Origin of the sequence: Micromonospora sp. WMMD1120 (assembly GCF_029626235.1) — a bacterium.
In the GTDB taxonomy this organism is placed as follows: domain Bacteria; phylum Actinomycetota; class Actinomycetes; order Mycobacteriales; family Micromonosporaceae; genus Micromonospora.
The window spans coordinates 820815-1051500 of record NZ_JARUBO010000005.1; the positions used below are offsets into that span (position 1 = coordinate 820815).

The following is a 230686-nucleotide window of genomic DNA, read 5'->3' on the forward strand; positions in this document are numbered from 1 at the left end:
GCGGTCAGCCGGATGCCCTGATAGACGACCTCGAAGCCGGCGTCTCGGGCGCGTACCGCGATCTGCTCCGCGCCGTTGGAGTGCCCGTCCAGGCCGGGTTTGCCCACCAGCAGTCGCAACCGTCCGCTGCCCAGCTCGCGGGCGGTGGCGGCGACCCGCGCGCGCACGGCGGCGAGGCCGGGCTCGCCGCCGCCGGTGGCGCCGGCCAGGCCGGTCGGCGCCCGGTACTCGCCGAAGACCTGCCGTAGCGCGCCGGCCCACTCGCCGGTGGTAACCCCGGCCCGTACGCACTCCACAGTGGCCGGCATCAGGTTGACGCTGGTCGCGGCGTCCGCGCGGAGCCGGGTGAGGGCCGCGTCGACGACGGCCGCGTTCCGGTCGTCCCGCCACCGCCGTACGCCCGCGACGGCCGCCGCCTCGACCGCCGGATCGACCTGCTCGACGGCGTCGGCGCCGGTCGCCGTCAGTGGTGAGGGCTCGGTCTCGGTGTGGCGGTTCACCCCGACCACCACGTCGGCGCCGGACTCCATCCGACGGCGGCGTTCGGCCAGCGACGCGACGAGCGCGCTCTTGAGATGGCCGCTCTCCACGGCGGCGACCACGCCACCCAGCTCCAGCACCTCATTGAGCTGCGCGCGGGCCCCGCTGACGATCTCGTCGACCAGCGCGGCCATCACGTGCGAGCCGGCGAAGAGGTCGGGATATTCGAGCAGGTCCGACTCGAACGCCAGGACCTGCTGCATGCGCAGCGACCACTGCTGGTCCCAGGGGCGGGGCAGACCCAGCGCCTCGTTCCAGGCGGGCAGTTGCACAGCGCGGGCCCGGGCGTCCCGGGACATCGTCACGCCGAGCATCTCCAGCACGATGCGCTGGACGTTGTTCTCCGGCTGCGCCTCGGTGAGGCCGAGGGAGTTGACCTGCACGCCGTAGCGGAAGCGGCGCTGCTCGGCCTGACCGACGCCGTACCGGTCCCTGGTGATCTCGTCCCAGAGCACCCCGAACGCGCGCATCTTGGCGATCTCCTCGACGAAGCGCACCCCGGCGTTGACGAAGAACGAGATGCGCTGCACCACGTCGCCCATCCGTTCCGGCGGCACCTGGCCGGCGTCGCGGACCGCGTCGAGCACGGCGACAGCGGTGGCCAGCGCGAAGCCGACCTCCTGCACGGGCGTGGCGCCGGCCTCCTGGAGGTGGTACGAGCAGATGTTGACCGGGTTCCACCGGGGCATCTCCCGCAGCGTGTACGCGACCATGTCGGCGGTCAGCCGCAGCGACGCCGCCGGCGGGAAGATGTACGTGCCCCGGGACAGGTACTCCTTGACGATGTCGTTCTGGGTGGTTCCGGCGCAGCGGGCCAGGTCGCCGCCCTGCTCCAGCGCGACGGTGCCGTACAGGGCGAGCAGCCACATCGCCGGGGCGTTGATGGTCATCGAGGTGTTCATCTCGGCGAGCGGCAGACCGTCGAAGAGCGCCCGCATGTCACCGAGGTGGGCCACCGGCACGCCGACCCGCCCCACCTCACCGGCGGCGAGTTCGTGGTCCGGGTCGTACCCGGTCTGGGTCGGCAGGTCGAAGGCGACCGAGAGGCCGGTCTGCCCCTTCGCCAGGTTGCGGCGGAAGAGGGCATTGGTCGCGGCGGCCGACGAGTGGCCGGCGTAGGTGCGCATCACCCACGGGCGGTCCCGTTCGGGCAAACGCCCAGGGTATGCCGTCTCATCCATGACCGGAGTCTAAGTTACCGTTCAGTAGAAGTGGCTGTGCAAAACCACACAGCTCCATGTCGGGGACGTCCGGGTGGCAAGCGCCCACCCTGTCGTGCACCGCCACACCCCGGCCACCCACCCGTCACCGCCAGGACGCACACTTGACGGCATGGATGACGAGCTGGCCATCTCCGTCCGAGGGCTGCGCAAGGCGTACGGCGACAACGTGGCGGTGGCGGGCGTGGATCTCGACGTCCACCGCGGTGAGGTGTTCGCGCTGCTCGGCCCGAACGGGGCCGGCAAGACCACAACGGTCGAGATCCTGGAGGGCTACCGCCACCGCGACGCCGGCGAGGTGCGGGTGCTCGGCACCGACCCGGCGCAGCCGGATGCCGGCTGGCGCTCCCGGGTCGGCATCGTGCTCCAGGGCACCGGTGAGTTCGACGAGCTGACCGTCGCCGAGGTGATCAGGCACTTCTCCGGCTTCTACCCGGATGCCGACGACCCGGACAAGGTGATCGAGCGGGTCGGCCTGGCCGGCAAGGCCAGAGCCCGGACGCACACCCTCTCCGGCGGGCAGAAGCGCCGCCTCGACGTGGCGCTGGGCATCATCGGCCGCCCCGAGCTGCTCTTCCTCGACGAACCGACCACCGGCTTCGACCCGGAGGCTCGCCGCGAGTTCTGGGAGCTGATCCGCGACCTGGCGGCGGCCGGCACCACAATCGTGCTGACCACCCACTACCTGGACGAGGCGGAGGCGCTCGCCGACCGGGTCGGCGTGATCGCCGGCGGCAGACTGGTCGAGGTGGCCGCCCCGAGCCGGCTGGGCAACCGGCAGGAGGCGCTGGCGACGGTCTCCTGGCGTACCCCGGACGGGACGGTGGAGAGCACGCAGAGCGCGACGCCGACGGCGGTGGTGGCCGACCTGGCCGCGCGCTTCGGCGGCGAGATCCCGGGGATCACCGTGACCCGGCCGACCCTGGAGGACGTCTACCTCACGATGATCGGACACGCGCGATGACGACCACGACGAAGCCGGCGACGCCGGTGGCCACCGCCCCGGGTCGTCGGCTGGGCGCCGGCACGCTCGCGGTACGCCAGGGCCGGCTGGAGATCACCCAGTTCCTGCGCAGCCGGGAGTCGGTGGTCTTCACCATGGGCTTCCCCATCATCATGATCCTGATCTTCGCGTCGATCTTCGACGGCACGATCGGCGGCGGGGTCAGGTTCACCCAGTACTTCATCACCGGGATGATCGCGACCGGCCTGATGACGGTGAGCTTCCAGAACCTCGGCATCTGGATCCCGATCGAGCGGGACCGCGGCGTGCTCAAGCGCTACCGGGGCACGCCGATGCCGAAGTGGGTCTGGTTCGCCGGCAAGGTGATCATGGTGGTGGCGATCGGCATCGCCGAGACCGCGCTGCTGCTGGCCTTCGCGGTGGCGCTGTTCGACCTCGACCTGCCCGGCACCGCCGGGAAGTGGCTCACCTTCGGCTGGGTCGCCGTGCTCGGGGTGACAGCGTGCACCCTGTGCGGCATCGCCATCTCATCGCTGGCCCGTACCGCCCGCAGCGGCTCGGCGGTGGTCACCCCGGTCTCCCTGATCCTCCAGTTCATCTCCGGGGTGTTCTTCGTCTTCACCGACCTGCCCACCTGGATGCAGCAGGTGGCGGCGCTGTTCCCGCTCAAGTGGATGTGCCAGGGACTGCGGTCGGTCTTCCTGCCGGAGAGCTTCGGCGCGCAGGAGCCGGGCGGCTCGTTCGAGCTGGGCCGGGTGGCGCTGGTGCTCGCCCTGTGGTGCGTGATCGGCCTGGTGCTCTGCCTGACCACCTTCCGCTGGACCACCAAGCGCGACGGCTGAGCACGGACGACCGGGGCGGAGTGACCCCCGCCCCGGTCGAGGCGACTCAGTACGTGTAGAAGCCCTTGCCGGTCTTGCGGCCCAGGTCGCCGGCGGTGGCCATCCGCTGGAGCAGCTCCGGCGGGAAGAACTTCTCGTCGCCGGTGTCGGTGTAGATGTTCCGCGTCGCGTTCAGCAACACGTCCACCCCGGTCAGGTCGATGGTGGCCAGCGGACCCATGGCGTGCCCGAAGCCGAGCCGGCAGGCGGTGTCCAGGTCCTCCGCGGACACCACGCCCGACTCGACGAGCTTGACCGCCTCCATCACCAGGGCCGAGATCAGCCGGGTCGTGACGAAACCGGCGATGTCCCGGTTGACCACCACCACCGTCTTGCCGATCTCCTCGGCGAAGGCCCGCGCGGTGTCCAGCGTGGCGTCGCTGGTCTTGTAGCCGCGCACCAGCTCGCAGAGCTGCATCATCGGCACCGGGGAGAAGAAGTGGGTGCCGACGACCGCCTCGGGCCGCTCGGTCACCGCGGCGATCTGGGTGACCGGAATGGCCGAGGTGTTGGTGGCGAGGACCGCGTCCGCCCTGCAGATCTTGTCCAGGGCGCGGAACACCTCGTGCTTGATCTCCAGCCGCTCGAAGACAGCCTCGACCACGATGTCCGCGTCCGCCGCCGCCTCCAGGTCGGTGGTCGGGGTGATCCGGGCCAGCGTCGCCTCGACCTCGGACGCCTCGATCCTGCCCTTCTCGGCGAACTTCGTCAGTGACTTCCGGATGCCGTCCAGACCCCGTGTGGTGGCCGCGTCGTCCAGGTCGCGCAGCGTCACCTGCCAGCCCGCCTGCGCCGCCACCTGGGCGATGCCGGAGCCCATCAGCCCGGCCCCGACGACCGCGAGTCGACCCGCCATCTACTTCTCCCTCGCTGCGATTGAGTGCCTGCCTGCACCCTAGTCCGCGAGCTGAACGATGGCTAAGTGGCGGCGGCTGTGCCGCCGGAGTCACTGCGGCCGTGCCGCCGGAGTCGCGGCGGCTGTGCCGCCGGAGTCGCTGCGGGCCTCGCTGCCGGCCCGGGGGTCAGATCTCCAGCGACGGCTCCTCCGGCGCGGTGCCCCGCTCCACGGCCACGCCGAGCGCGCGCAGGTCGGCCACGAAGTCCGGGTAGCCCCGGTCGACGTGGTGCACGTGGGAGACCTCGGTGACCCCGTCCGCGCAGAGCCCGGCGATGATCAGGCCGGCGCCGGCCCGGATGTCGGTGGCCCGCACCGGGGCGCCGGAGAGCCGCTCCCGGCCGCGAACCACAGCGTGGTGCCCGTCGGTCTTGATGTCCGCGCCGAGCCGCATCATCTCGTTGGCGAACATGAACCGCCCGTCGAAGATGTTCTCGGTGATCAGCGATGCGCCGTCGCTGACCGCGGCCAGCCCGATCGCCATCGGCAGCAGGTCGGTGGCGAACCCGGGGTACGGCAGGGTGACCACGTCCACGGCCCGGGGCCGCTCGTCCATCCGGACGCGGAAGCCGTCCCCCCGGGTCTCCACGAGCGCGCCGGCGGCCACCACCTTGTCCAGCGCGATCTCCAGGAAGGCCGGGTCCAGCCCGGTCACCGTCACGTCGCCCCTGGTCATCGCCGCGCCGAACGCCCAGGTGCCGGCGACGATCCGGTCCCCCACCGTCGCGTGCCGCACCGGGCGCAGCCCGGGAACCCCGGTGATCCGCAGTGTGGAGGTGCCGGCGCCGGCGATCCGCGCGCCCATCTGGTTGAGCATCGTGCAGATGTCGACGATCTCCGGCTCCCGCGCCGCGTTGTCGATCACCGTGGTGCCCTGGGCCAGCACCGCCGCCATCACCAGGTTCTCGGTCGCGCCGACGCTGGGGAAGTCCAACACGATGTCCGCGCCCCGCAGCCCGTGCGGCGCGCTGGCGATCACGAACCCGTGTTCACCGGAAATCTCCGCACCCATCCGGGTCAGCCCGGAGATGTGCATGTCCAGCCCGCGCGACCCGATCGCGTCGCCGCCGGGATGCGCCACCCGCACGTACCCCCGGCGGGCCAGCAGCGGGCCGAGCACGCAGATCGACGCGCGCAGCCGCCGGACCAGGTCGTAGTCGGCGTCCGCGCCCGGCTGCTCCGGGACGTCGATGGTCACCGAACGGGAACGGGCCACGCCACCGCCGGCGACCATCGGGTCGACCGGGTCGTCCGCGTCGAACTGGACGTCACACCCCAGCCTGCGCAGCACCTCCCCCATGATCGCGATGTCCGTGATCCGTGGCACGTTGGTGATCACGCTGCGGCCCGGCGCCAGCAGCGCGGCCGCCATCAACTTCAGCGCCGAGTTCTTGGCGCCCACCACGTGTACGGTGCCGGCCAGCCGCGCGTCACCGCGCACCCGGATGACGTCGACGTCGCTGACCGCCGGATCACCGGCGTCGCCGGGGCCCACCACCACCGGCCAACCGGCGGCGCTGTCCGGCCGCACCGGGGTCGTCAGATCGGGAATCCGTAGGCTGTGCGTCATGGCCGTCCACCTCACGCGCATCTACACCAGGGCCGGCGACGCCGGCATGACCAGGCTGAGCAACAACGAGCAGGTACCGAAGACCGATCCACGGATCGCCGCGTACGCGGACGTCGACGAGTGCAACGCGGCGATCGGTGTCGCGATCGCGCTGGGCCAGCTCGACGAGGAGCTGCGCGGCGTGCTGGCGTCGGTGCAGAACGACCTGTTCGACGTCGGCGCCGACCTGGCCACCCCGGTCGAGCCGGAGCCGAAGTATCCGCCGCTGCGGGTGACCGAGGAGTACGTCGAGCGCCTGGAGGGCTGGTGCGACGAGTACAACGCGCGCCTGAGCAAGCTCGACTCCTTCATCCTCCCCGGCGGCACCCCGGGCGCGGCGCTGCTGCACGTGGCGCGGACCATTGCCCGGCGTGCGGAGCGGGCAGCGTGGTCGCTGGTCAGCCACGATCCGGATCGGACCAGCACGCTCCCGGCAAAGTATCTCAACCGGCTCTCCGATCTGCTCTTTATCCTGTCAAGAACGGCAAATCCGGCAGGAGATGTGCTATGGGTGCCGGGCGGCAAGCGCTGACAGTGGGCGCGACACCCCACGTCGACACGGGGATTCCCCATCTGACCGCTGCCACGCGTCGCCGGGGCCGCGTCCTCCTCCGGCCCGGCTCTCGGCGACCGACTCGGCTTCCTGGAAGTCGGCGCATTCAGGCCCTCGGTAAGCCCGATATCGCCAGACCGCAGGCGATCGACTCGGCTTCCTCGAATCCGGGGCATCCAGGCCCCCACATAGGCCCAACCTCAGCGCAGGCCCCGGATGACCAACTCGGGTTTCATGAAATCGGGGCATCCGCCGGTCTGGGTAGGCCCCGTTTCACGGAAGACGAGTCGATCACCCCTGCGCGGGCTCGGCCGGCCCCGATCGCGCCGCCCCGGGTCGGCCAGCCACGTCGCGCTCCAGGGGGATCACCCTGCCGGATCGACGCAACGGTGACGCCGACGGGTTTCCGGGGCAGCCCGCCCGGCGGAGGGATCAAGCCTGACCGCCCGGAGCCGGGCGGGCTGCCCCGGAAACCCCAACAGTGACCCGCGCAAACCATGCGACCCAGGCACGCCAGATGCGACCCGGGCACGCCAGAGCCGACCCGGGCAAGCCAGCGGCGACTCAACCACCCGCGGGCGGGCGACAGCTCAGGCGGCCGGCCAGTCCTGGGAGGCCATACGCGGCGAGACCGCCCCCGGAGGGGCGGCCTCGAGCCAGGAGAGGAAACCGGTGACGGTGGACCGCGCCATGGCGATCTCCACCGGTGCGTGGTGACTGGTACAGCGGAGGATCACCCAGTCGGCCGGCATGGAGAGCCGTTCCTGACCTTCGGGCAACCGTCGGCGCTCCACCGCCAGCCCTTTGCGCGAGAGCACCCGCTTGGGCCGGATCGCGAAGCTGAACATCCGGTACCACCGCAGCTCGTCGCCGGCGAAGCGACCGAAGCCGGGCGACCAGCCGCGGCCGTCGAGAACAGTGGTGACCCGGACGCTGAGCCGGATGATGCCACCGCTGCGGGTGACCAGAGCTCGCCGGACGAAGAGGACCAGAAGCGCGGCGAGGATGACGACTACGCCGATCCCGATTCCCTCGACGATCTCCATCCCCGGTTTGACTCAGCGACTCTGCGCGGAGACCGGGGTCGCGCTCTCGGCCAGCACCGTGACGCCGTCCGCGCTCACCGAGAGGAAGCCGCCGGCCACGTCGTACGCGACCTGCTCGCCACCGGCCAGCTTGATGCGCACCTGGCCAGGCTCGGCGAGCTGACCGAGCAGCGGTGCGTGCCCCGGCAGGACACCGAGCTCGCCCTCGGTCGTCCGGGCGACGAGCATCTCGGCGTCACCGGACCAGACCTTCTCCTCGACGGCGACGAGCTCGACATGAAGCTGCTGTGCCACGCTGTCTCCTTGCTGCGGCTACGGATTGCCGAAATTCTAGCCTGACGCCGGGGCGCGCCCGACACGGGTGCGGCCCCTACTTGGACTTGTTCACGAACTCCGGGTGCTCCAGCAGGAACGGGTCGAGTTGTTCGTTGTGCAGCGCGGTGAAGAAGTCCGCGACGCCGGGCTGGAACTGCTCACCCAGGTACTTCTTGCCGTCGAACACCCCACCACCCGGTAGCTTGATCATCTCGATCGTGTTCGGGCGGATGTCCTTGAGCGCGAGACCGAAGTCGACAACGCTGTTGCCCCGGCCGTTGAAGATCAGCGACTGACCGGCGGCGCGGAGCACCTTGTCCAGCTTGATCGGGTTGGCCACCACGTCGGCGCTGAACGCCTGGCCGACCATTGCCTTGACGAACTGCTGCTGGTGGCGCTGCCGGCCGTAGTCGGAATCCGGAACACCGTTCTTCGGGTAGCGCTGCCGGACGTAGTCCAGGGCCTGCCAGCCCTTGAGGTGCTGGTTGCCCTTCTTGTAAACCGCCTGCGGGCCGACGTAGCCCTCGCCGCGCGTGTTGCCCGGGCGCGCCGTGCCGTCCGGCTGCTTGTGCTCGGACCTGACCTCCCGCTCGATGTACATCGTCACGCCACCCATGGCGTCGACGATCTTCTGGAAGCCGGTGAAGTTGATGATCGCGCCAGCGTCGAAGCGCTTGATGCCTGTCACCTTCTGCACAGTGGTCGCCAGCAGCTCGAAGCCGCGCGCCGCGTCCGGGTTCTTACCCGGCACCTTGCTGCCGAACGACATGGCAGCGTTGATCTTCGTGGTCTCGCCCGGGAAATCGGCCTTCTTGAAGGGCGGAATCTGCACGTAGAGGTCCCGTGGCAGGGAGAACAGGTAGGCCCGGTCCATCGAGGCCGGCACGTGCAGCACCATGATCGAGTCGGCCAGCGGCGCCGCGGTCGGCGTACGCGGGTCGATGCCGACCAGCAGGATGTTCAGCGGGCCCTTGATCTCGCTCTTCTTGGCCTGCGCCCCGGCCGCCTGGTCACCGAAGAGGTCGGCCTTGCCGACGGCCCCCTCGTAACGGGCCATCAGGACCTCGGTGCCGACCAACACCGCCCCGCTGAGCACGGTCAGCACGGTCCCGAACACCGTGCAGATCCTGGCCCAGCGCGGCACACCCCGCCAGATGGACGACCTGCGGCCACTCTTGCCGGCCTTAGCCACGAGCATCTCCGTTCGTCACGCCCACGTGGAGAATGACGGGCGCACGTCGTCGAAAGGTTGCAAACATCAACGCTCGTTCGGGTGAACGCGCGGAACGAACCGTATCTCGACTGCCGGGCAACGGCGACCACGAGTAACGGACCGCGACGATAGTAGGACGCGAACATGAACAAAAGACTGCCCCGGCGTTGCCGGGGCAGTCTTTTTGTTGCGGATTCGACGGGGCTGGGTCAGCCCTTCATCAGCTCCTCAGCCTTCTTCTCCAGGTCCTCGAGACCGCCGCACATGAAGAACGCCTGCTCGGGGAAGTGATCGTACTCACCCTCGCTGATCTTGCGGAACGCCTCGATGGTCTCCTTGATCGGAACCGTCGAGCCCGGCACGCCGGTGAACTGCTCCGCCGCGTAGGTGTTCTGCGACAGGAAGCGCTCGATCCGCCGGGCCCGGGCCACGGTGATCTTGTCTTCCTCGGAGAGCTCCTCGATGCCGAGGATGGCGATGATGTCCTGCAGGTCCTTGTAGCGCTGCAGGATCCGCTTCACCTCGGTGGCGACCTGGAAGTGCTCCTGGCCGACGAACTCCGGGGCGAGGATCCGGGACGAGGACGCCAGCGGGTCCACCGCCGGGTAGATGCCCTTGTCGGAGATCGACCGCTCCAGGTTGGTGGTCGCGTCCAGGTGGGCGAACGTGGTGGCCGGGGCGGGGTCGGTGTAGTCGTCCGCCGGCACGTAGATCGCCTGCATCGAGGTGATGGCCTGGCCCCGGACGGAGGTGATCCGCTCCTGGAGCTCGCCCATCTCGTCGGCCAGGGTCGGCTGGTAACCCACGGCGCTCGGCATCCGGCCGAGCAGGGTGGAGACCTCGGAACCGGCCTGGGTGAAGCGGAAGATGTTGTCGATGAAGAGCAGCACCTCCTGCTTCTTCACGTCGCGGAAGTACTCCGCCATGGTGAGCGCGGAGAGCGCGACCCGCAGCCGGGTGCCCGGCGGCTCGTCCATCTGGCCGTAGACCAGCGCGGTCTTGTCGATGACGCCGGACTCGGTCATCTCGGCGATGAGGTCGTTGCCCTCACGGGTGCGCTCACCCACGCCGGCGAAGACCGAGGTACCACCGAAGTTGCGGGCAACCCGGGTGATCATCTCCTGGATGAGCACCGTCTTGCCCACGCCCGCGCCGCCGAACAGGCCGATCTTGCCGCCCTTGACGTACGGGGCGAGCAGGTCGATCACCTTGATGCCGGTCTCCAGCATCTCGGTCTTCGGCTCCAGGTCGGCGAAGGCCGGCGCCTTGCGGTGGATGCCCCACCGGTCGTCGGCGTCGATGGTCTCACCCTCGGTGAGGTTGAGGCACTCGCCGATCGCGTTGAACACGTGGCCCTTGACCGCGTCGCCCACCGGAACGGAGATCGGCCCGCCGGAGTCACGAACCTCCGCGCCGCGGACCAGGCCGTCGGTTGGCTGCATCGAGATGGCGCGGACCAGGTTGTCACCCAGGTGCTGGGCGACCTCCAGGGTCAGCGTCTTGTCACCGCCGGACAGGCTCACGGTGACGTTCAGGGCGTTGAACAGGGCCGGCATGGCGTCGCGCGGGAACTCGGCGTCGACGACCGGGCCGATGACCCGGACCACGCGACCCGTGGCCGTCTTGGTCTCTACTGGGGCAGTCATCACACTTCACTTCCCGACGCGGCCAGCGCGTTCGCGCCGCCGACGATCTCGCTGATCTCCTGGGTGATCCCGGCCTGGCGGGCCGAGTTCATCTCACGCGTGTACTTTTCGATCATCTCTTCGGCGTTGTCGGTGGCACTCTTCATCGCCCGCCGCCGCGCCGCCGACTCACTCGCCGCCGACTCGATCAACGCCGCGTAGATCCGCGTGTTGATGTACCTCGGCAGGAGCGCGTCGAGCAGCGCCTCCGCCTCCGGCTCGAACTCGTACGCCGGCAGTAGCCCTTCGGAGCGCGGCCGGTCCTCCACCTGCATCGGCCCGACGATCTTGGTGACCGGCGTCTGCGTCATCAGCGAGTGGAACTCGGTGTAGACGATGTGCAGCTCGTCGACGCCGAGCACCCCGTCCCCGCCGGGACCACCGTCGACGTCGTCCGCGCCGGCGGTGAACGCCTTGATCAGCGTCTCACCCACCGCGCGGGCGTCCTCGAACGACGGCTGCTCGCTGAAGCCCGTCCAGTTCGCCTCGATCGGCCGGTTCCGGAACCGGTAGAACCCGACGCCCTTACGCCCGATGACGTAGAGCACCGGCTCCTTGCCGTCCGCCTTGAGCCGCGCGATCAGCGACTCCGCCATCCTGATCGCGTTGGAGCTGTAGCCGCCGGCCAGGCCACGGTCGCTGGTGACCAACAGGACGCCCGCCCGCCGCACCCGCTCGCGCGGGGTGAGCAGCGGGTGGTCGATCCGCGCGTTGGACGCCAGCGCCGTGAGCACGCCGGTGATGGCCTGGGCGTACGGCAGGGACGCCTCCACCCGGGCCTGGGCCTTGGCGATCCGGCTCGTCGCCACGAGCTCCATCGCCTTGGTGATCTTCTTCATCGACTTCGCCGAGCGGATCCGTTGACGAAGAACGCGAACCTGGGCCGCCATCAGATCAGCTCTCGGCCGGGCGGTCGGTCGCGCCGTCGCGGAAGCGGGTCACCGTCTCGCGGTTCTCGTCGCCCTCCAGCGGAGCGGCGGGCGCGTCGTTCACCGTGCGCTCGTCCTCCTTGCCGAGGAAGACCTGCTTGAACTCGGTCACCGCCGAGTCGAGCGCGTTGGTGATGTCGTCGTTCCACTGGTTGTCGGCGATCGACGCGAGGACAGCCTCGTGCTTGTGCCGCAGGTACTGGAGGAACTCCGCCTCGAAGCGCCGGACCTCACCCACCGGGACGTCGTCCAGCTTGCCCTCGGTGCCGGCCCAGACCGAGACGACCTCCTCCTGCACCGGGTACGGCGAGTAGTTCGGCTGCTTGAGCAACTCGACGAGCCGGACACCACGGTTGAGCTGGTTCTGCGAGGCCTTGTCCAGGTCGGAGGCGAAGGCGGCGAACGCCTCCAGCTCCCGGTACTGGGCCAGGTTGAGCCGCAGCGAACCGGAGACCTTCTTCATCGGCTTCACCTGCGCGGCGCCACCCACCCGGGAGACCGAGGTGCCGACGTTGATCGCCGGACGGACGCCCTGGTTGAACAGGTCGGTCTCCAGGAAGATCTGGCCGTCGGTGATCGAGATGACGTTGGTCGGGATGAAGGCCGAGATGTCGTTGGCCTTCGTCTCGATGATCGGCAGACCGGTCATCGAGCCGCCACCCAGCTCGTCGGAGAGCTTCGCGCAGCGCTCCAGCAGGCGGGAGTGCAGGTAGAAGACGTCACCCGGGTACGCCTCACGGCCTGGCGGGCGACGCAGCAGCAGCGACACGGCCCGGTACGCCTCGGCCTGCTTGCTCAGGTCGTCGAAGACGATCAGGACGTGCTTGCCGCCGTACATCCAGTGCTGCCCGATGGACGAGCCGGTGTACGGGGCCAGGTACTTGAAGCCAGCCGGGTCGGACGCCGGGGACGCGACGATGGTCGTGTACTCCATCGCGCCCGCCTCCTCCAGCTGCCCCTTGATCGAGGCGATGGTGGAGGCCTTCTGGCCGATGGCGACGTAGATGCAGCGGACCTGCTTCTTCGGGTCGCCGGTGCGCCAGTTGTCCCGCTGGTTGAGGATCGCGTCCAGGGCGACGGTGGTCTTGCCGGTCTTGCGGTCACCGATGATCAGCTGCCGCTGGCCCCGACCGATCGGGGTCATCGCGTCGATGGCCTTGATGCCGGTCTGCAGCGGCTCGAACACCGACTGCCGGGCCATCACGTTCGGAGCCTGCAGCTCCAGCTCGCGGTAACCCTCCTCGGCGATGTCGCCGAGGCCGTCGATCGGCTGGCCGAGCGCGTTGACCACGCGGCCGAGGAAGGCGTCGCCGACCGGAACGGAGAGCACCCGGTCGGTGCGCTTGACGCGCTGCCCCTCCTCCAGGTTGGCGGAGTCACCGAGGACGACGACGCCGATCTCCCGGACGTCGAGGTTCAGCGCCACGCCGAGCGTGCCGTCCTCGAACTCCAGGAGCTCGTTGGTCTTGGTCGAGGGCAGGCCCTCGACGTGGGCGATACCGTCACCGGTGTCGGCGACGGTGCCGACCTCCTCGCGGGAGACGTCGGACGAGTAGGAGGAGACGTAGCGCTCCAGGGCGCCGCGGATCTCCTCCGTCGAGATGGTCAGCTCGGCCATCCTCTGCTTCCTTAAAATTCAGGGGCCCGGGATACCTAGTACCGACCGGTCCGAATGGCGTCTGTCTTCCGGGCGCTGCGCGGTCCAGCCACCCCGATGCTGGGCGGCGGGACCGCTCAGCCGCGGGGCGGCGAAGCCACCGCGTTGCTGGGCGGCGGAGCCGCTCAGCGCTTCGCGAGCGCGTTGCGGGTCTCGTTGAGGCGGCGCAGGATGGTGCCGTCGTACAGGTCGGAGCCGACCCGCACGCTCACCCCACCCAGGACGTTGGGGTCCACCGTCTGCTTGACGGAGACCTCTCGACCGTATATCGCGCCGAGGCTCGCACCCAGTCGGCGCTCGTCCTCGTCACTCAACGGGGCCGCGACGGTCACGTACGCCACCTGCTGGTCACGTCGCTCGGCGGCGAGCTCCACCAGCCGGGTGAGCGCGCCGGTGAAGGAGCGCCCCCCGAACCCGGCGAGCGCGACCTCGACGAGACGGACGGTGGCCGGGCGGGCCTTGTCGGCGAGCAACTCGCGGGCCAGGGCGGCCCGCTGCTCGACCGGGGCGACCGGGTCGGCGAGCGCGTTGCTCAGCGCCGCCTGACCGGCCACGACCTGACCGAAGCGGAACAGTTCGTCCTCGACCTCACCCAACTCGCCGGCCTTGTCGGCGCTGGCCAGCAGCGCCTCCACGCCCAGCCGCTCGGCGCCGTCGAGCAGTTCCGACGGTGCCGACCAGCGGCCGGCGACGAGCGAGACGAGCAGGTCGAGCGCGTCGGCGCCGATCCGCCCACCCAGCATGTCGCCGAGCAGCGCGGCCCGGTCGTCACCGGAACGGGCCGGCTCCGACAGGGCCCGACGCAGCCGCGGCTCACGCCGCAGCAGGGCCGCCACGGAGAGGATGGCGTCGGCGGTGGCGAGCACCGCCGACGGCTCCGCGCCGCGGACGTACGCGTCGAGGCGCTCGGCCGCGACCTTGTACGACTCCCGGCTGGCGGCCTGCATCAGCGGGCCCCCGTGCTCTCGAGACCGCTCAGGAACCGGTCGACGGTGCCCTTACGCCGTGCCTCGTCGGCGAGCGACTCGCCAACGATCTTGCTGGCCAGGTCGACAGCGATCGCGCCCACCTCGGCGCGCAGCTCGCGCACGATGGTGGCCCGCTCGGCCGCGAGCTGGTCCTTGCCCGCCTGGATGACCCGGTCGGACTCCTCCCGCGCCTTGGCGAGGATGTCCTGCCGGATGCCCTCGGCGTCGGCCCGCGCGTCGTCACGGATCTTGGCGGCGTCGGTCCGGGCCTCGGCGAGCTGGGCACGGTACTGCTCGAGCAGCTGGTTCGCCTCGGCCTGGGCGGCCTCGGCGCGCTTGATGCCGCCCTCGATCGCGTCGACCCGAGCCTGGAACGTCTGCTCCATGCGCGGGAAGACGAACTTCATCAGCACGAAGCAGAGCACGGCGAAGGCGACCGTACCGACCACGATCTCCTGCCAGAGCGGGATGATCGGGTTGTGGGTCGTCTCACCACCCTCGGCGGCGAGGAAGTACATGGAAGACCTCCCGGTCAAAGGGGCTGGATCAGGCGGCGTTGCCGGCCCAGATGAAGCCGAAGGCGATGCCGAGCAGCGCCAGCGCCTCGATGACGGCGAAGCCGATCCAGACGTACGGCAGGGTCATCCGGGACGACTCCGGCTGGCGGGCGGTCGACTGGATGTAGGCGGCGAAGACCAGGCCGACGCCGATACCGGGGCCGATGGCGGCGAGGCCGTAGCCGATGGCAGCGGTGCTACCGGTGACCTCGGCGAGAACGCTAGCGTCCATTGGTGTGGTTCCTCCTGGTTATCACGCGTGACTCTCACGCGGGACGACAACGGTTGGTGCGGTGGATCAGTGCTCGTCGGCGAGCGCGCCCTGTACGTAGCTGGCGGTGAGGACGGTGAAGACGTATGCCTGCAGGCAGATCACCAGGAACTCGAGGAAGGTGAGCGCGATGGTCATCACCCAGGAGAGCACCGAGACCGGGGCCAGCCAGGCGTTGGCGCTCAGCATCGCGAAACCGCCGAGCGTGAAGACCAGCAGGAGCATGTGACCGGCGAACATGTTCGCGAAGAGACGAACCGCGAGCGAGAACGGCCGGACGATGAAGGTCGAGAAGAGCTCGATCGGGATCAGCAGCGGCAGGATGTACCACGGTGCCGGCGGAACCAGGGAGTTCTTGAAGTACTTGACGAAGCCGTGCTTCTTGATGCCGATGTAGTTGAACAGCACGTAGCTGATGATCGCGAGGATCGCCGGGAAGGCGATGTGCGAGTTCGGCGAGATCTGGAAGAGCGGGATGATCGCGAACGCGTTCGTCAGCAGCACGAAGCAGAACAGCGTCGTGAAGTAGGGGGCGAAGCGCACACCCGCGTGGCCGATCATGTCGACGGCGATGTTGTTGCGCACGAAGCCGTAGATCGACTCGGCGAACCACTGCTTCTTCGTCGGCACCAGCTGCGGGTTTCGGTAGGTCGCCAGGAAGAAGATGATCAGGACGCCGACCGCGATCCAGACCATCGCCGTGATCTTGGTGAACCAGTAGGAGTCGTGCGCACCCCAGGGCAGGATGCTGGGCAGGTAGAAGTCTTCCACGCTGGGTGGGAATCCCGCCTGGCCCGCCGCCAGAACGTTCGCCTGTCCGAACACCGCGTCCCTTCCTAAGTAGGCGTGCCGAGTCGGCGGACGACCAGGATGATCCCCCCGGCCATACCGAGCACGACGCCGATCCCGGTGGCCACGCCGCCGGTGTCGAGCCACTGGTCAACCAGCCAGCCGATGAAACCCCACACGAGCATGCCTCCGACGAGGTAGCTGAGCGCGGTCCAACCCTGACCGGCACCGGACGGCATGTCGTCCGGTTCGCCGGCGGGACGGGGGGTTTGGTCACCAGCCATGACGGGGCGAACGATATCAGCCGGGAAGACGAGGCTGTGCCTCACCCCCCGCACAACCGTCGTTGTGTGGGCTTCTCGTGGGCGCCGTCGTCTGTGGGCACGCTACTCCCCTTCCGCCCGTCGGAAAATGACCGGTGGCCGACACATTGCCGCGTGTCCAACACGTGGGACGAACGGCCGATCGTCGGGTCAGCTGTCCGACCGCCGCGCGTGCACCGTGGTCAGCCACCAGATGTGCACCGCGGTCCACACTGCCACCCCGGCGACGATGCCGAGGCAGAGCGGGACCAACCCCGACCAGCCGGTCGACGCCACCGCCACCATCACCACCCCCAACAGGGTGAACTTCAGCGCGTAGAGGCCCAGACCCAGGGGCAGCAGCAACTGCGGGTTGATCTGGTCGGCCCAGGCCAGCACGACCGTCGTCAGGGTGTAGCTGACCACCGTGACGCCCACGCCGGCCGCCGCGCCGAACGCCGCGTTCGCGCCGCCGGTCACCCCACCAACCACGGCGGCGACCACCGCCAACGCCACCGACGCGCCCAGCAGCACCGGCAGGTGCCGCAACCGCCACCGCCGGTCGGTGCCGGGCTCGACCACCCCGGGCTCAGCCACGGGGGTACGCCGGAAACGCCGTGACCAGTTCGCCCACCTCGGCGGCGATCCGGTTCAGCTCGTCGCCGCCGCCCGGCGCGCCGGGATCGGTGCGCACCGCGCGGGCGATCAGGGTGGCCACCTGCCGCAGCTCCCCCTCCCGCATCCCCTGGGTGGTGACGCTCGGCGTGCCCACCCGGATGCCGGAGGCCACCATCGGCGGCTGCGGGTCGTACGGGATGGCGTTCTTGTTCAGGGTGATCGCCGCGGCGTCGCAGCGCCGCTCGGCCTCGGTGCCGGTCACCCCCAGCTCGCGCAGGTCGATGAGGGCGAGGTGGGTGTCGGTGCCACCGGAGACCGGGCGCATCCCCTCGTCGGCCAGCCCGGCCGCGAGCGCCTGCGCGTTGCTGACCACCTGCCGGGCGTACGTCTGGAACTCGGGCTGGGCGGCCTCGCGCAACGCGACCGCCTTGGCCGCGACGGCGTGCATCAGCGGGCCGCCCTGGGTGAACGGGAAGACCGCCTTGTCGATCCGCTGGGCCAGCGACTCGCGGCAGAGGATCATGCCGCCGCGTGGGCCGCGCAGCACCTTGTGCGTGGTGGCGCAGACGACGTCGGCGTACGGCACCGGGGACGGTATCGCCCGGCCGGCGACCAGGCCGATGAAGTGCGCGGCGTCCACCATCAGGTACGCACCGACCTCGTCGGCGATCTCCCGGAACCGGGCGAAGTCGATCAGCCGGGGGTACGCGGTCGCGCCGCAGATGATCAGCTTGGGCCGGTGCGCCCGCGCCAGGTCGCGTACCTCGTCGTAGTCGATCTGCTCGGTGTCCGGCCGCACCGGGTAGCCCACCGGGTGGAACCACTTGCCGGAGAAGTTCACCCGGCTGCCGTGGGTGAGGTGCCCGCCGTGCGGCAGGTCCATCGCCAGCACCGTGTCGCCCGGCTGCACCAGCGCGGCGTACGCGGCCAGGTTGGCGCTCGCCCCGGAGTGCGGCTGGAGGTTGGCGTGCTCGGCCCCGAACAGCTCCTTGGCCCGGGCGATACCGATCTCCTCGGCCCGGTCCACCTCGGCGCAGCCGCCGTAGTAGCGCCGGCCCGGGTAACCCTCGGCGTACTTGTTGGTCAGCGTCGAGCCGAGCGCTGCCAGCACCGCCGGCGAGGTCAAATTCTCGCTCGCGATCAGTTGCAGGCCGCCCCGCAACCGGTCCAGCTCACCGAGGACCACCCCGGCGATCTCCGGATCGGTGGCCCTGAGCTGCGCGAAATCCGGCCCCCAGAAGGTGCTCGTCTCGGTCTCCACAGCGAACGAGTCTAGGGCCTGTCGCACGAGGGCGGCCGAGCCGAGGCGGAGTCCGGGCGGCGATCCGGCAAGGCGCGGTCAGGTCCGGATACCGGTGTTGTATCCGGACCTGACCGCAACGCCGCCGGGCGTCGTCCGGGCCCGCCGCAGGGCGGCCAGTTCTCGTGCGACAGGCCCTGGGGGGCGGCACACTGGTAGCCGTGCGATGCCTCGTCACCGGAGCCACCGGCTACATCGGCGGGCGGCTCACGCCCCTGCTGCTCGCCGACGGGCACACGGTGCGCTGCCTGGCCCGCAAGGCCGTACGGCTGCGGGACGTCCCCTGGGCCGCCGCGGCGGAGATCGTCGAGGGGGACCTGAGCCGGCCGGACACGCTGCCCGCCGCGTTCGCCGACGTGGACGTCGCGTACTTCCTGGTGCACTCGCTCGGCCGGCCGGACTTCGAGGCGGCCGACCGGGCGGCGGCGACCAACTTCGCGGCGGCGGCGCGCGCGGCCGGAGTCCGCCGGATCGTCTACCTCGGAGGGCCGGAGCCGACGTCCGACGACGAGGTCCCCTCCCCGCACCTGCGCTCCCGCGCCGAGGTCGGCCGGATCCTGCTGGCCAGCGGGGTGCCCACGGCGGCGCTCCGCGCCGCGGTGATCATCGGCTCCGGCTCGGCGTCGTTCGAGATGTTGCGCTACCTGACCGAGCGGCTGCCCGCGATGATCACACCGCGCTGGGTCCGCAACCGCATCCAACCGATCGCGGTCCGCGACGTGCTGCGCTACCTGGCCGGCTGCGCCGAGCTGCCGACCGAGGTCAACCGGGGCTTCGACATCGCCGGACCGGACGTGCTGACCTTCCAGGACATGATGCAGCGCTACGCCCGGGTGGCCGGGCTGCGCCGGCGGATCATCGTGCCGGTCCGGCCGCTCACCCCGTCGCTCTCCTCGCACTGGGTCGGTCTGATCACGCCGGTGCCGAACGCGATCGCCCGCCCCCTGGTGGAGAGCCTGATCCACGAGGCGGTGGCGCACGAACACGACATCGCCCGGTACGTACCGGACCCGCCGGACGGGCTGACCGGCTTCGACGAGGCGGTGGCGCTGGCGTTGGCCAAGGTGCGCGACGCCCAGGTGGAGACCCGCTGGTCCACCGCCAGCGGCCCGGACGCGCCCGCCGAGCCACTGCCCAGCGACCCGGACTGGTCCGGCGGCACCGTCTACACCGACGTGCGGGAGCGGGCGGTGGCCGCGACTCCCGCCGCGCTGTGGCGGGTCATCGAGGGCGTCGGCGGCGAACACGGCTGGTACTCGTTCCCGCTCGCCTGGTCGGTCCGCGGCTGGCTGGACCGGCTGGTCGGTGGGGTCGGGCTGCGGCGGGGCCGGCGCGACCCGCATCGGCTGCAGGTCGGTGAGGCGCTGGACTTCTGGCGGGTCGAGGAGATCGTCCCGGGTGAGTTGCTGCGCCTGCGGGCCGAGATGCGGCTGCCCGGCCGAGCCTGGCTGGAGATGCGGGTGCTACCGGCCGACGACGGCGGCAGCCGCTACCAGCAACGGGCCGTCTTCCTGCCACGCGGGCTCAGCGGCCACGCCTACTGGGGCTCGGTGGCCCCGTTCCACGCGGTGGTCTTCGGCGGGATGGCCCGCAACATCGCCCGCAACGCCGAACAACCCCGCTAACCCGCACCCCGCACCCCACACCCCACACCCCGCACCCCGCACCCCGCACCCCGCACCCCGCACCCCGCACCCCGCACCCCACACCCCACACCCCGCACCCGCACCCGCACCCCGCACCCGCACCCGCACCCGCACCCCGCACCCGCACCCGCACCCGCACCCGCACCCGCACCCGCGATCTTGCGCTTTGTGCTGTTGTTTAGGCAGCTTATGCACCTTTTGCCGGGACAGAAACTGCAAGATCGCGGGGATAGAGGGCGCGGGGACGAGGGGGGTCAGTTTCCGGTGCGGGGGGGTGTGGTTTGGAAGGCGCTGCGTTCGCTCGGGGGGACGAAGTCGCGTACCGGTTGGTCGCGGAGGGCGACGGCGAGGACCTCGCCGACCGCGCGCACCATCTGGGCCTGCACCGCCTGGCCGACCGCGTCCCGGGGGTCGTCCGGGTTCGCCGCCATGGAGGCCACCACGAGCTGCGGCGTGAACGCCACCACCGTCTCCGTCTCGTACCGCTCCGAGCTGCCGGTCTTACCCGCCACCGGCCGACCGAGACCGGCCCGCAGGCCGGGCGCGGTGGCCCCGTCGCACCGCCCGTACATCGACTGGTCGCCGACCGGGCAGCGGGCCGCGTCGGCGGCGGCCCGCGCCACGTCCGTGTCGAGCACCTGCCGGCAGTCCGGCTTGGCGGCGTCGACCGGCCGGCCGGCCGCGTCGGTGATCGAGACCACCGGCAGCGGCGCGCACCAGGTGCCCTCGGCCGCCACCGTGGCGTACGCGGTGGCCAGGTCCAGCGGCGTCGTCGCGGCCACGCCAAGGGTGAACGGTCCCCAGTCCTTCGCGCCGTAGCGGGCCAGCCTGGCGTCCGCGTCGGCCCGCAGCACGATGCCGAGCCGTTCGGCCATCTCCACGACCCGGTCGGCGCCGACCCGCTCGGTGAGCCAGGCGAAGTACGTGTTCACCGAGCGGCCGAACGCGGTCCACATGGTGCGCGGGCCGTCCATCGACGACGGGCTGGCGTTCGACGGACACCACCTGCCGTCGCAGCTCGCCGTACCGCTGACCGGGAAGCGGGTGAGCAGTTGGGTGGGCGCGACGAAGTCGGTGGACAGCGGCAGGCCGGACTCCAGCGCGGCCAGCATGGTGAAGAGCTTGAACGTGGAGCCGCCCTGGTACCCGTCGATGGCGCCGCCACCGGCGACGAGCTGGTTGACGGTGTTCGGGTGGTTCTTCTGCCCGACCGGGTTGTCCGCCACGCTGTAGACACGGTTGACGGACATCGCCAGCACCCGCCCGGTGCCGGGTTGCACCACGGCGGTCGGCGCCGCGTCCGCCCTCGTCACCGGATAGATCCTCAGCACCTGCTCGGTGGTGGCCCGCTGCACCGCCGGGTCGAGCGAGGACACGATGGAGAACCCGCCCCGGCGCAACGCGCGCTGCCGCTCGTCGGCGGTGGCCCCGAACGCGGACTGGTCGCTCCACCAGCGGGTGAACCAGTCGCAGAAGAAGCCCCAGTCGTTGTGTGTCTCGGGCACCCCGGTGCAGTCGTTCGGGGTCTCGCTGGGCTGCAACCGCAGAGGCTCGGCGCGCGCCGCCGCCGCCGTGTCCGCCGGCACCTGCCCGGTCTCGGCCAGCCGCTCCAACACGTACGCCCGCCGGGTCAGCGCGCTGTCCGCGTCACCGTTGATCGGGTCGTCGCTGTCCGGCGAACGCACCAGGCCGGCCAGCAGCGCCGCCTGGGCCAGCGTCAACTCGGCCGGGGACCGGGAGAAGTAGCGTTTGCTGGCAGCCGCGATCCCGTACGCCCCGGCCCCGAAGTAGGCGATGTTGAGATAGCGGGTCAGGATCTCGTCCTTGTCGAGTTCCCGCTCCAACGCGAGGGCGTACCGCATCTCCTGGAGCTTGCGCACGGTGGTGAGTTCGGTGGCCGCGGCGCGCTGCGTCTCGGTCAGCCGGGGGTCGTTGCTCAGCACGTTGCGGACGTACTGCATGGTCAGCGTCGAGGCGCCCTGCCGGGTCCGGCCGTCGCGCTTGTTGACGGTGAACGCGCGCACCACGCCCCGCAGGTCGACACCGCTGTGCTGGTAGAACCGGGCGTCCTCGGCCGCGATGATCGCCTGGCGCATCACCGGGGCCACCTCGCGCAGCGGCACGTCCACCCGGTCCTCCTGGTAGAAGGAGGTGATCAGGGTGGTGCCGTCGTTGGCGTAGAGGTTGGAGCGCTGGGCGGTGGGCGGCGTCCGGAGCGTGTTCGGCAGCTCCGAGTAGGGCGTCGAGAGGGCGCTGAAGCCGATCCCGAAGACCAGGGCCGCCGGTAGCGCGGCGGCGGCCAACACCAGGCCGGCCAGCACTCCGGCGATCACCACGGTCAGCAGTTTGTCGAGTCGGGCCCGGATCATCAGCTCTCCCCGCAGGAGCCGGTCACGCTAGGACCCGTTCAGAATGACCCGGAACGCCCCTTTGGCCCCTGGTTTTCCCCAAACCCGGAGGAAACTCGCACCACGGTCAGGGCAGCAGGGCCGCGGCCAGCGGGTGGACCGTCTCCTCGATCTCGTCGGCGACCCTGCTGAAGCACTGGTCACCGCGACCCCACGGGTCGTCCAGATCGTCGGTGGGCAGCGCGGACGCGCCCAACCGCGCGTCGTGGGCCGCCTCCACCAGGGCCACGCCCCGGGCGTACACCGCCGCCGGGGTCGCGTCGTCCGCCGGCAACGCGGCGGCGTCCACCGCCGCCAGCAGTCGGCCGAACTCCCCGAGTACGAACGTGCGCGCCGCCGCGTCCGGGCGGAGCGCCACCACGTACTCCTGCTGGTCGGACGTGGCGGTCAGGATCAGGTCGGCGGCGTCGATGTGGTCCGAGCGGAGCTTGCGCGCCGCGAAGCCCTCGACGTCCCCGCCGCGACTGGTGACCTGCCGGGCCGCCGGCGGGTTCATCTCCTCGCCCGCGTGCCAGCCGCCGGTGCCGGCGCTGTGGCTGTGCACCAACTCCTCGGCCCCGGCCGGGTTCTGCGCGCGCCGCGTCAGCCGCTCCCGCACCGCGAGGGCGAGCAGCCGCTCCGCCATCGGTGAGCGGCAGATGTTGCCCATGCAGACGTGCAGGACCGTGAACGGGGGCACTCAGACCGCCCGGTCGTCGATGAGATCCGGAACCACGTCGCGCAGTTTCTCCAGGGGGATGGCCCCGGCCCGGAGCAACTGCGGCACCTCGCCGGTCAGGTCCACGATCGTGCTGGGCACCGGGTCCGGGCAGGGGCCGGCCTCCAGGTACGCCCGGACCGAGTAACTGAGCTGGTCGCGAGCCTCCTCGGCGGTGACCGCGGCGGGCTGGCCGGTCTTGTTGGCCGACGAGACCGCCATCGGGCCGGTCTCCCGCAGCACCTCGAGGGCCACCGGGTGCAGCGGCATGCGCACCGCCACGGTGCCCGTCTTGTCGCCCAGGTCCCACTGGAGGCTCGGCGAGTGCTCGACCACGATCGTCAGCGCACCCGGCCAGAACGCCTCCACCAGGTCGCGGGCGGCGGTGGGGAGCGAGAAGACCAGCCCGTCCAGGGTGTGCCGCGAGCCGATCAGCACCGGCGGGGGCATCTGCCGCCCCCGGCCCTTGGCGTCCAGCAGCGCCTTCACCGCGTACGGCGTGAAGGCGTCCGCGCCGATCCCGTACACCGTGTCGGTCGGCAGGACGACCAGCTCGCCGTTCTTGACCGCCTCGATCGCCGCGGCGATGCCGCGGTCCCGGTCGGCGGGCGAGCGGCAGTCGTAGAGCATCACGAGGAGTCAGTCTGCCACGCCGCCCCGATCGGAGTGTGCTGGCCGTCCGCCCGTCGGGACACCGCGGTCGTCGGCCGGTCGGGTGGCGGTGGCGAAGCGGGGTCGTCCGGCGAGATCGCGATGGTCGGTGACGGCGGTGAACCGGCCGTCGGCGGCGAGCAGACCGGGCACCGCCGCGCCGTGCGTGTCGTCGTGCTCGACCCCGAAGACGCCATCCGGGCGCAGCAGCACGGCCGCCCGTCCGACGACCGGCCGGATCACCGCCAGGCCGTCCGCGCCGCCGAAGACCGCCTCCGCGGGGTCGTGCCCCGCCACCTCCGGCGGGACCACCACGTCGTCCGGCACGTACGGCGGGTTGCAGAGCAGCACGTCCACCCGACCCACCAGGTCCGCCAGCAGGTCCGGCGCTGTCACGTCGGCCTCCACCACCTCGATCGGCCGGTCCCCGGCCGCGACCCGTTCGGCGGCGTTGCGGCGCAGCCACGCCAGCGCCGCCGGAGACCGTTCCACGGCGAGCACCCGCGCGTCCGGCACCTCCTGGGCCACCGCGAGCGCGATCGCGCCCGAGCCGCTGCACAGGTCCACCACCACCGGGGCGGAACGGCTCCGGGCCTGCGCGACTCCCCAGCCGGCCAGCAGCTCCGTCTCGGGCCGGGGCACGAAGACACCCGGACCGACCGACAGCTCCAGGTGCCGGAACCCGGCCCGACCGGTCAGGTGCTGCAACGGCTCCCGCGCGGCGCGCCGCCGGGTCAGCTCGTCCAGCCCCGCCAGCTGCTCGGGGCCGAGGTCGTCGGCGAGCGCCAGCCGCCCCCGGGGCACCCCCAGCACGTACGCCGCCAGCAGCTCGGCCTCCACCCGGGCCGAGCCGACCCCGGCGGAAGCGAGCACGCGGGCCGCACGGGCCACCGCTGCGGACGGCCGGATGGGGCCTGTCCCTTCGGGGGGGTGTTGCGGCAAAGTACTCACGACATAATCATGGTGCGTCACGGGCGACGTGACGAACGGGTGCGCGCCGGCGCGCACGACAGGAGGTTGGCGGGTGGGCTGGCTCGACCGGGTCGATGACCAGGTTGACGCACTCACGCACGCGCGGGCGTTGCAGGAGGCCAGTCGTTCCGCGGAGGCGTACGTCCTGTTGGAACGTGTGATCCGCACCACGACCGACCCCACGGCGCGAGCGGACGCGCTGGTGCAGCGTCTCTCCGCGCTGATCAATCTCGGTCGCACGGCGGAGTTCACCAGGGCCATCGAGGAGGCGTCGGCGGCGGTCCGCGACCTCGCCGAGCCCTACCTGCACGGTCACCTGAACGCCCTGGCCGCGCTCGCCGCGCACCACCAGGGCGCACTGGACCGCTGTGTCATGCATCTCGTCCGGGCCGCTCGGGCGTTGAGCGCGGTGACCGACCCGGATCGGGACACCGCCTGGGGCTGGCACGACCTGGCCATGGCCTACAGCTACCTCAGCTTCCACGGGTACGCCCTCGGCGCCATCGAGCGCGCCCGGCAGCTCGGCATGACCGCCGGCATCCCGGAGGAGACCTTCGCCGCGCCGGGCATCCGGCTGCGCAACGCGGTGGCCCTGGACCACAACGGCGACAGCGACGGGTGCCTGCGGGTGCTCCGCGACGTGGCCGCCGACCTGGCCCGTTTCCTGCACGCCGGGCGGGCCGGGCAGCTACGCCCGAGCAGCCTCGCCGCGTACGGCTACGCGGCCGCCCGGCAGGCGGCGCTCGGCGACCGGGTGGTGGTCGACGGCGCCGAGCCGAGCCGGTTGCTCACCCACGGAGGCGACAGCGCCCGCGTCCGCGACCTGCGCCAACTCGGGCAGGTCTGCCTCGCCGTCGCCGACGGGCGACCGATCGAGGCGGTCACCCGGCTGGACACCGTCCAGGTGTCCAACGAGACGCTCGGGGCTGCCGAGCCGGCCCGGCTGCGCAGCATCGCGCTGACCCGTGCCGGGGACCACGTGGCGGCGCACCGGGCCGACCGGCTGGCGTTCCGGCTCGCGGCCCAGCGCAACGACCGGCTGCGGGACGTCTACATCGACGGGATCGCCGCCCGGATCGACCACGAGGAGATGCGCCGCGAGGCGGCCCGCTTCGAGGGTGAGGCGTTGACCGACCCGCTCACCGGGCTGCCCAACCGCCGCCGGCTGGAGCGGTACATCACCGCCGTGGTCACCCGGGGCGACCGGGTGGTGATCGGTGTCTGCGACCTGGACGGCTTCAAGGCGGTCAACACCCGGCACGGGCACCACTCCGGCGACCTGGTGCTGCAACGCATCGCCGGGGTGATCAACCGGGTGATGCGCCGCGGCGACTTCGTGGCCCGCTACGGCGGTGACGAGTTCGTCGTGGTGCTGCCGGACACCGGCATGGCGGAGGCCGCCGAGGTGGCCCGCCGGATCGAGGCCGCGGTCCGGCTGGAGGACTGGGAGTCCCTGGTGCCGGGGACGCCGGTCGGGGTGAGCATCGGTTTCGCCGAGGTCTCCGGCGGCAGCGGGCTGCGCGACGCGCTCAGCGTCGCCTTCGAGCAGGCCGACAGGGAGATGCTCCGCGCCAAGACCCGACCCCGCGCGAGCTGACCGACCGCGCGGTCAGCGCCGGGCCGGCCGGGTCGCGGTCAGCGCCGGGTCAGTTCGGTGTCGCCGGCCAGCCGGGCGGCGCGGTCGGCCTCGTTGAGGGCGTCCAGCACCCCGTCCAACTCGCCGCCGAGCGCCAGGTCCAGGTTGTACGCGGTGTAGCCGATCCGGTGGTCGGTGATCCGGTTCTGCGGGAAGTTGTAGGTCCGGATCCGCTCCGAGCGGTCCACGGTGCGCACCTGCGCCTTGCGGGCGTCCGAGGCGGCGGCGTCGGCCTGCTCCTGCGCGGCGGCGAGCAGCCGCGCCCGCAGGATCCGCATCGCCTGCTCCCGGTTCTGCAACTGGGACTTCTCGTTCTGGCAGGAGACGACGATGCCGGTCGGCACGTGCGTGATCCGTACCGCCGAGTCGGTGGTGTTCACCGACTGGCCTCCCGGGCCGGACGAGCGGAACACGTCGATGCGGAGGTCGTTCTGGTCGATCGTGACGTCGACGTCCTCGGCCTCCGGCAGCACCAGCACCCCGGCGGCGCTGGTGTGGATGCGGCCCTGGGACTCGGTGACCGGGACGCGCTGGACCCGGTGCACGCCGCCCTCCCACTTGAGCCGCGACCAGACGCCGTTGCCGCCGTCCGGAACGCCCTTGGTCTTGATCGAAAGAGAGACGTCCTTGACCCCGCCGAGGTCGGAGTCCTGCGCGTCGATCACCTCGGTGACCCAGCCGTGCCGCTCGGCGTACCGGGTGTACATCCGCAGCAGGTCGCCGGCGAACAACGCCGACTCCTCACCACCCTCACCGGCCTTGATCTCGACGATCACGTCCTTGGCGTCGTGCGGGTCGCGCGGGATCAGCAGTTCGGCGAGGCGCTCCTCCAGCACCGGCAGGGACTCGGCGATGGACTCCGCCTCGGCGGCGAAGGACGGGTCCTCGGCGGCCAGTTCGCGCGCCGCGGCCAGATCGGCGCGGGCCTGCTCCAGCTCGCCGGCCGCCTTGTGCAACGGGACCAGCTCCGCGTACCGACGGCCGACCCGGCGGGCGGTGGCCTGGTCGGCGTGGATCGCCGGGTCGGCCAGCCGCTTCTCCAGCTCCGCGTACTCGTCGAGAAGGCCGGCCAGACGCTCGCTGCTCATGCTGCGGATGCTCCTTCGACGGTGCGCGACGGCCCGGGGCCGGACCGGGGGCCCGGGGCCGTGCGGAACTGGGATAAACGCGGACGGCGCCCGCCTCCGGCACGAAACCGGACGCGGGCGCCGAACAGGGAGTTACTTGGCCTTCTTGGCCTGAACCTTGGCGTACTTCTGCTGGAACTTCGCGACCCGGCCGGCGGTGTCGAGAACGCGCTGCTTACCGGTGTAGAACGGGTGGCAGGCGCTGCAGGTCTCGACGTGGATCGCCCCGCCCTTGGCGGTGCTGCGGGTCGTGAACGTGTTGCCACAGGAGCAGCTGACCTCGGTGGTCACGTACTCCGGGTGGATGTTTGCCTTCATCTCGCCTCGGTCCTCTCGTTGGTGGTCGCCGGGTCGCCGTCACCGCTCGTCGCGCCGTACGCGACGGGCTCGGGCGTGAACCGGAACCGGTGGCCGATTGACCAGTGTGCCATGGGCCGGAGCCGACCCGGTAAGCGGGCCGCACACCTCGTCCGGGATCGTCAACACGGGTCCACCCGTCCGCATTCCCGCCCACCGGCGGGGCACTCCCCCGGCGGGCGGCCCGCCCGCCAGGTGCCCCGTCCGGGGTACGTCCGTGAAGCCGGAGGTGCGTCGATGACCCGCCTGATCGCCACCCGAGGGCTGCCCGCCTCGGGCAAGACGACGTTCGCCCGGACCCTCCAGCCGTCCGTCGCCCGGGTCAACCGGGACGACCTGCGCCGGATGCTGCACGGGGAACGGCTCTTCACCCAGTGGGCCGAGGCGCAGGTGACCACCGCGCAACGCGCGCAGGTCGAGGCGTTGCTGCGGGCCCGGGCGGACGTCTGCGTGGACGACACCAACCTGCGGGCACGGACGCTGCGGGGCTGGGCCGACCTGGCCGCCCGGCACGGCGCGGACTTCGAGGTGCACGACTTCACCGACGTGCCGCTGGACGAGTGCCTGCGCCGGGACGCCGCCCGGCCGGCCGCCGAGCGGGTCGGCGCGGACGCCATCCGCCGGCTGCACGAGCGGTACCTGGCCGGGCGGACGCTGCCGTTGCCGGTGCCGCAGGCCCGCACCGGCCGGCCGGCCACCGTGCACCCGCCGTCGACGGAACCGCCGGAGATCGTCCTGGTGGACATCGACGGCACGGTCGCGCTGGCCGTGTCCCGCAGCCCGTACGACATGACCCGGGTGGCTGACGACCAGCCGAACCCGGCGGTGATCGCGGCGGTCCGGGCGATGCACGCCGCCGGCTACGGGGTCGTCTTCTGCTCGGGGCGGGACGCCTCGGCCCGCGCCGCCACCGAGGCCTGGTTGGCCCGCCACGTCCGGGTTCCCTACCTGGGCCTGCACCTACGGGCCGTCGGCGACTCCCGGAAGGACTCGGTCGTCAAGCGGGAGATCTACGACCGGGAGATCCGGCACCGCTACCGGGTGGTCGGTGTGTTCGACGACCGCGTCCAGGTGGTGCGGATGTGGCGGGATCTCGGTCTCACCGTGTTCCAGGTGGCCGAGGGGGACTTCTGAGGTACGTCCGGACGGACCCCCGAGCGCGCGGGGGCCCGTCCGGACGGTTCACCGGGTGACGGTGATGCCGACCTCGGCGAGGACGCCGTTGACGGCGACGGTGAGGCGCACCGGGGCGCTGGGCCGCAGTGCGGTCAGGGTGCCGGTGGCCGGGTCGAAGTGGGCCGTGTGCCACTGCCGCAGCCCGGCCGCCGCGCCGACGTGCACCCCGGGCGAGGCGGACCAGTCGGCGCTCACCGGTGCGGCCACCGGGACGGTACGCCCGCCGGGCTGGGTGAGCGTGGCGGTGACCCTCGCCGGGGTGCCGACCGCCACGCTGGCCGGGGCGTTCAGCGCGAGCCGGTCGGTGTGGGCGTGGAACTCCGCGTCCACCCACCGGGGCCCCTCGCCGAGCGGGTCGCGGCGGGCCCGGTCGGCCTCGGCCGGGGTGACCGGGTCCACGCCGAACTCCGTCCAGCCGGTGAAGCCGCCCTGCTCGGCCGGGGTGGACGGGGTCTTGCCCGCGTTGCCGTTGATCACGTATGGCACGCCGTCCACCCGGTCGGCGTGGAACGTGCCGACGTGCCCTCCGACGAACAGCGCGCCCTTGCCGGTGCGGTGCTGGAAGTCGGCCAGCCACTGCTCCAGCAGCGCCGCCTCCTTGCGGTCGGTGAGCTGACTGGCCTGCGCCGGGCTGGGGTCCCGCGCCGGATGGTGGTGCAGGACGACGACCGATCCCACCCGCCGGTCGGTGGCCGCCGCGTCCAGCGCCTCGCGCAGCATCCGCACCTGGTCGAACCCGCCGCCGCGCAGCGTCCCGGTGGACGAGTTCAGCGTGACGAAGCGGGTGCCGTTGTGGTCGAACACCCGGGAGGTGGCACCGAACGCCGCAGCGAAGTTGCTGATCGGGGCACCCATGATCTCGTGGTTGCCGGGCACGTAGTACCAGGGCAACGCGTCGCCCAACTCCTCGTCGAGGATCCGCTTGGCCAGTGCGAAGTCGGCCGGGTAGGCGGTGTCCACGAAGTCCCCGTTGATCACCAGGAAGTCCGGTCGGGCGGCCTTCACCTCGCGCAACGTCCGCCGGGCCTGGGCGACCAGGTCGCTGTCCGGGTCGGCGGCGACGAACTGCGCGTCGGAGAGCACGGCGAACCGCCAGGGTGCGCCGTCCACGGTGCCGTCGCGGACCACCACCCGGTCGGTACGCGGGGCCACCGCCGGCACCTCGACGGTGGACGGCACCCTCGCCACCAGGTCGTCGATGATCACCTCGCTGGTGTACTGGGCGGCGGCGTTCGTCTCGGCCACGTAGAAGCGACGCACCCGCACCGGGTACTGCACCCCGGCGGGCACCGCGAACTCCACGTACCGCCAGCCGGTCCAGGTGATCAGCGGGCCGCGCAGTACGTGCTGGGTGTCCTGGGCGTCGTGCAGGTGCAGGCTGGGCCACTCGCCGGTGCCGTTGCCGTGTATCCACATGCCGAACGCCTGCGGCTGGCCGGGCACCTCGATCCAGGCGGGTGGGTCGGCGTACGCGGCCCGGGTGCCGGTGGACTGGCTGAAGTCGTACGACATCAGCAGGCCGGTGCCGGTGTGCCCGGCGGCCGGCGCGACCGACCCGCTGGCCCGGGCCTGGCTGAACCGCCAGGACGCGGCGTCGTCGAAGCCGGCGACCGGCACGTCGGTCAGTCCGACGGTGACCGGCAGAACGGTGCGCTGCCCTCCGACGTGGACGGTCACCAGTGCCGAGCCGGCGTCCCGGAGCGCGGTGACGGTCAGGTTGCCGTCGTCGGTGGGAGTGATCCGCAGCAGGTCCCGGTCGTAGTCGACTGTCACGTCGCCCGGCTCGATCGGCGCGGTGTCGCCCTCGGCGTCGTACCCGACCACGCCGAGGACCGCGGTGCCGTCGCGGCCGGTGAGGCCGACCCGCGGCACCGTGGTGCCGACCCGGGCCAGCGGGCCGAGCACTGTGAGGTTCAGCGAGCCGGTGGCCCGGCCCCGCGCGGCGGTGACCGTCCCGGCCCCCGGCGCGCCGGCACGGAAGACACCGTCGCGGTCGACCCGGCCGCGTACCGCCGGGGTGACCCGCCAGTCGGGCGCGCCGGCCGCCGGGCCGTACGTCTCGTCGTAGCCGGCGGCGGTGAGGGTGCGGGTCAGTCCGGGGAAGACCCGGTCGGGCCGGCCACCGCGCACCGGCGAGACGCCCGGGGCGGCGGTGGGATCACTCGCCGTCTCGACCCAGTAGCCGGTGAGCCGGCCGCTGCCCTTCGGCGCGTAGATCGCCAGGCCGTTGGGCACTGCCCGTTCGCTGCCGTCGGACGGGCCGTTCTCCACCCGCACGGCGGACCCGCCCGGCTCGCGGGCCAGCAGCGTGGACGAGCCGCCACCGTCCAGGTTGAGCGCGTGGGCGGCGCCCAGCTCGGCCATCATCCGGCCCATCTCGGTCTGGGTGACGCCACGGCTGTCCACCTGACGACCGTCCACCGTCAACATGATCATTTTCCGACCGTCGGCGCTGAAGCCGACCGAGGTGCGCGGGGCCAGCGTGGGATCGGCGATGGTCTGCACGACGCCGTCGCGGACCAGGACGTTCCCGCCGCCGACCGCCGCCCGCAGCTCGCTGCCGTCGGACGGCTTCGGCCGCCAGGCCACCATCACCGGGTCACCGGGACGGAGCCCGGCGAGGGCGTCCGCGCCGGCGTCACGGCCGAGCAGCACGGTGCCACCGGCGACGATCGGGCCACTGCCGGCGGCGTCCGTCACTGCGGCCACCCGCCCGCCGGTCACGGTGACCTCGACCACCCGGGCCGCGCCCTCGACGGCACGCTGCCGGGAGTACGTCCCCCACAGCTCGGTGAACGCGCCTATGCCGTCGGCCTGTACCAGGTTGTTGAACTGGGTCAGCGGGACCGGTCCGGTGGGCAGGGTGGCGGTGCCGTCGAAGTTCACCTCGATCACCCGGCCGAGCCCGTTCGCCGTGATCGCCACCGCGTTGCGGTGGCCGCTGACCGCGGACTGGATCAGCTCGCCGTCGCGAACACCGACGCCCTGGGCAGCGCCCGAGTTGTTGATGTCGAAGAAGTCGCCGTTCACCGCGGCGACCGCGCGCGAGCCGTCCACCGCCGTCCGCAGTGGTTCGGCCCGGCTGACCGCCCCGGAGTTGACGTAGTCGACGGTGGATCCGCCGGCGAGGTCGGTGGTGAGCGCGTCGGCACGCAGCCAGCCCTCGGCGTCGTACCTGTCGAAGGAGGTGAGTTGCACGCCCGGCGCGACCGGCCGGGTGGTCCTCGCGGTCTCCAGGCCGCCGGCCGGTTCCAGACCGCCGGCGGCGGGGCTGGGCGAGCCGACCGTGGCCGGGGCGACGACGGCCCGGGGCGCGGGTGCGGCGGTGGCCGGCGCCGGCGCGGCGGCCAGGGCGAGCAGCGGCGTCAGCAGTAGGGCGACGGTGCGGTGGGCGGATCGTCTGCGGGTACGCATGGACGACAGTCAACCCGGCCGTGAATAGAAGTTTCAAGGCCTGTTGACCGAAGCGAAGGAAAATTCCATGAACGGACGCGACGAAGGGGCACGGCCGACGCGGCCGTGCCCCTTCGTCGTCGGTCACCAGGGGTTGGTTACTCCCCCGGCGTCGACTTCGCGATCTGCATCAGGAACTCGATGTTGGTCCGGGACTGCTTGAGGCGGTCCAGCAGGAGATCCATCGCGGCCTGCGAGTCCAGCGAGTGCAGCACCTTGCGGAGCTTGTGGATGATGGCCAGCTCCTCCGGCGCGAGCAGGACCTCTTCCTTCCGGGTGCCGGACGGGTTGATGTCGATGGCCGGGAACGTCCGCTTGTCGGCGATCTTCCGGTCCAGCTTCAACTCGGCGTTACCGGTGCCCTTGAACTCCTCGAAGATGACCGTGTCGGCCATCGACCCGGTCTCCACCAGCGCGGTGGCGATGATGGTCAGCGACCCGCCGTTCTCGATGTTGCGGGCCGCGCCGAGGAAGCGCTTCGGCGGGTAGAGGGCCGTGGAGTCGATACCACCCGACATGATCCGGCCGCTGGCCGGCGCCGCCAGGTTGTACGACCGACCGAGCCGGGTCACCGAGTCGAGCAGCACGACCACGTCGTGGCCCAGCTCGACCAGCCGCTTGGCGCGCTCGATGGCCAGCTCCGCCACCGTGGTGTGGTCCTGCGGCGGACGGTCGAACGTGGCCGCGATGACCTCGCCCTTGATCGACCGCTGCATGTCGGTGACCTCTTCGGGTCGCTCGTCCACCAGCACCACCATCAGGTGGCACTCCGGGTTGTTACGGGTGATCGCGTTCGCGATCGCCTGCAACACCATCGTCTTACCCGCCTTCGGCGGCGACTGGATGAGTGCCCGCTGACCCTTGCCGATCGGCATGACCAGGTCGATGACCCGGGTGGTCAGGATGTGCGGCTCGGTCTCCAGCCGCAGGCGCTCCTGCGGGTAGAGCGGGGTGAGCTTGTAGAACTCGGGACGACGCCGGGCCTCCTCCGGCTCCATCCCGTTGATCGTGTCCAGCCGCATCAGCGGGTTGTACTTGTCGCGCCGCTGGTCGCCGCTGTTGCCGCCCTCGCGGGCCGCCCGCACCGCGCCGGTGATCGCGTCACCGCGGCGCAGGCCGTACTTCTTGATCTGGGACATCGAGACGTACACGTCGTTCGGGCCGGCCAGGTATCCGGTCGTCCGCACGAAGGCGTAGTTGTCGAGCACGTCGATGATGCCGGCTACCGGAACGAGAACGTCGTCCTCGCCGACCTGCGGCTCACGACCGCCGCTGTCGCCACCGCCCTCGGCACGCTCGCCACGGCCCCGGCGACGGTCCCGGAAGCGGCTGCGCCGTCCGCGCCGGCCGCCGCCCTCGCCGTCCTCGTCGTCGCTGTCCCGCTCGGCACGCTGACCACGGTCGTTACGGTCACCGCGGTCGTTGCGGTCGTTACGCTCGGCACGCTCGCCCCGGTCGGCACGCTCGCTCCGGTCGTTGCGCTCGGCACGCTCGCCCCGATCGGCACGCTCGCCCCGGTCGTTGCGCTCGGCACGCTCGCCCCGATCGGCACGCTCGCCCCGGTCGTTGCGCTCGCCCCGATCGGCACGCTCGCCCCGCTCGTTGCGCTCGGCACGCTCCGGACGCTCGGCACGCTCCGGACGCTCCCGGCGGATCTCGCCCCGGTCGGCGCGCTCGCCGGCCTCCGCCTCGTCGGCACGCGACTCGGTCGGACGGGCCTCCGCTGCACGCGTCTCGGTGGTACGGGCCTCCGCCGCCGCGCTCCGGCTGCGCCGGGTGCGACCACGGGTCTCGGTCTCGGCGGCCGGCTCGGCTGGCGCCTGCTCGGCGCTGCGCCCTTCGGCTGCCGGCCGGTCGGCGGTCTCCCGCACCTCGGCGCGTACCCCCTCACGGGCGGGGGCGGCAGCGGCCGCGACCTCGGCCCGCGGTCGAGGGGTCCCGGCGGCGTTGCCGCCCTGCCGCTCGGAGATCGCGGCGATCAGCTCGCCCTTGCGCATGCGAGCCGTGCCGGAGATGCCGAGCGACGCAGCCAGGCTCTGCAGCTCTGGCAGCAGCATCGCCGACAGACCGGTGCCGCTACGCCGACGACGGGCGGGAGCGGCGGCGGTGGCATCGCCAGCGACGTTGGAAACATCCGACGTCACGTCGGTGGTGTCGCTCAATGGATTCCTTCCCTCGATAGGCCGGGACTGCCCGGAGTCGGAGCTCAGGTGGCCGGGCGGCCTCGGTGCACCCGCCTCGCAAGGACGCGTCGCGGGAGTCTGTGACACAGCAGCCGGTCGGTATCCCGACTCACCAACGTCGGTGAGCAGGTCTCGCCGTCTGCGGCGACCTGTGAAAACTGCGGTGCGGCGTGGGCCTTTGGCAGGGGTGGACGGGCTGACCGCCGAGAGCTTCGGGGGTGCGCCGCCCCGCAGGAGATCGCGTGCTTCGCGGCTGTGCTAGGTCTAGAGCGTAATCAACTCTTCCGACCTGCGGCAACAGGGTCCCGCTCGGCGTGTCCCAGTCTACCCCGGGCGACCCGGGCACCGCTGACGTCTATCGGTAACTTCCAGATCTGCCAGTCTGTTCCCACCGGGAAGCCCTCGGGAGGCTCGCTGAGCGCCAGCACAGTCGGCCCCGCCCCACTGACCACGGCCGCCACACCAGCCGCTCGCAACTCGCTGACCAGGGACGATGTGCCCGGCATGCCGGCCGCGCGGTAATCCTGGTGCAGCCGGTCGACGGTGGCCGGCAGCAGCAGCGTCGGGTCGGCCGTGAGCGCGTGCACCAGCAGCGCCGCCCGCCCGGCGGTCAACGCGGCGTCGCCGTGCGGCACCGTGGCCGGCAACGCGGCCCGCGCGGTCGCCGTCAATCCGCGTTCCGCCGGGACGAAGACAGTGGGTCGCACCCCGTCGGCGACCGGCAGCGACACCGCCCGCGCGCCGGCCAGCTCCGACCAGGCCACCGTGAAGCCGCCGAGCAGACACGGGGCCACGTTGTCGGGGTGCCCCTCGATCTCGGCGGCCAGCCGGAGCGCGTCGGCGTCGGTCAGCCGCTGCTCTCCGTCGGTGACCAGGGCACGGGCCAGCAGCACCCCGGCGACGATCGCGGCGGACGAGGACCCCAGCCCGCGCGCCTGCGGGATCCGGTTGACGCACTCCACCCGCAGCCCGCCGGGGTGACCACCCAGCCTGTCGAACGCGGCGCGCATGGCGTGCACCACCAGGTGGCGGTCGTCGTCGGGCAACTCGCCGGCGCCCTGACCGGTCACCGTCACCTGCACACCGGCGGGCGCCACCTCGGCCGCCACGTCGTCGTAGAGCCCGAGGGCGAGACCCAGCGCGTCGAAACCCGGACCGAGGTTGGCGCTGGTCGCGGGAGTCCGGACCCGGACCGGCCCGGCGGTGAAGTTCGTCGGCACGCGCTCATGCTAGGGCTCGGCGGCGACGCCCAGGTGCCGCGCCCCGCTGGCTGGGACCGTCCGGCTCAGCCGGCCGGGTCGGGCACCGGCTCGCCGACCGGGTCGGTGAGCGAGAGCCGGCGGGTCGCGATCCGCCAGCCGACCGCGTACACCAGGGTGATCAGGCCGCAGCCGGCGAGCACCACCCGTTCGTCCACGACGTCCACCACCAGGGCGACAGCCAGTTGGCTCACCGAGATGGCCAGCGTCGCGAGCATCATGTCGGTGGCGAAGACCCGCCCGCGCAACCGGTCCGGCACCTCGCCCTGGAGGGCGAAGTTCGACATCACCCAGTTGCTGCCACCGGCGAAGTGCGCCACGAAGACCAGCAGCAGCACCAGCGGGAACCAGCGCACCACCGACGTGCCCAGATAGGACAGTCCGTAGAGCGACATGGACAGCGCGAGCCCGGGCAGCAGCCAGGCCCGGTTGGTCAACACCCGACGCATCAGGATCGGGCCCACCAGCGCCCCCGCGCCGCGCACCGCGAAGAGCAGACCTGCGCCGAGCGGACCCACCCCGTACACACCGGCCAGCAGCGGGAACACGGTCAGCACGCCGTTGCCCAGGCCCACCGCCGACTTGACGGTGACCAGGGCGAGCACCCGGGGACGGTGACCGATGTAGCCGAGCGCCTCCCCGACGGCCGCCCAGGTCCGCTGGGCCGGTCGATCGGTGTCCCTCGGCGCCTGGAGGGGCCGGCGGATCCGCGTGGCGAGGCCCGCCGCCAGCGCCAGGCCCGCCGCCGCCACCCAGAAGCAGGCGTACGGGCCGGCGGCGGTGCTGAGGACGCCGCCGAGCGAGGCGCCGACCACTGTCATCGTCCCCCAGGCCGAGCCGGCGACGGCGTTGCCGGCGGCCAACTCGTGCGGCTCCAACACGTTCGGCAGCGCGGCCTGGGCGGCGGGCGAGTAGAAGGCCTTCGCGACCGCCACCACGGCGATGGCGGCCAGCGCCAGCCACGCCGTGCCGGCGTCCCGCACCCCGAGCAGCAGCAACACACCCACCAGCGCGGCGACGTTCGCCGCGATCATCACCTTCCGGCGGTCGAACCGGTCGGCGATGGTGCCGGTGTACGGCAGCAGCAACGCCACCACGCCGGTGTCCACCGCCAGCACCAGGGCGCCCCACACCCCGCTGCCGGTCAACTGGGGCAGCAGCACCAGCAGGGGCACCATGACGAACCAGTCCGCGCCGAAGACCACCAGTTCGGCGAGGAAGAGGTTGCGGAAGCTCCGATTGCCGGTCAGGACCGAGAGGGTGGACGTCACGCAGCGGGACCCTACCCGGTCGGTGTTGCGCCCACACCCGCTCCCAGCAGCATCGAGACCGCGACGACGGGAAGGGGAACACCCCCGGCAGACCGGTGCCGGGGGCGTTCCGTGCGGTGGTTCGACCTATTCGGTCGGCTCCGCCGGGGGCAGCGGGGAGGTACGGCTGCGGGGCAGCCGCAGCACCTCGAACTGGTCGGTGCCCTCCACCAGGGCCGCCGACGGCGCCGACTGCGTACCGTCGGCAGCCGCCGGGGCGGGCGCGCCGCTCGGCACCGCGACCTGGTTGGGGGTCGCCACCTCCTCGGTCTCCGGCGCCGTCGTCTCCGGGTCGCCGGAGCGCCGCCGGGCACGCCGCGCCCGCAACGACTCCTTGGTGTGCTCCACCATCGTGTAGAGCGTCGGCACCAGGATCAACGTGAGCAGCGTCGAGCTGAGCAGACCGCCGATCACCACGACTGCCAGCGGCTGGGAGATGAAGCCACCCTCGCCGGTCAACCCGAGCGCCATCGGCAGCAGCGCGAAGATCGTCGCCACCGCCGTCATCAGGATGGGGCGCAGACGACGCCGGCCACCCTCGACCACCGCCTCCCGGACCCCCATGCCCCGCGCCCGGTACTGGTTGATCAGGTCGAGCAGCACGATCGCGTTCGTCACCACGATGCCGACGAGCATCAGCACACCGATCAACGCCGGCACACCGAGCGGCGTCCCGGTGACCAACAGCAGGCCGATGGCGCCGGTCGCCGCGAACGGGATGGAGATCAGCAGGATCAGCGCCTGGGTGAGGCTACGGAACGTGGCCACCATGATCAGGAAGACGATCGCGATGGCGGCGAGCACCGCCAGGCCCAGATCCGCGAAGGCGTCCGCCTGGTCCGCGCTGACCCCACCGATGGTGAAGGTCGCGCCCGGCACGTCGATGGCGTCCAGACGCTTCTGCAACTCCTGGCTGGTGGCGCCCAGGTTCGACCCGGTCGCCGCGCCGGTCACCGAGACGCTGCGCTCGCCGTCGATCCGGGTGACCTGCTGCGGCCCCTCGCCCTGCGTGATGTCCGCGATGTCGTCCAGCTTCACCGGACCCACCGGCAGGGCCCGCAGCTCCTCCACCGTCATCGGCGGCCGCGTGCCCAACCGCAGCACCACGTTCTGCTGCTGGCCGTCGAGCGCCACCTGCCCCAGCGGGGCTCCCCGGAACGCCTGCGACACGAGCTGCCCGACAGCGGCCTCGGTGAGCCCGACCCGACCGGCGGCGACCCGGTCGACGGTCACGTCGACCCGGGGCACCCGCTCGGCCAGGCTGGTGGAGACGTCCTCGACGTCCGGTACGCCGGCCATCGCCGCCCGCGCCTGCTCGGCGGCCTGGGTGAGCGTCTCCGGGTCACCGGCCTGGACGATTACCTCCAGCTGGCTGGTCGACGCCTCCTGCCCGCCACCGAAGCTGATCTCGCCCACCCCGTCGCCGAGCTGCGCGAACTCCTTGCGCAGCACCTCGCGCATCTGCTTGGCGTCCCGGTCACCGTCGAGCGTCAGCGACCAGCTGGCGACGTTGTTGCCGCCGCCGCCCGCCCACGGGTTGTCCCCACTGCCGGCGGTCACCTGGTACGTACCGACGCCCTCGGTACGGGACAGCACCGACTCGACCTGCTTGGCCGCCGCGTCGGTGGCCGCCAGCCCACTGCCGGCCGGCAGTTCCTGACTCATGTTGAGGGTGTCCTGGCCGGAGTCGTCCAGGAAGTTCGTCTCCAGCTTCTGCGCCAGGCCGAAGGTGCCGAACAGCAGCAGCAGACCCAACCCGACGGTGATCCATCGGTGCGACCGCTTGCCGGTGGCGAACCCGATCACCGGCAGGTACGCCCGCTGGAGAGGGCTGCGCAGCTCCTTCTCCTCCGCGTCCCGCCGTACCGCCTCGTCGTCGGCGGTGCCGCCGCGCGGCTTGAGGAACCAGTACGCGAGCACCGGGATGACGGTCAGCGACACCAGCAGCGACGCGAGCAGGGCCACCGTCACCGTGATCGCGAACGGTGCGAAGAGCTGCCCGACGAACCCGCCGACCAGCGCGATCGGTGCGAACACCGCCACCGTGGTCAGGGTGGACGCGGTCACCGCGCCGGCCACCTCGCGGACGCCGGTGACGATGGCGTGCCGCTTCTCCTCGCCGTACTCCAGGTGTCGTTTGATGTTCTCCAACACCACGATCGAGTCGTCCACCACCCGGCCGACGGCGATGGTCAGCGCGCCGAGGGTGAGCAGGTTGAGCGAGTAGTCACCGATCCACAGGGCGATGAGCGCCACCAGCACGGAGAGCGGGATGGAGACCGCGGTGACCACAGTGGAGCGCACCGACAGCAGGAAGACCAGGATGACGATGACCGCCATCACCAGACCGAGCAGACCCTCGGTGGTCAGCGACTCGATCGACTTCTCGACGAACGGCGCCTGGTCGAAGACCACAGTCAACTCCGCGCCGGACGCGTCCCTGAGGTCGGCGAGCCGGTCGCGGATCTCGTGGGAGATCTCCACGGCGTTGCCGTCCGGCGCGGCGGTGACGGCGATGCCGAGGCTGTCCCTGCCGTTGGTCCGGGTGATCGCCGTGGCCGGCGCGAGCTGCTGCTCGACGGTCGCCACGTCGGCGAGGCGGACCGGCGTCGCCCCCGGGGAGAGCACGATGCCGCGCAGCTCCTCGACGGTGGCGATCGGCGTGCCGACCTGCACCGGCAGGGCCAGCGCGCCGTCCGTCACCGCGCCGGCCGGGACCGCCACGCCGTTGGTCTTCAGCGCCGCGCCGATCGCCGTGGGCTGGATCTTCGCGGCGGCCAGCTTCGCCGGGTCCGGGGTGACCACCACGACGTCGTCGCGGTTGCCGGTCACCTCCACGGTGCGGACGCCCTCGATGCCCTCCAGCTCCGGCACCACCGTCGCGCGCAGCTTCTCGGCGAGCGCCCGCTGGTCGTCGCCGCCGGCAGCGGCCAGCACCACCGCCGGAAGGTCGTCGGTGCTCCCGGCGATGACCTGCGGGTCGACGCTCTCCGGAAGCTGCGCGTCGATCCGGCTCAGCGCGGTCTGCATCTTGTTGACGACGTCGTCGAGGTCGGTGCCGAACTCGTAGGTCACCTGGACGGTGGCCGCACCCTCGCGCGAGGTGGAGGTGATCTGGTCCAGCCCCGCGATGCCCTGGAGGGCGTTCTCGATCGGCTCGGTCACCTGGGACTCGACGATCTCGGGGCCGGCGCCGGGGTAGGGAGCCACGATGAACGCGGCCGGGAACTCGAGCGACGGCAGCAGTTGCTGCTTCAGCGACGGCACGGCGAACGCTCCGAACACCGTGGTCACCACCGCGATGAGGGCGATCAGCCCTCGGTTGGCGAGGCTGAATCTGGCGAGCAGCGACATCGGCCTGGCTCACTCCTGAACGAGAATGCGGGCGGGGACACCCGAAAGTGTGCCGGACTCGCCTCCTGTGACCCCCGCCGCCCCCACGCCGTCCCGCCGAGTGCGGGCGGTGGCGCTCAGGCCAGGTCGAGCGCCCGCGCCGCGGCCAGCGGATCGTTCGCGATGGTCAGCGGCGCCGGGGCCGTGGAGATCGCCCACTCCGGGTCCTTCAACCCGTGGCCGGTCACCGTGCAGACGACAGTCGAACCCGCCGGCACCGCGCCCGCCGCGGCCTGCTGGAGCAGGCCGGCCACGCTGGCCGCGCTGCCCAACTCGACGAAGACACCCACCTCGCGGGCGAGCAGCCGGTACGCCGACAGGATCTCCCGGTCGGTCACCGACGTGATCAGGCCGCCGGAGGCGTCCCGGGCGTCGAGCGCCTTGGTCCAGCTCGCCGGGTTGCCGATCCGGATAGCTGTCGCGATCGTCGACGGCTCCGGCACGACCTGGCCGGTCACGATCGGCGCCGCGCCGGCGGCCTGGAACCCGTACATCCGCGGTTTGCGGGTGGTGGCCCCGGCCGACGCCTCCTCCGCGTAGCCCATCCAGTACGCGGAGATGTTGCCGGCGTTGCCGACCGGCAGGCAGTGGATGTCGGGCGCGTCGCCGAGCGCCTCGACGATCTCGAAAGCGGCGGTCTTCTGACCGTGCAGCCGGTCGGGGTTGACCGAGTTGACCAGCGCGACCGGGTGGTCCTGGGCCAGCTTCGCGGCGAGCGACAGGCAGTCGTCGAAGTTGCCGCTCACCTGGAGCAGCTTCGCGCCGTGCACCAACGCCTGGGCCAGCTTGCCCAACGCGATCTTGCCCTGCGGCACCAGCACCGCGCAGGTCATCCCGGCCCGCGCCGCGTACGCGGCGGCGGACGCGCTGGTGTTGCCGGTGGAGGCGCAGATGATGGCCTTGTTGCCCGCCTCGACCGCCTTGGACACCGCGACGGTCATGCCGCGGTCCTTGAAGGAGCCGGTCGGGTTGGCCCCCTCCACCTTCAGGTAGACGTCACAGCCCAGGCGGGTGGAGAGCACCGGCGCCGGCAACAGCGGGGTGTTCCCCTCGTGCAGCGTGACGACCGGCGTGGCAGCGGTGACCGGCAGCCGATCCCGGTACGCCTCGATCAGACCACGCCACATGTCGCTCTCCTCGCCTCTACCGCCGCCTCGACCCGAGCATCAGGACCACCTTGGACCAGCCTGCCGAAGCGGCCGATGGCGCGCCCCTGCTTACCCACCTGACGGGACGCGCGAGCCGTCCCCGCATGGTGCAACGAGTCAGGCGTCGCCCTCGACCCGCAGCACACTCGTCACCGACCGGACGATCTCCAGACCGCGCAGCTCGGTGACCGTCGCGGCGAGCGCGGCGTCCGGCGCCACGTGCGTGACGATGACCAACTCGGCGCCGTCGCGGCCCGGCGACCCGCCGGCCGAGCCCTGCCGCACCGTCGCGATCGACACGTCGTGCCGGGCGAACACCCCGGCCACCGAGGCCAGCACACCCGGACGGTCCGCCACGTCGAGGCTGACGTGGTAGCGGGTCAACGCCTCGCCCATCGGCCGGACGGACAGGCCGGCGTACGAACTCTCGCTGGCCGCGCGCACCCCGGCGAGCCGGTTACGGGACACCGCCACCACGTCGCCGAGCACGGCGCTGGCGGTCGGCGCGCCCCCGGCCCCGCGACCGTAGAACATCAACTGCCCGGCGGCGTCCGCCTCGACGAAGACCGCGTTGAACGCGTCGCCGACGCTGGCCAGCGGGTGACTGCGCGGGATCATCGCCGGGTGCACCCGGACGCTCACCGTCTCCCGGCCGGTGGAGTCGACGCCCCGGGCCGCGATGCAGAGCAGTTTGATCGTGCAGCCCATCGCCTGGGCGCTGGCCATGTCCGCCGCGGTCACCTCGGTGATGCCCTCGCGGTGCACGTCGGCCGCGCCGACCCGGGTGTGGAACGCCAGCGAGGCGAGGATGGCCGCCTTCGCCGCCGCGTCGAAGCCCTCCACGTCGGCGGTCGGGTCGGCCTCCGCGTACCCCAGCGCGGTGGCCTCCTCCAGGGCCTCGGCGAAGCCGGCGCCGGTGGCGTCCATCGCGGAGAGGATGAAGTTGGTGGTGCCGTTGACGATGCCGGTGACCCGGTTGATCCGGTCCCCGTGCAGCGACTCGCGCAGCGGGCGCAGCAGCGGGATGGCGCCGGCCACCGACGCCTCGTAGTAGAGGTCGCCGCCGCCCTCGGCCGCCGCCTCGTGCAGGGCCACGCCGTCCTCGGCGAGCAGCGCCTTGTTGGCGGTGACCACGCTCTTGCCGGCGCGCAGCGCCTCGACCAGCCAACCCCGGGCCGGCTCGATGCCGCCGACCACCTCGACGACGACGTCGACGTCGTCCCGCTTGATCAGACCGAGCGCGTCGGTGGTGAACAGCTCGTCGCCGACCGGCAGGTCACCGCGATCGCGACCCAGCCGGCGGACGGCGATGCCGGCGATCTCCAGGGGAGCGCCGATCCGCGCGGTCAGGTCGGCCGACTGCTCGTGCAGCAGCCGGACCACCTCCTGGCCGACAGTTCCGCAGCCGAGCAGCGCCAAGCGCACAGGTGACGTCATCCCACATCCAAAGCCAGCAGGTCCTCTTCGGTCTCCCGCCGGACGATCAGGCGTGCCCGGCCGTCCCGCACCGCCACCACCGGTGGCCGCGGCACATGGTTGTAGTTGCTGGCCATGCTGCGGCAGTACGCACCGGTGCCGGGCACCGCGACAAGATCTCCGGGCTGCACGTCGCCGGGCAGGAATTCATCCTTCACCACGATGTCCCCGGACTCACAGTGCTTTCCCACCACGCGGGCGAGCACCGGCTGCGCGGTCGAGGCCCGGGACGCCACCGTCGCCGAGTAGGACGCGTCGTACAGGGCGGTGCGGATGTTGTCGCTCATCCCACCGTCGACGCTGACGTACGTGCGGAGGCCGTCGAGGTCCTTGACCGTGCCGACCTCGTAGAGGGTGAACACCGCCGGGCCGACGATGGCCCGCCCCGGCTCGATGGACAGGCGCGGCACGGCCAGGTTCTCCGCCGCGCACTCCGCGTCGACGATCCGGCGCAGCCGCGTGGCCAGCTCCTGCGGGGTGGCCGGGGTGTCCTGGGTGGTGTACGCGATGCCGAAGCCGCCGCCCAGGTCCAGCTCGGGAAGCTCCACCCCGCGCGCGTCGCGGATCTGCGCCTGCAGGGCGAGCACCCGACGGGCCGACACCTCGAAGCCGCTGGCGTCGAAGATCTGCGAGCCGATGTGCGAGTGCAGGCCGCGCAGCTCCAGCACGCCCTCGTCGAGGATCTTGAACGCGGCGGCGGCAGCGGCCCCGCCGGCCAGCGAGAACCCGAACTTCTGGTCCTCGTGCGCGGTGGCGATGAACTCGTGGGTGTGCGCCTCGACCCCGACGGTGACCCGGACCAGCACCCGGGGGCGCACCCCGCGCTCCCGGGCCAGCGCGGTGAGCCTGTCGATCTCGGTGACCGAGTCGACGATGATCCGCCCCACCCCGGCGTCCAGCGCCCGGGTCAGCTCGGCGACCGACTTGTTGTTGCCGTGGAAGCCGATCCGTTCCGGCGGCATCCCGGCCGACAGCGCGGTGGCCAGCTCACCACCGGTGCAGACGTCCAGGTGCAGGCCCTCCTCGGCGATCATCCGGACCACCGCCCGGCACAGGAACGCCTTACCCGCGTAGTAGACGTCCTCGGTCCCGAAGGCCGCCCGGAAGTCGCGGCAGCGCGACCGCAGGTCGGCCTCGTCGAGGACGTACACCGCTGTGCCGAACTCGGCCGCGATGTCGCGGACACCCAGGCCCGCGACGGCGAGCGCGCCGTCGGCCGCGCGCGTCACGCTGCGCGGCCACAGCGCCGGCACGAGGGCGTTGACGTCGTCCGGGGTACGCAGCCACGCCGGCCCCCGACTGCTGATGTCCGCGTGCAGCGCACCGGCCTCGTGAGCGCGCATTATCTGTCTCCGCTTCGCGACTGCGGGGCTCGCAAGCTCACTCCTCGCGCTCGCACGCGGTCACATCCTCTCGGGCGCGGAGACCCCGAGCAGGTGCAGACCGTTGGCGATCACCGTGCGGGTGGCGTTGTTCAGCCAGAGCCGGGCCCGGTGCAGGTCGGTGACCTTCTCGTCGCCCAGCGGCAGCACCCGGCAGTTGTCGTAGAACCGGTGGTAGGAGGCGGCGACGCTCTCCTCCAGGTAGCGGGCCACCCGGTGCGGTTCCCGCAGCTCGGCGGCGGTCGCCACCACCGCGGGGAACTCGGCGAGCGCCTTGAGCAGCTCGTTCTCCTTCTCGTGGTCGAGCAGCTCCGGCCGGAAGGCGTCGGCGTCACCCGGGACCAGCCCCACCTCGGCGGCGTTGCGGGCCACGCCCGCCGTCCGGGCGGCCACGTACTGCACGTAGTAGACCGGGTTGTCGCGGGTCGCCCGGGTCCACAGCTCGATGTCGATGTCGATCGGGGAGTCGCTGGAGTAGCGGGCCAGCGCGTACCGGGCGGCGTCCACGCCGATCGCCTCGACGAAGTCCTCCAGGCTCACCACGGTGCCGAACCGCTTGCTCATCCGCACCGGGGCGCCGTCGCGCAGCAGGTTGACCAGCTGCCCGATGAGGATCTCCAGGTTGCGGTCCGGGTCGTCGCCGAAGCAGGCGGCCATCGCCCTCATCCGGCCGAGGTAGCCGTGGTGGTCGGCGCCCAGCATGATCACGACACGCTCGAAGCCGCGCTCCCGCTTGTCCAGGTAGTAGGCGCAGTCCGCGGCGAAGTACGTCCACTCACCGTTGGACTTGCGCAGCACCCGGTCCTTGTCGTCGCCGAAGTCGGTGGTGCGCAGCCAGGTGGCGCCCTCGGACTCGTAGAGGTGCCCCTGCTGGCGCAGCCGGTTCAACGCCAGATCCAGCTCGCCCCGGTCGTGCAGGTCCTTCTCGTTGAAGTAGGTGTCGAACTCCACCCCGAAGTCGCGCAGCGAGGTGCGGATCTCGTCGAACATCAGCGCGACGCCCTCGACCCGGAAGGCCTCCTGGGCGGCGGCGTCGTCGAGGGTCAGCACCTCCGGCCGGCGGGCCCGCACCTCGGCGGCGATCTCCGCGATGTACGCCCCGCCGTAGCCGTCCTCCGGCGTCGGCTCGCCCTTGGCGGCGGCGAGCAGCGACCGGGCGAACCTGTCGATCTGCGAACCGGCGTCGTTGAAGTAGTATTCCGTGCCCACGTCGGCGCCGGTGGCCCGCAGCAGCCGGCTCAGCGCGTCGCCGACGGCCGCCCAGCGGACCCCGCCGATGTGCACCGGCCCGGTCGGGTTGGCCGAGACGAACTCCAGGTTGATCTTCTCGCCGGCGAGCCGGTCGCTGCGGCCGTACTCCGGGCCGGCCTCGACGATCACCCGGGCGAGCTGACCGGCGGCGGCCGCGTCGAGCCGGATGTTCAGGAAGCCCGGCCCGGCGATCTCCACCGACTTGACGCCAGCCGCCCGACCCAGCTCCTCGCTCAGGGCAGCGGCCAGCTCCCGGGGCGGCACACCCACCTTCTTGCTCAACTGCAGAGCCAGCGTCGACGCGTAGTCGCCGTGCTCGGGGTTGCGCGGTCGCTCCACCACGGTGCTCGCCGGCAGCGCGGCGCGATCGAGCCCACGCTGCTCGAAGACGGTGTGGGCGGCGGCGAGGACGACCGAGGCTAGTTCTGCAGGAGTCACCCAACCATGTTATCGGGGGTAGACTCGGGCACTCGGCGGCTCCCCTGCGCGTCATCCGGCCCGCCACTCCCCTGACCGACCGACCTGACGAGGCACGATGAGCATCAGCACCCCGGGTGGCCCGGAGCGCCGCCCGACAGTGGTCAGCACCGGCAAGAAGCCGGCAGCGGGCCGGCCGGCGTCCGGCGCCAAGGCCGGTTCCGGCAAGCCGGCCGGTTCCGGCAGGCCGGCGGGCTCCCCCCGGGGCGGGGGCAAGGGCCCGCGCAAGCCGGTCACCCCGGTCAAGGTGACCCAGGGTCGGGCCTGGGGCCCGATCGCGCTCTTCGTCGCCGTGGGTGTGCTCTTCGTGGCGATCGTCGGGTACGGCGCCTGGGCGACCTTCCAGGGCTCCAAGCCGTGGGACAAGCGGGCCAACGCCATCGACGGCATCGTCAACGTCCGCAAGTCCGACCCGGACAGCCTGAAGTACGAGTCGCACAAGTCGGGCCCGCTGACCTGGAAGTACTCGCCGCCGGTGGGTGGGGTGCACAACGCCGCCTGGCAGAACTGCATGGGCGACGTCTACGACGCCCCGATCGCCAACGAGCACGCGGTGCACAGCCTGGAGCACGGCGCGGTCTGGATCACCTACCGCCCGGACCTGCCCGCGGACCAGGTCGAAAAGCTCGCCGGCAAGGTGCGCGGCGTCGAGAAGACCTTCATGAGCCCGTACGAGGGCCTGGACAAGCCGATCTCGCTCCAGGCGTGGGGCTACCAGCTCAAGGTCGACAACGCCGACGACTCGCGGATCGACGAGTTCATCAAGGACCTGCGGGTGAACGCCTCCGTCGAGGGCCCCACGGCGCTCTGCAACACCGGCATCACCGCCACCGGCACCACCCCGCGCGAGCTGCCGCAACAGCAGCAGCCGCCGACCCAGTAAGGACCGCGATGACCGCTCCGGCGACCACCGACAGCGACCACGGCGACACCCCGGCCGTCCCCGACGAGGGCGGCCGGGCCCCGGCGTCGCGCTACGGCGTGCTGGCGCTCGCCATCATGCTGGTGGTGGGGCTGCTCCTCGGGTATGCGGGGGGCCTGCTCACCCCCCGCCTCACCCGACCCGGTGACGCGTCGGTCGAGGCGGGCTTCGCCCGGGACATGACGACCCACCACGCGCAGGCGGTGGAGATGAGCCTGATCGCGTACCGGTCGGCCACCCTCCCCGAGGTGCGGCAGATCGCCGTGGACATCGCCACCGGGCAGCAGGGCGAGATCGGTGCGATGCAGACCTGGCTCCGCGAGTGGGGCCTGAGCCCCACCGGGTCCAACCCGCCGATGGCGTGGATGTCCGACGGGGCCACCGTCAAGGACGGGCTGATGCCGGGCATGGCCACACCCGCGCAGATGACCGCCCTGCGCGACGCGCAGGGCATCGAGGTCGACCGCCAGTTCCTCAAGCTGATGTACGACCACCACCTGGGCGGCATCCACATGATCGACGCAGCCCTCGACGAGACCGACAACGCCGAGGTGGTGCGGGTGGCCCAGACCATGAAGAACACTCAGCAGACTGAGCTGAACAACCTCCGGCAACTCCAGGCCCAGGCCAAGGGCTGACCCGACCGGACCACCGCTGCAGGCCCAGGCCAACGGCTGACCCGACCGGACCGCGCCACCGCCCCACCCGGCAGGACGCGGGCCCGTTCCCTGTCCCGCCAGGCTGCGGGCACAGGCCCCTCCCCTGTCCCCCCGGGCTGCGCTGCGGGCGCGGGCCCGTCCCCCATCCCCGCGCGGGCTTGGGCGTGATCGACTCGGCTTTCAGCAAACCGTGCCATCCGACGCAACAGGAAGCCCCGACTTTCAGAAAGCCGAGTCGATCAACGGCGACAGGACGACGACCCGCGATGCCGAGAAACTCGGCGGCGGCAGGTCGCGTCAGGCACACAGGGCCCACGGGGCGCCCTCACGGGCGCGCCCACCGTCGGGCTCGCACCGGCCCGCGAGTGCCTGATCACCTCGACTTCAAAGAAACCGGGCTTACCGACGCAACAGGAAGCCCCGACGTCCAGAAACCCGAGTCGATCATCGGGTGAGGGTGCCACGATACGCCCGATTCGTATACTTATGCCTCGTGAGGCCGTTATGGGCGGCACAGGCGATTACGTTGCTTAAAGAGTTTTCTACCCACATATCGTGACCAGTTGCGATTCGGGCTCGTTGCCCAAGACGTGGGGGTTGCACTCAGAGACGCGCGGCGTTCGGTCACCAGCTGGTGCCGGCGCCACACCATCGGCGGTGACGGGGCGGTGGCAGCCGTCCGTCGCGGACAGCGGCAGGGCGAGCCGGGGATGCTCAGCCGCGAACAGGAACTCGAACTGATCGACACGCTGCGGGGCGTCCACCCCGAGGAGTTCGGTCTGGACGAGGAGTTGTGGACACGGCAGAGCCTGACCGCGCTCATCCAACGGCGGTTCGACCTGCCGCTGGACACCGGCGCCGTCGGGGCGTACCTGCGGGCCTGGGGGTTGGGTCCGCGGGAGCCTCGGGAGCGGGCCTGCGGGCTCTGCGTCGGCGCCGTCGAACGCTGGGTCCGCAGCGAGTACCCGGCGATCACCAGGGCCGCCCAGGAGCATCTCGCGGAGGTCTACTGGATCGGTCGGGTCCGGCTGCGCGGCACCATGCCGGCGGCGGACGTGATCTCGGCGGTCTCGTCCCGTGGCCGGGTGCGCTTCATGATCACCACGCCGACCGTGGACCCGCCGCTCCCACGCGACTTCGTGTTGCGGCTCAGCGGCGAGGAGGAACGCACCGTACACCTGATCGTGGACGGCTCCTGGCCGCGCAACGAGTGGCCGCGCCGGCTGCCGCGACGGATCGTCCTGCACCCGCTGCCCAGTTGCGGGCGGGCCATCGTCGCCGCCTGAGCGCCGGGGGGGCCGACCGTCGACACGATCGGCTCACCCGATACCGATTCGGCGTACGCGGACGACGTTTGCTAGTCTTCTCCAGTCGCTGAGCCCCCGTAGCTCAGGGGATAGAGCACCGCCCTCCGGAGGCGGGGGCGCAGGTTCGAATCCTGCCGGGGGCACACTTGCCAAGAAAGCCCCAGATCCGCCGTTCGGCGGCCCTGGGGCTTTCGTCGTCTCACACTCCCCACCGTTGATCATGAAGTTATCGCCACCAACCTCGGCGTGTCGGCGCGATAACTTCATGATCAACGGGAGCCGCCCGCAGGGCGAGGACCGCCCGCAGGGCGAGGACCGCCCGCAGGGCGAGGACCGCCCGCAGGGCGAGGACCGCCCGGGGGGTGGATGGTCAGGCGTCGACGTACGCCGCCAGGTGTTCGCCGGTGAGGGTGGAGCGGGCCGCCACCAGGTCCGCGGGAGTGCCCTCGAAGACGATCCGGCCGCCGTCGTGGCCCGCGCCGGGGCCCAGGTCGATGATCCAGTCGGCGTGCGCCATGACCGCCTGGTGGTGCTCGATGACGATCACCGACTTGCCGGCGTCGACGAGGCGGTCGAGAAGGCTGAGCAGTTGCTCGACGTCGGCCAGGTGCAGGCCGGTGGTCGGCTCGTCGAGGACGTAGACGCCGCCCTCCTCGGCCATGTGGGTGGCCAGCTTGAGCCGCTGCCGCTCGCCGCCGGACAGGGTGGTGAGCGGCTGCCCCAGGCTGAGGTAGCCGAGCCCGACGTCGGCGAGCCGGTTGAGGATGGCGTGCGCGGCCGGCGTACGGGCCTCGCCCGCGCCGAAGAACGCCTCCGCCTCGGTCACCGACATCGCGAGCACCTCGCTGATGTCCCGGCCGCCGAAGCGGTATTCCAGAACCGACGCCTGGAACCGCTTGCCCTCGCAGTCCTCGCAGGGGGCGGCGACACCGGCCATCATTCCCAGGTCGGTGTAGATGACCCCGGCCCCGTTGCAGCTCGGGCAGGCGCCCTCGGAGTTGGCGCTGAACAACGCCGGCTTCACTCCGTTGGCCTTCGCGAACGCCTTGCGGATCGGGTCGAGCAGCCCGGTGTACGTGGCCGGGTTGCTCCGCCGCGAACCGCGGATCGCGCCCTGGTCGATCGACACCACCCCGGCCCCGGCGGGGATCGAGCCGTGCACCAGCGAGCTCTTGCCGGAACCCGCGACGCCGGTCACCACCACGAGCACCCCGAGGGGTACGTCGACGTCGACGTCGCGCAGGTTGTTGGCCGTCGCGCCGCGGATCTCCAGCTTGCCGGTGGGGGTGCGGACCGTCTCCTTGAGCGCGGCCCGGTCGTCGAGGTGACGGCCGGTGCTGGTGCCGCTGGCCCGAAGACCCTCCACGGTGCCCTGGTAGCAGACCGCCCCGCCCTCGGTGCCGGCCCCGGGTCCGAGGTCGACGACGTGGTCGGCGATGGCGATGGCCTCCGGCTTGTGCTCGACGACCAGGACCGTGTTGCCCTTGTCCCGGAGCTGGAGCAGCAGCTCGTTCATCCGCTGGATGTCGTGCGGGTGCAGCCCGATCGTCGGCTCGTCGAAGACGTAGGTGACGTCGGTGAGCGACGAGCCGAGATGGCGGATCATCTTGGTGCGCTGCGCCTCGCCACCGGAGAGGGTGCCCGAGGGCCGGTCGAGCGACAGGTAGCCCAGCCCGATCTTCTCGAACGAGTCGAGCAGGTGCTGGAGCCCGGTCAGCAGTGGTGTGACCGACGGTTCCTCCAGCTCGCGGACCCAGGCGGCCAGGTCGCTGATCTGCATCGCGCAGACGTCCGCGATGTTCTTACCTCTGATCTTCGACGAGCGGGCCTCCTCGCTCAGCCGGGTGCCGGCGCACTCGGGGCAGGTCGTGAAGGTGACCGCGCGCTCCACGAAGGCCCGGATGTGCGGCTGCAACGCGTCGATGTCCTTGGCGAGGAAGGACTTCTGGATCGAGGGGATCAGGCCCGCGTACGTCAGGTTGATGCCGTCGATTTTGATCTTGGTGGGTTCCCGGTGGAGCAGGTCGTGCAGCTCCCGCTTGCCGAACTTGCCGATCGGCTTGTCCGGGTCGAAGTATCCGCAGCCCCGGAAGATCCGGCCGTACCAGCCCTCCATGCTGTAGCCGGGGATGGTGATCGCACCCTCGTTGAGCGAGCGGCTGTCGTCGTAGAGCGCGGTGAGGTCGATGTCGGTGACAGCGCCCATGCCCTCGCAACGCGGACACATGCCGCCGAGTCGGGTGAAGGAAGCCTTCTCGGTCTTCGTCTTACCGGCGCCACGGTCGACGGTGATCGCGCCGGTCGCCTTCACCGAGGGGACGTTGAACGAGTACGCGTTCGGCGAGCCGATGTGCGGCTGCCCGAGCCGGCTGAACAGGATGCGCAGCATGGCGTTGGCGTCGGTGGCGGTGCCGACGGTGGAGCGGGAGTTGGCGCCCATCCGCTCCTGGTCCACGATGATCGCCGTGGTCAGGCCGTCCAGCAGGTCGACCTCGGGCCGCGCCAGCGTCGGCATGAACCCCTGCACGAAGGCGCTGTAGGTCTCGTTGATCATCCGCTGCGACTCGGCCGCGATGGTGCCGAAGACCAACGAGCTCTTGCCGGAGCCGGAGACACCGGTGAACACGGTCAGTCGACGCTTCGGGATCTCGACGCTGACGTCCTTGAGGTTGTTCACCCGGGCGCCCTGCACGCGGATCAGGTCGTGACTGTCGGCCACGTGCGGCGCGGACTGCTGGCGGGCCGTGCTCATCGGGTCTCCATCTGTCGGGCGCGGACGGGTCAGCGCACTTGCTGGATGCGGATCATGTTGCCGGCCGGGTCGCGGAAGGCGCAGTCGCGGACGCCGTACGGCTGGTCGGTGGGCTCCTGGACGACCTCGGCGTCGCTGGCCTCCAGCTTCGCGAAGGTCGCGTCGAGGTCGGTGGTGGCCAGGTTGACGCCGAAGTAGCTGCCCTTGGCCATCAGCTCGAGGATGGTCTGCCGCTCGTCGTCGGTGAGGCCCGGGTTGGCGGCCGGTGGGTGCAGGACGATGGCCGTGCTGGGCTGGCCGGGCGGCCCGACGGTGATCCAGCGCATGCCCTCGTAGCCGACGTCGAGGCGGACCTCGAAGCCGAGCACGTCGCGGTAGAAGACCAGCGAGGCGTCCGGGTCGGTGTGCGGGAGGAAGCTCGAGTGAATGGTGACGTCCATGCCGGTCACGCTAGTTGCGGCACGGTGGCCCGTGCTTCTCGATTCCTGACCGGCCTGGTGACCTGCTTGGTCACGCAGGGCGGCAGGTCCACCACCGCCCGCGCCGCCTGTCGCCGGTAGACGCTGGGCGGCATCCCGACCAGCTCGGTGAAGCGGGTGCTGAAGGTGCCGAGCGACGAACAGCCGACGGCGAAACAGACCTCGGTGACGGTGAGGTCGCCACGGCGCAGCAGGGCCATCGCCCGCTCGATGCGGCGGGTCATCAGATAGCTGTAGGGCGACTCGCCGTAGGCGAGCCGGAACTCCCGGCTGAGGTGCCCGGCCGACATGTGCGCGCCCCGGGCGAGCGCCTCGACATCAAGCGGCTGCGCGTATTCCCTGTCGATCCGGTCGCGGACCCGGCGCAGCCGGGCAAGGTCGTCGAGCCGCCGCGTCGCCTCGGGTCTGCTGCTCACCTGGGAAATCGTGCCACAACCCACCGACAGACAGCCCCCGCCGGGCGCGGGCGCACGCCGACGCGCCTGGTCAGCCGGCCGCGCGCCGGGCGCGGGCCCGGCGCTTGCCCTCGTGCATGGCCTGCACCCGGGCCACCGGGATGGTCCGGCCCTCGGCGATCAGGTCGGCCGGGAGCGACTGCGGGGCCGGCAGCAGCGCGGTCCACGGGTCACCGCCGGCGAGCAGCGTCGGCGCGGTCCGGATGGTGAAGTCGGCGGGGGTCACCTCGGTCAGGTCGGCCCAGTCCACCGGGAACGAGACCGGCATCCCCGGACGCAGCCGCGGGCTGTACGCGGACGCCACCGTCGCCCCGCCCGCGCGGGTGGCGTCCACGAAGACCCGGCCACCACGGTCCTCCTTGATGTACGCGGTGGTGGCCAGCGCCGGGTCCAGCCGCTCGGCGCGGACGGCGAGCGCCCGGGTCGCGGCGGCCAGATCCTCGGCCGTGTGCTCGTCGGTAACCGGAACGAAGACGTGCACACCCTTCGCCCCACTGGTCTTGACCGCCCCGGCGAGGCCGGCGTCGGCGAGCGCCTGGCGGACCAGCAGGGCCGCGGCGACCGCCGCGCGGAACCCGTCGCCCTCCGGCGGGTCGAGGTCCAGCACCAGGTGGGTCGGTCGGTGCAGGTCGGCCGTGGTGGCCAGCGTCGGGTGGTACTCGACGGCGCGCTGGTTGGCGAACCAGAGCAGGGTGCGTCGGTCGTCGCAGAGGGCGTACGAGATCTCCCGGTGCGACGCCTCCGCCCAGACCGGGGCCCGGCGGACCCAGTCCGGGGTGTAGCGGGGCAGATTCTTCTGCATGAACGGCGGCTGGCCGGGCCGGACCCTGATCACCGACAGAGGGCGGCCCCGTAGGTGCGGGATGATCCGGTCGTGGACCGCGTCGAGGTAGTCGACCAGGTCCCGCTTCGTCGCGTCGTCACCGTCGGAGAGCGGCTGGTCCAGGTTGGTCAGGGCCACGCCGTCCCGCGTCTCGTCGGCCTCGCTCACCCCGACCACCCTCCCGGCCCCGCCGCAGTTGGTCAACCGGAAGCGCCGCTCCGGTACGAATCGGTCCCGGCACCCACCACCGACGACGCGCCCGGTTCGTCGCCCGGCGGAGGGCCGGCCGGCTCGTCCGCCGGCACGGGGCGTACCGGTTCGCTGCCGGACGACGCGTCAGCCGGCGCAGGGCCGGCCGGGCGTCGGGGCAGCGTCGTGAGCGCGACCAGCAGGGCGGCGAGAACCAGACCGGCGGCCACGGCGAAGGCGGTCCGGTAACCGCCGGCGAGCGCGTCCGTCTCAGCCCAGCCGGCGGCCCGCAGACCGTCGCTGCGGGCGGCGGCCAGGGTGGCCAGCGCGGCCAGACCGACCGCGCCGCCGACCTGCTGGGTGGTGTTGACCAGGCCGGAGGCGAGCCCGGCGTCGGCGTCGGTCGCGCCGGCCATGGCCAGCGTGGTGACCGCCGGCAGGGTGAGGCCGCCGGCCACGCCGAAGACCAGCATCGCGGGGAGGACGTCCGCGACGTAGCCGCCGTCGGCGGGCAGCCGGGCCAGCAGGAGGAAGCCGACGGTCGCCAGGACGAGCCCGGCCAGCAGCACGGTCCGGGCGCTCCACCGGGCGATCAGCCGACCGGCCAGACCGAGCGACACCACGGCGATCACGACCGGAGTGGGCAGGAAGGCCCAGCCGGTCGCCGCCGCGTCCAGCCCGAGCACCAGTTGCAGCTCCACGGCGAGCAGGAACTGGAAACCGAAGTACGCGCAGACCATGAGGAACTGCACAGCGTTCGCGGCCACCAGGCCCGGGACACGCAGCACCCGGGCCGGGACCAGCGGGGCCGCCGCGACCCGCTGACGCGCCGCGAACCCGCCGAGCAGCAGCGCCGCGACTGCCGCCGCGCCGAGGGTCCGTGGGCTGGTCCAGCCGTGCTCACCCGTACCCACGATGGCCAGGACGGCGGCCATCAGGCCGGCGGTGGCGAGCAGCGCGCCGGGCAGGTCCAGGCCGGACCGCGGGCCGACACCGCGCTCGGCGGGGAGCCGGCGGAGGGCGGCGATCAGGATGATCGCCCCGATCGGCAGGTTGACCAGGAAGATCGCCCGCCACCCGGCCACCTCCGTGAGCACCCCGCCGGCGAGGGTGCCGATCGACGCGCCGGCCGCACCGGTGAAGCTGAAGACGGCGATGGCGCGGGCGCGTTCGGCCGGCTCGGGATAGAGCCGGACGATCATGCCGAGGCTGACCGCCATGGCCAGCGCGCCACCGACCCCCTGGGCGAACCGCGCGGCCACCAGCAGGGCCGGCCCGGTGGCGGCCGCGCAGGCCAGCGACGCCAGCGTGAATAGCGCGACGCCGGACAGGAAGACGCCCCGGCGGCCCAGCAGGTCGCCGAGCCGGCCGGCGAGCAGCAGGAGCCCACCGAACGCGACAAGGTAGGCATTGACCACCCAGGCCAGGCCCGCCGCGGTGAAACCCAGGTCCCGCTGTACGGCCGGCAGCGCCACCGCGACGACTGTGCCATCGAGAATGACCATCAGGCTGCCGGCACAGAGCACCAGCAGCGCGGGCCAGCGGGATGGGACGATCTGCTCCACGAAATCCCTCCTAAGTGCATTGTTTGTTACCGAGGTCATCGTCTGTGACCATGAGCCGGAGCGGAAGGAGGCACTGTGATGTCCCAGAGGAACAGCGATGTGTCCGCGCAGGTCAGGGCCGAGGTGACCTGTGCGGCCGAGAACGTGCCGTTCACTCCTGGGCAGGCACGGGCCTGCACCGTCCGCGAGGTGCTGGACCGGGTCGGCGGCAAGTGGAGCATCGGCATCCTGGTGGCCGCCTCGCACGGGCCGGTGCGCTTCACCGAGTTGGAGCGGCACGTGGAGGGGATCAGCCGGCGGATGCTCACCCTGACGCTGCGGCAACTGGAGCGCGACGGCCTGCTGCACCGGACCGTCTACCCGACCGTGCCACCCAAGGTCGAATACACGGCGACCCCGATGGCGCTGGAGCTGTACGAGTCGCTGGTGGCCCTGACCAACTGGGCCGAGCGGCACCGACGGGCCATCGCCGAGGCGCGGACCAGGTACGACGCCGAGCACGGCGGCTAAACGACCCCGGGGTGTGGTGAACGCCACCACCGTTCTCTGACCGATCGGTCAGGGTCTGACCGATCGGTCAGGCATGCTGGTTCGCGGGAGGTGGACCGGTCATGGCCAGAGCGGTGTCGGAGACGCACGGCGAGATCCTCGCCGCGGCGGCGCGGCGGTTCGCGGTGACCGGCTACCGGGGCACCTCGCTCCAGGACATCGCCGGAGAGGTGGGCTGCTCCAAGGCCACCGTGCTCTACCACTTCGCCAACAAGGAAGCCCTGCTCGCCGAGCTGATGGCACCCGCGATCGGCGTGCTGCGCGACCTCGACGACCAGCTCACCGGCCTGACCGGCGCGGCCGCCCAGGCGGCCGCCGCGGAGGGCTTCGTCGACCTCGCCGTCCGGTTCCGGCGGGAGATCGCGGTGCTGCGCGGCGAGTTTCCCGAACTGCTCTGCCAGCCGGCCTTCGCGCACATCCAACAGATCTCCGACCGGCTGCGCGACGCGCTGGCCGGCAACTCCGACCGGCCGGGCGCCCGGGTCGCCGCGCTGGTGCTGCTCGCCGGCATCTCCGAGGCGTGCGCCGAGTTCGCCGACATCACCGACGACGACCTGCGCGCCGCCCTGCTCGCCCTCGTCCGACGGGCCGTCGAGCCCGTCGAAGCACCAGTGCCCCATCCACCCACGACAGAGGACAAGGACTCCTGATGGCCACCCTGCTCTACCGGCTCGGCCGGGGCGCGTTGCGCCGGCGACGGCTCGTTGTCGCGCTCTGGCTCGTCGTACTCGTCGCCGCCGGACTGGCCGCGGCGACCCTGCGCGGCCCGACGGCGAGCAACTTCACCATGCCCGGCACCGAGAGTCAGCGGGCGCTCGACCTGCTGGCCGAGCAGTTCCCCGCGGCCAGCGGCGCCACCGGCACCATCACGGTCAAGGCGCCGGCCGACGGGCAACTGGCCACCCCGCAGGGCCAGGCGGTGGTGCAGGAGCTGGTCCAGCAGGCCTCGACGCTGCCCGGCGTGGTCGGCGCGGTCAACCCGCTCCAGGTCGGCGCGGTCACCCCCAACGGCCGGTACGCGCTGATCCAGGTCCAGTTCGCCAGCGGCGGGGACGACGTGACCGACGCGCAGCGGACCGCGTACGAGCAGGTGGGCGCGGCGGCGAAGGCGCAGGGTTGGCAGGTCGCCCCGGGCGGCGAGGTGCTCGGCGGTGAGCCGGAGATCGGCTCCACCGAGGCGCTCGGCGTCCTGGTCGCCGCCATCGTCCTGATCGTCACGTTCGGGTCCCTGGTCGCCGCCGGGATGACGATGCTCAACGCGCTGATCGGCGTCGGCGTCGGCATGGCCGGGCTGTTCGCGCTCAGCGGCACCATCCAGCTCACCAGCACCGCGCCGATCCTGGCGCTGATGCTCGGCCTCGCGGTCGGCATCGACTACTCGCTGTTCATCACCTCCCGGCACCGGCAGAACCTGCTCGACGGCCTGTCGCCGGAGGAGGCGGTCGGCCGGGCCGTGGGCACCGCCGGCTCGGCGGTGGTCTTCGCCGGCGCGACGGTGGTCATCGCGCTGGCCGGGCTCGCGGTGGTGGACATCCCGTTCCTCACCGTGATGGGTCTCGCCGCCGCCGGCACCGTCACCGTGGCCGTCCTCGTCGCGATCACCCTCCAGCCGGCCCTGCTCGGCTTCGCCGGGCGTCGGGTGCTGCCCCGCCGCCTGCGCGCGCTCGCCGCCGACGCGACGCCGGCCGCCGACCCGACGCCGGGCACGGACGGCACGTCCGCCACCGACGTGGACGGCGTCGACCGGCCCGCCCCGACCGAGGACCGGTCCGCGTTCGGCTTCCGCTGGGCGCGCCTGGTGACCCGTTTCCGCGTACCCGTCATCCTGGTCGGTCTGCTCGGCCTGGGCCTGCTCGCGCTGCCCACGCCGGACATGCGGCTGGCCCTCCCGGGGGCCGCGACGGCGGCGGTCGGCTCCCCCGCCCGGGTGGCGAACGACCTGACCGTCGAGGGCTTCGGTCCGGGCTTCACCGGCCGGCTCGCGGTGGTCGTCGCCGGCGACGACGCGCAGGCGACGGCGGCGGCCGTGCCGCAGGTCACGGCCCTGCTCCAACGGACCGAGAACGTCCTCGCCGTGGCCCCGCCGCAGCTCAGCCCGGACGGCCGCACCGCGCTGCTCGGCGTGGTGCCGAAGACCGGCCCGACCGACGAGGCCACCGAGACCCTGGTGCACGACATCCGGGCAGCGGTGGGCGGGATCCGCGGCGCCGACGTGCTGCTCACCGGCGTCACCGCGATCGGCATCGACGTCTCCGAGAAGCTCTCCGACGCGCTCCCGGTCTACCTGCTGCTGGTGGTCGGGCTCTCGGTGCTGCTGCTGATGCTGGTGTTCCGTTCGCTGCTGGTGCCCCTCAAGGCCGCGCTGGGCTTCCTGCTCACCGTCGCCGCCACGTTCGGCATCACGGTGGCGGTCTTCCAGCAGGGGCACCTCGCCGACCTCGTCGGCCTGGACACGCCGGGGCCGCTGATCAGCTTCCTGCCGATCCTGCTCATCGGGATCCTGTTCGGGCTCGCCATGGACTACGAGGTGTTCCTGGTGTCCCGGATGCGGGAGGACTTCGTTCACGGCGAGACCGCGCGGCAGGCGACCATCAGCGGCATGGGCCACGGCGCGCGGGTGGTCACCGCCGCCGCGCTGATCATGATCTCGGTCTTCGGGGGCTTCGTCTTCCTGGAGGACCCGGTGATCAAGTCGATGGGCTTCGCGCTCGCCATCGGTGTCGCCATCGACGCCTTCGTGGTCCGGATGACCATCGTTCCGGCGGTGATGTCGCTCCTCGGTAACCGCGCCTGGTGGCTGCCGCGCTGGCTCGACCGCGCCCTGCCGAACGTCGACATCGAGGGCGAGGGCCTGCGCGCCCGCCTGGACGAGCGGACCCCGACGCACGTCTGACCACCGCACCACGGAGGTGCGGCGCCCGCTGGGTGCCGCACCTCCGTCGCGTCTCGCGAACGGGTCAGACCCCGGCCGGGTACGTCTCCATCTCGCCGGGGGCGGCCGGCACCGGCAGCGGGTGCAGGGCGGTGGTGTCGTCGCACCAGATGAAGGCGTCGTAGCGCGCGCCGAGGCGGGTCGGCACGTAGTTTCCCCAGGACTCGAAGGACGGGTCGTAGACGACACCGATCGCCCGATGGTCGACGGCGTCGGTGACCCAGCCCGGCTGGTCGGCCCCGCCGAAGATCAACACCGCCCGCTCGGGCAGCAACTCGTGCAACCGCCGCTCGATCGAACCCTCCCGGGCCGGTGGCACCACCATCGCCTCGGGCGGCGAACCCCACCGGGGAGCCGCGATCGCCGTACCCCGGTAGCTGCCGAAACCGATCAGGGCCACCGCGTCGTCGCCGTGCCGCTCCCGGGCCAACTGCCCGATGTTGACCATCCCGTCCGCGGCCATGTCGGTGGCCCGCGCGTCCCCGACGTGCGTGTTGTGCGCCCAGACGATGCCCCGCGACTCCGGCCCGTACCGGTCCAGCAGCCGGTCCAGGGTGTCCTGCATGTGGGTGTCCCGGATGTTCCACGAGTCCGGCCCGCCGGCCACCATCGCCCGGTAGTACCGCTCGGCCCCGGCCACCACCTCCGCGTTCTGCCAGGCCGAGAAGCGGTCCGGCCCGTCGGAGAGGGCGTGCTCACGGGTCCGCGCCAACAGCCGGACGACCTCCTCCTCACAGCGGGCGGAGACGAACCGGCTGGCCGCGCCGTACTCCTCGACCCGCTTGCCGTACGGCTCGAAGCAGCGGTATGCGTCCTGCGCGGCCTCCAGCGACTTCGGGTCCTCCTCCCCCAGGTAGTCGAAGATCGCCTGCATCGACTCCCAGAGGCTGTACACGTCGAGCCCGTGGAAACCGGCCCGCCGCCCCTCCGGCCGCTCGACGTTCCAGGCCCGCAGCCAACCGGCGAACCGGGCCACCTCGGCGTTGGCCCACATCCAGGTCGGCCACCGCTCGAACTGCGCCAGCGCGAGCTGCGGTTCGGCGGCACCGTCCGGGGCGCCGGTCACCGAACGGTGCACCCGGTCGCAGTCCGGCCAGTCGCCCTCCACCGCCACGAAGGAGAAACCGCACTCCGCGATCAACCGGCGGGTCAGTTGCTCCCGCAACCGGTAGTAGTCGTAGGTGCCGTGGGTCGACTCGCCGATCATCACCACCCGGGCGTCCCGGACGCGCTCCAGCAACGGGTCGAAATCGCTCGGCGCGCCGAGCCGCTGAACCAGCATGCGAGCGGCTACCCGGCCGCCGCTGCGGCAAACCGTGGGCGCGTCGCGGCCCGACACGCCGGCCGCCGGGCCGTCGTGCGTTCCGACGAAGCCGGTGTACGACCACCGCGAGCGGGTAGCCGCACGACATGACCGACACCGGGGTGCAGTTGCAGGAGTACCTGGCCGGGCTCGACTACCCGGTCTCCCGGGAGGACCTGATCCGCTGGGCCCAGGAGATTGGGGCCAGCACGTCGATGTTGCAGATGCTGCAAGCCCTACCCGCCGACCAGTTCACGTCCCCCGACGAACTAAAAGCCGCCCTAACCACCCCCACCTAACCCCACCCCACCCAGCCCCACCCCCGCCCACCCCCGCCCACTCCCGCCCCTCCCGCCCCTCCCGCCCCTCCCGCCCACTCCCGCCCCGTTGATCATGAAGTTATTGCCATCCGCCACGGCGTGTCGCGCCGTTAACTTCATGATCGACCGGGCGGGGACAGGGGCCGACGGGGGTGGGGGTCGGGGTGGGGGTCGGGGTGGGGGTCAGGCGGGGAGGGGGACGGTGCGGGACTCGGTGCGGGCGGTCTCGGCGGCGGCGATGACGGCGACGACCTCACGTCCGAAGCGGACGTCGCAGCGGTGGTCACGGGTGCCGGCCCGCACCTGCTCGACGAGCTGGTCGATGGCGACACCGAACGCGGTGGCGGCGTCGTTCTCGCCGAACGGGACGTTCTCGATGCCGTTCTCGCCGTAGAACACGAACTCCCGGGTCATCGACTCGGTCGGCGCGTCCAGGGAGAGCGAGGCGCTGCTGGTGGCGCCACCTTCGTGGGTGAGCAGCAGGTGCACCATCCCGCTCGGTCCGTCCATCGCCGCCACCTGGGTCACCCGGCCCAGCACCGGCAGGAGGATGGAGAGCGCGTGCGGGGCGATGTCCCAGAGCGCCCCGTGCTCCCGCCGCCACAGCGAGCCGCCGTACGGGCTGCCGTCCTGGAAGATCGAGGCGAACGCCGTGGTCCGACCGTGCTGCCAACCACCGGCGGCGGCGGTCGCGGCGAGGAAGGCGGTCACGTTCGGCTGGAAGCGCTGGGTGAAGAAGACCACCGATGCGACGCCGGACTCGTCGGCGGCGGCCACGACCCGGTCGGCGTCGGCCAGGCTGAGCGCCAGCGGCTTGTCCAGCAGCAGGTGCCGACCCGCGCGGGCCGCCCGGACGGCGATGTCGGCCTGGACATCCGGCGGCAGCGCGACGGCGACGGCCTCGCACTGCTCGATCAGCGCGTCGACGTCGCCGAAGGCCGGTACCCCATAGCGCTCGGCCAGCGCCGAGGCGCGCTCCGGGTTACGGCCCCACACCCCGACCAACTCCGCGTCGGGGTGCGCGTGCAGCGCCTTCCCGTGCGTCTCGATCGCCCAGTGACCGGTGCCGAACAACCCGAACCGCAGCACGTGTACCTCCATCTTTTCCCAGGCCGCGGCGACGCCACGGCCGTGATCCACGCTAGTCGCCCGGCCGGTGGGACCGGCGGCGGGTTCGGCCAATCGTGGCAGCGCCAGGTCCGATTGCCGCCAGACACACACGTCGTGGCCCGGCAGTGTCGGGGCCATGCAGAGCACGGATTCGACGACGAGCGGTCTTGCGACCTTCGAACACTGGTACGACTTCGCCGAGGGCGGCCCGGTCCACCGCGCGCTCCTACCCTTCCCGTCGAGCGCGCCCGCCCCGTTCGAGGTCGCTCGCTGGTCGGTCGCTCCGAACACGTCGAACGACCTCGACGTCCATCGGTCCCGTGAGGTGTGGATCATCGTGTCGGGTACCGGAACCCTGACCGTCGCCGACCAGACGGAGGTCCTGCGGGCCGGCGACGTGGCGGCTTTCGACAGCCGGGTTCCGCATCAGGTTCGCAACGAGGGCCCGGAGCAACTGCTTGCCATCTCGGTCTACTGGTTGCCGGAGGACGACTGAGACGACCCGAACGGCCGGCGGTGAGGCCGGGGTCCGTCGAGTACTACGGCGGTTAGTAGGCTGTGCCGGTGACCGAGGCAACGACCAGGTGGCGCCGGTGAACAGCGTGAACGTCGACTCGCCGGTGGAGGGCATCGTCGCGACGGTGTCGATAGTGCTGTCGCTGCTCGTCGCGGTCTGGGCGCTGGTGGCGGCGGTACGGCAACGACCGCCGGACCGGGTGCAGTTCGTCGGCCTGGCAGCCCTCGAGGTGGCGCTGCTCGTCCTGGGCGTTCTGGCTCTCGTCGCGATCGGCGGCGGCGAACGGCCGGGTGAGCCGGGCGCCTTCTTCGGCTACCTGGTCACGCTGGTCTGCCTGCCGCCGTTGGCCTGGGTGCTGGCCCGGATGGAGCCGACCCGCTGGGGCTCCGCCATCGTGTGCGCGGTCTGCCTGGTGGCCCCGGTGGTGGTGGTCCGGTTGCAGCAGACCTGGGAGGTGCTCGGTGGTTGAGACACGACCGGCCGGGCGCGCCACGAACGCGGGCCCGGGGCGGCTGTTGATCGCTGTCTACCTGCTCTTCGCCATCGCGGCGACCAGCCGGGCCGGTCTCCAGATCGTGACCAGGTTCGACGAGGCCCCGGTGGCGTACCTGCTCTCCGCTCTGGCCGCGCTCATCTACATCGTGGCGGCGGTCGGGCTGGCCCGGGCCGGGCACGCCGGTCGTCGGCTCGCGCTGGTTTGCTGCTCGGTGGAGTTGGTCGGGGTGGTGGCGGTCGGCGTCCTGAGCCTGGTCGACAAGGAGCTGTTCCCGGACGAGACGGTCTGGTCGCAGTTCGGCAGCGGGTACGGCTACATCCCGCTGGTGCTGCCGGTGCTCGGCCTGATCTGGCTCTGGCGCACCCGCCGCGCACCCGCCTGACCTACGACAGGAGCGCACCCGTCTGACCGGCGACCAGAGCGCACCCGCCTGACCTACGACAAGAGCGCACCGGCGTGGGCGCGCTCTCGTCGAGGCGACAGCCGGTCAGTCCCGGGGGCCACCGGCCACGTAGATGACCTGCCCGGAGACGAAGCCGGCGCCCTCGCTGGCCAGGAACGAGATGGTGTGCGCGACGTCCTCCGGCCGCCCCGGACGGCGTACCGGGATCTCGGCGGCGGCGTGCTTCTGCAGGTCCTCGAAGTCGACCTTCATGCGGGCGGCGGTGGCCGCTGTCATGTCGGTGACGATGAAGCCGGGCGCCACCGCGTTCACCGTCACCCCGAACGGCCCCAGCTCGATGGCGAGCGTCTTGGTGAAGCCCTGGAGGCCGGCCTTGGCGGCGGAGTAGTTGGCCTGGCCCCGGTTGCCCAGCGCCGAGGTGCTGGAGAGGTTGACGATCCGCCCCCACCTGCTGTCCACCATGTGCTTCTGGGCGGCCTGGCTGAACAGGAACGCGCCGCGCAGGTGCACACCCATGACGGTGTCCCAGTCGGCGGTGGTCATCTTGAACAGCAGGTTGTCGCGCAGCACGCCGGCGTTGTTGACGAGCACGGTGGGCGCGCCCAGGTCGGTGGCGACCCGCTCGACGGCGGCCTCGACCTGGTCCCGGTCGGACACGTCGGCCCCCACGCCGAGCGCACGACCGCCGGCCGCCGCGATGGCGTCCACCGTCTCCTTGGTGGCCGCCTCGTCGATGTCGACCACGGCGACGGCCAGTCCGTCGGCGGCCAGTCGCCGGGCGGTGGCAGCGCCGATTCCGCGTGCGGCTCCGGTGACGATGGCGACGCGGGGCTCCTCCGACATGATTACCTCCCGGTAACTTGGGGTCGATCGAAGGAGCTTAACCCCGCGCCGCGGGCCTGGGCGACGGCCACCGGCGTACCAGAGCATCCGCGTGCGACGCGTCGCGGGACGCCCGGCCGGCGCCGATCCGGCCGGGCGTCCCGGGGTACGGGATGAGCGTCCTCAGAAGGTCGAGCCCCGGCAGAGCCTGATCCAGCGGTAACCGTGGCCGGACACCTTCACCGCGCCGAGCTTGCCCAGTTCGCCGTAGCCACGGTCGGTGAGCACGTCGATCGGCAGGTCGGCCTCCGGTTCGAGGCTGCTCAGGTCCACCTCGACGTCGTCGGTGCCCAGGTTGTGCACGAACACCATCGTTCCGGTCGGCCCGTCCGCCCGGTGCGCGAGCACCCCCGGCGGCATCGCCACGTCGATGTGGGTGGTCGAGCCGGAGCCGATCTCCGGGGCCTCCCGCAGCGTACGGATCATGCGCTCGAACCAGGCGAGCAGCGACTTCGGGTCGCCCCGCTGGGCGGTGACGTTGACCGTCTGGTAGCCGAACTCACCCTTGTCGATCACCGGGCGGACCAGCTTCTCCGGGTCGGCCGTGGAGAAGCCGGCGTTCGGCTGGTACGACCACTGCATCGGGGTGCGGATCGCCTCCCGACCGGGCAGCGACAGGTCCTCGCCCATCCCGATCTCCTCGCCGTAGCGCAGCACCGGCGTGCCGCGCATCGAGAACTGGAGGGCGTACGCCAGCTCGATGCGTCGCCGGTCGTTGCCGAGCATCGGGGCGAACCGGCGACGGATGCCCCGGTCGTAGATGCGCATGTTCTCGTCGGGTCCGAACTGCTCGTACACCTGGTTGCGCTGTTCGGTGGTCAGCCGGGACAGGTCGATCTCGTCGTGGTTGCGCAGGAAGGTCGCCCACTGCCCGCCGACCGGCAGCTTCGGGGTGTCGCGCAGCGCGTCGATCAGCGACTCCGGGTCCTGTCGGGCCAGGGCCAGCATGAGTCGCCCGTTCAGCATGAAGTCGAAGAGCATGTGGATGCGGTTGCCGGAGCCGCTGGCGTCACCGAAGAACGTCGGCAGTTGGTCCGGCTCGACGTTCGCCTCGGCCAGCAGGACGGCGTCGCCCCGCCGCCACTGCACGTGTTGGCGCAACTCGGTGAGGAACTCGAAGTCCTTCGGCGAGTTCGGGTTCCCCGGCTCGGTCAGCTCGATGATGAACGGCACCGCGTCCATCCGGAAGCCGGAGACGCCGAGCTGGAGCCAGAACGACATGATCTTCTTGACCTCGGCCCGTACCTGCGGGTTGGCGAAGTTGAGATCCGGCTGGAATTTGTAGAAGCGGTGGTAGAACCACGCCTTCGCGGTCCGGTCGTAGCTCCACGTCTCGCTCTGCTCGCCGGGGAAGACCATGCCCTGGTGCCGGTCGTCCGGCTCGGTGTCCGACCAGACGTACCAGTCCCGGTACGGCGAGTCCGGCGACGAGCGGGCGGACTGGAACCACGGGTGCTCGTCGGAGGTGTGGTTGACCACCAGATCGATGATCACGCGGATGCCCCGGTTCTGCGCCTGGTGCAGCAGCTCGGCGAAGTCGCCGAGGGTGCCGAAGCGCGGGTCCACGTTGTAGAAGTCGGTGACGTCGTAGCCGTCGTCGCGGTTGGGCGACGGATGGATCGGGTGCAGCCACAGGCAGGTCACACCGAGCCGGGCCAGGTAGTCCAACCTCCCGATCAACCCACGGATGTCGCCGACCCCGTCGCCGTCGGAGTCGGCGTACGTGTCGATGTCGAGGCAGTAGACGACAGCTTCGGAATACCAACGGTCACCCATGCCGGGGGAACATCTCCGAACGATCAGCGCGGCAAACCCTTGGTTATCGTCCCGGTCATGGGAGACAACCTCGTACCGCCGAGCGAACCGTTGGACTGGTCCCGGGGCCGGTGGCTGCACCCACCGGTGCGCGCCGAGCAGGGCCCGGCCGGTGAGCTGGTCGTCGAGCCGGCCGCGGAGAGCGACTTCTGGCGACGGACGAGTTACGGCTTCGTCCACGACAACGGGCCGGCCCTGCTCGCGCCGCTCCCGGTCGGCACCGCCATGGAGGTGAGCTTCCGGCTCGACTTCACCGAACAGTTCGACCAGGCCGGCGCGCTGGTCCGGGTCGACGAGCGGACCTGGACGAAGGCCGGCGTCGAGGTGAGCGACGGCGAGTCGCAGCTCGGCGCGGTGGTCACCCGGGAGTTCTCGGACTGGTCGGTGGCCCCGGTGCCCGGGTGGCCGGGTCGGGAGGTGACGGTCCGGGTCAGCCGGGCGGGCGACGCGCTGACCGTCCGCGCCCGGGTCGACGACGAACCGTGGCGACTGGTCCGACTCGCCCCGCTGGACCCGTCGGCCGAGGCGGTGGCCGGGCCGTTCTGCTGCGCACCGTCCCGCGCCGGGCTGACAGTGGTGTTCACTGGCTGGAGGCAGGGGCCGGCGGACACCGCGCTGCACCCCGAGGTGTAACGACCGCCCCGGCGGGTATCACCGTACGATCTCCGACCACCGACCGGAAGGACGACAATGGCGTACGCCCAGGCTGGCGACCCGTCCGAGTTCACCGGGTTGACCGGATGGGTGGCCTCGGTGATCGAGGTGCTGGGCCCGGTCGGCGTGGCGCTGCTGGTGGCGCTGGAGAGCATCGTCCCGCCGATCCCCAGCGAGGTCGTGCTGGCGATGGCCGGCTTCCTGGCCCACGAGGGGAAGTTCAACGTCGTCGTGGTGGTGCTCGCCGCGACGGCCGGCTCGCTGATCGGCGCGTTGGTGCTCTACTGGCTCGGCGCGGCGCTCGGCGAGGAACGACTCAAGCGCTGGTTGGACCACATTCCGCTGGTGGATCGCGACGACCTGGAGAAGGCCGACAGGTGGTTCGAGCGGCACGGCCGGTGGGCGGTGCTGATCGGCCGGGTGGTGCCGGTGGTCCGCAGCCTGGTCTCCGTGCCGGCCGGGGCGAACCGGATGCCGCTGGGCGAGTTCATCCTCCTCACCACCATCGGCAGCGGGGTGTGGAACGGTCTCATCGTGGGGGCGGGTTACGCGCTCGGCAGCCGGTGGCGGGACGTCGAGCGCTACAGCGACTGGTTCAACTACGCGATCGTCGCGGTCTTCGTCGTCATGGTGGTCAGCTGGGTGCTCCGTAAACTCCGGCGTCGTCGGGGCCGCGACGACCGGCGGTCGGTGACCGCCGGTCGCTGAGCCGCGGTGCCGCTGGCGTCGCCGGGTGCAAGCGGGATGGTCAGGGCAGGGTGTCCAGGTGCGGGGCGACCGTACGGGCGAAGGCGTTGCCGTTGCTCACGTCCCAGTTCACCGACCAGGTCATCGCGCCACGGATGCCGGGGTAGGTGCGCGGCGGGCGGAAGCTGCCGCAGTTGGTGCCCCGGGCCAGGCAGTCCAGGGCGGCTTTGACCACGCTCGGCGCGACGATGCCGCCACCGGCCGCCCCGGCACCGGCGGGCAGGCCGAGGCCGACCTGGTCGGGGCGGAGCCCGGCCTCCAGCGGGAGACACGCCAGCGCGACGATGAAGTTCACCGTCCCCTGGGAGTAGGCGGCGTTCTGGTCGCAGCCGAGCATCGCCCCGGAGTTGTAGTACTGGGTGTTGACGACGGTCAGGATGTCCCTGATGTCGAGCGCCAGCTTGAAGTAGCTGCTGGCCGGGTTCTGCATGTCGATGGTCTGCGGCGCCATCGTGATGATCAGGCTCGACCCGACCCGGGCCCGCAGCGCGCGCAGCGCCTGCGCCATGTACGTCGGGTTGAGCCCGTTCTCCAGGTCGATGTCGACACCGTCGAAGCCGTACCGGGCGATCAGCGCGGCGGCCGTGTCGGCGAACGCGGCGGCGGAGGCGGCGTCGTTCACCGTGACCCGGCCGGTCTCCCCGCCGACGGAGAGGATCACCCGCTTGCCCCGGCTGTGCAGGGTGCGGACGTCGCCGGTGAAGTCCGCGTCGGTGTAGCCGCCGAGCGCGGCGGACAGCCCCGGGTCGATGCCGAAGGTGAGCGCGCCGGGGGTCGAGGTGGCCTCGGCGAAGGCGACCGCGATCAGGTCGTACTCGGCGGGGACGTCGCGCAGCCGCAGCTCGACAGCCGGGTTGTCGAAGTTGTGCCAGTAGCCGGTGAGCAGGTGCTTGGGCAGGTCACCGGTGGGCGGAGTGGTCGGCGGTGGGGTCGTCGGCGGTGGTGTGGTGGTGGGTGGCGGCGTGGTGGGCGGGGCGCCGCCGCCGCAGGGAGCGCCGTTGAGCTGGCAGCCGCTGGGTGAGCCGGAGCCGGTGGCGAGGAAGCCGAAGGAGACCGACCCGCCCGGCGCGATGGTGCCGTTCCAGGACCGGTTGGTGAAGGTGTGCCGCTGGCCGGCGGAGCTGAGCAGCGCGTCCCAGTAGCTGCCGAGGGTGGTGCCGGACGGCAGGTCGAAGGCGAGGCTCCAGCCGTTGATCGTCGTGCTGCCGCCGTTGGTGATGGTGTACTTCCCCTCCCAGCCGGAGCCCCAGTCGGCGGTCTTGACGAAGCTGGCGGTGGGCCCGGCGGCGTACGCGGGCAGCGCCACCCAGGCCGCCCCGAGGGTCGCGGCGAGGGTGGCGACGAGGGACAGGGCAAGGGATCTGGAGCGTTTCATGGGACCCTCCGCGCCCGGACGGGCATTCATGGACATCGACGTTGCCGCCAATTATTAAGACAGTTAACTGTTTCTGTCCAGGGGTCGGCGCGCGCGAACCGGGCCGCCCGTCGCGGGATCGCGCGACGGGCGGCCCGAGCGGGTGCGACCGGCGGCCCGAGCGGGTCGGTTCAGCGGCGGAAGGTGAACCAGTTGACGTTGACGAAGTCGTTCGGCTGGCCGCTGGTGAAGGTCAGGTACACGGAGTGCCGGCCGGTCACCGCGCCCACGTTGCCGGGCACCGAGCGCCAGCTCTGCCAGCCGCCGGTGTTGCCGATCGCGAAGCTGCCGATCGGCGTCGCGGTCGGGCTGTCCAGCCGCACCTCGACGAGGCCGCTCACACCGCCGCCCGCGCCGGAGGCGACCCGGGCCACGAAGTCCCGGGGCGTGCTGGAGCCGAACTCGACATTGTCGTAGCGCGCCCAGTCACCGTTGCGCAGCGCGGCGATGTTCTGCCCGCCCTCCGCGCACGCCTCGACGAGCACGCCGTTCTGCCCGTTGAACGACTCGGCCTGGATCTGCGCGTACGCGTCCCGGGTGCCGGAGGGTGGTGGCGTGGTGGGCGGCGGGGTGGTGCCACCGCCACGCCGGTACACCGCCACGTAGTCGACGAGCATCGGTCGGCCCGGGACGGTGGCCGCCGTCGGCGTGCCGCTGCCGGCGACGCCGTTCGGGAAGGCGCCGCCCATCGCGACGTTGAGCAGCAGGAAGTAGCCCTGGTGCGAGGTCATCTGCGACCAGGCGGTCGCGCCGACCTGGCTGGACGTGACGGTGTGGTAAAGCTGGCCGTCGACGTACCAGCGCAGTTGCTGCGGGCTGATCGAGGCGTCCCACTCGAACCGGTACGTGTGGAACGCGGACTGGCAGGTCGAGCCCGGACAGGCCCGGGACGCGCCGAGGCCGTTGGACTCGTTGCAGGGCCCGCCCGGCGCGACGCCGCAGTGCAGCACGCCCCAGACGGAGTTGATGCCGTTGACGTTCTCCATCACGTCGAACTCGCCGATGCCCGGCCAGTTCTGGTAGTTGCCCCGGTAGGGCGCGCCGAGCGCCCAGAACGCCGGCCAGTAGCCGGCGGCAGCGGCACCGGTGACGTTCGGCATCTGGATCCGACCCTCGATGGCCAGCACACCGCCGGACGGGGCCTTGAAGTCGCTACGGACGGTCTCGATCCGCGCGGAGGTCCAGCCACCGCCACCGTCGCGCAGCGGGGTGATCCGCAGGTTGCCACCACCGTCGTGACTGACGTTGGCGGTGCTGGCGGTGTAGCTCTGGATCTCGCCGGTGCCCCAGTTGGCCGGACCACCGGGATAGCTGTGGCCGGTGTCGATGATCCAGTTGGCGGATGACGGCAGGGTGCCGGCGGCGCCGGTGAAGTCGTCGCTCCAGACGATGCTCCAGCCGCTCGGGGGTGGCGGCACGGCCGCCCGCGCGGTGACGGTGACGCCGGCCAGGACCGTGGTGGTGGCGACGAGCAGGACGGAGGCCAGCCGCAGCCGGCGTCGGACGTGCGGGACGGCGGAGGCCGCCGAGGACTGTGACATGGACGTGCCTCTCTGCGGGGACGGGGGTCGAGAGAGCGCTCTCTCGCAGTTGTACGTTCCGTCCGCACATTTGTCAACGTCGATCTCTTCCGATTCGACAGCCGGCCGGCACGACCTGTCGCCGCCACGTTTCCCGGCATCGCCACGTTGGGTAACCAAGCGGCGGACCGACGCGGACGGACCGCGTACGGCAGAACGGGACGGTGGTGTCGATGACCGGTCAGGTGGCGGAGGCGCCCGGCGAGATGGCCGCGGCGACCGGGTTGCTCACCGTTGGCGTCGAGGAGGAGTTCCTGCTCGTCGATCCGCACACCGGGGCCGCGGTCCCGGCCGTCGACCTGGTCATGGAGCAGGTGCCGGCCGAGTTGCGCGGGCAGGTGGAGCGGGAGTTCCAGACCAGTCAGATCGAGATCGGCAGCCCGCCCGGCCTGGAGCTGTCGTCGATCCGGCACTCCCTCGGCGTGCTGCGCCGGGCGCTCGCCGACGCCGCCGAGCGGGCCGGCGTACGCCTGCTCGCCATCGGCACCGGCCCGGTGGACGGCCCGGTGCCGCCGGTGGTGGACAAGCCCCGCTTCGACCGGATGATCCAACGGTTCCGGCTGCTGGTTCCCGGCCCCGGCAACAACGGCATGCACGTGCACGTCGGCGTACCCGACCCGGACACCGGCGTACAGGTGCTCAACCACGTACGGCCGTGGCTGCCGATGCTGCACGCGGTCACCGTCAACTCGCCGTTCGCCGGTGGCGAGGACACCGGTTACGCGAGTTGGCGCTCGGTCGAGTGGGAACGGTGGCCGTCGGTGGCCCCGACGCCGTGGCTGGAGTCGCACGAGCACTACCAGCGGCTGATCCGCCAGTTGATCTCCAGTGGGGTGATGCTCGACGAGGGGATGCTCTACTGGTACGCCCGGCTGTCCGCCAAGTACCCGACGGTGGAGCTGCGGATCGGCGACGTCTGCCCGACGGTGGACGACGCGGTGCTCGTCGCCGCGCTGGTCCGGGCGCTGGTGGCCACCGCCCTGGCGGACATCGAGGCCGACCGACCGGCGCTGCGGACCGACCACCACCTGCTGGTCGGCGCGCACTGGCGGGCCGCCCACGACGGGCTGGAGGGCGACGGCGTCGACGTCACCACCGGTGAGGTGCGCCCGGCCTGGGAGCTGCTGGAACGGTTCGTGGACCGGCTGCGGCCGGCGCTGGAGCAGCACGGCGACTGGGCCGAGGTGACCGACCTGCTGGGCGGGTTGCGCCGGCACGGCAGCGGCGCAGCACGGCAGCGCGCGGTCTTCGAACGCACCGGCCGACTCACCGACGTGGTGCAGGACGTCGCGCGGCAGACCCGCGGCTGATCACCGCGTGACAGGATGAACCCGTGGCGCAACGGTTGATCGTCATCGGTGGGGATGCCGCCGGCATGTCGGCGGCATCCCAGGCCCGACGTCGGCGCAATGCCGGCGACCTGGAGATCGTGGTCTTCGAGCGGGGCCACTTCACCTCCTACTCCGCGTGCGGCATCCCGTACTGGATCAGCGGTCTGGTGCCCGGCCCGGAGGCGTTGATCGCCCGCGACCCGCAGACGTTCCGCACCGAGTACGTGATGGACGTCCGGATGCGGCACGAGGTCACCGCCATCGACCTGGACCGCCGCGAGGTGGTGGCCCGGGACCTGGACGGCGGTGGCGAGGTCCGCGAGCGCTTCGACGACCTGATGTACGCCACCGGCGCCGTACCGGTGCAGCCGCCGTGGGCGGTCACCGACGCGCAGGGCGTGTTCGGCATGCAGACCCTCGACGACGGCGCCGCCCTGCGCGACTGGCTGGACGCCGAGCCGCGACCGCGCCGGGCCGTGGTCGTCGGCGGCGGGTACATCGGCGTCGAGATCGCCGAGGCCCTGATCCAGCGCGGCCTCTCGGTCACCCTCGTCGAGGCGGGGGCGCAGCCCATGGCGACAGTCGACCCCGACATGGCCGAGTTGGTCACCGACGCCATGCGCGGCCTGGGCGTCACCGTCCGGACCGGCCTGCCGGTGAGCGGCCTGGAGGAGAAGGACGGCAGGGTGTCCGCCGTGGTCACCGCCGAGGGGCCGATTCCGGCCGACGTCGTGGTCCTGGGCCTCGGGGTACGCCCCAACGCCGCGCTCGCCGAGGCCGCCGGGTTGCCGATCGGGCCGACCGGGGCGATCCGGGTGGACCGCCAGATGCGGGTGCCCGGCCACCGCGGCGTCTGGGCGGCCGGTGACTGTGTGGAGACGCTGCACCGCGTCAGCGGCTTGCCGGTGCACGTGCCGCTGGGCACGCACGCCAACAAACAGGGGCGGGTGGCCGGAATCAACATCGGCGGCGGGTACGCCACCTTCGCGGGCGTGATCGGCACGGCGGTGACGAAGGTCTGCGACCTGGAGGTGGGGCGCACCGGCCTGCGCGAGCGGGAGGCCACCGCCGCCGGCTTCGAATTCGTTTCAGTGATAGCCGAGTCGACGAACCGGGCCGGCTACTATCCGGGTGCCCGGCCGATGACCGTCAAGTTGATCGCCGAGCGGCCCAGCGGCCGGTTGCTCGGCGCGCAGATCGTCGGTTGGTCCGAGGCGGCCAAACGGATCGACACGCTGGCCGTGGCCCTGTGGAACGGCATGACGGTGGACGATATGACCGCACTGGACCTGGGCTACGCTCCGCCGTACGCGCCGGTGTGGGATCCGGTGCTCATCGCCGCCCGAAAAGCGGTGGACGCGCTCGCCGCGCTCGCCCGCTGACCCGCGCCCGCCGTGGAGGACCACCCCGTGACCCAGACCCCGACCCGACCGACCGCGCGGCGACGCCCGACGATGGTGGATGTGGCCCGACGCGCCGACGTCAGCCTGAAAACCGTCTCGCGCGTGGTCAACGACGAGCCGGTGGGGCAGGAGCTGGTCAGCCGGGTGCTGGCAGCCATCGCCGAGCTGGGCTTCCGGCGCAACGACATCGCCCGCAACCTGCGCTCCCGGCAGCTCAACGCCACCGTCGGGCTGCTCATCGAGGAGATCGCCAACCCGTTCTACGCGACGATCGCCAGCGTGGCCGCCGAGATCGCCGCCGCGCACGGCACCATGCTGATCACCGCCTCCTCGGAGGAGGACCCGGAACGGGAACGCGCCCTGCTCCAGGACTTCACCCAACGCCGGGTCGACGGCCTGCTGGTGGTGCCGGCCGGTCTCGACCACTCGTTCCTGCGCCGGGAGGTCGAGCTGGGCATGCCGGTGGTGTTCCTGGACCGACCGCCGCAGGGGCTCCAAGCCGACGCCGTGCTGCTGGACAACAGGGGCGGCAGCCGATCCGGGGTCGCCGCGCTGCTCGACGAGGGACACCGGCGGGTGGGCCTGCTGCTCGGCGCGCCGAGCGTGCCCACCATGCGCGAACGACTGGTCGGCGCACGGGACGCGCTGGCCGCCGCCGGCGTCGCGCCGGACGAGACACTGCTGCGCGAACGGCTCATCTCCCCCGAGGACGCCGGCCGGGCGGTCGCCGCGCTGCTCGACCTTCCGGACCCGCCCACCGCCTTCTTCTGCGCCAACAACCGGCTCACCGTCGGCGCGCTCCAGGAGCTGCACCGGCGCGGCAGCGCGGCGGCGCTGGTCGGCTTCGACGACTTCGAGCTGGCCCACCTGATGCCCCGACCGCTGACCGTCGTCGCGTACGACACCCGGGAGCTGGCCCGCGTCGCCACCGAACGCCTGTTCAACCGCATAGCCGGTGACGACACCACCCCCACCACGACGGTCCTACCCACCAAACTCCTCCCCCGCGGCCTCCCCTAAACCACCCCGCCCCCGCGCTCTTCGCTCCCGCCCTCGCGCTCCCCGCGCTCCCCGCCCCCGCGCTCCCGCTCCCGCTCCCCCGCTCCCCGCCCCCGTTCCCCGCGATCTTGCAGTTTCTGTCCCGACAAAAGGCGTGAATCACGCAAGTCGACGACAGCAAGTGCAAGATCGACGAGGGCGGCAGGGACAGGAAGATCAGCGGAGCAAGCGAAGGGCAGCCGGGGCAGCGAGATCAGCGCGGGCAGCGACGACCAGGGGCGCCAGGGCGCGACAGCGTGAGGATCGGGTCACCCCCGCCGCCAACCCCGACGATCTTGCACTTACTGTCCCGACACAAGGCACGAAACGCGCAGATCGTCGACAGCAAGTGCAAGATCGCGGGGACGGGGCGGGAACGGGGCGGGAACGGGGCGGGAACGGGGCGGGGACGGGGCGGGGACGGGGCGCGGGCGGAAACGGGCGCGAGGGGGGTTAGCTGGTTAGTAGGGCTTCTACCTCGGGGCGGCGGGGTGGGTCTGCGCCTCGGCGGCCACAGGTCAGCGCGGCAACAGTGGCCGCTTGCCGGAGTACCGCTGCCCACTGCGGCCCGGTCACCGCGGCGAGCCGTTCGGCTGGCCGGTCGCCGAGCGCGCCGAGGTCAGCCAACGCGGCCAGCAGGCCGCCGGTGAACGAGTCGCCGGCGCCGACGGTGTCGACCACGACGGTGCGGACGGCGGGCTGCTCGTGCAGCGAGCCGTCGGGCGCGAGCAGCCAGGCGCCGTCACCGCCCCGGGTCACCACCGCGCAGGACACCCCGGCCGCCTGCCACTCGGTCATCACCTCGGCCACCGGTCGGTCCGGGTAGAGCCAGGCCAGGTCCTCGTCACTGGCCTTGACCAGGTGCGCGAGGGGCACCTGCCGGCGTACGCGCTCCTGCTCCGCCGCCCGGTCGGTGACGATGCTCGGCCGCAGGTTGAGGTCGACGGAGATGGTGAGCCCACCCCGGTCACGTTCCCGGGCGAGCAGCCCCTCCAGCACCTCGGCGCCGGGAGCCAGCGCGAGCGCCAGCGACCCGCTGTGCAGCGCGACCGCCGGTGAACCGGCCAGTTCGGGAAGCTCCTGCGGGGTCCACTGCCAGTCTGCCGCCCCGGCCAGCCGGAACTCGTAGCTCGCCTGTCCCGCGGCGTTCAGGGTGGCCACCGCCACCGAGGTGGGCTCCTCGGCGCGTACCGCCCAGTCCAGGTCCACCCCGTTGCTGTCCAGGTGCTCGGCGACCTGCCGCCCGTACTCGTCGGCGCCGAGCCGGGCCAGCAGCCGTACCGGCTGGTCGAGCCGCGCCAGGGTGACCGCGACGTTGGCCGGCGAGCCACCGGGCACGGCCCGTTCTCCGTCGGCGGTGACCACCAGGTCGATGAGCGCCTCACCGGCGACGACGATCACGCGGCCACCTCCCCGGGGGCGAGCGGGCCGGGACCACCGAGCCCGTTGGCCGAGCGGGACAGCAGCACCGCCTGGTACGCGTGGTAGACGTCCGGCCGACCGTGCCAGACCGTGTCGGCGGGCCTGTTGCGCGGGTCCAGCTCGTGCCGCCACCCGGTCTGGTCGATGAGCGTGCGCTGGGCGTACGCCCAGAAGACCCGGTACCAGTCGGCGTAGACGGCGTCCCCGGTGCGGCGGCCGAGGGTGACCGCCGCGCCGATGGCCTCGGCGAGCACCCAGTGCATCCGGGAGCGCACCACCGGGGTGTCGTCCCAGTCGATCGTGTAGACGAAACCGTCGGCGCCGTCGACGGCCCAGCCCCGGCGCACGGCGGCGGCGAAGAGGGCGCGGGCGTCGGTGAGCAGCCAGTGCGGCGGCTGGGGCAGGACCGCCTCCAACTCCAGGAGCAGCCGGGCCCACTCCAGCCAGTGTCCGATCGTGGACCCGTACGGCCGGAACGGGTCGGCGGGCTGGTCCTTGTTGTAGTCGGGCAGCGGCGTCCAGTCGGTGGTGAAGTGTTCGGGGAGCCGCCAGTCGTGCCGGGCGGCCTCGCCGTGCACCAGGTGGGTGGCGATCCGCAGCGCCCGGTCGGCCCAGCTCGGGTCGCCGGTGGCGGCGGTGGCGCCGAGGAACGCCTCGACCATGTGCATGCTGCTGTTGGCGCCGCGGTAGTCCTCGGTGACCGTCCAGTCCCGGTTCCACGACTCACGAACGGCCCCGGCGTCGTCGTCCCAGAACCGCTCGCGTACGACGGTCAGCACGTCGGCGAGCAGCCGATCCGCGCCGGGTCGCCCCGCACGCGCGGCGCTGGACGCCGCGAGCAGCACGAACGCGTGGTCGTAGCCGGCCTTGCGATCGTCGACGGGGGTGCCCTGCTGGTCCACGGCGCTGAACCAACCGCCGTACCGGTCGTCGCGCAGCAGCGTGTCGAGCGCGGCGACCCCGTGGTCGACGAGGGCGGCGGCGGTCGGGTCGCCGTTGCGGTGGGCGAGCGCGGCCACGTGGGTCATCCGGCAGGTGATCCAGGTGAAGACAGGCTCCCCGCGGTCCGGGGTGCGGTCGTCGGTCAGCCACCAGAAACCGCCCTCGGGCCGTACCGAGCGGCGGGCCGTGTCGAGCAGTGTCCGGGCCTGGTCGACGAGGAGGTCGTCCAGGTGGGGCAGGTCGGGTGACCCGGTAGGAGCGGGGGTCCCCTCGGTGTGAGGTTGGGGCACGTCGGTCATCTCAGCCCGTCGGTTAGGAAAGGAACATGCAGCCAGGGTTCGGCGACGGAGCGAATCCGCGCCGGGACATTGTCGACGGAAAAGCGCACCAGGGCAGGCCCGTCCAGCACTAAATGTCCGTTGACATCGTTGTCACTCCTCAACCCTGCTCCGGCGGCCGGCCGACTGTCAATTCCGGTCACGTCACACCGGCCCACCCGCTCCTACCGTCGCCTCGGGCCACCGTGCCGTCGACACCACGGACCTGACCAGAGACTCAGGTCCCTCAGCGTCGTCTCATCCCGGGGGTCGACACTGTGGGTATGACATTCGATGGACGGATCAGGTTCGCCGCGGCGGCCTGGCAGATCGGATACGTCGCGGTCCACGTGTGGTGGGCGATCGACGGCGCGCCGGCCTTCCTGAAGGGTCGGGAGTCCTACTTCCCGGGCGGCTGGCTACCGGTGGTCCTGGGCACGCTGGCGGCGGTCGCCTGCCTGGCCGCCGCGATCAGTCACCGCGAACGGGACGACACCGGCCATCGCCTGCTCGCCGGGCTCAACGCGGTCGCCGGCGTCGCGCTGTGCGTGTACTCGTTCCTGTTCCCGGTGGTCCTGGTCTCGTTGCTCTTCGAGGGGCCCAGTGAGGGCATCGTCACCAGCCTGCTGGCGACCGGCAGCGGGGCGCTCGGCGGAATCCTGTGCCTGCTCATCGCCGCCGCTGAGCGGCGGCGGGCCACCCGCTCGTGCGACGCCTGCGGGCGCGTCCACGGCCGGTCACCGGAGAGCCGGGCGGACGCCACCCCCCGCTGGGCCTACGCCGGCGCCTACCTCGCCGTCGCCGGCTACCTGGCCCGGATGAGCGTGTGGCTGGTCGACACCATCGCCGGGCGGTGGCCCTCCGCGGCCAGCCGGGCGAACGGCCTGTCCTGGACGGCGATGATCGTCTTCATGCTGCTGATGAGCCTGGCCGGCACGCTGCTCCCCCTCGCGTTGGCGCACCGCTGGGGCCGCCTCTGGCCGACCTGGGTGACGCCGCTGCGCGGCCGGGCGGTGCCGCGCTGGCTGGTTCTCGGCACGGGCCTGTTCATCGGCGCGAGCCTGACCGCGTACTTCGGCATCGCCGGCATGACCGCCTGGCTCCGCGGCGACGTCCGCGGCCCCTTCCTGCCGTTGCTGCTCGAGATGGGCGGTTACACGCTGTGGGGGGTCGGGCTGCTCCTGGCCGCCGCGTCGTACTTCGCGCTGACCCGACCGCCGTGCCCACTCCCGGCCGAGGACCGCCGCGCCCCCGCGCCGATCCGGCCATGATCGTGCCCGAGGCCCTCCATTGGGTACGCCGGACGCCGGCCGGCCGGGACTGGCTGGCCACGATCCCCGACCGGCTGCGAGAGTGCGCCGAGCAGTGGTCGTTGCGACTCGGGCCGCCCTTCCCCCAGGCGTACGCCTCGCTGGCGCTCCCCGCCCACCTGCCGGACGGCACGGCGGCCGTGCTGAAGGTGCAGTATCCCGACGAGGACAGCCGGCACGAGGCCGCCGCGCTGGCGCACTGGAACGGGGACGGGGCTGTCCGTCTGCTCGCCCACGACGGGCAGCGGCGTGCCCTGCTGGTGGAGCGCTGCCAACCCGGCACCCCGCTGCACGACCTGCCGATGGACAGCGCACTGGACGCCGTGATCGCGCTGCTGCCCCGACTCTGGCAACCGGCCGACACACCGTTCACCCCGCTGGCCGAGGAGGCCGCCGGCTGGATCGACCGGATGCCGCACACGTGGGAACGCGCGGGCCGACCGTACGAGCGACGGCTCCTCGACGCGGCGCTCGCGCTGCTCGGTGACCTGGCGTCGAGCCAGGGTGAACAGGTGCTGGTCAACCAGGATCTGCACGCCGGCAACGTGCTCGCCGCCGACCGCGAGCCGTGGCTGGCCATCGACCCGAAGCCGCTGATCGGGGAGCGGGAGTTCTCGGTCGTGCCGATGGTGCGCGGCCCGGAGCTGGGCCACTCGCCGTCCGCCGTCCGGCGTCGGCTGGCCCGGCTCAGCGCCGAGTTGCGGCTCGACCGGGAACGGGTGCGGGCCTGGACGATCGGCCAGACGCTGGCCTGGAGCATCGCCGACGACCAGGTCACGCCGGAGAAGATCGAGGTGGTCCGCTGGCTCCTCGCCAGCCGCTGACCGAACCCAACGCGCGGCTCGGACATGATCGCGCTCGAACGCAAAGCGCGGCTCGGACATGATCGCACTCGAACCAGGAAGTAGTGGCCTGCCGCGCTCGGGAGGCCACTACAACCTGGATACAGCGCGATCAAGGCGCGGGGACTGCGCGACCGAGCGGGGCGGACAGGGCGGGCGGGCGGCGGTGGGCGGTGGGCGGTCAGCCGACCTGGCAGGTGGGGCACCAGTAGAGGTTGCGGCCGGCCAGCTCGCCGCGCAGGATCTCGGTGCCGCAGACGTGGCAGGGCGCGCCGGGGCGGCGGTAGACGTACACCTCGCCACCGTGCCGGTCCACCCGGGCCGGCCGGCCCATCGCCTCGGGCAGGTGCACGTCCCGGACGGTGTCGATCCGGCCCTGCCGCACCGCGAGCCGCATCAGGTCGACCAGGTCGCGCCAGAGCGCGTCCCAGCCGGCACGGCCGAGCTTCCGACCGGGCATCGTCGGTGGCAGGCCGGCCCGGAACAGCGCCTCGGTCACGAAGATCAGGCCGGTCCCGGCCACCACCGACTGGTCCAGCAGCAGCGCGGCGAGCGGGGTGGGGCTGCGCGAGATCCGGGCGTACGCCCGCTCCGGGTCGGCATCGGCGCGCAGCGGGTCCGGCCCGAGACGGTCGCGGAGCGCGGCCACCTCGGGCGGGGTCAGCAGCTCGCAGGCGGTAGGGCCGCGCAGGTCCAGCCAGTGCCGGTCGCTGGCCAGTCGCAGCCGCACCTGACCGACCGGTTCCGGCGGCGCTCCCGGCCCGTCGGCGAACTTGCCATACAACCCCAGGTGTACGTGCAGAGTCAGCTCACCCGCGTAGTGGTGCAGCAGGTGCTTGCCGTACGCCTCGGTGGTGTCCAGCACGGTCCCGGAGAGCCGGGCGGCGCCCTCGGCGAAGCGGCCCTGCGGGCTGGCGGCGTGCAGCTTGTCCCCGGCGAACAGCTCGGCGTGCCGGATCGCGAGGCGGTGAATCGTGTGTCCCTCTGGCACGGCTGCCAAGGATAGCCAGCCGCGCGGGTCAGCCTCGGTGGAGCTGGGTGGCGCCGCGAACGAACGTGGCCCAGGAGGCGGGGGCGAAGGTCAGCGTGGGCCCGGTCGGGTCCTTGCTGTCGCGCACACCCACGACGCCGGGCAGGTTGTCGGCCACCTCGACGCAGTTGCCGCCGCTCCCGCCGCTGCGGGTGCTCTTGCGCCAGGTCGCACCGGCAAGGTCAGTCATGATGCTCCTCGATGATCGAAGTGATCATTTTCTCTGATTCTGCCTCACCGGACGCGAGCGCTTCCAGGTCCGACCAGACATGTTCGAAGGCCGCCACCTCGGCCGGCTTGTCCAGGTAGAGCGCTCCGGTGATGTTCTCCAGGTAGACGGTGGTCGGCTCGGTCGACGCCCGGCCGAACGCCTGCGGAAAGTCCAACAGCACGAAGGTGCCCGTCTCGCTGGCCAGCGGCGGACCGGCGGCGAGCGGCAGCACCCGCAGACTCACGTTCGGCAGCGCGGCCACGTCGAGCAGGTGGCGCAACTGCTGGGTCATCGCCCGGTGGTCGGGGATCGTGCGCCGCAGCACCGCCTCGCTCAACACGACCCGAAGGGTGGGTGCGGGGGGCAGTCGGCGGACGAGGATGCCCTGCCGTTGCAACCGCACCTCGACCAGCTTTTCCCGCTCGTCGGCGGTCATCGTCGGGTTCTTGCGGCGGAACAGCTCGGCGGCGTACTCCCGGGTTTGCAGAAGCCCGGGAATCAACTCCGCGTCGTATTGACGCAAACTGGCGGCCGACGATTCCAGGCCGACGTACAACGAGAACCACGACGGGACCACATCACCGTACGAGTGCCACCACCCCCTGGCGCGGGTCTCCTTCGCGAGGCCGGCGACGATCTCCCCCATCGCGTCCGGCACCCGATAGAGGACGCACATCGCCCGCGCGTCCACCACCCGCACCGGCACCAGGCCCTTCTCGATCCGCCACACCTTCTGCCGCGAGCAGTCCAGGGCCTCGGCGACGGCGTCCAGCGTCACGGAGGCGTCCTCGCGGAGCTGCGTGAGCAGCCGCCCGAGTTGCCGCCGGGGGACGGTCGATCCGCTTGTTTCATCCGTCATGCAACATCACCGCTCTCCTCGTGCAACACGGAATGTTTCACCACGTACGCATTTCTGGTTCATTCCTCGTGCGTCATTTCGACTTGACAGTAGGGCGGGGCGAAAGATTGCACAAGGTGGCCAGGGTGGAACATGCTGTCACGCGCCACAGCATTCCGGAAAGGCGTCGTAAATGGCGTCGACAATAGCGTGTTTGCGCTATTTATCGGAGGGACGCACGATGCGCGTGTCGTACAACGAATACCTCCTGGTCACCGCGCTGACCCTCGCCCGCCGACACCGGCCGGTCTGGAGCTGGTCCCGCTGGCGCACCGTGTGCCGGTGCGGCGCGGAGCTGCCCTGCCGAGCCCGCCACCGCATCCCGATCAACCGTGGGCACTGGCCGACGTGACCGCTGCGCAGCCCGGCCGGAAGCCCGGCGACCTCAAGCCCGGCGACCTGCTGTTGATCGGCGAGGCGTGCTCGGTGCAGTTCGCCGGCGACCGGGCGCTGCGCCTGCGACTGGTGAGTGTCGACCCGCGCCCGACATACCAGGGTTGGGTCTGGCTGACCGGCTACGCCCTGAACGGCAGGGACGTCGCCGTGGACAAGCGGGAGGTGTTCGTGCTCCACGCCGGGCTGCGGGTGCTGCGCCCAGCGCCGGGTTCAAGCAAGCCGGGCCCGTCCGGGAGCGCGGAAAGACCGGTTTTCCGGACGTCGTGTTGATCGAGGTCAGACCGGGCGTGGCATCTGTACCCGGTATTGGTGTCAGAAAACGCGCAGCGGGGTACTTCATGGCCGTACCCATCAGGAGGTGTGTAGTGGTCAGGATTCCTTCGCTGTCCCGCCGGTCCGAGCCGGCGCGGGACGAGAACCTCGACGGTCGCGTGGACGGCCGCGATAACCAGGTCACCGACCGGGACGCCGAGCAGACGCCGTACACCAGCGGCAACGGCCAGGGCAGTGAGGCCGAGCGGCGGGCCAGCGAGCGCGCGGCGGTGGCCCGCGCCGCCACCGCGCGCCCGGTCGACACCGACACCCGCTCGACCGGCCGGTCCGTCGGCGCCGACACCCGGTCCGCCGCCGCGCGGCCCGTCGACACCGACACCCGCCCGAGCGTCGCGCGCCCGGCGGACACCGACACCCGGGCGGTGACCACCGATGCCCGGCCCGCCGCCGTGGCCGAGACGGACACCGAGGCCCGGCCCGCCGCCGTGGCCGGGACGGACACCGAGGCCCGGCCCGCCGCCGTGGCCGGGACGAACACCGAGGCCCGGCCCGGGACGCGCACCACCGGGCGGGACTCCCACCCGGACGGCACCACCCGGCGACCCGACACCACCGACCGCCCGGTCGACACGACCCCGGACCGGACCGCCCCCGAGCCGCCGGTGACGCGTGGCCCGAAGCCCCGCGCCAGCCTGCTGGCCACCCTCGGCCTGATCGTCGCGGTCGCCGGCGCGCTGTTCGTCCTGACCGGGACGCTTGCCGGGTACGGCATCGGGCTCGGCGCGGTCGGCGCGGTCCTCTCGGTGCTCGGCCTGATGGCCACCCGCCGCCGGCACGTCGCCGGCAAGACCGACGCGCTGTTCGGCATCCTGATCGGGCTGGCCGCAGTGGTGATCGGTGTGCTGGCGATGACCGGTCAGTTCGACTGGCCGACCACCGACGGCGACTGGGTGCCGCGCTTCCGGGAGTGGCTTGACTCACAGTTTGTCGACCGTTTCTAGCGGGCACTGTTCCGCTCGCCGGTGGTGCACCGGCAGCGCCGGCGGTTCGCCGGCAGCCCGAACTTCCCGGTGGTTCACCGGCCGGGCGACACACCTTTCAGGGGCGGCGGTTCGCCGCCCCTGAAGTGCGTCCGGGGCCGGGGCGCCGGGCGCGCGCCGAGCGCCTCCCGGAGGCTGGCCCCGGCGGCGTGTCACCGGGATGCGTCCCGGGGATGCGTCCCCGGGGTGCGCCCCCGGAGTGCGGCCCCGGAGTGCGGCCCCGGGAGTGCGGCCCCGGGATGCGCCCCGGAGTGCGGCCCCGGGATGCGGCCCCGGGATGCGCCCCGACGATCTTGCACTTTCGGTTGCCGTTTTGTCGCTCTGGTCCCCGTATGCGGCGACAGGAAGCGCAAGATCGACGCCGGAGTGGGGCGCGTGGCCTAGAACACGAACCGAGCCCGGTCGGGCTGTCGACGCAACGAATCGCAGTCCGGCACCCCTCACACGCAACGAATCTGCGCTGTGCGCAACTCTCGACGGTAGATCCTGCCGCTGACCCCGCATAACGTTGAGCAACGGCGCCAGCCCGTGGGCCACGGTGGCCGGGCGCGCCCGACCCCTGGGAGCAGGACAATGACGATGGACGCCACCAGCCAGCGCCTGTTGATGTGCCGGCCGACGTACTTCGCCGTCGACTACGCGATCAACCCCTGGATGGACCCGAGCGCGCCGGTGGACGTCGCGCTGGCCGTTCAGCAGTGGGAGCAGCTCCGCCAGACGTACCTCGACCTGGGCCACACCGTCGAGGAGATCACTCCGGTGCCCGGCCTGCCCGACATGGTCTTCGCCGCCAACGGCGGCACGGTGATCGACGGCAAGGCGATGGCAGTGCAGTTCCGCGACCCGCAGCGCGCCGACGAGGCGCCGGCGTACCGGGCCTGGTTCGAGGCCGCCGGCTTCGAGGTGTACGACCCGAAGCACGTCAACGAGGGTGAGGGCGACGTCCTGCTGGCCGGGGACCACCTGCTGGCCGGCACCGGCTTCCGCACCGCGCACGCCTCGCACGCCCAGTTGCAGGAGGTCTTCGGCTACCCGGTGATCACCATGCAGCTCGTCGACCCGCGCTTCTACCACCTGGACACGGCGCTGACGGTGCTCGACGAGCGGACCGTGGCGTACCTGCCGGAGGCGTTCTCCCCCGGCAGCCAGGCGGTGCTGCGCCGGCTCTTCCCGGACGCGGTGCACGCCACCATGGCCGACGCCGAGGTGCTGGGGCTGAACGCGGTCAGCGACGGGCGGCACGTGGTGCTGCCCGCGCAGGCCACCGACCTGGCCGCCAAGCTGCGCGACCGGGGCTACGAAACCATCGGTGTCGACCTGTCCGAGCTGCGTAAGGCCGGCGGCGGACCGAAGTGCTGCACGCTACGACTCCGTCAGGGAAAGGCAAGCAAGTGATCGACAACATCCTGCGGACGCCGGGAGCGGTCCGGGACGCCGAGCGCTGGACGGCGCACAACTACCACCCGCTGCCGGTGGTGATCTCGTCCGCCGAGGGAGCCTGGCTCACCGACGTGGACGGCCGGCGCTACCTCGACTGCCTGGCCGGCTACTCCGCGCTGAACTTCGGCCACCGGCATCCGCAGCTGATCGCCGCCGCGCACGCCCAGCTCGACCGGCTCACGCTGACCAGTCGGGCGTTCATCCACGACCAGTTCGCCGACTTCTGCCGCGAGCTGGCCGAGCTGTGCGGCAAGGACCTGGTGCTGCCGATGAACACCGGCGCCGAGGCGGTGGAGACCGGGATCAAGGTGGCCCGGAAGTGGGGCTACCAGGTCAAGGGCGTGCCCGCCGGTCAGGCCAACATCGTGGTCGCCGAGGGCAACTTCCACGGCCGGACCACCACCATCGTCAGCTTCTCCACCGACGAGGACGCCCGCGCCGACTTCGGGCCGTACACCCCGGGGTTCACCATCGTTCCGTACGGCGACCTGGACGCGCTGACCGCCGCGATCGACGAGAACACCGTCGCCGTACTGCTCGAGCCGATCCAGGGCGAGCAGGGCGTGGTGCTGCCACCGGAGGGCTACCTGCCCGGCGTACGCCAGGTCTGCACCGACCGGAACGTGCTCTTCATCGCCGACGAGATCCAGTCCGGGCTGGGGCGTACCGGGGCGACGTTCGCCTGCGACCACGAGGGCGTCGTACCCGACATGTACCTCCTCGGCAAGGCCCTCGGCGGCGGCATCGTGCCGGTGTCCGCGGTGGCCGCGAACGCCGACGTGCTCGGCGTGCTCAAGCCCGGCCAGCACGGCTCCACCTTCGGCGGCAACCCGCTGGCCTGCGCGGTGGCCGTCGAGGTGGTCCGACTGCTGGCCACCGGCGAGTTCCAGCGCCGCTCCGCCGAGCTGGGCGAGCGACTCCGTACCGGCCTGGAGGCTCTGGTTGACAGAGGCCTGGTCGGGGTACGCGTACGCGGCCTGTGGGCCGGTCTGGACATCGACCCGGCGCTGATGAGCGGCCGGGAGGCGTGTGAGCGGCTGGCGGAGCGCGGCGTGCTGGCCAAGGACACCCACGGCTCCACCATCCGGCTCGCCCCGCCGCTGGTCATCACCGAAGAGGAGATCGACCTGGCGGTCAACGCGCTGACCGAGGTGCTGTCCGCCTAACCCCCACCCACCCCACCCACCCACCCCACCCCCACCGGCGCCCCGCCCACCCCCGCCCGGCGTTGATCATGAAGTTATTGCCGTCCACCCCGGCTTGGGGTCAAGGGGTGAGTGCAATCGTTAGGCGGCGATGAGGTGGTCTAGGCGTTCGGCTGGGGTTGCCCAGTCGAGTGTTTGGCGGGGGCGGGTGTTCAGTTCGTGGGCGATCTCGTCGAGGCCGCTCTGGTTGATGCTGCGGAAGTCGTAGCTGCCTTTGGGGAAGTACTGGCGTAGCAGGCCGTTGGTGTTCTCGTTGCTGCCGCGTTGCCAGGGGCTGTGGGGGTCGCAGAAGTAGACCGGGCAGCCGGTGGCGACGGTGAAGACCGCGTGGGCGGCCATCTCGCTGCCTTGGTCCCAGGTCAGTGAGCGGCGTAGGTGCGTCGGTAGTCGGGCGGTGAGGTCGGTGAGCACGCCGATGACGGCTTCGGTGTCACGCCCGTGCGGCAGCGCGCCGAGCATCACGTAGCGGGTGGCGCGTTCGACCAGTGTCACGATCGCCGAGCGGCCGCCCTTGCCGATGACCAGATCACCTTCCCAGTGACCCGGCACGGCCCGGTCGGTGGCCTCGGCGGGCCGGTTACTGATGTGCAGGTCCCCGATCCAGGGGCGGCGGCCCCGATCCGCTGCCGCCAGCCGCGACTGGGCACGCCGGTCGGCGCGTCCCGAGCGCAGAGCGACCTGCCGAGTCAACTCCTCCCGCAGGCTGCCCCGCGACTGAACGTAGATCGCCTGGTAGATCGTCTCGTGAGACACCTGCAACTCCGGCCGGTCAGCGAACATGGCCCGCAGCCACGCGGCGATCTGCGTCGGAGACCACCTACGCGCCAGTCTGCCCCGCACCACCTGCCGCAGCCGCGTCCCGGCCCCCAACTTCGTCGCCTTCGGCCGACGCCGCGCCGCGTCAGCACGCCGCTGCGCCCACTGCGCCTGATACCCCCACCGATACGGCGCCCGAGCCCGCCCCGACGGCAACGACCGCCCCAACGGGTTCTTCGTCCCATGCCGGGCACTGTGATACCGGCCCACCTCCCGCGAGACCGTGCTCACCGACACCCCGAGCACACCCGCGATCTGCGAAATCGTCCGCCCTGCCCCCCACAGATGCTCCAACACCTGCCGATGCCCAAACGTCACCACACCCGGCCTCGCCACCAGCACCCCCAGCCCAACCAAGATCAGTTGCACTGAAGCCTAGAAACCACCCGGCGTGTCCTGGCAATAACTTCATGATCAACCGGGGCCAACCCAGACCGGGGCCAACCCGGACCGGGGCCAACCCGGACCGGGGCCAACCCGGACCGGGGCCAACCCAGACCGGGGCCAACCCGGACCGGGGCCAACCCGGACCGGGGCCAACCCAGACCGGGGCCAACCCAGACCGGGGCCAACCCAGACCGGGGCCAACCCAGACCGGGACCAGCCCGGACCGGGGCCAACCCAGACCGGGACCAGCCCGGACCGGGACCAGCCCGGACCGGGGCCAGCCCGGACCGGGGCCAGCCCGGACCGGGGCCAGCCCGGGACCGAATGGTTAGGTGTAGGGGTTGCCGGTGCTGTAGAGCATTTCGACCCGCTGGTGCTGAACGGTGAACTCCTCACGGCGGCGGTCGCGCTGCGTCCACAGAACCGCGAGCCATCGCAGAGCGCACGTTCGCTGGTTCGCGGCGAAGCGGCGGCGGGTCGCGTCGGTGATCCCAAGGTCAGGCAGGAGCTGCACCCAAATGCTGTCCGGTACGGCGCGGCCGCTGATGTGCTCGACGAGGTCTGCGGCGTCGAATTCGACGTTGCTGTAGCCGGCGTACTCGAAGTCGACGCATGCGGCGCCGCTGTCGGTCAGCATCCAGTTGAGCAAGTTCGCGTCGCCGCGGGACAGCACCCCTGCCGCCTGAGCGGTGACCATGTCAGCGTCGCCGCTGAGCCGCCAGGTCTCCAGCAAGCGCTGCATGGTGGGAGTCAACGGGTCGTTGGGCTGGCTGGCGAGCAGGTCCGGCCACGTCTGAGTCAGTCGGGCCAGGTAGTGCTCGCCGCAGTCGACTCGTGGCAGTTCGGCGAGCGGACCGGTCAAGGGCACGGCCTGAAGTCGTCTGGTGGTGTCTGCGAGGGCGCGCAGGGCGGCCAGCGGGTCTGCGGCCCCGGTCAGCGGCTGCCCGTGCAGGCGAGTCATGCCGATCGCGGGCTCGACCGGCGCGGCGTCGTGCCACAACGGAGCGGGCACGGTGTGGAGGTGGTGGGGAGCGAGCAGGGTGAGGGCTGCCCATTCCCGCTCGGCGCGTTGCCGGTCGGTCTTGACGTACAGCTTGATGATCACCTCGCCCTCCTGGGGTGACGTCCACAGGTAGATGTCGTTCTGCATGCCGCCGCTGAGGGGGCGCAGACCCAGTGCTGACAGCGCGGCGTCGCGGTCCTCGGCGCTGGCGCGGACGCGGCGGAGCTCGGCAAGCAGGGTCGTGGGGGGAACGTCGATGAGCGGCACGGTCATGGGGTACGGGCTCCAGCTCGTCGGAATGGATCGGACTCCATGGATCGACGGTAGTGCGAGGGCTGTGCACCGAGGGGCAGGACGCGGCTTGCCTAGTCGCCGGCTCGCCGGCGGGCCGGGGGCGGCCGGATCAAGGTCTGCGACGCCAGCGAGCACCGCCTGGTGTGTCTCGTCCACGGACAGTCCGCTGACGTCAACGGCGTGCAGGTCGAGGGGTGTCCTCGGCGAGGGCGCCGCGACCTGGTCACGTTGTCGCAGGACGTCGCAGAGGCGAAGCGCGGCGCGGCGCGGCGCGAGGCGAGGCGAGGCGAGGCGAGACGAGGCGAGACGAGACGGGATCGTCTCCGCCGCAGCAGCGCCGGGGACGGTGATGGTCTGCTCGTCGAGGGCGGTCATGATCTGCGCGACGAGACGTTCACCCATGCGAGGCACGTGCGCCTCAGCGAACGAGACTAGGGTGCGGCGGGCGGTCTAGCGCAGTCCGGCCGGGTGGCGCTGCCCGCGGGGTCGTCATCGCAGCCGACGAGGACTTCCATCTCGGCCGGGGCCAGGCACCGACGTCGACCCGCCGCAGCGTGCGGGGCAGGCCACGGGCGGCGTCAGCGATGACGTGGGCGTCCCGGGCGGCCGTGCCCCTGCCAGCGGGCCCACCGTCGCCACCCGACCCGGCGACAACACCCCCCGCCTCATCCGAACGACAGGGGCAAGAAGTCATACCGGGCCGGGGGCCGGGGGTAGCTGGATCAGGGGCGGGGTAGACGCATGGCCATTGTGGGGGCCTCGGCCATCACCGAGGTGGGTGTGAACGGGGCGCCGGTCGGCAGTTCCTCGGCCCGGCCGATCTGCACCCCCGGGTACAGCTCGACCATGTCGTTCTCGCCGAGGACGCGGGACTGCTGCGGGGCCAGGGGGATGCGGTCCGCCTCCGCCATCGAGCCGGCCGGGCGGATGCCGGAGCCGTTCGTGCTGATGTCGGTCACGATGACCTCGCCGACCCGCAGCTCGAAGCGGACGTGACCCCGGCTGATCCACCGCCGGGCCTCGTCGTTGAGCCACTGCCCGAGCATGATGCCGCCGTCCTGCTCGGGAGCGCGGCCCGCCACCACCGGCTGCTCCTCGCTCAGCACGAACCGCCGCCGGACCAGGCCGCCGACCCGAACGGCGAGCACCTCGGTACGCGGGCGCGGGCCGACGTCACGCAGCCGTACGCCGTGCCGGGGGCAGGTCGGCACACCGTTGCGCAGCGCGGGCGGCGCCTGCGCGGCGGGGCTGCGGTCGGCACCTCCGGCCAGGTCGGCGAACGCGCCGCCACCACCACCGCCGCCGAACAGCGCGCAGCCCGACTCCGGGCAGCGCCAGTGCCGGGCCAGCAGCTTGACGCCGGTCGGTGACCGCGTGCCGGCCACCGGCTCGTGACCGCCACCGACGTGCGCGATGAACACCGGCCCACCCGCTCCGGGCACCGGGGCGACCACCCGACCCGGCTGCTCGACGAGCCACGGGAACCGACCGCGCAGCCCGTCGAAGCGGACCCGGCTGAGCACCGGCAGCCCAAGCAGGTCGGCGACCTCCAGCATGCGGTCGCCCGGGTTGTCGAGCACCTCCACGAGCCCGTCGTCGGCCCAGCGGCGGACGACCATCCGCTCGTTCGAGGTGAGGTCGGCGTCGGAGAGCAACGCCCGGTGCACCACCGCGTAGACCTGGACGCTGTCCTCTTCCAGTTCGCGGGAGAGCGCGTCGATGACCATGCCGAGGCGCAGCAGGCTGGCCGGTCGGCCACCGTCGATGTCCTGGTATCGGATGATCTCGGCCAGGTCGACGACGGCCCGGGCCAGCGACGGGTCCGTGCAGACCCGCCCCTCGATGGCGTCCAACACCTTGCTGATCTCGAATCTCATGCCGCGGCCGCCGCGGTGAGCAGGTCTGCCATGCGCCGACCCTACCGGGGGCGGCGAGCACGATCGACCAGCGGTGGCGGGGTGTCGACCGGGCCGGCACACACCGACAGACCGAGCCGGCACCCACCGACAGACCGAGCCGGCACACGCCGACAGACCGAGCCGGCACACGCCCGTCGCGACGGCACCGGCACACGCCGGTGGGGGCGGCACCGGCCCGGCGCCGCCCCCACCGCCCCCCGGGGTGTGGTTCAGCTTCGCAGCGGCCGTCCCACCTCGTGCAGGTGGCCGAGCGCCTGCCGGTACGACTCGATCAGCCCGGTCTGGGCGTACGGGATGCCCTGCTCGGCGCAGTAGGCCCGGACGATCGGCTGGGCCCGGCGCAGGTTGGCGCGGGGCATGTTCGGGAACAGGTGGTGCTCGATCTGGTAGTTGAGCCCGCCCAACGCGGTGTCCACAAGTCGGCTGCCCCGCACGTTGCGGGAGGTCAACACCTGCTTGCGCAGGAAGTCCAGCTCGTCCCCGGCGGTCGGCATCGGCATGCCCTTGTGGTTCGGCGCGAACGCGCAGCCCATGTAGAGACCCCACAGCGCCTGGTGCACCACGGCGAAGAGCAGCGCCTTGACCGGCGACATGACCGCCAGCAGCAGCGCCAGGTAGCCGACGGTGTGCGCGAGGAGCAGCGCCGCCTCGACAGCCCGGTGCCGCATCGGCACGGCGTACCCTCCGTCCGGCCCCCGGCCGACGACCGCCCGGATGCTCGACACGTGCAGGTTCAGGCCCTCCAGCAGGAGCATCGGGAAGAACAGGTACGCCTGCCGGCGCGCCAGCCACCGGCTGAACCCCCGGGTCTCCAGCGCCTGCTCGTACGTCCAGACCAGGGCCCCGGCGCCGACGTCCGGGTCCTCGTCCTCGTGGTTGGGGTTGGCGTGGTGCCGGTTGTGCTTGTCGACCCACCACCCGTAGCTGAGTCCGACCGCCGCGTTGCCGGCGACCAGACCGACCACCTCGCTGGGGCCGCGCCGCCGGAACATCTGGCGGTGCCCGGCGTCGTGCCCGAGGAACGCGACCTGGGTGGTGGCCACCGCCAGCACTGCCGCGAGCGCCAGTTGCCACCAGGAGTCGCCGAGCAGGAACACCGCCACCCATCCGGCCACGAAGGCGCCGAGGGTGAGCACGATGCGGGTCAGGTAGCCACCGGGACGCCGCTCCAACAGGCCCGCCTGACTGACCCGCCGGGACAACTGTGCGTAATCACTACCTCGCCGTCGTACCGGCGGTTCCGCCACCGCACCGAGCGCCATTGCTGCTCCCGTCCCCGTATGGGCCCGTACCGGAGTGGTTCGGGTCTACTCCAAGCCTCCCGGCTGCGGTAGCTCCGAGTAACCCTGGCAACCCCCGAATCGGGGGTAGGGCGGGCCCTACCCCCGACGTCCCGGCTCAGCCCAGCCGGCCCACCGCCGCGCGCAGCCGGGCCAGGTCACGCCGCCGCCGCTCGTAGGTGGCGGCGAGCCCGACCAACGCCAACCCACCGAGGCCCAGGTAGATCCATCGGGGCAGCAGGTCCCAGCCCCGGGCCACCTCGTACAACGCCAGCAGCACGAGCACGCCCCCGCCGAGCAGCACCGGGGCCTGCCAGCGGCGGTTCGCGCCGGCCAGCACCGCGCCCAGCGCCACGGCGCCGAGCAGCAGCCGCCGCCACGGCTGCGGGTCCGGGCCGGCGAGCACCGACACGAGGCTCGGCAACAGGCCCGCGACAAGCCCCGGGCCGAGGGCCGGCCAACTGGTCAGACCCGGCCGGGTACGCAGCGCCAGCAGCCCCGCGCCGAGGGCGAGCGCGGCGGCCGGCACCGTGTACGCCTCCAGCACCGTCACCCCACCGGCGGCCAGCAGCACCCACGCTCCGAGCAGCTCGCTGCCGGCGGCGATGCCGGCGAACGCCCACCGGCGCGCGACCGGCTCCCCCCGGCGCAGCAGCCGCAACGCGACAGCGACGCCCCAGAGCACGAGGACGGTGGCCAGGTGCCGCGCGACCTCGACGGCGAGGACCGCCGCCACCAGCGCGACGGCCTGCGCGGCGGCGTCCAGCACCCGCCCCGACCGGGCGCGGGCCGTGACCGGCCGCGACTCGACCGGAGCCGGGGCCGGCCGCGACTCGACCGGAGCCGGGGCCGGCGTGGTCACGGCCGCGGCGGCCAGCACCAGCGCCGCCACCGCCAGCAGGGGGTACGCGGCGGCGCGCAGCGGCAGCCCGCCGGCGAGCGGGGCGGTCACCGCCAGCGCGGACGCCGCCCCCACCGCGGTGAGGCAACCAGCGACGCGCACCTGCACCTGACGCCCGCCGACGGCGACGGCGACCGCTGCCACCAGCAGCACCGCCTCGGCGGCGATAGTGCCGGCCCGGGTGGCCAGCAGACCCAGCACGCCGGAGGCCACCAGCACGACCCCCACCGGCACGGCGACCGGAGCGAGCAGCGGACGCGGCCCGCCCAGCGCGGCGCGCAGCAGCGCGGCCGTCCCGACGAGCAGCACACCGGCGGGTAGCACCGGCCAGGGCGCACCGACCGCGACGAGCAGCACCGGCACCGCCGCCGCGCCGAACGGCAACGCCGGCCAGACCGACCGGCCCCGCAGCCGGGCGACAAGGGCGGCGGCGCCCGCGAGCACCACCAGCGCCACCCCGACCGGGAGCGCAGCCGGGTCGGCGACGACTGTGGGCGGCCCCGACCACACCCACTGCCCATTTTCATACGGCGGCACGAGGGCGGTCAGCACCGTCGGCGCCGCCGCCAGGACAGCGACCGCCGCCAGCGTGCCGCCCGCCGCCAGAACCACCCCCGAACGGGCCGACCCCGTGTCGTCGACGCCCGACCGGTCGGCGACGGCGACGAGCGCGACACCCAGCACCGCCAGCGCGGCGTACAGGACGAGCGGTTCGTCACCCGCCGCCACCAGCGGCGCGAGGCCGGACGCCGCCACCGCGACGGTCGCGCCGGTCACCGCGTACCCGATGAGGTCCACCCGGTGGCGACCCACCGCGAGCACCACGACCAGCGCAAGCCCGGCGGCGGCCAGCGCGAGGCGGGCCTGCCACCAGGGCGGCGCTCCCCCGGCGAAGAGCGCCACCGCCGCGCTGCCGGGCAGCGCGAGCTGCGCGGCCAGCAGACCCCCGCCGGCCACCGGACGATACGACCCGCTCCCCCGGCGGACGGCCAACGCCAGCCCGACCAGCGCGATGACGCCGAGGGCCAGCAGGGCGCCGGCCGGCGCGGCGAGGCCGACGAGCAGTCCGTGCCCGAGGAGTACGCCGCCACCCAGCGCCCTGGTGTGCGCGGCGCCCGGCCGGGCCAGCACGGTGAGCAGCAGCGCCACGCCGCCGACCAGGTCGACGGCCAGCACCTGCGGCCAGCCGGCCACCCAGCCGGCGGGCACTGCCAGCAGCACCGCCACCGCGCCGGCCGGGGCGAGCACCACCCAGGTGGCGCGGGGCAGCAGCAGCGCCGCCGCGCCGATCGCCAACGCCACGGCCGGCGCGAGTTGCCAGCCCCAGTTCAGCTCCGGCCCCGCAGCGGCCCCCTGCCACGGTGGCAGCGACCTGCCGACGGCGGCGACCGCCAGCCCGACGGTGATCAACACGGCCACCTGTGCCGTACCCGCCGCGACCGCCAGCGCACCGGCGCGGGGACCGGTCCACCGGCCGACCGCACCGGCCGCCGCCGCGCCGCCCCCGGCCGGCAGCAGCCGCACGGCGGCGGTCAGGCCGAGCGCCACCGTCCCCGCCGCGAGCAGCAGCCACGCCGGCCGCAGCTCGGCCACCGGACGCAGCAGCGCGGCGGCGACCACCGGGACCAGAAGCCCGGCGGTCGCCGACCGCGCCACCCTCCCCCCGACCAGCCACGCCGCCGCGAACCCGGTCGACGCCACCAGCAGCAGCGGCGCCCCGGCCAGCAGCGGCGAGCCCCCCGCCCGCCCGCTGACCAGGGGCACCACCGCGCACCCCGCGCCACCGACCAGCGCGGCGACGTGACCGACCCCGGCCAGCACCCGACCGGCCAGCGCCGCCGCCCCGGCCCGGCCACGCAGCGCCACCAGCACGGCCAGGTTCAGCGCGGCCACCCCGGTCAGGACCAGCGCCCACCCGGCCGCGCCCGGCTCCGCCCCCACGGCCAGCAGCGGCAGCACCGGCTGAGCCGCCACCAGGCCGGCGAACCAGGGACCGGTCAACCCGGTCCACCGGCCGTACCCCACGGCGACCGCCGCGCTGGCCCCCCCGACCAGCGCGGCGTACCGGCTGCCCGGCCAACCGGCCACCCCGGCCAGGTTCACCGACCAGGCCGCGTAACCGTTGAGCACCACCAGCAGCAACCCCACAGCGGCGAACGTCTCCGCCGTGCCCCGCAACCCCCGGCGTGCCGCCACCAGCGGTACGCCCAGCGCGAGCGCGGTGAACGCCGCCAGGATCGAGGCACGCCCGCCGACGCCCACCGACGCCCAGGCCACCGCCGTGAACACCACCGCCGCGTTGCCCAGCAGCAGTCCACCGAGGACGAAGAGCAGACCCTGGACCGTCCGGGTAGAGGTCTCCGCCGCGCCCGCCGGCCCCACCTGCGACATCGCCCCGACCGGGGACACCGGTCGCGGCACCGCCGAGGCGGCCACCCCGGCGCGGACGACCGCCGCCAGCTCGGCCCGCCGACGCGACACCGCCGACAGGCGCGCGGCCAGCTCGGTGTACGTACGGCGGGCCCGCTCGACCTCCGGCTCGAGATCGGCGGCCTCCCGCCCCAACCGGACCACCTCGGCGGCTACCGGGTCCGGCGGACGTCCACAACCGGTGCAACCGGCGGTCAGGTCGGCCGGCGCAGCGCAGGCCGGGCAGGGATAGCGGCTGTCATCCACCCGGCCATCATCGGAAGCCGGGCGGGGTACGGCCCAGAGTGCGCGTACTCAGGGCCGGGTGTGCTCGAACACCCAGGTCGTGTACGCGGGATTACCGCTCTCCACCCTGGACACCAGGATCTCCGGCACCTCGTACGGGTGGCTGACCCGGATCTGGTCCAGCAACGCGAGGAGACGGTCCGGCGCGGTCTTGAACTGCACCGACCACTCGGTGCTGGTCTCCACACCGGAGCGCCACCAGTAGGTGCTGTCCACCTGACCACCGACCTGGGCGCAGGCGGCGAGCCTGCCGGCGACGGCCGCGGCCGCCAGCACGTCGGCGACCGAACGCGCGTCCACCACCGTCGTCACCACGCAGATCTCGTCCACGACCCGAACCCTAGCCGGCATTGCCCCGCCGGGCGGCCTTCGGCTCGCGACAGTGAGGGCTCCGCTACGCTGCGTCGATCGCAACCGGGTTCGCGGGTCCCGATCAGCGGTTGTCGGCGACCCAGGCGTCGATTTGCGCCCACCACTCGAAGAGCCAGTCGATGCGCTGCTGCCGCCCGGTCGGCACCTCCTCCGGCGGCACCGACCAGAACCGCATCACGATCCGCTTGTCCATCGGCAACTCCCGCCACACGTCGGCGACGGTCAGCATCCGGTCCAGACCGGTGTGCGCGACGAAGATGACCCCGGAGTCCGGTGCGGCGTCCAGCGCGGCGAGCATCCCACCGGGCTGCGGGGCGAGCACGTGGCGCATCCGTTCGGCGCGCAGCGCCATCCGTTCCAGACCGAGGGAGCGCAGCCGGGCGATGGCCCGCAGTCGCCGTCTGGGGGTGAAGTTGCCGCCCTCCGGGAAGATCACGAAGGCGTCGTTGTCGTCCAGGCCGGCGGCCAGGTGCCCGACCTGGCGGACCGTCTCCTCGCCGCGCTCCGGCGTCGGCGCGATGAACCGGTTGGGCAACCTGTTGAGCAGCACGTCGATAGCCGGGTCCCACTGGAGGCTGTCCTTGAGCACGATCCGCGGCTCCCGGTGGAACCAGTTGACCAGGCCGTGGATCAGGATGAACGAGTCCCCGGGCCCGGCGTGCCGGCAGAGCACCAGCTCGGGCCGGCCGGGCAGCGCGACGTCCGGGTCGGTGCCCACCACGTCGATCGTCAACCGCAGCGTCCACCGGGCCTGCCAGAACAGCAGCCGCAGGAACCAGCCGGCCAGCACGTAGTGCGCCCGCTGGAAGGCCGGCGACCGGGTGCGCCAGCCGAAGCCGGAGGCTACCCACAGCACGAAGAGCGCGACCAGCGCGGCGGCGTCCCAGACCAGGTAGAAGCAGCCGATCCAGAGCAGCCGCAGAGGGCGTAACCGGCCCGGGACCAGCGGGGACGCGGCGGCGGCGAGCAACGCCCAGACCGGCAACGTGGTGACCACGAGGAAGGCGAGCAGGACGACGGCGGGGGCGATCAGCAACCGACGAAGCCACCGGGGAGGCAGCGGCATCACTGCTCCAGGTGGGTGGCGAGGTAGCGCCGGGAGGCGGTGTAGGCCCGGCTGATCCGCCGGCCCACGGCCGCCATGTCCCGGTACGCCCACGGGGTGTCGTCGCGCGGGTTGAGACCACCGGTCGGCAGGACGTGCACCTCCACCCCCTCGGGCAGCGCCGCCATCTCCCGGAAGAAGCGGTGCCGACGGGAGATCTCGAACGCGACCTGCGCGATCTCCCACGGCCGCCGGGGCGGCGTCAGCTCGCGTTCGATCCGGCCCACCTGGAGGACGTAGATGCGGCGCGCTCCGATGGCCACCGCCTCGCCGATCGGGATCGAGTTGACGATGCCACCGTCCACGTAGTGCGCGCCGTTGATCTCCATGGGCGGAAGCAGACCCGGCACCGAGGCCGACGCCAGCACCGCCGGCACCACCGGCCCGCTGTCGAACCAGTACTCGGCGGCGCGCTCGATGTGGGCGGCGCAGCAGCGGAACGGCACCCGCAGGTCGGCGAAGGTGGTGTCCGCCCCGAGCGTCGTCTCCAGCAGACGACGCAACGGCCGGGGTGAGTGCAGGTGGGTGCGGGCGGCGAAGCGGCGCAGTTGCCGGGCGACCGAGTCGCCGTACACCTCGCTCGCCTCCGGCGACGCCCAGAGCCGGACCAGCCGGTCGGTCACCGCCTCGGACGGGTCGGCGGCGACCAGCGCGCCGTTCACCGCGCCGATGGAGGTGCCGAGCACCATGTCGGGCTGGATGCCGGCGCGGAACAGCGCCCGCAGCATGCCCACCTCGACCGCGCCGAGCACTCCCCCGCCGCCGAGCACGAACGCCACCGGTCCCCCCACCATGCCTCTCATCCTGGCACGGGCCCGCCGCCGACCGGTGGGCCGCTGTCCTCCGACGGTCGGCGCACCGCAGGCACCGCCCGCCGACGGCGGGCGCCGACAGCGTTGACAGGCAGGACCCGGTCACGCAACCTGATACGGCTCCCACCCCTGAGGCAGGTGCGATCCGTGAAGGCAGCGCTGCATCCGGGCCGATTGTTGGCTCGCAGATACCGACTCTTGGACCAGATCGGCGCTGGCGGCATGTCGGTCATCTGGCGTGCCCGGGACGAGGTGCTGGACCGGGTCGTCGCGCTCAAGGTGCTCGCCCCGTCGCTCGCCGCCGACGCGCGGTTCCGGGGGATGGTGCGTGAGGAGGCGCGGGCCGCCGCCCAGTTGGTGCACCCGCACCTGACCTCGGTGCACGACTACGGCGAGACCGTCGACCCGGACGGCTCGATCACCTCGTTCGTGGTGATGGAGCTGCTCAACGGCGAGGAGCTGAAGCTGCGCCTCACCGAGGGGCCGTTGCCGTGGACCGAGGCGGTCGAGGTGGGCGCGCAGGTCGCCGACGCGTTGGCCGCCGCGCACCGGCTCGGCATCGTGCACCGGGACATCACCCCGGGCAACGTGATGATGACCGGTACGGGGGTGAAGGTACTCGACTTCGGCATCGCCACCCGGATCGGCGCTCCGGACGAGGACGAGGACGGCGACACGTTCGGCACCCCGGCGTACGTCGCACCGGAACGCCTCGACGGCGCGCCCGCGCAGCCCTCCACCGACGTCTACTCGCTCGGCGTCCTGCTCTACGAGGCGCTCACCGGCCGGGTGCCGTACCCGGCGGACACCTGGGACCAGCTCAGCGCCGCGCTGGCCAACGACCCGCCACCGACGCTCGCCGAACTGCCGGAACTGCCCGCCCCGATCGCCGAGATCTGCCTGCGCAGCCTCGCCCGGAACCCGGCCGAGCGGCCGACCGCCCGGCAGGTCGCCACCGCGCTCCGCGACCACCTGCTGCCCACCGAACCGCCGACCGCCACCGTCCGGGTGCCCGCCGAACCCCCGCCGCCGGCCGCCGGCACACCGGCTCCGGTGGCGACGACGGACCCGCCGGGCGACCCGGTCACCGCGTCGAGGTGGCCGGCCCGGCGGCTCGCGTTGCTCCTGGCGCTGGCCGTCGGGGTGACGCTGGCCGTGGTGGCTCTCCTACCCGACGGCCCGACACGTCGCACGCCGCCCTCGGCCGGCCCGACCGCGAGCCCGTCGAGCGACCCACCCACGCCGTCGACAACCGCGCCGACGGCGGCCCCGGCCACACCGTCGGGCACCGGTTCGCCGACCACGGACCCGGGCACCCTGACCGAGGCCGCCAACCGCATCCACGGGCTGATCGACGCGGGGCAGAGCGCCGGCGAGATCCGTGACGACGTGGCCCTCGACCTGCGCAACGAGCTGCGCAACCTGACAGCGGCGGTCAGCTCCGGCCGCGAGGAGCTGGCGCCCCCGGTGGCCCGGCTGCGCGAGAAGGTCACCGTCCGGGTCGGTGAGCAGGGCATCAGTCCGGCGTACGCGGCCCGGCTCGACGCCGCCATCGCCCAGCTCGGCGCGGTGCAGGTGTGACCACACCACGCCCCGGTCAGCGGGTCGGCACCCGTGCCGTTTCGCGGTTCTCGCGCCGGTCCAGCGCGAAGCGTCGGTAGACCTCCGCGTAGCCGTACGCCATCCGCTCGACCGAGAAGCCCTGCGCCACGTGTGCCACGCAGTCCTCCGGGTCGAGGCGTTCCGCCGCCCGCAACGCCCCGGGCAACTCCTCCGGCCGCTCCACGACCAGCCCGGTCCGCCCCGGCCGGACCAGCTCCGGCACCGCGCCCCGGTTGAGGGCGACCACCGGCGTACCGGTCGCCATCGCCTCCAGCATCACCATGCCGAAGGGCTCGTCCCACTGGATCGGCATGATCAGACAGCGGGCGTCGACGAGCATCCGTAGCGTCGCCGCGCGATCCGCGTTCAACACGACCGTCACGTCCTGGTCGACGAGCGGCGCGACGACCTGCTCGTAGTAGCGGCGTTCGGCCGGCTCGTTGCACTTGCCGGCCAGTAGCAGCGGCAGCCCGGCGGCCCGGCACGCCCGGATGGCGACGTCCGGGCCCTTGTCCGGGCTGAACCGCGCCAGCCACAGCACCGGCCCCCGACCGGGTGCGGTCTTGCGCGGCAGCCCCCTGGTGTCCAGCGCGTTGTGCACGGTGCCGGCCCAGGGCAGGCCGGGGTTGAGCTGCCGCTGGGCGTGCGAGATCGCCACCAGGGCGATGCCCGCGTCGACGTCGCCGAGCACGTCGCCGTACTCCCCCACCGGGTTGCCGTGCACCGTCGCGACGGTCGGTACGGCACGGCGACCGGCGACCAGCGGGCCGATGGTGGTGTGGTCGTGGATCACGTCGAAGTCGTCGGCGGTGATCAGCCGGTTCACCCGGGCCAGATGGGCCAGCTCGGGCAGCGACTCGCCGAGCCGGTCGTACTGGACCTCGGACACGGTGGAGACGAAGCCGTCGGCAGCCGTGCCGTGGTCGTCGCCCGCGCCGAACAGGGTCACCGAGTGCCCCTGCCCGGTGAGCCCGTCCACCAGGGCGGCCACCACCTGCTCCAGACCGCCGTAACCGGGCGGCGGCACCGACAACCAGGGCGGGACCACCATCGCGACACGCAGGGACCGCTCAGCCGGGCGACCCGCAGTCAGGTGGTTCACGGCCACGCGTCCTCCCCGTTGCTGTCCGGCACGGTGGCGCCTCCGGTCGCGATGGTCGGCGGCGGTTTCCCCGTGTGGTCGCCGGTAAACGGGACGACGCGGACGATCACCCGCCGACCAGGAGCTGGTCGTGCACCACCCGCACCCCGGGCGCGGACCAGGCCACCCGCTCGACCTGGTCGCGTTCCCACCACGAACGGACCACCCCGGCGAGGACCAGCGTGTCGCCGTCCACCTCGACCGTCACCCGCTCGCCGCCGAGCGTGCGGAGCAGCGCCCGCTGGACGTCCCGCCGCAGCCGTTCCGCCTGCGGCGGCGCCGCCGGACGTACCTCGATCAGGTTGGTGTTGCCGCGTACCCCGTCGAGCCGCCGGACCGCGTCCTCGGCGGCACGCCGCTGCCAGCCGAACTCGACCTCACCGCGCAGCATCAGCCAGCCGTTGGCAACCGTCACGTCCAGCCGTTCGGCCGGTACGAAGCTGTCCCACTCCAACGCCCGCGTGGCGGCGGTGGCGATCTCCGCGTCGGTACGCCCCGGTGTGCCCGGCAGCCGTACCTCGATCTCGTCGGCCACCGCGCGGACGCCACGGACCCGTTGCGCGCAGCGGGTCGCGGCCCACCGGCGGGCGGCGCCGGCCACGAAGCCGGTCAGGGTGACCACGCCCCGGTCGACGGTCACGCCGATCTCGTTCGGCTGCGACCGGGCGTCCCAGGCCAGCTCCGCCAGGACGTCCCGTTGGATCAGTCGGTCGTCGCGGACGTGCGCTGTCATCGCATCCACCCCCGGTTTCCGGTCGCACCCGAACCTGCCCGGCACACGGGTGACGGCGGTTCACCCGATCCGGGTGAACCGCCGTCCGGGCGGAAGAAGCGGCGGGTGACGGAGCCGACCCCCTCGGCCCCGCCACCCGCCGCCGGAGGGAGGAAGCAGGTTTCAGATGTCGGTCAGGACGTCTCGGCGAGCGTCACGGACACGGTCTTCTCGACACCGTTGCGCTTGAACTGCACCTCGACCCGGTCGCCGACCTTGCCGGCCTGCACCGCGCCGACCAGGTCGTCGGAGTCGTTCACCGGCTTGTCGCCGAACCTGGTGACCACGTCGCCACGCTGGAGACCGGCCTTCTCGGCCGGGCTGCCCGGGGTGACCGACGCGACGAGCGCGCCGCCGCCCTCGGCCGGGTTGACGCCGACGCCGAGCGACGGGTGGCTCACCTTCTCGCCGCGCTGGAGCTTGCCCGCGACGTCCTTGGCCTTGTTGCTGGGGATGGCGAAGCCGACGCCGATGTTGCCGGTGCTCTGCCCGGAGGTCGCGATGGCGGTGTTCACGCCGATCACCTCGCCCCGGGTGTTGACCAGCGCGCCACCGGAGTTGCCGGGGTTGATCGGGGCGTCGGTCTGGAGCAGGCCGGAGATCGAGCTGACCGGCTGGCCCTGCCGGGTGGGGTCCTGCGGCTGGCCCTCGCCGGCCCGGATGGTGCGGTCCCGGGCGCTGAGGATGCCCGAGGTCACCGACCCCTGGAGGCCGAGCGGGCTGCCCAGGGCGAGGACCTGGTCGCCGACCTGCATGGCGTCGCTGTCGCCGAACGTCGCCGCCTTGAGGTCGCTCACCCCGTTGGCCTTGACCACGGCCAGGTCGGTCTTCGGGTCGGTGCCGATGATCTTCGCGTCGGCGGTCTTTCCGTCGGCGAAGACCACCCGTACGGCGTCCCCGGCGGCGGAGGCGACCACGTGGTTGTTGGTCAGCACGTAACCGTCGGCGCTGAGCACCACCCCGGAGCCCTCACCGCTGTCGGTGGTGATCGAGACGACGCTGTCCTGCACCGATGCGGCGATCTTGGGCAGGTCGGCGCCGTTGATCACGGGTGCCGCCGAGTAGGTGCGGGTGACGCCGCCGCTGTCGCCGTCGAGGGCGAGCGCGAGCGCCCCGCCGGCCACGCCGGAGCCGAGCATGAGCGCGAACACCGCGACGCCGGCGCCGGCGAACTTGGCGATCCGGCCCGGCCGGGGACCGCTGCCGGGCGGCGCGACCTGCGGGCCCCACGGCGGGACCGGCTGGCCCGGGTGCTGCTGGTGCTGCCCGGGGTGGTGCTGGTGGTGTTGCTGGTACGCCACACCCGGCTGGCCCGCGCCGGCCCAGCCGGACTGCTGGCCCTGGTACCACTGGGCGCCGGGGTAGTGGCCGGCGGCCGGCTGCGGGTAGCCGGGCTGGCCGGACGTCGGGTGGCCGGAGACCGGGTACGGCGGCGCGGAGGGGGTGGCGGCCGGCGGCTCGTACCCGGTCGGCTGGGCGGTGGCCGGGGCAACCCCGCCCGGCTGGCCGGCGTACCCCGAGGGGCCGGCGGTGGTGGTCTCCGGGTCGCCGGTGGTCGGGACGACCGGCACCGGAGTGGTCGGTGAGTCGGACTGCGCGCGCTCGTCGCGCGGCAGCTCGGCGGTGGGGTGCGACGGCTCGGCGTCGGTGGGGGCCGGCCGGCGCTGCGGGTCGGACTCGAACTCGGTCATGGCACTACCTTCTCCCCCCGCTCTGCGTTCAAGCTGGAACCGTCCTGGAAGTTGGCTGAAAGTCACTCGGCCGGCCCGTCGCCCTGGTGCAGCAGTGGCAGCCGGACCCGGAAGGTGGCCCCGCCACCGGGCGTCTCGGCCACCTCGACCGAGCCGTGGTGGGCGGCGACGAGCGCGGCGACGATGGCCAGGCCGAGGCCGGTGCCGGTGTTGCCGTCGGCCCGCCGGGTCCGCGCCGCGTCGGCCCGGTAGAACCGTTCGAAGACCCGCTCCGCCTGCTCCGCCGTCAGGCCGGGTCCGGTGTCGGCCACCTCCACGACGGCGAAGCCACCCGGTTCGGCGCGCAGGCGCACCCGGATCTCGGCCTCCGGCGGGGTGTGCGTCAAGGCGTTGGTGACCAGGTTGCCGATGACCTGACGCAGCCGCGCGTCGTCGGCGGAGACGACGAGCGGGCCCGAATCGGACTCGATCTCCAGCTCGATCCGCCGGTCCGGGGCCACCACCCGCGCCGCCTGCACCGCGTCGGAGGCGAGCACCGGCAGCTCCACGGGGGTCAGCGCGAGCGGTCGCTCCCGGTCCAACCGGGCGAGCAGCAGCAGGTCCTCCACCAGGAGTCCCATCCGGGCCGCCTCGTCCTCGATCCGGCGCAGCAGGCCGGCGGTCTGCTCCGGCTCGCGGGCCGCGCCCTGCCGGTACAGCTCAGCGAAGCCCCGGATGGTGGTCAGCGGCGTCCGCAGCTCGTGCGAGGCGTCGGCGACGAACTGGCGCATCCGTTCCTCGGAGCGGATGGCGCGCGCCTCGGACGCCTGGGCGGCGACAGCGGCGTCCCGGGCGGCGCTCTCCGCCCAGCGCGCCGAGGTCTCCGACGCGGCCCGGGCGGTGAACGCCGCCTCGATCTGGGTGAGCATCGCGTTCAGGGCACGGGAGAGCCGGCCCAGCTCGGAGGTCGGATGCTCCTCACCCTCCTCCGGGTCGGGCACCCGGCGGGTCAGGTCACCGCCGGCGATGGCGGCGGCGGTGCGTTCGATCTCGACGAGGGGTTTGAGGCTGGTCCGCACGATCGCCGCGCCGACCGACGCCAGCATGATCAGCACCGCTCCGCCGACCAGCAGGTCGATCCAGGCCAGCCGCTTCACGGCGAGATCGACGTCGGTCAGGTGCTGGCCGATCGCGGCCACCTGACCGTTGGGCAGCTCCGTGTAGAGCATCCGCCAACGCACCGAGCTGTCCCGGGCGCGGACGGTGCGCGGCACGCCGCCCTGGGCCGCCTCCTGCGTCTCGAACCCGCTGGCGTCGTTCGGCCACGGTGGCAGGTCGTCCACCCGGAAGCGGGTCTTGTCGTACACCGGTCTCTGCACCTGGCCGGTCGCCGGGGTGGTCAGCACGACCACGTAGTCGCTGGGCAGCGAGACGGAGTCCGTCGACGGCGTGATGGACTGGATCCCCTTGGCGGAGCTGCGCAGCTCCCAGTCGATCTGGTCGACCAGGTAGTTGTGCAGGAAGTACGCGGTCGACACGCTGATCACCAGCAGCGCGACGGCGACCAGGGCCAGCACCGAGGTGACCAGCTTGATCCGCAGCGGTACGCCCCGGACCCGTCCCTTCGCCTGCTGGACCGGGTTCACGCCGCCGGCTTGCGCAGCACGTATCCGACGCCGCGGAGGGTGTGGATCAGCCGAGGCTGGGTGGTGTCCACCTTGCGGCGCAGGTAGGAGATGTAGGACTCGACGATGTTGTCGTCACCACGGAAGTCGTAGTTCCAGACGTGGTCGAGGATCTGCGCCTTGGACAGCACCCGGTTGGCGTTGAGCATCAGATAGCGCAGCAGCTTGAACTCGGTGGGCGAGAGCTGCACCCGCTGCCCGGCCCGGTGCACCTCGTGGGTCTCCTCGTCCAACTCCAGGTCGGCGAAGGTGAGCCGGGACGGCGCCTGCTCGCCGGTCGTGGTGCGGCGCAGCACGGCGCGGATGCGCGCGGTCAGCTCCTCCAGGCTGAACGGCTTGGTGACGTAGTCGTCGCCGCCCAGGGTGAGCCCACGGATCTTGTCGTCGGTGGCGTCCCGGGCGGTCAGGAACACCACGGGGGTACGCGTCCCGCCCTCGCGGAGCATCCGGATGACCTCGAAGCCGTCCAGGTCGGGGAGCATCACGTCGAGCACCACCAGGTCGGGCCGGTGGTCCTTGGCCGCGTGCAGCGCCGCGCTCCCGCTGGTCGCGGTGGCCACGTCGAAGCCCGCGAACCGTAGGCTCGCGGAGAGCAGTTCGAGGATGTTGGGGTCGTCCTCGACGACGAGCAGACGCGCCTCGGTCTGGGTAGCGGGCATGCGCCCATCATCGGTGACGTCACTGCGTCAGCGCTGGACGCTTCCTGCAAAAACCCTGTGAGTCGCCGGCCACCCCTTGCGGCCCGCGTGGTCGGTGTGCGGCGCGGTGGGGTGGTCAGCGCAGCAGGCGGCGCAGCCCGTCCAGGGCGCCGTCGAGCAGCCGGACGGCGGTGCGTAGCTGGGTGTCGCTGAACTGCCGGCCGCGGACCAGCCGACCGACCTCGGTGGTGAAGGCGGCGAGGCGCTTGTCGAGGTCGTCGAGCAGGTCGGCCTGCGGCCCGGCGGACGGCCCCGGCCGGGGTGGCGGGGCCGGCGGCTCCCACCGGGCCCGCCGGGTCTGCCGGGTGGCCTCGCTCAGCTCCCGCTTGAGGTCGCGTACCGAGCCGCGCACCTCGCTGCGGATCTCGCCGGCCAGGCTGGAGAGGTCGGCCACCGAGGCGGCGATGTCCGCCTCCAGCGCGGTCAGCTCGTCGGCGCGCTGGCGCAGCTCGGCACGGCCCGCATCGGTGATGTCGTACGTCTTGCGGCCCCCGGCCGCGGTGTGGCTGACCAGGCCCTCGGCCTCCAGCCGTTGCAGCCGTGGGTAGATGGTGCCGGCGCTGGGCGCGTACAGCCCGAGGAACCGGTCCTCCAGCAGGCGAATCAGCTCGTAGCCGTGCTTCGGGCCGTCGTCGAGGAGCTTGAGCAGGTAGAGCCGGAGCCGCCCGTGGCTGAACACGGCGGTCACGGCAGCCCCTCCCCGTCGTCGTCGACCGCTCGGGCGAGCAGGGCGATGCTCCCCGAGGTCGCGGAAGCCCAGAGCTTACCCTCGCCGGCGCCGAGCACCCCCTCACTGCTGGGCAGCGGGAACGTCGAGGTGTGCAGTTGCGGGAAGCCGCTGGTGATCCGGCCGGAGGCGGTGTTCAGCCGGACGGCGAGGTCGCTGTCCTCCCGGACCCGGACGGTGATGCCGCCCGAGATGGTGGTCAGCGTGATGTCGCTGCGCCGGGGATTGTCCAGGTCGCAGGTGATGGCGCCGGACACGGTCTGGGCGCGCACCCGCTCGGCGGCGCTGTCGGCGAGGATCACCTCACCGGAGACCGTCTCCAGGCTGAGGTCGCCACGGACGCCGAGCGCCTCCACCGGCCCGGAGGTGATCGTCGCCGCGGTCTCGCCCCGCAGACCCATCAGGGTGATCTGACCGGAGACGACGTTGACCCTGGTCCGCCGGCGCAGGCCGGACGCGACGAGCGACCCCGCCACCAGACCCAGGTCGGCGAGGACGTCGGCGGGCACGGCCACGGACACGTCCACCCGCGGGAAGCGGTGCACGGACCGGAACCAGCCCAGCACGCCCGACCAGCCGCGACCGCGCTCCTGGCGGATGCGGAGCCGGCCGTCGGCGTGGTCGATCAGGATCGGGCGGCGGCCGACCTGGGTGACGTCGATGCGGGCCGGGCCGTCGGTGGCGACCACGTTGAGGCGTCCACTGATGAGCTGGACGTCCAGCCGGAACACCGGACCGTCCATGGTGAGCCGCTGCGGACTCTCGACCGTCCATCCGGCCATGGCTGCTCCCCTCTCGGCGACGCGGCAGAGCGCGCGCTTCCCCGGGGAGACAGTAACGCGATACATCGCGATAGCACAAGACAGTCGCGAGGGTGGCAGTGCCACCGCGCGCCACGATCGCGCTCGATCCTGGTTGTAGTGGCATCCCACGCCGACCAGGGCCACCACTTCCCGGAACGAGCGCGATCTTGGCACGCCGCAGGGCGCACGCCGTGTGGCTCGTGGCAGCGGCTCGCTCAGGCCGCCAGGTCCAACTCACGATCGGCGGCGGTCGGGACCGGCACCACGGGGGGCGCCGTGGGCACCGGCCGCAGCCGGGCTCGTGGCGGGCCAGCCGCCGCCGACACGAGGTGTACGGCGGACTCGGCGGCCCGGGCCAGCAACCGCCGGTCGGCGTCCCGGGCCGGGTGCAGCGCGCTGGCGATCGTCACCGAGACCACAAGTTCTCGCGCCGCCATCACCCGGACCACCGACCGCAGCAGGGTGTCCGCACCGAGGAAGGCCGCCACCGTGGTGGTCGTTCCGGTGGCCCGGCAGCGGTAGGAGATCCGCAGCGGCACCACCGGGCTGCCCGCGTCGATGGCGGCCTGGAACATCGCCGGGCGGAAGCCCCTGCCCGGGCGGCAGTCATCGGCGTCCGTATCGGCGCACCACGTGGTGCCCTCCGGAAAGACAGTCACCGACCGCCCGGCGCGCAGCGCGTCGGCGAGCCGGCGCACCGTGCCCGGCAGCTCCCGCGGCCGGGCACGGTCCACGAACACGGTGCCCGCCGCCGCGGCCAGCAAGCCGACCACCGGCCAGGAGCGGATCTCCCGCTTCGCGACCATCCGGGTCGGCGCGACGGCGAGCACCGCGAGGATGTCCAACCAGGAGACGTGGTTGGCGACCAGCAGCGCCCGCCGCCGGGGCAGCCGACCCCGGAGCACCAGGCGGACGCCGAAGGCCCGGATGGTCGCCCGCGCCCAACCGCGCACCGCCGCCTGCCGTTCCTGGGTCGGCAGCACCGGCAGCAGCACCACCAGGCCGACACCGGCCAGCAGCATGCCGAGGGCGGCGACCGACCGGAGCACCCGGCGGGACACCGACGCCGTGGGCACCGCGCCGGCCGCCGGCAGGCAGTCGTCGTCGCAGCCCGAGGTGGGCCGCCACAGGTCGTACGCCGCGCTGTTCATGCCGCCTCGCCGAGGAAGTGCCGCAGGTAGCGCGGGTTCATCCGGTCGAGCGAGAACAGCACGTAGAAGTCCGCGCAGTCGAAGTCGCTGTCGTACGACGGCTCGCCGCAGATCCACGCGCCGAGCCGGAGGTAACCGCGCAGCAACGGTGGCACCGCGACCCGCCCGCCCGACTCGACGACACCGGACGGGTTGCCGGTTCGCGCGCGGGGAGTGGCCTGCTCGCCGAACCAGGGCCGCAGCGGGCGCACCCGCAGCGGCGGCGGCGACAGGTGCCGACTCTGCGCCTGGGTCCACACCTCGGCGACCGTCCGCCCACCGTCGGCCACCGGCACCGAGGCGCAGCCACCGAGCCAGCGGGAGCCGCGCAGGTGCAGGTAGCGGGTGAGGCCCGCCCACATCAGGTTGATCACCGCGCCGGACCGGTGCGCCGGGTGCACACAGGACCGGCCCGTCTCGACCAGGTCGTCGCGGAGCGGGTCGAGCGCCCGCAGGTCGAACTCGCCTTCGGCGTACCGCCGGTCGGTCCGTCCCGGCGGCAGCAGCCGGTACGTGCCGACCACCTCGCCGGTGCTGTCCTCCCGGACGATCAGGTGGTCGCAGTACGCGTCGAAGGGATCCACGTCCAACCCGCTCTCACCGGGCAGGAGGGTGGCGCCGAGCTCGGTGGCGAACACCTCGTGGCGCAGGCGTTGCGCGGCCGCGACCTGGGTGGGGTCGTCGGCGATCAGCAGGGTGTATCCGCTGGTCGTCAGGGGTGCGCCAGCGGCATGCAGAACGGCCATGGCATCTGTGTAAGGGCCTCGGGTTGCCATCCACGGGCACCACTGGTGTCGGCAGGGTGAACGCCGGCCGGCGGATGCGCCGCGCGCCGGTCGTGCGAGGCTCGCCTGACGAATTGGCATCGGCGCCGGTTCGCCGCACCGGAGGTCGACAATGCGCATCGAGTCCCGCCACAACGGCCCGCCCGGCTCCGGCAACGGCGGCTGGAGCGCCGGCGTCTTCGCCACCGCCGCCGGCGACACCGGGCCGGTCGAGGTGACGCTGCGCCGGCCGCCGCCCCTGGACACCGAGCTGACCTACGCCGACGGCGAGGTCCGTGACCCGGCCGGCGAACTGGTCGCCGAGGTCCGTCCGGCCGGGGCGATCGATGCCGTCGTACCCCCGGTGGATCTGGTGACCGCGGCGGCCGCCGCCACCCGCTACCCCGGCCTGGTCGAACATCCGTTTCCCGGCTGTTACGTCTGCGGGCCGCAGCGGGCCGACGGGCTGCGGATCTTCCCCGGCCGGCTGGCGGACGGGCGGACGGCCGCCCCGTTCCGCGCGCCCGAGGGGGTGAGCACGGCCACGGTCTGGGCGGCGCTGGACTGCCCCGGCGGCTGGACGGTGCTCGCGCCGGGGCGCCCGTACCTGCTGGGGCGGATCGGCGCCGTCGTCTCCGCGCTGCCGGAGCCGGGCGACGAGTGCGTGGTGACCGGCGCGCTGCTCGGCGTCGACGGGCGCAAGGCGTTCGTGCACACCAGCCTGTACGGGCCGGACGGCGCGCTGCTCGGCGCGGCGCGGGCGACCTGGATAGCCCGCTGAGGCCGGCTGGTCGTTCGCAGGGAGGACCCGCCTCCACCCCGCGACGGAGGCGAACATACTGACCGCGCCTGATTGACCTTGCTGCCACGGGCCGTCACGCTGTGCCACGGCGTTCCTCTACGCCACACGGGAGGAGAATGATGACTGACGGGCAGCGAAGCCCCACCAGCGACGGTCAGATCGTGGTGTCCGGTCTGACGAAGCAGTACAAAAACGTGCGGGCGGTGAACGATCTGTCCTTCACCGTGGCACCGGGGCGGGTCACCGGCTTCCTCGGCCCGAACGGCGCCGGTAAGACCACCACGCTGCGCATGCTGCTGAACCTGGTCACGCCGACCGCCGGCACGGCCACCATCAGCGGCCACCGGTACGCCGACCTCACCGACCCGCTGCGGCACGTCGGCGCGGTGCTGGAGGCATCCAGCGCGCACAAGGGCCGCACCGGCATCAACCACCTCCGGGTCATCTGCGCGGCGGCGGGGCTGCCGAAGCAGCGGGCCGACGAGGCGCTGGCGATGGTCGGGCTGACCCCGGCGGCCAAGCGCAAGTTCAAGGGCTACTCGTTGGGCATGAAGCAGCGGCTCGGGATCGCCGCGGCGATGCTCGGCGACCCGCGCGTGCTGATCCTCGACGAGCCGGCCAACGGGCTCGACCCGGAGGGCATCCGGTGGATGCGGGGCTTCCTCAAGGGTCTCGCCCAGCAGGGCCGCACCGTGCTGGTCTCCAGTCACCTGCTGTCGGAGATGCAGCTGCTCGCGGACGACGTGGTGATCATCGCGGCCGGGCAGCTGGTCCGGCAGGGGCCGGTCGACCAGGTCCTCGGCTCGATGGCGCAGAGCGCCCGGGTCCGGGTCCGCACCCCGCAGGCCGAGGCGCTGACCGCCGCCCTGAAGGCGCAGTCGGCGACCGTCGAGACCGACGAGCACGGCACCCTGCTGGTCGCCGGGGTGGACGCCCCGACGATCGGCCGGTCCGCCCTGGCCGCCGGCGTCGAGCTGCACGAACTGACCACCGAACGGCCCGACCTGGAACGGGTCTTCCTGGAGCTGACGGCCGGAAAGGCGGGCATCCGATGAACCTGGTCCGAGCCGAACTCCTCAAGATCCGCACCACCAGCACGTGGTGGTGGCTGGCCCTCGGCGCGTTGCTGTCGATCGCCCTGGCCTTCGCGTTCAACGCCTGGTACGCCGTCACCGTCCTCGGCGGCGACGGCGGGGACCTGGGCGCCAGCCCGGAGCAGTCCACGCCGGCCGCGCAGGCGGCGAACCTCTACACCTCAGGTCAGTACCTCGGGCTGATGTTCGTGATGCTCATCGGCATCCTGATGGTCACCAACGAGTTCTTCCACCAGACGGCGACCACGACGTTCCTCACCACCCCGCGGCGGACCTCGGTGATCGTCGGCAAGCTCATCGCCGCGAGCCTGCTCGGGTTCTTCTTCTGGCTGGCGACCACCGTCGTCGACCTGGCCGCCGGCTCGATCTTCCTGTCCCTCAACGACTACGGCGCCCAGCTCGGTGAGTGGCCGGTGCAGCGGGCGCTGCTGTTCAACCTGCTCGCGTACGCCATCTGGACGATCCTCGGCGTGGGCATCGGCACGCTGATCACCAACCAGCTCGGCGCGGTGATCACGGCCGCGGTGCTCTACCTGGTCGGCACCCAGGTGATTGGTCTGCTGTTCCTGCTCCTGTCGAACGTGCTCGACAGCGAGGCGGTGCTCAAGTGGCAGGTGATCTGGCCCGCTGTGGCGTCCCAGGTCATGATCACCGAGGGCCAGTCGGAGTTCGTCCCGGCCTGGTGGGTCGGCGCCCTGGTGCTGTTCGGCTACGCACTGGTCAGCGGCGTCGTCGGCGTCCTCATCACGCGGCGTCGCGACATCGCCTGACAGCGCTTGCGACCCCGGGACGGCGGCGAACGGCCGGCCGTCCCGGGGTCGGCGCGTGTAGCACCACCACGGCGCGTGCGCAGGCGTTGACGAACTTCTGGCGTCTTCTGTGAAACCGGCCACGGGAAGCAGGCGGAAATGCCTGCGGGATCGGTACGGCGTAGCCTGGAACCGTCCCGTCTGTGCTCCTGACGGAAGCTCAGCGGACGCACCGCGTGCCACACAAACCCGCGTGAAAGAGGCGATTACCGGCCGTGTCGACCCAGCAGACTTCGCAGGATAACCCACTAGCGGGTTTCGGCCCGAACGAGTGGGTCGTGGAGGAGATGTACCAGCGCTACCTCGCCGACCCGTCGAGCGTCGATTCGGCCTGGCACGACTTCTTTGCCGACTACCGGCCGGCCCCCGGAGCGGCCACCCCGCGCGGCGCCGAGTCGTCCGGCAAGCCGGCCGCCGCTCCCGAGCCGGACGGCCAGCCCGAGCCCGCCGCCCAGGTGAAGCAGCCGAGCGCCCCGGCCAAGCCGGCCACCGCGCAGGCCGCCCCCGGCAAGCCCGCCGCCACCACGGCCAAGCCCGCCGCCACCGCCGAGAAGGCCACCGCCACCCCGGAGAAGGCCGCACCGGCCAAGCCGGCGGCCAAGGCCACCGCGCCGACCGCCGACGGTCCGCAGACCACGCCGTTGCGGGGCGTCGCCGCGAAGATCGTCCAGAACATGGACGCCTCGCTGAGCGTGCCCACCGCGACGAGCGTGCGCGCCGTCCCGGCCAAGCTGCTCGTCGACAACCGCATCGTGATCAACAACCACCTCGCCCGGGGGCGCGGTGGCAAGGTTAGCTTCACCCACCTGGTCGGCTACGCGATGGTCCGGGCGCTGGTCCAGCACCCGGAGATGAACAACTCCTTCGCCGAGGCCAACGGCAAGCCCGCCGTTGTCCGCCCGCCGCACGTCAACCTCGGCATCGCCATCGACCTGGCCAAGCCGGACGGCAGCCGCAACCTGGTGGTCCCCTCCATCAAGGGCTGCGAGCAGATGGACTTCCGGCAGTTCTGGCAGGCGTACGAGGACGTGGTCCGGCGGGCGCGGCGCAACGAGCTGACCATGGAGGACTACTCCGGCACCACGATCTCGCTGACCAACCCGGGCGGCATCGGCACCGTGCACTCGATGCCCCGCCTGATGCAGGGGCAGAGCGCGATCATCGGCGTCGGCGCCATGGAGTACCCGGCCCCCTACCAGGGGATGTCCGAGGCCACTCTCGCCGAGCTGGCGGTCAGCAAGATCATCACGCTGACCAGCACGTACGACCACCGGATCATCCAGGGCGCGCAGTCCGGCGAGTTCCTCAAGGCCATGCACGAGCTGATCCTGGGCGAGCACGGCTTCTACGACCAGATCTTCACCGCGCTGCGCATCCCGTACGAGCCGGTGCGCTGGATGCGCGACGTGGCGGTCAACTCCGAGGGGCAGATCAACAAGACCGCCCGGGTGCACGAGCTGATCCACGCGTACCGGGTGCGCGGTCACCTGATGGCCGACACCGACCCGCTGGAATTCAAGATCCGCAAGCACCCCGACCTGGACGTCCTCCAGCACGGCCTCACCCTGTGGGACCTGGACCGCGAGTTCCCGGTCAACGGCTTCGCCGGCCGGCAGCGGATGAAGCTGCGCGAGATCCTGGGCGTGCTGCGCGACTCGTACTGCCGCCGGGTCGGCATCGAGTACATGCACATCCAGGACCCGGAGGAGCGGCGCTGGGTCCAGGAACGGATCGAGCGCAAGTACGAGAAGCCGTCCGCCGACGAGCAGAAGCACGTGCTCAACCGGCTCAACGCGGCCGAGGCGTTCGAGACCTTCCTCCAGACGAAGTACGTCGGCCAGAAGCGCTTCTCGCTGGAGGGCGGCGAGTCGCTGATCCCGCTGCTCGGCGAGGTGCTGGAGTCCGCAGCCGAGAACGGGCTCGACGAGGTCGTCATCGGCATGGCCCACCGGGGTCGGCTCAACGTGCTCGCCAACATCGTCGGCAAGCCGTACGAAAAGATCTTCTCGGAGTTCGAGGGGCACCTGGACCCGCGCTCGACGCAGGGCTCCGGCGACGTGAAATACCACCTGGGCCAGAACGGCAAGTTCACCACTCCGGACGGCGAGCACGCGGTCAAGGTGTCGGTGGTGGCCAACCCGTCGCACCTGGAGGCCGTCGACCCCGTGCTGGAGGGCATCGTCCGGGCCAAGCAGGACCGGATCGACCTCAAGCTGGAGGGCTACACCGTGCTGCCGCTGGCGGTGCACGGTGACGCCGCGTTCGCCGGGCAGGGCGTGGTCGCCGAGACTCTCAACCTGTCGCAGTTGCGCGGCTACCGCACCGGCGGCACCGTGCACGTGGTGGTCAACAACCAGGTCGGCTTCACCACCGCCCCGGAATACAGCCGGTCCAGCCTGTACAGCACCGACGTGGCCCGGATGATCCAGGCGCCGATCTTCCACGTCAACGGTGACGACCCGGAGGCCGTGGTCCGGGTGGCCCGGCTGGCCTTCGAATACCGGCAGACGTTCAACAAGGACGTCGTGATCGACATGGTCTGCTACCGCCGGCGCGGGCACAACGAGGGCGACGACCCGTCGATGTCCAACCCGCAGATGTACAAGATCATTGACTCGAAGCGCTCGGTCCGCAAGCTCTACACCGAGGAGCTGATCGGCCGCGGCGACATCACCGTGGAGGACGCGGAGGAGCTGCTGCGCGACTACCAGGCGCAGCTGGAGAAGGTCTTCAAGGCCACCCGGGACGCCGCCTCGGCGCCACGGCAGCTCAACCGGCAGCGCCGCGAGGAGGAGCCGGAGCCGCAGGTCGACACCGCCACCGACGCGTCGGTGATCAAGGCCATCGGCGAGGCACACGTCAACCTGCCCGAGGGCTTCACCCCGCACAAGCGGATCCAACAGCTGCTCGACCGGCGGGCCAAGATGTCCACCGAGGGCAACATCGACTGGGGCTACGGCGAGATCATCGCGTTCGGGGCGCTGCTGCACGACGGGGTGACCGTCCGGCTGGCCGGTCAGGACTCGCGCCGCGGCACGTTCGTCCAGCGGCACGCCTCGGTGGTCGACTCCCGCACCGGCGACGACTACCTGCCGCTGAAGTCGCTCACCGGCGACGGCGAGCGCTCCCGGTTCTTCGTGCACGACTCGCTGCTCAGCGAGTACGCGGCGATGGGCTTCGAGTACGGCTACTCGGTGGAGAACATCAACGCCCTGGTCGCCTGGGAGGCCCAGTTCGGCGACTTCGTCAACGGCGCCCAGTCGGTGATCGACGAGTTCATCTCGTCCGGCGAGGTGAAGTGGGGCCAGCGGTCCGCCGTCACCCTGCTGCTGCCGCACGGCCACGAGGGCCAGGGCCCGGACCACACCTCCGGTCGGCCGGAGCGGTTCCTCCAGATGTGCGCCGAGGACAACATGCGGGTGGCCATCCCGACCACCCCGGCGAACTACTTCCACCTGCTGCGCCGTCAGGCCCTGTCGCCCAAGCGCAAGCCGCTGGTGGTGTTCACGCCGAAGTCGCTGCTGCGGCACAAGCTCTGCGTCTCCTCGGTGGAGGACTTCACCACCGGCACCTTCCAGCCGGTGCTGCGCGACACGGCCGCCCCGGCGCCGGAGGCGGTGAAGCGGGTGCTGCTCTGCTCCGGCAAGGTCTACTACGACCTGTTCCAGGCCCGGCAGGAGCGCGGCGTCACCGACACCGCGATCATCCGGATCGAGCAGCTCTACCCGCTCCCGGTGGAGGAGATCCGCGCCGCCCTGGCGCAGTACCCGAACGCCGAGGACTTCGCCTGGGTGCAGGAGGAGCCGGCCAACCAGGGTGCCTGGTCGTTCGTCGCGCTCAACCTGCTGGAGCACCTCAGCGACGTCCGGCTGCGGCGGATCTCCCGCCCGGCCGCCGCCGCCCCGGCGGTCGGCTCGGCAAAGACGCACGACGTCGAGCAGACCGCGCTGATCGAGGCGGCTCTCCCCCGCCCGTGACCTGACCGCGCCGCGAGCCGGGGCAGGGCCGTCGACCACGGTCCTGCCCCGGCTCGCGTCGGTCCCACCCACCACCGACCCGCCCGGCCCGCGCCGGGCCGAGCACGAGGACGTACGCCGTGTACTTCACCGACCGTGGCATCGAGGAGCTGATCGAGCGCCGGGGCGACGAGCAGGTGACCCTGGAGTGGCTGGGCGAACGCCTGCGCGACTTCGTCGACCTCAACCCCGACTTCGAAACCCCCGTCGAACGCCTGGCCACCTACCTGGCCCGCCTAGACGACCCCGACGACGCCGACGCCTAACCCCCTCCCAACCCTCCCCCCCAGTCCCCGCCCTCGCCCCGTTGCCCTCCGCCCCGTTGATCATGAAGTTGGTCGGGCGTGTCGTCAGCGTGTCGCGCCATAACTTCATGATCAACGGGGCGGAGGAGGGGGCGGCGGGGGGGCGGAGGGGGGCGGCGGGGGGCGGAGGAGGGGGCGGGGCGGCGGGGGTAGGGCGGCGGGGGGCGGGTGTGGGGGTTGGGGATCTTCTAGGGTGGGGTTGTGGCTCGGAGCGTTTATCTGACCAGCGTGGGGGCTGGCGGGGGGAAGTCGGCGGTCGCGCTCGGGTTGGCGGAGTTGCTGTCCCGCCAGGTGGGGCGGATCGGCGTGTTCCGTCCGCTGGTGGCGTCCGGCGGGCCGGACCCGATTCTCGCCCTGCTCAGTGAGCGTTACCGGGTCGAGGTGCCGTTGGCCGACCTGGCCGGGGCCACGTACGCCGAGGCGGCGGCCATGGTCGCGGACGGTCGGCGAGAGCAGTTGATCTCCGGCATCGTCGAGCGGTACCGGGCGGTGGAGCGGCAGTGCCCGGCGGTGGTCGTGGTGGGCAGCGACTTCGACGACCCCGGTGACCCGGCCCATCCCCGGGAGCTGGCTTTCAACGCCCGGCTGGCCACCGAGTTCGGCAGTGTGGTGGTGCCGGTGGTGGACGGCTTCGAGCAGGACCCGGCGGCGGTCGCGGCGGCGGCGCGGGGGGCGTACCACGATCTTGCCGATCTGGGCGCCACGGTGCTCGCGGTGATCGCCAACCGGGTGACCGAGCCGATGACGTTGCCGGATCTGCCGGTGCCCGCGTACACCATCCCGGAGGTGCCGAGCGTGTCGGCGCCGACGGTGGCCGAGGTGGCGGCGGCGCTCGGCGCCACCCTGCTGGCCGGGGACGACGCCGCGCTGGGCCGGGACGTGCTGGACTTCGTGGTCGGCGCGGCACACGTGCCGACACTCCTCGACCACCTCACCGACGGCGCCTTGGTGATCACCCCCGGGGACCGGGCCGACCTGCTCGTCGCGGCCAGCGCCGCGCACGTGGCCGGGCAGGTGTCGGTGGCCGGTCTGGTGCTCACCCTCGGCGAGCAGCCCGACCCCCGGGTCATGCGGCTGGTGGAGGGGCTGAACACCGGGCTGGCGGTGCTCTCGGTGCCCAGCGACAGCTACGACACGGTGGCGGCGTCCAGCCGCATCGAGGGCCGTCCCAGCGCGGCCAATCCGCGCAAGGTGGAAGCCGCGCTCGGCGCGTTCGAACGTTGCGTGGACACGGACGACCTGGCCCGGCGGCTGCGGGTCAGCCGGTCGACCCGGGTCACCCCGCTGATGTTCGAGAACGAGCTGATCGACAGGGCCCGCTCGAAGCCCCGGCACCTGGTCCTGCCGGAGGGCACCGACGAGCGGATCCTGCGGGCGGCGGAGATCCTGCTGCGCCGCGGGGTGGCCGAGCTGACGCTGCTCGGGCGGCCGGACGACATCGCCCGGCGGACCCGTGAGCTGGGCATCGACCTCGGCGACGCGCATCTGGTGGACCCGGTCACCAGTGGGTGGCGGGACGACTTCGCCGCCGAGTACGCCCGGCTGCGCGCCCACCGGGGCGTCACCGCCGAGTTGGCGCACGACATCGTGGCCCAGCCCAACTACTTCGGCACACTGATGGTGGCCACCGGACGCGCCGACGGCATGGTGTCCGGCGCGACGCACACCACCGCCGCCACCATCCGGCCGGCCTTCGAGATCATCCGTACGCTCCCGGACGTCTCGGTCGCCTCCAGCGTCTTCTTCATGCTGCTCGCCGACCGGGTGCTGGTCTACGGCGACTGCGCGGTCAACCGCGACCCGGACGCCGCCCAGCTCGCCGACATCGCGATCTCGTCGGCCGACACCGCCGCCCGGTTCGGCATCGAACCCCGGGTGGCGATGCTGTCGTACTCCACCGGCAGCTCCGGCGCCGGCGCGGACGTGGAGAAGGTCGCCGCGGCCACCGCGCTGGTCCGGGAGCGCCGGCCCGACCTGCTGGTCGAGGGACCCATCCAGTACGACGCGGCGATCGACCCGGCGGTGGCGGCCACCAAGTTGCCGGGCAGCCCGGTCGCCGGCCACGCGACAGTCTTCATCTTCCCGGACCTGAACACCGGCAACAACACGTACAAGGCGGTGCAGCGCTCCGCCGGGGCGGTCGCCGTCGGCCCGGTCATGCAGGGCCTCCGCCGACCGGTGAACGACCTGTCCCGGGGCGCGGTGGTGCCGGACATCGTCAACACGGTGGCGATCACCGCCATCCAGGCGGCCACCGAGGAGGCGTCATGAGCCGGGTGCTGGTGCTCAACTGCGGGTCGTCGTCGGTGAAGTGGCGCACCTACGACGGGGACCGGGCGCTCGACCACGGCACCGTCGAGCGGGTCGGCGAACCCGGCGGCGGCCCGGCGAACCACACCGACGCGGTCCGGCAGATCCTGGACGGGCTGGACCTGACCGGGCTGACGGCGGTCGGGCACCGCGTGGTGCACGGTGGCCGTACCTTCAGCGCCCCCGTGCTCGTCGACGACCAGGTGCTCGCCGCGATCCGCGACCTGGTGCCGCTCGCCCCGCTGCACAACCCGGCCAACCTCGCCGGCATCGAGGTCGCCCGCGCGGCGCTGCCGGACATCCCGCAGGTCGCCGTCTTCGACACCGCGTTCCACCACACCCTGCCCGAGGCCGCCGCCACCTACGCGATCGACCGGGACACCGCCGAGCGGTACGACGTCCGGAGGTACGGCTTCCACGGCACCTCGCACGCGTACGTCTCCCGCCGCACCGCCGAACTGCTGGGCCGCCCGTACGGGGACCTGCACACCATCACCCTGCACCTGGGCAACGGCGCCAGCGCCTGCGCGGTGGCGAACGGACGCAGCGTCGCCACCTCGATGGGCATGTCGCCCCTGGAGGGGCTGGTGATGGGCACCCGCAGCGGCGACCTGGACCCGGCCGTGATCTTCCACCTGCGCCGGGAGGGCGGGCTGTCGGTGGACGACATCGACGACCTGCTCAACCACCGCAGCGGACTGCTCGGGCTGACCGGCGTCAACGACATGCGCGAGGTGCTCCAACGGCGGGCGGCCGGCGACCCGGCGGCGGCGCTGGCCTTCGACGTGTACTGCCGGCGCATCACCGAGTACGTCGGGGCGTACTACGCGCTGCTCGGCCGGGTCGACGCGATCACCTTCACCGCCGGGGTCGGCGAACACGCGGCGCCGGTGCGGGCCGCCGCGCTGGCCGGCCTGGACCGGCTCGGCATCACCGTGGACGACACCCGCAACGACGGCGTCGGCGACCGGGTGATCTCGCCCGAGGGCGCCGAGGTGGCCGTCTGCGTCATCGGCACCGACGAGGAGCGGGAGATCGCCCGGCAGACCCGCGACGTGGTCGGCGCGGCCTGACGCCTCCGCCGGCCGGGCGGCAGACCCGCCGCGCGCGGCCGGTCGACCGGCGCGGGCGGCCAGCCGGTCGCCAGCCGGCCGGCCTGATCAGCCGGTCGCCAGCCAGGCGATGAGGGCCACCAGCACCACCACGACGACCGCCCCGACGATGATGACCGGCAGACGGGAGGGGGCCTCGGCCGGCGCCGCGGCCTCCGGCGTCTGGGTGAAGGCGCGGAACGCCTCGGTGTTGCCGCTGGGGTCCGTGTAGTTCTCAGGCATGCCGGTGACCCTAGCGAAGCTGGTCACCGGCCACCGGCCCCGGCCCACGGCGTTCCAGCGGTAGGACCCGCCCGGTGGAGGCGACCCGACCGGGTGGCGGGTCCAGCCGAGCCGGACGGCGGGACCGGTACGCCCACCCCGGCACCTACCGTGGAACGATGGGGGCGGGACGGCTGTGTGCCGTACTGGTGACAGCGCTGCTGGCCGGCTGCGCGCCGGCCACGGCCGGGGCGGCCGGGGCGGTGTCGACGCGTCGAGCGCCCGAGGGGTCGTACGTCGTCGGCGTGCGTACGCTCACCCTCGATCCGCGCTCGGCGCGTCCGCTACCGGTGACGATCTGGTATCCGGCGTCGACCGACGGGGTGGCGGCCGGACGATTCCCCGTGGTGATCTACAGCCACGGGTTGGGTAGCCGGCCCGACCTGCACGCCGGGCTGACCACCCGCTGGGCGGCGGCCGGCTTCGTGGTGGCCGCGCCCGCCTACCCGCACACCCGGCAGGGCGCCGCGCACTTCACCAGAGCCGACGTCCGCAACCAGCCGGCCGACGGCTGGCGGCTGATCCGCCACCTGGGCGACCTCGACCGGGCCGGCGACGACCCGCTCGCCGGGCACCTCGACCTGACCTCGGTCGCCGCCGCCGGGCACTCGGCGGGCGGCTTCACCACCTCCGGCATGTTCAGCGAGGGCCACCCGACCCGACTGCGGTCCGGGATCGTCATCGCCGGCGGCGGACTGCCGGGCAGCTTCGCCGGACCGCCCGCCCCGGTGCTCTTCGTACACGGCACGTCCGACCCGGTGGTGCCGGTGACCGTCGGCCGGGCCGCGTACGCCCGCACCCGGGGGCCGGCCGTGTTCCTCAGCCTGCTCGGTCAGGACCACGGCGCGTACCTGACGCCCGGTCACCCGGGGTTCTTCCCGGTCCTCGCCACCACCACCGACTTCCTCCGCTGGACCCTCTACGGCGACCGGGCGGCCGGCGACCGTCTCCCCGCCGACGCCCGCTCCCCGCTGACCGGCTTCGAGGCCCGCCCGGCCCGGTGACCCGGTCCCGACCGGTCGTGCACACGATCGGCCGGTGAGCGGGAGGGCACAGCGCGTCGATGCCCACCTGGCCGACGCGTCCGGGAGGGCACAATCGGATTCATGTCGCCACGCGTCACCCCCGCCCTGCTCGCCACCGCCGTGCTGCTGGCCGGCCTGGTCGGCTGCTCCGCCGACGCCCGCAGGAGCGGGAGCTGGCAGCCACCGGCCGAGCCAGCACCCGCCGCCACGCCGACCCCGCGGGTAGCCGCCGGCAAGGCGCCGGAGCGTGCCTTCGCGGTCGGCGTACGCCAGCTCAAGCTGAACCGGGACGGCCGGGCGCTGCCCACGACGCTGTGGTACCCGGCGGTCGGGCAGTCCGGCGGCGCGGCCCGGCGGTCGGCGACCGCGGCGGAGGGCCGGTTCCCGGTGGTGATGTTCAGCCACGGGCTGGGTGGGCGGCCGGACGACTACGCGACGCTGCTCACCCGCTGGGCGGCGGCGGGCTTCGTGGTGGCCGCCCCGGCGTTCCCGCACACCTCCCGGGGCGGCGACAACAACGTGCTCGACGTGCTCAACCAGCCGGCCGACGTGTCGTACACGCTGGACCAGGTGTTGGCGTTGGACGCGAAGGCCGGCGACGCGCTGCGCGGCCGGTTGGACGGCGAGCGGGTGGCCGCGGCAGGGCACTCGGCCGGCGCGGTGACCACCATCGGGCTCTTCACCGCCAGCCGGGACGAACGGCTCGACGCCGGTGTGGTGTTCGCGGGCACCGCGCTCGGGGTGGGCACCGCGTTCGCCGGCGCCGCCGCACCGCAACTGTTCGTGCACGGCGAGCTGGACGAGGTGATCGACTACGCGGCGGGCAAGGCCGCGTACGACAAGGTGCCGTGGCCGAAGGCGATGTTGAGCCTGCCCAAGGGCGACCACGGTCGGGCGCTGCTCAGCGACGGCGCGACGCTACGGGTCGTCTCGGACACCTCGGTCGAGTTCCTGCGCTGGTCGCTCTACGGCGACGCGGCGGCGAAGAGGCGCATCCCCACCGACGCGACGCGCGGCGACATCGCCACCTTCGACGACCACCTCTGACGCCGCCGCCGCCCCTCGTCTGCGCGATCTTGCACTTTCGGCGGTGACATAGCGGGGCATGCTTCGTTAATCGACAACAGAAAGTGCAAGATCGCGCGGGGCGGCGCGGGGCGGGGCGGGGCGGGGCGGGGCGGGGCGGGGCGGGGCGGGGCGGGGCGCGGGCGTCAGGCGTCGTGGTCGATGACGATCTTGCCGAAGGCGTCGCCGGAGTGCAGGCGGGCGAAGGCGTCCTCGACCCGGCTGAAGCCGACCACGCTGTCCACCACCGGGCGTACCTCGTTGTCGGAGCAGAACTCCAGCAGCTCGTACAGCTCCCCGGGGGTCCCCATCGACGTGCCCAGGATCTCCAACTGCATCGCGAACACCCGGCGCAGGTTGACAGCCGGCTGGTGACCGGCTGTCGCTCCGGAGACCACGATCCGGGCCATCGGCGCGGCCGACTTCAGCGAGTGGTCGAAGGTCGCCGCGCCGACCGTCTCGATCACCACGTCGACCCGTTCCGGCAGCCGGGCGCCGGGCTCCACCGCGGTGGCGCCGAGGGCCGAGATCCGGTCCCGCTTGGCGGCGTCGCGGCTGGTCGCGTACACCCGCTTGCCCATCGCGACGGCGAGCGCGACGGCCGCGGTCGCCACGCCGCCGCCCGCGCCCTGCACCAGCACGCTGTCGGCGTCCGCGACGCGGCCCTTGGTGGTCAGCATCCGCCAGGCGGTCAGCCAGGCCGTGGGCAGGCACGCCGCGTCGGTCGCCGCCATGCCGTCGGGCAGTGGGATCAGGTTCGACCGGGGTACGGCGACCCGCTCGGCGAGCGTCCCGGGGAAGTGCTCGGAGAGGATGGAGACGCCGCGCGGGTCGCCCGGGGTGACGACCACCGGGTACACCACCACGGGGCGTCCGTCCGGGTCCTCGCCGACCGCGTCGCATCCCAGGATCATCGGCAGTTGCGCCTCGGTGAGACCCACCCCGCGCAGTGACCAGAGGTCGTGGTGGTTGAGCGAGGTGGCCCGCACCCGGACGGTCACCCAGTCGTCGGCCGGCGGGGTCGGCTCCGGCCGCTCGCCGACGGTGAGCGCGGCGAGCGGGTCGGCGTCGTCGAAGTGGGAGGCGAAGGCAGCACGCATGATCGGCACGGTAACAAGCTGAGCGCCCGTTAAGAAGTGGCGTGACTACCGGCGGGCCACGCCGTCGCGCCGGGCGGCTTCGGCGACCGCCTCGGCGACGGCGGGCGCGACGCGCGGGTCGAGCGGCGACGGGACGATCGCGTCGGCGGTCAGCGACTCGGCCACCACACCGGCGATGGCGTCCGCGGCGGCGACCTTCATCGCATCGGTGATCCGGGTGGCGCCGGCGTCGAGCGCGCCACGGAACACGCCGGGGAAGGCGAGCACGTTGTTGATCTGGTTGGGGTAGTCGCTGCGCCCGGTGGCGACCACCGCCACGTGCCGGGCGGCCACCTCGGGGTGCACCTCCGGGGTCGGGTTGGCCAGCGCGAACACGATGCCGTCGGGTGCCATGCCGGCCACCGCCGCCTCCGGGATCTGCCCACCCGAGACGCCGATCAGCACGTCCGCGTCGCGCAGCGCCTCGGTGATGTCGCCGTGCCGGCCGTCGGCGTTGGTGCTCGCCGCCAGCTCGGCCTTGGTGCCGGTCAGCTCGGTGCGGTGCCGACCGATGATCCCCCTGGAGTCGCAGACCACCACCCGGTCGCTGTCGACACCCCCGGCGACGAGCATCTTCGTCACCGCCACCCCCGCCGCGCCCGCGCCGCTCACCGCGACCCGCAGGTCGCCGAGCTTGCGGTTGAGCAGCGTCGCCGCGTTGCGCAGCGCGGCGAGCACCACGATCGCCGTGCCGTGCTGGTCGTCGTGGAAGACCGGGATGTCCAGCGCCTCGTCGAGCCGGCGCTCGATCTCGAAGCAGCGCGGCGCGCTGATGTCCTCCAGGTTGATGCCACCGAACGAGGGGGCCAGCGCGCGGACCACTGCGACGATCTCGTCCACGTCCTGGGTGTCCAGGCACACCGGCACGGCGTCCACCCCGCCGAACTGCTTGAACAGCACCGCCTTGCCCTCCATCACCGGCAGCGCGCCGCGCGGGCCGATGTTGCCGAGCCCGAGCACCGCGGAGCCGTCGGTGACCACCGCGACCGTGTGCGACACCCAGGTGTAGTCGTCCACCAGGGCGGGGTCGGCGGCGATCGCCTCGCACACCCGGGCCACCCCCGGGGTGTACGCCAGGGAGAGGTCCTCCCGACTGGTGAGCGGGACGGTGGAGGTGACGGCCATCTTGCCGCCTTGGTGCAGCACGAAAACGGGATCAGCGGGGTCCACGGTGGACGAAGACATGATGGTGACTCCAGGATCTGTCGAGCAGATGTGAGGCGGCGGGCCCGGCCGCGAGGTGGGCGGCGAGCGGTGGCACGCGGCGCGGGGGGTCACCCGGCACCTCCGAGCATAGTGTCGGCGCTACTCCCCGGATGTGAGCAGGGTCATAACTGCCGGCGAGGCACCCGTCCGGGGCGGGGCCAGTAGCGCGCCACCACCCGCGCGCGCACGTCGGCCACCCCGTACACCCGGGAGTCGTCGGTGACCAGCTCGTTGTCCCCCCGCAGCCACCAGCCGCCGTCCTGTGGCCGGACCGCACGCTTGACCACCAGCAGATCGGGACGGCTGCGGAAGACCGCGACCACCACGTCGCCGGCCCGGATCGGGCGACCGCCGGGGCGGACCAGCACCGCGTCGCCGTGCCGCAGCGTCGGCGCCATGGACGGACCGGTCACCAGGACGGCGGTCAGCGGCCCACGTAGCCGGAGGGCCTCCGCCGGGTGATCGGCCGGCACTGGTTTCACCTCCACCCCGTTCGGGGAGCACTCTCAGGAGTAATGTCGCCTTTGATCATCGCAAACTTCCCATGGAGGAATCCGATGCGACTTCCGCGCATCCTTGCGCCCCGCGTCACCGCGAGCGCTCACTGCGACCTGCCGTGCGGCGTCTACGACCCGGCTCAGGCCCGGATCGAGGCCGAGTCGGTCAAAATGATCTGCGAGAAGTACCAGGCGAACACCGACCCGGAGTTCCGCACCCGGGCGATCATCATCAAGGAGCAGCGCGCCGAGCTGGTCAAGCACCACCTCTGGGTGCTCTGGACCGACTACTTCAAGCCGCCGCACTTCGAGAAGTACCCGAACCTGCACACCCTCTTCAACGAGGCCACCAAGCTCGCCGGCGCCGGTGGCGTCAAGGGCAGCCTCGACCCGGCCACCGCCGACAAGCTGCTCGGGAAGATCGACGAGATCGCCAAGATCTTCTGGGAGACCAAGCAGGCGTGACCGCCGTGGTCACCCCGACGATCCGGCCGGCACGTCCCGAGGACGTGCCGGCCGTCGTCGCCATGGTGCACGATCTGGCGGAGTACGAGCGGGCCCCGGAGCAGTGTCACCTCACCACCGACCAGCTCACCTCGGCCCTCTTCGGGACCGCCCCGGCGCTCTTCGGCCACGTCGCCGTGGACGAGCACGACGCACCCCTCGGCTTCGCGCTGTGGTTCCTCAACTTCTCCACCTGGGCCGGTGTGCACGGCATCTACCTGGAGGACCTGTACGTCCGGCCGGCCGCGCGGGGCAGCGGGGCGGGTCGACTGCTGCTCGCGACGTTGGCCGACATCTGCGTACGACGCGGCTACCGACGGCTGGAGTGGTGGATGATCCACTGGAACCCCGCCGCCGGCTTCTACGCCTCGATCGGCGCGGAGCAGATGACCGACTGGGTCCCCTACCGGCTCAGCGGCGACGCGCTGCGGGAGCTGGCCGATCAGGCCAGCACCGCCGGCAGGCGTACGGACCACTGACCGGGTAGAGTCCCCGACCGGGGGGATGAGGCGTGACTCAACTGACTGGCCAACCAGTGACCGACGACGACGTGGTGCACCTCACGGTGCCTGCCGACGGCGGTTACCTCGGCGTGCTCCGCACCGCCACCGCCGGTCTCGCGGCCCGGTTGCAGTTCGCGCTGGACGAGATCGAGGATCTGCGCATCGCCGTCGACGAGGCGTGCGCGATGCTGCTGGCCATCGCCACCCGGGACGCCGAGCTGGAGTGCCGATTCGCCGTCACCGACGACGCGTTGACCATCGAGGTGACGGTGCCGACGGTGCGCGGCGCGATGCTGCCCGCCGAGTCGTCCTTCGCGTGGAAGGTGCTCACCGCGCTGACGAGTTCGGCGTCCGCCTCCGCCGCCGACGGTCGGGCCACGATCGCACTGCTCACCCGCCGCTCCGGCGGCTACTGACCGGCGCCCGCCGGCGGCCACTGACCGGCGCCCGCCGGCGGCCACTGACCGGCGCCCGCCGGCGGGTGTGTCCCTCGGGTCGGCGGCGCGCCGACACCCTCACTCGAAGCCGAGGGCGCGGGTCGTCGGCGGACTGACCAGCAGCCAGGCCACGCCCAGGCCGAGCACCATCAACGGCACGCCCAGCCAGCCCAGCCCAGCCTGGATCATGAACCACCCGATCGGCAGCAGCATGAGCTGGAGCACTATCGCGGGGGCCCGCGCGCCCGCCTGACGGCGCAGCAGCGCCCGGCCCAGCGCCCAGAGCGCCACCGCCGCCCCGATGGCGAACACCGTCACCAGCAGCGCGGCGAGCAGATCGGTGCGGGTGGCGGTGAGGTCGGCCCAGACCAGCCACACGGCGACCAGCCCGACGGCTGCCGCCTCCGCCCACAGCAGCCGGACGGCCCAGCGGAGCGTGACGGGAATCGGAGCCGAGTCGATGGTCACGCGCGCCACGATACCCGGGCCGGCGAGAGGTACAGTGCCGCCCATGCGGGCCGTCCTGGTGGTCAATCCGAAGGCCACCACCACCAGCGAACGCAGCCGGGACGTGCTCGTCCGGGCGCTGCGCAGCGAAGTCGACCTCAGCGTGCGCTACACCCGCCGACGCGGGCACGCCACCGCCCTGGCCCGGGAGGCCGCCGTGGAGGGGGTCGACGTTGTCGTCACCCTCGGTGGCGACGGCACGGTGAACGAGGTGGTGAACGGTCTGATGACGGCCGAGCTGCCGACCCGCTCCGACGACGCCCCGATGGCGGACCGGCTGCCCGCGCTGGCGACCGTCCCGGGCGGCTCCACGAACGTCTTCGCCCGCGCCGTGGGACTGCCCCGGGAGTGGCCGGAGGCCACCAGCATGATCCTGGAGGGGCTGCGGCTGGGTCGGAGCCGGACGGTGGGGCTCGGCCGCGCGGACGACCGCTACTTCACCTTCTGCGCCGGGTTCGGCCTGGACGCCGCGGTCATCCACCGGGTGGAGCAGGCCCGGCGCAAGGGTCGGGTGTCGACGCCGTCGCTCTACCTGCGCTCGATCATGAGCCAGTACTTCTTCGCCTCGGACCGGCGGCACCCGGCGATCGTTCTGGAGCGGCCGGGCGAGCCGGCGGAAGCCGAGCTGGCCACCGTCATCATCCAGAACACGGCGCCCTGGACGTACCTGGGTGACCGGGAGGTCAACCCGAACCCGAGCGCGTCGTTCGATCTCGGGCTGGACGTGCTGGCGTTACGTCAGCTCCGGGTGGCTAGCACAACACGGACAGTGACGCAGTTCCTGGGTCGGCAACCAAATCCGCGCGGGCGTCAGGTGTTACGACTCCATGACACAGCGGAGTTCACGCTGGTCTCCAACCGTCCGCAGGCGTTCCAGCTCGACGGCGACTATCTCGGCGAGCGGGAGAAAGTCAGATTCACCTCCGTTCCCGCCGCACTGAGAGTAATCTGCTAGGTCTCGGGTACTGCCCAAGGTCGACACGGTGGCCACAACGGGTCGGCACGGCCACCGCCACACCGAGGGGCAGGTGCCGGAAATGTCAGCAATGTCACGCGGACTGTACTATATTGATCCTCGACTGTGGCACGCCGGGTAACCAGGAAAGCACTGGAATCCGGACAAACGGGTTGTGGGCTTGCTCACCGCCCGGAGTTTTTCCGAGCGTCACCCTTGACATCACGAGAGTTCGTGAAAGTATTCACAAGCGAACTTGAGTTACCGGGACAACGCCTGGATATGCTCGACAGGTTGAGCTGTTCCAGCAGGTCCCCGGCGCTGAACGCCTGCTCACGCGCTGCCGAATGGACAGACGCTAACCGTCACCATCGGCATTGCGGATGCATATAGGAAAAGCACGACACGCAAAATTGCCACCCATCCAGAATGAGGAGTGTTGCCGCCATGGACTGGCGTCACCATGCTGTCTGCCGCGACGAGGACCCGGAGCTGTTCTTCCCGATCGGGACGTCCGGGCCGGCTCTCCTGCAGGTCGAGCAGGCCAAGGCCGTCTGCAGGCGCTGCTCCGTGACCGACCAGTGCCTGCAGTGGGCACTCGAGTCCGGTCAGGACGCGGGCGTCTGGGGCGGAATGAGCGAGGAGGAGCGGCGCGCCGTCAAGCGACGCGGCGGCCTCCGGGTGCTGCGCGCTCACTCCGCCTGATCCCCAACGACACAGCCGAACGCCCCGGTGGGTCCGCCCGCCGGGGCGTTCCGCTGTCCGGCGCCGGCACGGGTCACCCCGCTGCGTCGTCCACCCGACGCAGCACCAGGTCCACCAACTCGGGCGCGTCGGTCAGCGGCCCGGCCACCGCCACCGCGCCCGCCGACCGGGCCGCCTCGGCCACCGCGTCGTGGAAGAGACCCGGCGCCAGGAAGTACGCGGACACCGCGACCCGGCGCGCGCCGGCCGCCCGCAGCCGGGTCACCGCCACACCGGCCGCCGGAGGCGCCGCCGAGGCGTACGACACGCGGCAGGGCACCCCGAGCTGCACGCCGAGCGCGTCGGCCACCCGGCCCACCGAGCGGCGCGCCCGCGCGTCCCGGGTGCCCGCGGCCGCCAGCACCAGCGCGTCGAAGCGGCCCGGCCGCGCCTCGTCGAGCCGACGGCGCAGCCCGGCCAGCAGCCCCGCGTCGGCGTCCCCCGCCGCCGGGCCGAGCACGTCGGTCACCCGTACGTCGAGCGCCGGCCCGCCCTGCGCGGCGGCGGCGACCGCCGCGGGGATGTCCACCCGACGGTGGTACGCGGCGGTCAGCAACAGCGGCACCAGCACCGCCCGCCGGTGCCCGGCCATGGCCAGGTCGCGCAGCACCTCGGTCGGCCCCGGCTCGGTGTGGTCCAGCCAACTGGCATGGACCGGCGTGCCCGGCCGCGCCACCGACACGGCCCGGGCCAGCGCCCGGGTGGCGTCGGCCGCCCGTGGATCGCTGCTGCCGTGCGCGACGAGCACCACCGGGTCCGCCCCGCCGGCCGTGGCGGGGCCGGTGCGGGACGTGGCCGGGGAGGTCAGACGTGCAGCCCGCACTCGGTCTTCTCGAACATGGCCCACCGGCCGGCCCGGGCGTCCTCGCCGGCCTTCGTCCGACGGGTGCACGGCCAGCAGCCGATCGAGCCGTAACCCTGCTTGAACAGCTCGTTCACCGGCACGTTGAAGCGGGCGATGTACGCGTCCACGTCCCGCTGCGACCACGCCGCGATCGGGTTGACCTTGACCTTGCCGCGCCGGGCGTCGAACGTCACCACAGGGGTGTTGGCCCGGGTCGGCGACTCGTCCCGGCGCAGGCCGGCAGCCCAGGCGTCGTACCCGGTGAGCGCCCGCTCCAGCGGCTCCACCTTGCGCAGTTGGCAGCAGTCGTCCGGGGACTTGTTGAACAGCCGGGGGCCGTACTGGCCGTCCTGCTGGCCGACGGTGAGCCGGGGCCGGATCGACCGGACGTTCACCGGCAGCGTCCGGGCGACCTCGTCGCGCACCCGCAGCGTCTCCGGGAAGTGCAGGCCGGTGTCGAGGAAGACCACGTCGACCCCCGGCGCGACCCGGGACACCAGGTGCGCCAGCACGGCGTCGGCCATCGAGCTGGTGACGCAGAAGCGGTCACCGAACGTCTCCGCCGCCCAGCGGGCGATCTCCAGCGCCGGAGCGCCCTCCAGGTCGGCGGCGGCCTGCTCGGCCAGCGCGCGCAGCTCGTCCGGGCCGCGCCGGGAGGCGTCGGCGGGGGCCGGACCACCCGGGCCGACCAGGCGCAGGCTCGTGGCCGAGACGAGGCTCATCGGGTCACCGCCCGACTCAGCAGCCCGGTGAAGCGCACCGCGAAGACCCGGGCACAGGCGTGGCACTCCCAGGCGCCGTGGCCCGCCTCGTGCGGCCGGAGATCCTCCTCGCCGCAGTACGGGCAGTACAGAGGTGCCGCTCGGTTCTCGCTGCTCACCGCAGTTCCTCCTCGTCGACTCTGATCACCCAGTTGGCGAACGACTCGCCCTCGCTCCGGCCGGCCAGGTAGCGCAGGGCCAGCCGTTCCACGTACTCCGGAAGCTCCTCGGCGGTGGTCTTCAGGCCGCGCAGCTTGCGGCCGAAACCGGCGGTCTGCCCCTGGGCCATGCCCAGCCCACCGCCCAGGTGCACCTGGAAGCCCTCCACCTGCTGGCCGTCCGGTCCGACCACCAGCTGGCCCTTGAGCCCGATGTCGGCCACCTGGGTCCGCGCGCACGCGTTCGGGCAGCCGTTGATGTGGATCGAGATGTCCGCGTCGAAGTCGCGCAGCCGCTGCTCCAGCCGGGCCACCAGCTCCTCACCGCGCGCCTTGGTCTCGACGATGGCGAGCTTGCAGTACTCGATGCCGGTGCACGCCATGGTGCCGCGCCGCCAGGCCGACGGCCGGGCCTCCAGACCGATTTCACGCAGCGCGTCGACCAGCGACTCCGTCCGCTCCGACGGCACGTCGAGCACCAGCAGCTTCTGGTACGGCGTGAGCCGCACCCGGTCGCTGCCGTGCGCCTCGACCACGTCGGCGAGCTGGCTGAGCTGCACCCCGGAGACCCGGCCGACCACCGGGGCGGCGCCCACGTAGTGCCGCCCGTCGGCCTGCTCGTGCACGCCCACGTGGTCGATCGGCTTCGCCGGCAGGGTGGGCGCCGGGCCGTCGAGCAGCGTCCGGCCGAGGTACTCCTTCTCCAGGACCTCGCGGAAGCGCTCGATGCCCCAGTCGGCCACCAGGAACTTCAGCCGGGCCCGGTTGCGCAGCCGGCGGTAGCCGTAGTCGCGGAAGATCCCGACCACCCCGGCCCACACGTCCGGCACCTCGGCCAGCGGCACCCAGACACCGAGACGCTTGGCGAGCATCGGGTTGGTGGAGAGGCCACCGCCGACCCAGACGTCGAAGCCGGGACCGTGCTCGGGGTGGTCGACACCGAGGAACGCGACGTCGTTCGACTCGTACGGGGTGTCCACCAGCCAGGAGATGGACGTCTTGAACTTACGGGGCAGGTTGGAGAACTGCTTGTCGCCGACGTACCGGGAGACGATCTCGTCGATCGCCGGCGTCGGGTCCAGGACCTCGTCCCGGGCCACCCCGGCGACCGGGCTGCCCAGCACGATGCGCGGGCAGTCGCCGCACGCCTCGGTGGTCTGCAGACCGACCGACTCCAGCCGGCGCCAGATCTCCGGCATGTCCTCGACCCGGATCCAGTGGTACTGGATGTTCTGCCGGTCGGTGATGTCGGCGGTGTCCCGGGCGAACTCCCGGGAGATGTCCGCGATCACCCGTAGCTGGGCCAGGCTGAGCTGGCCACCGTCGATGCGGACCCGGAGCATGAAGAACTCGTCCTCCAGCTCGTGCGGCTCCAACACGGCCGTACGCCCACCGTCGATGCCCGCCTTGCGCTGGGTGTAGAGGCCCCACCAGCGGAACCGGCCGCGCAGATCCTGCGGGTCGATCGAGGCGAAGCCCCGGTGCGCGTAGATGTTCTCGATGCGGGCCCGTACGTTGAGCGGATCGTCGTCCTTCTTGATCCGCTCGTTGGGGTTGAGCGGCTCACGGTGGCCGAGCGCCCACTGACCCTCGCCCCGTGGCCGACGCGCTGCCCGGGCCGGTCGGGCCGCGGGGTCGTCGGATCGGGCCGGGATGCTGCTGACCGCCATCGCGGCGTCCTCCGTTGTCTGCGGTGCCTCTGGCGTGCGGGGCGCGGCGGCCGGCCCGCGGCGAGCGGGCGGGACAACGGTGTCTGGGACAGCCGGCGCGGAGCGCGCCCGAGACGGATTGGTCGGGCGTCGTCAGTTGGCCGGACAGATCGCGCTGCGCACGCGGCCGTAATCAACGTGGCGTCGAGCCACGAAGCGGCGGACGACTGCGGCGGTCATGCGCCCATGCTGCCACACCCCACAGGGACCGGCCAATGTCCGCGTGCGGCATCCCACATCACGGGCCAGCCCTCCGCACGTCCCCTACCCCCGGCCCTGATCCCCGATCCTGGTCCCCCGCCCCCGCCCCGGCCCAGGGCCCCCGGCCCACGCGATCTTGCACTTCTTGTCGCGACATATAGGGCAGTGCACCCATACCGACGACTGAAACTGCAAGATCGCGGGTGGGGTTCGGGTGGGGTTCGGGTGGGGTGGGGGTGGGTGGTTTGCGGGGTGGGCCCGGGAGGGCTGAGGGCGTGGCAGGCTCGGGCCGTGGGGGGAATGTCCGAGAAGTCGACCCGGGTGCTTCGGCGTCCGCCGGTCTGGCTTCCTCCGGCGCTGCTCACCCTGGCGGTGACGCTGACCGGCCTGGACTCGGCGCAGCTCTGGCGGGACGAGCTGGCGACCTGGAGCGCGGCCACCCGGTCGCCCGGCGAGCTGGCCAGGCTGGCCGGCACCATCGATGCCGCCACCGGGCCGTACTACCTGCTCATGCACGGCTGGACCACTGTCGCCGGGGACTCCACAGTCGCCCTGCGGCTGCCGGCCGTGCTGGCGATGGCGGTGGCCGCCGGGCTGCTCGCCGTACTCGGCGGGTGGCTCGTCGACCGGCGCTGCGGTCTCTTCGCCGGGCTGCTGTTCGCGGTGCTCCCCGGCACCTCCCGGTACGGGCAGGAGGCCCGCCCGTACGCCCTGGCCACGATGCTCGCTGTCCTCGCCACGGTGCTCCTGGTGGCCGCGCTGCGGCGGCCGAGCTGGGCCCGCTGGACCGGGTACGCGGTCGCCGTCACCGCGCTCGGGCTCATCCACCTGATCGCGCTCACCCTGCTCGTCGTACACGCGCTCGTGGTTGTGGTGACCTGGTGGCGCGGCCCGGCGGCGGCCGGCGTCGCCGCACCGGCTGCTCCCGGGGCCGCCCGGGACGGCCGGATGTGGCGGTGGGTGGTCGCGGTGGTGCCGGTCGCGGTACTGGTGGGTCCGCTGCTGATCGAGGCCCGGACACAGCGGTCCCGGCAGTTGAACTGGGTCCACCTGGCCCGGCTGGACGACCTGAGCGCGCTGCCCGGCGGCGTGACGCAGAGCAGCGTGGTGGGCGGCCTGCTGGTCGGGGTCGCCGGCCTGGGCGCCGCCCGGCTCGGGCGGCGTGCGCTGCTGCCGGTGAGCGCGGTCCTGTTGCCCGTGCTGCTGCTCTTCGCGGTCGGCGCGGTCGTGCCGCTGTGGGTGCCCCGCTACCTGGTCTTCGTGGTGCCCTTCGCGTGTCTGCTGGCCGGCGCGGCGCTGGCCGCGGTGCCCGCGCGGGCCGCGCTCGTCGTGGTGGTCCTGGCCGGGCTGCTCGGCCTGCCCGACCAGGCCGCGCTGCGCCGGACCCACGAGTGGCCCCGCACCGCCCCGGTGGACTACGCGGGGGCGGCGCGGGTGATCGCCGAGGGTCAACGGCCCGGGGACGGCATCGTCTACTCGCCCCGACGCAGTTGGCTCTTCCTCGACCTCGGCATCGACTACCACCTGGCGGACCGACCGCGGGACGTGCTGGTCACCGAGGACGAGGACCGTCGGGGTGACCTGTGGGCGGCGGAGTGCCCCGACCCGGCGCGGTGCCTGACCGGCGCGGAACGGGTGTGGCTCGTCCTCTCCGGTCGGCACGGCGAACCGCTGCCAGCCGTGCCGGGAAAGAAGGGCGACGCGCTGCGCGAGGGCTTCACCGTCACCCAGGTCTGGCAGCGCCCCGGCCTGACCGTGGCCCTGCTGAATCGCCGCTCCGACCGCTGACCCGCCGTCCCGACTGGCCGGAGCGAGCCGGGCCGGGGGCGGGGGCGGGCCTCAGGGTTGCGCGCGCCCGTCGGGGGCGTTGCGGGCCAGCGGTACGGCGAGCACGGCCTCGGTGCCGCCGTTGGCGCCGGCGCGCAACTCGATGGTGCCGCGCAACTCCCCGGTGACCAGCGCGCGGACGATCTGCAGGCCGAGCCGGCTGCCACGTTCGGCGTCGAAGTCCGGAGGTAGGCCGCGCCCGTTGTCGGTGACCGAGACGTGCAGCATCTTGCGGAACCGGTGGGCCGAGACCACCACCTCGGGCCGCTCCGACGGGTCGACCTCGGCGACGGCGGCCGGCACCATGCCGGAGGCGGCGGGCACCGGGGCCTCGTCGGCCTCCTCGGCCGGCGGGAAGCCGTGCTCCACAGCGTTGAGCAGCAACTCGTTCAGGACCATCACCAGCGAGGTGGCGATCTCCGCCGGCAGCACACCGAAGCTGCCCCGGCGGCGCATGCCGACGCTCACCTCGGTCACCGCGACCTCGGTCGCCGCGCTGGCCACCCGGTCGACGATGCCGTCGAACTCGACAGCCTCGTCGCTGGACATCGAAAGCGTCTCGTGCACCAGGGCGATCGAGGCGACCCGGCGGACCGACTCCTCCAACGCGACCCGCGCCTCCGGCATCGCCACCCGGCGGGCCTGCAACCGCAGCAGCGCGGCGACCGTCTGGAGGTTGTTCTTCACCCGGTGGTGGATCTCCCGGATGGTGGCGTCCTTGGTGATCAGCGCCCGGTCCCGGCGACGGACCTCGGTGATGTCCCGCACCAGCACCAACGCGCCGATCGGCACGCCGGCCGGCATCAGCGGCAGCGCCCGGGTGAGCATGGTGGCCCCCCGGGCGTCGATCTCCCGTCGCGGCGGCCCCTCGCCGCGCAACGCGGCCAGGATGCCGTTCGCCGCCTCGGTGCCCTCCAACGGGTCACCGGCCAGCCGGCGGTGCAGCCCGGCCAGGTCCTCGCCCACCAGGTGCGAGACGTAGCCCAGGCGGCGGTACGCGGACTGGGCGTTCGGGCTGGCGTAGGTGACCTTGCCGCCGGCGTCGAGCCGCACCAGGCCGTCGCCGACCCGGGGCGCGGACGTGGTCTCGCCCGGATGACGCGGCGGCGGGAAGGTGCCGTCCGCGATCATCTGCGCCAGGTCGTCGGCGGTGGTCAGGTAGTTCAACTCCAGCTGGCTGGGGGTACGGGCGGTGGAGAGGTTGGTGTCCCGTCCCACCACGGCGATCACCTCACCGGCCTCCCCCTCGGCGGTGCGCAGCCGGACCGGGATCGCCTCGTGCCGGGCCGGCACGTCGCCGTACCAGACCGGGTCGCCCTCCCGCCAGATCCGGCCCTGGGAGTACGCCACCCCGAGGTGGGCCACCTCCGACCCGCCGACGATCCGGCCCACCTGGTCGTCCTGGTAGGCGGTGGGCGCGGTGGTCGGGCGGACCTGGGCGACGCAGAGGAACGTGCCGTCGGCGTCGACGGGCACCCAGAGCAGCAGGTCAGCGAAGGACAGGTCGGAGAGCAACTGCCAGTCGCCGGCGATCCGGTGCAGGTGGTCGATGTCGGCCGGACGGAGGTGGGTGTGCTCCTCGGCGAGGTCGCGCAGCGTGGACACGGTGACCAGGGTGCCACGCCGCGCCTCACATCGTCGCGGTGACCTTCTTCAGGCCGCGCGGCGCGTCCGGGTCCTCACCCCGGGTCAGCGCCAGGGCCAGGGCCAACCGCTGCAACGGCAGGATGTCCAGCAGTGGGGCGTACCGCTCGTCGACCTCGGGCACGGCCAGCCGGGTCGCGCCCGGCACGTCGGCGGAGCCGACCACGACGACATCGGCGCGACGTTCACCGAGGCGGGGCAACACCTCGCCCATCGAACGCCCGCCGGGACCGGAGCCGACGACCGCGAGCACCGGGACCTCCGGGTCGGTCATCGCCAGCGGGCCGTGCAGCAGGTCGGCGCCCGAGAAGGCGAGGGCCGGCAGGTAGGAGGTCTCCATCAGTTTCAGCGCTGCCTCGCGGGCGGTCGGGTACGCGTACCCCCGACCGGTGGTGACCAGTTGGCGGGCGAACCGGTAGCGCGGCGCGAGCTGCGCAGGGGTGCCGTCGGTCAGGGTGCGGGCGGCCAGGTCGGGGAGCGCGTCGAGAGCCTTCCGCTCGGCGGCCGGGAGCACGCCGTCGCCGGCCCGGACCCCCTCCACCAGCATCAACAGGGCGAGCAGCTCGGCCGTGTAGGTCTTTGTCGCGGCCACCGCCCGCTCGTGCCCGGCGGCGATGTCGACGCTCAGCTCGGCCGCCTCGACGAGCGGCGAGTCGGGCGCGTTGGTCACCGCGAGGGTCAGCGCCCCGGACGCGCGGGCGGCGCGCAGCACCTCGGTCAGGTCGGGTGAGCCGCCGCTCTGGCTGACGCCGACGACGAGCGCGTCGGACAGGTCGGGGCGGGCCCCGAAGAGGGTGACCACGCTGGGCGAGGCGAGCCCGGCGGGCAGGCCGAGCCGGATCTCGGTCAGGTACGCCCCGTAGAGCGCCGCGTGGTCGGAGGTGCCCCGGGCGGTGAAGACCACGTGCCGTGGGCGGCGCTCGGCGATGACCGCCGCCACCCGGGCGATCTCGGTGGCGCTGGCCGTGGCGAGCAGGCGCGCGTAGCCGGCCGGCTGCTCGTCGATGTCGGCGGCCATGCCAGCCCCTGCGCGTGTCACTGCCACTCCCCTCTCTGCGCGGTTGCCGCGCGAATCTTGCTCAGTCTTGCATTTTTCCATCCCGTACAGCAATTGAACGAGCAGAAGTGCGCAGTAGCTCACCTGGTGATCTCAATATCAACTACGCTGGACGCGGCCGCACCCGGTCCAACCCGTGACGAGAGGACGACGTGCCCGACGGAACGGACGACTCCGCGCTCTCGGCGACCGAGGAGCTGGCGCTGGCCCGGCTGGCCCTCGACGAGGGCGACCTGCACCACGCCGCCGGGCACCTCGCCGGCGCGTTGGCGCGGGCGCCCACCCTCCCGGAGGTCCACGAGACGCTGGCCCGGCTGGCCGCGACGGACGGCGGCGGCCTCGACCTCTTCCCGATCAACCACCACACCTTCGTCGGCGCCGTCGTCGCGCGGGCGCACCTCCTCGCCACCGCCGGCCGCCCCGCCGAAGGACTCGACCTACTGGCCGTGGCGACCGTCTACGCACCCGGCGCCCAGTGGGCCGGCGTGCCCTGGGTCACCGCGCCCGAACTCGCCGAACGACTCCCCCCGGAACACATCGCCCGCGTCCTCATGCAGGTCTGCGCCGCGCTGCCCGACCCGGTGCCGCGGGTCGGTCGGGCCGCGCTGATCCCGTACCTCACGCTCGCCCGCAACGCGGCCACCGTGCACCCCGAGCACGGCCTCCTGCTGGGCGCGGCGTCCGCGTTGGCCCGGCGTCTCGGCGAGGTCGAGCTGGCCGTCCGCTGGGCCTCCCGAGGGGTACGCGCACAGCCCTCGAAGATGGGCGAGGTGTGGCTCGGGTACGCGTACCGCAGCTCGGGCCGGACCCGCGACGGCCTGGCGGCCCTCGGTCGGGCCGTCGAGCTGGACCCCGACGACCTGGCGATCTACGCGGACATCGCGGGCACGCTCGCCGAGATCGGCCGGCTCGACGAGGCGCTGGAGTGGGCCGAGCGGGCCCTGGCGCGCGACCCCTCCTTCGACTGCGCGGTGCACACCGCCCACCGGGTACGCCACCTACGCGACGGCAACCTCGCCCACCTGGTCGCCCTCGCCGACTTCGTCCGCGACCATCCGGACGACAGCCACGAGCACGGCGACCTCGCCCAGTGCTGCCGGAGTCGACCCTGGCTCGGTCAACTGACCCCGGCCGGCGGCGCGCTCGTCGACGCGCTGCGGCAGGCGGTGGCCGACGACGACAACGGCCTGGGCGGCACGGTGAGCCTGGCCGCCCCCGCCCCGCCGAGCGCTGTCGTGACGGCGCTCGCCAACGCTCCCGGGCTGCGGATGGTTGTCGACGCGGTGCCGGAGCCGGACCCGCGCGAGCCACGCCGGGCGTCGGCCCGGCGGCTGTGGCACTACGCCGGGCAGATTCCCACGCCCGCGCTGCCGGCTCCCTCGCCCACCGCTGTCGAACGGGTCGGGCAGATCGCGCACCCGGCCTGGGCGCACCCGCCGGCGGCGTACGACGCGGCGGTGGGCCTGGCCGGCCTGGACGTGGCCGACCTGCTCGGCCTGCTGGTGCACCCACCGGCCGCGCCGGCCAACGCGGTGGGTCGACTGCTGGCCGCCCACGACCCGTCGGTCTGGGTCCGTGGCGTGCAGGTGTGGGCCTGCCTGGGGCTGCTGCACCACCGCACCGACGAGCCGTGGGAGGGGTCGACACGGCGGCGGGTGCTGCTCGACCTGATCTGGGGCGTCGAGGACTGGGTCACCGAGGCAGCGCTGTTCGCCCTGGTCACCGCCGCCTGGGTCGACCCCGAGGTCCGGCCGGACGTGGCGCGGGTGGTGGGCGAACGTCTCGCCGACGCGGCCGCCGTGGCACGGACCCGACCGGTCCCGATCATCGCCTCGCTGGCCCACCTGACGCTCGCCACGCCGGAGCTGGACCCGGGCACCGCGGCCCTGGCCGGCGAACTGCTCGACACCTACTCCCCGCGACTCCCCCGCCCCCGCAACCCACTGCGCCGCCTCTGGCAACGCCTAACCCGCCCCCGCAACCCCTAACCCCACCCCCTCCCCACCCCCCACCCCCCCGCGCCCCCTTCCCCGCGATCTTGCACTCGCTGTCGTCGATTCGCCGGGAAGGGGAGCTTTTGTCGACGCAGAAAGTGCAAGATCGCGCGGGTGGGGGGTGGGGTGCGGAGCGCGGGGGTGGGGGCGGGGCGGGGTGGGGGTTAGGCGACGGGGGCTTTGCCGAGGGCGGTCTCGGCCTCTTCCTCCGGGGTGGCCTGGGGCGGCGCGTCGTTCGCGGTGCGGAGCGGGATCTCCTTGATGAACCAGGCCAGCACCGGGATCACGACGGTGAAGAGCGCCGCCCAGAGGAAGACGTGCGAGATCGCGTCGGCGAGACCGCCGAGGACCAGCTCGCGCGCCTGGGCGGGCAGTTGCTTGAGCTTCGCCAGGTCCATCCCCGCGCCGGCCTCACCGCCGCCGCCGAAGGCCGACCCGGCGGCCGAGTCCGCCAACCGGTTGGCGAAGATCGCGCCGAACAGCGAGATGCCGAACGAGCCGCCGATCGACCGGAAGAAGGTCGCCGCGCCGCTGGCCGCGCCAAGGTCCTTCTGCTCCACGCTGTTCTGGGCGATCAGCATCGAGGTCTGCATGAGGAAGCCCATGCCGACGCCGAGCACGATCATGTAGAGCGACGACGTCAGCTTGCTGGTGTTGGTGTCCAGCATGGACAGCAGCACCATGCCGGCCGTCATGACCACGCCACCGACGATCGGGTATGCCCGGTACTTGCCGTTGCGGGTGATCGCCCGGCCGATGGCCAGCGAGACGACGAGCATGCCGAACATCAGGGGCAGCAGCAGCAGACCGCTGTTGGTCGCCGACGCCCCCTGCACGGTCTGCTGGTAGAGCGGCAGGAAGTTCATCGCGCCGAACATCGCGAAGCCGAGCATGAAACCGATCACCGAGATCAGCGCGAAGTTGCGGTTCGCGAACAGCGCCAACGGCAGGATCGGCTCCGGCACGCGCCGCTCCACCAGGCCGAACGCCAACAGCGCGAGCGCGGCCACCACCATCAGGCCGAGGATCTGCGGCGACGTCCAGTCGTACTCGTTGCCACCCCAGGTGGTGATGAGCACGATCGCGGTGATGCCGGCGGAGAGCAGCCCGGCGCCGAGCCAGTCGATCCGGTGCTCGGTGCGGTACTTCGGCAGGTGCATCGTGGTGATCAGCACCAGCAGCGCGACGCCGCCGAGCGGCAGGTTGACGTAGAACGCCCACCGCCAGGAGAGGTGGTCGGTGATGAAGCCACCGACCAGCGGGCCGGCGACCATGGCGATGGCCATGATGCCCGCCATCATGCCCTGGTAGCGCCCACGCTCGCGGGGCGGCACCAGGTCACCGATGATCGCCATCACGCCGACCATGAGGCCACCGGCGCCGAGGCCCTGCACGGCACGGAAGGCGATGAGCTGGACCATGCCGTCCTCCGGGCCGCCGAACATACCCGAGCCGGACATGCCGCAGAGGGCGGAGCCGACGATGAAGATGACGACCGAGGTCAGGAAGACCGACTTGCGGCCGTACAGGTCACCGAGCTTGCCCCAGATCGGGGTGGAGACCGTGGTGCCCAGGACGTACGCGGTGACCACCCAGGTGAAGTGGTTGAGGCCGCCGAACTCGCCGACGATCCGCGGTAGCGCGGTGCTGACGATCATGTTGTCGAGCATCGCGAGCATCATCGCGATCATCAGCCCGAACAGCACGACCCGGATGTTGTTGGGTCGCGTGCCGGCCTGGGTTGCCTGAGTCATAGGTAAGCTCCCCCCTAAGGATTGCCATACTTACTTGCCGCCCGGCTAGTAACCTTACTAGCCGCACGGTAAGTTGGATAGCGAACGACGGTCAAGCCAATTGGGGGGCGCGGGTGAGGGAGAGCACAGGCGGGACCCGGGAACGGATCAAGACCGTCGCGCTCGAGCTCTTTACCGAGCAGGGGTACGAGAAGACCTCGCTCCGGGAGATCGCCGAGCGCCTCAATGTCACGAAGGCCGCCCTCTACTACCACTTCAAGAGCAAGGACGACATCGTCGCCAGCTTCGTGGAGGACCGGCTGGAACGCATGGACGCGCTCGTCGCCTGGGCCGAGTCACAACCCTCGACCCTGGCCACCCGCCGCGAGCTGATCTCCCGGTACGCCGACACGATGTTCAGCGGCGACCAGCCGTCGGTGATGCGCTTCTTCGAGCAGAACCAGACCGCGCTCAAGAGCCTCGCGGCCGGTCAGAAGATGCGTGGGCGGATGATGGAGTTGGCCAACGCGCTCTGTCGGGGCGACGATTCCCCCGCCGCCCAACTGCGTGCCGCGCTGTCGCTCTTCGCGGTGCACACCAGCTGGTTCGCGGTCCGCGCGCCACACGTCAGCGACGACGAGCGCCGCAAGCTCGCCCTGGACGTGGCCGACGAACTGCTGGCCGCCATCGCGACCGAGCCCGGCGCCTGACCGGACGCCGCTCGCCGCCGGGCCGATGCACGCCCGCCGACGGGCCGATGCACGCCCGCCGCCGGGTCGGGTGACGCTCGGCGGCGCGCGTCGGGCGGCCCTCAACCGTGGGTCAGGTCCAGTCGCAGGCCGAGCAGGTTGACCCCCGCCACCGGCGACCAGTCCTTCTCCGGCACCCGGACGAAGCCACGCCGGGCGTAGAGCCGGTGCGCCGACTCGGCCATCCCGGCCCGGACGCAGATCACCAGCGCCGTGCACCCCAACCTGGTCGCCCGGTCGACACACGCCTCGACCAGCGCCACACCGACACCCCGCCCTTGCGCGCCCGGGTCGACAGCGAGCATCCGGAACTCGGCCTCGCCCGGCCCGGACAATTCGGCGTACCGGGTGCCGGGCAGCACGAACGTCACCGAGCCGAGCACGGCGCCGGTCACCTCGTCGACGGCGACGAGCACCTCGCCACTGGCGGCACGGCTCGACACGTCGGCCAACACCTCGCCGTACCCGTGCTCGCCCTTGAGTTGACCGTCCGCCTCGTAGGCGGCCACTGTCAGCCGGGCCACCGCCGGGAAGTCAGCCGGCTCGGCCGGACGGACCCGGAGTCCGGTCAAGCGATCACCGCGATCAGATCGCCGTCCTGCACGACGTCGCCCTCGTGCACCGCCAACTGCTGGAGCACACCGTCGGACTCGGCGACGACCGGGATCTCCATCTTCATCGACTCGAGGATCACCAGGGTGTCGCCCTCGGCCACCGTGTCGCCCGCCGTGGCCACGACCTTCCAGACGTTCGCCACCATCTCGGCGCGGATCTCCTCGGCCATGTCCGGGCCCTCCCTCTTCGCGATGTGTCTGCCGACGTATCCAATCATGCGTCCGTCGGTGGTGGGCGCGCAGCGGCACGGGCCGGAAGGCACGTCCGCCCTGCGGGCGGCGGCGGGTGCCGTCGGCACTACCATCAGCGGGTCGGACCCGACGCCGGACGGCCGGTGGGCGCACCGGCGCCGAGGTCGTGCGCAGGACGGCTCCGACCGATCACGAGGAGGTCAGCATGGCGAAGAAGGCTCGGAAGAAGAAGGCGCGCAAGAAGAGCGCCGCGAACCACGGCAAGCGCCCCAACTCCTGAACGCGTCGGCGGGTCCGTGGCCCGTCACCGCTCAGCCCGACCCGGCCGCGGCCGGGGACACCGGTGGCCCGGGTCGACACCGACCCGGGCCACCGTTCGTGCTCTGACAGACGCGCCGACGCTCAGTCGGCCAACTCGCGGGACTCGCTGGTCTCGAAGACCACCAGCTCGGTGAGCTTGACCCGCAGGCGCTCGCGCAGCTGGTCCGGGGCGGTCTCGTTGCCGCAGCAACGGGCCACCAGCGCCCGCACCTCCTGCTCCAGCCCGTACTCGCGCAGGCACGGCCCGCACTCGTCGAGGTGGTCGCGGATCAACGAGCGACGCTCGTCGGCGCACTCGAGATCCAGGTAGAGATACACCTCCGCGAGCACCTCGCGGCAGTCCGTCTCGTGCGGCTCCCCACAGCTCACGTCACACCTCCCGACCGGCAGCGGCGGCGGTCGAGCCCTTCGACGAGCGGGCGGCGCTGAAGCCCCGCTCCTCGGCGTATTGCTCGAGCAGCTTGCGCAGATTACGACGGCCCCGGTGCAGGCGCGACATCACGGTGCCGATCGGCGTGCCCATGATGTCCGCGACCTCCTTGTAGGAGAAGCCCTCGACATCGGTGAGGTAGACCGCCAGGCGGAACTCCTCCGGCAACTGCTGGAGGGCCTCCTTGACGTCGCTGTCCGGCAGCCGGTCCAGTGCCTCGGTCTCGGCCGAGCGCAACCCGCTGGAGGTGTGCGACTCGGCCTCGGCGAGCTGCCAGTCGGTGATCTCCTCGGTCGGCGCCTGGATCGGCTGGCGCTGCCGCTTACGGTAGGAGTTGATGTAGGTGTTGGTCAGGATCCGGTAGAGCCAGGCCTTCAGGTTCGTGCCCTGCTCGAACTGGTGGAAGGCCGCATAGGCCTTCAGGTAGGTCTCCTGGACCAGGTCCTCGGCATCCGCCGGGTTACGCGTCATCCGCAGCCCAGCAGCGTAGAGCTGATCGACGAATGGCATCGCGTCCCGTTCGAACCGGGCCCTGCGCTCGTCCGTCTTCTCGGTGGTCAACCGCACATCCCCTCGCGTCGGATGCTTTCCCGCCGAGGATACGCGCACGGACCTGGCCGCAGATTCACTTTCGGCCGGTGTGCCAGTGCTCACCGCGCCCACCCGGCCCGGGCCTGCCGTCACGGGCCATTCCGGAGCGTCCAGCAGCCGCTTCAGCTGCCGGGCGTCCCGTTCGTCCCGTTGCAGGCTTCGTGTCTCGGTTGGCACCGGTCACCCCCCTCGCAGAAAAGTCGTCCGGGGGTAGTAACGCGAGAGGACCGCTGGGGCATTCCGGCCGATCCTCCCCCGTTCCTGGTCCCGACCCCGACGGCGGTCGGCGCTGGGACCAGGAAGGGCCTGGGAGGACTGGCGCCACGACTCCGTTCGGGCCGGCGGCACCACCGGATGCAACGACCCGTCCCGGGCAGCGGAAACGGTCGCGTGGGCGTGCCGGCCCCGGAGGGTCAGTCGGCCGTCCAGCCCTGGGCCGCCAGCCACTCCCGGACGGCCGCCCCGGTGCCGGTCGGATCTCTGCGCAGGTCGTGCGTCTCACCCGGACGCGACACCACCCGCACGGTCGGCCCCGGCTCCGGGGTGCCGAACGGGTCCCGGTCGCCGTTGACCACGAGCGTGGGCAGGCCGGTGTCCAGTTCGGCGGCGCGCGAGCGCTCCGGCCGCCCGGGTGGGTGCAGCGGGAAGGCCAACGCCACCACCCCGGCCGCGCCCACCGTGCGGGCCGTCCGGCAGGCAACCCGCGCGCCACTCGAGCGACCGCCGACGACAGTCGTGGGCACGTCTGTGTGCCGCGCCCGCAGCACGGCGAGCACCGCCGCCCAGGACTCGTCGAGGTGACCCGCCGGTGCCGGCGCGCGCCGACCGGCGACCCGGTAGGGCTGGGTCACCCGGACCACCACCAGACCGGCCGCGACCGCGGCGTCGCGTACCGCGAGCAGGTCGGGGGCGTCCACGCTGCCGCCCGCACCGTGCCCGAGGACGAGCAGCGCGGTGGCCGGGCGGCCCGGCAGGTCGGTGTCGATCCGCGCGGGCCCGCGCGGGGTGTCGATCTCGTCGGCTGGCACCGACCCATTCTGCGCCGCCGGAAGGGTGCCGGGCGCGGACCCGCCGCCGGTCAGCTCAGCGGAACCAGGGCGAGCAGTCGGTCGCGGACCGGCGGGCCGGCGTCGTCGACGGCGTCCGGGTCCGGATCGACCTCGCCGCGCCACGCCACGAGCATCGCCCGGCGTTCGCGCGGCGTGGTGCCGCCCCACACGCCGTGACAGTCGCCGACGTCGAGCGCCCAGGCCAGGCAGGACCCCTGCACGTCACAACTGCGGCACAGCGCGACGGCGGCGTCCGCCGGCTCGTTCGGCGCGGGAAAGAACGTCTCCGGATCGACGCTCTGACAGGTGCCTCTGGTGCGCCACGCGTCGTCCTGGCGCCGTTCCCGCAAGGCCCGCAGCAGTCGCGGATCCCGCCGCGCCGCCGCCACCTCGTGCGGGCGCGGCATACGTGCCCGTGTCATCCACCCACCTCCCCCGTGGGACCGGCAAGATCCGTGAATGCCGTCCGCCCCGTGCGAATCGACAGCCACTACCGGCGCTGTGTTCTATCGCACTTCACGACATCGGGACAAGGGTCTGCCAGGAACACGACCGAACGGTCGGGCGACGAATCGCGCGGAACCCTCACAAATCGGCGCCTGACGATGGGGTGAACCTCAGAACAGGGTCACTTCCTGCGGCGCCACCGCCACCCGGGCGGTCAGCTCCGGCCCGTCGTTGCGAACGTCGCCCACCGCGGCACCCACCGGGCGGATCTCCAACCCGGCCAACTGCTCCGCCGACGCCGGCGTCAGCAGCCGTTCCGGCTCGTCGGTCGGCGCCAACCACGACGACCACCCCTCGGCCGGCAGCAGCACCGGCATCCGGTCGTGCACCTCGCTCAGCTCGCCGCGCGCCGCCGTGGTCAGCACGCTGAAGGTGAGTCGGCTGTCGACGCCGGACTTCCAGACCGACCAGATGCCGGCCAGGGCGAGCACCGAGCCGTCGCGCGGGGTCATGAAGTACGCCTGCCGACCCCCGTCCGGCCGGCGAACCCACTCGTACCAGCCGTCGGCCGGCACCAGGCAGCGGCGGTGGGCGAACGACGACGCGTACGCCCGGCTGGTGGCCACGGTCTCCGCCCGCGCGTTGATCATGCGGGCGGCGCCGGCGGCCGACCGCGACCAGTGCGGCAGCAGGCCCCACCGACCCACGGCGAGGCTGCGGTGCCCCTCCGGGGTGAGCCGCACCAGAGGCACCGGGTCGGTCGGCGCGACGTTGTGGTCCGGCCGGACCGCGCCGTCGGTGTCGTCGGACGACTCGAACAGCGCGCTCAGCTCGCCGGAGCTTCGGGTCGTCGCGTACCTGCCGCACATGGGGCACACGCTAACGCGTCGGAGGCCCCGTCGGCTGTCCCGCCAACCGGGAGTACGAACGCCGGGCTCCACCGCCCACCCCCGGCACGGCAGAATGTAACCGTGGGGAACCTGACCGCGACCCGGCCGCCACAGCCGTGGACCGCACCGACCGCATCCGACCCGGTGGCGGCGACGCTGCGCCTGCCCGGTTCCAAATCGATGACCAACCGCGCCCTGGTGCTCAGCGCGCTGGCCGCCGGCCCGTCGACGCTGGCCCGGCCACTGCGCGCCCGCGACACCGAGCTGATGGCCGCCGGCCTGCGGGCGATGGGCGCGCACGTGTCGATCAGTGACGACGAGCGTTGGCTGATCCGGCCGCACCCGCTGGTCGGGCCCGCGCACGTCGACGTGGGGCTGGCCGGCACCGTGATGCGGTTCGTGCCGCCGGTGGCGGGCCTGGCCGACGGGCAGGTCACCTTCGACGGCGACCCCTACGCGCGCACCCGGCCGCTCGGCCCGCTCGTCGAGGCGCTGCGCTCACTGGGTGTCCGGATCGACATCACCGGCACGGGCAGCCTCCCGCTGACCGTGCTCGGCACCGGCCGGGTCAGCGGGGGCGAGGTGGTGATCGACGCGTCCGCCTCCAGCCAGCTCGTCTCCGGGCTGCTGCTGGCCGCCCCGCGCTTCGACCGGGGCGTCGTGGTGCGCCACGTCGGCCCGCCGGTGCCGTCCGCGCCGCACCTCCGGATGACGGTGCAGATGCTGCGGGCCGCCGGCGCGGCGGTCGACGACAGCACCCCCGACGTCTGGACCGTCGAGCCCGGCCCGCTCGCCGGGCGCGGCTGGGAGATCGAGCCGGACCTCTCCGGCGCCGTCCCGTTCTTCGCCGCCGCCCTGGTCACCGGCGGTGAGGTGACGTTGCAGGGTTGGCCGCGCAGCAGCGGTCAGCCGGTCGAGCAGCTCCGCTCGCTGCTCCAGCGGATGGGCGGCGAGGTCACGCTCTCCACCGACGGGCTCACCGTCCGGGGCACCGGCGTGGTGCACGGTCTGACCGCCGACCTGTCCGACGTCGGCGAGCTGACCCTCGTGCTGACCGCGCTGGCCATGCTCGCCGACTCGCCCTCGGTGTTCACCGGCGTCGGGCACATCCGTGGCCACGAGACCGACCGGCTCGCCGCCCTCGCCCGCGAGTTCGGCGGGCTCGGGGCGGACATCACCGAGACACCGGACGGGTTGGAGATCCGGCCTCGGCCGCTGCGCGGCGGGCTCTTCCGCACCTACCACGACCACCGGATGGCGCACGCCGCCGCGGTGGCCGGGCTCGCCGTACCGGGCATCGAGGTGGACGACGTGGGGTGTACCTCCAAGACGATGCCCGAGTTCCCGGCACTATGGTCAGCGATGGTGACCGGAAAGAGCTGACGCGAGGAGGGGCCCTGGCGAGGAAACCGCGGGAGTACGACGAGGACGACGTACGGGTCCGGCCCGGGAAGTCGTCGCGTCCGCGTACCCGCACCCGCCCGCGGCACGCCGACGCGGTGGACGGGTTTGTCATCGCCGTCGACCGGGGTCGCTACACCTGCGTGCTGTCCGGGGCCGAGCGCGGCGTGGTCGGCGCCGAGCTGCCCACCGTCACCGCGATGCGGGCCCGCGAGCTGGGCCGCAAGTCGGTGGTGGTCGGTGACCGGGTCAGCCTGGTCGGCGACACGTCCGGCGCGGAGGGGGCGCTCGCCCGGATCGTCCGGATCGCCGAGCGCCGCTCGGTGCTGCGCCGCACCGCCGACGACGACGAGACCACCGCCGAGGGTCGGCTGGAGCGGGTGGTGGTGGCCAACGCCGACCAGTTGGTGATCGTCAGCGCGCTGGCCGATCCGCCGCCGCGCACCGGGTTCATCGACCGTTGCCTGGTGGCCGCGTACGACGCGGACGTCGAGCCGCTGCTCTGCCTCACCAAGGCCGACCTGGCCGGGCCGGAGGAGGTGCTGGGCTACTACACCGAGCTGGAGCTGCCGTACGTGCTCAACCGCCCCGACTCCGACCTCGACGCGCTCCGCGCGCTGTTGAGCGGCAAGGTCTCGGTGTTGGTCGGGCACTCCGGGGTGGGTAAGTCGACACTGGTCAACCGCCTGGTTCCGGACGCGGCCCGCGCGGTCGGCGTGGTCAGCGCGATCGGCCGGGGTCGACACACCTCCACCAGCGCCGTGGCGCTGCGCCTGCCCCCGGTGCCCGGCGTCGACACCGACCCGGGATGGATCATCGACACCCCCGGGATCCGCAGTTTCGGGCTCGCGCACGTGTCGGCCGACAGCCTGCTGCACGGCTTCCCCGACCTGGTGGAGGGCACCGTCGACTGCCCGCCGAACTGTCCGCACACCGCCGACGAGGCGGAGTGCGGGCTGGACGCCTGGGTCGCCGCCGGCAAGGCCGATCCGCGCCGGCTGGCCTCGTACCGCCGGTTGCTCGCCTCCCGGGCCGGCGAGGGCGACGCGCGCGGCGAGGGCGACCAGCGCGGGCCCGGCGAGGGTGACCGGCGCGGGCCCGACGAGTGAGCCGACCGGCGTCGGCTAGGTTGCCGGCATGACCGGGTACGCCGACGACCTCGCCCTCGCCCACCTGCTCGCCGACCGGGCCGACGCCATCGCCAACGCGCGGTTCCGCGCGCTCGACCTGCGCGTCGAGGCGAAGCCCGACCTCACCCCGGTGTCCGATGCGGACACCGCGGTGGAGCGGGAGATCCGCGCCCTGCTGACCGAGCACCGGCCGGCGGACGGGGTCCTCGGCGAGGAGTACGGCGCGCGGCCGTCGACCGACCCGGACGGCCGGCGGTGGATCATCGATCCGATCGACGGCACCAAGAACTTCGTCCGTGGCGTGCCGGTCTGGGCCACCCTGATCGCGCTCTACGACGGCGACCGGCCGGCGGTCGGCGTGGTGTCCGCACCGGCGCTGGGCCGGCGGTGGTGGGCCAGCGCGGGCGCGGGGGCGTACGCCGGTTCGGGCCCCGCCGACGGCGAGCGGATCGGCGTCTCCGCGGTAGGCCGGGTGGCGGACGCCAGCGTCTGCTACTCCTCGCTGACCGGGTGGGAACGCGCCGGGCGGCTCGACGCGATGCTGAACCTGCTGCGCGACGGGTGGCGCAGCCGGGCGTACGGCGACTTCTACGGTTACATGCTGCTGGCCGAGGGCGCACTGGACGTGATGGTGGAGCCGGAGTTGTCGCTCTGGGACGTGGCCGCGCTGGTGCCCGTCATCATCGAGGCGGGTGGCACGGTCACGGATCTGGACGGTGCGCCGGCGCCGACCGGCGATCCGGGTACCGACAGCAGCGTGGTGGCCACCAACGGTGCCCTGCACGACGACATCCTCGCCCGCCTCAACTCGCCAGCCGCGCGCTGACCCTCGGCAACCTCTATCCTCGCCAGGTGGTCTCCTCCGGCTGGTGCTTCCTCGCGGCGATGATCGTCGCGTACGGCTTCGCCAACCTCCTCCAGTCGGTGGCCGCCGCCCGCACCACTGTGCACCACACCTTCGACCCGGGCCTGCTGCTGCGTCTCGCCGGGCACCGGACGTACCTGGTCGGCCTCGGCTGCCAGATCGGCGGCTTCGTGCTCGCGTTCCTGGCCCGGCGGGACCTGCCGCTGTTCCTCGTGCAGGCGAGCGTGGCCGCCGGGCTGGGAGTGACCGCCATCCTCGGCGTGCTGGTGCTCAAGTGGCGACTCCCGGCGGCGGAGGTCGTGCTGCTGGGCCTGCTCTTCGCGGGCATCACCGCGCTGGTGCTGTCCGCCCGGCCGGCACCGTCCCGGCAGCTCGGCACCGCCGGCGCGATCGCTCTGCTGGTGGCGCTCGGCGGCATCGCGGCGCTCGGCTTCTTCGCCGTCCGACTGCACGGCGCGCCCGGGTCGGTGGCCCTCGGCTCGCTGGCCGGTCTGGCGTTCAGCTCGGCCGCTGTCGCCGCGCGACCACTGGCGTCCGCGCCGTCCGCCGAGGCGTTCCTCGCCGACCCACTGTTCTTCCTGCTGATCGCCCATTCGGTCGTCGGGCAACTGCTGCTCGGCCTGGCCATGCAACGCGGCTCGACGACGGCCGCGGTCGCCGCGATGGACGCCGCCGGCGCGGTGCCCGCCGCGATCGTCGGTCTGCTTCTGCTCAACGACAAGATCTGGCCGGGGCGGGAGTGGCTGGCCGCGGCCGGTTTCCTGGTCACCCTGGCCGCCGTGATCGGGCTTACCCGGTACGCCGAACCGCAGCAGCAGCGCGCGGTGGCGCACCGTCGGGACCGCACGATGGTCGGTGCGGGCCGACCCGGCTGAGTCGGACCCGCCCCGCTCCGTCAGGCCTCGACCGGCTTGCGGCGGCTCACCACCCGCTCGTAGAGACGCTCCAACGCGCCTGCGGTGCGTTCCCAGGTGTAGCTGCTGCGCACCCGGTCCACGGCGGCGTGCCCGTACGCGAACCGGCCGGCGTTGTCGGCGAGCAACCGGCGCAGCGAGATGCCGAGCGCCCGGACGTCACCGGGAGGCACCAGGCGGCCGGTGACCTCGTCGACGACGGCGTCGGCCAGGCCGCCCATCGCGTAGCCGATCACCGGCACGCCGCACGCCATGGCCTCCAGCGAGACCCGCCCCGCCGAGGAGTAGTGCGGTGTGCAGGCCACCACGTCCGCCGACCGGTACCAGGTGGCCATCTGGTCGTGGGGCACCGCGCCGACGAGCCGTACCTGGTCGGCGACGCCCACCTGCTCGGCGAGCTGGCGCAGCCGTCGGGCCTCGGCATGGTTGGCGAGTTGGCTGGTCGGCGGCCCACCGGCGATCACCAGTTCGGCGTCGCCGACCAGTCGCATCGCCCGGATCAGGTCCTCCTGCCCGTGCCCGGCGGCGAGCGAGCCCACCGACAGGATGCGGGACCGTTGCTCGCGGGGTGCCGCCTCGCCGTCGGGGTGGAACTGCGCGGTGTCCACCCCCGCCGGCACCAGCGCGACTGAGCTGCGCTGCAGGCCCATCCGGGTCAGCTCGTCGACCTCGTCGTTCGACTGGGCGACGGCGATGTCCACCGCCCGGGTCAGGGCCCGCTCCAGCGTGATCCGTGCCCCCGGACCGTCGTAGTGGCCGCCGAGGTGGCGCAGTTGCTCGACGCCGAGCGAGTGGAACGTCTGCACCACCGGGATGTCGGTCTCCCGTACGGCGTGCGCGGCGGCCAGGCCACCCAGCCAGTAGTGCCCGTGCACCACCTCGGGCCGCCAGGCGCCCGACCACTCGTCGGCGAGCCAGCGGCCCACCTCGGTCACGAACGGGATCAGCTCCGCGGTGGGCAGGACCGTGGGTGGGCCGGCGGGCACCCGGTGCACCTGGTAACCGTCGACGGTTGCGGTGGCCGGCAGCTCCGGATCGTCCCGGCGCTCGTAGAGCCGTACGTCGTGGCCTCGTTCGGCCAGCTCGGCGGCGACCCGCGCGATGTGCTGTCGGGTGCCGACCGGTGGTCCGTCAGCGTGGCGGTACGAACTGGCGTGCGCGCAGACGAGGCCGACGCGCATGGGTCACCTCCCTGCGATCTTTGCTCGGTGGTGGTCCTCCCGGTCAGAGCGTCCCATTAACCCCACGGGCGGGAGCCGAAACCTGGCAGATCAGGAAGAGTCCCCGCGAGTGCCACCGACCCTTGCGCCACGGCAAGCACACGGGTCCCGTCGACCCGCCGTTCGACGAAGATCGACAAGCGCCAGGTGGTATGACCAGGCCCGAGCCGGGGTACCGCCCAGAAATGCCGCTGACCCGCAGCCTCGACGATTCGACAGTGGTGATCACCGGCGCGTCCAGCGGGATCGGCATAGCCACCGCATACGCGCTGGCCCGTCGGGGCGCCGCTGTCGTGCTGGCCGCGCGCACCGAGCCGGCCCTGGAGCAGGTCGCCCAACGCTGTCAGAAGCTGGGCGGACGGGCGCTGGTGGTGCCGACCGACGTGACCGACCTGGAGTCGGTGCGCCGGCTGGCCGAGCAGGCTGCGGCCGAGTTCGGCCGGATCGACGCCTGGGTGAACAACGCGGCGGTGAGCGCTGTCGGCCTGTTCGACGAGATCCCCGTCGCCGAGTTCCGGCGGGTGCTGGAGGTCAACCTGCTCGGCACCGTGCACGGCATCAAGGCGGCCCTGCCCTATCTCGACGCGGCCGGCGGCGGAGTGCTGGTCAACAACGCCTCGGTGCTCGCCGAGGTGGCGATGCCGTACCAGTCCGCGTACAACGCCAGCAAGCACGGCATCCGTGGGCTCGCCGACACGGTCCGCCAGGAGTTGCGGGTCACCGGTCGCGGCCGGATCTCGGTCTGCACCGTCCTGCCGGCCACCATCGACACCCCGTTCTTCCGGCACACGGCGAACCACACCGGCCGGGAACTGGTGCCACCGCCTCCGGTCTACCCGCCGGACATCGTCGCCGAGACCATCGTGCGGCTGCTCCGCCGGCCCCGCCGCGAGGCGTACGCCGGGGGCGCCGCCCGGCTGCTCGGCGTCCAGTGGCGGCTGGCGCCCGCCCTGGTGGAACGCACCCTCGGCTGGTACGCCAACCGCACCCAGTTCGGTCCTGGCGTACGGATGGACACCACCGGCAACGTCTTCGACGCCGACGCCACGGCCCGCCCGGACGGCCGCTGGAACGGCCGGCGGCGGCAGTTGGTGCGGATGACCGCCGCCTTCGGTCTGGCCGCCGCCGGCACCGCGGTCGGCACCGTGGCGGCCATCAACCGCCGATCCCGGCCGGGCCGCTGATGGCCGGAGCCGATCGTCCGGATGCGCCCCCCGTCACCGGCTTGCACAATGGAACGATCATGGCCCGCTGCCTCCTGGAAACCGACGAATCGTCGGGGGCGCTCCGATTGACCGGTGTGCTCGACGCCTCCGCGGCCCCGGCGGTGCGCGGCGCGCTGTTGGCTCGACTCGGCGACCGGCCCGGTCCGGTGGTGGCCGACGTGACCGGTCTCCAGGTCGTCGACGGCGCGGGCTGGGACGTCTTCGCCGAGGTGCGCCGCGAGGTCGCCGACTGGCCCGCCGCGGATCTGCTGCTGTGCGACCGGGCCGTCGCCGCCCCGCAGCAGGGTGACCCGACCGCCGTCGTCCCTCAGCGCGGTGACCCGACCGCCGTCGCTGTCGAGGGCCCGGACGCCGCGTCGACCGGCGGGTCGACCCCGCCCGTTGTGGTGGCCGGCGTGCCGGTCTGGCCGACAGTGGACGACGCGCTGGCGGCGGTCGCGACGACCCCGCTGGCGGCGGTGCTCACCGCCGAGTTGTCCCCCACCGTGACGGCCGCCCGGCAGGCACGCGAGCTGGTCAGCGCCGGTTGTGAGCGCTGGGGCATGCCGGCGCTCGTCGACCCGGCGACGATCGCGGTCACCGAGATGGTCAACAACGTGGTGGCGCACGCCCGGACCCCGATGACGGTGCGCCTGGCTCCCCGCGACAGCACGCTGCACCTGGCGGTGCGCGACCACTCCGCGCAGCAGCCGACGTTCGCCGGGATGTCCCCGCCGACCCGGGCCGGCGGTCGGGGCCTGCTGCTGATCGACTCGGTGACGCGCCGCTGGGGCAGCACCGCCCTACCGGACGGCAAGGTCGTCTGGTGCGTGCTGCACCCGGACGACGAGGTCGCCGCGCTCGGCTGACGGCGCTTTCGGCCCCGGTGCCGGTTTCCGGCGGCGCTGTCGCCTCCGCTGCCGGTTTCCGGCGGCACGGGTGCGGGTGCTCCGGTTACGGCGGGAGGCCAGCGGGTAGTGCTCAGACATGCGCGACAACGAGTACCCGACCCCCGTGTCCGACACCGAGGCGCAGGGGCTGCCCGACACCGCCGATGACGACTCGACCGCCCACGACGACGTGCTCACCGGGCGCGAGGCGGACGGTCCGGACCCGGCCCAGCTCCCCGGCGACCGCACGCCGGTGGCGGTGGACCGGTTCGGGACGACAGCCGAGGAGCAGCTCGACGGTGAGTCGTTGGACTACAAGCTCGGCCGCGAGGTCTACGAGCGCCCGGCGGACGACCCGCTGGCCGGGACGATCGACCCGCGGATCGCGTTCGAGGCGGACAATCTGGAGGCCGCGGCGGAGGCCCAGCTGGACGCCGACGTGATGGACCCGGGCCCCACCTCGGACCCGAACTCGCCGGTCTCCCTCTACGACCACGGCCAGCTCGGCACGGTGGCCGACGCCACAGTGGGCAGACTGGTGGAGCCGGACGAGGGGTCGCACACCGACCAGGAGACCGACTCGGTGGCCTACGACGCCGGGTCCGCCGGTGGCGGGGCGACGGCCGAGGAGCTGGCCATCCACGAGACGGAGCCGCCGCGCTCGGTCTGACGGTTGTCAGTCGTCCAGGCCACGCTCGATGGCGTACCGGGTCAACTCGACCCGATTGTGCAGTTGCAGCTTGCCCAGGGTGTTCTGCACGTGGTTCTGCACGGTGCGGTGCGACAGCCCGAGCCGCTGCGCGATCTGCTTGTACGACATCCCCTTCGCCACCAGCCGCAGCACCTCCGTCTCCCGTTCGGTGAGTCGGGGCGTGGTGGCATCGGCATCGGCGGCCGGGCCGGTCCCCCGGGCCGGGCCGGCCGCCAGCCGCCGGTACTCGCCGAGCACCAGCCCGGCCAGGCCGGGGGTGAAGACCGCCTCACCGGCCGCCGTCCGGCGCACGGCATCGAGGAACTCGGCGGGCGCCGTGGACTTCACCAGGTAACCGGTGGCCCCCGCCTTCACCGCGTCCAGCACACTCTGGTGCTCCCCGCTGGCGCTGAGCATCAGCACGCGGACGTGCGGCAGCGCCGCGCGCAACCCCAGGATCACCTCGACGCCGGAGATGTCCGGCAGTTGCAGGTCCAGGACGACGACGTCGGGACGGGCGGCGGCGGCCACCCGCACGGCCTGCCGCCCCTCGCCGCTGGTCGCCACCACCTGGAACCCGGCCTCGGTCAGGTCCCGGGCCACGCCCTCGCGCCACATCGGATGGTCGTCGACGACCATCACCCGGGTCGGGGTCACCGCGCCGACCTCGGCACCGTCAACTCGACCTCGGTGCCCGTCTCGGGGGCGGACACGATCCGGACCGTCCCGCCCACGTCGGCCACCCGCCCGCGGATCGACTGCGCCACCCCGAGCCGGCCCTGCGCGGCGGCCTCGGCCAGCCGGCCCGCCGGAATGCCCGGCCCCTCGTCCCGGATCGACACGGTCACCGTCGTCCCCTCGTCCTCGATCAGCACCCAGGCCCGCCCACCGGCGTGCCGCCCCACGTTGTCCAGCGCCGCGCCGGTCGCGGCGGCCACCTCGCCGGCCACCCGTCGGGGCAGCGGCACCGGTGTGGCCGGCGCGGAGAGCGCCACCGCCGCCGAGGCGTACCGGCCGAGCAGGTCCCGTAGATCCACCGCGGCGGCCCCGGCGTCGTCCGGCGGGCCGCCCGGGGGTGGGTCGGCGCCGGCGATCAGCGCCCGCAGCGCCGCCTCCTGCTCGCCGGCCAGCCGGGCCAACTCGCCGGCCTCGCCGGGCAGGTCGGCGCCGCGTCGCTGTACCAGAGCCAGCACCTGGAGCACCGAGTCGTGGATGCCCCGGGCCAACCGCTCCCGCTCCCGGGTGGCGGCCTCCAGCTGCACGGCGCGTTGCAGCCGCTCCTCGGCGGTCGCCGCGAGCCGGGCCACGTGCCCGACCACCACTCCGGCGAGCAGCATCAGGATCACCCCGGTGAACGACGACTGGCTGATCCGCTCCCGGGTGGCCAGGTCCGCACCCGCGACCAGCAGCGCGGCGACCGTCCCGCCCCGGCGTCCGTGGGCGACGGCCCAGGCCAGCACCGGGCCGGCCATCCAGGCGACCCCCATTGTGGGTACGCCGGCGGCGAGCGCCGACCGCCCCACCACCCACGGGGTGGCCAGCACCACCGCCAACGCGACCCCGAGGTCGGCCAGCAGCAGGGGCCAGCGCCGCCAGGCCGGACGGGCGTACCCGACGGCGGTCAGCGCGGTCCAGGCGATCATCACCAGGATCAGGACCGCGACGGCGTACGGGTGGGCGTACCGGTCGGCGTCGCGCACCGCGAGCGCGCAGACGTACGCCAGGGAGGCCAGCCGGAAGACGGCGAGCGAACGCCACAGCGGCACCTCGAACCCACCTGGCGGCGACGGCATGGCGGTCAGGATGCCACAACGGGTCGGCGGCACGACGGGCACGAGTGCGGTTCGGGAAACCCTGACGTACGGTGGAAAAGCCGCGAAATCCCTCCACGATCCGCCGCCGGGACGGGCCCATGACGAACGCAAATCCGCACGCACCGCGTACGGTGGTGCCCATCGAACCTGCCCTCCTGATCGCTGACGCCTTTGACCAGGCCCAGGTGACCGAGATTCGTCACTCGGTCACCTCCTGCGCGTACGCCTCGGGCCTGAGCGGTCAACGGCTGGACGACTTCGTGCTCGCGATCAACGAGCTGATCACCAACGCGGTCCGGCACGGCGGCGGGCGCGGCTGGCTCCGGCTCTGGCACAGGTCGGGCGCGCTGGTCTGCGAGGTCGCCGATCACGGTCGCGGAATCAGCCCGCAACGCCTGGGCGACCGCAGCCGTCCGGCCGCGCACACCGCCGGCGGCTGGGGTCTCTGGCTGGCCCGCGAGCTGACCGACGCCATGGAGGTCGTGACGGGCTCCGCCGGAACCACGGTCCGGATAACAACGAGCCTGCCCGGCCAACCCCCCGCGATCTTGCACTAACTGTCACGACGAAAACTGTCGTAACCGCCCAAAACGGAGACAGAAACTGCAAGATCGCGCGGGCGTGGGGGGCGGGCACAGCGCGGCGCGGTCTAGGCGAAGAGGGCGGAGACTGATTCGCCGTTGTGGATTCTGCGCATCGCCTCGGCCAGGGCGGGCGCCACCGAGAGCACCTGCAGGGCCGGCACCCGCTTGTCCGGCGGGATGGGCACCGTGTTGGTGCAGACGATCTCCAGGACGCCGTCCTGCGCGCTGAGCCGCTTCAGGGCGTCCCCGGAGAAGAGACCGTGCGTGCAGGCGAGCCGGATCGACCGCACGTGCAGACCCCGCAGGTGTTCCATCAGCTCGATCACGGTGCTGCCCTTGGCGATCTCGTCGTCGAGCACGATCACGTCCCGGTCGGCCACCTCACCGATCACCGCGCTGATCTTGACGAGGTCGTCGCTGAACCGCTGCTTCGCCCCGGCGGCGACAGGTGTGCCGAGCAGCCGGGCGAAGGCGGCGGCCTCCTTGGCGTTGCCCAGGTCGGGCGAGACCACGACGGTGTTGCTGAGGTCGTAGCGCCGGAAGTGGTTGGCCAGCTCCCGCAGCGCGTGCAGGTGGTCCACCGGCACGCTGAAGAAGCCGTGCACCTGCGGCGAGTGCAGCGTCAACGCCAGCACCCGGTCGGCGCCCGCCGAGGTGAGCAGGTCGGCGACGAGCCGGGCGCCGATCGAGATCCGCGGCGCGTCCTTCTTGTCGGACCGGGCGTACGCGTAGTGCGGCAGCACGACGGTGATCCGGCCGGCGGACGCGCCCCGGGCGGCGTCGATCATCAACAGCAGTTCGACCAGGTGCTCCTGCACCGGCGGCACCAGCGGTTGGATCAGGAAGACGTCCCGCTCCCGGCAGTTGGCCTGCAACTGCACCTCGAGACAGTCGTTGGCGAACCGGGAGACCCGCACCGGGTGCAGGGGCACCCCCAGGTGGGCACAGATCTCGGCGGCCAGGTCGGGATGGGCGGTTCCACTGAAAACGGCGATGTCGCGCACGTCCGCACATCGTAGGCGAAGCGGATGTCCCCTGTGACGCCTGTCGCACCGCGCCGCCGGTCCGGGTACGGTGCTGCCGTGACCCCCCAGTACGTCGCCGCCATCGACCAGGGCACCACGTCCTCCCGGTGCATCGTCTTCGACTCCGCCGGTGACCTGGTCGCCGTCGCCCAACGCGAGCACCGGCAGATCTTCCCCCGCCCCGGCTGGGTGGAGCACGACGCCGAGGAGATCTGGGACAACGTCCAGCAGGTGGTCGGCGACGCGTTGCGGGCCGCCGGCACCGACGCGTCCGGCCTGGCCGCCGTCGGCATCACCAACCAGCGGGAGACCACAGTGGTCTGGGACCGGGCCACCGGCCGCCCGGTGGCCAACGCCATCGTCTGGCAGGACACCCGCACCGGGCCGCTGCTGCGCGAGCTGGCCTCGGCGTACGGCGAGGAGCGGTTCCGGGCACGCACCGGCCTGCCGCTGGCCACCTACTTCGCCGGACCGAAGCTGCGCTGGCTGCTCGACTCCGTCGACGGCCTGCGCGAACGCGCCGAACGGGGCGAGGTCCTCTTCGGCACCATGGACAGTTGGCTGATCTGGAAGCTGACCGGCGCGCACGTCACCGACGTGACGAACGCCAGCCGGACCATGCTGATGGACCTCACCACCCTGGACTGGGCACCGGACCTGCTGGACGCGATGGGCGTGCCGGCGGCGATGCTGCCGGAGATCCGCTGCTCCGCCGAGGTGTACGGCACGGCCACCGGCGTGCTCGCCGGAGTGCCGGTGGCCAGCGCCCTCGGCGACCAGCAGGCCGCCCTGTTCGGCCAGACCTGCTTCCAGCCGGGCGAGGCGAAGTGCACCTACGGCACCGGCAGCTTCCTCCTGCTCAACACGGGCGCCAGCCCGGTCCCGTCCACGCACGGCCTGCTCACCACCGTCGCCTACAAGATCAAGGACCAACCTCCGGCGTACGCCCTGGAGGGGGCGATCGCGGTCACCGGCTCGCTGGTGCAGTGGCTGCGGGACAACCTCGGTCTGATCTCCAGCGCCGCCGAGGTGGAGGACCTGGCCCGCACCGTCGACGACAACGGCGGCTGCTACGTCGTGCCGGCGTTCTCCGGGTTGTTCGCCCCGCACTGGCGCAGCGACGCACGCGGGGTGATCGCCGGGCTGACCGGTTACATCACCAAGGGACACCTGGCGCGTGCGGTGCTGGAGGCGTCGGCGTGGCAGACCCGCGAGGTGGTCGACGCGATGAACGCCGACTCGGACGTGGCGCTGCGCCGGCTCCGGGTGGACGGCGGGATGACCGCCAACGCTCTGCTCATGCAGTTCCTGGCCGACGTGCTCGACGTTCCGGTGGTACGCCCCCGGATCACCGAGACCACCTGCCTGGGCGCCGCGTACGCGGCCGGGCTGGCGGTCGGCTTCTGGCCGGACCTGGCGAGCCTGCGCGCGCACTGGCGCGCGGACGCCCAGTGGGAGCCGAGCATGTCGCCGGAGCTGCGGGACCGGGAGCTCGGGCAGTGGCGCAAGGCGGTGCGGCGCACCCTCGACTGGGTGGAGTGACCCGCCACCCCGACGGCTACTCCCAGCGATTGCCGGTGAGCTTCTCGTAGACCTCGACGTAACGGGCCCGGGTCGCCTCGACCACCTCGGCCGGTACGTCCGGCGCCGGTGGCCGCTTGTCCCAGCCGCCGTCGGTGGCCCAGTCCCGCACGTACTGCTTGTCGTAGGAGAACTGGACCCGTCCCGGCTGGTACGACTCGGCCGGCCAGAACCGCGACGAGTCGGAGGTGAGCAGCTCGTCGGCGAGGACCAGCGTGCCGTCCGGGGCCCAGCCCAGCTCGATCTTGGTGTCCGCGATAAGGATGCCCCGGTCGGCGGCCAGCTCGGCGCCACGCCGGTAGATGTCGAGAGTGATCTGCCGCAGTCGCTCGGCGGTGTCCGCACCCACCTTGGCCACCACGTCGTCGTACGTGATCGGCTCGTCGTGCTCGCCGGCCGGCGCCTTGCTCGACGGCGTGAAGATCGGCTCGGGCAGGATCGACGCCTCGCCGAGCCCGCGGGGCAGTGGGACGCCGGACACGCCACCGGTCTGCTCGTACTCCCGCAGGCCGCCGCCGGTCAGGTAACCACGGGCGACGCACTCGACCGGGACCATGTCCAGCCGCTGGCAGCGGATCGCCCGCCCGGCGAACTCGGCCGGCACGTCGGTGGCCGAGATGACGTGGTTCGGCACCAGGTCGGCGAGCTGCTCGAACCACCAGAGCGAGAGCGCCGTGAGCAGCCGACCCTTGTCCGGGATCGGTGTCGGCAACGCCACGTCGTAGATCGAGATGCGGTCCGAGGCCACCAGGATCAGGTCGTCGCCGTCGGCGTAGACGTCCCGAACCTTGCCCGAGTGCAGAAGTTCCACGCGCCCTAGTACACCATGCGAGATCGCCGGGGCCGGATTCGACCACCGGGAGCGTTGGTGACCGGACGGACGTTGACACCTCAGTGCGCCGCCTGCGTGAATGGTCCGACCGCCGCCCCCGCAGGTCCAGGAGACCCCGTGTCCGTTGTCCGACCCCCGACCGTTCGCCTCGGCGCCGAGCCGGGCCGGCGTCGACTGCTCACCGCGCTCCTCGGCGCACCGCTGCTCGCCTCCGGCGGGCTGGCCGGGTGCAGCGACGGCGCCGCCACCTCGGCCCCGGACGGGCCGGTGGAGCTGTCGGTCTTCTGGTGGGGCGGGGCCCGGCGGGCCGAACTCACCGAGAAGGCGCTGCGGCTCTACTCGGCGCGCAACCCCCGGGTCACCTTCCGGGTCACCTGGCAGGGCGCCGACGGTTACTACGACCGGCTGGCCACCCAGGCGGCCGGCGGCAACGTGCCGGACCTGATCCAGATCGACGACGCCGTTCTGACCGAGTACGCCCGACGCGAGATCATCCTCGACCTCACCGACCCGGTCACCGACAACCGCCTCGATCTGCGGGGCCTGCCGGAGGGGCTGATCCGCTACGGCACCGTCGAGGGGCGGACGATGGCGGTGGCCGCCGGGCAGACCCACGCGAGCCTGGTGTTCAACAGGGACCTGCTCAAGGACCTGCGGCTGCCGGAACCACGCTCCGACATGACCTGGGACGAGTACATCTCCTGGGCCGAGCAGGTCACCGAGGCCAGCGACGGTCGGGTGGCCGGCACCGTGGACCCGTCCGGCGACTACCGGGCGCTCTGGCTCTGGCTGCGGTCCCAGGGCGGCGACCTGTACCGGGGCAGGCAGCTCGGTTTCGGCGTGGAACAGCTCATCGCGTGGTTCGAGATCTGGCAGGAGGCCCGCCGGGCCCGCGCCACCCCGGGCGCGGCGCTGGTCGAGCCGGCCGACAGCGGCGAGCCGGCCAAGCAACTGGTGGTGACCGGTCTGACCGCCGCGTCCGTCGCGTGGTCACACCAACTGCCCGAGTTGCAGCGGCTCACCAAGGCCGAGTTGGGGGTGGTCGGCCTACCCGGGCCAGCGGCGGTGCAGTGGGCGCGGGCGTCGATGTACTGGGCGGCGTTCCGCGGCACGCGACACCCGGACGCCGTCATCGATGTGCTCAACTTCTTGACCACGAACGGCGAGGCCGGCACCATCCTCGGCCACGAACGCGGCCTGAACGCCAGTCTCGCCGTCCGCCGCTACGCCGAGGGCAGCATCACCGACCCGGCCCAGCAGCGCGCCGCCGCGTTCGGGGCCACCCTTGCCGACCAGCTCGGGCCGGCGCCGGCGCCCCCGCCGAAGGGGCACGCCCGGGTGCGCAGCCTGCTCGTCGACGCGGCGGAGAGCATCCGCGTCCGGCGGTCCGGCACCCGGGCGGTCGCCACCCGCTTCCTCGCCGAGGCGAACGCGACGCTGGCGGAGTGACGGGTGGGTCACCGGGGCGGGCCGCCCCGGCGGTTGCGCATCAGACGCAGCACCAGGAAGACGATGATCACGACGACCACCAGGCAGCAGAGCAGCGGGATGATCCCGAAGCCGCCCCGACCCCGCCGCCGAGCGGCCTCCACCACCAGTTCGCCGGTGCCCGTGGACGCCCAGGCCGCGACCGGCACGAAGACCGCCAGCACGACCGCACCAAGGACCGCGCTCAGGCGGCCCCACCACCTACCGAATGAAGACATGCGCCCATCCTCGCCGAAGGACGCAACACCGGCACGTTGGTCCGCGCCGAATCATGGGACAGAGGTCATCCCGGCCGCACGCTGGTGACCGAAACAGGTCCGGCCCCCACATTTGTGGGGGCCGGACCTGTTCACACGTGGTAGCGGGGACAGGATTTGAACCTGCGACCTCTGGGTTATGAGCCCAGCGAGCTACCGAGCTGCTCCACCCCGCGTCGGTTTCTACAGCCTATCCCATCCCGCTCCGACGATGATCAGCGGGGGGTCACCGACCGCCGCGACCGTCCGCGCCCGGAACGGTGAAAGCCCGCCCCGGTTTCCCGGGACGGGCTTTCGCTGGTGTTTCTCTCGTAGCGGGGACAGGATTTGAACCTGCGACCTCTGGGTTATGAGCCCAGCGAGCTACCGAGCTGCTCCACCCCGCGTCGGCCCGCTAACCGTAGCGCACCGACCCGGGGCACCGCAAAACGACGCCGATACCGCTATCGGTCCAGCCAGCTCTCGATCGCCGCCACCGCGCGCCTGCTGTCCGCGTCGACCTGGGCCCGCTCGGCGCTGGTGTGCTCCCAACCCTGCTCCCAGAGCACCGTCACCACGTCCCGTACGCGGACCGCCCGGATCAGCCGGACCTCCTCGCCACCCGGCTCGCCCAACCCCTGCGGGATCGGCGCGCGCATCTCGAACAGCACCGACTCGTCGCCGTACGCTCCCGAGGTCAGCAACCGCTGCCGCCACGTCCGGCTGTCGTCGGGCAGCTTCTGGTCGGGGCAGTCGCGGACGGCCTGGCGCAACTCCCGCAGCGCGTCGTCGGCGCGGCCCGGCCGGTAGATGGTGATGGTGTGCCGGTAGCTACCGTCCGGCACGTTGCCCACCGGTGTCCGCGCGAGCTTGTAGGCCAGGTAGCGGCCACGACGCTGCACCACCGCCGCGTCGCCGGGAGGCCGCGCCGCGCAGAGCGTCGGCAGCGCGGGACCGTCCGCCGTCGACTCCATCCCGGTGCGGTTCGCCGACGCCAGCGCGAAGAAGGCGCGGTCCGGAATCGAGGTGGGCGGTCGGGGCGCCGTCGAACCGGCGGTCGGCGACGACGTACCACCGGGGGTGGTGCGTGGCGGCGGTGCCGGCGGTGGCGACGCCGGGGACGGCGTCGGCCGGGGGGTCGCCCCGGTCGGCAGCGGGCCCGGCAGGTCGGCGGGGGGCGGCGGCGGCGCGGGGTCGTCCGTCGGGTACGCCAACCTGCCGCCGACGGCCACCCCGCCGACCAGCAGCAGCACCGCCAGCGCGGAGCCGGTGGCCCGCAGCCGTGCCCGCCGGTCGGCGAACCGGCGCAGCGCCTCGGGGTGGGTCAGCTCGTGGCCGTCCGCGGCTTCGCCGAGCGACCGGTACAGCTGGGAGAGTTCACCTGACATCGTTCGCCTCCAACTCCATTGGGCAGAGGTCGGGCAACAGGGCGGCCAACCGGGACCGGCCCCGGGACAGCCAGGACTTCACGGTGCCGACCGGGACGTCGGTCTCCCGGGCGATCTCCTCGACCGACATGTCGAAGAGGTAGTGCAGGGCCAGCGCCTGCCGGTGCACGGCGGGCAACCGGCGCAGCGCCCCGACCAGGAGCACCAGGTCCTCGCTCGGCGGCGGTGCGACAGCGGGCGGCCCGTTGCGGCTCAGCGCGACCCGCCGACGGTGCAGGCGCCGCCATCGATCGGTCGCCAGCCGGGCCACCACCAGCCGCAACCACGCCTCCGGCGCCGGATGCGCCGACAGCCGGCCCCACTGCCGCCAGGCCCTGGTGTACGCCTCCTGCACCAGATCCTGCGCCTCGCAGTGGTCGCCGGCGACCGCGTAGCCGTACCGCATCATCCGCCGCGCGGTGCTGCGGTAGAAGTCGTCGAAGCTCTGCGCGTCCCGCATGACCGACCCCCCTCGTTCCCACCCCGTCGCAAGGAAGACGGCGGGCCGGCGTCGCAGGTTGCGGGGCTGGTCAGGCGTGTCGCCGAGACGACAGAGGCGCACAGATCAGGACACAGCGGAGCCCCCGCCGATCGGACCTGTCGAGGTCCGACGACGGGGGCTCCGGATGGAACTGTGCGGTCAGCCGCCGGCGCTCGGCGTCGGCGACGGCCCACCACTGGGCGCGCCCCCGGAGGTGCTGGCCTGCTGTGCCTGCTGGAACGCGGTGAGCGCCTCGTCCAGCGCCTTGAGGGCCCGACCGTACCGCTCGAAGTCGCCGGACGCCTGCGCGGTACGGACCTCGGTGATCGCGTTCCGCACCCGGTCCGCGGCGGCGGCCAGATCACCGGTCGGCGGCGGGGTGCCGGCGCTCGGGGTCGGCGTCGGCGTCTCCGGCGTGGGGGTCGGCGTCGGCGACGTCGGGTTGCCCCCGGTGGGCGGCGGCGGTGGCGGGGCGCCCTGCCCGGCCTTCTTACCCTGCTCGACGAGCTGCTTGATGCCGTCGTTGATGTTGTCGGCGAGCGCGACGAACGAGCCACCGTCACCGTAGGAGAGCAGCACCTTCTGCAACAGCGGATACGCGTCCTGCTGGTTGCTCTTCACGTAGACCGGCTCGACGTAGAGCATCCCGTCGGCGAAGGGCAACGAGAGCAGGTTGCCGTACTGCACCTGCGCCTGGTTGCTGGAGAGCAGGTTGAGCTGCTGACGGATGTTGGCGTTGTTGGTCATCTGCTGGTGCACCTGCACCGGGCCGGAGATCCGGGTCTGGTCCGGCAGCTCCAGCACCTCCAGCCGGGGCTTGCCGTCGACGTACGACCCGGAGATCAGCGCGGCGAGGTTCTGCCGGCCGTTCGGGGTGACCGCCGAGGTGAGCTGGAACCGGGGGCTGTCCTGCCCCGGGAACTGGGTGAACAGGTAGTACGGGGGCTGCTTCTGGCCGCTGTCCGGCGCGTCCGGCACGTTCGGCACCTGCCAGAAGTCCTGGGCCGAGTAGAAGTCGCCCGGGTTCGTGACGTGGAACTTGGTCAGCAGGTTGCGCTGCACCTTGAACATGTCCGCCGGGTAGCGGAAGTGCTCGTTCAACTCGACCGGGATGTCCGCCTTCGGCTTGATCAGGTCACCGCCGAACGCCTTGTTCCAGGCCTTGAGCACCGGGTCGGTGTCGTCGTACTCGTAGAGCGTCACCGTGCCGTCGTACGCGTCGACGGTGGCCTTCACCGAGTTGCGCATGTAGTTGACGTTCTCCCGGGCGAGCTGGAAGGTGCCCCGGTTGGTCAACTCGTCGGTGGTCTCGGTCTGCAGGTTGACCCGCTCGGCGTACGGGTAGGTGGCCGCGGTGGTGTAGCCGTCGACGATCCACTGCACCCGACCGTCGACCACCGCCGGGTACGGGTCGCCGTCCAGGGTGAGGAACGGCGCGACCTTCTCCACCCGGTCCCGCGGGTTACGCACGTAGAGCAGCCTCGAGTTCTCGTTCACCGCCTCCGAGAGCAGGAAGTTCGACTCCTGCTCCTTGATGGCGTAGAGCAGCCGGCGGGCGAACGAGCCGATCTCCACGCCACCCTCGCCGGTGTAGGTGTAGGACTCGCCACCACCCTCACCGACCGGCCTGTCGAACTCGGCCTTCTTGTCCGGGTCGGACTGCCCGACGATCGCGTAGTCGTCGGCCGCCATCCGCTCGCCGTAGTAGATGCGCGGCTGCTTGGCCGGGATCTGCTCGGTCTGCGAGGAGCACGCCTCCTGGGTCTTCTCCCCCAGGAAGCCGGAGACGAAGAACGGCTGCCCGCCGCAGACCACCTGGTTGGCCGGGGCGGCCACCAGCCCGTACCCGTGGGTGTAGACGGTGTGCCTGTTGATCCAGGTGTTCTGCTGGTCGGTCAGCTCGCCGTAGTTGATCTCCCGGACGCCGACCACGTAGTCGGAGACCTTGCCGTTCACCCCGTACCTGTCGATGTCCAGCTTGGGGCCGAAGTCGTAGAAGCCACGCACCTGCTGGAGCTGGGTGTACGTCTCGCTGACCAGCTGCGGGTCGAGCAACCGTACGTTCGGCACGACCGAGGTGTCGGTGGCCAGGCTCGCCGGTGGGGTGAGGTTGTTCGCCGCGTACGGGGTCGTCTCGGTCGCCCCCAACCCGAACGCCGCCCGGGTCGCGTCGATGCTGCGCTGGATGTACGGCGCCTCCTTGTCCTTGGCGCTCGGCTTGACCTCGAAGGTCTGCACCGCCCAGGGGTAGATGCCGCCGATGGCCACCGCTGACACGCCGAGCAGGGCCAGCGAGATGCCGGGCCAGACCAGGTTCCGCATCCAGGCGTTGGAGAACACGATGATCGCGATCGCCACCACGATCGAGATGTACGCCAGGATCTCCTTCGCGGTCAGCAGCGCGTTGACGTCGGCGTAACCGGCGCCGTACAGCTTGACGCCCTCGTTGTACTCCAGCAGCAGCGCCCGCCGGTCCAGCACGTACGCGACGGCCTTCAACAGCACGAAGACGGCCACCAGGCTGCTCAGGTGCGCGCGGGCCGCGTTGCTCATCCGGTCCCCGACCCCCTGGAGCCGGACCCCGCCGAAGAGGTAGTGCACCGCCAGCGCGCCGATCACGGCCAGCACCACGGCGGTGAAGGCGACCCCGAGCAGGTAGCGCCAGAACGGCAACTGGAAGACGTAGAAGCCGACGTCCACGCCGAACTCCGGGTCCTTGACCCCGAAGTCACCGCCGTTGCGGAAGAGCAGCCACTGGTCCCACCGGTTCTGCGCGGAGAGGCCGGCGAAGAGCCCGACCAGCGCGGCGGTCAGCGAGATCCAGATGCCGAGCCGGGGGGTGAGCGCCATCCGGTAGCGCTCCAGGGTGGCCTGCTCCACCGAGTGCGGACGCAGCCGGGGGCGCAGCCGGTAGGCCAGCCACAGGTTGCCGCCGACGATCACCGCCATGCCGAGGCCGATGGCGAGGAAGAGCAGCAGCCGGGTCAACAGGACGCCGGTGAAGATCTCGGTGTAGCGGACCTCGTCGAACCAGAGCCAGTCGGTCCACGCCTGGACACCCCACCCGAGCACTGTGAAAAGCACGAACACCCCGACCAGGACGGCGATGGTGACGCGCCCGCGCCGGCTCATCCTCGGTAGGGGGCTGCTGCTACGCATTACCACTGTTGGCTCCGCACGCTCGATGTGATCGGCTCCGACCAGGCACCCAGAGTACGGGGTGTTCCTGAGCGGGTAGGGGCATGGTCACACCGCTCAGCAACGGGTCGGCTGACCGCCCGCGCGCAACGTGTCCAGAGCGGTCATCGCCTCGTCCAACGAGCCGACCCGCAGCAGTGGCAGATCGGGCTGCGGGTTGCGGACGGCCTCCGCGCAGTTGTCCGCCGGCACCAGGAAGACCCGGGCCCCGGCGCGCTTCGCGCCGACCAGCTTCTGCGCGATGCCACCGATCGGGCCGACGGCGCCCTCGTCGTCGATGGTGCCGGTGCCGGCGATGACCTGGCCGCCGGTGAGATCCGCCGGGGTCAGCTTGTCCACGATCCCCAGCGCGAACATCAGGCCCGCGCTCGGCCCGCCGATGTCCTCCAGGTCGATGTCGAGCGTGAACGGGTGCGGCTGCTGCTGATCGATCTCGACGCCGATCCGCGGTCGGCCGTCCCGCTCCTGACTGGTCACCGTCGCGGTGGCCGGCACACCGTCGCGGGTGTAGCCGATGGTCAACGGCGTACCGGCCGGCTTCGCCCGGACCAGCTCGGTGACCTTCGCGGCCACCGGCACCGGCTTGCCGTCGACCGAGGTGATCAGGTCGCCCGCCTTCAGCGTCCCGGCGGCCGGCCCGTCCCCGGCCACCGTCTTGACCACCACCTGCACCGGGAAGCCCAGCTTCCGCAGCGCGGCGGTCTCCGCGCTGGTCTGCGACGCCTTGAAGTCATCGGCGTTGCGCTGCTCGACCTGCTCGGTCGACTCCCCCGGCGGGTAGACCAGCTCACGCGGCACCACCGCCTCGTCGTCGGAGAACCAGCCAGCGATCGCCCCGCGCAACCGTACGGTGGGCTGCACCCCCACCGTGGTCAGCCGCAACTGCCCGGCGGACGTCGAGGTTTCCCGACCGGAGACCTGGATGACCTCCTTGCCGTCGTTGGTGCCGAGCGTGTTGACCGTCGGGCCCGGCCCCAGCACCACGTACGGAATCGGCACCCGGAGCACCCCGATGCTCAGCAGAGCGGTGAACAGGGCACCGAGCAGGACCGTCAGGCCACGACGTCTCATGCCGCAGAGCGTACCGACCGGGGGTGGGCCGCCCGTCGGACGCGCTCCGCGAGTTCCGGCGGGCCGGTCCGCGACGCCTCCGGCGGACACGGTCCGCGACTTCGCCCTCAGCGCAACGCCAGCGGCGGCTGGCTGGGGCGCGGCGCGCGTACCGTAGAGGTCGTGCCTGATATTCCGTTCGGTTTCGCGCTCCCGGGTGGGCAACCACCAGACCCCAATGATCCCGCGCAGATGCAGCAGTTCATGTCGCAGTTGCAGCACCTGCTCTCCGCGCCGGGCAGCGGGCCGGTCAACTGGGACCTGGCCCGGCAGGTAGCCGCCAGCCAGCTCGCGGCCGCCGGCGACCCGGCGGTGTCGATGTACGAGCGCCACGCGGTCGAGGAGGCGCTGCGCCTCGCCGACCTGTGGTTGGAGCCGGCCACGGCGTGGCCGACGGGCATCCAGTCCTCCCTCGCCTGGAACCGCAACGAGTGGATCTTCAAGACGCTGGACGTGTGGCGCAAGCTCTGCGACCCGGTGGCCAGCCGCATGGTCGGCGCGATGGGCGACCTGGTGCCACCGGAGGCGCGCGCCCAGCTCGGCCCGATGCAGTCGATGGTGGCCACTCTCGGTGGCGCGCTCTTCGGCGGCCAACTGGGTCAGGCCCTCGGTTCGCTCGCCGCGGAGGTGCTCTCCGCCGGTGACATCGGCCTGCCGCTGGGCCCGGCCGGCACGGCCGCGCTGATCCCGGCCAACATCCGGGCGTACGGCGAGGGCCTCGAACTGCCCGAGGACGAGGTCCGCCTCTACGTGGCGTTGCGCGAGGCCGCTCACCAGCGGCTGTTCCAGCACGTCCCGTGGCTGCGTGGGCACGTGCTCACCGCCGTGGAGACGTACGCCTCCGGCATCCGGGTCAACCGGGAGGCGATCGAGGAGGCGATGGGTCGGGTCGACCCCACCGACCCGGAGTCGATGCAGGCGATCGCCCTGGAGGGCATCTTCACCCCGGAGGACACCCCGGCGCAGAAGGCCTCGCTGGCCCGGCTGGAGACCGCGCTCGCCCTGGTCGAGGGCTGGGTGTGCCACGTCGTGGACAGCGCCGCCAGCGACCGGCTGCCCAACGTCGTCCGGTTGGGCGAGGCGTTCCGCCGTCGTCGCGCCGCCGGAGGTCCCGCCGAGCAGACCTTCGCCGCGCTCGTCGGCCTGGAGCTGCGACCGCGTCGACTGCGGGAGGCCGCGGCGCTCTGGGCCGCGCTCACCCAGCACCGCGGCATCGAGGGCCGGGACGCCGTCTGGGGGCACCCGGACCTGCTGCCGTCCGACGACGACTTCGCCGACCCGGTCGCCTTCGCGATGAACGACATGGACCTCAGCGAGCTGGACAGCTTCGACTTCAGCGCCCCCGGCGGGGTGCAGGAGAAGGCCCCCGGCCAGCCCGACGAGACCGACGACGACGGCGACACCAAGTCCTGACGTCGTCCTGACGCTCAAGGCCGGGCGCCCGCGGGACCGCTGGCGGGCGTCCGGACACACCGACTGACCTGTGGCGACATTCCGTCCGGTCCGGCAGTCGGTGCCGCGCTCGGCCGCCGTACGCGCCGGCCGGCGGTCCGTCGCGCTCCGACCGGCTGGCCCGGCCTCCGCCGGTCAGGCCCGGCCTCCGCCGGTCAGGCCCGGCCTCCGCCGGTCAGGCCCGGTCCACGCCGGTCAGGCCCGGTCCACGCCGATCAGGCCCGGCCTCCGCCGGTCAGGCCCGGCCCGCGCTGTTCAGGAGCGCGCGGGTCGCTTCCCAGCCCTCGAAGGCCGGGTCCAGCGTGGCCAGGTCGGCCGGCCCGCGCTGGCGTCGCCAGCCTGCGGTAACCGCCACATCCCCCGGTCGGGGCGCGCCGGATCGCGCCTGAGCCGGGGTTGCCGTGTCCAGGTCCAGCACGGGTAGCCACGCCGGCACGGGCAGTCGCACCGCCACCCCGAGCAGGCCCGCACCGCCACCCTCGACCGGCGCCACCGCGACCGGACGGGTGGTGAGCGGGCGGAGCAGCTTGCCGACCGTCAACGCGGGCAGATTGGGCACGTCAGCGACCAGCACCGCCGCCTCGTCGTACCCTTCGAGCAGGGCGAACACCGCGTTCGGTTTGGGCTCGTCCACCTCGTGCACGGCGGTGCCGGGCCACACCAAGGCGTCGGCCAGAGCACGGTCGGCCGGTGCCACCGCGACCGCTACCTCCACCTCGTTGAGCGTGGCGAGCAGGTCGATGACGTCCTCAGCGAGTGCCGCGCGCCACTCGGCCAACTCCACCCCGGGCGGCGACCAGTGCACCGGCCCGAGCAACGCCACCACCACCCGTCGCACCATCCCCCGACCCTAACGCCCCGCCGACGGAACCGGTCCCACTAGTTGATCATGAAGTTATCGCCACTGTTGACGGCGTGTCCTGGTCATAACTTCATGATCAACGGGGTGGGCACGGGGTGGGCACGGGGCGGGGGCGGGCACGGGGTGGGGGTTTTAGGTGGGGAGGGGGGTGCAGGAGGCGGCGGCTACTCCTTCTAGGTAGCCGCGGGCGCGTTCCGCCTTGGGGTAGCGACCGACCAACGCCCAGAACCGGGCGTTGTGGCTGGGCACGATGAGGTGCGCCAGCTCGTGCAGCAACACGTAGTCGATCACCCACTCCGGCATCTCCTGGACCCGGTGGGAGATGCGGATGCTGCGGTCGGCCGGTGTGCAGGACCCCCACCTGCCGTTCTGGTTGGTGACCCAGCGCACGCTGGCCGGCACCGCCTTCGTGGCGTACCCGGTGAGGTAGAGGTCGATCAGCCGGTTGGCGCGGGCCAGCAGTTCGGCGTCGGAGCGGGCGAGGCGCCCCTCGCGGGCGGCGAGCCGGGCGAGCATCCGGTCAACCCACTCGCTCTCCTCGTCGCGGGAGAACTGGTCGGGGATGAGGACGACGACTCGCTCACCGTCACGGTACGCGGACACCGTACGTCGCCGGCGCTGACTGCGCCGCACCTCGACGACCGGCTTACGCGCCCCTGCCATCACTGGCCCGCGCAGCCTCGGCTACGTGTCACGAAGGAAAGCTAATGCGTACTGACCAGGGGTCCGCAAGAGTCAACCGCACGACACGCGCCCAGAAAATGGTGATTGGTCGCCCGGCGTCCGGAAAATTTCTTGACCGCGACGCCGCCGCGCCGTCTCGTCACCCTTGGTGAACACCGACGGCTGCGGCCCGTGCCACCTCCCCACCGTAGGTGATCACGCTCCGAATGCTCCCGCAGGGGCCACCCGCACGGGTGGCTGTGCAGGTTTGGTCGGCGTGTCCCCGCCAAACTGACTTATCCGACCTATTTCGCCATGCACACTCTCGACGTCGACTTGCTCACAGTGTCGATGCACAGCTGACATGGAACCGCCCAGACCTGGGTAGGGTCCGCGGACCAGCGGTCACGAAGGTGGCCGCGGAGTGAGACCCAGCGCCGGCGCCCCGCGTGGCCCGCCGCCGGGCAACCCGCCGGAACGGCATCGACCGGCGGACGAGACGAGGAGGGCACCGTGGCCGACCAGGCCCAGACGACCTACAACGGTTACTGCGTGAAGTGCAAGGAGAAGCGGGACTTCGAGGGGCACGTCGAGGTCTCGAAGACCGGTATGAACATGGCCAAGGGCAAGTGCCCGGTATGCGGCACAACAGTGAACCGCATTCTGGGCAAGGCCAAGGTCTGACCCATCCGGGTAGCGGGGGCGGGGTGGCCGGTCGGCCACCCCGCCCCGCTGCCGTCAGCGATCTGTCGGCTGGCTGACACCCACGTCCTGGGGCTGTGGATAACCGCTGAAATCCTGTGGATAACGCTGGATAGCGGCCTGGCGGACCTGTGGACAACGATCGACCGAACGCGAAGATGTGGTCACCATTCGTGACCATGAGCCGTACCGCACTGCCCCGCCCGACGCTGCTGCCCGGCCTCAGCCGACTCTGGCGCGACCGGCACACCCTCCAGCTCGGCGTCGGTCCGGGGCCGGCCGTCCTGCTGGAGCTGGCCAACCCCCGCGCCGCCCGACTCCTCGACCTGCTCGACGGCACCCGCAGCGAGCGCGCCGTCCTGACCGAGGCGGTGACCATCCGGGTCGGGCCCGACGACGCGCGCACCCTGCTCGACACCCTGCGGGCGGCCCACCTGTTGCTGCCCGCGCACAGCCTGCTCCCCCGCGACCTGACCGGTCCGGTCCGGGCCCGGCTCGCGGCGGAGGCCGGCGCCCTGGCCCTGGGCGCCGCCCGACTGCCCGGCACCCCCGCACAGGTCCTGCGCCGACGACGGGCCGCCCGGGTCCTGCTCACCGGCGCCGGCGCGCTCGGCGGACCGCTGACGGTGGCGCTCGCCCAGTCCGGCGTCGGACAGGTGATCCCGCAGCTCAGCGGCCCGGTACGCCCCGCCGACCTGATCGGCACGGGCATCCCCGCCACCGAGCTGGGCCGTCCGCTGGCACCGGCGGTACGCGCCGCTGTCGATCGCATCGCACCCGGCAGCAGCACCCACCGGGCTCGGGGCAACCGGGTGGACCTGGTGATCCAGCTCGGCACGGACCGCCCGCCCGCGCTGCTCGCGGCCGGTCTCGCCCAGCGTCGCCAGCCGCACCTGCTGGTCACGGTGCGCGAGGGCGTACCGGTCATCGGGCCGCTGGTCCGCCCGCCCGCCGGCCCCTGCCTGCACTGCGTCGAGTTGCACCGGGCCGACCGCGACCCGGATTGGCCCCGGCTCGCCGCCCAGCTGGCCGCCGCCGACCCGGTGGCCGCCGGTGCGACCGGCACGCTTCTCGCCGCCACCGGTTACGCGCTGACCGAGGCGCTGACACAGCTCGACGGGGGTCAGCCGGAGACGCTGGGCGGCGCCATGGAGATCTCCGCGGCCGGTCGTTTCCGGCGGCGCGGATGGCCGCCGCACCCGGCGTGTGGGTGCTCGCCCGGCCGGGTGTCCGCACCAGCCCGGCCGCAGAGCAGCAGCGAGGCCCTCCGGTCGGTAACAATGACCGGGTGACCGACATCCCGCGCCGCGCCGTGTCCCGCACCGCCAAGCTCGCCGCCCTGCCGCTCGGCTTCGCTGGCCGGACCGTGCTCGGGATGGGGAAGCGCGTCACCGGGCTCGCCAGCGACGTGATCTCCGCCGAGATCCAGCAGCGCACCGCCGAGCAGCTGTTCAGCGTGCTGGGCCAGCTCAAGGGCGGGGCGATGAAGTTCGGCCAGGCCCTGTCGGTCTTCGAGGCGGCGTTGCCCGAGGAGGTCGCCGCGCCCTACCGGCAGGCGCTCACGAAGCTCCAGGAGGCGGCGCCACCGCTGCCCGCCGCGAGCGTGCACAAGGTGCTGGCGGAGCAGCTCGGTCCCGACTGGCGGGAGCTGTTCGTCGAGTTCGACGACACCCCGGCCGCCGCCGCGAGCATCGGCCAGGTGCACCGGGCGCGGTGGCGCGAGCCGGGGTACGACGGGTCGGGCACCCCGAACGGCCGGGACGTCGCTGTCAAGATCCAGTATCCGGGGGCGGGCGACGCGCTGCTCGCCGACCTCAAGCAGCTCTCCCGGCTGGGCGGGATGTTCCGGGCCATCCAGCCCGGTCTGGACGTCAAGCCGCTCCTGGTCGAGCTGCGCGAGCGGATCACCGAGGAGCTGGACTACGAGTTGGAGGCGGAGTCGCAGCGCGCCTTCGCGGCCGCGTACGCCGACGACCCGGAGATCTACATCCCGCAGGTGGTCAACGCGGCGCCCCGGGTCCTGGTCACCGAGTGGGTGACCGGCATCCCGCTGGCCGACATCATCCGCGACGGCTCCGAGGAGGAACGCGACGAGGCCGGTCGGTTGATGGCCATCCTGCACCTCTCGGCACCGCAGCGCGCCGGGCTGCTGCACGCCGACCCGCACCCGGGTAACTTCCGGCTGCTGCCCGACGGTCGGCTCGGGGTGATCGACTTCGGCGCGGTGGCCCGGATGCCGGAGGGCACGCCGGAGCCGATCGGTCGGATCGCGGCGCTCGCCCTGCGGGGCGACGCCGACGAGGTGGTGGCGGGGCTGCGGTCGGAGGGGTTCATCGGCGCGACCGAGCAGATCGACGCCGAGGGGGTGCTCGACTTTCTCCGTCCGATGCTGGAGCCCATCGCGGCGGACGGCTTCCGGTTCAGCCGGGCCTGGCTGCGGGCCGAGGCAGCCCGGCTGGCCAGCCCCCGGTCCCCCACGTACCAGCTCAGCAGGCAGCTCAACCTGCCCCCGTCGTACCTGCTGATCCATCGGGTGACGCTCGGTTCGATCGGGGTGCTGTGCCAGTTGGAGGCCCGAGCCCCGTACCGCAGCATCCTGGAGCGCTGGCTGCCCGGCTTCGCGCCGATCGCCTGAAGAACGTCACGAGGGGCGGGTGCCGGTCGGCACCCGCCCCTCCGCGTGGAGTGTTACTAGAGAACGCCCAGGTCGCGGGCCGCCTGGCTGCGGCTGTTCATGGCGACGGTACGGGCGGATCGGGTTGCCTCAGTGCTCGTGGTGGTACGACCGGCCTGAGGCCGGCGCATTCGAGCCCGGGTCAACGCTTCGTGGAGTAGTTGCATCTCGAAGGCACCACTCGGAACGTTCAACATCGTCGTCTCGCTCACTGCCGGCGTGCCACCGGCGTAGTTGGTACGGGTCGGGAACATGTCAGGCTGCCAGCCGGACCGCGCCGCGCACCCCGGACAGCCCGGTGGCTGCCAGGCGCGCCTCGGCCTCGACGCGGAGCGCGGCGTCACGAGCGACGTCCTCCTTGCGCGGACGGCCGCGGGGCCGCTTACGCGGGACGACCGCGCCACGCTCGAAGATCTCGCCGCCCCACACGCCCCACGGCTCCGCTCGCTCAACGGCACCAGCCAGGCACTCGACGCGCAGCGGGCAGTCCCCGCAGAGCGACTTGGCCAGCTCGAGCTCGGTGGGCGAGTCGGAGAACCACAGGTCGGGGTCGAACTTCCGGCAGGGCAGGTTCGCCTCCAGCTCGACGCTCACGTCGAGGGGGGCCAACGCCAGACTCATCTCCCGGTCACCTCTCTCTCACTTCGATCTCATGGATCGCATTCCGACGTACTGACGGCGGGGCAAAAAAACTGAGGCCGCGGATCCCGGTAGCGGGTTCCGCGGCCTCGAGGTGAGCCGGTGTCTGAGATTCAGACCGGTCTACCTCGAGGTGGAACGCCGCGGACATCCATGCGCTTCTTGGTGAGCTGGATGCCATTGCCCGTGAAGCCACTGGTCCCCTCGACTCCGGTGGGCGCGACGGCCAGGGTCAGCTCGGCCTGAACCTGGTGCACCTGCGGAACCGACGGTCGTGCAGCCGTGAGGGCCACCCGGACAGCCGACAGCGGAGCGTGGACAGACGGCATCGCCGCCAGACGCTCATAGGTGAAGATCTTCACGGGTGCCACCTCCCTCACGTTCCTCGAACCGACTGGACCAACCCCCGTGAGCAGCCGGAATGGCGCCGCTCGCGTGGTGTGTCCTGAGGCTATTCCTCGCTCCCCGGCGAGGGCAAACGAATTACGACGAGTTTTCTAAAGTTTTCTCCGGGCAGACGTCGTCCACCCCCGCACCGGCCACGAGCGCCAACACCGACTCCCCGTAGAGCCCCACCTTGCGGGGCCCGATACCGGCGATGGCGATCAGCTCCTCGGGCCGGCCCGGACGCCGCTCCGCCAGCGCGACGAGCGTCGCGTCGGTGAAGACCACGTACGCCGGGACCTTCTGCGCGCCGGCCACCCGCTGCCGCCACTCGCGTAGCCGTTCGTGCAGCTCGTCGTCGATGTCGGACGGACACGTGGGGCAGCGACCGAGCTTGCGGTCCGGCCCGGCGAGCAGGGTCGCGCCGCAGATCCGGCAGGAGACGATCTGGGTGCGACGCCGCTCCGGGCGGCGGTTCGGGCCGGCGCCACCGGCCGCCCGTTCGGTGCCGCCGGAGCGGTCGAGCTGGGGCAGGAACCGCGACGGCCGCCGGGCCCGTCCGCCCGGCGAGCGCGCCGTGGCGTACGACAGCCAGAGCCACTCCCGGGCGCGGGTGATCCCGACGTAGAGCAGCCGGCGCTCCTCCTCGATCTGCTCCGGGGTCTTGGCGTAGCTGGTGGGCAGGGTGCCCTCGGCGAGGCCGACCAGGAAGACGGCGTCCCACTCCAGCCCCTTGGCCGAGTGCAGCGAGGCGAGCGTCACCCCGTCCACCGTCGGTACGTGCTGCTGGGCGGCCCGGCGGGCCAGTTCCTCGGTGAAGTCGGAGAGGGTGACCGGACGTTCCACCGCCGCCGCCTCGCCGATCGGCATCACCTCGGGGGTGGCCGCGTACTCCTCGGCGAGCTGGACCAGCGCGGAGAGTGCCTCCCACCGCTCGCGCGCGGCCCCACCGGCCGGGGGCGCGTCCGGGGCCCAGCCGACGGCGCCGAGCGCCTCGACGACGGCGGCCGGCAGCGGTGTCTCCCCGCCGATGGACCGGGTGGCGGCGCGCAGCGCGATCATCGCCTGGCGGACCTCGGCCCGTTCGAAGAACCGCTCGGCGCCCTGCACGACGTACGGCACCTCGGCCTCGGTGAGCGCCTTCTCGTACGCCTCGGACTGCGCGTTGACGCGGAACAGGACGGCGATCTCCTTGGCCGGGGTGCCCGCCTCGATGAGCGTCCGGCAGCGCGCGGCCACCGCGTTGGCCTCGGCCGGCTCGTCGGTGAAGATCCGCAGGTCCGGCTCGGGGCCGGGCGGACGCTGGCCGCTCAGCTCCAGCCGCAGTCGCGCCTCGGTGCCCCGCGCCTGCGAGATCACCGCGTTGGCCAGCCCGACCACCTGCGGGGTGGAGCGGTAGTCGCGGACCAGCCGGACCACTGTGGCCCGGCGGTGCCGGCGCGGGAAGTCGACCAGGTACGCGGAGGTGGCCCCGGTGAACGAGTAGATCGTCTGGCTGGCGTCTCCGACCACCGTCAGGTCGTCGCGGCCGCCCAACCAGGCGTCCAGCAACCGCTGCTGGAGCGGGTTGACGTCCTGGTACTCGTCGACCACGAAGTGCCGGTACTGGCCCCGGACCTGCTCGCCGACATCCGGGTGCTCCTCGATGCCCCACACCGCGGCCCGCAGCATGTCCTCGAAGTCGATCACGCCGTTGGTGCGCTTGAGCTGCTCGTACGCGGTGAACACCTCGGCGACCTTTGCCGGGTCCTGCGGTGTGTCGCGCAGCGCCCGCGCCGCCGCCACCACGTAGTCGGCCGGCTCGACGAGCGAGGACTTCGCCCACTCGATCTCGCCGGCCAGGTCCCGCGCGACGGCACGGTCGGCGCGCAGGCCGACCCGGGCGGCGGCGAGGGTGACCAGTCGCACCTTGCTGTCCAGCAGCTCGGGCATGGCGCGACCGGCCAGCAACCGGGGCGCGAAGTACCGCACCTGGCGCAGCGCGGCGGCGTGGAAGGTCCGCGCCTGGACACCCTGCGCCCCGAGCAGGGCGAGACGGTGTCGCATCTCGGCGGCGGCGCGGGCGGTGAAGGTGACGGCGAGCACGTGCCGCGGGGAGATCTCGCCGGAGAGCGCCCGGTGGGCGATTCGGGAGGTGACCGCCCGGGTCTTGCCGGTGCCGGCGCCGGCCAGGATGCAGACTGGGCCGGCGGGTGCGGTCACCGCGGCGCGCTGCTCCGGGTCCAGCCCGGCGAGCACCTGTTCCGACGCTGAGTGAACCACCACAACCAGGAATCATCTCAGCTCCCCCCGGCGTTGCAGCGAACAGGCTCGGCTTGATCGGCAAGTCGCGGCCGGAGGAGTTGGAGGATCCGCTGATGCTGACGATGTATTCCACCCCCTGGTGCGGCTACTGCCACCGGCTCAAGTCGCAGCTCGACCGGGAGGGCATCGGGTACGAGGTGGTCGACATCGAGCAGGACCCGGAGGCCGCGGAGTTCGTGATGAGCGTCAACGGCGGTAACCAGACGGTGCCGACGCTGCGCTTCACGGACGGCAGCGCCCTGACGAACCCCTCGATCACCCAGGTCAAGCAGCACCTGGCGGCGCTCAGCGCCTGACCCGGCTCAGTCCCGACGAGCGGTCGCCCCATCCGGGGCGGCCGCTCGTCGGTTCTGGCTCCGGTGGGTGTGGCGGCGGTCGTTGCGGGTCGGCCGGGCCGGCCGGTCGGCGTCCTCGGCGGGTCGCCGCGGCGCCGGCACGGGCGGGCGGTTCGGTGCCGTCGGCGCGCGCGGACCGGCCGGCGCGCTGAGGTGCCGCCCCCACCAGAGGTAGCCGCCGGCCACCAGCGTGGCCACCCCGACCAGCGCGAACAGCATCCGGTAGTCCAGGAACCCGACCAGCAGGGCGCCCGCCCCGATGGAGAACGCCTGCGGCCCGCTGACCACCGCCTGGGTCGCCGCGGCGACCCTGCCGACCAGCGCGGGCGGGGTCCGACGCTGGATCAGCGTGTGCAGCCCCACCGTCGTCAGCGGGAGCGAGACGCCGGCCAACAGCACCGCCGCGAACCCCAGACGCAGATCGGGGTACGCGAGCGCGAGCGCGGCCGGGGAGAAGAAGGCGACCCCGGCGGCGAGGGTGCCCAGCTCGCCGAGGCGCCGGACCAGCGTCGCCGAGCAGATCCCGCCGAGCAGTCCGCCCACGCCCTGCACGGTGACCAGCACGCCGACGAAGGCGGCGTCCCGGTTGAGGCCCCGGTCGACGTAGGCGAAGATCAGCGATTCGCTGAAACCCATCACCAGGGACCCGAGGCCGTACCCGAGCAGCGCCCGGCGCAGGGCCGGCTCGCCGGCCAGGTGCCGCAGGCCCGCACCCAGCTCGGCCGGCCAGCGCAGCCGGACCGCCGACGGCACCGGTCGGGCGGCGGGCAGCGTGGTCACCACCGCCGCCGCGGTCAGAAATCCGACCATGCCGATCCCGGCCAACGCCCATCCGCCGAGCGCCGCGTAGAGCGCCGCGCCGACCAGCGGACCGACCAGTCGGATTCCCTGGCGTACGGTCTGCAACACGCCGTTCGCCTCGGCCAGCAGCTCGATCGGCACCAACTCGCGGATGAGGCCGCTGAGCGCCGCGCCGAGCGTGATCGACGAGAGCCCGTACAGCGCGGCCACCAGGTAGACGATCCAGACGTCGCCCGCGTCGCGAACGGCGAACAGCGGGGCGAGCAGGGCGGCGGTCACCACGTTCGCGGCCACGAAGAACGGACGGCGGGGATGCCTGTCGACGAACCAGCCGACCAGCGGCGCGAGCGTCATCGGCGCGATGACGGCGAAGATCGTGGCACCGGCCAGGCCATCCGAGCCGGTCAGATCCTTGACCCAGATGGCGAGCGCGAGCAGCAGGATCGACTCGGCGGTCATGCTGGCCAGCAGACCGCCGAAGAGCAGGCGGAAGTCGGGTCGGCGCAGGATCGTGCGCATGGGTCCCTCCGGCGGGATGGCCTGCCCCCTGGGCAAGGTCGACGGGCGCGACCGCGGGTCCGTCATCGTCCGGCATTCCCGTGGTCCGATTTTCGCAAGACACGCCCCCGCCGGAACCTCCGACACCGGTCGCGCCGTCCATACTGACCGTGGGGGGCGAATTTCATACAGTTACCGTCGCGTCTGCGGCGGTCGACGGGAAAGAGGACACCGTGCCTCCTGCCGCACCCAGCCCGATCATGCGTCGTCGTCGGTTGGGCACCGAGTTGCGTCGCCTCCGGGAAGCCGCGGGCCTCACCGGCGACCAGGTCATCGAGCGTATCGGTTGGGCGTCCGCCTCCAAACTGTCGCGTTTGGAGAACGGCCGCAGCCGACCGGACCCGCAGGACGTCGCCGTCCTGCTCGATCTGTACGGCGCCGACCAGGCGCTGCACGAGGAGTTGCTCGGCATCACCAACGAGGCCGGCGACATGCGCGGCTGGTTGAAGAACTTCCCGGTCATGACGCAGCAGCAACGCAGCTGGGCCGAACTTGAGGCGGGCTGCACGGAGATCTGCGAGTACAACCCGGTGCTGGTGCCGGGCCTGTTGCAGACACCCGGGTACGCCCAGGTGCGGATCGTCTCCGCCCGACAGGTGGCCGAGGGCGCGGGTGAGCCGGAGCCCGGCGACGAGCCGGAGACCGAGGTGCAGGCGCGGCTGGCCCGCCAGTCGCTGCTGACCCGGGAGCCGTTCGCGCCCCGGTACACCGCCGTGTTGGAGGAGGCGGCCCTCGGCCGTCGGGCCGGGCCGCCCGAGGTGCTGCACGAGCAACTACTGCAACTCTGTGAGCTGGCCCTGCTACCCAACGTGAACTTGCACGTGTTGCTCCGGGACACTCAGGTCGGAAATTGGTACCTTCCGCCGACTGCCTTCTCCGTCTATCGGTTCGCCGATCCCCTCGATCCGGAGACGTTGGCCATCGAAGGTGGCTTCACCGACGCCATGTCGACCGACACAATTACCCTAAATCGGTATAAAGTGGTGTTCGAGTGGCTATGCACGGCGGCACTAAACGCCTCGGACACCCTCTCCTGGCTGATCGAGGCGACGGGACGGCTGACCGAGGCGAGCCCTTCATCCACTGTGGCGTTGGGGCCGGCAACGGCGCCGACCCAACGCCGCCGGGACTCGGGGCGACTGACGGAGCGGTGATCCACGGGGGACCATCCGTCGAGGCGTGCGGCACCACTCGTCCCATCGGATCGGTTTCACATCAGGAGCAGAACCATGAACGACATCCGCAACACGCCGTCCGTCTCCGCCCAGTCGTTGGCGGACGCCCCGTGGCGTACCAGCACCCGTAGCCAGACCTCCAACTGCGTCGAGGTCGCTCCGCTCAGCACCGGCCCGTCCGCCGTCGCCCTGCGCGACAGCAAGGACCGCAACGGCCCCGTGCTGCTGTTCGACCGCGCCGGATGGCTCGGCTTCCTCACCGGCACGAAGAAGGGCCAGTTCGATCTGAGCTGATTCGTGATCGGGTACGGGGCCGCCGGCGTACTGCCGGCGGCCCCGTCGCGTTGGCGGCGCGCCGACCCCGTTGAGCAGGCATCCGCCGATCGGACGAGCATCGGAACCAATAGGCGCGTTTCAGTTGCTGGGACGAACACGGGGCGTAACATGGCCCACGAGTACGTGGAAGTTCCACACTGGCTCATCCGTCGCGGTTCATCCGGAGACCCACATGCGGTTCCTGATCGTTCGCACCGACATCCGCGCCGTCGCCGACCGGGACATCGCCGCCGCCTGGGCGGACGGCCACCGGCTTCGCGACGAGACGACCACGCCCGAGGCGAGGCGGCAGACCGTACACGCCGAGGACCGGGACGCGGCCCTGCTGCTCGCGCGGGCCCTGTCCACCGTCGGCGCGGTCCGCGCCGGCAAGCAGCGGGTCAAGGTTCTGCCGCTGAACGAGCCCCGACCCGCCCTCCGACCCCGACCGGGCCGCACCGGCCCCTGACCCCACCGGACGTCCGTCGTGGTCGGACCGGCTCCCCCGCCGCGTTCACCGCACCCGCCGACCACGACGGCCCGTGTTCCCGGCCCGTGACCGTCGCGGCAACGGCGGCCACGGGTCGGGACCGTGCTCACCGGCCGGGGTCCACCCAACCGTCCAGCCAGCGGTGGATGAGGAACAGCGCGATCGACGACGGAGGCGGCAGCACCAGCCGGGCCCCGTCCCCCACGTCCACCGTCCGCCCGGCCAGCGCCGCCCCGATGTCCCGGCGGGAGAACCATCGCGCGTACGCGATCTCGGTCGGGTCGACCCGTACCGGATCGGTCGGGTCCGCGGTGGCCAGGAAGCCCAACATCAGCGAGCCGGGAAACGGCCAGGACTGGCTGCCCACGTACCCGATGCGCTCGACAGCGATGCCGACCTCCTCGCGCACCTCGCGCAGCACGGCCGCCTCCGCCGACTCGCCCGGCTCCACGTAGCCCGCCAGGCAGGAATAGCGTCGACCGTCCGGGGTGCCCGGCCAACCGGCGTTGTTGCCGAGCAGACAGCGCCCGTCCGGGCCGTCCACGCCGTCGTGCACCAACACGATCATCGCCGGGTCGGTGCGCGGCCAGATCCGTTCCCCGTTGCGGTCCACCCGGGACCAGCCGGCCTCGTCCATCGTCGTCGGCGCGCCGGTGCTCGTGGAGTAGCCGTGCCGGCTGTGCCAGTTGACGAGCGCCAGCGCCGTGGTGAAGATGCCCGCCTCCCGGTCACCGAGGAGGTGACCCACGTCGCGCAGGTTGACCGCTCTGGTCCCGGGCACCGTCGGCAGCGGCGCGTCGACGGCGAAGACCGGCACCCCGTCCGGCTCCACACCGAGGAAGATCGCCGTCGACTCGGACCCGGCGGGCACGTCACCCGGCCCGAACAGCACCAGCGTTGGCGGCGACGCGTCGGTACGGGCGAGCGTCCGACCCTGGTCGGTCGAGTCCAGCAGCAGCACCCGGCTCCGCAACCACGCCTCGGTCAACCACTGCCGGTCACCCCGCCGGTGCGCCGCCCGATCCAGCGTGGACCGCGCCAACGGCGGCGCCACCTCGCCACTCACGCCGACGCTCCGCTCGCTCACGCCAACGGCTCGGTCTGCACCGGGGTCAACGCGGCCAACCCAGGGGTGACCCGCTCCGCGTCGCCGAGCACCACGATCGCGGCCCGCGCCGGCGCCAGATAACGCGCCGCGACCTCTGCCACGTCGTCCACGCTCGCCTTCGCCAACCGCGCCGCGTACTCCGCGAGGAAGTCCAGACGCAGACCGTTCCCCGCGTACGCGCTGGTCAACGCCGCCAGGCCGGCCTGGGTGGACATGCCGAGCTGGAGAGTGCCCAGCGCGTACTGGCGGGCCTGTTCCAACTCGTCCGGCTTGGGCGGCAGCGACGCCAACCGGCCCAGCTCGTACGTCGTCTCCAGCAGCGCCGGACCGGTCACCTCGGTGGCCACGTCGGCGGAGGCGACGAGCACCGAGCCGGCGACGGAGTGCTCGATCGACGAGTGCGGGCCGTACGTGTAGCCCTTGTCCTCGCGGATGTTCTCCACCCACCGGGAGGAGAAGTAGCCACCGAAGACGAGGTTCGCCAGTTGCAGCGGGGCGTGGTCCGGGTCGGTACGGGACACCGCCGGCAACGCGATCCGCAGCGACGACTGCACCGAGCCCGGCCGGTCGACGAGCAGCAGCGGGCCCGGCTCCAGCGGCGGCGCCGCCGGCAGCTTCGCCACCCGGCCGGCGCCGGACCAGCCGCCGAGCGCCCGCTCGGCCGCGTCCAGCGCCCGCTCCGGCTGCACGTCACCGACGAGCACCAACTGCGCACCGGCCGGATGGACCCGCTCCGCGTGCAGGGTACGCAGCGCCGCCGGGCGTACGGCACGGATCTGGCCGGGCTCCGGGGTCTGCGTCGCGTACGGGTGCCGGCCGTAGATGCGCTTGAGCAGCGCCTCCCGGGCCAGGTGCGCGGGTTGGCTCTGCGCCACCTGGATCCGGTCGACCAGCCGGTCGCGCTCGGTCGCCACCTCGTCGCCGGGGTAGCTGGCGCCGGTCAGCACCTCGGCCAGCAGCTCCAACATCCGGTCCAGGCCGGTGACCAGGCCGGCACCGGAGAGCATCAGCCGGTCCGGGTCGACGCCGGCGGAGAGCCCGCCGCCCACCTTCTGCAACTCGGCGGCGATCTGCACACTCGTCATCGACTCGGTGCCGGAGAGCATGGTCTGCGAGAGCATCGCGCCACGGGCCAGGTGCACCCGGCCGAACGGCACCCAGAGCCGCAGCTCGACCAGGGGCACGGCGGGACGGCGTACCGCGATCACGGTGAGACCGTTGGCCAGGGTGCGCTCCGCCTGCTTGGGCACCGTGAGCTTGCGGGTCGGACCGAGCGGCGGCAGCGTACGCGGCCCGGCGGGGGCGGTGGTGGTGCTGCTCAACGGGCACCTCCGGGGATGACCTCGATCGCGGCCCGGCGCTCCGGGCGAACTGTGGCCGCGGCGGCCCGGACCTGCTCCTCGGTGACCTCACCGACCAACCGGGGCAGGTCGTTGAGCAGGCCCGGCTCGCCCCGCTGCTGCTCCAGCACCGCCATCCGCAGCGCACGACCGAGCACCGCGTCGGTGTCCCGCAGCAGGTGCGTGGCCATCCGGGCCTGGGTGCGGGCCAGCTCGCCGTCGGTCAGCCCGTCGGTGGCCAGCCGGTCCACCTCCTCGTCGATGGTGCGCAGCACCTTGTCCACGTCGCCGCCGGGTGGCAGGTGGGCCTGCAACAGCAGTGCCGTCGGGTCCCGGACGTCGAACGGGTCGCCCATGAACCCGAGGTATCCGCCCAGGCTGGTCACCGTCCGGTCGCGCTGCACCAGGCGTTCGACGAGCCGCGACGCGTCGCCGTCGGTGAGCACCTCGGCCAACACCACGTACGGCAGGTAGGCGGCGAAGTCGGTGACCGGGTCGGGCACGCGCCAGGCGCCGGCCACCGCCGGCAGGGGCGCCAGGGCATCGGTGTACGAGGTGCGCCGCTCGGCGCTCAGGTCGGGCTCGGTGAAGTCGGGCCGTTGCGGCGCCGGCCGGGCCGGCACGTCCCCGAAGTGACGGCTGATCAGCTCGGTCGCCTCGGCCACGTCGATGTCGCCGCTGACGGCCAGCACGGCGTTGCCGCTGGCGTAGTAGCGGCGGAAGAAGTCCGCGGCGTCGGCGACGGTCGCCGACTCCAGGTCGTCGAAGGAGCCGTAGCCGTCGTGGGCGTTCGGGAAGGTGTCGAACATGACCGGCGGCAGGGTCAGCCAGGGAAAGCCGCCGTACGGTCGGTTCAGGACGTTGACCCGGATCTCCTCCTTGACCACGTCGACCTGGTTGCGCAGGTTCTCCTCGGTCAGCCGGGGGCCGCGCATCCGGTCCGCCTCCAGGAACAGCGCGCGCTCCAGCGCGTTGCTCGGCAGCGTCTCGAAGTAGTCGGTGTAGTCCAGGTGGGTGGAGCCGTTGAAGGTGCCGCCGGCGCCCTGCACGTGCCGGAAGTGGGCGAGTTTCTCCAGGTTCTCCGAGCCCTGGAACATCAGGTGCTCGAAGAGGTGGGCGAAGCCGGTGCGCCCCTCCGGCTCCGAACGGATGCCGACGTCGTAGACCACCGCCACCCCGATGACCGGGGCACTGCGGTCGGGGGTCAGCACCACCCGCAGGCCGTTGTCGAGGGTGAACCGCTCGACCGGATACTTCGTCGCTGGAATTCTGGATCTCCGCGCCGCCACGGGAAAGACCCTAGCGCGTCGGCACCGCCGGCACCCGCGACCTTCGCGGAGCCGCCGGGCGCGTCCATCGCGACGCGGCCTCGTCACCGTTCACCGATCGCCGCCTACCCCAGCAAACTGGTAGGAAATACCGACATAACTGAGCCGCCTGATCCTGGCATGTGGATGGGGCTTGACGCTGACCGCAGGCTGACCCACTCTTCCTACCAATCAAGTAGGAATACTGCGGATTGGACGGACGATGAGACGGCTCCCTCTGCGCCGACTGACCACCCTGGCCACCCTCGCCGCCCTCGGCGCGGCGACCCTTGGCACCGCCGCCTGCGGCGACGACAGCGCGGGTGGCGACTCCGGCCGGGTGACGCTGCGCCTCGGCTACTTTCCCAACATCACCCACGCGCCGGCGGTCGTCGGCGTGGAGAAGGGCATCTTCGCGGAGAAGCTCGGCAGCGACGTCAAGCTGGACCCGAAGACCTTCAACGCCGGCCCGGCCGCCATCGAGGCGGTCTTCTCCGGGGCGCTGGACGCCACCTACATCGGCCCGAACCCGACGGTGAACGCGTTCTCGAAGTCCAGGGGCGAAGCCGTCCGGGTGATCTCCGGCGCGGCCTCCGGCGGCGTCGCGCTGGTGGTCAAGCCGGGCATCAACGGCCCGCAGGACCTCAAGGGCAAGAAGGTCGCCACCCCGCAGCTGGGCAACACCCAGGACGTGGCGGTCCGGTACTGGCTCAAGCAGCAGGGTCTGACCACCACCAAGGAGGGTGGCGGCGACGTCAAGATCGTGCCGCAGGAGAACGCCCAGACGATCGAGACGTTCAACAGCGGCACGATCGACGGCGCCTGGGTGCCCGAGCCGTTCGTGTCCCGCCTGGTCAACGCCGGCGGCAGGGTGCTCGTCGACGAGCGCGACCTCTGGCCGGACAGGAAGTTCGTCATCACCAACCTGCTGGTCAGCACGAAGTTCCTCAAGGCGCACCCGGACGTGGTGCAGAAGCTGGTCGACGGCCAGGTGGCCGCCAACGAGTTCGTCAACACCAAGCCGGACGAGGCCCAGCAGGCCATCTCCGACGCGATCGGCAAGATCACCGGCAAGCCGCTGGACCTCAAGCTGATCAAGCAGGCGTGGCCGACGTTGGAGTTCACCAACGACCCGATCCCGACCTCGCTCAAGGCCGGTCTCGACCACGCCGTCGAGGTCAACCTGACCGAGCCGGTCGACCTCAAGGGCCTGTACGACCTGACCTACCTCAACAATGCCCTCAAGGCCGCCGGCAAGCCCGAGGTCGTCCAGCCATGACGTCGACCACGACGACGCCGCGGAGCGCGACCACAGCGGTCGCGCTCTCCGGGGTGACCAAGGTGTACGGACGTGGGACGAGCGCCGTCCTGGCCCTGGACGGTGTGTCGCTGGACGTCGCGCCCGGCGAGTTCGTCTGCCTGGTCGGCGCGTCCGGATGCGGCAAGAGCACCCTGCTCAACCTGGTGGCCGGGCTGGACCGGGTCAGCGGTGGGCAGATCACGCTGGCCGGCGACGCCAACCCGGGCCTGATGTTCCAGGAACCGGCGCTCTTCCCGTGGCTGACCGTCGAGGCCAACGTGGAGGTGCCCCTCAAGCTGCGCGGGCTGCCCCGCGCCGAGCGGCGCGAGCGGGTCGCCGAGTTGCTGCGGACCGTGCACCTGGCCGACTTCGGCCGCAAGCGCCCGCACGAACTCTCCGGCGGGATGCGGCAACGGGTCGCGCTGGCCCGCACGCTGGCCCTGGACACTCCGGTGCTGCTGATGGACGAGCCGTTCGGCGCGCTGGACGCGATGACCCGGGACATCCTGCACGACGAGCTGGAACGGATCTGGTCCGAACGCGGGCTGTCGGTGCTCTTCGTGACGCACAACGTCCGCGAGGCGGCCCGGCTGGCCGACCGGATCATCCTGCTCTCCAGCCGACCCGGCCGGATCATCTACTCCACCGAGGTGGACATCCCGCGCCCCCGCCGGATCGACTCCCCCGAGGTCGCCGCCATCGCCGCCGAGGTCACCGAGCGGCTCCGTACGGAGGTGGGCCGCCATGGCCAGTGACACCCTCACCAGCTCGACGCGTACCGACGCGGAGATCAGCGGCCTCGACGCGCTGGAGATCGCCGGCCGGGACAAGGAGGTCTCCCGGGGCGCCCGGATCTGGGCCGCCACCTGGCCGAAGCTCGCCGCGCTGGCCATCGCCATCGCCGCCTGGCAGCTCGTGGTCCTGTCCGGCTGGAAGCCGCCGTACTCCCTGCCCGGGCCGCTGGAGGTCGGCCGCGAGCTGGTGGCACAGGCCCAGGGCCCGCAGCTCTGGGACGGCCTGCTCACGACGCTCCGCCGGGCCGCCGTCGGGTACGTCTTCTCGGTCGCCGTCGGTCTGCTGGTGGGCCTCGCGGTGGCCCGGTCCACGGTGCTGCGCGCCGCCATCGGCTCGATGATCACCGCGTTGCAGACCATGCCGTCCATCGCCTGGTTCCCGCTGGCGATCCTGCTGTTCGAGCTGAGCGAGAAGGCGATCTTCTTCGTGGTGGTGCTCGGCGCGGCGCCGTCCATCGCCAACGGGGTGATCTCCGGGGTGGACTACGTGCCGCCGCTGCTGCTGCGCGCCGGCCGCAACCTGGGAGCCCGGGGGCTCAACCTCTACCGGTACGTCATCGCCCCGGCCGCCCTACCGGCGATCGTGGCCGGCCTCAAGCAGGGATGGGCGTTCTCCTGGCGCAGCCTGATGGCCGGTGAGCTGCTCGTGGTCGGCATCTCGCAGACCTCGCTCGGCGCCCAGCTCACCTACTCCCGCGAGCTGTCCGACGCGCCCTGGCTGCTCTCCACCATGATCGTGATCCTGGTGCTCGGACTGGTGGTGGACGCCGCGTTCGGCGCGGCGGACAAGGCGATCCGGCGCCGCTGGGGCGTGCTGGACCAGGCTGGTCAGTAACGTGTTCGTCTCCGCGCGCAGCGACTACGCGCTCCGGGCGATGCTCGCCGTCGCCGCCGCCGTCGCCTCCGGCGGTGGCGACGGCGACAACGGTGGCGAGCTGGTGAAGGCGGCCAGCCTGGCCGAGGTGCAGGACATCCCGCTCAGCTTCCTCCAGGGCATCCTGCTCGACCTGCGCCGAGCGGGTCTGCTGCACAGTCATCGCGGCGCAGACGGCGGCTACGCCCTGACCCGCCCGCCCGACAAGATCACCGTCGGGGACGTGCTGCGCGCGGTGGGCGGCTCGCTCACGACAGTGCGCGGCCTACCCGCCGAGCGGGCCGGCTACCACGGCGTGGCCGCCGGCCTGACCGACGTCTGGCTGGCGGTGCACGGGGCGATCGCCACGGTGGTCGACCACACCACCCTGGCCAACCTGCTCACCCAAACACCAACCCCCACCCCTCACCCCTAACTCCGACCCCACCCGACCCCGAGCCTGGCCCGACCCCGAGCCTGGCCCTGCCCCCAGGCCTGCCCCGCCCCGCGCCCGCCCCGTCCCGCCCCGCCCCGCCCCGCCCCGCCCCGCCCCGGCGATCTTGCACTTTCTGCGCTCACATAAGGGGCGTAAACCCGCACATCGACAACCGGAACTGCAAGATCGGCGGGGAAGGGAGGGGCGGGCACGGCGCGGGGCGGGGCGGGGCGGGCACGGCGCGGGGCGGGGCGGGGCGGGCACGGCGCGGGGCGGGGCGGGGCAGGGGCGCAGCGCGGGGCGGGGGCGGGGCAGGCGCGGGACGGGCGGGGGGCTGGGCAGGGGTGCGGTGTGGTGCGATGTGGCCGGGTCGGTGCCCCGCCGACCCGGCCACATCGCGTACCGACCCCTGACCGGGCCTGCCCCTCAACCGGCGCCGGTCAGTCGGTCGCCGGTCAGCCCTGGTGTACGACCGTCGGGCCGGGGCCCGTGTCGCCGGGGCTGCGCATCTCCACCAACCCGGCGGGAGCGTTGCCCAGCGGGGAGGCGTGCCAGGGCGCGAAGGCCGCGACCATGGCGAGCAACAGTCCGGCGAGCGCGACCGCGAGCACCAGGATCATTTCGCGCAGCGCACCCGAGCCGGCTCCGCCCGCCATGGTCACCCCTCCCGCGCCGGGCCCCCCGCCCGACGTCCCCCGTCGGTCAGCTTCGAGCACGGCCCGCCCGCACACAGTCGGCCAGCCGACCAAGGTGAAGCTGATTACCGACTGGGACCGTGGGCCGTACGGCCCGGACACCTGCCCGGTCGGCGCGGCCGGATGAGCCGCACGACGGTCCGTCGACGGGTGGGACCCCGTAGACGCCACCGACCCGTTCCGCCGAGGCGGAACGGGTCGGTGGAGGTGTTGACGATCAGGCGGTACGGGGGCGGCGCGGGCGGCGGGACCGACCCGACGCGCGGTGCGCCGGCCGGCCGCCACCCCCGGTTGCCGCGCCGCTCGCGGCACGACTGCGCGGCGTCTGCGGCTGCGGCGCGACGATCGTCACCGGCACGCCGGAGGGCTCCCGGGCGCCGGTGACCCGGACCAGAGCCTCGTCATCGGAGCGCACCTGGACCGACTCCGGCCGGATGCCCGCGGTGGCCATCAGTCGGGAGACGTCACGGCGCTGCTCCGGCAGGACCAGGGTGACGACAGTGCCGGGCTCGCCGGCACGGGCGGTACGACCACCGCGGTGCAGGTAGTCCTTCGCCTCGGTCGGCGGGTCCACGTTGACCACCAGGTCCAGACCGTCCACGTGGATGCCCCGCGCCGCCACGTCGGTGGCGACCAGGGCGGTCACCTGACCGGTGCGGAACTGCTCCAGGATGCGGGTGCGCTGCGGCTGGGACTTGCCACCGTGCAGCGCGGCCGCGCGTACCCCCTTGGCCAGCAGTTGCCGCGCGAGCCGGTCGGCGCGGTGCTTGGTCCCCATGAACAGGATGGTGCGGCCCTCGCGGGCGGCGATCCGGGTCAGCGCCGCGGGCTTGTCGACGGCGTCGACGTGCAGCACGTGGTGGGTCATCGCGGTGACGGTGGCGGTGCCCGGGTCGACGGAGTGGGTGACCGGGCTGCTCAGGAAGCGGCGGACCAACCGGTCCACCCCGCCGTCCAGGGTGGCGGAGAAGAGCATCCGCTGCCCCTGCGGCGCGACCTGCTCCAGCAGCTTGGTGACCTGCGGCAGGAAACCCATGTCGGCCATCTGGTCGGCTTCGTCGAGCACGGTGATCTCGACCTGGTCGAGGCGGGCGTCGCCACGGTTGATCAGGTCGTGCAGCCGGCCGGGGGTGGCGACGACCACCTCGGCGCCGGCACGCAGGGCGTCCGCCTGCCGCTGCAACGACAGCCCGCCGACGACTGTGGCGCAGCGCAACCCGACCGCGCGGGCGTACGGGGCCAGCGCGGTGGTGACCTGCTGGGCCAGCTCCCGGGTCGGCACCAGCACCAGGGCCAGCGGGCGGCCCGGCCGCGCCTTCTGACCGGCGGTACGGGACAGCAGCGGAAGCCCGAAGGCGAGGGTCTTGCCGGAGCCGGTGCGACCCCGACCCAGCACGTCCCGCCCGGCCAGCGCGTCGGGCAGCGTCGCCGACTGGATCGGGAACGGTTCGGTGATGCCCTGGGCGGTCAGCGCGGCGAGCAGCGCCGGGGCCAGACCGGTATGGGCGAAGGAGGGAACAACTGTGGTCATGCGGAAGCCTTCCTCGACGCGGCACGTGTCGAGGGAGGGCGCCGACGTCGGCGCTGTCACCGGCGGACAGGACCGCCAGGACTCACAAGCACGAACCGAAGAGAGTACGGGCCGGCCCGCCGCCGGGCCGCCACCTGCGCGGGGCAGGCGACGGCGGGGCGGGCCGGTCCCGTCACCGTCACACCCGGAGGGCGCGACAGGTAATGCCGACCGATCCGAAGATCAGAGCGGGCGGATGTTCTCCGCCTGCGGGCCCTTCTGGCCCTGGGTCACCTCGAACTCGACCCGCTGGTTCTCGTCCAGGCTCCGGTAGCCGGAGGTCTGGATCGCCGAGAAGTGGGCGAAGACGTCGGCGCCGCCGCCGTCCGGGGTGATGAAGCCGAAGCCCTTGTCAGCGTTGAACCACTTCACGGTGCCAATAGCCATGTGTTTCGTCTCCTTGACGGAACGTCGGACGCGCACGTGTTGCGCGCCCGAAGAGGAGCGCTCCGCGCGGGAATGCGCGAATCGCCTGTCGCTTCTGGTCGCCCCGCCCGGAGAACTCCGGACACAACAAAGAGCGCCTGGGGCCACAATCCCGCCAGGCGCACACAGAGTCTCTGGTAACCAAAACTGCAACCCGGTCAACCTATCACGGCCCTCCCCGGAGCGGTCAATGTAGGGCGGAATCCTCGGGCAGTTGGGCGATCATGGCGGTGAGCCCCGCCACATCCAGCAGGTCGGCTGGTCGGACCGTCACCCCGTGCCGGACGTAGTGGAACGCCGCTCCCACCAGGTCCACGGGTACACCGGCCAACTCCGCCCAGGCCAGCCGGTACACGGCCAACTGCACGGCCGCCACCTCGGCCGCCGCGCCGGTGGGCTGCGCTCCGGTCTTCCAGTCGACCACGTCGAAGCGTCCACCCGGGCGGGCGAAGACCGCGTCCATCCGCCCCCGCACCACCACTCCCGCGATCACCGTGGCGAACGGCACCTCCACCTCGACCGGCACCCGGTCGGCCCACTCGCTGGCCAGGAACCGCTCCTGAAGCTCGACCAGCGCCTCGTCGGGCGCCGCGTCGGCGTCGGCCGCGCCTGGCAGCTCGTCCAGGTCCAACAGTCGGTCGGCGCCGAAGCGCTGCTCCAACCACGCGTGGAAGGCGGTGCCCCGGCGGGCGTACGGGTTGGGCTCGACAGGCACCGGCCGGCGCAGCGTACGGGCCAGCGCCGCCGGGTCACGGCGCAACGCGACCAGCTGGGTGACGCTCAACTGGCCGGGTAGCGCGACCTCGACCGCGCCGGAGAGCCGGGTCAGCTCGGCCCGCTCAGCGAGCAGCAGATCCGCCTCGCGCCGCCAGCGCGCCACCTCCGGGTCGACCTCCGCCTCCATTAGGGGACCGACCGGACCGGCGAGCGCGGCCGGACCGTCGGTCAGCACGCGGCGTACCAACGCGGCCGCCTCGGCCAGCGCCGGACGCCGACCGCCCAGCGGATCGGACGGCCACTCCGCACGGATCACCACCTCGGCGGTGGGGTTCGTCGCGTCCGGGGTCGGCTCCGGCGCCCACGCGTCGACCAGGTGCCCCGGCCCGCCGTCGAGGCACGCGTCGTACACCTCGCGCAGGAAGACCGACGGGCCGCGCGGTCGCTTCGTGCCCTCCCCCCACCAGTAGCCGGAGCAGAGCAGCAGCCGGCGTGGCCGGGTGACCGCCACGTACGTCAGCCGGCGCTCCTCCCGCTCGTCGTGCGCCCGCCACGCGTCGGTGAAGTCGGTGACCGCCCGCGCCACCGCGCGCTGGTCCGTGGCCTCGTCGAGCGCCAGCTCGGGCAACCCGTCGGCGTCGCCGCGCAGCGGGAACGGCAGCACACCCAACCCGCCCAGCCAGTGGTCGGAGTTGCGGACCGGCCCCGGCCACAGCCCACGGCTGAGCCCGGCGACCGACACCACGTCCCACTCCAGACCCTTGGCGGCGTGCGCGGTGACCACCTGTACCGCGCCCTCCACCACCTCCACCTCGCCGGGCGCCAGACCGCGCTCCTCGTCCTCGGCGGCGGCCAGGTAGGACAGGAAGCCGGAGAGCGTCGCGCCGGGCGTCTCCCCGCTGAACCGGGCCGCCACGTCGCCCAGCGCGTCCAGGTGGCCCCGGGCCAGGCCGGCGTCGCCGGCGCCGTCCCGCCCGGCCCGCACCGCCACCTCCACGTCCAGGCCGATGGTCCGCTCGATGTCCGCGATCAGGTCCGGTAGCGCCTGGTCCAGCCGGTAGCGCAGCAGCGCCAGCTCCCGGCCGTACGCGCGCAGCCGCGCGAAGCCCTCCGCCGAGTACGCCTGCGCCGGCCCGAGATCGGCCAGCGCCTCCACCAGGGTCGCCTCGTCCAGCAGGTCGGGGCTGATCTCCGCGGTCTCGTCGTCGGCGGCCACCTGCCGGCGGGTGTTGGCGATGGACCGGGCCCGCCGGTGCAGCGCCACCAGGTCGCGTGGCCCGATCCGCCAGCGGGCGCCGGTGAGCAGCCGCAGCAACGCGGCGCCGTCGGTCGGGTCGGCCAGCACCCGCAGCGTGCAGACAACGTCCCGGACCTCGGGAGTGTCCAGCAGACCGCCCAGCCCGACCACCTCGACCGGCAGGCCGCGTTCGCGCAGCGCCGACTCGATCGCCGGGATCTGGCTGCGCACCCGCACCAGCACCGCTGTCGTCGGGCGCTGCGCCACCGGGATGTGCTCGGGCGCCGCGCCCGGCATCCGGGCCGCGCCGCGCCAGGCCGCCAGGACACTGTCCGCGATCCAGTCGGCCTCATCGGCGTACGTGGGCAGCAACGCGCAGTGCACGGTGCCGCCGGCCGCGCCACCCGGGCTGCGGTGCGGGATCGGCTCCCGGACGGTCAGCGCGGACCGTAGCTCCGGCACCCGGGCGCCGGCCGCCCGCAGCGGGGTGGAGAGCGCGTTCGCCACCCGGAGGATCTCCGGGCGGTTGCGCCAGCTCGTGGTGAGCCCGAGCGCCGGGGCCGGCTGACCGTCGGCGCGGGCGAACTCGGTCGGGAACCGGTCCAGGGTGCCCGCGCTGGCCCCCCGCCAGCCGTAGATCGACTGGCACGGGTCACCCACCGCCGTCACCGGGTGCCCGCCGCCGAACAGCGCGTTGAGCAGCACCACCTGGGCGTGGCTGGTGTCCTGGTACTCGTCGAGCAGCACCACCCGGAAGCGGTCCCGTTCGATCTGGCCGACCGCCGGATGGTCCCGGGCCACCCGAGCCGCCCGGGCGAGCTGGTCGGCGAAGTCCATCGCCTCGAAGTCCTCCTTGCGCCGGGCGTACGCCCGCACCAGCGGCAGCAGGCGCAACCGGGTCTGCTGGAGGGTGAGCGCCTTGCGCACGTCCGCGTACACCCGGCCCGGCCGGGCCTGCACCTCGGCGAAGAACCGACCCGTCCAGGCCGCCAGCTCGTCCGGAGCGACAAGGTGCTCGTCCAGTTCCCCGGCGAGCGCCAGCACCGCGTCGGTGATGGTGCTCGGCATCCGGTCCACCTCGGACATGTCGCCGTCGTAGTTGCGCACCAGCAGGTCCACCAACTGCCAGCGGGACGCCTCGGTGAGCAGCCGGGTGGACGGCTCGTAGCCGGCCCGCAGCCCGTGTTCGGTGACGATCCGCCCGGCGTAGGAGTGGTAGGTGGAGATGCTGGGCTCACCCGCGAGCGGATCGTCGAGCGGGTCCCGGCCCTGCCGACCGAGGCGGCGGATGAGCTGGTCGAGTCGGGTGCGTACGCGGTGGGCCAGCTCACCGGCCGCCTTACGGGTGAAGGTGAGCCCGAGGACCTGCTCCGGCCGCACGTACGAGTTGGCGACCAGCCAGACCACCCGCGCGGCCATCGTCTCGGTCTTGCCCGACCCGGCCCCGGCGACGACGAGCAGCGGCTGCACCGGGGCGGCGATGATCGCGGCCTGCTCCCGGGTGGGTGCCGGCAACCGCAGCAGCTTGGCCAGCTCCACCGGCGTGTACCGGGGGCCGGAGTCCGCCCGGCGGGGCGTCGGCGCGGGACCCGCGCCGAACAGGGTGGGCTGGGTCACTGTGTCATCAGCTCTCCGGACGTCGGACGGTCGGCGGCTCGACGACCTGTCGCCCCTGCCCGGACACCGGGCAGCTGGTGCGCACCGGGCAGACCCGGCACTTCGAGTTGGCCACCGCGGCGAAGGTGGCGGCCGCCATCGTATCGGCGGTCCGCCGGACCAGCGCTGTCGCCCAGCCGGCCGCCGGCCCCTCGCTGGCCGCCGGCTGGTTCTGCTCCCGGGCGTCCTTGGCCGACGTGCCGAGCTGCACCAGCGCGGCGCCCCCGGACTCGTCGCCGAACTCGGCGAACGCGCCCGCCTCCACCGCCGCCTGGTAGGCGCCGAGCTGCGGATGCTCGGCCAGGTCGCTGCCGGTGACAGCGGTGGACTTGCCGGTCTTCAGGTCGATCACCACGAGTCGCCCGGCCTCGTCCACCTCCAGCCGGTCGACCCGGCCGGTCAGGTCGACCGGTCGACGCGGGTCGTCCAGGCGCACCGCGAACTCGTGCTCGATGGCGAGCAGCCGACGCGGGTTGGTGGCCAGCCAGCGCAGCAGCTTGTCGACCATCGCCTCGGCCCGCTCCCGCTCCGGCCCGGCCATCCACCGGGCCGCCAGCTCGATCGCGTCGAACCGGGCGGCCACGTAGTCGAGCAGCGCGCCCCGGTCGGCGCTGGCGTCCTCGGCGAGCATCGCGGCGGCGTGCACCAGGTTGCCCACGCCCTGCGCCGTGCTGGTCGGGCCGCTGCCGCCGTGCCGCTCCAGCAACCACCGCAGGCTGCACCGCAGCGCGCTCTCCATCGCGGACGGGGTGACCCGCACCGGCTCACCCTCGTCGACCAGCGGCCGGTCGTCGGAGAGCGCCCGCAACCCCCACCAGTCGTCGGGGTGCGCGCCGGGCACCCCGGCGGCGGCGAGCCGGGCCAGCTCGGCCGCCGCGGCGTGCCGCCGGACCGCCGGGGCGGCCGGGTCGACGACGGCGGTACGCAGCTCCGCCACCAACGCCGGCAGGGTGAGCGCCCGGGGCGGACGCGTCACCGGCAGCGCGCCGGTCCGAACCGGAGCGTCGTGACCGTCGCCGTCCCGCGCCGCGCCGTCACCGTGGGCACCACCGCCGTCCCGCGCCGCGCCGTCACCGTGGGCACCGCCACCGTCCCGCGCCGCGCCGTCACCGTGGGCACCGCCACCGTCCCGCGCCGCGCCGCCGCTTGCGGGCGTACCGTCGCCGTCACCGGGCGTGGGGGGCGGGCCGCCACCGACGGGACCACCGTTCGACGGCGGGCCGGCCTGTGGGTCGGCCGGCCCGGCGGCCTCCGGCGGGTTGGGCGGCGGGGTGACGCCCAACTCGTGCAGGAACCGACTCGGCTGCTCCTCGTGGTCGTCCCCGCCGACGGCTGCCGACGCCACGGCGGTGACCAGCAGCCGGTGCCGGGCCCGGCTGACGGCGACGTGGAAGAGCCGGCGCTCCTCGTCCAGCAACGCCGACGTCTGACCCACCACGTTCGCCACCGTCGAGCCCTCGACCGAGCGGCCGGCCAGCACGTCGACCAGCCGCTCGGAGCCGAGCAGGCTGCCGCGCAGCCGCAGGTCCGGCCAGGTGCCCTCCTGGACACCGGCCACCGCGACCAGGTCCCACTCCAGGCCCTTCGCGGCGTGCGCGGTCAGCAGGCGCACCGCGGCGCCCCGGTCGGCGGTCGGCGCGATGGTGTCGGCCGGCAGGTCCTGCGCCAGGACGTGGTCGAGGAACACCTCGGTGCGGGCGCCCGGCAGCCGGTCGGTGAACCGGGCCGCCGCGTCGAAGAGCACCAGCACGGCGTCCAGATCGCGGTCTGCCGCCTCGGCCCGCCGTCGCCGGGACAGGTCCCCCTCGCCGGCCTCCGGCCGACCCTGGTTGATCGCGCCGGCCCAGCGCTCGGCGAGGCCGCTGGCGTGCCAGACGGCCCAGAGCACATCCTCCGCCGTCGAACCCGGCCGGGCGGCGGCGGCACGCGCGGTGGCCAGCAGCCCGGCCACCGCCTGCGCCGGCTCCGCCCACCGCCGGTCGATGCCGGCCAGCTCGGCGGGGTCGCGCAGCGCCTCGACGATCAGCTCACCGGACGACCGCCGGTCGCCACCGGCCAGCGCGAGCGCCCGCAGGCCCTGCCGCAGCCGTCGCTCGGCCAGCGGGTCGGCGCCACCCAGCGGCGAGTGCAGCAACGCGACGGCGGCCTCCTCGTCGAGCCGGTCCGGCTCCAGGGCGCAGCGCAGCAGGAGCAGCAGCGGCGCGACCGCCGGTTGCAGGTGCAGGGGCAGGTCCTCGCCGTGCACCACGGTGGGTACGCCGGCGGCGTGCAGCGCCCGCCGCAGGGTGGGCAGGTGCAGGGCGGTGGACCGCACCAGCACCGCCATCCGGGACCACGGCACACCGTCGAGCAGGTGGGCCGAGCGCAGCGCGTGCGCCAGCCAGGCGGCCTCGCTCGTCGCCGAGCGGAACGTGTGCACCTCCACCACTCCGGGTGGCGCGTCCGGCAGCGGGCGCAGCCGCCGGTGCGCCGCCGGACCACGCAGCCGACGGTCCAGCCGGGCCAGCGCGGCGAGCAGATTCGGCCCGGCCCGGTACGACGTGGTCAGCAGCACCTGCGCGGCCGGCGCGCCGGAGGCCGTCCGGAAGCGGTGCGGGAACGTTGTCACCCCGGCCGGATCGGCGCCCCGGAAGGCGTACGTCGACGAGTCCGGGTCGGCGAACGCGACGAGCGGTTTGCCACCACCGGCGATGACCGTGAGCAACTCCAGTTGGGCGGGGTCGGTGTCGGCCAGCTCGTCGAGGTAGACGTGGGCGAGTCGACGACGCTCGGCGGCCAGCAACTCCTCGTCGTCACGCAGCAGCCCGGTGGCCGCCCTGACCAGCTCGGCCGGGTCGTACGCGACGGAACCCCGGTTGCTGACGTCGCGCAACGCGAGGACGGCGACGTACTCCCGGAGGAAGCGCGCGGCGGCCGGCCAGTCGGCGCGGTTGAGCCGGTCGCCCAGCCGGGCCAGCTCCATCGGACCCACGCCCCGTTCGGCGGCGCGCATCAGCAGGTCGCGGAGCTGACCGGCGAACGCCCTGGTGCGCAGGGCCGGGCGCAGGTCGGCCGGCCACCCGACCGGGTCGTCCTCGGGCTCCTCGCCGACCACGTCCAGCAGCTCACGGATGATCAGATCCTGCTCGGGGCCGGTGAGCAGCCGGGGCGACGGCTCGCCCCGCTCGGCGGCGGCGCGGCGCAGCAACCCGAAGGCGTACGCCGGGAAGGTGCGCACCAGCGGCTCGCGCAGCACCCGGTGGCCATCCCGCGCGATCCGGGCCTCGATGCGCTGACGCAGCGCGGTGGCGCCCCGACGGCCGAAGGTCAGCACCAGGATGCGTTCCGGGTCCACCCCCTCGGCCACCCGCGCGGCGACCGCCTCGACAAGCGTGCTGGTCTTGCCCGTGCCCGGGCCGCCGAGCACGAGCATCGGCCCGTCGGTGTGCCCGACGATCTCCGCCTGCGCCGGGTCGGCCAGCCGACCGCCAGCGCCGGGCACGGCGCTGCGAGCAGGCGCTTCGCCGCCCTCCAGCGCCGGCCCCGCAAACCCCCGCACCAACCGGTACGCCCGCATCAGCCCATCCCATCAAACCCCTACGACACCAACCCCCACCCCCCCAACCCCCAACCCCCCCACCCCCCAACCCCCACCCCTGCCCACCCCCACCAGACCCCGTTGATCATGAAGTTATCGCCACGACACGCCGCCACCGAGGGCAATAACTTCATGATCAACGGGGCGGGGGCCGGGCGGGGGCGGGGGCGGGGGCCGGGCGTCAGGTTAGGTGGGACTCTAGGGCGGTCAGGGCTTCGTCGACGGAGCTGGCCACGGTCAGCAGGTCGCGGCCGGCGGGCTTGAGGAAGCGCTGGTCGGTGAGGGTGTCGAGCCAATTCAGCAGCGGCCGGTAGAACCCGTCCGTGTCGATCAGCACCATCGGCTTGCTGTGCAGGGCGAGCGTGGCGGTGGTCCAGACCTCGAACAACTCGTCCAGGGTGCCCAGCCCGCCGGGCAGGGTGAGGAAGGCGTCCGACTTGTCGATCATCAGGGTCTTGCGGCTGGCCATCGAGTCGGTCACCAGCAGTTCGTCCGAGGCCAGGTCGGCGACCTCCAGATCGACGAGCGCCTGCGGGATCACGCCCACCGTGCGCCCACCGGCGGCGCGGGCGCCGTCCGCCAGGGCGCCCATCATGCCGACGCAGCCGCCGCCACTGACCAGGGTGTGCCCGCGGCGGGCCAGGGCGGCGCCGGTCTCGGCGGCCAGGTCCAACCAGCGCTGATCGAGGGTACGGGACGAGGCGCAGAACACGCAGACGGCGGCCATCAGGCGTCGTCCCGCGACTGCTCGGCGGCGGCCCGTTGGTCAGCGGCGGTACGCGCGACAGCCTCTTCGCGGACCGCCTCCTGCTCGGCCGAGAGCGCGGCCTCGGCCGCGACGATGTGCCGGACCGCCGCGTTGACGTCGTCGGTGAGGCAGATCAGGTCCAGGTCCACCGGGCCGATCTTTCCGGTGGCGGCCATGGTGTCGCGCAACCAGTCGAGCAGGCCCTGCCAGTAGGCGACGCCCATCAGCACCACCGGGAACCGGGTGACCTTGCCGGTCTGCACCAGGGTGAGCGCCTCGAACAACTCGTCCATGGTGCCGAACCCGCCGGGCAGCACGACGAACGCCTGGGCGTACTTGACGAACATCGTCTTGCGGGCGAAGAAGTAGCGGAAGTCGATGGCCAGGTCGACCCAGTCGTTGATGCCCTGCTCGAACGGAAGCTCGATGCCGAGCCCGACGGAGAGCCCGCCGGCCTCGCTGGCCCCACGGTTGGCGGCCTCCATCACACCGGGCCCACCCCCGGTGATCACCGCGTAGCCGGCCCGGGCCAGCGCGCCGCCCAACTGCTCGGCCAGCCGGCACTCGGCGCTGTCCGGCCCGCTGCGCGCGGAGCCGAAGACGCTCACCGCCGGCGGCAGGTCGGCGAGGGTGTCGAAGCCCTCGACGAACTCGGAGAGGATGCGCAGCGCCCGCCAGGCGTCCTTGGTCTTCCAGTCGCCACGTCCACGGGAATCGAGCAACCGCTGATCGGCGGTGCTGCTCGGGATGGCCCCTCGGCGCAGCGTGACAGCACCGCGATGCCGCTCCCTCCCTGGCCCGCGACCGGCCTCCCGCCCGTTGCTCTCACTCATGGGGCAACCGTAGTGGAGTGACGCCGCCCGGGTGTGCGGGGCGCGGACGTCGAGAAATAGTTCGCGATCTTGGGCAACTATTCCGCTTTCCCGTACGTCTTACTATTCACATACCGGGTATGCCCCGGCGCGCGCTTCGGGGGAGGAGACAGCGTGATCAGCAGCAGCGAGATGATCCGGATTCGTCGCCAGATGCAGCGACGGATCCGTGACGTGGTGGCCGAACGCCGCCGCAACCGGGACCTGAACCCGTCCCTCTCCCCCGTGACCCCCGCGCCAGCCAATGCTGATCAAGAGGTTTGCGTCGCCGACAACGGGCCCGGCTGACGCAAACCTCTTGATCGTCCGCGGGGGCGCTGGGGGGCGCCGAAGCGGTCAGGCCGGGGCCAGCCAGCGATGCAGGGTTGCCGCGCCGTCGCGGATCTTGCTGATCTCGACGTGCTCGTCGGGGTGGTGGGCCAGGTTCGGGTCACCCGGGCCGAAGTTCAGTGCGGGGATCCCCATGGCCGCGAACCGGGCCACGTCCGTCCAGCCGAGCTTGCCGATCGGCGCGGCGCCGACCGCCGCCAGGAACTCCTTCGCCGGGGCCGCGCCGAGCCCGGGAGGGGCGCCGGCGATCGAGTCGGTCACCGCCACCTCGAAGCCGGCGAACACCTCACGCAGGTGCGCCTCCGCCTCGGCGGGGGTGCGATCCGGGGCGAACCGGTAGTTGACCTCGATCTCGCACCGGTCCGGGACGACGTTGCCGGCCACGCCGCCGTTGATCCGTACCGCGTTCATGCCCTCGCGGTAGTCGCAGCCGTCGATGGTGACCCGGCGGGCCTCGTACCCCTGGAGACGTCGCAGCACCTCGGCGGCGGCGTGGATGGCGTTCACACCGTGCCAGGAGCGCGCCGAGTGGGCGCGTACGCCGGTGGTGGTGACCACCGCGCGCATGGTGCCCTGGCAACCGGCCTCGACGATGCCGTACGTCGGCTCCAGCAGCACGGCGAAGTCCGCCTCGAGCCACTCCGGAAACGCCTGCGCCACCAGGTTGAGCCCGTTGTACCGGGACTCGATCTCCTCGGCCTCGTAGAAGAAGTACGTCACGTCGTAGCGCGGGTCGGGCAGCGTCACGGCCAGGTGCAGCGCGTACGCGGTGCCGGACTTCATGTCGGAGGTGCCGCAGCCGTACATCAGGTCGCCGCGCATGGTCGACGGGAAGTTGTTGTTCAGCGGCACGGTGTCGAGGTGCCCGGCCAGCACGACGCGCTGCGAACGGCCGAGATCGGTGCGCGCCATCACGGTGTTGCCGTGCCGGTGGGTGGTCAGGTGCGGCACCCCCCGCAGCACCTCTTCGACACAGTCGGCGATCGCCTTCTCGTTGAGGGACACGGACTCTATGTCGACCAGCGCGCGGGTCAGCTGCACCGGATCGGCGAGGACCTCGGGGGTCAGCGGGTTCTCCATGGTTCGCACGGTACCTTCAGGTCTGTCGGCGCGAGGAGTGAGCTGAGGCCAGCCGGCCGTGACGAAAGGGTTCAACAGTGACGTCCGCAGATTCCGCCTGGGGTATCGGCCTGGCCACGGTCACGGCAGACGAGCAGGTGCTCGACACCTGGTACCCGACCGGCAAGCTGGGCCTGGGCGAGCTGCCCCTGGTCGCCGGCGAGGACAAGGCGGACGTGCTCGACCTGCCACCGGCGGCGCTCGGCGACCGCCCCCTGCCCGGCCTGCGTACCGTCCAGGTGGTCACCGTGATCGGCTCGCTGGACGAGCCGATCAAGGACGCCCCCGACGCGTACCTCCGGTTGCACCTGCTGTCGCACCGCCTGGTGCGACCCAACGAGATCAACCTGGACGGCATCTTCGGCAAGCTGGCCAACGTGGCCTGGACGTCCGCCGGGCCGTGCCCTCCGGAGCGGGTGGACGAGCTGCGGGTGATCGAACGGGCGGCCGGTCGCCACCTGGCGGTCTACGGGGTGGACAAGTTCCCCCGGATGACCGACTACGTGGTGCCCTCCGGCGTGCGGATCGCCGACGCCGACCGGGTCCGCCTCGGCGCGCACCTGGCCGCCGGCACCACTGTGATGCACGAGGGCTTCGTCAACTTCAACGCCGGCACGCTCGGCGCCTCGATGGTGGAGGGCCGCATCGTGCAGGGCGTGCTGGTCGGCGACGGCTCCGACGTCGGCGGCGGCGCCTCGATCATGGGCACGCTCTCCGGTGGCGGCACCGACAGGGTGAGCATCGGTGAGCGGAGCCTGATCGGCGCGAACGCCGGCATCGGCATCTCGCTCGGCGACGACTGCGTGGTCGAGGCCGGCTGCTACATCACGGCCGCCTCGAAGATCACGCTGCCGGACGGCCGGGTGGTCAAGGCCCGCGAGCTGTCCGGCGTCGACGGGCTGCTGTTCTGGCGCAACTCGGTCACCGGCGCGCTGGAGGCGAAGCCGCGTACCGGCCGGGGCATCGAGCTGAACGCCGCCCTGCACCTCAACGACTGACGCACCCGCCGGGTCCGCGGCGCTCGGCCGCGGACCCGGACGGGGTACGCCTCAGCGCAGCCGGTACGCCTGGATGATCCGTTCGGTCACGGTGTTACCCGCGGCGTCCCGGGCGGTGGCCCGCAGGGACGCGTGACCGGGCCCGGCGGGGTGCCGGACGGTGGCGGTCCAGCCGTGCCGGCCGTCGCGCACCTGGGCGGCCTGCCAGGTCTTGCCGCCGTCGTAGGAGACGTCCACTGTCAGCCTGGTCACCCGCGACCCGGGGGCCCCGGGTTGACGCTGCACCTGGACCGGGACGACGAAGCTCCGCCCGGCCGGGGCGCTGCCGTCGACCCGCAGCGGCGGCGCGAAACGCACCGCCATCAGCGGCAGCCGGACCGGCGTGTCGCCGGCGACGTGCCGCGACCGGAACGTCCAGCTCGACTCCACCTCGGTGCTCAGGTCGGTGAGGCTCCGCTTCGCCGACGCGACGAGCCGGTAGTCCGCCGCGCCCGCCGGCACCGTGAAGTCCCCGTAGCCGGCGTACTCGCTCTCACCGACCAGCTTGCCGTCGCGCCAGAGTTCGGTGCGCTCGCTGTCGTTGAGCGAGCCGCCCGGGTGCCCGGCGGCGTCAGTGAACATCGGCAGGTCGACAGAGATGACGTCGCCGACCCGGGTGACGCTCTGGTGCGGCCAGCGCGGGGCCGGGAACGAGGGCCCGAAGGGAGCCTGGTTCCACACCTCCTGGACCGTCCGACCGGCCCGGTACGCGGTGGGCGTCGAGAGAAGCACGGCCTGCGGAATGAACCAGCCCTCGTCGTCCCGGGTTCCGAAGTAGAGCTCGGACTCCCACCGCACGTTCCTGGTGTTGTAGTACTCGACCCGCTGGCCGGGCACGCCGGTGGGCAGGATCAGCGCGGAGCCGCCGACGTTGTACTCCGGAACGGGATACACGATCCGCTCGCTTTCCAGGCCCGGGTAGCCGTCGTCGCGGAACCGGTGCACGACGGTGGCCAGGTCGCGTCGGGCGTAGTCCCGGACGAACCCCGTGGGCATCCGGCCGGGAACGGCCTCGGCCAGCGCGTACAGGTAGGGGCTGTGGTCCGTCTCCGGCTCGATCCACTGGCTGCTGACGGTGGCGACGAACCGGTCGGCGGACACCCGCCTACCGAGGTGCCCACTGGTCAGGCCGGTGAACGTCTCCGCCCAGATTCCGATGCCGTACCCGCTGCCGTCCGCTGCCGTGAAGTTTCCGCTGACGTCGATGAGCGCCGGGGTGGCCTTCCGGTCCGGAACTGTCATCCGTACCGGCTCGGCGCGACGGGCGTCCACCACGACCCGGGTGTCCCGCTCGACGGTCAGGTCGGGCTGCGCCAGCAGGGACATCCCGCGCTGCTCGTCCTCCGGGCCGGGCTCGGAGACCAGACTGGTCAGGCCGTATCGCCCCTTGGGCAGCCGCACGCTGGCCACCCCGTCCGAGCTGGCCAGGTCCCAGAAGCCGAAGGAGTCCATCCCGACCACTGTGCTCCAGTGGTCCGAGGTGCGTTCGCCGGAGCGGTTCAGGTGCTCCACGGTCAGCGTGTAACTCTCCACCTCCCGGTGCACTGCCAGCGGGGTGACCGCGACCGTCGCGCCGGAGCGGGCCACGATCCGCCCGGTCCAGTAGCCGTCCACGTCGCCGATCCGGGTGTTCGCGGTGACGGTCGTGGCGGCGGTTCCGCCCGCCGGCACGGTGAGCCGGTCGGCGCCCAACTGGAAGAGACCGGCCGGCAGCGCTTTGCCGCCGGGGCCGGCGCCCTCGACGCTCAACTCCACGGTGACCGGGGCCGAACCATCGTTGTGCCAGGTCACGGTGCGGGTGATCGGTGCGTCGTCGGTGTGCGGCCAGAGCGTACGCCCGAACGAGACGCTCACCGGATCGGTGCTGACCTGCTGGGTGATCGCGTGCGCGACGTCGACCCGCCCGGCGCCCTGCTGGTACGCGGTCTGCTCCGGATGCGGCTTGGCGGCGGCCATCAGGGTCGCCTTGAGCCGGTCGGCAGGCCATCCCGGGTGCTGCTGGGCCAGCAACGCGGCCGACCCGGCCACGTGCGGGGTGGCCATCGAGGTGCCGGAGATCGCGACGTAACGGTCCCCCACCGGGTCGCCGATGACGCCGTTCGCGGACCGTGCGGCGACGATGTCGACGCCGGGCGCGGTGATGTCCGGCTTCAGCGCGTCGTCACCGACTCGTGGGCCCCGGCTGGAGAATCCGGCCAGTTCGTCGTCGCGGTCCACAGCGCCCACGGCCAGTCCGGCGTCGGCGGAGGCCGGGGAGCCGACCGAGCCGTCCGTGCCGTCGTTGCCGGCGGCGAGGACGAAGAGCGCGCCGGTCTGCGCGGTGAGCGTCTGCACCGCCTCCTCGAGCGGGTCGATCTCCGGGGTGTCCCAGCCGCTGAGGCTCATGTTCACCACCGCCGCCTTCTTCTCGACGGCGGCCCACTCCATGCCGGCGAGGATCGCCGAGTCGGAGCAGCCCTGGTCCTCACAGACCTTGCCGTCCAGCAGCGTCGCGTCCGGGGCCACGCCCCGGTACCGGCCGTCGGAGGCCGCGCCGGAGCCCGCGATCGTCGAGGCCACGTGGGTGCCGTGGCCGACGGTGTCCCGACCGTCGGTCACCTCGGTGAAGTTGCGCGCCTCGGCGACCTTGCCGACCAGGTCCGGGTGGGTCGCGTCGACGCCGGTGTCCAGCACCGCCACCGAGACACCCTTGCCGGTGAACCCGGCCGCCCACGCGGCGGGCGCGCCGATCTGCGGCACGCTGTGGTCGAGGGTCACCCGACGGCGACCGTCCAGCCAGATCCGCTCGACGCCCCCCGCCGCGCCGAGCCGGGACGCGCTGGGACCGGTCACCGTCGCCCAGACGTCTGCGAGGGAGGACTTGGCGGTGGCCAGGGCGACGCCGTGGATCGCCGGCAGCTCGCGGGTCACCCGCGTGCCGGGCAGGGCCGTCTGCGTACGCCGGGCGGCGCCGGCCGAGCCGGACGTCATCAGCAGCGGCAGCGTGTCCCGGCGGGCGTCGTCGTATCCCGCCTCGATCAGCCCGGTGATGTCGAAGAGCCTCCGGTCGACCCGGCCGGAGCGCAGCAACGGCAGCGCGTCCGTCGGCGTCACCGAGAGCCGTCCGCGCTGGCGCTGGATGACGAACCGCACGTTATCCCGGCCGGCGCCGGGCCGGGCCGAGGCGCCGGCGGCGGTGACTGTCACCCGGTCACCGGTGATCAGTGTGACCGTCTTGCTGGTGGTGGCCCCGATCGCCGGTCGCGCGCTGGGCGCGGTGGCCGTGGCGGCACCGGTGGACGGGCTGGCCGTGGCGATCGTCGGCGTGCCCAGCACGAGGGCTGACACGGCGGCGACAGCTGTGAGAATTTTCCTCCGTCGATGCAACTGATCCTCCTTGATGGAGCGTCGACACCTGTGAGAGTGCATTGACAGCCGCCAGTATTACATACCCGGTATGCAATAAAGGGGTCGAAAATATGACGGACCCGCCAACCCTCGACGGGTTCGGCAGGCATCATCGACCGGGTGACCTCCATGAAGGACCGGATGCTCGCCGGTGAGCCGTACCTCGCCGACGACCCGGAGATCATCGCCGACCTGGACCGGGCCGCCCGGCTGATGGAACGCTTCAACACCAGCCCTGCGGACGACCCGCAGGGCCGGTTCGCGGCCCTGCGGGAACTCCTCGGCGACCTGGGCGAGGACACCTGGATCCGTCCACCGTTCCACTGTGACTACGGCTGGCACATCCGCATCGGACCGCGCAGCTTCGTCAACTACCAGGCGGTCTTCCTCGACGTCGCCCCGATCACCATCGGCGCCGACGTCCAGATCGGACCGAACGTGCAGCTGCTGACCCCGACCCATCCGGTCGAGCCCGGGCCGCGCCGGGACAAGTGGGAGGCGGCCAAACCGATCACGATCGGCGACAACGCCTGGCTCGGTGGCGGCGCCATCGTCCTGGCCGGCGTGACGATCGGCGCGAACACCGTCGTCGGCGCGGGCGCCGTGGTCACGAGGGACCTGCCCGCCAACGTGGTCGCTGTCGGCAACCCGGCCCGGCCGGTCCGCGAACTCACCTAGACCGGGGTCAGACGCGGCCGTTCTACGCCGCCGGGCGCTCCGCCAGGCGTACCACCAGATCGGCCCGGTCGGCGGTGGGCGTGATCAGGGCGGCGTTGGTCTCGTCACTGCCCAGCGCCCAGGCACGGGCCTCCTCCGGAGACCGACCGAACGCCTGGTGTCGGGCCGTCAGCCTGCGCTGTCGCAGATCGGCGTCCAGATCGAGAAACCACGCCTCGTGCAGCAGCGGCCGGATCTCCTCCCAGGGGAGATCCCGCAGCAGCAGATAGTTGCCCTCGGTCACCACCAGCCGGACCGACGGCGGCACCTCGATGGCGCCGGCCACCGGCTCCTCCAACTCCCGGCGGAACTCCGGCGCGTACACCGACGTCGGCTCCAACCGGCGCAGCCGGCGCAGCAGCGAAACGTAGCCGTTGGCGTCGAAGGTGTCCGCCGCGCCCTTACGGCCGGCCCGACCCAGCCGGACCAGCTGCGACTGCGCCAGGTGGAATCCGTCCATCGGCACCAGCCGCGCGACCGAGCCGACCCCGGCCACGATCCGCTCGGCCAGGGTGGACTTGCCGGCGCCCGGAGCGCCGGCGATGCCGAGCAGTTGACGCGGACCCGCCTCGGCCAGCTCCGTCGCCCGCGAGATCAGCTCGTCGAGGGACAGCACCCGGGCCGGCGGCATCAGCCCAGGACCGGGTCGCTGATGGTGAACCGGGCCTGCACCGCCGCGTGCACGGTCTGCGGCTGCGGGTCCAGTTCGAGTTCCGGCCGGCCATCGCCAGCGCCACCACCGCCGAACGCCGCACGGGCGAACATCGGCCGGTCCACGGGGCCGGCGTCGGCCAACTCGATCAGGGAGGTGACCTGGGCGCCGAGGGCCTCCGCGTACTCCCGGGCGCGCAGCAGCGCGTCGCTGATCGCGGCGTGTCGGGCCGCCCGGTGGGCCGGGCTGTCCGGACGAAGCTCCCACCACGGGCCGGCGACCTCGACCTGGTCCTGGTCGGCGAGTCGGAGCAGCAGCTCGCCCAGGGCGGTGAAGTCGGTGACGGTGACGGTCGTGGTGACACTGCCGTGCCAGGCGACCACCCGCTCACCCGAGCGCCGCGTCTCCGGCGACACCCGCAGGTCGCCGGTCTCCCGACGCGCCACCGCCGGGCCGGAGCCGTCCAGCAGCACCCGGACGGCGGCGGCCCGCTCGGCCAACCGGGTCAGCGTCGCCTCCCGGTCCCGGTCGCGCGCCGTCGCGGTGACGGTGAACCGGGCCAGCTCGGGCGGCACCTCCTGGTACGCCTCGCCGCGCACCTGCACCACCGGACCGTCCACCGCCATGCCCCCAGCCTAGTCAGCCACGGGAAGCCACGCGGTGTAGGAAACCGCCTCCGGGTCGACCTGACACTCCGTCAGGTGCCCACCGCAACCACCCAGCTCGCGCAGCCAGGCGACCTCGGCCGCGTGGTCGCCGTCCGCCGGGAACCGCCGCGACCGACCGGCCAACCGCCGGTCCCGCAGCGCCGACCGGGCCGCTCGCGCCTCCGCGTACCGCTCGACGAGCGCCGGCCCGTCGTCGGCGCGCAGCGCGGCGGCCAGCCCGTCCAGGAAGAGGCGGACCTCCGCCAACTCGTGCAGCACCCGGTCGCGGTTGGCGAGCAGCATGTTCGCGGTCCGCTCCGCCGGTGTGCCGGCGACCCGCGTGCCGTCGGAGAAACTGCCCGCCGCCAGGGCCAGCACCGCGTCGCGCAACGGCGCCCGCTGCGTCGCACCGGCCAACGCGCCAGCCAGCAGGTGCGGCACGTGGGACGCGAGCGCGGCCACCGAGTCGTGCGCCGACGGGGACATCGGCACGATCCGCGCGCCGAACACCTCCGCCAGCAGCCCGGTCAGCCAGCGGAAGGCGACGGTCGCGGGACCGGGCGCCGGACAGAGCACCCAGGCGGCCCCGGTCAGCAGGGTCGGTGACGCGGCGGTCAGGCCGGCCGACTCCGCGCCGGCCATCGGGTGCCCCGGAACGAACCGGTCGCCGACCCCCAGCCGGTCGGCGGCCTCGGCCACCTCGACCTTGGTGCTGCCGACGTCGGTCAGCACGCAGCCGGGCGCGGTCAGCTCGGCCACCCGGGCCAGGGTGTGCGGCAGCGTGGGCAGCGGGCCGCAGAGGAAGACCAGGTCCCGGCCCTGCACCGCCTCCTCGACAGTGGCCGGGGCGAGCACACCTCGGAGCCGGGCGCCCTCCCGGGTCGCCGGGTCCGGGTCCCATCCGGCGACGTCAAGACCGGCCTCGTCGAGGCGCAGCAGCACCGAGCCGCCGATCAGGCCGGTGCCGAGCACCGCCGCCCGTACCCCGGCGTACCGCCCGGTTCCGCCGTCGGTCATCGTCAGCCCGCCCGGGGTCAGACCCGCAGCCGACCGGCGACCGCCGCGACATGCTCGTCGGACTCGGTCAGCGCGACCCGGACGTGCTGCCCGGCGCTCGGGCCGTAGAACGCGCCGGCCGCGACCAGGATGCCGCGTCGGGCCAGCCAGTCGACCGTCTGCCAGCAGTCCTCGCCCCGGGTCAACCACAGGTAGAGACCCGCCTCGGAGTGCTCGATGGTGAACCCGGCCTCGGTGAACACGGCGGCGAGCACCTCGCGCCGGGCCCGGTAGCGCTCCCGCTGCTCCTCGGCGTGTCGTTCGTCGTCCAGCGCCGCCACCATCGCCGCCTGCACCGGGGCGGGCACGATCATGCCCGCGTGCTTACGGACCTTCAGCAGCTCGGCGACGAGCGCCGGGTCACCCGCGACGAACCCGGCCCGGTAACCGGCCAGGTTGGACCGCTTGGACAGCGAGTGCACCGCGAGCACCCCGGCGTAGCTTCCACCGCTGACCTGCGGAGACAACACCGAGACCGGCTCGGCCGACCAGCCGAGCGGCAGGTAGCACTCGTCGCTGGCGACGACCGCGCCGCGCTCGCGGGCCCAGTCGACCACCTTGCGCAGGTGCGCGGCGGGCAGCACCCGCCCGGTCGGGTTGCCGGGCGAGTTGACCCAGACCAACCGGACCCGCGAGGTGGGGCCGACCGAGGTGAGCGAGTCGGTGCGCACGACAGTGGCGCCGGCCAACCTGGCGCCGTCCTCGTACGTCGGGTAGGCGACCGACGGCACCACCACCACATCACCCGGACCGATGCCGAGCAGTGTGGGTAGCCAGGCCACCAACTCCTTCGAGCCGATGGTCGGCAGCACACCGAGGCCGTCGACGCCGGCGCCACAGGACCGGGACACCCACGCCGTGATGGCGGCCCGCAACGCCGGGGTGCCGGCGGTCAACGGGTAGCCGGGGGCATCGGACGCGTCAGCCAACGCCCTGCGGATCACCTCCGGCACCGGGTCGACCGGCGTGCCCATGGAGAGGTTGATCAGCCCTTCCGGATGCGCCGCGGCCACTGTGGCCGCGGCGTCCAGGGTGTCCCAGGTGAACTCGGGCAGCCGCGACGAGACCGGCGCGGGCCGGTTCAGTGGCCCTCGCCGCGCGGCGGCTGCGCGGCGACGAAGGTGGCGTCCTTCTCCACCTTGCCGATCTTCGAGGCGCCGCCGGGCGAGCCCAGCTCCTCGAAGAACTCGTAGTTCGCGCCGGTGTAGTCCTTCCACTGCTCCGGGACGTCGTCCTCGTAGAAGATCGCCTCCACGGGGCAGACGGGCTCACAGGCACCACAGTCGACGCACTCGTCGGGGTGGATGTAGAGCATCCGGTTGCCCTCGTAGATGCAGTCGACCGGGCACTCCTCGATGCATGCCTTGTCGAGCACATCCACGCACGGCTCGGCGATGATGTAGGTCACCGGTCTTCTCCTCCGCAAGACACGCCGCGATCTCCGCGACGGTAAGAGCCTAGTATCTCGCCGGGGAGGGGGTGAACCGTGCTCCGACAGCAGGATGTTGGATATCGAATCGTGGTCCGCCGGATTGTGGGGATTCGCGAAGGCCGCCCGCTGTTCTCCGATGCCCTCGGCGAGTTGGTCGAGCTGAGCGAGACTCATCTCACTCTGGCGACCGAGCAGGGTCCACTCCGTGTCCCGGTGACCCAGGTCCACCGCGCCAAGCGCGTACCGCCGACCCGTCGGCCGACCGCCGCCGCCGTCGCCGCTCTGGAACGGGCCGCCGACGAGGCCTGGCCGGCGCCGACCCGGGGCCGGCTCGGCGACTGGTTGCTCCGGTCGGCGCAGGGCTGGACCGGACGGGCCAACTCGGCGCTGCCGATCGGCGACCCGGACCGCCCGCTGGCCGCCGCCGTGGACGCCGTCGAGCGCTGGTACGCGGAGCTGGGCCAGCCAGCGATCATCAACACGCCGTTGCCGCTCGCCGCGCCGGTCGGCGCCGAACTGGACGCCCGCGGCTGGGACGTCCGCCCGCCGACGCTGGTGCAGACCGCGCCGCTCCCCCTGCTGGCGGCCGCGTCCGCCGGGCAGCCGCCCGACCCGGCCGCCGGGCCCGGCAGTCCGGCCACCGGGCCGGGCGAGGTAGCGGCCGGGCCGGGTGACGTGGCCACCGGGCCGGGCGACGCCCGCGGCGGCTGGGGCGACGCGGGCGTGCCGCCGAGCGGTGTGACCGCCGGGCCGGGCGACGCCGGTGGTCGGCCGGGCGACCCCGGTGGTGGTGGGTGGGACCGCGCGGTCGTCGAGCTCGCCACCGCGCCGAGCGCGGAGTGGTTGGCGGTGGCCGCCGGGCGCAAGGGCGGCCTACCGGAGGCCGCCCGACACGTGCTCACCGCCGTGGACCAGGTCCGCTTCGCCCATGTGTACGCCGACGGCACGCTGGTCGCGATCGGTCGGGGCACGGTGACCGGGCAGGGGCGTTGGCTGGGGCTCAGCCTGATCGAGGTGCTGCCGGTGGCCCGCCGGCAGGGGTTGGCCCGCCGGGTGATCCACGAACTGTCGGCCTGGGGCGTGTCCGGCGGGGCGACGCGGACGTTCCTCCAGGTGGAACAGCGCAACGAGGCGGCGGTGGCGCTCTACCGGCGGCTCGGCTTCACCACGCACCACACCTACCTGACCCGCGTCGCCCCCGCGCGTTGATCGACTCGACTTTCCGAAAGGCGGGGCATCCCCGACGTCGGGAGGCCCCTCCTTCAAGGAAACCGAGTCGATCAAGCCCGCCCGGCCGCCCGGCCGCCCGCAGCGACCTGACCGACCGGCCGGCCGTCAGCGGCGGACGACGCGGCGCGGCTTGGCGGCCCTGACCTCGGCGTACCGCTTGAGCTGCTGGGAGCGGTAATCCCGGCCGAGCGCGGTGAGCACCAGGTAGCCGAGCAGCACACCGGCCCCGGTGGCCAGCAGGTAGAGCCAGATCTGGGCGAAGAACGTCGGCGCGCCACCGGCGAACGGATTGTGACCGACCAGCAACGGCCCGACCAGCACGGTCAGTAGCATCGCCACCGGTACCACGAGGGCGATGTCCGCCGCCCAGCCCGCCACCGGTCGGCGGCGACCCCAGCGGAAGACGACGACGGCGAGGATCAGGCCGAGCACCACGAACATCACCAGGGACACCCGGTCGGCCGCAGTGTCGCTGGCCGCGTCCTCACCGTCGAAGCCGAGCCGGATGATCAGTCGGGCGACCACGTTGACCGCGAACAGCGCCGCCACGAGCACACCGACGTCCCGCCACCGTCTGTCCATCGCCAACCCTCCTGCCGTACGCCCCGTCGCGGGGCTCGCATCCCTGGCAGGAATATCTACCACCCTTACCTGGGTGACGTCATCAGCCGCCGAGCGGGTGCGGCGGGGCGAGGATCTGCCGGAAGCCCATCACCGCGAACGTCATGGCGCCGACCACGATCATCGCCAACCCGACCCAGTTGTCGCCGGCCAGCAACAGGTCGCCCTCGCTGGTGCGGACGGCGGCGAGGGCCATCAGCGCGAACCACGGCACCGCCGGCAGCGCCACCGCCCACCGGCGGCCGACCGTCTCGTACGCGAACCAGCTCAGCGCGATGTTGGCGCCGACGGCGAGCAGCACCGAGACGCCGATCAGGTGACCACCGACGCGGACCGTGGCGAGCAGCAGCTCCAGCACGCCGGTCAGCACTCCGGCGACCACCACGACGACCCCGCCGGCCACCCGTAGCCCCAGCTCCAGCAGTCGCGGCGGCGGCCCCGCCGGGGGCGGAGCCTCCTGGTCGTCCACTACCGTCATCGGGGCGGCGGGCACCGTCACCGCAGGCCCGCCGCCGAGACCGGGGACCGGTCCGGGGCGGTCTCCACGGGCAGCCCGGCGAAGAGGTCGTCCTCCCAGCCGTACGGCCCGGCGCCCGGGCCCTTGTCGCCGACCGCGAGGGTGAAATATTCCACGCCCATGAACTCACCGCCGAAGTTGCCGGCGATCGAGTAGAGCCACGAGTTGGCCGGGATCTGGGTGGCGTGCGCCCGCATCGCGGCCTCCTTGGCCGTGTGCTGGTCGGTGCCGTCGATCCGGGCGGCGATCTCGGCGTCCGGGGTGCCGAAGGGCAGGTCGGCAACGTCTTCGATGCCACCGAACGGGTTGTCGGAGGACTCGGCGAAGTGCGACATGCCGGCCTCCAGCACGCTGAGCGGCATGGCGGTCCAGTAGACCTTGAGCGGGGCGCAACCCTCGGCCGCGGCCAGCTCCACCGCGCGCATCGCCACCCGGTGTGCCTGGATGTGGTCCGGGTGGCCGTAGAAGCCGTTCGGGTCGTACGTGATCAGCACCTGCGGGCGTACCTCCCGCAGGATCTCGACCAGGTGCCCGGCGGCCTCGTCGAGGTCGGCCTGCCAGAAGGCCCGGGGGTGCTCGTTCGTCGCGAGTCCCATCATCCCGGAGTCGCGGTAGCGTCCGGCGCCGCCGAGGAAGCGGTGGTCGCTGACGCCGAGGGCGGCGCACGCGGCGGCCAGTTCGCCGATCCGGTACCCGCCGAGCTGGTCGGCCTCGGCGGCGCAGAGCTGGGCCAGCGCGGGCACGTGGATCTCGCCCTCCTCGCCCAACGTGCAGGTCACCAGGGTGACGTGCGCGCCGTCCGCGGCGTAGTGCGCCATCGTCGAGCCGGTGCCGATCGACTCGTCGTCGGGGTGCGCGTGGACCAGCAGCAGGCGGCGGTCGGGCAGCGTCGTCACGACGGTCACTCTAACCGGCGGTCTCCCCCCGGCCGGTGTTGACGCGTCCGCGCAGGTCGCCCACATCACCTGGCGGACCGCTCTACGATTTGGCGTGTGGACTTTCCGGAGCTGGCCGCCCGCACCCGCCGGTTCAGCCACGGCGCGCCACGTGCTGTCTCGGTGGCAGAGGACGGCTCCCGGGTGATCTTCCTGCGCTCCGCCGGTCCCGAGGACCCGGCGGACGCGCTCTGGCTGCTGGACGTGAGCACCGGCGAGGAACGGCTGGTCGCCGATCCGGCCGCCCTGCTGGGCGAGGAGGGCGAGCCCCGGTCGCTCAGCCCGGGTGAGCGCGCGCTGCGCGAGCGGCTGCGCCTCAGCGCCGACGGCATCGGCTCGTACGCGCTGGACGCCGCCGGCCGGGTGGCAGCGTTCGCGCTGGCCGGGCGGTTGTTCCGGGCCGATCTGGTGCACGGCGACGTGGTCGAGGTCGCCACCGTCGGTCCGGTGCTGGACCCTCGCCCGGACCCGAACGGGCAGCGGTTGGCGTACGTGACCGACGCGGCCGACGGTGTGCGCCGCGGCGAGTTGCGGGTGATCGACCCGGACGGCACCGACACCCTGCTGGCCGGCGAGGACGCCGGGGTGAGCTGGGGGCTGGCCGAGCACATCGCGGCGGAGGAGTTCGGCCGGTACCGGGGTTACTGGTGGGCGCCGGACGGTCGTACCGTGCTCGCCGCGCGGGTCGACGAGTCCCGGCTACAGCGGTGGCACCTGCACGACCCGGCCGATCCGGCGAGCGCGCCCACCACCGTCGCGTACCCCCGGGCCGGCGGGCCGAACGCCGAGGTCAGCCTGCACCTGCTGGACCTCGACGACGGCTGGGTCGACGTGCACTGGGACCGGGAGACCTACCCGTACCTGACCGGGGTCAGCTGGGGCGAGGGCAGTCCGCTGATCACCGTGTTGCGCCGCTCCCAGCAGCACGGGTTGGTGCTGGCGGTGGACCCGCGCACGGGCGAGACCCAGGTGCACGCCGAGCTTGCCGACCCGCGCTGGGTGGAGCCCATCGCCGGCACGCCGGCGCACCTGCCGGACGGCCGGGTGCTGGTCGGCGGGGAGTTGGCGCACGACGGCTACGACGCACGGTGCCTGTTCGCCGACGGCACCCTGCTGACCCCGCCGTCGCTGTACGTGCGGCGGGTGGTGGGTCGGCTGCCGTCCACCAGCGGCCCGGCCGACCTGCTGGTGGAGGCGAGCGACGGTGAGCCGAGCGAGCGGCACCTGTTCCGGGTGCGGACCACCATCGGCGGCGGGGTGGACGCGCGCCGGCTCACCACCGACTCGGGCTGGCACACCGCCGCCGTCGGCGGCGACACGGTGGCTGTCGGTGTCGCCTCGTTGGACCACGCCGGGGTGCGCTGGACGGTGCGTCGCGGCGACCAGGAGCTTGCCGAGCTGCGGTCGTTCGCCGCCACCCCGCCGTATTCCCCGCTGCCGCTGCTGGAGCGGGTGACCGACCGCCGCCTGCCGGCCGCGGTGCTCTACCCGGACAACCACGTCACGGGCCGGCGGCTGCCGGTGCTGCTGGACATCTACGGCGGCCCGGGGCACCAGGAGGTGGTGGCCGCCCGAGCGGCCTGGCTGGAGCGGCAGTGGTGGGCCGACGCCGGGTTCGCGGTGGTCACCATCGACAACCGGGGTACGCCGGGAGTCGCGCCGTCGTTCGAGAAGGCGATCCACCGCCGGGTGGCCGACGTGATCCTGACCGACCAGATCGACGCGCTCAGCGCGCTCGCCACCAAGCACCCGGACCTCGACCTGGAGCGGGTGGCGGTGCGCGGCTGGTCGTTCGGGGGTTGGCTGGCCGGGTTGGCGGTGCTGCGCCACCCCGAGCTGTTCAAGTGCGGCATCGCGGGCGCTCCGGTGACCGACTGGTCGCTGTACGACACCGCGTACACCGAGCGTTATCTGGGGTTGCCGGAGGACGGCATGGACGTCTACGCGCACCACTCGCTGGTCGAGTTGGCCGCCGAGCCGGTCACCGGCCCGGACCAGGCCCGCCCGTTGCTGCTGGTGCACGGCCTGGCCGACGACAACGTGGTGGCCGCGCACACGCTGCGGCTCTCGGCGGCGCTGCTGGGCTCGGGTCGCCCGCACGCGGTGCTGCCGTTGAGCGGGGCCACCCACATGGCGGCGAACGGCACGGCCGAGCGCCTGCTCCCGCTGGAGCTGGACTTCCTCCGCACCCACCTGGGCTGACCGCCGTCGGCGTCGCCGCCGCGGCGGCTCCGACCGCGGCGGTGGATCTTGGAGAGTTTCCGTTCGCGCGGAACGGCAACTGTCCAAGATCTCATTCCGCGTCACTCGCGGCGGAGCATCGCGTCCTGCTCGGCGTCCGGCATGAGCTCGCGGACCTCCTGGGCGCAGCGGCACGCTGCGCCGATCTTGGCGGCCCAGGCCAACGCCTCCTCGCGAGTGGCCACGTCGATGATCGAGAACCCGCCGATGGCCTCCCTGGTCCCCGGGTCGGGGCCGTCGGAGACGGTGCCGTCGGTGGCCACGACGCTCGCCCGTTGGCGTTCCAGGCCGGCGCCGAAGACCCACACCCCGGCCTGGTGCGCCTCCCGGACCACCTCGTGCGAGGCCCTGCCCACGTCGGCCCAGTCCTCGTCGGGGATGTGGTCCATCGCGCCGTCGTCGAACGAGATCAGGTACCGGGTCATCCCATCGCTCCCCCGTCGGGGCGGTTCTGCGCAACCGCCTGTCAGGCTTTCTACACCCCCGCTCCGACAGAGCCCTCGACGCCGTGTCGGAGGGCACGACCCCGACAGGCTCGCGGCACGGCGCCCGCTGGCGGCGTACGCGTCAGGAGACCGACGGCGGCCAGCGGTGCGTACGCCACGCGCCCAGGGTTCAGGAAGGCGGGCTGTCGAGGGGACCGGGACACCCCGGATTTCTGAACACGGAGTCGATCAGGGGGCGGAGACGACAGGGGTCCCCTCCCGACGACGTTGTCGGGTGGGGACCCCTGCCTGTCCTCGGTGTGACCTACGGCTTGACGTGCGCGTTGACGAACGACGGGTAGCCGAAGACGCTGGAGATGAAGACCCCGCCGGCCTTGGAGCCGTGCACGTTGTAGGCCACGTCGACGTACATCGGCACCACCGGAGCGTGCTCCTTCATGATCCGCTCGTCGAGCTTGGCCCACTCCGGGCCCTGGTCGGCCGGGGCAAGCGCCAGGATGCGGTCCATCTCGGCGTTGATGGCCGGGTCGTTGAAGTAGGACTGGTTGCTGTTGCCCTCGGCCTTGATGGTGCGACCGTCGTAGAGCACCGGCAGGATCGACGCGCCGCTCGGCCAGTCCGCCGCCCAGTTACCGATGTACAGGTCCCAGGGGTTGTCCTTCTTCTTGATCTCGTCGAGCTTGGCGTCGTCCGAGATGTTCCGCAGGGTGATCTTGAAGCCGGCCCGCTCCAGGTTGGCCTTGAGCTGGGCGCCCTGCTGCTGCTCGGTGGAGTTGTCGGCCACACCGAGAACCAGCTCGGGGGTCTGCCCGCCGAGCAGTTCCTTGGCCTTGTCGACGTTGCCGTTGGGGCCCGCCGGGTACGCCTCGTACGCCTTGTAGCCGATGGTGGCCGGCGGCATCAGCGTGGTCAGCGGGGCGGCGACGTTCTGGCCACCGAGCGCCTTGATCATGCCTTCCCGGTCGATGGCGTAGTTGAGCGCCTGACGGATCTTGAGGTCCTTGACCCGCTGGTTGTTGATGACGAGCTGGTTGGCGCTCGGCGTCGGGGAGAGGATGCTGCGCGACTTGAGCGCGGGGTCCCCGGCCACCCTGGCGACCAGCGAGGCCGGTACGGCGTTGAAGGCGAGCGCGCTCTGGTCCGCGCCGTTGTCGGCGATCACCCGGTTGTTGGCGGCGTCCGCGGTCGGGCCGAAGGTCCAGACGAACTGGTCCGGGTACTGGTGCCGGACCGGGTCGGTGTTCGGATCCCAGTTGGGGTTGCGGTCCAGGGTGAGCTGCACGCCGACCTGGTTCTTGGCGACCTTGTACGGGCCGGACGAGAACGGCTGCTTGTCCAGGTTGATGCCGGTGTCCTTGTCCGCCGGCAGCGGCGCGGTGGTCGGCAGCGAGACCGCGAACGGCAGGTCACAGCGGGGCTTGGCGAACTCGAACCGCAGCGTCTTCGCGTCCGGGGTGCTCAGGCCGGGCGGCAGGGAGGTCTTGTTCTTCTTGAAGTCCCACTTGGTGTCGAACTGTGGGCTGTCGGCCAGCCACTCCTGTAGGTAGGTCGGGCCGCCGGACAGGTCCGGGTCGAAGGAGCGGGCGATGCCGTACGCGATCTCCTTGGAGGTGATCGGTCGGCCGTCCTCGAACTTCACCCCGTCCTTGACGGTGAATTCCCAGACCTTGCAGTCGTTGTTGACGTTCTTCCCCGGCGTCTCGGCCAGGTCGCCGACGAGGACCAGGCCACCCTTGCCGTCGTCCTTCCAGGTGGTGAGGTAGCGGGCCCAGAGGGGGTTGGCCATCAGGCCGGCGAACGAGTACGTGCGCTGCGGGTCGAGGTGGGAGATCGGCGACTCCCGGATGACGGTGAAGGTGCCGCCCTTCTGGGCTCCGCTCACCTCGGCGGCCGGGCCCTGCGAGTCCTTGGGGTCGGTCGCGATGACCCCGGTCTGCTTCCGTTCGGTGTCCACAGTGGTGCCCTCGCCCGTGTTCTTCGAGCACGCACCCAATGCCACCACAAGGGCGATCGCGCCGCCTGCGGCGGCCACCACGCGTGGTCTCATGAACTACCTCCTTCACCCGTTGCCGTGCGGTTCCGTCGGGGGAGGAACCGCCGACGTCCCGAGGATCGTAAGGAAGAAAACCTACGAGTTGTGTAACAGTTGTCGATAAATTTCGCCGCCGGCCGGGCCCCGGACAGCAAGCCGTGGGCGCCGCCCGTTCAGCGCAACCGGACCCGGGGGTCGATGGCGGCGTAGAGCAGGTCCACGAGCACGTTCGCCAGCACCACGAAGACCGCGGCGATCAGCACCGTGGCCATGATGGTGGGCAGATCGCCGGCGCGCACCGCGTCCACCGCCGTACGCCCCAGCCCCTGGATGCCGAAGGTCGTCTCGGTGATCACCGTGCCGCCCAGCGCCCCACCGACGTCCAGACCGGCGATGGTGACCACCGGGGTGATCGCCGCGCGTAGCGCGTGCCGTCCGTACACCTTTGGTTTGGCCAGGCCCTTGGCCCGCGCGGTGCGGACGAAGTCCTCGGACAGCGTCTCCAACATCTGCGCCCGGGACAGCCGGGCGTAGATGGCGGAAAAGAGGAACGCCAACGCGACCCAGGCGAGCACCAGCCCGCTGGCCCACTTCAGCGGGTTGTCGAACAGTGACGTGTAGCTGGGCACCGGCAGCCAGCGCAGGTTGTACACGAAGATCATCAGCAGCACCGCGCCCACGAAGTACAACTGCAGCGACGCGCCGGTCAGCGAGAAGCCGATGGCGATCCGGTCCAGCCAGGTGCCCCGACGCAGGGCGGAGACCATGCCGAGCCCGACGCCGAGCAGCAACCAGAGGATCGCCGCCGGGATCACGATGCTCAGCGTCACCGGCAGCACCCGGGCGATGGTGTCCGAGACCGCCTCGTTGGTGACGTACGACCAGCCCAGGCAGGGCGCGTCGCACCGGCCGCCCTGGGCGCTGCCCAGGTCCCGACCGACCACTATGCCCTTCATGTAGCCGGCGTACTGGCTGATCAGCGGATCGTTCAGGCCCAGGTCGTCGCGGACCCGCTCCAACCTCTCCGGGTTGCAGTTCTTCGAGCAGATGCTGCTCACCGGGTCGCGTGGCAGGGCGAAGAACATCAGGAAGGTCAGCACGCTGACCGCGAAGAGCGTCAGCGTCGCCGAGAAGAGTCGCTTGAGCAGAAACCGCGCCATGGGGCACCCCCTACCGGGACGACTTCGGGTCGAGCGCGTCCCGCAACGCGTCGCCGAAGAGGTTGAAGGCGAACACCAGCGCGAAGATCGTGATGCCCGGGAAGAACACGTACGCCGGGTCGGTCTGGAGGTAGTCCAGACTGTCGTAGATCATCCGGCCGAAGCTCGGCGTCTCGTCACTGAGCCCGACGCCGATGAACGAGAGCGCCGCCTCGCTGGTGATGAACTGCGGCACCGCCAGCGAGAACGAGACCAGGATCGGCGCCCAGATGTTCGGCAGCAGTTGCCGGAAGAGCATGTGCCCCAACCCGGCGCCACTGGCCTTCGCCGCCTCCACGAACTCCCGCTCGCGCAGCGCGATGACCTGCCCGCGGACCAGCCGCGCGGTGCTGGTCCAGCCGAAGATGGCGAAGACGGCGATCAGCACACCCACCCCGAAGGCGGAGGACACCTGCCCCCGCTCGCCGTAGAAGCGCAGCGTGATCGCGGGAGTGAGCGCCAGCGCGATGATCAGGAAGGGCATCGCCAGGGTCAGGTCGGTGATCCAGTTGATCACCGCGTCGAGCCAGCCGCCGAGGTAGCCGGCGAGCGTGCCGAGCGTGACGCCGATCGTCGCGGTGATCAGGGCGGCGGCCAGGGCGATGAACAGCGAGGTGCGCAACCCGTAGACCAGTCGGACGAAGATGTCCCGGCCCAGCCCCGGCTCCAACCCGAACCAGTGGTCGCCGGTGACACCGCCGGCGTACCCCAGCGGCATCCCGTTGCCGTCCAGCAGGTTCTGGAACTGCTCCCGCGGCCCGACCCCGTAGACCGTCTCGATCAGCGGGGCGGACAACCCCACCACCATGAAGAACACCAGGAGTACGCCGCTGACCACTGCCGTGCGGTCCCGGCGCAGCCGCAGCCAGGCGAGCTGCCCGGGTGAGCGGCCGACGACGCCCCTGGCGGCGGGCGTGCTCGGGTCCGGGTCGGACTCGATCTCGGCCAGCGCCACACCCTCCACCGGGGAGAGGCTCACGACGACACCTCCTCGACTGTCGCGCCGTCCGTCGCCGGGCCGGCGTCGGCTGGTTCCGGGTTGGCGCCGACCGGCTCCCCCTCGGGGAAGTGGCACGCCGTGGCCTGCCGGCCGCCGTTCCGCGGCACCAGCGCCGGCTCCTCGGTGGCGCAGATGTCCCGCGCCTTCCAGCACCGGGTACGGAAACGGCAGCCCGATGGCGGGTCGAGCGGGGTGGGCACGTCACCCGTCAGCCGGATCCGACCCGCCGGGCCGAGCTGGCTGACGTCCGGGATCGCCGAGAGCAACGCCCGCGTGTACGGGTGCTGCGGGCGCTCGTAGATGTCGTCCCGATCGCCGATCTCCACGATCCGACCCAGGTACATCACCGCCACCCGCTGGCAGAAGTGCCGGACCACGGCGAGGTCGTGCGCGATGAACACGAAGGCCAGGTCGAGTTCCCGTTGCAGGTCGCGCAGCAGGTTGACGACCTGCGCCTGGATCGAGACGTCCAGCGCGCTGACCGGCTCGTCCGCGACGATCAGCCTGGGCCGCAGCGCCAGCGCGCGGGCGATGCCGATGCGCTGGCGCTGCCCGCCGGAGAACTCGTGCGGGTACCTGTTGTAGTGCTCCGGGTTCAACCCGACCAGCTCCAGCAACTCCTGCACCCGCGCCTTGGTCCCACCCGGCGGCTTGACCCCGTTGACCTGCAACGGCATCGCCACGATCCGGCCGACGGTGTGCCGGGGGTTCAACGAGGCGTACGGGTCCTGGAAGATGATCTGGAGTTCCGCGCGCAGCGGGCGCAGCTCCCGGCGACCGGCGTGGGTGATGTCCCGGCCGTCGAACTCGATGCTGCCGCTCGTCGGCTCCAGCAGCCGCACCAGCATCCGACCGGTGGTGGTCTTGCCGCAGCCCGACTCCCCCACCAGCCCGAGCGTCTCGCCGGGGCGCACGTCGAAGTCCAGCCCGTCCACCGCCCGCACCAGGCCGGTGGCGCGCAGTCCCTGGCGTACCGGAAAGTGCTTGGTCAGGCCGCGGACCCGCAGCAGTGGCTCGTCGGTCATCGGGCCAGCCCCACTGATGCGACCTCCTCGGCGTAGAACGCGGCGCGCTCCCCGGCCCCCAGATGGCAGGCGACGAGATGGCCGTCGCCGCCGGCCGGGCGCAGCTCGGGCGTCTCGGTGCGGGACCGGCTGCCGGCACGGTCGGCGTACCGGCAGCGCGGGTGGAACGCGCACCCGGACGGCAGGTTGATCAGGCTCGGCGGGTTGCCGGGAATGGGCACCAGGTCCGCGTCCGCGTCGCCGTGCAGCGACGGCACGCTGGAGAGCAACCCCCAGGTGTACGGGTGCTGCGGCGTGCGCAGCACCTGCTCGACACTGCCCCGCTCGACGGCGCGCCCGCCGTACATGACCAGCACGTCGTCGGCGACCTGACCGACCACCCCGAGGTCGTGGGTGATCAGGATGATCGCGGAGTGGAACTCGGCCTGGAGGTCGGCGAGCAGGTCCAGGATCTGCGCCTGCACTGTGACGTCAAGCGCCGTGGTCGGCTCGTCGGCGATCAGCAGCGCCGGGTCGTTGACCAGGGACATCGCGATCATCGCCCGCTGCCGCATACCGCCGGAGAACTCGTGCGGGTACTGGTCGAAGCGGCGGGCCGGCTGCGGGATGCCCACCCGGTCCAGCATGTCGACGGCCCGCTGGCGGGCCTCGCGCCGGCTGGCCTTCGGGTGGTGCACCCGGTACGCCTCGGCGATCTGCCGGCCCACCGTGTAGTAGGGGTGCAACGCCGACAGTGGATCCTGGAAGATCATCGCCAGGTCCCGGCCGCGCAGCCGGCGTACCTCCTCGTCGGGGAGGCCGACCAGTTGCCGGCCGCCGACGGAGATCTCCCCGGTGATGGTGGTCCGTTTCGGGTCGTGCAGGCCGAGGATGGCCAGCGAGGTGACGCTCTTGCCGGAGCCCGACTCACCGACGATGCCGAGGGTGCGCCCCCGCTCGACGGTGAACGACACGCCGTCGACAGCGCGCACCACGCCGTCCGGGGTGTCGAACCGGACCCGGAGGTCCCGCACCCGCAGGTAGGCGTCCTGGTCGGAGCGTGGCGCCGGCACGGCGGGACGGTCGTCCGGGTCCCCGGACGGCACCGGTTGCGAGCTGTCCACTGCCACCTCCCTCAGTGACGAAGGGAACTTACAACAAAGTCCTGGGGGTGAAAATAAGCTACAAAGCCGGCGGGTGTCAGCGGGCCCGAGCGTAACGAGTCCGCATCGGCCCCGCACGACCGTCACCGCGCCCGTTCATGGCCTCGAACGCACGTCAGGTGCGACCATTGGACCCGCGACCAGCAGAAGGTGTGCCCTGGCAGGAGGTGGAGGTGACGATGACCGCGGCGGTGTTCAACCACGAAGGCCCGTGGACCGAAGAGGAGTACCTCGCCCTCGGCGAGACGCAGCAACGCGTCGAACTCTTCGACGGGAGCCTCCACGTGACCCCAGCCCCGACCCCCCGACACCAGCGCATCTCCCGCAGGCTCGGCAACATCTTCGAGAAGGCAGCCGAGGCGACCGGCCTCGAACTGCTGGAGGCGGTGAACGTACGCCTCCGGCCCGGTCGGATACCGATCCCCGATCTCGTCCTCACCAACCCGATCGATCTCGACGAACTCATGATCGAGGCGACTGACGTCCGTCTGGTGTGCGAGATCATCTCGCCGGGCAACGCGTCGACCGACAAAGTCCTCAAGATGCACTACTACGCCGCCGCCGGCATCGAGTGGTACCTGCTGGTGGAGCAGGAGACCGGGACACTGCGCCTACATCGGCGTCGTGGCGGCCACTACGTCGAAGCGGCGGCCGCGAAGCGCGGTGAGGCGCTGGAGCTGACGGAGCCGGTCAAGGCCACGATCCGGCCGGAGGATCTGCTCCACTGACGGGTGGTGGTCGACTGGCCTAGTGTCGGTCCATGACCGAGTTCGACGCGGCCAGCGCCGCCGTCCAGGCCGCCCTCGACGCCGGCGCACGGTATGCCGACGCGCGGGTGATGCACCGCCGCTACGAGTCGATGACGGCGCGCAACGGTGACGTCGAGGAGTTGACCCAGGACGAGAGCATCGGGCTGGGCGTCCGGGCGTTGGTCGGGGCGAGTTGGGGCTTCCACGCCGTACCCGATCTGTCGGACGCCGCCGCGCGCGAGGCCGGCCGGCGCGCGACGCGGACGGCCATGGCGAGCGCGCGGGTGCCCGGTCCCCCTGTCGACCTGGTCGCGGCCGAGCCGGTCACCGCGAGCTGGGCCTCCGGATGCCAGGTCGACCCACTCGGGGTGCCGCTGTCCGACAAGGGTGACCTCCTCGTCGCGGCGACCCGCACGATGGTCGAGCACGGCGCGGACCTGGCCGAGGGCCTGTACCAGATCTGGGACACCGCGAAGTGGTTCGTCTCCAGCGAGGGCCACCGCATCGACCAGCGGATCCGCGAGTGCGGCGGCGGCATCTCGGCCACCTCGATCGGCGCGTCGGAGACGCAGCGCCGGTCCTGGCCGAGCTACCGGGGGCAGTACGGCACCACCGGCTGGGAGCTCGTCGAGTCGCTGGACCTGGCCGCGCACGCCGCCCAGATCGCCGAGGAGTCCCGGGCGCTGCTCACCGCGCCGGTCTGCCCGTCCGGCGAGACGGACCTGATCCTCGGCGGCGAGCAGTTGGCCCTCCAGATCCACGAATCGGTCGGGCACGCCATCGAGTTGGACCGGATCCTCGGCTGGGAGGCGGCGTTCGCCGGCACGTCCTGGCTGGACCTGGCCCAGCTCGGCGCGCTGCGGTACGGCTCCGAGCTGATGAACATCACCATCGACCCGACGATCCCCGGGGCGCTGGGCAGCTTCGGCTTCGACGACGAGGGCTCACCGGCGGTCAAGCGGGACGCGGTCCGCGACGGTCGCTGGGTGGGGGTGCTCGCCGGTCGGGACTCGGCGGCGATGGCCAACCTGGACTACGGCGGCAGCGTACGCGCCGACGGGTGGGCCCGGCTGCCGATGGTGCGGATGACGAACGTCGGCCTGGAACCCGGCCCGCACACCCTGGACGAGATCATCGCGGCGACCGACGACGGTGTGCTGATGGATATCAACCGATCCTGGTCGATCGACGACAAGCGGCTCAACTTCCAGTTCGGCTGCGAGATCGGCTGGGAGATCAAGAAGGGGCGGCGGGGGCGGATGCTGCGCAATCCCACGTACACCGGGATCGGCCCGCTGTTCTGGCGCTCGATGGACATGCTCTCGAACGAGACGGTTCCCTGGGGGACGCCCAACTGCGGCAAGGGCCAGCCGGGCCAGATCGGGCACACCGGCCACCCGGCCGCGCCGGCCCGGTTCCGCAACGTCCGGGTGGGAGTGTCCGCGTGAGCGCGAGGAGTGAGCCGGGTTTGCGAGCCCCGCAGTCGCGAACGAAAGGTGGGTCAGCGTGAGCGCGAGGAGTGAGCCGGGTTTGCGAGCCCCGCAGTCGCGAACGAAAGGTGGGTCAGCGTGAGTGAGTCGAGCGAGCTGGAGCTGGCGGGGCAGGTCGTCGAGCTGGTGCGCCGGCTCGGCGGGCCGGGCGCGCAGGCCGAGGCGGTGGTGACCCGGGCGGACCTGGCGCTCACCCGGTTCGCGAACTCGGCCATCCACCAGAACGTCTCCGAGTCCACGGCCGGGGTCCGGCTGCTGGTGCACGTCGACGGTCGGACGGCCGCCGGCAGCGGCAGCGTGCTCACCGCCGGAGGGCTGACGTCGGTGGTGGAGCGCACCCTGGCCGCGGCGCGACTCGCTCCGCCCGACGCGGGCTGGCCGGGGCTGACCCCGCCGACGCCCACGCCGGACGCGCCGCCCGTCGACGAGGCCACCGCGTACGCCGAGCCCGACCAGCGGGCCGACCGGGTCGCGGCGTTCGTGGCCGCCGCCGGTGGTTTGAGCACCGCCGGCTACTGCCGTACCGCGCACCGCTCGTCGGCGTTCGCGAACTCGGCCGGGCACACGGCGTACGGCCGCTCGGCCGAGGCGGCGATGGACGGCATCGCCCGCCACGACGGCGCGGACGGGGTGGCCCGCCACCACGCCGAGCGCCTGTCCGACCTCGACGGCGCCGAGCTGGGCGCGCGGGCGGCGGCGAAGGCGCAGGCCGCGGCCGACCCGGTCGAGTTGCCGCCGGGACACTACGAGGTGGTGTTCGAGCCGGCCGCCGTGGCGGACCTCCTGCAGAACCTGTCCTGGTACGGCTTCAACGGCAAGCGGTACGCCGAGCGGCAGTCCTTCGCCGAGCCGGGGGCGGCCCAGTTCGACAGGGCGGTGACCGTCGTGGACGATCCGCTGGGCGCGTCCGGGCTGCCGTTCGACGCGGAGGGCACCGCCCGAGGGGCGCTGACCCTGGTCGAGGCGGGCACCACCCGCGCGGTGGCGCACGACCGGCGGACCGCCGCCGAGGTGGGAGCGGAGTCCACCGGGCACGCGGTGGCCGGCGGCGCCACCTGGGGTCCGATGGCGCGCAACCTGCGGCTGTCCGGGGCGGCGGCGGGGCCGGCCAGCGCGACGGGCCGCAGCACCACCGGCACGGCGGCCGGCGCGGTGGTCGACGCGGACACGGCCGCGCTGGTCGCCGGGGTCCGCCGAGGACTGTTGGTCAGCGACCTGTGGTACACGCGGGTGCTCGACCCGAAGAGCCTCGTCGTCACCGGGCTGACCCGCAACGGCGTCTGGCTGATCGAGGACGGGACCGTCGTGCGGGCGGTCCGGGACCTGCGGTTCACCGAGTCGTACCCGCGGGCGCTGGGGCCGGGCGCGGTGCTCGGGCTGGGCGCGCGGCCGGTACGCCAACCGGATCGGGTGGACGGCGCGTGGTGGGCGGCGCCCTCGCTGCGACTCGCCTCGTGGCACTTCACCGGCGGTGCCTCCGGCTGAGCGGGCAGTGACCTTCTTAACAACGTACATCGATCGGCGTGCCAGAGCTTTTCCGCAGGCCGGACACACGGGACACTCCCTTGCGCGGACGGCTCGCGGAGATCGGCGTAACGTGTGTCACTTAGCTGCGTCGGTCGATCCGACGTGGTCGTTGGTGTGCGCATGACGTGGCAGCGGGTGCGGGTTCGCCGGTCCGCGTGCCGACCGGAGAGACCAGCCGGCCCGTAGGGGCCCGTCGAGGAGACGACTCGAATGACTTCAACGGCAACGAGGCCGCGGGGAGCGCGGGCACGCGCCGCCATCGCGGCGAAGACGTTGCGTACCGACCGATGGTGGTTCGCCCCGCTGATCACCGTGATCGGGCTCGTCGCGTGGCTCACGTACGCGACGGTCCGGGTCTTCATGCACAAGTGGTACTGGGTCGAGGACTTCCACTACCTGACCCCGTTCTACTCCCCGTGCGTGACCGAACGGTGTGTCGAGGGCGCCTCGCACTTCGGTCGATTCCTGCCGGGTTGGTGGATCATCCCGGACGCGGCGCTGACCCTGCCGCTGCTGCTGCTGTTCCGGCTCACCTGCTACTACTACCGCAAGGCGTACTACCGGTCGTTCTGGCTGTCGCCGCCGGCCTGCGCGGTCCCGGACGGCCACAAGGAGTACAGCGGCGAGACCCGCTTCCCGCTGCTCGGTCAGAACCTGCACCGCTACGCCTTCTACGCCGCCGCGCTCATCTCGCTGATCAACACGTACGACGTGATCCTCGCCTTCCACTCGCCGAAGGGCTTCGGCTTCGGGCTGGGCAACGTCATCCTGGTGGTCAACGTGGTGATGCTGTGGGCGTACACGATCTCCTGCCACTCCTGCCGGCACATCATCGGCGGCCGGCTCAAACACTTCTCCAAGCACCCCGTGCGATACCGGGCCTGGACCGGTGTGTCCTGGCTGAACGTCCGGCACATGCAGCTCGCCTGGATCACCCTCGGCACCCTCGCGCTGACCGACTTCTACGTCATGGCGGTCGCGGCCGGCTGGTTCTCCGACCTGCGGTTCATCAACTAAAGGGCCCCTGACATGACCACTACCACTCGTATCGCACGACACCACTACGACGTCGTCGTCATCGGGGCCGGCGGCGCCGGCCTGCGCGCGGCGATCGAGGCCCGACTGGCCGGCAAGAAGACCGCGATCATCTCCAAGTCGCTGTTCGGCAAGGCGCACACGGTGATGGCCGAGGGCGGCGCCGCCGCCGCGATGGGCAACGTGAACAGCCGGGACAACTGGCAGGTGCACTTCCGCGACACCATGCGCGGCGGGAAGTTCCTCAACAACTTCCGGATGGCCGAGCTGCACGCCAAGGAGTCGCCGCAGCGGATCTGGGAGCTGGAGACGTACGGGGCGCTCTTCGACCGGACCAAGGACGGCAAGATCTCGCAGCGCAACTTCGGCGGCCACGAGTACCCGCGCCTGGCGCACGTGGGCGACCGGACCGGCCTGGAGCTGATCCGCACCCTGCAGCAGAAGATCGTCTCCCTCCAGCAGGAGGACTACCGGGAGTTCGGCTCGTACGACGCCCGGATCCGGGTGTTCTCCGAGACCACCATCACCGAGCTGCTGCTCGACGACGATCGGGTCGCCGGCGCGTTCGGCTACTACCGCGAGTCGGGTGAGTTCATCCTCTTCGAGGCGCCGGCGGTCGTGCTGGCCACCGGCGGGGTCGGGCGCTCGTACAAGGTCACCTCGAACTCCTGGGAGTACACAGGGGACGGGCACGCGCTGGCGCTGCGCGCCGGGGCGACGCTGATCAACATGGAGTTCCTCCAGTTCCATCCGACCGGCATGGTCTGGCCGCCGTCGGTGAAGGGCATCCTGGTCACCGAATCGGTACGCGGCGACGGTGGCGTCCTGAAGAACTCCGAGGGCAAGCGGTTCATGTTCGACTACGTCCCCGACGTCTTCCGCAAGCAGTACGCGGAGACCGAGGAGGAGGCGGACCGCTGGTACACCGACCCGGACAACAACCGGCGTCCGCCGGAGCTGCTGCCCCGCGACGAGGTGGCGCGGGCGATCAACAGCGAGGTCAAGGCCGGTCGGGGCTCCCCCGCCGGTGGCGTCTTCCTGGACATCGCCAGCCGCCGGTCGGCCGACGAGATCCGCCGCCGGCTGCCGTCGATGTACCACCAGTTCAAGGAGCTGGCCGACGTCGACATCACGGCCGAGCCGATGGAGGTCGGGCCGACCTGCCACTACGTGATGGGCGGCGTCGAGGTGGACCCGGACTCGGGCGCCGCCCTCGGCCACGTACGCGGGCTGTTCGCCGCCGGCGAGGTGTCCGGCGGCATGCACGGCTCCAACCGGCTGGGTGGCAACTCCCTGTCCGACCTGCTGGTCTTCGGCAAGCGCGCGGGCGGGCATGCGGCCAGCTACGCCGACGGGTTGACCGAGCGGCCGAAGGTGGCGGTGAGCGCTGTCGAGGCCGCCGTGGAGACCGCGCTGGCCCCGCTGCAGCGGGACACCGGCGAGAGCCCGTACACGTTGCAGCAGGACCTCCAGGCGGTCATGGGGGATCTGGTCGGAATCATCCGTCGCGAGGGTGAGCTGGCCGACGCGTTGGTCCGGCTGGCCGAGCTGCGCGAGCGGGTGGCGAAGGTGAGCGCGGCCGGCGGCCGGCGCTACAACCCCGGCTGGCACCTGGCTCTGGACCTGCGCAACATGCTGGTGGTCTCGGAGTGCACCGCGAAGGCGGCGCTGGAGCGGCAGGAGTCGCGCGGCGGGCACACCCGGGAGGACTACCCGACGATGGAGCCGAAGTGGCGGCAGGTCAACCTGGTCTGCTCCCTGGACGGCGACACTGTTCAGCTGACCCGTAAGCCGCTGCCGAAGATGCGGCCGGAGCTGATCGGCCTCTTCGACCGGGCCGAGCTGGCCAAGTACCTCACCGACGAGGAGCTCGCCGACTTCGACGCCCTCGTCGCCGACGCTGGAGAGGCGGACAACCGATGAGCGCGAAGCGTCAGTTCCGGATCTGGCGGGGTGACGAGACCGGCGGCGAGCTGCAGGACTACATGGTGGAGGTGAACGAGGGCGAGGTCGTCCTCGACGTCATCCACCGCCTCCAGGCCACCGACGCGCCCGACCTGGCCTGCCGGTGGAACTGCAAGGCCGGCAAGTGCGGCTCCTGCTCCATGGAGATCAACGGCAAGCCGCGGCTGGGCTGCATGACGCGGATGTCGACCTTCGGCGAGGACGAGACCGTCACCGTCACCCCGCTGCGTACCTTCCCGGTCATCCGGGACCTGGTCACCGACGTCTCGTTCAACTACGTGAAGGCGCGGGAGACGCCGGCGTTCGCCCCTCCGGCGGACGTCGCGCCGGGCGACTACCGGATGCAGCAGGTCGACGTCGAGCGCTCGCAGGAGTTCCGCAAGTGCATCGAGTGCTTCCTGTGCCAGACCGTCTGCCACGTCATCCGCGACCACGAGGAGAACAAGCAGGCGTTCTCCGGTCCGCGGTACTTCATCCGGGCGGCCGAGCTGGACATGCACCCGCTGGACATCAAGACCGACCGCAAGGAGTACGCGCAGGCGGAACAGGGCCTCGGCTTCTGCAACATCACCAAGTGCTGCACCGAGGTCTGCCCCGAGCACATCAAGATTACCGACAACGGGATCATCCCCATGAAGGAACGGGTCGTCGACCGCAGGTACGATCCCCTTGTGTGGCTAGGTAGCAAGATCTTCCGGCGGGGCGAGACGCCCCAGACCAGCGTGACCACCGCCCGTGCGGGCACGGCGACGTCCGGCTCCAACCCCGGCGGGTTGCACTCGCACGCGGGTGGCTCCCACGACTCCCGCGCCGAGGCGCAGGCGCAGCGCGGCGTCAACTGGGACCGGGAGGTGCCGCACCCGACCGCTCCGGCGGTCGACGACCGGGGCAAGCTGCCGCTGACGGAGCTGACCTTCGACCGGGCTGCCGCGCCGTCGCCGTTCGGTGACGACGTGACCTTCCCGCTGCCTCCGGAGCACCTCAACTTCGCGCACCCGGAGCAGGACAAGCACTGACCACCCAAACCCAAACGGGGGCCGCGGCAGTCTGCCGCGGCCCCCGCCCCGTTCCCGCCCCGTTCCCACCCCACCCGGCCCCGCCCCCGGCCCCGGCCCCGTGATCATGAAGTTATGGTCAGGACACGCCGGTCGGACTGGCCATAACTTCATGATCACGGGGCCGGGCCGGGCCGGGGCGGGGCGGGGGCCGGAGGGCGGGGCGGGGTCAGGGGGTTTTCAGGAGGGGGCGGAGGGCGGCCACTATGGGGGCGTCGGCGGGGAGCCAGGTGACCGAGTCCAGCTCGTCGGCGGCGAGCCAGCGGAGCGCCTCGTGCTCCAGCGCCTGCGGCTGGTCGTCGCCGAGCAGGCGAGCGGCGTACACCTTGAGCACTGAACGGCCGTGTGCCATCCGGACGTCGCGGCCGACCCGCTCGCCGATCTCGACGCGTACGGCCAGTTCCTCGGCGCACTCGCGGATCAACGCGTGGGTCTCGGTCTCCCCCGGCTCGACCTTTCCGCCCGGAAACTCCCACATCCCCGCCACCTCGGGCGGCGCGGATCGCGCGCAGGCGAGCACCCGCCCGTTCCGGATGATCGCCGCGCCGACGATCACCTTCGGGTCCCGCCGTTCGACCTGCCCGCCACCATTCGCCCGTTCGGTCTGCACGGGCGTCCAGGGTGCCAGATCAATCGGCGGTTTGGGTACCGTAGCCGTCCGCTAGGCCAACAAGACACGGAAGTGTGGGCGTGGACACCCCCCTCTGAGCAGCGAGAGACTAGGGGACACCGACAAGACACGGGATGGCGACGATTTGGCCACAAGCCGGCAACGGCGCTTGGGGGGTGCGGTGATGCGCGCGCTGTTCAACAGCAGGGCCAGGCACGACTACCTCTCCGACGCGTTGACCTTGCTATCTGGTTGGACACGCGAGGGCGAGCAGATCCGACGGACGCTCGTGATCGACGATACCCAACACGCGGCACTAACTGAACGAGTCAAGGTCGTCGCGGATGCCCTGCATCTGCGACCCGAGATCAGCCGCCTGTCCGACAGCACGCAGATCCGGGTCGGGCACGGCAACGGCGAGCCGTTGACCGAGGGTGAGGTGCTGTTGGCCGCCCGGATCGAGGACGCCTACCGGGCGGTCACCGAGTCCTGACCTCTGCCTCGAGATCGCTTGGCGCGTCCTGCGGATACCAGCGCAGCTCGACCGAGTTGCCGTCCGGGTCCCGTACGTAGATCGAAATCGCCGACCCGCGCGCACCGAACCGCCTGACCGGCCCGGTCAGCACCGTGAAGGCCCCGGAGTCGATCACCTGAGCCCAGTCCAGCGGTGCCACCACCAGGCAGAAGTGGTCGACGTTCGCGCCCTGCCGCTCGCCTCGGACCAGGTCGATGATGCTGTCCCGGCTGATCCGCACCGACGGGAAGGGGACGGCACCCGCGCGCCACTCGTCGACCCGGACCGGCGCCAGGCCGAGCAGGCCGCAGTAGAAGCCCAGGGCCCGTTCGACGTCGCCGACGGTCAACACCAGATGGTCGAAGCCGGTCACCCGCACCGTACTCATGCCTCCTCCAGCGCGGCCGCCGCGTGCAGCCACCCGGCGATCTGGGCCGGATCGATGTCGGCC

The 230686-nt window shown here is 72.4% G+C and carries 207 protein-coding genes, 3 tRNA genes and 2 pseudogenes (2 of these 212 only partly in view); 81 read left to right on the forward strand and 131 right to left on the reverse strand.

Annotated features, from left to right (window positions below; all coding sequences use genetic code 11):
- Positions 1-1721: the 5' portion of a protein meaA gene (locus tag O7634_RS03950; protein ID WP_278148806.1), read on the reverse strand. The gene continues 283 nt to the left of window position 1, outside the view; 1721 of the gene's 2004 nt are visible here — the first part of the coding sequence; the start codon lies at positions 1719-1721; its stop codon lies off the left edge, out of view.
- Positions 1722-1872: 151 nt separating this feature from the next.
- On the opposite strand from O7634_RS03950, the gene O7634_RS03955 reads away from it, so the two are divergent.
- Together O7634_RS03955 and O7634_RS03960 are read left to right on the forward strand one after the other, a co-directional pair.
- On the forward strand, positions 1873-2724 hold the full coding sequence (locus O7634_RS03955) for an ABC transporter ATP-binding protein (RefSeq protein WP_278148807.1): 852 nt from the start codon (positions 1873-1875) through the stop codon (positions 2722-2724).
- On the forward strand, positions 2721-3566 hold the full coding sequence (locus O7634_RS03960) for an ABC transporter permease (RefSeq protein WP_278148808.1): 846 nt from the start codon (positions 2721-2723) through the stop codon (positions 3564-3566). Before O7634_RS03955 ends, O7634_RS03960 begins: the two co-directional genes overlap by 4 nt.
- Positions 3567-3612: 46 nt before the next feature.
- Here the strand turns inward: O7634_RS03960 and O7634_RS03965 are convergent, their stop codons facing one another.
- Both O7634_RS03965 and murA read right to left on the reverse strand, forming a co-directional pair.
- Entirely contained in the window at positions 3613-4461 is an 849-nt protein-coding gene (locus O7634_RS03965; protein WP_278148809.1) for a 3-hydroxyacyl-CoA dehydrogenase family protein, read from the reverse strand.
- 166 nt (positions 4462-4627) lie between these two features.
- Complete coding sequence (gene murA / locus O7634_RS03970; protein WP_278148810.1) at positions 4628-6070, reverse strand: UDP-N-acetylglucosamine 1-carboxyvinyltransferase; 1443 nt, start codon at positions 6068-6070, stop codon at positions 4628-4630.
- Between murA and O7634_RS03975 the strand changes: the two genes are divergently transcribed.
- The gene (locus O7634_RS03975; RefSeq protein WP_278148811.1) at positions 6069-6641 is read left to right on the forward strand and encodes a cob(I)yrinic acid a,c-diamide adenosyltransferase; all 573 of its coding nucleotides are present in this window, start codon (positions 6069-6071) and stop codon (positions 6639-6641) included. The two genes, murA and O7634_RS03975, sit on opposite strands and share 2 nt — an antisense overlap.
- 611 nt (positions 6642-7252) lie before the next feature.
- Here the strand turns inward: O7634_RS03975 and O7634_RS03980 are convergent.
- The 13 genes from O7634_RS03980 to glyA form a co-directional block, all read right to left on the reverse strand.
- Positions 7253-7708, reverse strand: coding sequence for a DUF2550 domain-containing protein (locus O7634_RS03980; RefSeq protein ID WP_278148812.1), 456 nt, complete (start codon positions 7706-7708; stop codon positions 7253-7255).
- Between the two features lie 12 nt (positions 7709-7720).
- Positions 7721-8002 (reverse strand): F0F1 ATP synthase subunit epsilon, encoded by a 282-nt coding sequence (locus O7634_RS03985; RefSeq protein WP_278148813.1) that lies wholly within the window; start codon positions 8000-8002, stop codon positions 7721-7723.
- Between the two features lie 76 nt (positions 8003-8078).
- Positions 8079-9221 carry an LCP family protein gene (locus O7634_RS03990; protein ID WP_278148814.1) on the reverse strand — a complete coding sequence of 381 codons (1143 nt, stop codon included), beginning with the start codon at positions 9219-9221 and terminating at the stop codon, positions 8079-8081.
- A gap of 224 nt (positions 9222-9445) precedes the next feature.
- Complete coding sequence (atpD, locus tag O7634_RS03995; protein WP_278148815.1) at positions 9446-10882, reverse strand: F0F1 ATP synthase subunit beta; 1437 nt, start codon at positions 10880-10882, stop codon at positions 9446-9448.
- Positions 10882-11811 (reverse strand): F0F1 ATP synthase subunit gamma, encoded by a 930-nt coding sequence (locus tag O7634_RS04000; protein ID WP_278148816.1) that lies wholly within the window; start codon positions 11809-11811, stop codon positions 10882-10884. The genes atpD and O7634_RS04000 overlap by 1 nt, the downstream gene beginning before the upstream one ends.
- 4 nt (positions 11812-11815) lie before the next feature.
- The gene (gene atpA, locus O7634_RS04005) at positions 11816-13468 is read right to left on the reverse strand and encodes a F0F1 ATP synthase subunit alpha (protein WP_278148817.1); all 1653 of its coding nucleotides are present in this window, start codon (positions 13466-13468) and stop codon (positions 11816-11818) included.
- A gap of 164 nt (positions 13469-13632) precedes the next feature.
- Positions 13633-14454, reverse strand: coding sequence for a F0F1 ATP synthase subunit delta (locus O7634_RS04010; protein ID WP_278148818.1), 822 nt, complete (start codon positions 14452-14454; stop codon positions 13633-13635).
- Positions 14454-14993 (reverse strand): F0F1 ATP synthase subunit B, encoded by a 540-nt coding sequence (locus tag O7634_RS04015; RefSeq protein ID WP_278148819.1) that lies wholly within the window; start codon positions 14991-14993, stop codon positions 14454-14456. The genes O7634_RS04010 and O7634_RS04015 overlap by 1 nt, the downstream gene beginning before the upstream one ends.
- A 28-nt stretch (positions 14994-15021) precedes the next feature.
- The gene (locus O7634_RS04020; protein ID WP_278148820.1) at positions 15022-15264 is read right to left on the reverse strand and encodes a F0F1 ATP synthase subunit C; all 243 of its coding nucleotides are present in this window, start codon (positions 15262-15264) and stop codon (positions 15022-15024) included.
- A 66-nt stretch (positions 15265-15330) separates the two neighbouring features.
- Positions 15331-16128 (reverse strand): F0F1 ATP synthase subunit A, encoded by a 798-nt coding sequence (gene atpB / locus O7634_RS04025; protein ID WP_278148821.1) that lies wholly within the window; start codon positions 16126-16128, stop codon positions 15331-15333.
- A gap of 11 nt (positions 16129-16139) precedes the next feature.
- The gene (locus O7634_RS04030; RefSeq protein WP_278148822.1) at positions 16140-16376 is read right to left on the reverse strand and encodes an AtpZ/AtpI family protein; all 237 of its coding nucleotides are present in this window, start codon (positions 16374-16376) and stop codon (positions 16140-16142) included.
- A 189-nt stretch (positions 16377-16565) separates the two neighbouring features.
- Positions 16566-16991 carry a hypothetical protein gene (locus tag O7634_RS04035; protein WP_278148823.1) on the reverse strand — a complete coding sequence of 142 codons (426 nt, stop codon included), beginning with the start codon at positions 16989-16991 and terminating at the stop codon, positions 16566-16568.
- Complete coding sequence (gene glyA, locus O7634_RS04040; protein WP_278148824.1) at positions 16984-18273, reverse strand: serine hydroxymethyltransferase; 1290 nt, start codon at positions 18271-18273, stop codon at positions 16984-16986. Before glyA ends, O7634_RS04035 begins: the two co-directional genes overlap by 8 nt.
- Before the next feature lie 200 nt (positions 18274-18473).
- Here glyA and O7634_RS04045 point away from each other — a divergent pair, with 200 nt between their 5' ends.
- Complete coding sequence (locus O7634_RS04045; protein ID WP_278148825.1) at positions 18474-19937, forward strand: SDR family oxidoreductase; 1464 nt, start codon at positions 18474-18476, stop codon at positions 19935-19937.
- 275 nt (positions 19938-20212) lie between these two features.
- Here O7634_RS04045 and O7634_RS04050 read toward each other — a convergent pair whose 3' ends face one another.
- The 4 genes from O7634_RS04050 to prmC all read right to left on the reverse strand — a co-directional run bounded on the left by O7634_RS04050 (position 20213) and on the right by prmC (position 24665).
- On the reverse strand, positions 20213-22327 hold the full coding sequence (locus tag O7634_RS04050) for a transglycosylase domain-containing protein (RefSeq protein ID WP_278148826.1): 2115 nt from the start codon (positions 22325-22327) through the stop codon (positions 20213-20215).
- Between the two features lie 106 nt (positions 22328-22433).
- On the reverse strand, positions 22434-23045 hold the full coding sequence (locus O7634_RS04055; RefSeq protein ID WP_278148827.1) for a phosphotyrosine protein phosphatase: 612 nt from the start codon (positions 23043-23045) through the stop codon (positions 22434-22436).
- A complete protein-coding gene (locus O7634_RS04060; RefSeq protein WP_278153864.1) occupies positions 23046-23693 on the reverse strand; it encodes an L-threonylcarbamoyladenylate synthase in 648 nt (215 codons plus the stop codon). It lies immediately after the preceding gene.
- 9 nt (positions 23694-23702) lie between these two features.
- Positions 23703-24665: a peptide chain release factor N(5)-glutamine methyltransferase gene (prmC, locus tag O7634_RS04065; RefSeq protein WP_278148828.1), complete on the reverse strand. Its 963-nt coding sequence runs from the start codon at positions 24663-24665 to the stop codon at positions 23703-23705.
- A gap of 73 nt (positions 24666-24738) precedes the next feature.
- On the opposite strand from prmC, the gene O7634_RS04070 reads away from it, so the two are divergent.
- Complete coding sequence (locus O7634_RS04070) at positions 24739-26283, forward strand: GGDEF domain-containing protein (RefSeq protein WP_278148829.1); 1545 nt, start codon at positions 24739-24741, stop codon at positions 26281-26283.
- 38 nt (positions 26284-26321) lie between these two features.
- Here the strand turns inward: O7634_RS04070 and prfA are convergent, their stop codons facing one another.
- Positions 26322-27410, reverse strand: a complete 1089-nt coding sequence (gene prfA / locus O7634_RS04075) for a peptide chain release factor 1 (protein ID WP_278148830.1) — start codon at positions 27408-27410, stop codon at positions 26322-26324.
- A 132-nt stretch (positions 27411-27542) separates the two neighbouring features.
- The gene (rpmE, locus tag O7634_RS04080) at positions 27543-27767 is read right to left on the reverse strand and encodes a 50S ribosomal protein L31 (protein WP_007464546.1); all 225 of its coding nucleotides are present in this window, start codon (positions 27765-27767) and stop codon (positions 27543-27545) included.
- Between the two features lie 276 nt (positions 27768-28043).
- Between rpmE and O7634_RS04085 the strand changes: the two genes are divergently transcribed.
- Positions 28044-28940, forward strand: coding sequence for an AAA family ATPase (locus O7634_RS04085; RefSeq protein ID WP_278148831.1), 897 nt, complete (start codon positions 28044-28046; stop codon positions 28938-28940).
- 48 nt (positions 28941-28988) lie between these two features.
- Here the strand turns inward: O7634_RS04085 and O7634_RS04090 are convergent, their stop codons facing one another.
- The 9 genes from O7634_RS04090 to argS all read right to left on the reverse strand — a co-directional run bounded on the left by O7634_RS04090 (position 28989) and on the right by argS (position 46275).
- Entirely contained in the window at positions 28989-32396 is a 3408-nt protein-coding gene (locus O7634_RS04090) for a phosphodiester glycosidase family protein (RefSeq protein WP_278148832.1), read from the reverse strand.
- A gap of 137 nt (positions 32397-32533) precedes the next feature.
- Positions 32534-34597 (reverse strand): transcription termination factor Rho, encoded by a 2064-nt coding sequence (gene rho / locus O7634_RS04095; protein ID WP_278148833.1) that lies wholly within the window; start codon positions 34595-34597, stop codon positions 32534-32536.
- 296 nt (positions 34598-34893) lie between these two features.
- Positions 34894-35838, reverse strand: coding sequence for a homoserine kinase (gene thrB, locus O7634_RS04100; protein ID WP_278148834.1), 945 nt, complete (start codon positions 35836-35838; stop codon positions 34894-34896).
- A gap of 65 nt (positions 35839-35903) precedes the next feature.
- Positions 35904-37148, reverse strand: a complete 1245-nt coding sequence (locus O7634_RS04105) for an MFS transporter (protein WP_278148835.1) — start codon at positions 37146-37148, stop codon at positions 35904-35906.
- Positions 37149-37274: 126 nt separating this feature from the next.
- Positions 37275-40541 (reverse strand): efflux RND transporter permease subunit, encoded by a 3267-nt coding sequence (locus O7634_RS04110; RefSeq protein ID WP_278148836.1) that lies wholly within the window; start codon positions 40539-40541, stop codon positions 37275-37277.
- A 116-nt stretch (positions 40542-40657) separates the two neighbouring features.
- The gene (gene thrC, locus O7634_RS04115) at positions 40658-41707 is read right to left on the reverse strand and encodes a threonine synthase (protein WP_278148837.1); all 1050 of its coding nucleotides are present in this window, start codon (positions 41705-41707) and stop codon (positions 40658-40660) included.
- A 138-nt stretch (positions 41708-41845) separates the two neighbouring features.
- The gene (locus tag O7634_RS04120) at positions 41846-43153 is read right to left on the reverse strand and encodes a homoserine dehydrogenase (protein ID WP_278153865.1); all 1308 of its coding nucleotides are present in this window, start codon (positions 43151-43153) and stop codon (positions 41846-41848) included.
- A gap of 8 nt (positions 43154-43161) precedes the next feature.
- Positions 43162-44547, reverse strand: a complete 1386-nt coding sequence (gene lysA / locus O7634_RS04125; RefSeq protein ID WP_278148838.1) for a diaminopimelate decarboxylase — start codon at positions 44545-44547, stop codon at positions 43162-43164.
- A gap of 60 nt (positions 44548-44607) precedes the next feature.
- On the reverse strand, positions 44608-46275 hold the full coding sequence (argS, locus tag O7634_RS04130) for an arginine--tRNA ligase (protein WP_278148839.1): 1668 nt from the start codon (positions 46273-46275) through the stop codon (positions 44608-44610).
- Positions 46276-46372: 97 nt separating this feature from the next.
- On the opposite strand from argS, the gene O7634_RS04135 reads away from it, so the two are divergent.
- From O7634_RS04135 to O7634_RS04150, 4 genes are all read left to right on the forward strand, one after another.
- Complete coding sequence (locus O7634_RS04135; protein ID WP_278148840.1) at positions 46373-47197, forward strand: DUF3105 domain-containing protein; 825 nt, start codon at positions 46373-46375, stop codon at positions 47195-47197.
- An 8-nt stretch (positions 47198-47205) separates the two neighbouring features.
- A complete protein-coding gene (locus tag O7634_RS04140; RefSeq protein WP_278148841.1) occupies positions 47206-47874 on the forward strand; it encodes a DUF305 domain-containing protein in 669 nt (222 codons plus the stop codon).
- A 611-nt stretch (positions 47875-48485) separates the two neighbouring features.
- Positions 48486-49181: a winged helix-turn-helix domain-containing protein gene (locus O7634_RS04145; RefSeq protein WP_278148842.1), complete on the forward strand. Its 696-nt coding sequence runs from the start codon at positions 48486-48488 to the stop codon at positions 49179-49181.
- A gap of 92 nt (positions 49182-49273) precedes the next feature.
- Positions 49274-49345, forward strand: a tRNA-Arg gene (locus tag O7634_RS04150).
- A 227-nt stretch (positions 49346-49572) separates the two neighbouring features.
- On the opposite strand, the gene O7634_RS04155 is transcribed toward O7634_RS04150, so the two are convergent.
- The 5 genes from O7634_RS04155 to O7634_RS04175 form a co-directional block, all read right to left on the reverse strand.
- A complete protein-coding gene (locus O7634_RS04155) occupies positions 49573-51954 on the reverse strand; it encodes an excinuclease ABC subunit UvrA (RefSeq protein WP_278148843.1) in 2382 nt (793 codons plus the stop codon).
- 29 nt (positions 51955-51983) lie between these two features.
- Positions 51984-52394, reverse strand: a complete 411-nt coding sequence (locus O7634_RS04160; protein ID WP_278148844.1) for a VOC family protein — start codon at positions 52392-52394, stop codon at positions 51984-51986.
- A gap of 5 nt (positions 52395-52399) precedes the next feature.
- Complete coding sequence (locus tag O7634_RS04165; protein WP_278148845.1) at positions 52400-52849, reverse strand: helix-turn-helix transcriptional regulator; 450 nt, start codon at positions 52847-52849, stop codon at positions 52400-52402.
- A gap of 70 nt (positions 52850-52919) precedes the next feature.
- Positions 52920-53879 (reverse strand): ATP-dependent DNA ligase, encoded by a 960-nt coding sequence (locus O7634_RS04170; protein ID WP_278148846.1) that lies wholly within the window; start codon positions 53877-53879, stop codon positions 52920-52922.
- A gap of 32 nt (positions 53880-53911) precedes the next feature.
- Entirely contained in the window at positions 53912-55465 is a 1554-nt protein-coding gene (locus tag O7634_RS04175) for an MFS transporter (protein WP_278148847.1), read from the reverse strand.
- A 75-nt stretch (positions 55466-55540) separates the two neighbouring features.
- Here O7634_RS04175 and O7634_RS04180 point away from each other — a divergent pair, with 75 nt between their 5' ends.
- The 3 genes from O7634_RS04180 to O7634_RS04190 all read left to right on the forward strand — a co-directional run bounded on the left by O7634_RS04180 (position 55541) and on the right by O7634_RS04190 (position 58907).
- Positions 55541-55975, forward strand: a complete 435-nt coding sequence (locus O7634_RS04180; protein WP_278148848.1) for a helix-turn-helix domain-containing protein — start codon at positions 55541-55543, stop codon at positions 55973-55975.
- A gap of 101 nt (positions 55976-56076) precedes the next feature.
- Positions 56077-56664 carry a TetR/AcrR family transcriptional regulator gene (locus tag O7634_RS04185; protein ID WP_278148849.1) on the forward strand — a complete coding sequence of 196 codons (588 nt, stop codon included), beginning with the start codon at positions 56077-56079 and terminating at the stop codon, positions 56662-56664.
- Entirely contained in the window at positions 56664-58907 is a 2244-nt protein-coding gene (locus O7634_RS04190; protein ID WP_278148850.1) for an MMPL family transporter, read from the forward strand. Before O7634_RS04185 ends, O7634_RS04190 begins: the two co-directional genes overlap by 1 nt.
- Positions 58908-58971: 64 nt before the next feature.
- Here O7634_RS04190 and O7634_RS04195 read toward each other — a convergent pair whose 3' ends face one another.
- Positions 58972-60228 (reverse strand): erythromycin esterase family protein, encoded by a 1257-nt coding sequence (locus O7634_RS04195; protein WP_278148851.1) that lies wholly within the window; start codon positions 60226-60228, stop codon positions 58972-58974.
- Between the two features lie 128 nt (positions 60229-60356).
- Here O7634_RS04195 and O7634_RS04200 point away from each other — a divergent pair, with 128 nt between their 5' ends.
- Positions 60357-60548, forward strand: a complete 192-nt coding sequence (locus tag O7634_RS04200) for a DUF2795 domain-containing protein (protein ID WP_278148852.1) — start codon at positions 60357-60359, stop codon at positions 60546-60548.
- Positions 60549-60752: 204 nt separating this feature from the next.
- Here O7634_RS04200 and O7634_RS04205 read toward each other — a convergent pair whose 3' ends face one another.
- The gene (locus tag O7634_RS04205) at positions 60753-61658 is read right to left on the reverse strand and encodes a Gfo/Idh/MocA family oxidoreductase (protein WP_278153866.1); all 906 of its coding nucleotides are present in this window, start codon (positions 61656-61658) and stop codon (positions 60753-60755) included.
- A 157-nt stretch (positions 61659-61815) separates the two neighbouring features.
- Between O7634_RS04205 and O7634_RS04210 the strand changes: the two genes are divergently transcribed.
- The 3 genes from O7634_RS04210 to O7634_RS04220 all read left to right on the forward strand — a co-directional run bounded on the left by O7634_RS04210 (position 61816) and on the right by O7634_RS04220 (position 63074).
- Entirely contained in the window at positions 61816-62175 is a 360-nt protein-coding gene (locus O7634_RS04210; RefSeq protein WP_278148853.1) for a cupin domain-containing protein, read from the forward strand.
- Between the two features lie 97 nt (positions 62176-62272).
- Positions 62273-62665 carry a hypothetical protein gene (locus tag O7634_RS04215; RefSeq protein WP_278148854.1) on the forward strand — a complete coding sequence of 131 codons (393 nt, stop codon included), beginning with the start codon at positions 62273-62275 and terminating at the stop codon, positions 62663-62665.
- Positions 62658-63074 carry a hypothetical protein gene (locus tag O7634_RS04220; RefSeq protein WP_278148855.1) on the forward strand — a complete coding sequence of 139 codons (417 nt, stop codon included), beginning with the start codon at positions 62658-62660 and terminating at the stop codon, positions 63072-63074. Before O7634_RS04215 ends, O7634_RS04220 begins: the two co-directional genes overlap by 8 nt.
- Positions 63075-63179: 105 nt before the next feature.
- Here the strand turns inward: O7634_RS04220 and fabG are convergent, their stop codons facing one another.
- A complete protein-coding gene (gene fabG, locus O7634_RS04225; RefSeq protein WP_278148856.1) occupies positions 63180-63938 on the reverse strand; it encodes a 3-oxoacyl-ACP reductase FabG in 759 nt (252 codons plus the stop codon).
- 162 nt (positions 63939-64100) lie between these two features.
- Positions 64101-65753 carry an alpha-amylase family protein gene (locus O7634_RS04230; protein ID WP_278148857.1) on the reverse strand — a complete coding sequence of 551 codons (1653 nt, stop codon included), beginning with the start codon at positions 65751-65753 and terminating at the stop codon, positions 64101-64103.
- Positions 65754-65810: 57 nt separating this feature from the next.
- Here O7634_RS04230 and O7634_RS04235 point away from each other — a divergent pair, with 57 nt between their 5' ends.
- Complete coding sequence (locus O7634_RS04235; protein ID WP_278148858.1) at positions 65811-66425, forward strand: DUF1349 domain-containing protein; 615 nt, start codon at positions 65811-65813, stop codon at positions 66423-66425.
- Between the two features lie 57 nt (positions 66426-66482).
- On the forward strand, positions 66483-67154 hold the full coding sequence (locus O7634_RS04240; RefSeq protein ID WP_278148859.1) for a DedA family protein: 672 nt from the start codon (positions 66483-66485) through the stop codon (positions 67152-67154).
- A gap of 40 nt (positions 67155-67194) precedes the next feature.
- Here O7634_RS04240 and O7634_RS04245 read toward each other — a convergent pair whose 3' ends face one another.
- Entirely contained in the window at positions 67195-68568 is a 1374-nt protein-coding gene (locus O7634_RS04245; RefSeq protein ID WP_278148860.1) for a cellulose binding domain-containing protein, read from the reverse strand.
- A 170-nt stretch (positions 68569-68738) separates the two neighbouring features.
- Positions 68739-70148: a carbohydrate-binding protein gene (locus tag O7634_RS04250; protein WP_278148861.1), complete on the reverse strand. Its 1410-nt coding sequence runs from the start codon at positions 70146-70148 to the stop codon at positions 68739-68741.
- 212 nt (positions 70149-70360) lie between these two features.
- Here O7634_RS04250 and O7634_RS04255 point away from each other — a divergent pair, with 212 nt between their 5' ends.
- The 3 genes from O7634_RS04255 to O7634_RS04265 all read left to right on the forward strand — a co-directional run bounded on the left by O7634_RS04255 (position 70361) and on the right by O7634_RS04265 (position 73941).
- A complete protein-coding gene (locus tag O7634_RS04255; RefSeq protein WP_278148862.1) occupies positions 70361-71497 on the forward strand; it encodes a glutamate--cysteine ligase in 1137 nt (378 codons plus the stop codon).
- 23 nt (positions 71498-71520) lie between these two features.
- Positions 71521-72900, forward strand: a complete 1380-nt coding sequence (locus O7634_RS04260; protein WP_278148863.1) for an FAD-dependent oxidoreductase — start codon at positions 71521-71523, stop codon at positions 72898-72900.
- 72 nt (positions 72901-72972) lie between these two features.
- Positions 72973-73941, forward strand: a complete 969-nt coding sequence (locus tag O7634_RS04265; RefSeq protein ID WP_278153867.1) for a LacI family DNA-binding transcriptional regulator — start codon at positions 72973-72975, stop codon at positions 73939-73941.
- Positions 73942-74412: 471 nt separating this feature from the next.
- Here O7634_RS04265 and O7634_RS04270 read toward each other — a convergent pair whose 3' ends face one another.
- The gene (locus tag O7634_RS04270) at positions 74413-75360 is read right to left on the reverse strand and encodes a carbohydrate kinase (protein WP_278148864.1); all 948 of its coding nucleotides are present in this window, start codon (positions 75358-75360) and stop codon (positions 74413-74415) included.
- A complete protein-coding gene (locus tag O7634_RS04275) occupies positions 75357-76622 on the reverse strand; it encodes an AGE family epimerase/isomerase (protein WP_347404238.1) in 1266 nt (421 codons plus the stop codon). The genes O7634_RS04270 and O7634_RS04275 overlap by 4 nt, the downstream gene beginning before the upstream one ends.
- A gap of 302 nt (positions 76623-76924) precedes the next feature.
- Here O7634_RS04275 and O7634_RS04280 point away from each other — a divergent pair, with 302 nt between their 5' ends.
- Both O7634_RS04280 and O7634_RS04285 read left to right on the forward strand, forming a co-directional pair.
- Positions 76925-77911: a hypothetical protein gene (locus O7634_RS04280; RefSeq protein ID WP_278148865.1), complete on the forward strand. Its 987-nt coding sequence runs from the start codon at positions 76925-76927 to the stop codon at positions 77909-77911.
- Positions 77908-78774 (forward strand): aminoglycoside phosphotransferase family protein, encoded by an 867-nt coding sequence (locus tag O7634_RS04285; RefSeq protein WP_278148866.1) that lies wholly within the window; start codon positions 77908-77910, stop codon positions 78772-78774. Before O7634_RS04280 ends, O7634_RS04285 begins: the two co-directional genes overlap by 4 nt.
- A gap of 199 nt (positions 78775-78973) precedes the next feature.
- On the opposite strand, the gene O7634_RS04290 is transcribed toward O7634_RS04285, so the two are convergent.
- From O7634_RS04290 to O7634_RS04300, 3 genes are read right to left on the reverse strand one after another with little or no spacing between them, the layout of a single operon-like run.
- Entirely contained in the window at positions 78974-79783 is an 810-nt protein-coding gene (locus O7634_RS04290) for a DNA-formamidopyrimidine glycosylase family protein (protein WP_278148867.1), read from the reverse strand.
- A gap of 28 nt (positions 79784-79811) precedes the next feature.
- On the reverse strand, positions 79812-80012 hold the full coding sequence (locus O7634_RS04295) for a DUF397 domain-containing protein (protein WP_278148868.1): 201 nt from the start codon (positions 80010-80012) through the stop codon (positions 79812-79814).
- Positions 80005-80892: a helix-turn-helix transcriptional regulator gene (locus O7634_RS04300; RefSeq protein ID WP_278148869.1), complete on the reverse strand. Its 888-nt coding sequence runs from the start codon at positions 80890-80892 to the stop codon at positions 80005-80007. The genes O7634_RS04295 and O7634_RS04300 overlap by 8 nt, the downstream gene beginning before the upstream one ends.
- A 220-nt stretch (positions 80893-81112) precedes the next feature.
- Between O7634_RS04300 and O7634_RS04305 the strand changes: the two genes are divergently transcribed.
- The 5 genes from O7634_RS04305 (at position 81113) to rocD (ending at position 85246) form a co-directional block, all read left to right on the forward strand.
- Positions 81113-81283 (forward strand): hypothetical protein, encoded by a 171-nt coding sequence (locus tag O7634_RS04305; RefSeq protein WP_278148870.1) that lies wholly within the window; start codon positions 81113-81115, stop codon positions 81281-81283.
- Complete coding sequence (locus tag O7634_RS04310; protein WP_278148871.1) at positions 81280-81597, forward strand: hypothetical protein; 318 nt, start codon at positions 81280-81282, stop codon at positions 81595-81597. The genes O7634_RS04305 and O7634_RS04310 overlap by 4 nt, the downstream gene beginning before the upstream one ends.
- A gap of 95 nt (positions 81598-81692) precedes the next feature.
- Entirely contained in the window at positions 81693-82601 is a 909-nt protein-coding gene (locus O7634_RS04315; RefSeq protein ID WP_278148872.1) for a thrombospondin, read from the forward strand.
- A 618-nt stretch (positions 82602-83219) separates the two neighbouring features.
- Positions 83220-84035 carry a dimethylargininase gene (ddaH, locus tag O7634_RS04320; protein WP_278153868.1) on the forward strand — a complete coding sequence of 272 codons (816 nt, stop codon included), beginning with the start codon at positions 83220-83222 and terminating at the stop codon, positions 84033-84035.
- On the forward strand, positions 84032-85246 hold the full coding sequence (gene rocD, locus O7634_RS04325) for an ornithine--oxo-acid transaminase (protein ID WP_278148873.1): 1215 nt from the start codon (positions 84032-84034) through the stop codon (positions 85244-85246). The genes ddaH and rocD overlap by 4 nt, the downstream gene beginning before the upstream one ends.
- 120 nt (positions 85247-85366) lie before the next feature.
- Here the strand turns inward: rocD and O7634_RS04330 are convergent, their stop codons facing one another.
- The 9 genes and pseudogenes from O7634_RS04330 to O7634_RS04370 all read right to left on the reverse strand — a co-directional run bounded on the left by O7634_RS04330 (position 85367) and on the right by O7634_RS04370 (position 96871).
- Entirely contained in the window at positions 85367-86470 is a 1104-nt protein-coding gene (locus tag O7634_RS04330) for an IS30 family transposase (protein ID WP_347404239.1), read from the reverse strand.
- 346 nt (positions 86471-86816) lie between these two features.
- Positions 86817-87764, reverse strand: coding sequence for an aminoglycoside phosphotransferase family protein (locus O7634_RS04335; RefSeq protein ID WP_278153869.1), 948 nt, complete (start codon positions 87762-87764; stop codon positions 86817-86819).
- A gap of 315 nt (positions 87765-88079) precedes the next feature.
- Positions 88080-88395 (reverse strand): annotated as a pseudogene (locus tag O7634_RS04340) (IS110 family transposase); the annotation flags it as partial.
- 112 nt (positions 88396-88507) lie between these two features.
- Positions 88508-89662, reverse strand: a complete 1155-nt coding sequence (locus O7634_RS04345) for an FHA domain-containing protein (protein ID WP_278148874.1) — start codon at positions 89660-89662, stop codon at positions 88508-88510.
- Positions 89663-89913: 251 nt separating this feature from the next.
- Positions 89914-90966 (reverse strand): acyl-CoA desaturase, encoded by a 1053-nt coding sequence (locus tag O7634_RS04350; RefSeq protein WP_278148875.1) that lies wholly within the window; start codon positions 90964-90966, stop codon positions 89914-89916.
- Positions 90967-91102: 136 nt separating this feature from the next.
- Positions 91103-94561: a hypothetical protein gene (locus O7634_RS04355; RefSeq protein ID WP_278148876.1), complete on the reverse strand. Its 3459-nt coding sequence runs from the start codon at positions 94559-94561 to the stop codon at positions 91103-91105.
- A 48-nt stretch (positions 94562-94609) separates the two neighbouring features.
- Positions 94610-94930 carry a divalent cation tolerance protein CutA gene (gene cutA / locus O7634_RS04360; protein WP_278148877.1) on the reverse strand — a complete coding sequence of 107 codons (321 nt, stop codon included), beginning with the start codon at positions 94928-94930 and terminating at the stop codon, positions 94610-94612.
- A 103-nt stretch (positions 94931-95033) separates the two neighbouring features.
- Entirely contained in the window at positions 95034-96038 is a 1005-nt protein-coding gene (locus tag O7634_RS04365) for a 1-acyl-sn-glycerol-3-phosphate acyltransferase (RefSeq protein WP_278148878.1), read from the reverse strand.
- A complete protein-coding gene (locus O7634_RS04370; protein WP_278148879.1) occupies positions 96038-96871 on the reverse strand; it encodes a patatin-like phospholipase family protein in 834 nt (277 codons plus the stop codon). The genes O7634_RS04365 and O7634_RS04370 overlap by 1 nt, the downstream gene beginning before the upstream one ends.
- Positions 96872-97036: 165 nt before the next feature.
- Between O7634_RS04370 and O7634_RS04375 the strand changes: the two genes are divergently transcribed.
- Positions 97037-98470 carry a serine/threonine-protein kinase gene (locus tag O7634_RS04375; RefSeq protein ID WP_278148880.1) on the forward strand — a complete coding sequence of 478 codons (1434 nt, stop codon included), beginning with the start codon at positions 97037-97039 and terminating at the stop codon, positions 98468-98470.
- A gap of 16 nt (positions 98471-98486) precedes the next feature.
- Here the strand turns inward: O7634_RS04375 and O7634_RS04380 are convergent, their stop codons facing one another.
- The 9 genes from O7634_RS04380 to O7634_RS04420 all read right to left on the reverse strand — a co-directional run bounded on the left by O7634_RS04380 (position 98487) and on the right by O7634_RS04420 (position 107923).
- Positions 98487-99542, reverse strand: coding sequence for a glycosyltransferase family 4 protein (locus O7634_RS04380; RefSeq protein ID WP_278153870.1), 1056 nt, complete (start codon positions 99540-99542; stop codon positions 98487-98489).
- A 157-nt stretch (positions 99543-99699) separates the two neighbouring features.
- Positions 99700-100365, reverse strand: coding sequence for a BON domain-containing protein (locus tag O7634_RS04385; protein WP_278148881.1), 666 nt, complete (start codon positions 100363-100365; stop codon positions 99700-99702).
- Positions 100366-100538: 173 nt separating this feature from the next.
- Positions 100539-102095, reverse strand: coding sequence for a trypsin-like peptidase domain-containing protein (locus O7634_RS04390; protein ID WP_278148882.1), 1557 nt, complete (start codon positions 102093-102095; stop codon positions 100539-100541).
- 62 nt (positions 102096-102157) lie between these two features.
- The gene (locus O7634_RS04395) at positions 102158-103720 is read right to left on the reverse strand and encodes a HAMP domain-containing sensor histidine kinase (protein WP_278148883.1); all 1563 of its coding nucleotides are present in this window, start codon (positions 103718-103720) and stop codon (positions 102158-102160) included.
- On the reverse strand, positions 103717-104418 hold the full coding sequence (locus O7634_RS04400) for a response regulator transcription factor (protein ID WP_110561683.1): 702 nt from the start codon (positions 104416-104418) through the stop codon (positions 103717-103719). Before O7634_RS04400 ends, O7634_RS04395 begins: the two co-directional genes overlap by 4 nt.
- Before the next feature lie 115 nt (positions 104419-104533).
- Positions 104534-105145 carry a PadR family transcriptional regulator gene (locus tag O7634_RS04405; RefSeq protein WP_278148884.1) on the reverse strand — a complete coding sequence of 204 codons (612 nt, stop codon included), beginning with the start codon at positions 105143-105145 and terminating at the stop codon, positions 104534-104536.
- A complete protein-coding gene (locus O7634_RS04410; RefSeq protein ID WP_278148885.1) occupies positions 105142-105966 on the reverse strand; it encodes a DUF4097 family beta strand repeat-containing protein in 825 nt (274 codons plus the stop codon). Before O7634_RS04410 ends, O7634_RS04405 begins: the two co-directional genes overlap by 4 nt.
- A 236-nt stretch (positions 105967-106202) precedes the next feature.
- Entirely contained in the window at positions 106203-107138 is a 936-nt protein-coding gene (locus O7634_RS04415) for a lysophospholipid acyltransferase family protein (RefSeq protein WP_278148886.1), read from the reverse strand.
- On the reverse strand, positions 107135-107923 hold the full coding sequence (locus tag O7634_RS04420) for a GNAT family N-acyltransferase (protein WP_278148887.1): 789 nt from the start codon (positions 107921-107923) through the stop codon (positions 107135-107137). The genes O7634_RS04415 and O7634_RS04420 overlap by 4 nt, the downstream gene beginning before the upstream one ends.
- Positions 107924-108074: 151 nt before the next feature.
- On the opposite strand from O7634_RS04420, the gene O7634_RS04425 reads away from it, so the two are divergent.
- The 7 genes from O7634_RS04425 to O7634_RS04455 all read left to right on the forward strand — a co-directional run bounded on the left by O7634_RS04425 (position 108075) and on the right by O7634_RS04455 (position 118350).
- A complete protein-coding gene (locus O7634_RS04425) occupies positions 108075-108722 on the forward strand; it encodes a hypothetical protein (RefSeq protein ID WP_278148888.1) in 648 nt (215 codons plus the stop codon).
- 140 nt (positions 108723-108862) lie between these two features.
- Positions 108863-109798, forward strand: coding sequence for an ABC transporter ATP-binding protein (locus tag O7634_RS04430; protein ID WP_278148889.1), 936 nt, complete (start codon positions 108863-108865; stop codon positions 109796-109798).
- Positions 109795-110607: an ABC transporter permease gene (locus O7634_RS04435; protein ID WP_278148890.1), complete on the forward strand. Its 813-nt coding sequence runs from the start codon at positions 109795-109797 to the stop codon at positions 110605-110607. Before O7634_RS04430 ends, O7634_RS04435 begins: the two co-directional genes overlap by 4 nt.
- A 254-nt stretch (positions 110608-110861) precedes the next feature.
- Positions 110862-114623 carry a multifunctional oxoglutarate decarboxylase/oxoglutarate dehydrogenase thiamine pyrophosphate-binding subunit/dihydrolipoyllysine-residue succinyltransferase subunit gene (locus O7634_RS04440; protein ID WP_278148891.1) on the forward strand — a complete coding sequence of 1254 codons (3762 nt, stop codon included), beginning with the start codon at positions 110862-110864 and terminating at the stop codon, positions 114621-114623.
- A 119-nt stretch (positions 114624-114742) separates the two neighbouring features.
- A complete protein-coding gene (locus O7634_RS04445) occupies positions 114743-114928 on the forward strand; it encodes a DUF6104 family protein (protein WP_278148892.1) in 186 nt (61 codons plus the stop codon).
- A gap of 240 nt (positions 114929-115168) precedes the next feature.
- Complete coding sequence (pta, locus tag O7634_RS04450) at positions 115169-117238, forward strand: phosphate acetyltransferase (RefSeq protein WP_278148893.1); 2070 nt, start codon at positions 115169-115171, stop codon at positions 117236-117238.
- Positions 117235-118350 (forward strand): acetate kinase, encoded by a 1116-nt coding sequence (locus O7634_RS04455; protein WP_278148894.1) that lies wholly within the window; start codon positions 117235-117237, stop codon positions 118348-118350. The genes pta and O7634_RS04455 overlap by 4 nt, the downstream gene beginning before the upstream one ends.
- Before the next feature lie 87 nt (positions 118351-118437).
- Here the strand turns inward: O7634_RS04455 and O7634_RS04460 are convergent, their stop codons facing one another.
- On the reverse strand, positions 118438-118611 hold the full coding sequence (locus O7634_RS04460; protein WP_278148895.1) for a hypothetical protein: 174 nt from the start codon (positions 118609-118611) through the stop codon (positions 118438-118440).
- A gap of 158 nt (positions 118612-118769) precedes the next feature.
- Here O7634_RS04460 and O7634_RS04465 point away from each other — a divergent pair, with 158 nt between their 5' ends.
- Positions 118770-119654 (forward strand): alpha/beta hydrolase, encoded by an 885-nt coding sequence (locus O7634_RS04465; protein WP_278148896.1) that lies wholly within the window; start codon positions 118770-118772, stop codon positions 119652-119654.
- 102 nt (positions 119655-119756) lie between these two features.
- On the forward strand, positions 119757-120722 hold the full coding sequence (locus tag O7634_RS04470; RefSeq protein WP_278148897.1) for a dienelactone hydrolase family protein: 966 nt from the start codon (positions 119757-119759) through the stop codon (positions 120720-120722).
- A 164-nt stretch (positions 120723-120886) separates the two neighbouring features.
- Here O7634_RS04470 and O7634_RS04475 read toward each other — a convergent pair whose 3' ends face one another.
- From O7634_RS04475 to O7634_RS04485, 3 genes are all read right to left on the reverse strand, one after another.
- Complete coding sequence (locus O7634_RS04475; RefSeq protein WP_278148898.1) at positions 120887-121849, reverse strand: zinc-binding dehydrogenase; 963 nt, start codon at positions 121847-121849, stop codon at positions 120887-120889.
- A gap of 36 nt (positions 121850-121885) precedes the next feature.
- Complete coding sequence (locus O7634_RS04480; RefSeq protein ID WP_278148899.1) at positions 121886-123064, reverse strand: NADP-dependent malic enzyme; 1179 nt, start codon at positions 123062-123064, stop codon at positions 121886-121888.
- A 143-nt stretch (positions 123065-123207) separates the two neighbouring features.
- Entirely contained in the window at positions 123208-123558 is a 351-nt protein-coding gene (locus tag O7634_RS04485; protein WP_278148900.1) for a S24/S26 family peptidase, read from the reverse strand.
- 84 nt (positions 123559-123642) lie between these two features.
- On the opposite strand from O7634_RS04485, the gene sodN reads away from it, so the two are divergent.
- From sodN to O7634_RS04500, 3 genes are read left to right on the forward strand one after another with little or no spacing between them, the layout of a single operon-like run.
- Entirely contained in the window at positions 123643-124047 is a 405-nt protein-coding gene (gene sodN, locus O7634_RS04490; RefSeq protein ID WP_278148901.1) for a superoxide dismutase, Ni, read from the forward strand.
- Positions 124044-124565 (forward strand): GNAT family N-acetyltransferase, encoded by a 522-nt coding sequence (locus O7634_RS04495; RefSeq protein WP_278148902.1) that lies wholly within the window; start codon positions 124044-124046, stop codon positions 124563-124565. Before sodN ends, O7634_RS04495 begins: the two co-directional genes overlap by 4 nt.
- 32 nt (positions 124566-124597) lie before the next feature.
- On the forward strand, positions 124598-125005 hold the full coding sequence (locus O7634_RS04500) for an ATP-binding protein (protein ID WP_278148903.1): 408 nt from the start codon (positions 124598-124600) through the stop codon (positions 125003-125005).
- A gap of 99 nt (positions 125006-125104) precedes the next feature.
- Here O7634_RS04500 and O7634_RS04505 read toward each other — a convergent pair whose 3' ends face one another.
- A complete protein-coding gene (locus O7634_RS04505) occupies positions 125105-125494 on the reverse strand; it encodes a hypothetical protein (protein WP_278148904.1) in 390 nt (129 codons plus the stop codon).
- Positions 125495-125537: 43 nt separating this feature from the next.
- Between O7634_RS04505 and O7634_RS04510 the strand changes: the two genes are divergently transcribed.
- On the forward strand, positions 125538-126488 hold the full coding sequence (locus O7634_RS04510; RefSeq protein ID WP_278148905.1) for a diacylglycerol kinase family protein: 951 nt from the start codon (positions 125538-125540) through the stop codon (positions 126486-126488).
- Positions 126489-126935: 447 nt separating this feature from the next.
- Positions 126936-127193 carry a WhiB family transcriptional regulator gene (locus tag O7634_RS04515; protein ID WP_007072794.1) on the forward strand — a complete coding sequence of 86 codons (258 nt, stop codon included), beginning with the start codon at positions 126936-126938 and terminating at the stop codon, positions 127191-127193.
- Between the two features lie 73 nt (positions 127194-127266).
- Here O7634_RS04515 and O7634_RS04520 read toward each other — a convergent pair whose 3' ends face one another.
- Genes O7634_RS04520 through O7634_RS04535 form a run of 4 tightly spaced genes read right to left on the reverse strand, consistent with a single transcriptional unit; the run spans position 127267 to position 130665 of the window.
- Complete coding sequence (locus O7634_RS04520; RefSeq protein WP_278153871.1) at positions 127267-128040, reverse strand: CbiX/SirB N-terminal domain-containing protein; 774 nt, start codon at positions 128038-128040, stop codon at positions 127267-127269.
- Positions 128037-128798, reverse strand: coding sequence for a phosphoadenylyl-sulfate reductase (locus O7634_RS04525; protein WP_278148906.1), 762 nt, complete (start codon positions 128796-128798; stop codon positions 128037-128039). The genes O7634_RS04520 and O7634_RS04525 overlap by 4 nt, the downstream gene beginning before the upstream one ends.
- Positions 128795-128956, reverse strand: coding sequence for a hypothetical protein (locus O7634_RS04530; protein ID WP_278148907.1), 162 nt, complete (start codon positions 128954-128956; stop codon positions 128795-128797). Before O7634_RS04530 ends, O7634_RS04525 begins: the two co-directional genes overlap by 4 nt.
- Positions 128953-130665 (reverse strand): nitrite/sulfite reductase, encoded by a 1713-nt coding sequence (locus O7634_RS04535; protein ID WP_278148908.1) that lies wholly within the window; start codon positions 130663-130665, stop codon positions 128953-128955. Before O7634_RS04535 ends, O7634_RS04530 begins: the two co-directional genes overlap by 4 nt.
- A 540-nt stretch (positions 130666-131205) precedes the next feature.
- Between O7634_RS04535 and O7634_RS04540 the strand changes: the two genes are divergently transcribed.
- Positions 131206-132693, forward strand: a complete 1488-nt coding sequence (locus tag O7634_RS04540; protein WP_278153872.1) for a glycosyltransferase family 39 protein — start codon at positions 131206-131208, stop codon at positions 132691-132693.
- Positions 132694-132744: 51 nt separating this feature from the next.
- Here O7634_RS04540 and O7634_RS04545 read toward each other — a convergent pair whose 3' ends face one another.
- Positions 132745-134337 carry a PAS domain-containing sensor histidine kinase gene (locus O7634_RS04545; protein ID WP_278148909.1) on the reverse strand — a complete coding sequence of 531 codons (1593 nt, stop codon included), beginning with the start codon at positions 134335-134337 and terminating at the stop codon, positions 132745-132747.
- Positions 134338-134362: 25 nt separating this feature from the next.
- Positions 134363-135394, reverse strand: coding sequence for an SIS domain-containing protein (locus O7634_RS04550; RefSeq protein ID WP_278148910.1), 1032 nt, complete (start codon positions 135392-135394; stop codon positions 134363-134365).
- Positions 135395-135585: 191 nt separating this feature from the next.
- Between O7634_RS04550 and O7634_RS04555 the strand changes: the two genes are divergently transcribed.
- On the forward strand, positions 135586-137421 hold the full coding sequence (locus O7634_RS04555) for a tetratricopeptide repeat protein (protein ID WP_278148911.1): 1836 nt from the start codon (positions 135586-135588) through the stop codon (positions 137419-137421).
- Positions 137422-137591: 170 nt separating this feature from the next.
- On the opposite strand, the gene O7634_RS04560 is transcribed toward O7634_RS04555, so the two are convergent.
- Complete coding sequence (locus tag O7634_RS04560) at positions 137592-139181, reverse strand: MDR family MFS transporter (RefSeq protein WP_278148912.1); 1590 nt, start codon at positions 139179-139181, stop codon at positions 137592-137594.
- Between the two features lie 113 nt (positions 139182-139294).
- Between O7634_RS04560 and O7634_RS04565 the strand changes: the two genes are divergently transcribed.
- Positions 139295-139870: a TetR/AcrR family transcriptional regulator gene (locus O7634_RS04565; protein ID WP_278148913.1), complete on the forward strand. Its 576-nt coding sequence runs from the start codon at positions 139295-139297 to the stop codon at positions 139868-139870.
- A 101-nt stretch (positions 139871-139971) separates the two neighbouring features.
- On the opposite strand, the gene O7634_RS04570 is transcribed toward O7634_RS04565, so the two are convergent.
- The 7 genes from O7634_RS04570 to O7634_RS04600 all read right to left on the reverse strand — a co-directional run bounded on the left by O7634_RS04570 (position 139972) and on the right by O7634_RS04600 (position 144422).
- Positions 139972-140481, reverse strand: a complete 510-nt coding sequence (locus tag O7634_RS04570; RefSeq protein WP_278148914.1) for a GNAT family N-acetyltransferase — start codon at positions 140479-140481, stop codon at positions 139972-139974.
- Positions 140478-140693 (reverse strand): biotin/lipoyl-binding carrier protein, encoded by a 216-nt coding sequence (locus O7634_RS04575; RefSeq protein ID WP_036412357.1) that lies wholly within the window; start codon positions 140691-140693, stop codon positions 140478-140480. Before O7634_RS04575 ends, O7634_RS04570 begins: the two co-directional genes overlap by 4 nt.
- 424 nt (positions 140694-141117) lie before the next feature.
- On the reverse strand, positions 141118-141405 hold the full coding sequence (rsrA, locus tag O7634_RS04580) for a mycothiol system anti-sigma-R factor (protein ID WP_203150061.1): 288 nt from the start codon (positions 141403-141405) through the stop codon (positions 141118-141120).
- Position 141406: 1 nt separating this feature from the next.
- A complete protein-coding gene (locus O7634_RS04585) occupies positions 141407-142234 on the reverse strand; it encodes a sigma-70 family RNA polymerase sigma factor (RefSeq protein WP_278148915.1) in 828 nt (275 codons plus the stop codon).
- Between the two features lie 236 nt (positions 142235-142470).
- Positions 142471-143085, reverse strand: a complete 615-nt coding sequence (locus tag O7634_RS04590; protein ID WP_278148916.1) for an alpha/beta family hydrolase — start codon at positions 143083-143085, stop codon at positions 142471-142473.
- Positions 143086-143135: 50 nt separating this feature from the next.
- On the reverse strand, positions 143136-143528 hold the full coding sequence (locus O7634_RS04595) for a WhiB family transcriptional regulator (RefSeq protein ID WP_278148917.1): 393 nt from the start codon (positions 143526-143528) through the stop codon (positions 143136-143138).
- A gap of 195 nt (positions 143529-143723) precedes the next feature.
- Entirely contained in the window at positions 143724-144422 is a 699-nt protein-coding gene (locus O7634_RS04600) for an SOS response-associated peptidase (protein WP_278148918.1), read from the reverse strand.
- 102 nt (positions 144423-144524) lie between these two features.
- Here O7634_RS04600 and aroA point away from each other — a divergent pair, with 102 nt between their 5' ends.
- The 4 genes and pseudogenes from aroA to O7634_RS04620 all read left to right on the forward strand — a co-directional run bounded on the left by aroA (position 144525) and on the right by O7634_RS04620 (position 148777).
- The gene (aroA, locus tag O7634_RS04605; RefSeq protein ID WP_278148919.1) at positions 144525-145826 is read left to right on the forward strand and encodes a 3-phosphoshikimate 1-carboxyvinyltransferase; all 1302 of its coding nucleotides are present in this window, start codon (positions 144525-144527) and stop codon (positions 145824-145826) included.
- Positions 145796-146953 (forward strand): ribosome small subunit-dependent GTPase A, encoded by a 1158-nt coding sequence (rsgA, locus tag O7634_RS04610; RefSeq protein ID WP_278148920.1) that lies wholly within the window; start codon positions 145796-145798, stop codon positions 146951-146953. The genes aroA and rsgA overlap by 31 nt, the downstream gene beginning before the upstream one ends.
- Positions 146954-146981: 28 nt before the next feature.
- The gene (gene hisN / locus O7634_RS04615; RefSeq protein ID WP_278148921.1) at positions 146982-147800 is read left to right on the forward strand and encodes a histidinol-phosphatase; all 819 of its coding nucleotides are present in this window, start codon (positions 146982-146984) and stop codon (positions 147798-147800) included.
- Between the two features lie 59 nt (positions 147801-147859).
- Positions 147860-148777 (forward strand): annotated as a pseudogene (locus tag O7634_RS04620) (hypothetical protein).
- Here O7634_RS04620 and O7634_RS04625 read toward each other — a convergent pair.
- Positions 148735-149934, reverse strand: a complete 1200-nt coding sequence (locus O7634_RS04625) for a glycosyltransferase (RefSeq protein WP_278148922.1) — start codon at positions 149932-149934, stop codon at positions 148735-148737. The pseudogene O7634_RS04620 and the gene O7634_RS04625 overlap by 43 nt on opposite strands.
- Positions 149935-150158: 224 nt before the next feature.
- Here O7634_RS04625 and O7634_RS04630 point away from each other — a divergent pair, with 224 nt between their 5' ends.
- The 3 genes from O7634_RS04630 to O7634_RS04640 all read left to right on the forward strand — a co-directional run bounded on the left by O7634_RS04630 (position 150159) and on the right by O7634_RS04640 (position 152738).
- Positions 150159-151157: an SDR family oxidoreductase gene (locus O7634_RS04630; protein ID WP_278148923.1), complete on the forward strand. Its 999-nt coding sequence runs from the start codon at positions 150159-150161 to the stop codon at positions 151155-151157.
- A 59-nt stretch (positions 151158-151216) separates the two neighbouring features.
- Positions 151217-152047: an ATP-binding protein gene (locus tag O7634_RS04635; protein WP_278148924.1), complete on the forward strand. Its 831-nt coding sequence runs from the start codon at positions 151217-151219 to the stop codon at positions 152045-152047.
- Positions 152048-152165: 118 nt separating this feature from the next.
- Entirely contained in the window at positions 152166-152738 is a 573-nt protein-coding gene (locus O7634_RS04640) for a DUF5709 domain-containing protein (RefSeq protein ID WP_278148925.1), read from the forward strand.
- Positions 152739-152744: 6 nt separating this feature from the next.
- Here O7634_RS04640 and O7634_RS04645 read toward each other — a convergent pair whose 3' ends face one another.
- Positions 152745-153398, reverse strand: coding sequence for a response regulator transcription factor (locus tag O7634_RS04645; RefSeq protein ID WP_278153873.1), 654 nt, complete (start codon positions 153396-153398; stop codon positions 152745-152747).
- Between the two features lie 14 nt (positions 153399-153412).
- Complete coding sequence (locus O7634_RS04650; protein ID WP_278148926.1) at positions 153413-154552, reverse strand: DUF5931 domain-containing protein; 1140 nt, start codon at positions 154550-154552, stop codon at positions 153413-153415.
- 119 nt (positions 154553-154671) lie between these two features.
- Between O7634_RS04650 and O7634_RS04655 the strand changes: the two genes are divergently transcribed.
- Complete coding sequence (locus tag O7634_RS04655; RefSeq protein WP_278148927.1) at positions 154672-155130, forward strand: ATP-binding protein; 459 nt, start codon at positions 154672-154674, stop codon at positions 155128-155130.
- Positions 155131-155222: 92 nt separating this feature from the next.
- On the opposite strand, the gene O7634_RS04660 is transcribed toward O7634_RS04655, so the two are convergent.
- Positions 155223-156161 (reverse strand): ribose-phosphate pyrophosphokinase, encoded by a 939-nt coding sequence (locus O7634_RS04660; protein ID WP_278148928.1) that lies wholly within the window; start codon positions 156159-156161, stop codon positions 155223-155225.
- Positions 156162-156239: 78 nt separating this feature from the next.
- On the opposite strand from O7634_RS04660, the gene glpK reads away from it, so the two are divergent.
- Entirely contained in the window at positions 156240-157724 is a 1485-nt protein-coding gene (gene glpK, locus O7634_RS04665; RefSeq protein ID WP_278148929.1) for a glycerol kinase GlpK, read from the forward strand.
- A gap of 16 nt (positions 157725-157740) precedes the next feature.
- On the opposite strand, the gene O7634_RS04670 is transcribed toward glpK, so the two are convergent.
- Positions 157741-158574: a phosphoribosylaminoimidazolesuccinocarboxamide synthase gene (locus tag O7634_RS04670; RefSeq protein ID WP_278148930.1), complete on the reverse strand. Its 834-nt coding sequence runs from the start codon at positions 158572-158574 to the stop codon at positions 157741-157743.
- Between the two features lie 138 nt (positions 158575-158712).
- Between O7634_RS04670 and O7634_RS04675 the strand changes: the two genes are divergently transcribed.
- On the forward strand, positions 158713-160044 hold the full coding sequence (locus tag O7634_RS04675) for an extracellular solute-binding protein (RefSeq protein ID WP_278148931.1): 1332 nt from the start codon (positions 158713-158715) through the stop codon (positions 160042-160044).
- 8 nt (positions 160045-160052) lie between these two features.
- Here the strand turns inward: O7634_RS04675 and O7634_RS04680 are convergent, their stop codons facing one another.
- The 7 genes from O7634_RS04680 to O7634_RS04710 form a co-directional block, all read right to left on the reverse strand.
- A complete protein-coding gene (locus O7634_RS04680; protein WP_278148932.1) occupies positions 160053-160301 on the reverse strand; it encodes a hypothetical protein in 249 nt (82 codons plus the stop codon).
- A 138-nt stretch (positions 160302-160439) separates the two neighbouring features.
- Positions 160440-160516, reverse strand: a tRNA-Met gene (locus O7634_RS04685).
- Between the two features lie 136 nt (positions 160517-160652).
- Positions 160653-160726 (reverse strand) — tRNA-Met (locus O7634_RS04690).
- Between the two features lie 57 nt (positions 160727-160783).
- Complete coding sequence (locus O7634_RS04695; RefSeq protein WP_278148933.1) at positions 160784-161707, reverse strand: hypothetical protein; 924 nt, start codon at positions 161705-161707, stop codon at positions 160784-160786.
- Positions 161697-162206, reverse strand: coding sequence for a SigE family RNA polymerase sigma factor (locus tag O7634_RS04700; RefSeq protein ID WP_278148934.1), 510 nt, complete (start codon positions 162204-162206; stop codon positions 161697-161699). The genes O7634_RS04695 and O7634_RS04700 overlap by 11 nt, the downstream gene beginning before the upstream one ends.
- A gap of 180 nt (positions 162207-162386) precedes the next feature.
- Positions 162387-165386 (reverse strand): UPF0182 family protein, encoded by a 3000-nt coding sequence (locus O7634_RS04705; RefSeq protein WP_278148935.1) that lies wholly within the window; start codon positions 165384-165386, stop codon positions 162387-162389.
- A gap of 96 nt (positions 165387-165482) precedes the next feature.
- Positions 165483-166496 carry a PDZ domain-containing protein gene (locus tag O7634_RS04710; protein WP_278148936.1) on the reverse strand — a complete coding sequence of 338 codons (1014 nt, stop codon included), beginning with the start codon at positions 166494-166496 and terminating at the stop codon, positions 165483-165485.
- Between the two features lie 162 nt (positions 166497-166658).
- On the opposite strand from O7634_RS04710, the gene O7634_RS04715 reads away from it, so the two are divergent.
- Positions 166659-167948 carry a zinc-dependent metalloprotease gene (locus tag O7634_RS04715; RefSeq protein ID WP_278148937.1) on the forward strand — a complete coding sequence of 430 codons (1290 nt, stop codon included), beginning with the start codon at positions 166659-166661 and terminating at the stop codon, positions 167946-167948.
- A 274-nt stretch (positions 167949-168222) separates the two neighbouring features.
- Here O7634_RS04715 and O7634_RS04720 read toward each other — a convergent pair whose 3' ends face one another.
- Entirely contained in the window at positions 168223-168828 is a 606-nt protein-coding gene (locus O7634_RS04720; protein ID WP_278148938.1) for a hypothetical protein, read from the reverse strand.
- Between the two features lie 153 nt (positions 168829-168981).
- The gene (locus O7634_RS04725; protein ID WP_278148939.1) at positions 168982-169512 is read right to left on the reverse strand and encodes a M48 family metallopeptidase; all 531 of its coding nucleotides are present in this window, start codon (positions 169510-169512) and stop codon (positions 168982-168984) included.
- A gap of 513 nt (positions 169513-170025) precedes the next feature.
- Here O7634_RS04725 and O7634_RS04730 point away from each other — a divergent pair.
- The 3 genes from O7634_RS04730 (at position 170026) to O7634_RS04740 (ending at position 172849) form a co-directional block, all read left to right on the forward strand.
- The gene (locus O7634_RS04730; RefSeq protein ID WP_167457767.1) at positions 170026-170196 is read left to right on the forward strand and encodes a DUF5679 domain-containing protein; all 171 of its coding nucleotides are present in this window, start codon (positions 170026-170028) and stop codon (positions 170194-170196) included.
- A gap of 197 nt (positions 170197-170393) precedes the next feature.
- Positions 170394-171506 carry a TOMM precursor leader peptide-binding protein gene (locus O7634_RS04735; protein WP_278148940.1) on the forward strand — a complete coding sequence of 371 codons (1113 nt, stop codon included), beginning with the start codon at positions 170394-170396 and terminating at the stop codon, positions 171504-171506.
- Entirely contained in the window at positions 171503-172849 is a 1347-nt protein-coding gene (locus O7634_RS04740; protein ID WP_278148941.1) for an AarF/ABC1/UbiB kinase family protein, read from the forward strand. The genes O7634_RS04735 and O7634_RS04740 overlap by 4 nt, the downstream gene beginning before the upstream one ends.
- Before the next feature lie 294 nt (positions 172850-173143).
- On the opposite strand, the gene O7634_RS04745 is transcribed toward O7634_RS04740, so the two are convergent.
- The 3 genes from O7634_RS04745 to O7634_RS04755 all read right to left on the reverse strand — a co-directional run bounded on the left by O7634_RS04745 (position 173144) and on the right by O7634_RS04755 (position 176176).
- Positions 173144-173509, reverse strand: a complete 366-nt coding sequence (locus O7634_RS04745) for a WhiB family transcriptional regulator (protein ID WP_278148942.1) — start codon at positions 173507-173509, stop codon at positions 173144-173146.
- A gap of 131 nt (positions 173510-173640) precedes the next feature.
- Positions 173641-173889: a hypothetical protein gene (locus tag O7634_RS04750; protein ID WP_278148943.1), complete on the reverse strand. Its 249-nt coding sequence runs from the start codon at positions 173887-173889 to the stop codon at positions 173641-173643.
- A gap of 121 nt (positions 173890-174010) precedes the next feature.
- Positions 174011-176176: an ATP-dependent DNA helicase UvrD2 gene (locus tag O7634_RS04755; RefSeq protein WP_278148944.1), complete on the reverse strand. Its 2166-nt coding sequence runs from the start codon at positions 176174-176176 to the stop codon at positions 174011-174013.
- Between the two features lie 92 nt (positions 176177-176268).
- On the opposite strand from O7634_RS04755, the gene O7634_RS04760 reads away from it, so the two are divergent.
- Positions 176269-176511: a mycoredoxin gene (locus O7634_RS04760; protein WP_278148945.1), complete on the forward strand. Its 243-nt coding sequence runs from the start codon at positions 176269-176271 to the stop codon at positions 176509-176511.
- Between the two features lie 6 nt (positions 176512-176517).
- Here O7634_RS04760 and O7634_RS04765 read toward each other — a convergent pair whose 3' ends face one another.
- Positions 176518-177870 (reverse strand): MFS transporter, encoded by a 1353-nt coding sequence (locus O7634_RS04765; RefSeq protein ID WP_347404240.1) that lies wholly within the window; start codon positions 177868-177870, stop codon positions 176518-176520.
- Positions 177871-178082: 212 nt separating this feature from the next.
- Here O7634_RS04765 and O7634_RS04770 point away from each other — a divergent pair, with 212 nt between their 5' ends.
- The 3 genes from O7634_RS04770 to O7634_RS04780 all read left to right on the forward strand — a co-directional run bounded on the left by O7634_RS04770 (position 178083) and on the right by O7634_RS04780 (position 179868).
- Positions 178083-179063: a helix-turn-helix transcriptional regulator gene (locus O7634_RS04770; protein WP_278148947.1), complete on the forward strand. Its 981-nt coding sequence runs from the start codon at positions 178083-178085 to the stop codon at positions 179061-179063.
- Positions 179064-179138: 75 nt separating this feature from the next.
- Positions 179139-179378, forward strand: coding sequence for a DUF397 domain-containing protein (locus tag O7634_RS04775; RefSeq protein WP_278148948.1), 240 nt, complete (start codon positions 179139-179141; stop codon positions 179376-179378).
- A 214-nt stretch (positions 179379-179592) separates the two neighbouring features.
- Positions 179593-179868 (forward strand): hypothetical protein, encoded by a 276-nt coding sequence (locus tag O7634_RS04780; protein WP_278148949.1) that lies wholly within the window; start codon positions 179593-179595, stop codon positions 179866-179868.
- 127 nt (positions 179869-179995) lie between these two features.
- On the opposite strand, the gene nudC is transcribed toward O7634_RS04780, so the two are convergent.
- From nudC to O7634_RS04795, 3 genes are read right to left on the reverse strand one after another with little or no spacing between them, the layout of a single operon-like run.
- A complete protein-coding gene (gene nudC / locus O7634_RS04785; RefSeq protein ID WP_278153874.1) occupies positions 179996-180955 on the reverse strand; it encodes an NAD(+) diphosphatase in 960 nt (319 codons plus the stop codon).
- Between the two features lie 17 nt (positions 180956-180972).
- On the reverse strand, positions 180973-182319 hold the full coding sequence (locus O7634_RS04790) for a pitrilysin family protein (protein ID WP_278148950.1): 1347 nt from the start codon (positions 182317-182319) through the stop codon (positions 180973-180975).
- Positions 182316-183626, reverse strand: coding sequence for a pitrilysin family protein (locus tag O7634_RS04795; protein WP_278148951.1), 1311 nt, complete (start codon positions 183624-183626; stop codon positions 182316-182318). The genes O7634_RS04790 and O7634_RS04795 overlap by 4 nt, the downstream gene beginning before the upstream one ends.
- 241 nt (positions 183627-183867) lie before the next feature.
- Here O7634_RS04795 and O7634_RS04800 point away from each other — a divergent pair, with 241 nt between their 5' ends.
- From O7634_RS04800 to O7634_RS04815, 4 genes are read left to right on the forward strand one after another with little or no spacing between them, the layout of a single operon-like run.
- Positions 183868-184923, forward strand: a complete 1056-nt coding sequence (locus O7634_RS04800; RefSeq protein WP_278148952.1) for an ABC transporter substrate-binding protein — start codon at positions 183868-183870, stop codon at positions 184921-184923.
- The gene (locus O7634_RS04805; RefSeq protein ID WP_278148953.1) at positions 184920-185699 is read left to right on the forward strand and encodes an ABC transporter ATP-binding protein; all 780 of its coding nucleotides are present in this window, start codon (positions 184920-184922) and stop codon (positions 185697-185699) included. Before O7634_RS04800 ends, O7634_RS04805 begins: the two co-directional genes overlap by 4 nt.
- Positions 185689-186573 (forward strand): ABC transporter permease, encoded by an 885-nt coding sequence (locus O7634_RS04810; RefSeq protein WP_278148954.1) that lies wholly within the window; start codon positions 185689-185691, stop codon positions 186571-186573. Before O7634_RS04805 ends, O7634_RS04810 begins: the two co-directional genes overlap by 11 nt.
- A gap of 1 nt (position 186574) precedes the next feature.
- Entirely contained in the window at positions 186575-187027 is a 453-nt protein-coding gene (locus tag O7634_RS04815; protein WP_278148955.1) for an Rrf2 family transcriptional regulator, read from the forward strand.
- Positions 187028-187482: 455 nt separating this feature from the next.
- Here the strand turns inward: O7634_RS04815 and O7634_RS04820 are convergent, their stop codons facing one another.
- The 7 genes from O7634_RS04820 to O7634_RS04850 form a co-directional block, all read right to left on the reverse strand.
- Positions 187483-187683, reverse strand: coding sequence for a hypothetical protein (locus O7634_RS04820; protein WP_278148956.1), 201 nt, complete (start codon positions 187681-187683; stop codon positions 187483-187485).
- Positions 187684-187939: 256 nt separating this feature from the next.
- Positions 187940-189253, reverse strand: a complete 1314-nt coding sequence (locus O7634_RS04825) for a DEAD/DEAH box helicase (protein WP_278148957.1) — start codon at positions 189251-189253, stop codon at positions 187940-187942.
- Between the two features lie 222 nt (positions 189254-189475).
- Positions 189476-189679 carry a cold-shock protein gene (locus O7634_RS04830; RefSeq protein WP_067374184.1) on the reverse strand — a complete coding sequence of 68 codons (204 nt, stop codon included), beginning with the start codon at positions 189677-189679 and terminating at the stop codon, positions 189476-189478.
- A 226-nt stretch (positions 189680-189905) separates the two neighbouring features.
- Positions 189906-193289, reverse strand: a complete 3384-nt coding sequence (locus O7634_RS04835; RefSeq protein WP_278148958.1) for an ATP-dependent DNA helicase — start codon at positions 193287-193289, stop codon at positions 189906-189908.
- A 7-nt stretch (positions 193290-193296) separates the two neighbouring features.
- Positions 193297-196884: an ATP-dependent DNA helicase gene (locus tag O7634_RS04840; RefSeq protein ID WP_278148959.1), complete on the reverse strand. Its 3588-nt coding sequence runs from the start codon at positions 196882-196884 to the stop codon at positions 193297-193299.
- Between the two features lie 202 nt (positions 196885-197086).
- A complete protein-coding gene (locus O7634_RS04845; protein ID WP_278148960.1) occupies positions 197087-197632 on the reverse strand; it encodes a TIGR00730 family Rossman fold protein in 546 nt (181 codons plus the stop codon).
- Positions 197632-198486 (reverse strand): TIGR00730 family Rossman fold protein, encoded by an 855-nt coding sequence (locus O7634_RS04850; RefSeq protein WP_278148961.1) that lies wholly within the window; start codon positions 198484-198486, stop codon positions 197632-197634. The genes O7634_RS04845 and O7634_RS04850 overlap by 1 nt, the downstream gene beginning before the upstream one ends.
- A 153-nt stretch (positions 198487-198639) precedes the next feature.
- Between O7634_RS04850 and O7634_RS04855 the strand changes: the two genes are divergently transcribed.
- Complete coding sequence (locus O7634_RS04855) at positions 198640-198813, forward strand: hypothetical protein (RefSeq protein WP_278148962.1); 174 nt, start codon at positions 198640-198642, stop codon at positions 198811-198813.
- A gap of 48 nt (positions 198814-198861) precedes the next feature.
- On the opposite strand, the gene dapE is transcribed toward O7634_RS04855, so the two are convergent.
- Complete coding sequence (gene dapE / locus O7634_RS04860) at positions 198862-199935, reverse strand: succinyl-diaminopimelate desuccinylase (RefSeq protein ID WP_278148963.1); 1074 nt, start codon at positions 199933-199935, stop codon at positions 198862-198864.
- 77 nt (positions 199936-200012) lie between these two features.
- Between dapE and dapD the strand changes: the two genes are divergently transcribed.
- Positions 200013-200972 carry a 2,3,4,5-tetrahydropyridine-2,6-dicarboxylate N-succinyltransferase gene (gene dapD, locus O7634_RS04865; RefSeq protein WP_278148964.1) on the forward strand — a complete coding sequence of 320 codons (960 nt, stop codon included), beginning with the start codon at positions 200013-200015 and terminating at the stop codon, positions 200970-200972.
- A gap of 51 nt (positions 200973-201023) precedes the next feature.
- On the opposite strand, the gene O7634_RS04870 is transcribed toward dapD, so the two are convergent.
- Positions 201024-204377: a S8 family serine peptidase gene (locus tag O7634_RS04870; protein ID WP_278148965.1), complete on the reverse strand. Its 3354-nt coding sequence runs from the start codon at positions 204375-204377 to the stop codon at positions 201024-201026.
- Between the two features lie 141 nt (positions 204378-204518).
- Between O7634_RS04870 and O7634_RS04875 the strand changes: the two genes are divergently transcribed.
- Positions 204519-205076, forward strand: coding sequence for a sugar O-acetyltransferase (locus O7634_RS04875; protein WP_278148966.1), 558 nt, complete (start codon positions 204519-204521; stop codon positions 205074-205076).
- 22 nt (positions 205077-205098) lie between these two features.
- On the opposite strand, the gene O7634_RS04880 is transcribed toward O7634_RS04875, so the two are convergent.
- The 5 genes from O7634_RS04880 to fdxA are packed head-to-tail and all read right to left on the reverse strand — an operon-like array spanning position 205099 to position 208878.
- Positions 205099-205746 carry a nucleoside/nucleotide kinase family protein gene (locus O7634_RS04880; protein ID WP_278148967.1) on the reverse strand — a complete coding sequence of 216 codons (648 nt, stop codon included), beginning with the start codon at positions 205744-205746 and terminating at the stop codon, positions 205099-205101.
- On the reverse strand, positions 205746-206393 hold the full coding sequence (locus O7634_RS04885; protein ID WP_278148968.1) for an SIMPL domain-containing protein: 648 nt from the start codon (positions 206391-206393) through the stop codon (positions 205746-205748). The genes O7634_RS04880 and O7634_RS04885 overlap by 1 nt, the downstream gene beginning before the upstream one ends.
- Positions 206394-206402: 9 nt before the next feature.
- Entirely contained in the window at positions 206403-207431 is a 1029-nt protein-coding gene (locus tag O7634_RS04890) for a prephenate dehydrogenase/arogenate dehydrogenase family protein (protein WP_278148969.1), read from the reverse strand.
- A 17-nt stretch (positions 207432-207448) separates the two neighbouring features.
- Entirely contained in the window at positions 207449-208555 is a 1107-nt protein-coding gene (gene dapC / locus O7634_RS04895) for a succinyldiaminopimelate transaminase (RefSeq protein WP_278153875.1), read from the reverse strand.
- Positions 208552-208878, reverse strand: coding sequence for a ferredoxin (gene fdxA, locus O7634_RS04900; RefSeq protein WP_091422126.1), 327 nt, complete (start codon positions 208876-208878; stop codon positions 208552-208554). The genes dapC and fdxA overlap by 4 nt, the downstream gene beginning before the upstream one ends.
- Positions 208879-208956: 78 nt before the next feature.
- On the opposite strand from fdxA, the gene O7634_RS04905 reads away from it, so the two are divergent.
- Entirely contained in the window at positions 208957-210111 is a 1155-nt protein-coding gene (locus tag O7634_RS04905; protein WP_278148970.1) for a GNAT family N-acetyltransferase, read from the forward strand.
- A gap of 126 nt (positions 210112-210237) precedes the next feature.
- Here the strand turns inward: O7634_RS04905 and O7634_RS04910 are convergent, their stop codons facing one another.
- The 3 genes from O7634_RS04910 to mshB form a co-directional block, all read right to left on the reverse strand.
- On the reverse strand, positions 210238-210714 hold the full coding sequence (locus O7634_RS04910; protein WP_278148971.1) for a hypothetical protein: 477 nt from the start codon (positions 210712-210714) through the stop codon (positions 210238-210240).
- Between the two features lie 82 nt (positions 210715-210796).
- On the reverse strand, positions 210797-211231 hold the full coding sequence (locus O7634_RS04915; RefSeq protein ID WP_278148972.1) for a hypothetical protein: 435 nt from the start codon (positions 211229-211231) through the stop codon (positions 210797-210799).
- A 17-nt stretch (positions 211232-211248) separates the two neighbouring features.
- The gene (gene mshB / locus O7634_RS04920) at positions 211249-212175 is read right to left on the reverse strand and encodes an N-acetyl-1-D-myo-inositol-2-amino-2-deoxy-alpha-D-glucopyranoside deacetylase (protein ID WP_278148973.1); all 927 of its coding nucleotides are present in this window, start codon (positions 212173-212175) and stop codon (positions 211249-211251) included.
- Between the two features lie 87 nt (positions 212176-212262).
- Here mshB and O7634_RS04925 point away from each other — a divergent pair, with 87 nt between their 5' ends.
- Entirely contained in the window at positions 212263-214407 is a 2145-nt protein-coding gene (locus O7634_RS04925; protein ID WP_278148974.1) for a prolyl oligopeptidase family serine peptidase, read from the forward strand.
- Between the two features lie 101 nt (positions 214408-214508).
- Here O7634_RS04925 and O7634_RS04930 read toward each other — a convergent pair whose 3' ends face one another.
- From O7634_RS04930 to O7634_RS04955, 6 genes are all read right to left on the reverse strand, one after another.
- The gene (locus O7634_RS04930; RefSeq protein ID WP_278148975.1) at positions 214509-214871 is read right to left on the reverse strand and encodes a YciI family protein; all 363 of its coding nucleotides are present in this window, start codon (positions 214869-214871) and stop codon (positions 214509-214511) included.
- A 325-nt stretch (positions 214872-215196) separates the two neighbouring features.
- Complete coding sequence (locus O7634_RS04935; RefSeq protein ID WP_278148976.1) at positions 215197-216939, reverse strand: ABC transporter substrate-binding protein; 1743 nt, start codon at positions 216937-216939, stop codon at positions 215197-215199.
- 158 nt (positions 216940-217097) lie between these two features.
- Entirely contained in the window at positions 217098-218084 is a 987-nt protein-coding gene (locus O7634_RS04940; RefSeq protein WP_278148977.1) for an ABC transporter permease, read from the reverse strand.
- A gap of 10 nt (positions 218085-218094) precedes the next feature.
- Positions 218095-219102, reverse strand: a complete 1008-nt coding sequence (locus tag O7634_RS04945) for an ABC transporter permease (protein WP_278148978.1) — start codon at positions 219100-219102, stop codon at positions 218095-218097.
- A complete protein-coding gene (locus O7634_RS04950) occupies positions 219099-220148 on the reverse strand; it encodes a dipeptide ABC transporter ATP-binding protein (protein WP_278148979.1) in 1050 nt (349 codons plus the stop codon). The genes O7634_RS04945 and O7634_RS04950 overlap by 4 nt, the downstream gene beginning before the upstream one ends.
- Positions 220145-221251, reverse strand: coding sequence for an ABC transporter ATP-binding protein (locus O7634_RS04955; protein WP_278148980.1), 1107 nt, complete (start codon positions 221249-221251; stop codon positions 220145-220147). Before O7634_RS04955 ends, O7634_RS04950 begins: the two co-directional genes overlap by 4 nt.
- Positions 221252-221469: 218 nt before the next feature.
- On the opposite strand from O7634_RS04955, the gene O7634_RS04960 reads away from it, so the two are divergent.
- The 6 genes from O7634_RS04960 to O7634_RS04985 all read left to right on the forward strand — a co-directional run bounded on the left by O7634_RS04960 (position 221470) and on the right by O7634_RS04985 (position 229072).
- Positions 221470-222018: a Uma2 family endonuclease gene (locus tag O7634_RS04960; protein WP_278153876.1), complete on the forward strand. Its 549-nt coding sequence runs from the start codon at positions 221470-221472 to the stop codon at positions 222016-222018.
- A gap of 32 nt (positions 222019-222050) precedes the next feature.
- Positions 222051-223487, forward strand: coding sequence for a TldD/PmbA family protein (locus tag O7634_RS04965; protein WP_278148981.1), 1437 nt, complete (start codon positions 222051-222053; stop codon positions 223485-223487).
- Between the two features lie 120 nt (positions 223488-223607).
- On the forward strand, positions 223608-225014 hold the full coding sequence (locus O7634_RS04970; RefSeq protein WP_278148982.1) for a metallopeptidase TldD-related protein: 1407 nt from the start codon (positions 223608-223610) through the stop codon (positions 225012-225014).
- Positions 225015-225266: 252 nt separating this feature from the next.
- Positions 225267-226073 (forward strand): hypothetical protein, encoded by an 807-nt coding sequence (locus O7634_RS04975; protein ID WP_278148983.1) that lies wholly within the window; start codon positions 225267-225269, stop codon positions 226071-226073.
- A gap of 12 nt (positions 226074-226085) precedes the next feature.
- Positions 226086-228014 carry a fumarate reductase/succinate dehydrogenase flavoprotein subunit gene (locus tag O7634_RS04980; RefSeq protein ID WP_278148984.1) on the forward strand — a complete coding sequence of 643 codons (1929 nt, stop codon included), beginning with the start codon at positions 226086-226088 and terminating at the stop codon, positions 228012-228014.
- Positions 228011-229072: a succinate dehydrogenase/fumarate reductase iron-sulfur subunit gene (locus tag O7634_RS04985; RefSeq protein WP_278148985.1), complete on the forward strand. Its 1062-nt coding sequence runs from the start codon at positions 228011-228013 to the stop codon at positions 229070-229072. Before O7634_RS04980 ends, O7634_RS04985 begins: the two co-directional genes overlap by 4 nt.
- A 208-nt stretch (positions 229073-229280) precedes the next feature.
- On the opposite strand, the gene O7634_RS04990 is transcribed toward O7634_RS04985, so the two are convergent.
- Positions 229281-229721 carry a (deoxy)nucleoside triphosphate pyrophosphohydrolase gene (locus tag O7634_RS04990; protein WP_278148986.1) on the reverse strand — a complete coding sequence of 147 codons (441 nt, stop codon included), beginning with the start codon at positions 229719-229721 and terminating at the stop codon, positions 229281-229283.
- 184 nt (positions 229722-229905) lie between these two features.
- Between O7634_RS04990 and O7634_RS04995 the strand changes: the two genes are divergently transcribed.
- On the forward strand, positions 229906-230214 hold the full coding sequence (locus O7634_RS04995) for a 4a-hydroxytetrahydrobiopterin dehydratase (RefSeq protein WP_278148987.1): 309 nt from the start codon (positions 229906-229908) through the stop codon (positions 230212-230214).
- Here the strand turns inward: O7634_RS04995 and O7634_RS05000 are convergent.
- Together O7634_RS05000 and O7634_RS05005 are read right to left on the reverse strand one after the other, a co-directional pair.
- On the reverse strand, positions 230201-230623 hold the full coding sequence (locus O7634_RS05000) for a VOC family protein (RefSeq protein WP_278148988.1): 423 nt from the start codon (positions 230621-230623) through the stop codon (positions 230201-230203). The two genes, O7634_RS04995 and O7634_RS05000, sit on opposite strands and share 14 nt — an antisense overlap.
- A protein-coding gene (locus tag O7634_RS05005) for a DUF1801 domain-containing protein (RefSeq protein WP_278148989.1) crosses the window boundary here: on the reverse strand, positions 230620-230686 show its final stretch. 287 nt of this gene lie beyond the right edge of the window; the window shows 67 of its 354 coding nt (coding positions 288-354); its start codon lies beyond the right edge, outside the window — the gene reads right to left on this strand; the stop codon is at positions 230620-230622. Before O7634_RS05005 ends, O7634_RS05000 begins: the two co-directional genes overlap by 4 nt.

Excerpts from the sequence above, each read along its gene's own strand:
- dapE (WP_278148963.1), bottom strand. The coding sequence starts at position 199,935 with ATGGAGAACCCGCTGACCCCCGAGGTCCTCGCCGATCCGGTGCAGCTG.
- O7634_RS04705 (WP_278148935.1), bottom strand. The coding sequence starts at position 165,386 with ATGCGTAGCAGCAGCCCCCTACCGAGGATGAGCCGGCGCGGGCGCGTC.
- O7634_RS04435 (WP_278148890.1), top strand. The coding sequence starts at position 109,795 with ATGAACCTGGTCCGAGCCGAACTCCTCAAGATCCGCACCACCAGCACG.
- hisN (WP_278148921.1), top strand. The coding sequence starts at position 146,982 with ATGACCGGGTACGCCGACGACCTCGCCCTCGCCCACCTGCTCGCCGAC.
- O7634_RS03960 (WP_278148808.1), top strand. The coding sequence starts at position 2,721 with ATGACGACCACGACGAAGCCGGCGACGCCGGTGGCCACCGCCCCGGGT.
- O7634_RS04630 (WP_278148923.1), top strand. The coding sequence starts at position 150,159 with ATGCCGCTGACCCGCAGCCTCGACGATTCGACAGTGGTGATCACCGGC.
- O7634_RS04655 (WP_278148927.1), top strand. The coding sequence starts at position 154,672 with ATGACGAACGCAAATCCGCACGCACCGCGTACGGTGGTGCCCATCGAA.
- O7634_RS04385 (WP_278148881.1), bottom strand. The coding sequence starts at position 100,365 with ATGACAGCGCACGTCCGCGACGACCGACTGATCCAACGGGACGTCCTG.
- O7634_RS04430 (WP_278148889.1), top strand. The coding sequence starts at position 108,863 with ATGACTGACGGGCAGCGAAGCCCCACCAGCGACGGTCAGATCGTGGTG.
- O7634_RS04135 (WP_278148840.1), top strand. The coding sequence starts at position 46,373 with ATGAGCATCAGCACCCCGGGTGGCCCGGAGCGCCGCCCGACAGTGGTC.
- O7634_RS04820 (WP_278148956.1), bottom strand. The coding sequence starts at position 187,683 with ATGGCGGGCGGAGCCGGCTCGGGTGCGCTGCGCGAAATGATCCTGGTG.
- sodN (WP_278148901.1), top strand. The coding sequence starts at position 123,643 with ATGCGACTTCCGCGCATCCTTGCGCCCCGCGTCACCGCGAGCGCTCAC.
- O7634_RS04370 (WP_278148879.1), bottom strand. The coding sequence starts at position 96,871 with ATGGTGGGGGGACCGGTGGCGTTCGTGCTCGGCGGCGGGGGAGTGCTC.
- O7634_RS04515 (WP_007072794.1), top strand. The coding sequence starts at position 126,936 with ATGGACTGGCGTCACCATGCTGTCTGCCGCGACGAGGACCCGGAGCTG.
- ddaH (WP_278153868.1), top strand. The coding sequence starts at position 83,220 with ATGGACGCCACCAGCCAGCGCCTGTTGATGTGCCGGCCGACGTACTTC.
- O7634_RS04800 (WP_278148952.1), top strand. The coding sequence starts at position 183,868 with ATGAGACGGCTCCCTCTGCGCCGACTGACCACCCTGGCCACCCTCGCC.
- O7634_RS04200 (WP_278148852.1), top strand. The coding sequence starts at position 60,357 with ATGACCGACACCGGGGTGCAGTTGCAGGAGTACCTGGCCGGGCTCGAC.
- O7634_RS04885 (WP_278148968.1), bottom strand. The coding sequence starts at position 206,393 with ATGGCGGTGGACGGTCCGGTGGTGCAGGTGCGCGGCGAGGCGTACCAG.
- O7634_RS04160 (WP_278148844.1), bottom strand. The coding sequence starts at position 52,394 with ATGGACGTCACCATTCACTCGAGCTTCCTCCCGCACACCGACCCGGAC.
- O7634_RS04745 (WP_278148942.1), bottom strand. The coding sequence starts at position 173,509 with ATGAGTCTGGCGTTGGCCCCCCTCGACGTGAGCGTCGAGCTGGAGGCG.
- O7634_RS04470 (WP_278148897.1), top strand. The coding sequence starts at position 119,757 with ATGTCGCCACGCGTCACCCCCGCCCTGCTCGCCACCGCCGTGCTGCTG.
- O7634_RS04110 (WP_278148836.1), bottom strand. The coding sequence starts at position 40,541 with ATGTCGCTGCTCGCCAGATTCAGCCTCGCCAACCGAGGGCTGATCGCC.
- O7634_RS03975 (WP_278148811.1), top strand. The coding sequence starts at position 6,069 with ATGGCCGTCCACCTCACGCGCATCTACACCAGGGCCGGCGACGCCGGC.
- rpmE (WP_007464546.1), bottom strand. The coding sequence starts at position 27,767 with ATGAAGGCAAACATCCACCCGGAGTACGTGACCACCGAGGTCAGCTGC.
- O7634_RS04805 (WP_278148953.1), top strand. The coding sequence starts at position 184,920 with ATGACGTCGACCACGACGACGCCGCGGAGCGCGACCACAGCGGTCGCG.
- O7634_RS04000 (WP_278148816.1), bottom strand. The coding sequence starts at position 11,811 with ATGGCGGCCCAGGTTCGCGTTCTTCGTCAACGGATCCGCTCGGCGAAG.
- O7634_RS04285 (WP_278148866.1), top strand. The coding sequence starts at position 77,908 with ATGATCGTGCCCGAGGCCCTCCATTGGGTACGCCGGACGCCGGCCGGC.
- O7634_RS04030 (WP_278148822.1), bottom strand. The coding sequence starts at position 16,376 with ATGGCTGGTGACCAAACCCCCCGTCCCGCCGGCGAACCGGACGACATG.
- atpA (WP_278148817.1), bottom strand. The coding sequence starts at position 13,468 with ATGGCCGAGCTGACCATCTCGACGGAGGAGATCCGCGGCGCCCTGGAG.
- O7634_RS04700 (WP_278148934.1), bottom strand. The coding sequence starts at position 162,206 with ATGCGGGACGCGCAGAGCTTCGACGACTTCTACCGCAGCACCGCGCGG.
- O7634_RS04050 (WP_278148826.1), bottom strand. The coding sequence starts at position 22,327 with ATGATCCGGGCCCGACTCGACAAACTGCTGACCGTGGTGATCGCCGGA.
- O7634_RS04210 (WP_278148853.1), top strand. The coding sequence starts at position 61,816 with ATGCAGAGCACGGATTCGACGACGAGCGGTCTTGCGACCTTCGAACAC.
- O7634_RS04275 (WP_347404238.1), bottom strand. The coding sequence starts at position 76,622 with ATGACCGACGTGCCCCAACCTCACACCGAGGGGACCCCCGCTCCTACC.
- O7634_RS04535 (WP_278148908.1), bottom strand. The coding sequence starts at position 130,665 with ATGGCGGTCAGCAGCATCCCGGCCCGATCCGACGACCCCGCGGCCCGA.
- O7634_RS04240 (WP_278148859.1), top strand. The coding sequence starts at position 66,483 with ATGGCGTACGCCCAGGCTGGCGACCCGTCCGAGTTCACCGGGTTGACC.
- O7634_RS04300 (WP_278148869.1), bottom strand. The coding sequence starts at position 80,892 with ATGACGGATGAAACAAGCGGATCGACCGTCCCCCGGCGGCAACTCGGG.
- O7634_RS04625 (WP_278148922.1), bottom strand. The coding sequence starts at position 149,934 with ATGCGCGTCGGCCTCGTCTGCGCGCACGCCAGTTCGTACCGCCACGCT.
- O7634_RS04250 (WP_278148861.1), bottom strand. The coding sequence starts at position 70,148 with ATGTCACAGTCCTCGGCGGCCTCCGCCGTCCCGCACGTCCGACGCCGG.
- O7634_RS04420 (WP_278148887.1), bottom strand. The coding sequence starts at position 107,923 with ATGGCCGTTCTGCATGCCGCTGGCGCACCCCTGACGACCAGCGGATAC.
- O7634_RS04635 (WP_278148924.1), top strand. The coding sequence starts at position 151,217 with ATGGCCCGCTGCCTCCTGGAAACCGACGAATCGTCGGGGGCGCTCCGA.
- O7634_RS04015 (WP_278148819.1), bottom strand. The coding sequence starts at position 14,993 with ATGTACTTCCTCGCCGCCGAGGGTGGTGAGACGACCCACAACCCGATC.
- O7634_RS04720 (WP_278148938.1), bottom strand. The coding sequence starts at position 168,828 with ATGGTGCGACGGGTGGTGGTGGCGTTGCTCGGGCCGGTGCACTGGTCG.
- O7634_RS04230 (WP_278148857.1), bottom strand. The coding sequence starts at position 65,753 with ATGGGTGACCGTTGGTATTCCGAAGCTGTCGTCTACTGCCTCGACATC.
- O7634_RS04950 (WP_278148979.1), bottom strand. The coding sequence starts at position 220,148 with ATGACCGACGAGCCACTGCTGCGGGTCCGCGGCCTGACCAAGCACTTT.
- O7634_RS04935 (WP_278148976.1), bottom strand. The coding sequence starts at position 216,939 with ATGAGACCACGCGTGGTGGCCGCCGCAGGCGGCGCGATCGCCCTTGTG.
- O7634_RS04185 (WP_278148849.1), top strand. The coding sequence starts at position 56,077 with ATGGCCAGAGCGGTGTCGGAGACGCACGGCGAGATCCTCGCCGCGGCG.
- O7634_RS04645 (WP_278153873.1), bottom strand. The coding sequence starts at position 153,398 with ATGGTCGTCGACGACCATCCGATGTGGCGCGAGGGCGTGGCCCGGGAC.
- O7634_RS04985 (WP_278148985.1), top strand. The coding sequence starts at position 228,011 with ATGAGCGCGAAGCGTCAGTTCCGGATCTGGCGGGGTGACGAGACCGGC.
- O7634_RS04910 (WP_278148971.1), bottom strand. The coding sequence starts at position 210,714 with ATGGACAGACGGTGGCGGGACGTCGGTGTGCTCGTGGCGGCGCTGTTC.
- O7634_RS04975 (WP_278148983.1), top strand. The coding sequence starts at position 225,267 with ATGACTTCAACGGCAACGAGGCCGCGGGGAGCGCGGGCACGCGCCGCC.
- O7634_RS04195 (WP_278148851.1), bottom strand. The coding sequence starts at position 60,228 with ATGCTGGTTCAGCGGCTCGGCGCGCCGAGCGATTTCGACCCGTTGCTG.
- O7634_RS04880 (WP_278148967.1), bottom strand. The coding sequence starts at position 205,746 with ATGCCGCCGGCCCGGGTGCTGTCCCTCGACGAGCTGATCTCGCGGGCG.
- O7634_RS04345 (WP_278148874.1), bottom strand. The coding sequence starts at position 89,662 with ATGAGATTCGAGATCAGCAAGGTGTTGGACGCCATCGAGGGGCGGGTC.
- O7634_RS04510 (WP_278148905.1), top strand. The coding sequence starts at position 125,538 with ATGCGGGCCGTCCTGGTGGTCAATCCGAAGGCCACCACCACCAGCGAA.
- O7634_RS04525 (WP_278148906.1), bottom strand. The coding sequence starts at position 128,798 with ATGAGCCTCGTCTCGGCCACGAGCCTGCGCCTGGTCGGCCCGGGTGGT.
- O7634_RS04305 (WP_278148870.1), top strand. The coding sequence starts at position 81,113 with ATGCGCGTGTCGTACAACGAATACCTCCTGGTCACCGCGCTGACCCTC.
- O7634_RS04845 (WP_278148960.1), bottom strand. The coding sequence starts at position 197,632 with ATGGCCGCCGTCTGCGTGTTCTGCGCCTCGTCCCGTACCCTCGATCAG.
- O7634_RS04725 (WP_278148939.1), bottom strand. The coding sequence starts at position 169,512 with ATGGCAGGGGCGCGTAAGCCGGTCGTCGAGGTGCGGCGCAGTCAGCGC.
- O7634_RS04425 (WP_278148888.1), top strand. The coding sequence starts at position 108,075 with ATGCGCATCGAGTCCCGCCACAACGGCCCGCCCGGCTCCGGCAACGGC.
- O7634_RS04735 (WP_278148940.1), top strand. The coding sequence starts at position 170,394 with ATGAGCCGTACCGCACTGCCCCGCCCGACGCTGCTGCCCGGCCTCAGC.
- O7634_RS04280 (WP_278148865.1), top strand. The coding sequence starts at position 76,925 with ATGACATTCGATGGACGGATCAGGTTCGCCGCGGCGGCCTGGCAGATC.
- murA (WP_278148810.1), bottom strand. The coding sequence starts at position 6,070 with ATGACGCACAGCCTACGGATTCCCGATCTGACGACCCCGGTGCGGCCG.
- O7634_RS04940 (WP_278148977.1), bottom strand. The coding sequence starts at position 218,084 with ATGGCGCGGTTTCTGCTCAAGCGACTCTTCTCGGCGACGCTGACGCTC.
- O7634_RS05000 (WP_278148988.1), bottom strand. The coding sequence starts at position 230,623 with ATGAGTACGGTGCGGGTGACCGGCTTCGACCATCTGGTGTTGACCGTC.
- O7634_RS04235 (WP_278148858.1), top strand. The coding sequence starts at position 65,811 with ATGGGAGACAACCTCGTACCGCCGAGCGAACCGTTGGACTGGTCCCGG.
- O7634_RS04465 (WP_278148896.1), top strand. The coding sequence starts at position 118,770 with ATGGGGGCGGGACGGCTGTGTGCCGTACTGGTGACAGCGCTGCTGGCC.
- O7634_RS04830 (WP_067374184.1), bottom strand. The coding sequence starts at position 189,679 with ATGGCTATTGGCACCGTGAAGTGGTTCAACGCTGACAAGGGCTTCGGC.
- O7634_RS03955 (WP_278148807.1), top strand. The coding sequence starts at position 1,873 with ATGGATGACGAGCTGGCCATCTCCGTCCGAGGGCTGCGCAAGGCGTAC.
- O7634_RS04255 (WP_278148862.1), top strand. The coding sequence starts at position 70,361 with ATGACCGGTCAGGTGGCGGAGGCGCCCGGCGAGATGGCCGCGGCGACC.
- O7634_RS04060 (WP_278153864.1), bottom strand. The coding sequence starts at position 23,693 with ATGCTCTACGACTGCCGCTCGCCCGCCGACCGGGACCGCGGCATCGCC.
- O7634_RS04190 (WP_278148850.1), top strand. The coding sequence starts at position 56,664 with ATGGCCACCCTGCTCTACCGGCTCGGCCGGGGCGCGTTGCGCCGGCGA.
- O7634_RS04550 (WP_278148910.1), bottom strand. The coding sequence starts at position 135,394 with ATGGCCGCCGACATCGACGAGCAGCCGGCCGGCTACGCGCGCCTGCTC.
- O7634_RS04540 (WP_278153872.1), top strand. The coding sequence starts at position 131,206 with ATGTCCGAGAAGTCGACCCGGGTGCTTCGGCGTCCGCCGGTCTGGCTT.
- O7634_RS04650 (WP_278148926.1), bottom strand. The coding sequence starts at position 154,552 with ATGCCGTCGCCGCCAGGTGGGTTCGAGGTGCCGCTGTGGCGTTCGCTC.
- O7634_RS04915 (WP_278148972.1), bottom strand. The coding sequence starts at position 211,231 with ATGACGGTAGTGGACGACCAGGAGGCTCCGCCCCCGGCGGGGCCGCCG.
- O7634_RS04400 (WP_110561683.1), bottom strand. The coding sequence starts at position 104,418 with ATGCCCGCTACCCAGACCGAGGCGCGTCTGCTCGTCGTCGAGGACGAC.
- O7634_RS04265 (WP_278153867.1), top strand. The coding sequence starts at position 72,973 with ATGGTGGATGTGGCCCGACGCGCCGACGTCAGCCTGAAAACCGTCTCG.
- O7634_RS04140 (WP_278148841.1), top strand. The coding sequence starts at position 47,206 with ATGACCGCTCCGGCGACCACCGACAGCGACCACGGCGACACCCCGGCC.
- O7634_RS04765 (WP_347404240.1), bottom strand. The coding sequence starts at position 177,870 with ATGCGCACGATCCTGCGCCGACCCGACTTCCGCCTGCTCTTCGGCGGT.
- O7634_RS04390 (WP_278148882.1), bottom strand. The coding sequence starts at position 102,095 with ATGACCGAGTTCGAGTCCGACCCGCAGCGCCGGCCGGCCCCCACCGAC.
- O7634_RS04335 (WP_278153869.1), bottom strand. The coding sequence starts at position 87,764 with ATGACCGTGCCGCTCATCGACGTTCCCCCCACGACCCTGCTTGCCGAG.
- O7634_RS04995 (WP_278148987.1), top strand. The coding sequence starts at position 229,906 with ATGCGCGCGCTGTTCAACAGCAGGGCCAGGCACGACTACCTCTCCGAC.
- O7634_RS04760 (WP_278148945.1), top strand. The coding sequence starts at position 176,269 with ATGCTGACGATGTATTCCACCCCCTGGTGCGGCTACTGCCACCGGCTC.
- O7634_RS04595 (WP_278148917.1), bottom strand. The coding sequence starts at position 143,528 with ATGACACGGGCACGTATGCCGCGCCCGCACGAGGTGGCGGCGGCGCGG.
- O7634_RS04480 (WP_278148899.1), bottom strand. The coding sequence starts at position 123,064 with ATGTCTTCGTCCACCGTGGACCCCGCTGATCCCGTTTTCGTGCTGCAC.
- O7634_RS04960 (WP_278153876.1), top strand. The coding sequence starts at position 221,470 with ATGACCGCGGCGGTGTTCAACCACGAAGGCCCGTGGACCGAAGAGGAG.
- O7634_RS04710 (WP_278148936.1), bottom strand. The coding sequence starts at position 166,496 with ATGAGACGTCGTGGCCTGACGGTCCTGCTCGGTGCCCTGTTCACCGCT.
- rsgA (WP_278148920.1), top strand. The coding sequence starts at position 145,796 with ATGGTCAGCGATGGTGACCGGAAAGAGCTGACGCGAGGAGGGGCCCTG.
- O7634_RS04380 (WP_278153870.1), bottom strand. The coding sequence starts at position 99,542 with ATGGTGGTCCCGCCCTGGTTGTCGGTGCCGCCGCCCGGTTACGGCGGT.
- O7634_RS04415 (WP_278148886.1), bottom strand. The coding sequence starts at position 107,138 with ATGAACAGCGCGGCGTACGACCTGTGGCGGCCCACCTCGGGCTGCGAC.
- O7634_RS04410 (WP_278148885.1), bottom strand. The coding sequence starts at position 105,966 with ATGGCCGGATGGACGGTCGAGAGTCCGCAGCGGCTCACCATGGACGGT.
- O7634_RS04295 (WP_278148868.1), bottom strand. The coding sequence starts at position 80,012 with ATGACTGACCTTGCCGGTGCGACCTGGCGCAAGAGCACCCGCAGCGGC.
- O7634_RS04695 (WP_278148933.1), bottom strand. The coding sequence starts at position 161,707 with ATGTCAGGTGAACTCTCCCAGCTGTACCGGTCGCTCGGCGAAGCCGCG.
- O7634_RS04640 (WP_278148925.1), top strand. The coding sequence starts at position 152,166 with ATGCGCGACAACGAGTACCCGACCCCCGTGTCCGACACCGAGGCGCAG.
- thrC (WP_278148837.1), bottom strand. The coding sequence starts at position 41,707 with ATGTGGCGTGGTCTGATCGAGGCGTACCGGGATCGGCTGCCGGTCACC.
- O7634_RS04245 (WP_278148860.1), bottom strand. The coding sequence starts at position 68,568 with ATGAAACGCTCCAGATCCCTTGCCCTGTCCCTCGTCGCCACCCTCGCC.
- O7634_RS04890 (WP_278148969.1), bottom strand. The coding sequence starts at position 207,431 with ATGACCGACGGCGGAACCGGGCGGTACGCCGGGGTACGGGCGGCGGTG.
- O7634_RS04850 (WP_278148961.1), bottom strand. The coding sequence starts at position 198,486 with ATGAGTGAGAGCAACGGGCGGGAGGCCGGTCGCGGGCCAGGGAGGGAG.
- O7634_RS04575 (WP_036412357.1), bottom strand. The coding sequence starts at position 140,693 with ATGGCCGAGGAGATCCGCGCCGAGATGGTGGCGAACGTCTGGAAGGTC.
- O7634_RS04980 (WP_278148984.1), top strand. The coding sequence starts at position 226,086 with ATGACCACTACCACTCGTATCGCACGACACCACTACGACGTCGTCGTC.
- lysA (WP_278148838.1), bottom strand. The coding sequence starts at position 44,547 with ATGCGCGCTCACGAGGCCGGTGCGCTGCACGCGGACATCAGCAGTCGG.
- O7634_RS04460 (WP_278148895.1), bottom strand. The coding sequence starts at position 118,611 with ATGCCTGAGAACTACACGGACCCCAGCGGCAACACCGAGGCGTTCCGC.
- O7634_RS04155 (WP_278148843.1), bottom strand. The coding sequence starts at position 51,954 with ATGAGCACGGCCCGCCAGCAGTCCGCGCCGCACGTGGCCGACAGTCAC.
- O7634_RS04780 (WP_278148949.1), top strand. The coding sequence starts at position 179,593 with ATGCGGTTCCTGATCGTTCGCACCGACATCCGCGCCGTCGCCGACCGG.
- O7634_RS04350 (WP_278148875.1), bottom strand. The coding sequence starts at position 90,966 with ATGGCGCTCGGTGCGGTGGCGGAACCGCCGGTACGACGGCGAGGTAGT.
- fabG (WP_278148856.1), bottom strand. The coding sequence starts at position 63,938 with ATGTCGGAGGAGCCCCGCGTCGCCATCGTCACCGGAGCCGCACGCGGA.
- atpD (WP_278148815.1), bottom strand. The coding sequence starts at position 10,882 with ATGACTGCCCCAGTAGAGACCAAGACGGCCACGGGTCGCGTGGTCCGG.
- O7634_RS04455 (WP_278148894.1), top strand. The coding sequence starts at position 117,235 with ATGAGCCGGGTGCTGGTGCTCAACTGCGGGTCGTCGTCGGTGAAGTGG.
- O7634_RS04930 (WP_278148975.1), bottom strand. The coding sequence starts at position 214,871 with ATGACCCGGTACCTGATCTCGTTCGACGACGGCGCGATGGACCACATC.
- prfA (WP_278148830.1), bottom strand. The coding sequence starts at position 27,410 with ATGAGCAGCGAGCGTCTGGCCGGCCTTCTCGACGAGTACGCGGAGCTG.
- O7634_RS04810 (WP_278148954.1), top strand. The coding sequence starts at position 185,689 with ATGGCCAGTGACACCCTCACCAGCTCGACGCGTACCGACGCGGAGATC.
- O7634_RS04600 (WP_278148918.1), bottom strand. The coding sequence starts at position 144,422 with ATGTGCGGCAGGTACGCGACGACCCGAAGCTCCGGCGAGCTGAGCGCG.
- O7634_RS04560 (WP_278148912.1), bottom strand. The coding sequence starts at position 139,181 with ATGACTCAGGCAACCCAGGCCGGCACGCGACCCAACAACATCCGGGTC.
- O7634_RS04680 (WP_278148932.1), bottom strand. The coding sequence starts at position 160,301 with ATGTCTTCATTCGGTAGGTGGTGGGGCCGCCTGAGCGCGGTCCTTGGT.
- O7634_RS04090 (WP_278148832.1), bottom strand. The coding sequence starts at position 32,396 with ATGCGTACCCGCAGACGATCCGCCCACCGCACCGTCGCCCTACTGCTG.
- O7634_RS04010 (WP_278148818.1), bottom strand. The coding sequence starts at position 14,454 with ATGCAGGCCGCCAGCCGGGAGTCGTACAAGGTCGCGGCCGAGCGCCTC.
- O7634_RS04775 (WP_278148948.1), top strand. The coding sequence starts at position 179,139 with ATGAACGACATCCGCAACACGCCGTCCGTCTCCGCCCAGTCGTTGGCG.
- O7634_RS03965 (WP_278148809.1), bottom strand. The coding sequence starts at position 4,461 with ATGGCGGGTCGACTCGCGGTCGTCGGGGCCGGGCTGATGGGCTCCGGC.
- O7634_RS03980 (WP_278148812.1), bottom strand. The coding sequence starts at position 7,708 with ATGGAGATCGTCGAGGGAATCGGGATCGGCGTAGTCGTCATCCTCGCC.
- O7634_RS04020 (WP_278148820.1), bottom strand. The coding sequence starts at position 15,264 with ATGGACGCTAGCGTTCTCGCCGAGGTCACCGGTAGCACCGCTGCCATC.
- O7634_RS04840 (WP_278148959.1), bottom strand. The coding sequence starts at position 196,884 with ATGCGGGCGTACCGGTTGGTGCGGGGGTTTGCGGGGCCGGCGCTGGAG.
- O7634_RS04825 (WP_278148957.1), bottom strand. The coding sequence starts at position 189,253 with ATGACCACAGTTGTTCCCTCCTTCGCCCATACCGGTCTGGCCCCGGCG.
- O7634_RS04965 (WP_278148981.1), top strand. The coding sequence starts at position 222,051 with ATGACCGAGTTCGACGCGGCCAGCGCCGCCGTCCAGGCCGCCCTCGAC.
- O7634_RS04365 (WP_278148878.1), bottom strand. The coding sequence starts at position 96,038 with ATGCCGCTGCCTCCCCGGTGGCTTCGTCGGTTGCTGATCGCCCCCGCC.
- O7634_RS03990 (WP_278148814.1), bottom strand. The coding sequence starts at position 9,221 with ATGCTCGTGGCTAAGGCCGGCAAGAGTGGCCGCAGGTCGTCCATCTGG.
- O7634_RS04085 (WP_278148831.1), top strand. The coding sequence starts at position 28,044 with ATGACCCGCCTGATCGCCACCCGAGGGCTGCCCGCCTCGGGCAAGACG.